Source organism: Bradyrhizobium sp. HKCCYLRH1030 (assembly GCF_051168395.1).
Classification (GTDB): domain Bacteria; phylum Pseudomonadota; class Alphaproteobacteria; order Rhizobiales; family Xanthobacteraceae; genus Bradyrhizobium.
Map to the genome: position 1 here is coordinate 167,558 of NZ_JBNPUY010000005.1, position 228,053 is coordinate 395,610.

Annotated in this window: 200 protein-coding genes, 1 other RNA gene and 1 pseudogene (1 of these 202 cut by a window edge); 118 read left to right on the plus strand and 84 right to left on the minus strand. The window is 66.3% G+C overall.

Going from position 1 to position 228,053, the window contains the following annotated elements; genetic code table 11:
• Positions 1–229 precede the first annotated feature (229 nt).
• The 3 genes from ACQR1E_RS16570 to ACQR1E_RS16580 form a co-directional block, all read right to left on the minus strand.
• A complete protein-coding gene (locus ACQR1E_RS16570) occupies positions 230–1,471 on the minus strand; it encodes an acetamidase/formamidase family protein (protein ID WP_434897299.1) in 1,242 nt (413 codons plus the stop codon).
• 58 nt (positions 1,472–1,529) lie between these two features.
• Entirely contained in the window at positions 1,530–3,170 is a 1,641-nt protein-coding gene (locus ACQR1E_RS16575) for an amino acid ABC transporter permease/ATP-binding protein (protein ID WP_434897300.1), read from the minus strand.
• Positions 3,171–3,487: 317 nt separating this feature from the next.
• A complete protein-coding gene (locus ACQR1E_RS16580; RefSeq protein WP_316191446.1) occupies positions 3,488–4,378 on the minus strand; it encodes an ABC transporter substrate-binding protein in 891 nt (296 codons plus the stop codon).
• A 454-nt stretch (positions 4,379–4,832) separates the two neighbouring features.
• Here ACQR1E_RS16580 and ACQR1E_RS16585 point away from each other — a divergent pair, with 454 nt between their 5' ends.
• The 6 genes from ACQR1E_RS16585 (at position 4,833) to ACQR1E_RS16610 (ending at position 11,535) form a co-directional block, all read left to right on the plus strand.
• On the plus strand, positions 4,833–5,657 hold the full coding sequence (locus ACQR1E_RS16585; RefSeq protein ID WP_316191445.1) for an ABC transporter permease: 825 nt from the start codon (positions 4,833–4,835) through the stop codon (positions 5,655–5,657).
• Positions 5,657–6,721 (plus strand): ABC transporter ATP-binding protein, encoded by a 1,065-nt coding sequence (locus tag ACQR1E_RS16590; protein ID WP_316191444.1) that lies wholly within the window; start codon positions 5,657–5,659, stop codon positions 6,719–6,721. The genes ACQR1E_RS16585 and ACQR1E_RS16590 overlap by 1 nt, the downstream gene beginning before the upstream one ends.
• Positions 6,722–6,750: 29 nt before the next feature.
• The gene (locus tag ACQR1E_RS16595) at positions 6,751–7,782 is read left to right on the plus strand and encodes an ABC transporter substrate-binding protein (protein WP_315825354.1); all 1,032 of its coding nucleotides are present in this window, start codon (positions 6,751–6,753) and stop codon (positions 7,780–7,782) included.
• Positions 7,783–7,863: 81 nt separating this feature from the next.
• On the plus strand, positions 7,864–8,694 hold the full coding sequence (locus tag ACQR1E_RS16600) for an ABC transporter permease (RefSeq protein ID WP_315825353.1): 831 nt from the start codon (positions 7,864–7,866) through the stop codon (positions 8,692–8,694).
• Positions 8,695–8,923: 229 nt separating this feature from the next.
• A complete protein-coding gene (locus ACQR1E_RS16605; RefSeq protein WP_410051831.1) occupies positions 8,924–10,528 on the plus strand; it encodes an amidohydrolase family protein in 1,605 nt (534 codons plus the stop codon).
• The gene (locus ACQR1E_RS16610) at positions 10,525–11,535 is read left to right on the plus strand and encodes a CobW family GTP-binding protein (RefSeq protein ID WP_316171633.1); all 1,011 of its coding nucleotides are present in this window, start codon (positions 10,525–10,527) and stop codon (positions 11,533–11,535) included. The genes ACQR1E_RS16605 and ACQR1E_RS16610 overlap by 4 nt, the downstream gene beginning before the upstream one ends.
• Before the next feature lie 191 nt (positions 11,536–11,726).
• On the opposite strand, the gene ACQR1E_RS16615 is transcribed toward ACQR1E_RS16610, so the two are convergent.
• Positions 11,727–12,548 carry an IclR family transcriptional regulator gene (locus ACQR1E_RS16615; RefSeq protein WP_434843193.1) on the minus strand — a complete coding sequence of 274 codons (822 nt, stop codon included), beginning with the start codon at positions 12,546–12,548 and terminating at the stop codon, positions 11,727–11,729.
• A 176-nt stretch (positions 12,549–12,724) separates the two neighbouring features.
• Here ACQR1E_RS16615 and ACQR1E_RS16620 point away from each other — a divergent pair, with 176 nt between their 5' ends.
• From ACQR1E_RS16620 to ACQR1E_RS16650, 7 genes are read left to right on the plus strand one after another with little or no spacing between them, the layout of a single operon-like run.
• On the plus strand, positions 12,725–13,780 hold the full coding sequence (locus tag ACQR1E_RS16620; protein ID WP_434897301.1) for an ABC transporter ATP-binding protein: 1,056 nt from the start codon (positions 12,725–12,727) through the stop codon (positions 13,778–13,780).
• Entirely contained in the window at positions 13,777–14,631 is an 855-nt protein-coding gene (locus ACQR1E_RS16625; RefSeq protein WP_316165860.1) for an ABC transporter permease, read from the plus strand. Before ACQR1E_RS16620 ends, ACQR1E_RS16625 begins: the two co-directional genes overlap by 4 nt.
• A 5-nt stretch (positions 14,632–14,636) precedes the next feature.
• Positions 14,637–15,431 (plus strand): ABC transporter permease, encoded by a 795-nt coding sequence (locus ACQR1E_RS16630; RefSeq protein ID WP_315754392.1) that lies wholly within the window; start codon positions 14,637–14,639, stop codon positions 15,429–15,431.
• 4 nt (positions 15,432–15,435) lie between these two features.
• Positions 15,436–15,729, plus strand: coding sequence for a (2Fe-2S)-binding protein (locus ACQR1E_RS16635; RefSeq protein WP_315713565.1), 294 nt, complete (start codon positions 15,436–15,438; stop codon positions 15,727–15,729).
• Positions 15,722–17,116, plus strand: coding sequence for an FAD-dependent oxidoreductase (locus ACQR1E_RS16640; protein WP_434897302.1), 1,395 nt, complete (start codon positions 15,722–15,724; stop codon positions 17,114–17,116). The genes ACQR1E_RS16635 and ACQR1E_RS16640 overlap by 8 nt, the downstream gene beginning before the upstream one ends.
• A complete protein-coding gene (locus ACQR1E_RS16645) occupies positions 17,100–18,272 on the plus strand; it encodes an NAD(P)/FAD-dependent oxidoreductase (RefSeq protein WP_434897303.1) in 1,173 nt (390 codons plus the stop codon). The genes ACQR1E_RS16640 and ACQR1E_RS16645 overlap by 17 nt, the downstream gene beginning before the upstream one ends.
• Positions 18,269–19,315, plus strand: coding sequence for an ABC transporter substrate-binding protein (locus tag ACQR1E_RS16650; protein WP_316165864.1), 1,047 nt, complete (start codon positions 18,269–18,271; stop codon positions 19,313–19,315). Before ACQR1E_RS16645 ends, ACQR1E_RS16650 begins: the two co-directional genes overlap by 4 nt.
• Positions 19,316–19,641: 326 nt before the next feature.
• Here the strand turns inward: ACQR1E_RS16650 and ACQR1E_RS16655 are convergent, their stop codons facing one another.
• On the minus strand, positions 19,642–20,364 hold the full coding sequence (locus tag ACQR1E_RS16655) for a pyridoxamine 5'-phosphate oxidase family protein (protein ID WP_315713561.1): 723 nt from the start codon (positions 20,362–20,364) through the stop codon (positions 19,642–19,644).
• 64 nt (positions 20,365–20,428) lie between these two features.
• On the opposite strand from ACQR1E_RS16655, the gene ACQR1E_RS16660 reads away from it, so the two are divergent.
• Positions 20,429–21,877, plus strand: a complete 1,449-nt coding sequence (locus ACQR1E_RS16660; protein WP_434897304.1) for a PLP-dependent aminotransferase family protein — start codon at positions 20,429–20,431, stop codon at positions 21,875–21,877.
• Positions 21,878–22,595: 718 nt separating this feature from the next.
• On the opposite strand, the gene ACQR1E_RS16665 is transcribed toward ACQR1E_RS16660, so the two are convergent.
• The 17 genes from ACQR1E_RS16665 to dinB form a co-directional block, all read right to left on the minus strand.
• On the minus strand, positions 22,596–23,174 hold the full coding sequence (locus ACQR1E_RS16665) for a hypothetical protein (RefSeq protein WP_434897305.1): 579 nt from the start codon (positions 23,172–23,174) through the stop codon (positions 22,596–22,598).
• A gap of 291 nt (positions 23,175–23,465) precedes the next feature.
• Entirely contained in the window at positions 23,466–24,260 is a 795-nt protein-coding gene (locus tag ACQR1E_RS16670; protein WP_315825341.1) for a class II aldolase/adducin family protein, read from the minus strand.
• Positions 24,261–24,434: 174 nt separating this feature from the next.
• Positions 24,435–25,976: a galactarate dehydratase gene (gene garD / locus ACQR1E_RS16675; RefSeq protein ID WP_434897306.1), complete on the minus strand. Its 1,542-nt coding sequence runs from the start codon at positions 25,974–25,976 to the stop codon at positions 24,435–24,437.
• Between the two features lie 147 nt (positions 25,977–26,123).
• Positions 26,124–27,572: an aldehyde dehydrogenase family protein gene (locus tag ACQR1E_RS16680; protein WP_315713556.1), complete on the minus strand. Its 1,449-nt coding sequence runs from the start codon at positions 27,570–27,572 to the stop codon at positions 26,124–26,126.
• Positions 27,573–27,625: 53 nt separating this feature from the next.
• Positions 27,626–28,981, minus strand: coding sequence for a glucarate dehydratase (gene gudD, locus ACQR1E_RS16685; protein ID WP_316184096.1), 1,356 nt, complete (start codon positions 28,979–28,981; stop codon positions 27,626–27,628).
• A gap of 156 nt (positions 28,982–29,137) precedes the next feature.
• The gene (gene kdgD / locus ACQR1E_RS16690) at positions 29,138–30,082 is read right to left on the minus strand and encodes a 5-dehydro-4-deoxyglucarate dehydratase (RefSeq protein ID WP_315752332.1); all 945 of its coding nucleotides are present in this window, start codon (positions 30,080–30,082) and stop codon (positions 29,138–29,140) included.
• A 134-nt stretch (positions 30,083–30,216) separates the two neighbouring features.
• Positions 30,217–31,119, minus strand: coding sequence for a LysR substrate-binding domain-containing protein (locus ACQR1E_RS16695; protein ID WP_315713553.1), 903 nt, complete (start codon positions 31,117–31,119; stop codon positions 30,217–30,219).
• A 497-nt stretch (positions 31,120–31,616) separates the two neighbouring features.
• Positions 31,617–32,255: a DsbA family protein gene (locus tag ACQR1E_RS16700; RefSeq protein ID WP_316174316.1), complete on the minus strand. Its 639-nt coding sequence runs from the start codon at positions 32,253–32,255 to the stop codon at positions 31,617–31,619.
• Positions 32,252–34,366: a protein-disulfide reductase DsbD family protein gene (locus ACQR1E_RS16705; protein ID WP_434897307.1), complete on the minus strand. Its 2,115-nt coding sequence runs from the start codon at positions 34,364–34,366 to the stop codon at positions 32,252–32,254. Before ACQR1E_RS16705 ends, ACQR1E_RS16700 begins: the two co-directional genes overlap by 4 nt.
• Positions 34,367–34,543: 177 nt before the next feature.
• The gene (locus tag ACQR1E_RS16710; RefSeq protein ID WP_315825336.1) at positions 34,544–34,885 is read right to left on the minus strand and encodes a hypothetical protein; all 342 of its coding nucleotides are present in this window, start codon (positions 34,883–34,885) and stop codon (positions 34,544–34,546) included.
• Between the two features lie 151 nt (positions 34,886–35,036).
• A complete protein-coding gene (locus tag ACQR1E_RS16715) occupies positions 35,037–35,924 on the minus strand; it encodes an MBL fold metallo-hydrolase (protein ID WP_434897308.1) in 888 nt (295 codons plus the stop codon).
• Positions 35,925–35,993: 69 nt separating this feature from the next.
• Complete coding sequence (locus tag ACQR1E_RS16720; protein WP_434897309.1) at positions 35,994–36,197, minus strand: YgaP family membrane protein; 204 nt, start codon at positions 36,195–36,197, stop codon at positions 35,994–35,996.
• 89 nt (positions 36,198–36,286) lie between these two features.
• On the minus strand, positions 36,287–36,955 hold the full coding sequence (locus ACQR1E_RS16725; RefSeq protein ID WP_434897391.1) for a Crp/Fnr family transcriptional regulator: 669 nt from the start codon (positions 36,953–36,955) through the stop codon (positions 36,287–36,289).
• 260 nt (positions 36,956–37,215) lie between these two features.
• Positions 37,216–38,130, minus strand: a complete 915-nt coding sequence (locus tag ACQR1E_RS16730; protein WP_316174313.1) for a DUF1259 domain-containing protein — start codon at positions 38,128–38,130, stop codon at positions 37,216–37,218.
• Positions 38,131–38,181: 51 nt separating this feature from the next.
• Entirely contained in the window at positions 38,182–39,573 is a 1,392-nt protein-coding gene (gene chrA / locus ACQR1E_RS16735) for a chromate efflux transporter (RefSeq protein ID WP_434840890.1), read from the minus strand.
• Positions 39,570–40,391 carry a sulfurtransferase/chromate resistance protein gene (locus ACQR1E_RS16740; RefSeq protein ID WP_315713545.1) on the minus strand — a complete coding sequence of 274 codons (822 nt, stop codon included), beginning with the start codon at positions 40,389–40,391 and terminating at the stop codon, positions 39,570–39,572. The genes chrA and ACQR1E_RS16740 overlap by 4 nt, the downstream gene beginning before the upstream one ends.
• A gap of 165 nt (positions 40,392–40,556) precedes the next feature.
• A complete protein-coding gene (gene dinB, locus ACQR1E_RS16745; RefSeq protein WP_434897310.1) occupies positions 40,557–41,663 on the minus strand; it encodes a DNA polymerase IV in 1,107 nt (368 codons plus the stop codon).
• Positions 41,664–41,899: 236 nt separating this feature from the next.
• On the opposite strand from dinB, the gene ACQR1E_RS16750 reads away from it, so the two are divergent.
• Entirely contained in the window at positions 41,900–42,805 is a 906-nt protein-coding gene (locus tag ACQR1E_RS16750; protein WP_434897392.1) for a ribonuclease Z, read from the plus strand.
• Positions 42,806–42,826: 21 nt separating this feature from the next.
• Here ACQR1E_RS16750 and ACQR1E_RS16755 read toward each other — a convergent pair whose 3' ends face one another.
• Together ACQR1E_RS16755 and ACQR1E_RS16760 are read right to left on the minus strand one after the other, a co-directional pair.
• Positions 42,827–44,872, minus strand: a complete 2,046-nt coding sequence (locus tag ACQR1E_RS16755) for an acetoacetate--CoA ligase (RefSeq protein WP_434897393.1) — start codon at positions 44,870–44,872, stop codon at positions 42,827–42,829.
• A 51-nt stretch (positions 44,873–44,923) separates the two neighbouring features.
• The gene (locus tag ACQR1E_RS16760; protein WP_315713541.1) at positions 44,924–45,616 is read right to left on the minus strand and encodes a TetR/AcrR family transcriptional regulator; all 693 of its coding nucleotides are present in this window, start codon (positions 45,614–45,616) and stop codon (positions 44,924–44,926) included.
• 282 nt (positions 45,617–45,898) lie between these two features.
• On the opposite strand from ACQR1E_RS16760, the gene ACQR1E_RS16765 reads away from it, so the two are divergent.
• From ACQR1E_RS16765 to ACQR1E_RS16795, 7 genes are all read left to right on the plus strand, one after another.
• Entirely contained in the window at positions 45,899–47,119 is a 1,221-nt protein-coding gene (locus ACQR1E_RS16765; RefSeq protein WP_434897311.1) for an ABC transporter substrate-binding protein, read from the plus strand.
• 119 nt (positions 47,120–47,238) lie between these two features.
• Positions 47,239–48,510, plus strand: coding sequence for a serine hydrolase domain-containing protein (locus ACQR1E_RS16770; protein ID WP_434897312.1), 1,272 nt, complete (start codon positions 47,239–47,241; stop codon positions 48,508–48,510).
• Between the two features lie 246 nt (positions 48,511–48,756).
• Positions 48,757–49,989: a branched-chain amino acid ABC transporter substrate-binding protein gene (locus ACQR1E_RS16775; RefSeq protein ID WP_434897313.1), complete on the plus strand. Its 1,233-nt coding sequence runs from the start codon at positions 48,757–48,759 to the stop codon at positions 49,987–49,989.
• Positions 49,990–50,106: 117 nt separating this feature from the next.
• Positions 50,107–51,054 (plus strand): branched-chain amino acid ABC transporter permease, encoded by a 948-nt coding sequence (locus tag ACQR1E_RS16780; protein ID WP_315752342.1) that lies wholly within the window; start codon positions 50,107–50,109, stop codon positions 51,052–51,054.
• Complete coding sequence (locus tag ACQR1E_RS16785) at positions 51,051–52,343, plus strand: branched-chain amino acid ABC transporter permease (RefSeq protein ID WP_434897314.1); 1,293 nt, start codon at positions 51,051–51,053, stop codon at positions 52,341–52,343. Before ACQR1E_RS16780 ends, ACQR1E_RS16785 begins: the two co-directional genes overlap by 4 nt.
• The gene (locus ACQR1E_RS16790) at positions 52,340–53,089 is read left to right on the plus strand and encodes an ABC transporter ATP-binding protein (protein WP_315752344.1); all 750 of its coding nucleotides are present in this window, start codon (positions 52,340–52,342) and stop codon (positions 53,087–53,089) included. The genes ACQR1E_RS16785 and ACQR1E_RS16790 overlap by 4 nt, the downstream gene beginning before the upstream one ends.
• Positions 53,089–53,784, plus strand: a complete 696-nt coding sequence (locus tag ACQR1E_RS16795; RefSeq protein ID WP_315713534.1) for an ABC transporter ATP-binding protein — start codon at positions 53,089–53,091, stop codon at positions 53,782–53,784. Before ACQR1E_RS16790 ends, ACQR1E_RS16795 begins: the two co-directional genes overlap by 1 nt.
• Positions 53,785–53,858: 74 nt before the next feature.
• On the opposite strand, the gene ACQR1E_RS16800 is transcribed toward ACQR1E_RS16795, so the two are convergent.
• The 5 genes from ACQR1E_RS16800 to ACQR1E_RS16820 form a co-directional block, all read right to left on the minus strand.
• A complete protein-coding gene (locus ACQR1E_RS16800) occupies positions 53,859–54,914 on the minus strand; it encodes a phosphatase PAP2 family protein (RefSeq protein ID WP_316192807.1) in 1,056 nt (351 codons plus the stop codon).
• A gap of 389 nt (positions 54,915–55,303) precedes the next feature.
• Positions 55,304–56,284 carry an ABC transporter permease gene (locus ACQR1E_RS16805; protein WP_316192808.1) on the minus strand — a complete coding sequence of 327 codons (981 nt, stop codon included), beginning with the start codon at positions 56,282–56,284 and terminating at the stop codon, positions 55,304–55,306.
• Positions 56,281–57,261, minus strand: coding sequence for an ABC transporter permease (locus ACQR1E_RS16810; protein WP_434897315.1), 981 nt, complete (start codon positions 57,259–57,261; stop codon positions 56,281–56,283). Before ACQR1E_RS16810 ends, ACQR1E_RS16805 begins: the two co-directional genes overlap by 4 nt.
• Positions 57,258–58,799, minus strand: coding sequence for a sugar ABC transporter ATP-binding protein (locus ACQR1E_RS16815; protein ID WP_434897316.1), 1,542 nt, complete (start codon positions 58,797–58,799; stop codon positions 57,258–57,260). The genes ACQR1E_RS16810 and ACQR1E_RS16815 overlap by 4 nt, the downstream gene beginning before the upstream one ends.
• A gap of 76 nt (positions 58,800–58,875) precedes the next feature.
• The gene (locus tag ACQR1E_RS16820) at positions 58,876–60,015 is read right to left on the minus strand and encodes a sugar ABC transporter substrate-binding protein (protein WP_434897317.1); all 1,140 of its coding nucleotides are present in this window, start codon (positions 60,013–60,015) and stop codon (positions 58,876–58,878) included.
• Between ACQR1E_RS16820 and ACQR1E_RS16825 the strand changes: the two genes are divergently transcribed.
• Positions 59,954–60,220, plus strand: a complete 267-nt coding sequence (locus ACQR1E_RS16825) for a hypothetical protein (protein ID WP_316192951.1) — start codon at positions 59,954–59,956, stop codon at positions 60,218–60,220. The two genes, ACQR1E_RS16820 and ACQR1E_RS16825, sit on opposite strands and share 62 nt — an antisense overlap.
• Before the next feature lie 18 nt (positions 60,221–60,238).
• Positions 60,239–61,264, plus strand: a complete 1,026-nt coding sequence (locus tag ACQR1E_RS16830) for a LacI family DNA-binding transcriptional regulator (RefSeq protein ID WP_434897318.1) — start codon at positions 60,239–60,241, stop codon at positions 61,262–61,264.
• A 13-nt stretch (positions 61,265–61,277) separates the two neighbouring features.
• On the opposite strand, the gene ACQR1E_RS16835 is transcribed toward ACQR1E_RS16830, so the two are convergent.
• The 6 genes from ACQR1E_RS16835 to ACQR1E_RS16860 all read right to left on the minus strand — a co-directional run bounded on the left by ACQR1E_RS16835 (position 61,278) and on the right by ACQR1E_RS16860 (position 66,827).
• Positions 61,278–62,036, minus strand: coding sequence for an SDR family NAD(P)-dependent oxidoreductase (locus ACQR1E_RS16835; RefSeq protein WP_434897319.1), 759 nt, complete (start codon positions 62,034–62,036; stop codon positions 61,278–61,280).
• A 308-nt stretch (positions 62,037–62,344) separates the two neighbouring features.
• Complete coding sequence (locus ACQR1E_RS16840; RefSeq protein ID WP_434897320.1) at positions 62,345–63,217, minus strand: ABC transporter ATP-binding protein; 873 nt, start codon at positions 63,215–63,217, stop codon at positions 62,345–62,347.
• Positions 63,214–64,101 (minus strand): ABC transporter permease, encoded by an 888-nt coding sequence (locus tag ACQR1E_RS16845; RefSeq protein ID WP_434897321.1) that lies wholly within the window; start codon positions 64,099–64,101, stop codon positions 63,214–63,216. Before ACQR1E_RS16845 ends, ACQR1E_RS16840 begins: the two co-directional genes overlap by 4 nt.
• The gene (locus ACQR1E_RS16850) at positions 64,098–65,513 is read right to left on the minus strand and encodes an ABC transporter substrate-binding protein (protein ID WP_434897322.1); all 1,416 of its coding nucleotides are present in this window, start codon (positions 65,511–65,513) and stop codon (positions 64,098–64,100) included. The genes ACQR1E_RS16845 and ACQR1E_RS16850 overlap by 4 nt, the downstream gene beginning before the upstream one ends.
• A 163-nt stretch (positions 65,514–65,676) precedes the next feature.
• Positions 65,677–66,462, minus strand: coding sequence for a Crp/Fnr family transcriptional regulator (locus ACQR1E_RS16855; RefSeq protein ID WP_434897323.1), 786 nt, complete (start codon positions 66,460–66,462; stop codon positions 65,677–65,679).
• A gap of 74 nt (positions 66,463–66,536) precedes the next feature.
• Positions 66,537–66,827 (minus strand): gamma-butyrobetaine hydroxylase-like domain-containing protein, encoded by a 291-nt coding sequence (locus tag ACQR1E_RS16860; protein ID WP_315713523.1) that lies wholly within the window; start codon positions 66,825–66,827, stop codon positions 66,537–66,539.
• 254 nt (positions 66,828–67,081) lie between these two features.
• Between ACQR1E_RS16860 and ACQR1E_RS16865 the strand changes: the two genes are divergently transcribed.
• The 7 genes from ACQR1E_RS16865 to ACQR1E_RS16895 all read left to right on the plus strand — a co-directional run bounded on the left by ACQR1E_RS16865 (position 67,082) and on the right by ACQR1E_RS16895 (position 74,268).
• Positions 67,082–67,855, plus strand: a complete 774-nt coding sequence (locus ACQR1E_RS16865) for a ferredoxin--NADP reductase (protein ID WP_434897324.1) — start codon at positions 67,082–67,084, stop codon at positions 67,853–67,855.
• A 112-nt stretch (positions 67,856–67,967) separates the two neighbouring features.
• Complete coding sequence (locus ACQR1E_RS16870; protein ID WP_316226181.1) at positions 67,968–69,710, plus strand: fumarate reductase/succinate dehydrogenase flavoprotein subunit; 1,743 nt, start codon at positions 67,968–67,970, stop codon at positions 69,708–69,710.
• A 21-nt stretch (positions 69,711–69,731) separates the two neighbouring features.
• Positions 69,732–69,965: a 4Fe-4S dicluster domain-containing protein gene (locus tag ACQR1E_RS16875; RefSeq protein WP_006609939.1), complete on the plus strand. Its 234-nt coding sequence runs from the start codon at positions 69,732–69,734 to the stop codon at positions 69,963–69,965.
• 2 nt (positions 69,966–69,967) lie between these two features.
• Complete coding sequence (locus ACQR1E_RS16880; protein WP_434897325.1) at positions 69,968–70,945, plus strand: HEAT repeat domain-containing protein; 978 nt, start codon at positions 69,968–69,970, stop codon at positions 70,943–70,945.
• Positions 70,946–71,302: 357 nt separating this feature from the next.
• A complete protein-coding gene (locus ACQR1E_RS16885) occupies positions 71,303–72,763 on the plus strand; it encodes an aldehyde dehydrogenase family protein (protein ID WP_316184072.1) in 1,461 nt (486 codons plus the stop codon).
• Between the two features lie 210 nt (positions 72,764–72,973).
• The gene (locus ACQR1E_RS16890; RefSeq protein ID WP_315713518.1) at positions 72,974–73,378 is read left to right on the plus strand and encodes a carboxymuconolactone decarboxylase family protein; all 405 of its coding nucleotides are present in this window, start codon (positions 72,974–72,976) and stop codon (positions 73,376–73,378) included.
• Positions 73,375–74,268 carry an NAD(P)-dependent oxidoreductase gene (locus tag ACQR1E_RS16895; protein WP_315752358.1) on the plus strand — a complete coding sequence of 298 codons (894 nt, stop codon included), beginning with the start codon at positions 73,375–73,377 and terminating at the stop codon, positions 74,266–74,268. The genes ACQR1E_RS16890 and ACQR1E_RS16895 overlap by 4 nt, the downstream gene beginning before the upstream one ends.
• Positions 74,269–74,424: 156 nt before the next feature.
• On the opposite strand, the gene ACQR1E_RS16900 is transcribed toward ACQR1E_RS16895, so the two are convergent.
• The 9 genes and pseudogenes from ACQR1E_RS16900 to ACQR1E_RS16940 all read right to left on the minus strand — a co-directional run bounded on the left by ACQR1E_RS16900 (position 74,425) and on the right by ACQR1E_RS16940 (position 82,882).
• Entirely contained in the window at positions 74,425–74,712 is a 288-nt protein-coding gene (locus tag ACQR1E_RS16900; RefSeq protein ID WP_315752359.1) for a YciI family protein, read from the minus strand.
• A 66-nt stretch (positions 74,713–74,778) separates the two neighbouring features.
• On the minus strand, positions 74,779–75,753 hold the full coding sequence (locus tag ACQR1E_RS16905) for a sugar ABC transporter substrate-binding protein (RefSeq protein WP_315752360.1): 975 nt from the start codon (positions 75,751–75,753) through the stop codon (positions 74,779–74,781).
• 38 nt (positions 75,754–75,791) lie between these two features.
• The gene (locus ACQR1E_RS16910) at positions 75,792–76,769 is read right to left on the minus strand and encodes an ABC transporter permease (RefSeq protein ID WP_316169848.1); all 978 of its coding nucleotides are present in this window, start codon (positions 76,767–76,769) and stop codon (positions 75,792–75,794) included.
• Positions 76,766–77,716, minus strand: coding sequence for an ABC transporter permease (locus ACQR1E_RS16915; RefSeq protein WP_315713513.1), 951 nt, complete (start codon positions 77,714–77,716; stop codon positions 76,766–76,768). The genes ACQR1E_RS16910 and ACQR1E_RS16915 overlap by 4 nt, the downstream gene beginning before the upstream one ends.
• The gene (locus ACQR1E_RS16920) at positions 77,709–79,232 is read right to left on the minus strand and encodes a sugar ABC transporter ATP-binding protein (RefSeq protein WP_434897326.1); all 1,524 of its coding nucleotides are present in this window, start codon (positions 79,230–79,232) and stop codon (positions 77,709–77,711) included. The genes ACQR1E_RS16915 and ACQR1E_RS16920 overlap by 8 nt, the downstream gene beginning before the upstream one ends.
• Positions 79,229–80,623 carry an FAD-linked oxidase C-terminal domain-containing protein gene (locus ACQR1E_RS16925; protein WP_434897394.1) on the minus strand — a complete coding sequence of 465 codons (1,395 nt, stop codon included), beginning with the start codon at positions 80,621–80,623 and terminating at the stop codon, positions 79,229–79,231. The genes ACQR1E_RS16920 and ACQR1E_RS16925 overlap by 4 nt, the downstream gene beginning before the upstream one ends.
• A 63-nt stretch (positions 80,624–80,686) precedes the next feature.
• Entirely contained in the window at positions 80,687–81,571 is an 885-nt protein-coding gene (locus ACQR1E_RS16930) for an intradiol ring-cleavage dioxygenase (protein WP_434897327.1), read from the minus strand.
• A 13-nt stretch (positions 81,572–81,584) separates the two neighbouring features.
• Positions 81,585–82,487: pseudogene (locus tag ACQR1E_RS16935) on the minus strand (NAD(P)-dependent oxidoreductase); the annotation flags it as partial.
• Positions 82,488–82,555: 68 nt separating this feature from the next.
• The gene (locus tag ACQR1E_RS16940; protein ID WP_315713510.1) at positions 82,556–82,882 is read right to left on the minus strand and encodes a Dabb family protein; all 327 of its coding nucleotides are present in this window, start codon (positions 82,880–82,882) and stop codon (positions 82,556–82,558) included.
• Between the two features lie 117 nt (positions 82,883–82,999).
• Between ACQR1E_RS16940 and ACQR1E_RS16945 the strand changes: the two genes are divergently transcribed.
• The 29 genes from ACQR1E_RS16945 (at position 83,000) to ACQR1E_RS17085 (ending at position 112,324) form a co-directional block, all read left to right on the plus strand.
• Positions 83,000–83,929: a LysR family transcriptional regulator gene (locus tag ACQR1E_RS16945; protein ID WP_315752365.1), complete on the plus strand. Its 930-nt coding sequence runs from the start codon at positions 83,000–83,002 to the stop codon at positions 83,927–83,929.
• 951 nt (positions 83,930–84,880) lie between these two features.
• Entirely contained in the window at positions 84,881–85,891 is a 1,011-nt protein-coding gene (gene pstS, locus ACQR1E_RS16950; RefSeq protein WP_315713508.1) for a phosphate ABC transporter substrate-binding protein PstS, read from the plus strand.
• A gap of 98 nt (positions 85,892–85,989) precedes the next feature.
• The gene (gene pstC, locus ACQR1E_RS16955) at positions 85,990–86,988 is read left to right on the plus strand and encodes a phosphate ABC transporter permease subunit PstC (RefSeq protein WP_315713507.1); all 999 of its coding nucleotides are present in this window, start codon (positions 85,990–85,992) and stop codon (positions 86,986–86,988) included.
• A 3-nt stretch (positions 86,989–86,991) separates the two neighbouring features.
• A complete protein-coding gene (pstA, locus tag ACQR1E_RS16960; protein WP_315713506.1) occupies positions 86,992–87,873 on the plus strand; it encodes a phosphate ABC transporter permease PstA in 882 nt (293 codons plus the stop codon).
• Entirely contained in the window at positions 87,870–88,691 is an 822-nt protein-coding gene (pstB, locus tag ACQR1E_RS16965) for a phosphate ABC transporter ATP-binding protein PstB (protein ID WP_315713505.1), read from the plus strand. Before pstA ends, pstB begins: the two co-directional genes overlap by 4 nt.
• 30 nt (positions 88,692–88,721) lie before the next feature.
• On the plus strand, positions 88,722–89,438 hold the full coding sequence (gene phoU, locus ACQR1E_RS16970) for a phosphate signaling complex protein PhoU (protein ID WP_315713504.1): 717 nt from the start codon (positions 88,722–88,724) through the stop codon (positions 89,436–89,438).
• Between the two features lie 16 nt (positions 89,439–89,454).
• Entirely contained in the window at positions 89,455–90,162 is a 708-nt protein-coding gene (gene phoB, locus ACQR1E_RS16975; protein WP_315713503.1) for a phosphate regulon transcriptional regulator PhoB, read from the plus strand.
• A gap of 147 nt (positions 90,163–90,309) precedes the next feature.
• Positions 90,310–91,626 carry a trypsin-like serine protease gene (locus ACQR1E_RS16980; RefSeq protein ID WP_434843163.1) on the plus strand — a complete coding sequence of 439 codons (1,317 nt, stop codon included), beginning with the start codon at positions 90,310–90,312 and terminating at the stop codon, positions 91,624–91,626.
• Between the two features lie 175 nt (positions 91,627–91,801).
• Positions 91,802–92,923 (plus strand): HoxN/HupN/NixA family nickel/cobalt transporter, encoded by a 1,122-nt coding sequence (locus ACQR1E_RS16985; RefSeq protein ID WP_315752367.1) that lies wholly within the window; start codon positions 91,802–91,804, stop codon positions 92,921–92,923.
• A 15-nt stretch (positions 92,924–92,938) separates the two neighbouring features.
• Positions 92,939–93,955, plus strand: coding sequence for a HupU protein (locus tag ACQR1E_RS16990; protein ID WP_315752484.1), 1,017 nt, complete (start codon positions 92,939–92,941; stop codon positions 93,953–93,955).
• Entirely contained in the window at positions 93,952–95,391 is a 1,440-nt protein-coding gene (locus ACQR1E_RS16995; protein WP_315752368.1) for a nickel-dependent hydrogenase large subunit, read from the plus strand. The genes ACQR1E_RS16990 and ACQR1E_RS16995 overlap by 4 nt, the downstream gene beginning before the upstream one ends.
• 233 nt (positions 95,392–95,624) lie before the next feature.
• Entirely contained in the window at positions 95,625–96,716 is a 1,092-nt protein-coding gene (locus tag ACQR1E_RS17000; RefSeq protein WP_315713499.1) for a hydrogenase small subunit, read from the plus strand.
• Between the two features lie 21 nt (positions 96,717–96,737).
• Positions 96,738–98,528 (plus strand): nickel-dependent hydrogenase large subunit, encoded by a 1,791-nt coding sequence (locus ACQR1E_RS17005; RefSeq protein WP_315713498.1) that lies wholly within the window; start codon positions 96,738–96,740, stop codon positions 98,526–98,528.
• Between the two features lie 13 nt (positions 98,529–98,541).
• Positions 98,542–99,285, plus strand: coding sequence for a Ni/Fe-hydrogenase, b-type cytochrome subunit (gene cybH / locus ACQR1E_RS17010; protein ID WP_315752369.1), 744 nt, complete (start codon positions 98,542–98,544; stop codon positions 99,283–99,285).
• A 14-nt stretch (positions 99,286–99,299) separates the two neighbouring features.
• On the plus strand, positions 99,300–99,887 hold the full coding sequence (locus ACQR1E_RS17015; protein ID WP_315752370.1) for a HyaD/HybD family hydrogenase maturation endopeptidase: 588 nt from the start codon (positions 99,300–99,302) through the stop codon (positions 99,885–99,887).
• A gap of 22 nt (positions 99,888–99,909) precedes the next feature.
• On the plus strand, positions 99,910–100,200 hold the full coding sequence (locus ACQR1E_RS17020) for a HypC/HybG/HupF family hydrogenase formation chaperone (RefSeq protein WP_315736711.1): 291 nt from the start codon (positions 99,910–99,912) through the stop codon (positions 100,198–100,200).
• Between the two features lie 237 nt (positions 100,201–100,437).
• Positions 100,438–100,884, plus strand: coding sequence for a hydrogenase accessory protein (locus ACQR1E_RS17025; RefSeq protein ID WP_315752485.1), 447 nt, complete (start codon positions 100,438–100,440; stop codon positions 100,882–100,884).
• Positions 100,881–101,744, plus strand: coding sequence for a hydrogenase expression/formation protein (locus ACQR1E_RS17030; protein WP_315752371.1), 864 nt, complete (start codon positions 100,881–100,883; stop codon positions 101,742–101,744). The genes ACQR1E_RS17025 and ACQR1E_RS17030 overlap by 4 nt, the downstream gene beginning before the upstream one ends.
• The gene (locus ACQR1E_RS17035) at positions 101,741–101,953 is read left to right on the plus strand and encodes a rubredoxin (protein WP_315752372.1); all 213 of its coding nucleotides are present in this window, start codon (positions 101,741–101,743) and stop codon (positions 101,951–101,953) included. Before ACQR1E_RS17030 ends, ACQR1E_RS17035 begins: the two co-directional genes overlap by 4 nt.
• Positions 101,950–102,450 carry a [NiFe]-hydrogenase assembly chaperone HybE gene (gene hybE, locus ACQR1E_RS17040; protein WP_315752373.1) on the plus strand — a complete coding sequence of 167 codons (501 nt, stop codon included), beginning with the start codon at positions 101,950–101,952 and terminating at the stop codon, positions 102,448–102,450. The genes ACQR1E_RS17035 and hybE overlap by 4 nt, the downstream gene beginning before the upstream one ends.
• A complete protein-coding gene (locus ACQR1E_RS17045) occupies positions 102,447–103,547 on the plus strand; it encodes a nickel-dependent hydrogenase large subunit (protein ID WP_315752374.1) in 1,101 nt (366 codons plus the stop codon). Before hybE ends, ACQR1E_RS17045 begins: the two co-directional genes overlap by 4 nt.
• Positions 103,540–103,881, plus strand: coding sequence for a hydrogenase maturation nickel metallochaperone HypA (hypA, locus tag ACQR1E_RS17050; RefSeq protein ID WP_315752375.1), 342 nt, complete (start codon positions 103,540–103,542; stop codon positions 103,879–103,881). Before ACQR1E_RS17045 ends, hypA begins: the two co-directional genes overlap by 8 nt.
• The gene (gene hypB, locus ACQR1E_RS17055; protein WP_315752376.1) at positions 103,881–104,855 is read left to right on the plus strand and encodes a hydrogenase nickel incorporation protein HypB; all 975 of its coding nucleotides are present in this window, start codon (positions 103,881–103,883) and stop codon (positions 104,853–104,855) included. The genes hypA and hypB overlap by 1 nt, the downstream gene beginning before the upstream one ends.
• On the plus strand, positions 104,852–107,119 hold the full coding sequence (gene hypF, locus ACQR1E_RS17060) for a carbamoyltransferase HypF (RefSeq protein WP_434897328.1): 2,268 nt from the start codon (positions 104,852–104,854) through the stop codon (positions 107,117–107,119). Before hypB ends, hypF begins: the two co-directional genes overlap by 4 nt.
• Positions 107,119–107,355: a HypC/HybG/HupF family hydrogenase formation chaperone gene (locus ACQR1E_RS17065; RefSeq protein WP_316169838.1), complete on the plus strand. Its 237-nt coding sequence runs from the start codon at positions 107,119–107,121 to the stop codon at positions 107,353–107,355. Before hypF ends, ACQR1E_RS17065 begins: the two co-directional genes overlap by 1 nt.
• The gene (gene hypD, locus ACQR1E_RS17070; protein WP_315752379.1) at positions 107,352–108,479 is read left to right on the plus strand and encodes a hydrogenase formation protein HypD; all 1,128 of its coding nucleotides are present in this window, start codon (positions 107,352–107,354) and stop codon (positions 108,477–108,479) included. The genes ACQR1E_RS17065 and hypD overlap by 4 nt, the downstream gene beginning before the upstream one ends.
• The gene (hypE, locus tag ACQR1E_RS17075; RefSeq protein WP_316169837.1) at positions 108,476–109,516 is read left to right on the plus strand and encodes a hydrogenase expression/formation protein HypE; all 1,041 of its coding nucleotides are present in this window, start codon (positions 108,476–108,478) and stop codon (positions 109,514–109,516) included. The genes hypD and hypE overlap by 4 nt, the downstream gene beginning before the upstream one ends.
• A gap of 8 nt (positions 109,517–109,524) precedes the next feature.
• Positions 109,525–110,982: a sigma-54-dependent transcriptional regulator gene (locus ACQR1E_RS17080; RefSeq protein ID WP_315713484.1), complete on the plus strand. Its 1,458-nt coding sequence runs from the start codon at positions 109,525–109,527 to the stop codon at positions 110,980–110,982.
• Positions 110,957–112,324: a sensor histidine kinase gene (locus tag ACQR1E_RS17085; protein ID WP_315752381.1), complete on the plus strand. Its 1,368-nt coding sequence runs from the start codon at positions 110,957–110,959 to the stop codon at positions 112,322–112,324. The genes ACQR1E_RS17080 and ACQR1E_RS17085 overlap by 26 nt, the downstream gene beginning before the upstream one ends.
• A gap of 121 nt (positions 112,325–112,445) precedes the next feature.
• Here ACQR1E_RS17085 and ACQR1E_RS17090 read toward each other — a convergent pair whose 3' ends face one another.
• Positions 112,446–113,132, minus strand: a complete 687-nt coding sequence (locus tag ACQR1E_RS17090; RefSeq protein WP_315825303.1) for a GntR family transcriptional regulator — start codon at positions 113,130–113,132, stop codon at positions 112,446–112,448.
• A gap of 100 nt (positions 113,133–113,232) precedes the next feature.
• The gene (locus tag ACQR1E_RS17095) at positions 113,233–113,946 is read right to left on the minus strand and encodes a GntR family transcriptional regulator (RefSeq protein WP_315752384.1); all 714 of its coding nucleotides are present in this window, start codon (positions 113,944–113,946) and stop codon (positions 113,233–113,235) included.
• A 140-nt stretch (positions 113,947–114,086) separates the two neighbouring features.
• Between ACQR1E_RS17095 and ACQR1E_RS17100 the strand changes: the two genes are divergently transcribed.
• From ACQR1E_RS17100 to ACQR1E_RS17130, 7 genes are all read left to right on the plus strand, one after another.
• Complete coding sequence (locus tag ACQR1E_RS17100) at positions 114,087–114,611, plus strand: copper chaperone PCu(A)C (RefSeq protein WP_315825301.1); 525 nt, start codon at positions 114,087–114,089, stop codon at positions 114,609–114,611.
• Between the two features lie 91 nt (positions 114,612–114,702).
• A complete protein-coding gene (locus ACQR1E_RS17105) occupies positions 114,703–116,481 on the plus strand; it encodes a PQQ-dependent dehydrogenase, methanol/ethanol family (RefSeq protein ID WP_434843159.1) in 1,779 nt (592 codons plus the stop codon).
• A gap of 67 nt (positions 116,482–116,548) precedes the next feature.
• On the plus strand, positions 116,549–117,079 hold the full coding sequence (locus ACQR1E_RS17110; protein ID WP_315752388.1) for a c-type cytochrome: 531 nt from the start codon (positions 116,549–116,551) through the stop codon (positions 117,077–117,079).
• A complete protein-coding gene (locus ACQR1E_RS17115) occupies positions 117,076–117,708 on the plus strand; it encodes a hypothetical protein (RefSeq protein WP_315752389.1) in 633 nt (210 codons plus the stop codon). Before ACQR1E_RS17110 ends, ACQR1E_RS17115 begins: the two co-directional genes overlap by 4 nt.
• A gap of 81 nt (positions 117,709–117,789) precedes the next feature.
• Positions 117,790–119,343, plus strand: coding sequence for an AMP-binding protein (locus tag ACQR1E_RS17120; protein ID WP_315752390.1), 1,554 nt, complete (start codon positions 117,790–117,792; stop codon positions 119,341–119,343).
• Between the two features lie 37 nt (positions 119,344–119,380).
• Entirely contained in the window at positions 119,381–120,319 is a 939-nt protein-coding gene (locus ACQR1E_RS17125; RefSeq protein ID WP_316192820.1) for an AEC family transporter, read from the plus strand.
• Between the two features lie 28 nt (positions 120,320–120,347).
• Positions 120,348–122,060, plus strand: a complete 1,713-nt coding sequence (locus ACQR1E_RS17130; protein ID WP_434897329.1) for a thiamine pyrophosphate-binding protein — start codon at positions 120,348–120,350, stop codon at positions 122,058–122,060.
• 4 nt (positions 122,061–122,064) lie between these two features.
• Here the strand turns inward: ACQR1E_RS17130 and ACQR1E_RS17135 are convergent, their stop codons facing one another.
• Positions 122,065–123,375: an MFS transporter gene (locus ACQR1E_RS17135; RefSeq protein ID WP_434897330.1), complete on the minus strand. Its 1,311-nt coding sequence runs from the start codon at positions 123,373–123,375 to the stop codon at positions 122,065–122,067.
• A gap of 154 nt (positions 123,376–123,529) precedes the next feature.
• Between ACQR1E_RS17135 and cyoA the strand changes: the two genes are divergently transcribed.
• The 7 genes from cyoA to ACQR1E_RS17170 are packed head-to-tail and all read left to right on the plus strand — an operon-like array spanning position 123,530 to position 130,462.
• On the plus strand, positions 123,530–124,705 hold the full coding sequence (gene cyoA, locus ACQR1E_RS17140) for a ubiquinol oxidase subunit II (RefSeq protein WP_434843156.1): 1,176 nt from the start codon (positions 123,530–123,532) through the stop codon (positions 124,703–124,705).
• Between the two features lie 10 nt (positions 124,706–124,715).
• Positions 124,716–126,725: a cytochrome o ubiquinol oxidase subunit I gene (cyoB, locus tag ACQR1E_RS17145; RefSeq protein ID WP_434843155.1), complete on the plus strand. Its 2,010-nt coding sequence runs from the start codon at positions 124,716–124,718 to the stop codon at positions 126,723–126,725.
• Positions 126,722–127,351 (plus strand): cytochrome o ubiquinol oxidase subunit III, encoded by a 630-nt coding sequence (cyoC, locus tag ACQR1E_RS17150; RefSeq protein ID WP_315825292.1) that lies wholly within the window; start codon positions 126,722–126,724, stop codon positions 127,349–127,351. Before cyoB ends, cyoC begins: the two co-directional genes overlap by 4 nt.
• Positions 127,348–127,707 (plus strand): cytochrome o ubiquinol oxidase subunit IV, encoded by a 360-nt coding sequence (gene cyoD / locus ACQR1E_RS17155; RefSeq protein WP_315752397.1) that lies wholly within the window; start codon positions 127,348–127,350, stop codon positions 127,705–127,707. The genes cyoC and cyoD overlap by 4 nt, the downstream gene beginning before the upstream one ends.
• Positions 127,707–128,540: an SURF1 family protein gene (locus ACQR1E_RS17160; protein ID WP_434843154.1), complete on the plus strand. Its 834-nt coding sequence runs from the start codon at positions 127,707–127,709 to the stop codon at positions 128,538–128,540. Before cyoD ends, ACQR1E_RS17160 begins: the two co-directional genes overlap by 1 nt.
• A 46-nt stretch (positions 128,541–128,586) precedes the next feature.
• Entirely contained in the window at positions 128,587–129,939 is a 1,353-nt protein-coding gene (locus ACQR1E_RS17165) for an ATP-binding protein (RefSeq protein ID WP_434843153.1), read from the plus strand.
• Positions 129,929–130,462 (plus strand): response regulator transcription factor, encoded by a 534-nt coding sequence (locus ACQR1E_RS17170; protein WP_315752400.1) that lies wholly within the window; start codon positions 129,929–129,931, stop codon positions 130,460–130,462. Before ACQR1E_RS17165 ends, ACQR1E_RS17170 begins: the two co-directional genes overlap by 11 nt.
• Positions 130,463–130,508: 46 nt before the next feature.
• Here the strand turns inward: ACQR1E_RS17170 and ACQR1E_RS17175 are convergent, their stop codons facing one another.
• Genes ACQR1E_RS17175 through ACQR1E_RS17185 form a run of 3 tightly spaced genes read right to left on the minus strand, consistent with a single transcriptional unit; the run spans position 130,509 to position 135,270 of the window.
• Positions 130,509–132,470, minus strand: a complete 1,962-nt coding sequence (locus ACQR1E_RS17175; protein WP_315713465.1) for a MacB family efflux pump subunit — start codon at positions 132,468–132,470, stop codon at positions 130,509–130,511.
• Positions 132,470–133,753, minus strand: coding sequence for an efflux RND transporter periplasmic adaptor subunit (locus ACQR1E_RS17180; RefSeq protein ID WP_434897331.1), 1,284 nt, complete (start codon positions 133,751–133,753; stop codon positions 132,470–132,472). The genes ACQR1E_RS17175 and ACQR1E_RS17180 overlap by 1 nt, the downstream gene beginning before the upstream one ends.
• A gap of 41 nt (positions 133,754–133,794) precedes the next feature.
• Positions 133,795–135,270 carry an efflux transporter outer membrane subunit gene (locus ACQR1E_RS17185; protein WP_434897332.1) on the minus strand — a complete coding sequence of 492 codons (1,476 nt, stop codon included), beginning with the start codon at positions 135,268–135,270 and terminating at the stop codon, positions 133,795–133,797.
• A 226-nt stretch (positions 135,271–135,496) separates the two neighbouring features.
• On the opposite strand from ACQR1E_RS17185, the gene ACQR1E_RS17190 reads away from it, so the two are divergent.
• Both ACQR1E_RS17190 and ACQR1E_RS17195 read left to right on the plus strand, forming a co-directional pair.
• A complete protein-coding gene (locus ACQR1E_RS17190; RefSeq protein ID WP_315713462.1) occupies positions 135,497–136,267 on the plus strand; it encodes a response regulator in 771 nt (256 codons plus the stop codon).
• Entirely contained in the window at positions 136,254–137,621 is a 1,368-nt protein-coding gene (locus tag ACQR1E_RS17195; protein WP_315769198.1) for an ATP-binding protein, read from the plus strand. The genes ACQR1E_RS17190 and ACQR1E_RS17195 overlap by 14 nt, the downstream gene beginning before the upstream one ends.
• A gap of 78 nt (positions 137,622–137,699) precedes the next feature.
• Here ACQR1E_RS17195 and ACQR1E_RS17200 read toward each other — a convergent pair whose 3' ends face one another.
• Positions 137,700–138,470 carry a DUF2147 domain-containing protein gene (locus ACQR1E_RS17200; RefSeq protein ID WP_434897333.1) on the minus strand — a complete coding sequence of 257 codons (771 nt, stop codon included), beginning with the start codon at positions 138,468–138,470 and terminating at the stop codon, positions 137,700–137,702.
• A gap of 463 nt (positions 138,471–138,933) precedes the next feature.
• Here ACQR1E_RS17200 and ACQR1E_RS17205 point away from each other — a divergent pair, with 463 nt between their 5' ends.
• A complete protein-coding gene (locus ACQR1E_RS17205; protein WP_434897334.1) occupies positions 138,934–140,118 on the plus strand; it encodes an extensin family protein in 1,185 nt (394 codons plus the stop codon).
• Positions 140,119–140,403: 285 nt separating this feature from the next.
• Positions 140,404–140,670, plus strand: a complete 267-nt coding sequence (locus tag ACQR1E_RS17210) for a hypothetical protein (protein ID WP_315713457.1) — start codon at positions 140,404–140,406, stop codon at positions 140,668–140,670.
• A gap of 101 nt (positions 140,671–140,771) precedes the next feature.
• Here the strand turns inward: ACQR1E_RS17210 and ACQR1E_RS17215 are convergent, their stop codons facing one another.
• On the minus strand, positions 140,772–141,386 hold the full coding sequence (locus ACQR1E_RS17215) for a class I SAM-dependent methyltransferase (protein WP_316174269.1): 615 nt from the start codon (positions 141,384–141,386) through the stop codon (positions 140,772–140,774).
• 333 nt (positions 141,387–141,719) lie between these two features.
• Complete coding sequence (locus ACQR1E_RS17220) at positions 141,720–144,077, minus strand: TonB-dependent receptor (RefSeq protein ID WP_434897335.1); 2,358 nt, start codon at positions 144,075–144,077, stop codon at positions 141,720–141,722.
• 174 nt (positions 144,078–144,251) lie between these two features.
• Between ACQR1E_RS17220 and nikR the strand changes: the two genes are divergently transcribed.
• Entirely contained in the window at positions 144,252–144,743 is a 492-nt protein-coding gene (nikR, locus tag ACQR1E_RS17225; RefSeq protein WP_316192831.1) for a nickel-responsive transcriptional regulator NikR, read from the plus strand.
• A gap of 1,023 nt (positions 144,744–145,766) precedes the next feature.
• Here nikR and ACQR1E_RS17230 read toward each other — a convergent pair.
• Positions 145,767–146,342, minus strand: coding sequence for a hypothetical protein (locus ACQR1E_RS17230; protein WP_316159281.1), 576 nt, complete (start codon positions 146,340–146,342; stop codon positions 145,767–145,769).
• Positions 146,343–147,092: 750 nt separating this feature from the next.
• Positions 147,093–147,731 carry a TetR/AcrR family transcriptional regulator gene (locus ACQR1E_RS17235; protein WP_316165939.1) on the minus strand — a complete coding sequence of 213 codons (639 nt, stop codon included), beginning with the start codon at positions 147,729–147,731 and terminating at the stop codon, positions 147,093–147,095.
• Positions 147,732–147,925: 194 nt separating this feature from the next.
• On the opposite strand from ACQR1E_RS17235, the gene ACQR1E_RS17240 reads away from it, so the two are divergent.
• The 3 genes from ACQR1E_RS17240 (at position 147,926) to ACQR1E_RS17250 (ending at position 153,164) form a co-directional block, all read left to right on the plus strand.
• The gene (locus tag ACQR1E_RS17240) at positions 147,926–149,257 is read left to right on the plus strand and encodes an HlyD family secretion protein (RefSeq protein ID WP_316203169.1); all 1,332 of its coding nucleotides are present in this window, start codon (positions 147,926–147,928) and stop codon (positions 149,255–149,257) included.
• Between the two features lie 225 nt (positions 149,258–149,482).
• Entirely contained in the window at positions 149,483–151,072 is a 1,590-nt protein-coding gene (locus tag ACQR1E_RS17245; RefSeq protein WP_434841427.1) for a DHA2 family efflux MFS transporter permease subunit, read from the plus strand.
• A 274-nt stretch (positions 151,073–151,346) separates the two neighbouring features.
• The gene (locus ACQR1E_RS17250) at positions 151,347–153,164 is read left to right on the plus strand and encodes an ABC transporter ATP-binding protein (RefSeq protein WP_434897336.1); all 1,818 of its coding nucleotides are present in this window, start codon (positions 151,347–151,349) and stop codon (positions 153,162–153,164) included.
• A gap of 47 nt (positions 153,165–153,211) precedes the next feature.
• On the opposite strand, the gene rnpB is transcribed toward ACQR1E_RS17250, so the two are convergent.
• Positions 153,212–153,653: RNase P RNA component class A (gene rnpB / locus ACQR1E_RS17255), an RNA gene on the minus strand.
• A gap of 139 nt (positions 153,654–153,792) precedes the next feature.
• On the opposite strand from rnpB, the gene ACQR1E_RS17260 reads away from it, so the two are divergent.
• Positions 153,793–154,146: a YciI family protein gene (locus tag ACQR1E_RS17260; protein ID WP_315713448.1), complete on the plus strand. Its 354-nt coding sequence runs from the start codon at positions 153,793–153,795 to the stop codon at positions 154,144–154,146.
• A gap of 34 nt (positions 154,147–154,180) precedes the next feature.
• The gene (locus ACQR1E_RS17265; RefSeq protein ID WP_434897337.1) at positions 154,181–155,425 is read left to right on the plus strand and encodes an RNA polymerase sigma factor; all 1,245 of its coding nucleotides are present in this window, start codon (positions 154,181–154,183) and stop codon (positions 155,423–155,425) included.
• A 4-nt stretch (positions 155,426–155,429) separates the two neighbouring features.
• On the opposite strand, the gene ACQR1E_RS17270 is transcribed toward ACQR1E_RS17265, so the two are convergent.
• The gene (locus ACQR1E_RS17270; RefSeq protein WP_315769174.1) at positions 155,430–156,281 is read right to left on the minus strand and encodes a peptidoglycan recognition protein family protein; all 852 of its coding nucleotides are present in this window, start codon (positions 156,279–156,281) and stop codon (positions 155,430–155,432) included.
• A 552-nt stretch (positions 156,282–156,833) separates the two neighbouring features.
• Between ACQR1E_RS17270 and rsmH the strand changes: the two genes are divergently transcribed.
• The 9 genes from rsmH to murG all read left to right on the plus strand — a co-directional run bounded on the left by rsmH (position 156,834) and on the right by murG (position 167,954).
• A complete protein-coding gene (rsmH, locus tag ACQR1E_RS17275; protein ID WP_316165941.1) occupies positions 156,834–157,829 on the plus strand; it encodes a 16S rRNA (cytosine(1402)-N(4))-methyltransferase RsmH in 996 nt (331 codons plus the stop codon).
• 3 nt (positions 157,830–157,832) lie between these two features.
• On the plus strand, positions 157,833–158,225 hold the full coding sequence (ftsL, locus tag ACQR1E_RS17280) for a cell division protein FtsL (protein WP_315713444.1): 393 nt from the start codon (positions 157,833–157,835) through the stop codon (positions 158,223–158,225).
• Entirely contained in the window at positions 158,222–159,970 is a 1,749-nt protein-coding gene (locus tag ACQR1E_RS17285; protein WP_315752422.1) for a peptidoglycan D,D-transpeptidase FtsI family protein, read from the plus strand. Before ftsL ends, ACQR1E_RS17285 begins: the two co-directional genes overlap by 4 nt.
• A 70-nt stretch (positions 159,971–160,040) precedes the next feature.
• On the plus strand, positions 160,041–161,501 hold the full coding sequence (locus ACQR1E_RS17290) for a UDP-N-acetylmuramoyl-L-alanyl-D-glutamate--2,6-diaminopimelate ligase (RefSeq protein WP_434897338.1): 1,461 nt from the start codon (positions 160,041–160,043) through the stop codon (positions 161,499–161,501).
• Positions 161,498–162,874, plus strand: a complete 1,377-nt coding sequence (locus tag ACQR1E_RS17295; protein ID WP_434897339.1) for a UDP-N-acetylmuramoyl-tripeptide--D-alanyl-D-alanine ligase — start codon at positions 161,498–161,500, stop codon at positions 162,872–162,874. Before ACQR1E_RS17290 ends, ACQR1E_RS17295 begins: the two co-directional genes overlap by 4 nt.
• A gap of 186 nt (positions 162,875–163,060) precedes the next feature.
• The gene (gene mraY, locus ACQR1E_RS17300) at positions 163,061–164,167 is read left to right on the plus strand and encodes a phospho-N-acetylmuramoyl-pentapeptide-transferase (protein ID WP_315713440.1); all 1,107 of its coding nucleotides are present in this window, start codon (positions 163,061–163,063) and stop codon (positions 164,165–164,167) included.
• A gap of 1 nt (position 164,168) precedes the next feature.
• Positions 164,169–165,569, plus strand: coding sequence for a UDP-N-acetylmuramoyl-L-alanine--D-glutamate ligase (murD, locus tag ACQR1E_RS17305; protein WP_434897340.1), 1,401 nt, complete (start codon positions 164,169–164,171; stop codon positions 165,567–165,569).
• Positions 165,570–165,653: 84 nt separating this feature from the next.
• Positions 165,654–166,805, plus strand: coding sequence for a putative lipid II flippase FtsW (gene ftsW, locus ACQR1E_RS17310; RefSeq protein ID WP_434897341.1), 1,152 nt, complete (start codon positions 165,654–165,656; stop codon positions 166,803–166,805).
• 45 nt (positions 166,806–166,850) lie between these two features.
• Complete coding sequence (gene murG, locus ACQR1E_RS17315; protein WP_434897342.1) at positions 166,851–167,954, plus strand: undecaprenyldiphospho-muramoylpentapeptide beta-N-acetylglucosaminyltransferase; 1,104 nt, start codon at positions 166,851–166,853, stop codon at positions 167,952–167,954.
• Here the strand turns inward: murG and ACQR1E_RS17320 are convergent.
• Positions 167,951–168,163 carry a hypothetical protein gene (locus ACQR1E_RS17320; RefSeq protein ID WP_315752429.1) on the minus strand — a complete coding sequence of 71 codons (213 nt, stop codon included), beginning with the start codon at positions 168,161–168,163 and terminating at the stop codon, positions 167,951–167,953. The two genes, murG and ACQR1E_RS17320, sit on opposite strands and share 4 nt — an antisense overlap.
• Positions 168,164–168,178: 15 nt before the next feature.
• Here ACQR1E_RS17320 and ACQR1E_RS17325 point away from each other — a divergent pair, with 15 nt between their 5' ends.
• Positions 168,179–168,838 (plus strand): helix-turn-helix domain-containing protein, encoded by a 660-nt coding sequence (locus ACQR1E_RS17325; RefSeq protein WP_316169814.1) that lies wholly within the window; start codon positions 168,179–168,181, stop codon positions 168,836–168,838.
• Between the two features lie 3 nt (positions 168,839–168,841).
• On the opposite strand, the gene ACQR1E_RS17330 is transcribed toward ACQR1E_RS17325, so the two are convergent.
• Positions 168,842–169,579 carry a carbonic anhydrase gene (locus tag ACQR1E_RS17330; protein WP_315752431.1) on the minus strand — a complete coding sequence of 246 codons (738 nt, stop codon included), beginning with the start codon at positions 169,577–169,579 and terminating at the stop codon, positions 168,842–168,844.
• A gap of 358 nt (positions 169,580–169,937) precedes the next feature.
• On the opposite strand from ACQR1E_RS17330, the gene murC reads away from it, so the two are divergent.
• The 10 genes from murC to ligA all read left to right on the plus strand — a co-directional run bounded on the left by murC (position 169,938) and on the right by ligA (position 184,763).
• Positions 169,938–171,341, plus strand: a complete 1,404-nt coding sequence (gene murC / locus ACQR1E_RS17335; protein WP_316169812.1) for a UDP-N-acetylmuramate--L-alanine ligase — start codon at positions 169,938–169,940, stop codon at positions 171,339–171,341.
• A 202-nt stretch (positions 171,342–171,543) separates the two neighbouring features.
• The gene (murB, locus tag ACQR1E_RS17340; protein WP_316174263.1) at positions 171,544–172,467 is read left to right on the plus strand and encodes a UDP-N-acetylmuramate dehydrogenase; all 924 of its coding nucleotides are present in this window, start codon (positions 171,544–171,546) and stop codon (positions 172,465–172,467) included.
• 69 nt (positions 172,468–172,536) lie between these two features.
• Complete coding sequence (locus ACQR1E_RS17345; protein ID WP_316169810.1) at positions 172,537–173,538, plus strand: D-alanine--D-alanine ligase family protein; 1,002 nt, start codon at positions 172,537–172,539, stop codon at positions 173,536–173,538.
• 288 nt (positions 173,539–173,826) lie between these two features.
• Positions 173,827–174,876: a cell division protein FtsQ/DivIB gene (locus tag ACQR1E_RS17350; protein WP_315713430.1), complete on the plus strand. Its 1,050-nt coding sequence runs from the start codon at positions 173,827–173,829 to the stop codon at positions 174,874–174,876.
• Entirely contained in the window at positions 174,873–176,192 is a 1,320-nt protein-coding gene (gene ftsA, locus ACQR1E_RS17355) for a cell division protein FtsA (RefSeq protein ID WP_315713429.1), read from the plus strand. Before ACQR1E_RS17350 ends, ftsA begins: the two co-directional genes overlap by 4 nt.
• 90 nt (positions 176,193–176,282) lie before the next feature.
• A complete protein-coding gene (ftsZ, locus tag ACQR1E_RS17360) occupies positions 176,283–178,121 on the plus strand; it encodes a cell division protein FtsZ (RefSeq protein WP_315713428.1) in 1,839 nt (612 codons plus the stop codon).
• Positions 178,122–178,467: 346 nt separating this feature from the next.
• Positions 178,468–179,427: a UDP-3-O-acyl-N-acetylglucosamine deacetylase gene (gene lpxC, locus ACQR1E_RS17365; RefSeq protein ID WP_315713427.1), complete on the plus strand. Its 960-nt coding sequence runs from the start codon at positions 178,468–178,470 to the stop codon at positions 179,425–179,427.
• A gap of 391 nt (positions 179,428–179,818) precedes the next feature.
• Positions 179,819–180,709, plus strand: a complete 891-nt coding sequence (locus ACQR1E_RS17370) for an outer membrane protein assembly factor BamD (RefSeq protein ID WP_315713426.1) — start codon at positions 179,819–179,821, stop codon at positions 180,707–180,709.
• Positions 180,710–180,834: 125 nt separating this feature from the next.
• Positions 180,835–182,508 (plus strand): DNA repair protein RecN, encoded by a 1,674-nt coding sequence (gene recN, locus ACQR1E_RS17375; protein WP_315769151.1) that lies wholly within the window; start codon positions 180,835–180,837, stop codon positions 182,506–182,508.
• 107 nt (positions 182,509–182,615) lie between these two features.
• Positions 182,616–184,763, plus strand: a complete 2,148-nt coding sequence (gene ligA / locus ACQR1E_RS17380) for an NAD-dependent DNA ligase LigA (RefSeq protein WP_316174261.1) — start codon at positions 182,616–182,618, stop codon at positions 184,761–184,763.
• A gap of 193 nt (positions 184,764–184,956) precedes the next feature.
• Here the strand turns inward: ligA and ACQR1E_RS17385 are convergent, their stop codons facing one another.
• From ACQR1E_RS17385 to ACQR1E_RS17395, 3 genes are all read right to left on the minus strand, one after another.
• Positions 184,957–186,234: a multidrug effflux MFS transporter gene (locus tag ACQR1E_RS17385; RefSeq protein WP_316174259.1), complete on the minus strand. Its 1,278-nt coding sequence runs from the start codon at positions 186,232–186,234 to the stop codon at positions 184,957–184,959.
• Between the two features lie 120 nt (positions 186,235–186,354).
• Positions 186,355–188,178, minus strand: a complete 1,824-nt coding sequence (locus ACQR1E_RS17390; protein ID WP_434897343.1) for an aminopeptidase P family protein — start codon at positions 188,176–188,178, stop codon at positions 186,355–186,357.
• Positions 188,179–188,693: 515 nt separating this feature from the next.
• On the minus strand, positions 188,694–189,587 hold the full coding sequence (locus ACQR1E_RS17395) for a 50S ribosomal protein L11 methyltransferase (protein WP_434897344.1): 894 nt from the start codon (positions 189,585–189,587) through the stop codon (positions 188,694–188,696).
• Between the two features lie 267 nt (positions 189,588–189,854).
• Here ACQR1E_RS17395 and ACQR1E_RS17400 point away from each other — a divergent pair, with 267 nt between their 5' ends.
• A complete protein-coding gene (locus ACQR1E_RS17400) occupies positions 189,855–190,019 on the plus strand; it encodes a Flp family type IVb pilin (protein WP_315713419.1) in 165 nt (54 codons plus the stop codon).
• 175 nt (positions 190,020–190,194) lie between these two features.
• Here ACQR1E_RS17400 and ACQR1E_RS17405 read toward each other — a convergent pair whose 3' ends face one another.
• Positions 190,195–191,796: a phytoene desaturase family protein gene (locus ACQR1E_RS17405; protein ID WP_316174254.1), complete on the minus strand. Its 1,602-nt coding sequence runs from the start codon at positions 191,794–191,796 to the stop codon at positions 190,195–190,197.
• 200 nt (positions 191,797–191,996) lie between these two features.
• On the opposite strand from ACQR1E_RS17405, the gene ACQR1E_RS17410 reads away from it, so the two are divergent.
• The 4 genes from ACQR1E_RS17410 (at position 191,997) to ACQR1E_RS17425 (ending at position 198,290) form a co-directional block, all read left to right on the plus strand.
• Positions 191,997–194,276, plus strand: a complete 2,280-nt coding sequence (locus ACQR1E_RS17410; protein WP_316169805.1) for a fused MFS/spermidine synthase — start codon at positions 191,997–191,999, stop codon at positions 194,274–194,276.
• A gap of 506 nt (positions 194,277–194,782) precedes the next feature.
• Positions 194,783–195,736 carry a sugar-binding protein gene (locus ACQR1E_RS17415; RefSeq protein WP_315713416.1) on the plus strand — a complete coding sequence of 318 codons (954 nt, stop codon included), beginning with the start codon at positions 194,783–194,785 and terminating at the stop codon, positions 195,734–195,736.
• Between the two features lie 13 nt (positions 195,737–195,749).
• Positions 195,750–197,252 carry a sugar ABC transporter ATP-binding protein gene (locus ACQR1E_RS17420; RefSeq protein ID WP_315713415.1) on the plus strand — a complete coding sequence of 501 codons (1,503 nt, stop codon included), beginning with the start codon at positions 195,750–195,752 and terminating at the stop codon, positions 197,250–197,252.
• A 12-nt stretch (positions 197,253–197,264) separates the two neighbouring features.
• Positions 197,265–198,290, plus strand: coding sequence for an ABC transporter permease (locus ACQR1E_RS17425; RefSeq protein ID WP_315752444.1), 1,026 nt, complete (start codon positions 197,265–197,267; stop codon positions 198,288–198,290).
• Between the two features lie 53 nt (positions 198,291–198,343).
• Here the strand turns inward: ACQR1E_RS17425 and ACQR1E_RS17430 are convergent, their stop codons facing one another.
• Positions 198,344–199,132, minus strand: coding sequence for a L,D-transpeptidase (locus ACQR1E_RS17430; RefSeq protein WP_315752445.1), 789 nt, complete (start codon positions 199,130–199,132; stop codon positions 198,344–198,346).
• A 317-nt stretch (positions 199,133–199,449) separates the two neighbouring features.
• On the opposite strand from ACQR1E_RS17430, the gene ACQR1E_RS17435 reads away from it, so the two are divergent.
• A complete protein-coding gene (locus ACQR1E_RS17435) occupies positions 199,450–199,800 on the plus strand; it encodes a hypothetical protein (RefSeq protein ID WP_315825267.1) in 351 nt (116 codons plus the stop codon).
• Positions 199,801–199,814: 14 nt separating this feature from the next.
• Here the strand turns inward: ACQR1E_RS17435 and ACQR1E_RS17440 are convergent, their stop codons facing one another.
• Entirely contained in the window at positions 199,815–200,576 is a 762-nt protein-coding gene (locus tag ACQR1E_RS17440) for an ABC transporter permease (RefSeq protein ID WP_315713411.1), read from the minus strand.
• The gene (locus ACQR1E_RS17445) at positions 200,573–201,493 is read right to left on the minus strand and encodes an ABC transporter ATP-binding protein (protein WP_315752447.1); all 921 of its coding nucleotides are present in this window, start codon (positions 201,491–201,493) and stop codon (positions 200,573–200,575) included. Before ACQR1E_RS17445 ends, ACQR1E_RS17440 begins: the two co-directional genes overlap by 4 nt.
• Before the next feature lie 284 nt (positions 201,494–201,777).
• Here ACQR1E_RS17445 and ACQR1E_RS17450 point away from each other — a divergent pair, with 284 nt between their 5' ends.
• Positions 201,778–202,509: a hypothetical protein gene (locus ACQR1E_RS17450; protein ID WP_409999196.1), complete on the plus strand. Its 732-nt coding sequence runs from the start codon at positions 201,778–201,780 to the stop codon at positions 202,507–202,509.
• Positions 202,510–202,629: 120 nt separating this feature from the next.
• Entirely contained in the window at positions 202,630–203,676 is a 1,047-nt protein-coding gene (locus ACQR1E_RS17455) for an alpha/beta fold hydrolase (protein ID WP_315825266.1), read from the plus strand.
• A 5-nt stretch (positions 203,677–203,681) separates the two neighbouring features.
• On the opposite strand, the gene ACQR1E_RS17460 is transcribed toward ACQR1E_RS17455, so the two are convergent.
• The 8 genes from ACQR1E_RS17460 to ACQR1E_RS17495 form a co-directional block, all read right to left on the minus strand.
• Positions 203,682–204,305 (minus strand): methyltransferase family protein, encoded by a 624-nt coding sequence (locus ACQR1E_RS17460; protein ID WP_315752449.1) that lies wholly within the window; start codon positions 204,303–204,305, stop codon positions 203,682–203,684.
• Between the two features lie 41 nt (positions 204,306–204,346).
• Complete coding sequence (locus ACQR1E_RS17465) at positions 204,347–205,372, minus strand: NAD-dependent epimerase/dehydratase family protein (RefSeq protein WP_315825265.1); 1,026 nt, start codon at positions 205,370–205,372, stop codon at positions 204,347–204,349.
• A complete protein-coding gene (locus ACQR1E_RS17470; RefSeq protein WP_315825264.1) occupies positions 205,372–205,923 on the minus strand; it encodes an Mpo1-like protein in 552 nt (183 codons plus the stop codon). The genes ACQR1E_RS17465 and ACQR1E_RS17470 overlap by 1 nt, the downstream gene beginning before the upstream one ends.
• A gap of 243 nt (positions 205,924–206,166) precedes the next feature.
• Positions 206,167–206,838: an OmpA family protein gene (locus tag ACQR1E_RS17475; protein WP_315713405.1), complete on the minus strand. Its 672-nt coding sequence runs from the start codon at positions 206,836–206,838 to the stop codon at positions 206,167–206,169.
• Positions 206,838–207,254 (minus strand): hypothetical protein, encoded by a 417-nt coding sequence (locus tag ACQR1E_RS17480; RefSeq protein ID WP_315713404.1) that lies wholly within the window; start codon positions 207,252–207,254, stop codon positions 206,838–206,840. The genes ACQR1E_RS17475 and ACQR1E_RS17480 overlap by 1 nt, the downstream gene beginning before the upstream one ends.
• A gap of 151 nt (positions 207,255–207,405) precedes the next feature.
• The gene (locus ACQR1E_RS17485; RefSeq protein WP_315825263.1) at positions 207,406–208,332 is read right to left on the minus strand and encodes a hypothetical protein; all 927 of its coding nucleotides are present in this window, start codon (positions 208,330–208,332) and stop codon (positions 207,406–207,408) included.
• 281 nt (positions 208,333–208,613) lie between these two features.
• The gene (locus tag ACQR1E_RS17490; RefSeq protein WP_315825262.1) at positions 208,614–209,744 is read right to left on the minus strand and encodes a hypothetical protein; all 1,131 of its coding nucleotides are present in this window, start codon (positions 209,742–209,744) and stop codon (positions 208,614–208,616) included.
• 73 nt (positions 209,745–209,817) lie between these two features.
• On the minus strand, positions 209,818–212,418 hold the full coding sequence (locus tag ACQR1E_RS17495; protein ID WP_315752452.1) for an ATP-dependent helicase: 2,601 nt from the start codon (positions 212,416–212,418) through the stop codon (positions 209,818–209,820).
• A gap of 291 nt (positions 212,419–212,709) precedes the next feature.
• Here ACQR1E_RS17495 and ACQR1E_RS17500 point away from each other — a divergent pair, with 291 nt between their 5' ends.
• A complete protein-coding gene (locus ACQR1E_RS17500) occupies positions 212,710–212,883 on the plus strand; it encodes a DUF1328 domain-containing protein (protein ID WP_009030497.1) in 174 nt (57 codons plus the stop codon).
• 83 nt (positions 212,884–212,966) lie between these two features.
• On the opposite strand, the gene ACQR1E_RS17505 is transcribed toward ACQR1E_RS17500, so the two are convergent.
• From ACQR1E_RS17505 to ACQR1E_RS17520, 4 genes are read right to left on the minus strand one after another with little or no spacing between them, the layout of a single operon-like run.
• Positions 212,967–213,611 (minus strand): hypothetical protein, encoded by a 645-nt coding sequence (locus ACQR1E_RS17505; protein WP_315713402.1) that lies wholly within the window; start codon positions 213,609–213,611, stop codon positions 212,967–212,969.
• The gene (locus tag ACQR1E_RS17510) at positions 213,608–214,372 is read right to left on the minus strand and encodes an OmpA family protein (RefSeq protein WP_434897345.1); all 765 of its coding nucleotides are present in this window, start codon (positions 214,370–214,372) and stop codon (positions 213,608–213,610) included. Before ACQR1E_RS17510 ends, ACQR1E_RS17505 begins: the two co-directional genes overlap by 4 nt.
• Before the next feature lies 1 nt (position 214,373).
• Positions 214,374–215,135 (minus strand): MBL fold metallo-hydrolase, encoded by a 762-nt coding sequence (locus ACQR1E_RS17515; protein ID WP_315713400.1) that lies wholly within the window; start codon positions 215,133–215,135, stop codon positions 214,374–214,376.
• Between the two features lie 60 nt (positions 215,136–215,195).
• Entirely contained in the window at positions 215,196–216,035 is an 840-nt protein-coding gene (locus tag ACQR1E_RS17520) for a roadblock/LC7 domain-containing protein (protein WP_315825259.1), read from the minus strand.
• A gap of 260 nt (positions 216,036–216,295) precedes the next feature.
• Here ACQR1E_RS17520 and ACQR1E_RS17525 point away from each other — a divergent pair, with 260 nt between their 5' ends.
• Positions 216,296–217,795, plus strand: a complete 1,500-nt coding sequence (locus ACQR1E_RS17525) for an amidase (protein WP_434897395.1) — start codon at positions 216,296–216,298, stop codon at positions 217,793–217,795.
• 299 nt (positions 217,796–218,094) lie between these two features.
• Positions 218,095–219,312, plus strand: a complete 1,218-nt coding sequence (locus ACQR1E_RS17530; RefSeq protein ID WP_316183992.1) for an alpha/beta hydrolase — start codon at positions 218,095–218,097, stop codon at positions 219,310–219,312.
• 133 nt (positions 219,313–219,445) lie between these two features.
• Here the strand turns inward: ACQR1E_RS17530 and ACQR1E_RS17535 are convergent, their stop codons facing one another.
• Complete coding sequence (locus tag ACQR1E_RS17535; RefSeq protein WP_316165975.1) at positions 219,446–220,285, minus strand: class I SAM-dependent methyltransferase; 840 nt, start codon at positions 220,283–220,285, stop codon at positions 219,446–219,448.
• 159 nt (positions 220,286–220,444) lie between these two features.
• Here ACQR1E_RS17535 and ACQR1E_RS17540 point away from each other — a divergent pair, with 159 nt between their 5' ends.
• Complete coding sequence (locus ACQR1E_RS17540; RefSeq protein ID WP_434897346.1) at positions 220,445–221,983, plus strand: helix-turn-helix domain-containing protein; 1,539 nt, start codon at positions 220,445–220,447, stop codon at positions 221,981–221,983.
• Positions 221,984–221,999: 16 nt separating this feature from the next.
• Here the strand turns inward: ACQR1E_RS17540 and ACQR1E_RS17545 are convergent, their stop codons facing one another.
• On the minus strand, positions 222,000–222,506 hold the full coding sequence (locus ACQR1E_RS17545) for a thioesterase family protein (RefSeq protein ID WP_315752458.1): 507 nt from the start codon (positions 222,504–222,506) through the stop codon (positions 222,000–222,002).
• Between the two features lie 72 nt (positions 222,507–222,578).
• Between ACQR1E_RS17545 and ACQR1E_RS17550 the strand changes: the two genes are divergently transcribed.
• A complete protein-coding gene (locus ACQR1E_RS17550) occupies positions 222,579–224,000 on the plus strand; it encodes an FAD-binding oxidoreductase (protein ID WP_316183990.1) in 1,422 nt (473 codons plus the stop codon).
• Positions 224,001–224,176: 176 nt separating this feature from the next.
• On the opposite strand, the gene ACQR1E_RS17555 is transcribed toward ACQR1E_RS17550, so the two are convergent.
• The 4 genes from ACQR1E_RS17555 to ACQR1E_RS17570 all read right to left on the minus strand — a co-directional run bounded on the left by ACQR1E_RS17555 (position 224,177) and on the right by ACQR1E_RS17570 (position 227,810).
• Positions 224,177–224,449, minus strand: a complete 273-nt coding sequence (locus tag ACQR1E_RS17555; RefSeq protein WP_315713392.1) for a GCG_CRPN prefix-to-repeats domain-containing protein — start codon at positions 224,447–224,449, stop codon at positions 224,177–224,179.
• 267 nt (positions 224,450–224,716) lie between these two features.
• On the minus strand, positions 224,717–224,947 hold the full coding sequence (locus tag ACQR1E_RS17560) for a hypothetical protein (RefSeq protein ID WP_315713391.1): 231 nt from the start codon (positions 224,945–224,947) through the stop codon (positions 224,717–224,719).
• A 199-nt stretch (positions 224,948–225,146) separates the two neighbouring features.
• The gene (locus ACQR1E_RS17565; RefSeq protein WP_434897347.1) at positions 225,147–226,850 is read right to left on the minus strand and encodes a SulP family inorganic anion transporter; all 1,704 of its coding nucleotides are present in this window, start codon (positions 226,848–226,850) and stop codon (positions 225,147–225,149) included.
• A 42-nt stretch (positions 226,851–226,892) separates the two neighbouring features.
• Positions 226,893–227,810, minus strand: a complete 918-nt coding sequence (locus tag ACQR1E_RS17570) for a LysR family transcriptional regulator (RefSeq protein WP_315713389.1) — start codon at positions 227,808–227,810, stop codon at positions 226,893–226,895.
• A 102-nt stretch (positions 227,811–227,912) separates the two neighbouring features.
• Between ACQR1E_RS17570 and ACQR1E_RS17575 the strand changes: the two genes are divergently transcribed.
• On the plus strand, positions 227,913–228,053 hold the 5' portion of the coding sequence (locus tag ACQR1E_RS17575) for a DoxX family protein (protein WP_316174241.1). It continues 294 nt past the right edge of the window; the window shows 141 of its 435 coding nt (coding positions 1–141); its start codon is at positions 227,913–227,915; its stop codon lies beyond the right edge, outside the window.

Here is a 228,053-nt window from a genome sequence, read left to right on the forward strand (position 1 = left end):
GTCGTTTGGGCATTGGCGTTTCGGTGCGCGTCAGTCGTCGGCTCCTGGTGTCGTTGTCGCTGGGGCTGTCGCCGCGCGCGCGGTCTGTTCCCCTCCCCCTTGCGGGGAGGGGTTAGGGGTGGGGGTCCACAGCGGCGGTGTCGCTTGGGGCGCCCCCACCCCGACCCTCCCCCGCAAGCGGGGGAGGGAGCGCACCTTGCGCTGGGCGAGAGGGTGCCCGACGTCGACCTCACTCACACCGGAACACGTTCTTGCGGATCGTGCCATGCACGCCCCAATTGGCGTCCACCACCTGGGTGACGCCGAAATCGGCGCCGACCGACAACAGCGAGATCGCCTCGTCCTCGCTGAGATGATGCACCGTCATCAGGAAGCGGCGGAGTTTGCGGAAGGCGTCGCGCATGGCGCGGTCGAGGCTGGAATGGTTGGCGATCTCGGTCTGCGCATTGGCGCCGAGTTCGGCGAGATAGTTCGGATAGGTGAAGCCGTAGACCGACCAGGCGTCGTTGGTCTCGAGCAGCGGATGTGTGAGGCCTTCGAGCTGGGTGCCGCCGAGATCGTTCTTCTTGTGCAGGATGAACTCGAAGTCGCCGGTGAGCGAGGTCTCGATCGCGGTGCCGCCGAGCTCGCTGTCACCTTGCGCGGCATGAGGATCGCCGACCGAGAAATAGGCGCCGGGCACGGCGACCGGATAGTACATCCGCGCGCCCTTGCCGATGCGCCAGTCGTCGATGTTGCCGCCGGTGTAGCTCGGCGGGATCGAGGACACGTAGTCGGCTTCCGATGGCGCGAGCCCCATCGTGCCAAAATGCAGCCGCGCCGGCACCTTGATGCCCGGCATGATGTTCTCGCGCTTCCTGATCGTCGCGTGGTCGACCGGCACGCCGGGATAGTCGATGGTCGGATGCACGATGCCGTCGGGGTCGGTCTGCGGCGTCCAGACGTAGTTGTAGACCGCCCTGGCGAACGGCTCCCCCGCGGTGTCCAGCTCGTAGATGGTGATGACCTCGCGCGGCTTCGGCTCCTCGATCAGGTCGTGATAGTGAAAGCCCCAATTGGCGGCGGCGTTGGAGCCGAAGCATCTGCCGGCATGGCAGCCGCACTGGCTCGGCCGCGGCCTGATGTCGAGGATGCGCACCTCCAGCACGTCGCCGGGCTCGGCGCTCTCGATCGCAACCGGGCCGGTGAGCAGATGCACGCCGATGCCCTCGCCGGAGCCGCGGATGAACGGGCCTTCGGTCGGGCCGGAGCCGCGCCGCGCGAGGGCCTTGTGCTCCCTCGTCCACTTGAACACGCTCTCGGCGCCGGGATCGTCCTTGATCATGCGCTCGTAGTCGTCGTTGGCGTGATGCGTCAGCGTCTCGATCGTGGCGCGGTCGCCGGAGCGCAAGGTGAGAGCCGGTGTCACCACCTTGGAAAAATATCCCCAATGGATGGTCTTCGGGGACACCGGCAGCAGATGGTGCTTCATGCAAGGGCCTCATGAAAGATCGGACGCGAGATCGTTGATGTTGACGTGAAGGATGAACTCATGCGACCGCACCCTTCGGCCGCTCGGCGTCCATCACCGAGAGGAAGCGCGCAGTCAGCGGGTGACGCGGATTGGAGAGCACCTCGTGCGCCGGACCCTGCTCGAGAATGACGCCGCCGTTGAGGAAGGCGACGCGGTCGGCGACCTCGTCGGCGAAGCGGATCTGATGCGTGGAAATGATCATGGTGAGCCCATCGTCGATGGCGAGCCGGCGGATCACCTCCAACACCTCGCCCACGAGCTCGGGATCGAGCGCTGAGGTCGGCTCGTCCAGCAGCAGCACGCTCGGGTTCGGCGCCAGCGCGCGGGCAATCGCCACGCGCTGCTGCTGGCCTCCGGACAGATGGCGCGGCAGCGCATCGGCGCGATGCGACAGGCCGACGCGGTCGAGCAGCTCCGCCGCGCGGCGCTCGGCCTCGAAGCGGCCCAGGCCGTGCACCCAGCGCAAGGGACCTGCGACATTTTCCTTCGCGGTGAGATGGCCGAACAGGTTGAACTGCTGGAACACCATGCCGACGCCGACGTTGGCGCGCTCATTGGCGATCGCGCGCGGCGACAGCTTGCGGCCGGCCTCGTCAAAGCCGAGCTTGCGGCCGCCGACGCGGATCTCACCGGAATCCCAGTTCTCCAGGTGATTGATGCAGCGGAGCAGCGTGCTCTTGCCGGAGCCTGAGGGGCCGAGCAGCGCGATCACCTCGCCGATGCGCACGGTGAGATCGAGCCCGTCGAGCACGGTGTGGCCGTCATAGGCCTTGCGCAGCCCGGTGACCTCGACGGCGACATTGTTGCGGGCGACCGTCGCCGCGCGCCTGGCGCGATCCTCGATCGACAGCGCTAGCCGCGGCGTTTCTTTCAGTTCGGCGGGCTCCGGCGGCGCGGCCTCGATGGCAGGGGCTGTTTTCTCGGCGAGTTCCAGCTTCGTCGCGTGGCCGATGCGGCGCCAGGGTAGCAATAGCGCAAGGTAGTCCGCCAGCTTGCGCTGCTTCGCCGTGCGGTCGAGATCGAGCAGCCATTCCAGCGCGAGCTGGATGACGCTGATCGCGCCGGTCAGCACGAGATAGATGAGACCCGAGGCGAAGAAGATCGAGAAGAAGTCGAAGGTGGACGACGCGAGCTGCGTCGAACGCAAGGTCAATTCCTGCACCGCGATGACGGAGGCGAGCGAGGAGTTCTTCAGCGCGCTCACGGCCTCGTTGCCGAAGGCGGGGATCATGGTGCGGATCGCCTGCGGCGCGATGATGCGGCGCATCAGCACTGATGGCGTCATGCCGAGCGCCTGGGCGGCCAGGAGCTGGCCGCGATCGACGCCGAGCACGCCGGAGCGCAGCATCTCGGCGATGAACGGCGCCTCGTTGCAGGCGAGTGCGAGGCCCGCCGCCAGCACCGCCGGCAGCTTGATGCCGATATGCGGCAGCGCGTCGTAGGCGAACACCATCTGCAGGATCAGGGGTGTGCCGCGGAAGATCACGGTGTAGCCGCGTGCGATCGCCGCCAGCAGCCAGAACCGGCTGAGCTGCATGGCCGCGAGGACGAGGCCGAGGATTAGTCCGCCGATCAGGCCGAGCGCGGTGACCTGCAGGGTCAGCTCGATGCCCTGTATCATGTACGGCATGCTGAGATAGTGCAGGAAGAGGGACATGAGGGGGCGGCCTGCTGGATGCGTAGGGTGGGCAAAGGCGCGACGCGCCGTGTCCACCGTGGTGTTCGGGAAGAAATACGGTGGGCACGCTTCGCTTTGCCCGCCCTACGAAGTTGCCTCGCGCACGAGTCGCCAAGTAACTGGTGCGCTCCCTCTCCCCTTGTGGGGGAGGGGTGGGGAGGGGGTACCCAGCAAAGATTCATCGTGTGGACCCCCACCCCGACCCCTCCCCGCCTAGCGAAGCTCCGCTTCGCGCGAGGGGAGGGGAGCGCAGCGCGCGCGCGGCCGCGGTTCCGCCTTGAGACGATTACGAGGCATTAGTCCGCCGTGAGAATATCCGGCTCCTTGAAGTTCGCCGGATCGAGCTGCCACTTCTTCAGCAGCTCCTGATGGATGCCTTCCTTCTGCACCTCGATCAGCGCGGCCATGACGGCGTCGCGGAACTTCGGCTTGTCCTTGGGAACGGCGATGCCGACCGAATAGGGGATGGTGACCGCGATCGCCTTTTCGAGCTTGTCCGGATAGGCCTTCACCGCCTGGTCGACCGTGTTGACGTCGTTGACATAGGTGTCGGCGCGCCCGGCCAGGATGGCTTGGATACAGTTGGCGTTGTTGTCGTAGAGCTGGATCGTCGGCTCAGGCTTTCCGGCTTCCTTGCATTTCGGCGCGAGATCCTGGATCAGCGGTACCTCGACGTAGCCGGTGTTCTCGGCCGCAGCCGCGCCGCACATCGACAGGTTGATGCCGTTGATGCCCTTCGGGTTGCCCTTGGCGACCAGCACGCCGTCGAACACCTTGGAGTAGGTGATGAAGTCGGCGGCCTTGGCGCGCTCCTTGGTGGCGTAGATGTCGGAGATGACGATGTCGGCCTGACCGCTCGCCAAGGTCGTCAGCAGCGCGGCGAAGGTCACCGGCTTGTAGGTCAGCTTGAAGCCGAGACAGTCGCCGATGGCCTCGCCGAGATCGATGTCGAAGCCGACATATTTGCTCGGGTCTTTCGGGTTGATCGACTCATAGCCCGGCGTGTGCGGATTGATCGCGTTGACCAGCGTCTTGCCCTTCCAGTCCGGATATTTCTCCTTCAGCGCCGCGCAGCCCGCGGGCGTCGCCGCCTGCGCGTCGATGGGGGCGAGAAGTCCCGCCGCGATGATGACGCCGAGCGCGGCAAGCCACGCCCGCCGCGCTCCAGTGAATAGCCTCGTCTGCATGTTGCCAGCTCCTTCGAACGATGATGTCGCGCTGGTCCGGCGGTGCATTGGTGCCGTCGCCCCGGTCCAAGCTCGAAGGCAAGCTTAGGTGCGGGCCTGCGCGGATGGCTTGTCCGTGGGCGCACAAAATATTGGATCGTGCCGGTGCAAGAATTGAGCACGCATTGCTCAAATCCGCGCCGTTGCGACGGACCGTCGCGCAGGCGTCAAGTCCGCCTGCTCGGTCCTCGAAGATTCCGAAAGTCGGAAATCGAGCGCGCCGGCGACGGTTTCACGTGCGCACGGGGCTAGCGCCAAGATGGCGCTGCCGCCGCATCACGCGTCAGGATCGCCGCGTCGCTGCGCCCATGCGAATGTGCATTGCGATAACTCGTGGCACAGGCTTGGCGGCAGCGGAGCTCCCGACTACGATGCCGCCGCACAAGTTGCTGATCTGTTTGTTGAGGTGTCTGCAATGCCGTTCCGTTTTACGGGACAAATGTCACTCGGCCATTTCGCAGTGCGGACACTGATCGTCACAGCCTATGCCGTCATCTTCGCGCCCGTCGTCATGATCGTCGTGACCAGCTTCTTCGCGCAGGAGATCGTGAGCTTTCCGCCGCCGGGCCTGTCGCTGAAATGGTACGCGAACGCGCTGAGCAAGCCGGAATTTCTGCGTGGCCTCGTGACCAGCTTCCAGGTCGCGCTGCTCGCGACCGCGATCGGCGTGCCCATTGGCACTGCGGCGGCGCTTGCCATCGTGCGCGGCGAGTTCCGTGGCCGCCAGGCGCTGTCGTCGTTCCTGCTGGCGCCGCTGGCCGTGCCCGGCGTCGTCGCCGGCTCCGGCCTCTACATGTTCTATGTGGTCGCCGAGGACCTGCTCGACCGCGACATCAAGGCAACCACGGAAGGGCTCGTCGCGGCGCATACGCTGCTGGCGATTCCGTGGACGGTGCGGCTCGTGGTCGCCAGCCTGCAGGGGCTCGACCGTGCCGCCGAGGAGGCCGCCGCCAATCTCGGCGCCAGCCCGTTCACGGTGTTCCGCCGTATCACCCTGCCGATGATGCGCTCCGGCATCGTCGCCGCGGCGATGTTCTCCTTCATCCAGAGCTTCGAGAATCTCGATCTGTCGATGCTGCTGGTCGGTCCCGGCCGGATCACCTTGCCGGTTGCGATGCTGAACTACCTCGAATTCCGCATCGATCCGACGCTCGCCGCGGTCGCCACTGTGCAGATCGCGCTGGTTGGCATTCTGATGGTGGTGACCGACCGCTTCGTCAAGCTGTCGCGGGTGGTGTGATGGCGCAGCTCACCCTGGAGAAGCTGACCAAGCGCTTCGGGACGTCGATCGGCGTGGAGGGGCTCGATCTCGCCGTCGGCGAGGGCGAGCTGGTCGCGCTGCTCGGACCCTCCGGCTGCGGTAAGACGACCACCTTGCGCATGGTCGCGGGCTTCCTGCCGGCCACGAGCGGCCGCGTGCTGTTCGACCGCGAGGACGTGACGCATCTGCCGGCCTACAAGCGTGCGACCGGCATGGTGTTCCAGTCCTACGCGCTGTTTCCGCACATGAGCGCAGCCGACAATGTCGGCTTTGGTCTGGAGATGCGCGGCATCGGTGCCGCCGAGCGCAAGACGAAGATCGAGGAGGCGCTCAGGCTGGTGCGGCTGTCGCATCTCGCCGACCGGCTGCCGCGGCAATTGTCGGGCGGGCAGCAGCAGCGCGTCGCGCTGGCACGGGCGCTGGTGATCAATCCGCGCATCTTCCTGCTCGACGAGCCCCTGTCCAACCTCGATGCCAAGCTGCGCGCCGAGGTGCGGCTCGAGATCCGCGCGCTGCAGCAGCGGCTCGGCCTGACCACCTTGATGGTGACGCATGACCGCGAGGAGGCGCTGACCATGGCCGATCGCCTCGTGGTCATGGAGGGCGGCCGCGTGCGCCAGATCGGCACACCGCAGGAGCTGTATGATTCGCCCAGGGATGCCTTCGTCGCCGACTTCGTCGGCCGTTGCAACATCCTGGCCGGCCGGCGTGCGGACGCCAATAACTTCCGTACCAGCGCCGGCCTGCTGTTGCCGGTCGATGTCGCCAGCGGCGAGCGCGACGATGCCGATGCTTTCGCGCTGCGGCCTGAACGCATTGCAGTGGTGGCCGGTGAGTCCGGCGAGGTGCGCGGCCGCGTGCTGGCGATCACCTATATGGGCGCGCAGAGCGAATATGTGGTGGCGATCGGCGACGAGACGCTGGTGGCCGTCAGGCCAACGCCCGACGCGAGCGAGCCGCTGGCAACACTCAAACCGAACGATCCCGTGTCCCTGCAGTGGGACCGCAAGGTCCCGCGTCTCGTGCCGCAGACATCTTCGTAACGCATCCATCCACAGCGAGAGGTTCTCCCATGATTTCGCGACGACATTTTCTCTCCGCCAGCGCCGGCGTCGCCGCGCTGGCCTCCGGCATGCCCACTGCCCGCGCCGAAGGCGGACAGGTCGTGGTCGGCACCTGGGGCGGCGACTACGGCCAGTTGCTCTCCGACATCATCGATAAGCCGATCATGACGCCGAAGGGGTTCGAGATCGTGCAGGACGTCGCCAACGCCGATCCGCGCAAGACCAAGCTGCTGGCCGAGCGACAGAGTCGCCGCGGCTCGATGGACGTGTCGTGCCTGTCCGACAACGATACCTACATCGTGTCGCAGTCGGACGTGTTCGAAAAGGTCGATGCAGCCCAGGTGAAGCGGCTCGACAAGGTGTTCCCGGAGCTCAAGAGCGACATCGCGATCCCGCACATCTATTCGGCGCAGGTCATCCTCTACAACACCAACCAGGTGAAGACGCCGCCGCAATCCTTCGCCGATCTGTGGGATCCGAAATGGCGCGGCCGCATCGGTCTCGCCGACATCCTCTATCCCAACAACACGCTGGCCGCGGCGCTCGCCGGCGGCGGCGGCGTCAGCAATCTCGATCCGGCCGAGAAGAAGCTGATGGAATGGCGCTCGCTCGACGTGAAGATCTATCCGTCGAACGAGGCGCTGGCGGCGGCGCTGAAGTCGGAGGAGGTCTGGATCACTACGATGTGGCTTGCCCGCGGCTTCATGTGGAAGAAGTCCGGCATTCCGCTCGCCCATGTCGTGCCGAAGGAAGGCACGCCGGCGATCGTGTTCCAGGCCGCGGTGCCGAAGAACGCCAAGAACAAGGCCGGCGGTTTCGCCTATCTCGACGCGATGCTGGACGCCAAGGCGCAAGGCGGCTTCGCCGACAAGATGGGCTATGTCCCGACGGTCACCGATGCGCCGCTGCCGGAGGATCTCGCCAAGCAGGTCAGCCTGACCGAGGCCGAGCGCGCGCGGCTGCTGAAGCCGGACTATGCCTATGCCGCCGGGCGCTCGCAGCGTACGCTCGACTTCTGGAACAAGGAGTTCAAGGCGTAAGTCTTGAATGATGCGCTCCTGCGGCGAGGCCGCAGGAGCCGTGGCTGAACAGCCGACACTTTCGCAATCGGAGCTCGCGCGATGGCGCTGCTGGTCGTTCCTGCCTGTCTGCTGGTCCTGGCGCTGCTGGTCGGGCCGATGATCCTGATGTTCCGGATCTCGCTCAACCAGTTCAGCCCGACCCAGTTGATGATGCAGGCGCTGTCGCCGGACAACTACGTCAAGGCCGCGACCGATCCGTACTACCAGCAGATCATCCTGGCCACGCTGGGCATCGCGCTGCTGTGTACCTTGCTCACGCTGATTCTCGCCTTTCCGGCGGCCTATTGGCTCGGCCGCATGGAGAGCCGCTGGAAGAGCCTGGTCGTCATCGCGACCCTGTTTCCGCTGCTGGTCGGCAATGTCGTGCGCTCGGCCGGCTGGATGGCGCTGTTCGCGCGCGACGGGCTCGTCAACACGGTTCTGATGAAGCTCGGCCTGATCTCCGCGCCGCTGGAGATCATGTACACGACCAAGGCGGTCATCATCGGCATCATCGCCGTCGTGCTGCCCTACATGATCCTGACGCTGTCCGCGGTCATCGAGAGCATCCCCCGCGACCTCGAATATGCCGCCGCCAATCTCGGCGCCTCAGGCGCGCGCGTGTTCTGGCGGGTGATCCTGCCGCTGTCGGGTCCCGGCGTCGCCGCCGGCTCGATCCTGGTGTTCGTTTTGTGCATGAACACCTATGCAACGGCGGTGCTTCTCGGCGGCCCGCGATTCAAGATGATGGCGCCTGCCGTGTACGACCAGTTCGTGCGCGGCAACAACTGGCCGATGGGCGCCGCCCTCGCCTTCATGCTGCTGGCGGTGACCATGGCCTTCACGGTGTTCGGCAGCGTGGCGTTCGCGCGGAAGTACAGGGCGGGGTGACGGTAGACGCCGTCATTGCGAGAAGCGCAGCGACGAAGCAATCCAGACTTGCTTCCTGGCCCTGGATTGCTTTGCTCCGCTCGCAATGACGGGAAGACGATGCGTAGGGTGGGCAAAGGCGCGCAGCGCTGTGCCCACCATCTTGGAAGAAAGCAGACGCATGGTGGGCACGCTGCGCTTTGCCCACCCTACGGTCTCAAATGGAGGACACGCCGTCGTGACGGAACAGATGCTCCCTGGCGATGAGCTCGCCTTCATCCGGAACAAGGGCGCGGCGCCGATCGTGCCGAAGGCGACGACGCGGGATCGCGGGATCGGGCCGTTCAAGCGGCTGGCGCTGCGCAGCGCCACTGTCATCGACGGCACCGGGGCGCCGCCGATCGGGCCGGTCGACATCATCGTCGAGAACGGCCGCATCGTCAGCATCAAGAAGATCGTCGGCTATGGCTATGCCGGCACCCCCGGCGAGCCGGCCGATCACGAGATCGACTGTCGCGGAAAATGGGTGACGCCGGGCTTCGTCGACTGCCACGCCCATGCCGGCGTTGCCTATCACTCCGCCAATGGCTGGGTGCCGCCGGTCGACTACGTCTACAAGCTCTGGCTGGCGCATGGCGTCACCACGGTGCGCGAGATGGGCTCGATGAACGGGCTGTCCTGGATGCTCGACCAGAAAGAGCGCGCCGAGAACAACACGATCGCCGCGCCGCGGCTGCTCGCCTATGCCTATTTCCCGGCCGTCAACGACATGGTCAAGACGATCTACACGCCGGAGCAGGGGCGCACCTGGCTGCGTCAGGTCAAGGAGCGCGGCGCCGACGGCATCAAGTTCTTCGGCGCGCCGCCCGCGATCATGGAAGCCGCGCTCGACGAGTGCAAACAGATCGGCCTGCGCACCGGCTGCCATCACGCCCAGATGGCGGTGTCGCGCATGAACGCGCTGACCACGGCGCGCTGGGGCCTGACCAGCGCTGAACATTACTACGGCCTGCCGGAGGCGCTGTTCGAGGATCGCGTGATCCAGAACTTCCCGCTCGACTACAACTACACCGATGAATATTTCCGCTTCTCGGTCTCGGGGCAGATGTTCAAGCAGGGCGCCGAGCCCGGCTCGGCCAAGTGGAACGAGGTGCTGGAGCAGTTCCTGGAGATCGGTTTCACCTTCGTGCCGACCTTTACGATCTACGACGCCAACCGCGACCTGATGCGGGCGCGCCAGGCCTATTGGCACAAGGAGTACACTTGGAAGTCGATGTGGGACTACTTCACGCCGCAGCGCGGCGGCCACGGCTCGTACTGGTATCGCTGGTCGACCCAGAACGAGATCGAGTGGAAGGAGAACTACCGGCTCTGGATGGCGTTCATCAACGAGTACAAGAACCGCGGCGGCCGTGTCTGCACCGGATCGGATTCCGGCTTCATCTACCAGATCTTCGGCTTCGGCTATGTCCGCGAGCTCGAGTTGCTGCAGGAGGCCGGCTTCCATCCGCTGGAGGTGATCCGCTCGGCGACATCGCAGGGCGCAGCACTCTGCGGCCTGCAGGACGAGATCGGCACCATCGACATCGGCATGCGCGCCGACATGCTGGTCCACGACCACAATCCGCTGACCGATTTCAAGCTGCTCTACGGCACCGGCGCGATGCGCTTCAACGATGCGACCAATGCAGTCGAGTGGCATCGCGGCCTGAAATTCACGATCAAGGACGGCATCATCTACGACACCGAGGAGCTGCTCGCCGACGTCCGTGAGCTGGTCAAGGCGAGCTGGGAGAGCGACGTGCCGGAGAAATACGCCGCCAAGGATAAAGACAAGGACGCCGCGGCGCCATGAGCGTCGGCATCATCGACTTCTTCGTCCTGACCGGCTTCCTCGGATCGGGCAAGACGACGCTGCTCCGCGATGTGCTGAGCGCGGAGACGGCGTCCGACACGGCCGTGATCGTCAACGAGGCCGGCGAGGTCGGGCTCGATGGCGTGCTGCTGCGCGAGAGCGGCGATGACGTGCCGCTGGCGATGCTGTCGAACGGCTGCGTCTGCTGCCAGGTCGGCAGCGATCTCGCCTTCACCATCGACCGCCTGATCATGGCGCCGCGGCCCGCCGGCCTGCCGCCGTTGCGCCGGATCATCCTGGAGACCTCGGGCCTGTCGATGCCAGGACCGGTGCTGCGCCAGCTCGCGACCTTGGCCGAGCACCGCATGCGCGTCGTCGTCGTCGCGACCTACGATCTCACGCGCGGCCTGGACGTCGCGACGTTCGAGGAGGCCGCGGCCCAATGGGCCGCGGCACATCGGATCATTGCAACCAAGGCGGATCTTGCGCCGGAGGGGCTGACCGATGCGCCGGTGGTGATCGCGCAGCTCAATCCAGTCGCGAAGGCCGTCGCCAACGCGGATCGCGCCGCTGTGGTGTCGGCGGCCTTTGCGCCGCTTACGGCGTCCCCGCCGCTGCGCGACGTCGCGCCTGATCTCGCCGCCGCGCATCCGCGCCTCGCGCTCTGCCTGGTCCGGCCGCGCCATGAGATCGGCTATGCCGATCTCGCCAGTTGGCTGGACAACGTCGCGGGTCGGCTCGGCGAGCGCCTTCTGCGCATCAAGGGGCTCGTCAAGGTGCAGGAAGCACCGCGCCCATTGCTGGTCGAAAGCGTCGGCACGGTGTTCTCGCCGCCACGCCAACTGACCGTCGACAAGCCCCCAGCGCCCTTCATCGTCGTGATCGCGCGCGACATTGCCCGCGATGAGCTCGAACAGGTCGAGCCGATGGGGTTGTTCACGTTCTCCTGGCGGGAGCCCGAGCGCGGAGCAGCGAGGGGCGGCATCCGCGCGGAGTGGGTGACCTAGGCGGTTGTCTCGGTTGGACAGCACGAGAGGACTTGGCGTCATTCCGGGGCAATCGTGCACACGTGACGGCGTGTGCGCGATTGAACTCGGAATCTCGAGATTGTTGGAAACGAACGCAAGGCAACGTCGGGATTCCGGGTTCAAGGCCTGCGGCCTTGCCCCGGAATGACGGTGGTCGTGATGGAGAAGGACTAATTCCCCCCGATCGTGCTCAAGCTCCGTGATGGATAGCGCAAAGCCACGTCGAACGGGTTGAGCTTGCCGGCCAGCACCTGCGCCTCGCCCTGCAGGATCTTGACCACATGCGGCAGCCGGTCCGCGTTCAGCCGCTCCGCCAGCGTGCCCACGCTGAGCGCCGCCACCGCGCGGCCCTGCGCGTCGAGCACGGGCACGCCGACGCCGGCCATGCCGGGAATGAGGCCGGTGCTGGTATTGACCCAGCCTTGCGCGCGCGCCTGCGCCAGCGCACTGCGCAGCGAGGCCTCGTCGAGGAAGCCGCGATCGAGCAGGCGCGGGATGTTGAAGCGGATCACGGCCTCCTGCTCGTCCTCGGGCAGGTTGGCGAGAATCGTGAGGCTGCCCTGGCCAAGCCCGAGCGGCACCTTGCCGCCGATGTCGCCGGTGAAGGAGCGGATCGGAAACGGTCCTTCGACGCGGTCGAGGCAGACCGCATCGAAGCCGTTGCGCACCAGCAGGAAGATCGTGTCGCTCAAGGTCGCCGACAGCCGCAGCAGCGCCGGCCGCGCCGCCTCGCGCAGGCCGCTGGCTTGGCCGGCGCGTGCGGCGAGCACGTAGAAGTCGAGCGCCAGGCGATAGCGCTTGCCGGCGGCCTGCTCGGCAAAGCCCTCCGCCACGAGGTCCTGCAGCATGCGGTGCGCGGTCGGCTGGCTGCAGCCCGCGGTCTCCGCGATGTCCTTCAGCCGCAGCCCGTCGGGGTCGCCCTCGGCGAGGATGCGGAGCAGCTTCAGGGCCCGGCGAAGGCTGGAGGACGAATCGGTGTCGGCTGTCGTCATCTGATCGGTGAATGTTGGCGTCGAATTCGTCACATGGATTTCATATAGCAGAATATCAGATAGATAAATTCAGGATATCGGAATTCATGATTGACCGTCTGCGTGGCCCGCCGGCATGAAAGAGCCCCAGGGCGGCAATCCCGGGCGATGACAGGAAGCCTCCCGCGCGAGGACGCATGGGTTTCCTGACGCTGGACGGTTTGACGAAGCTCTACGGCGATGTCGCTGCGGTCAGCGACGTCAATCTCAGCGTCGCCAAGGGCGAGTTCATCTCGCTGCTCGGCCCCTCCGGCTGCGGCAAGACCACGACGCTGCAGATGATCGCCGGCCTGGTCGAGCCGACGTCGGGGCGCATCACGCTCGACGGTCGCGACATCACCCACGAGAAGCCCGATCGCCGCGGCCTCGGCATCGTCTTCCAGAGCTACGCGCTGTTTCCGCACATGACGGTGGCGCAGAACGTCGCCTTCGGACTCGAAATGCGCAAGGTGATCAGGGCCGAGCGCGAGGCGCGCGTCAAACAGGCGCTGGCGCTGGTGCAACTCGCCGCGCTCGCCGACCGCTATCCACGCCAGCTCTCCGGCGGGCAGCGTCAGCGCGTCGCGGTGGCGCGCGCGCTCGTGATCGATCCGCCGGTGCTGCTGCTCGACGAGCCGCTGTCCAATCTCGACGCCAAGCTGCGCGAGGAGATGCAGTTCGAGCTGCGCGGCATCCAGCAGCGCGTCGGCACCACCACGATCATGGTGACGCACGACCAGAGCGAGGCGCTGTCGATGAGCGATCGCGTGGTGGTGATGGAGCAGGGCCGCATCATGCAGATCGACGCGCCCTATCGGCTCTACGAAAATCCTGCGACGCCGTTCATCTCCTCCTTCGTCGGCAAGATGAACCGGCTGTCCGGCGTGTGGCGCAACGGCGGCGTCGAGATCGGCGGGCGCTTGCTGCCGTGCGAGGGGGCTGACCTCACCGACGGCACGGCCGCCGTGCTCGCGATCCGGCCGGAGAAGATCGGCCTGACAACTCCCGGCGCCGGCGTGCTCGATGGCCGCATCAGAGCGCGCTTCTTCCTCGGCAGCACCTGGTTCTTCACCGTGGAGACGCCCGCCGGATTGATCGGCGTCGCCCTGCCCAATGCGGGCGAGGAGCCGGCGTGCGAGGGCGATCAGGTCGGTCTCGCCTGGAGCAGCGCCAGCGCACGCGCGTCGAAGCCCGACGGAGCGCAGTCGGCATGAGCGGCACGCGCGCGACGACACCATGGCTGCTGGCGGCGCCGGGCGCGCTGCTGTTCACCGCATTGGTGGTCGTGCCGCTCGGGCTCACCCTGGCGCTGTCGTTCCACGTCTATGACGCCGCGACCGGCGTCAAGGACGAGACCACGCTGGCGCACTACATCGGCATCCTCTCCGACAGCTACTTTCTCAATATCTTCTGGCGCACGCTGCGGCTCGCCGCGCTGACCACGCTGATCTGCGCCGTGATCGGCGCGCCCGAGGCCTACATCCTGGCGCGCATGCGCGAGCCCTGGCGCTCGGCGTTCCTGCTCGCGATCATCGGCCCGCTGCTGGTTTCGGTCGTGGTGCGCGCCTTTGGCTGGAGCATGCTGCTCGGCCCCACGGGCCTCGTCAACGAGGCCTTCCGTGCGCTCGGGCTCGGCACGGTCAGGATCCTCTACACCGAGACGGCCATCGTCATCGCGCTCGTCCATGTGATGCTGCCGTTCATGGTCATCCCGGTCTGGACATCGCTGCAGAAGCTCGATCCGATGGTCGAGGCCGCCGCCTGGACGCTCGGCGCCTCGCGCTTCACGGCGCTGCGCCGCGTAGTGCTGCCGCAGGTGACGATGGGGCTGCTGTCGGGCAGCCTGGTGGTATTCGGACTGTCGGCGTCGGCCTTCGCGATCCCCGCGCTGCTCGGCGGCCGGCGGCTGAAGATGGCGGCGACGCTGGTCTATGACGAATACATGCACGAGCTGAACTGGCCACTGGGGGCCGCGATCGCGATTCTCGTGCTGGTGATCAATCTCGTCATCATGCTGGCCTATCAGCGCGTCGTCGAGGCGCGCGCCAGGCGGATGTTGGGGTGAGCGGCATGCGCCACAACGGTCCGATCGCCCTGGTCTTTCATGCGCTCGTCACTGGCTTCGTGCTGGCGCCGCTCATCGTGATCTGCCTCGTCGCGTTCACGCCGGCCAACACGTTGACATTGCCGACCACGCAGGTCTCGCTGCGCTGGTTCACGGCCGTGTTCGCGCATCCGGATTTCGTCGCCTCCTTCCTCAACAGCCTGTGGGTTGCCGCAACAGCCGCGACGATTGCGGTCGTGCTCGCGGTCGCCGCCGGCCTCGCGCTCGACCGCTACGACTTCCGCGGCCGCGCGGCGCTGAATGCGCTGTTCCTGTCGCCCCTGATGATCCCGCATCTCGTGCTCGGCGTTGCGCTGCTGCGGCTGTTCGCGCTGCTCGGCGCCACCGGCAGCCTGCTGTGGCTGACCGCAGGTCACATTGTCGTCGTCACGCCTTATGTGCTCCGCTTGGTTCTGGCCGCCCTGTCCGGCCTCGACCGCAGCGCCGAGCAGGCGGCGGTGACCCTGGGCGCTTCCGGCTGGATCGTGTTCCGCCGCATCACCGTGCCGATGATTTTGCCCGGCATCACCGGCGGCTGGCTGCTTGCCTTCATCAACTCCTTCGACGAGCTCACGATGTCGATCTTCATCACCTCGCCCGCCACGATCACCCTGCCGGTGCGCATGTACATGTACGCGACCGAATCGATTGATCCGATGATGGCCGCCGTATCGGCGCTGATGATCGCGGTGACGGCGGCGGCGATGCTGCTGCTCGACCGCATCTTCGGCCTCGACAAGATCCTCGTGGGCCAAGGCTGATACCATGCCGTTGCTGCATCGCCTCGTCCGCAACGACAGCGCCGTCATCTCCTTCACGATCGATGGCGTGCCCTGCGACGGCCGCGCCGGCGACACCGTGCTGACGGCCATGCTCTGCCAGGTCGACCGGCTTCGCTACAGCGAGTTTTCCGCCGCGCCACGGGCCGGCTTCTGCCAGATGGGCGCGTGCCAGGACTGCTGGGTGCAGCTCGCGAGCGGTGAGCGGCTGCGCGCCTGCACGACGCCGCTTACCGAAGGCATGGACATCATCACACGACGAGGGCGCGGCCATGGCTGAGCGCGCATCGCCCCTGATCGTCGGCGCCGGCCCGGCCGGCATCCGCGCCGCGATGACATTGGTCGCGGCCGGCCTGCGGCCGATCGTGGTCGATGAAGGCCACGCCTGCGGCGGCCAGATCTATCGCCAGCCGCTGAGTCCCGATGGCCGCGATGCCACGGCGCGCTACGGCTCGGAGGCTTCGAAGGCCACGCGGCTGCATCACGACTTTGCGGCGCTCGGCTCCGCAATCGACTATCAGTCGAACACGCTGCTGTGGAATCTGCGCGACGGCGCGGCCGCCATTCTCCGCGACGGCATCAGCCATCGCATCAATTATGATGGACTCATCCTCGCGGCCGGCGCGACCGATCGCGTGCTGCCGATCCCCGGCTGGACCTTGCCCGGCGTATTCACCCTCGGCGGCGCGCAGATCGCGCTGAAGGCGCAGGGCTGCGCGATCGGCCGGCGCGTGGTGTTCGCCGGCTCCGGCCCGCTGCTCTATCTGGTCGCCTGGCAATACATGAAGGCCGGCGTCGACGTTGCCGCCGTGCTCGACGCGGCGCCCTTGTCTGCGAAGCTCAATCTGCTGCGCGCGTTGCCGCTCGCGCCGGGCATCGTGCTGCGTGGGGTGCGCATGGCGCTGGAGTTGACGCTGCGCGGCACGCGCGTGCGGTTCGGCGTCTCCCGGCTCCGGATCGAGGGCAAGGGCAGGGTGGCGCGCATCGTCTATCGGGCTGGCGGGCGCGAACACGCGATCGCCTGCGACGGCGTCGGCTACGGCCTCGGTCTGCGCTCGGAGACTCAGGTTGCTGATCTCGCCGGCTGCGCCTTTGGCTTCGATGCGCGCGACCGCGCGCATCGTCCGGTTCGCGACGCCAGTGGCCGCAGCAGCATCGCGGGCGTGTACCTCGCCGGCGACGGCGCCCGCATCGCCGGCGCCGATGCCGCGGAAGCCGCCGGCGAGCGGGCCGCGCTGGCATTTTTGGAGGATCGCGGCCTGCCGCATGATTCGGTGCGCGCCGCCACCCTCGAACATGCGCTGGCGCGGATCGATCGCCTGCGCGATGGGCTCGAAGCCGCCTTTCCCTATCCATCGCATTGGGCGGGCGACATCGCCGATGACACGCTGCTGTGCCGCTGCGAGGAGATCGATGCCGGCGAGGCGCGGCGCGCGATCAGCGATTTCTCGCTCACCGAGATCAATCGCCTGAAGGCGGTGACGCGCATCGGCATGGGCCGCTGCCAGGGCCGCATGTGCGGCGCGGTCGCCGCGGAGCTCTTGGCTGCGCAGACGCGCCGCGACATCGGCGCTGTCGGCCGGCTGCGCGCGCAGGCGCCGATCAAGCCGATCCCGCTGGCTGCCAGCCTGTCGCTCGACGAGAGGCAGCATGACCCGGCGCATTGACTGCGATGTCGCGATCGTCGGCGGCGGGCTGGTCGGCAGCTCCGCCGCGCTGGCGCTGCGCGGCATGGGCTTCTCCGTCACGCTGCTCGACAAGGGCTTCTGCGGCGCTCAGGCGAGCGGCGTGAACTATGGCGGCGTGCGCCGCCAGGGCCGCCCGCCCGAGCAACTGCCGCTGTCGCAGCGGGCGCATGCGATCTGGCCGCGGCTCGCGCAGCTCATCGGCATCGACGGCGAGTTCCTGCGCTCCGGCCATCTCAAGCTCGCGCGGACGCCTGCGGACATGGCGAGCCTGGAGCGCTACGCCGCCGAGGTCGCGCCGTTCGGGCTCGCTCTCGAGCTGATCGGCCACAATCAACTGCACGAGCGCTTCGGCATCGCGGGCGGCGTCGTGGGCGGCTCATTCTGTCCTGGCGACGGCCACGCCAATCCACGGCTGGTCGCCACCGCCTTCGCCGCAGCGGCGCGTCGCGCCGGCGCCGAGGTGCTGGAGAACACGGAGGTTACGGGCGCCACCAGGACGTTCGAGGGTTTTGCGCTGGAAGCCGGTGACGTCGCCATCAGGACGCGTACCGTGATCAACAGCGCCGGCGCCTGGGCCGACGGCTTGGCGCGCGCGTTCGACGAACCGGTGCCGCTGGAGCGCACCTATCCGTCGATGATCGTGACCGAGCCGCTCGATCCGTTCCTGACCGTCAACATCGGCATCGAGGGCGGCGGCATCTATGCGCGGCAGGTTACGCGCGGCAACGTCGTCGTCGGCGGCGAGCGCGCCGCGCCGCTCGCCGATCCCGATTATTCGCGCCCGCGCAGCGACGGCGTGCTTGCCATCATGCAGCGCGCCGGCGAGCTGTTCGGCCCGCTGCGCCGTGCCCAGGCGATTCGGTTCTGGAGCGGCACCGAGGCGACGATGCCCGACCGCAATCCGGTGATCGGGCCGAGCGCGACGACGCCGGGACTCGTCCACGCCTTCGGCTTCTCCGGCGCCGGCTTCCAGATCGCGCCGGGTGTCGGCGAGGTGCTGGCCGAGCTGGTGCGCGACGGCGAGACCTCGACGCCGATCGCGGCCTTCGCCATTACCCGTTTCTCACCCGCATCGCAGCCGGGCGATGCCTCTCAAGCAGCAATGACGACAGGATCGAAGGAGACCTCGCCATGATCGATGCTCGCGCCACGCTCGGCCCAGCCTTTGCACTCATGCTCGCTGCATCGGCCGCGCATGCGGAAACCAAGACGCTCTATGTCGGCATGAACGGCGGCAATTTCGAGCGCACCTATACGCAGGCGGTGTTTCCGGACTTCGAGAAGGCCAACGACGTCAAGATCGTCGTCGTGCCCGGCACCTCGTCGGAGATCCTCGCCAAGGCGATCGCGGCCAAAGACAAGCCGCAGATGCACGTGATGTTTCTCGACGACGGCGTGATGATCCGCGCCGCCGGCCTTGGTCTGTGCGAGAAGCTGAAGCCGAGCGAGGCGCTCGGCCAGCTCGAGCCGTTCGCGCGACTCAAGGACGACATCGCCGCCGGCATCGACATCGGCATGACCGGCCTTGCCTACAACAAAAAGCTGTTCGACGAGAAAGGCTGGGCGGCGCCGACCTCCTGGCTCGATCTCGCCGATCCCAAGTTCAAGGACAAGGTCGTGTTCCAGTCGGCCTCGGTCTCGACCTTCGGCCTGCACGCCTTCCTGATGATCAACCGTATCAACGGCGGCAGCGAGGCCAATGTCGAGCCGGGCTTCAAGGCGTTTCCCGACACGATCGGCAAGAACGTGCTCGAATACATTCCGAACTCGGCCAAGATCTCCGAGATGGTGCAGACCGGCGAGGCCGCGATCTTCCCGCTGACGCCGACCGCGGTGTCGACCTTGAAGGAGAAGGGCATCCCGGTCGAGTATGCGCAGCCGAAGGAAGGCTCGGTCGTGCTGATGGTCGCCGAATGCGTCATCGCCAACAACTCCGAATCCGAGCTGGCGCAGAAGCTCGCCGCCTATCTGCTGTCGCCAGAAGCGCAGGCCAAGGCGCTGGCCGCCGGCAACATCGTGCCGTCCAACACCACCGCGAAAGCCACGACGCCGGCGGCCGAGCAGAAGCTCGAGACCTTCCACGGCTACATGAAGAGCGCGATCACGCTCGACTGGGACGTCATCAACGCCAGGCGCCCGGAATGGAATACGCGCTGGAACAGGATGATCGAGCGGTAGGCCGGCTTCGTTCCCTCGTCATTGCGCGCGAGGCGATTCAGACCTTTCATGCGGCCCCGGATCGCTTCGCTGGCGCTCGCGATGACGGCCGGGGAGCCAGCGCGTTTGCGCTTCCATCGTCATACCCCGCCAAAGCGGGGTATCCAGTCCGCCGCTGCCTTCGATGCCATCACAGCCGTCTCGGCGTACGGGATCGCCCGGTCGAGCCGGGCGATGACGGAGAGTGTGTGGCGCTACGCCTGCTCTGATTGTCATTGCGAGGAGTGTAGCGACGAGGCGATCCAGGGCTGCGCAAGGCACTCTGGATCGCTTGGTAGCTACGCGCATTACCCCGCCGGATAGTTCGTCGCATACGCCTCCGTCAGCGCCTCATCGAGCCGCCGTCCGGCGCTGAAACCTGACAGCGTCGCGGGACGGGTGACGCCCGGCAGCAATCGGCCATCGGGCTCCGGCGGCCCGATCAGGGTGTGCACCGGAATGCGCTCGGCATAGATCGGCAGCGCGTAGTCCTCCTCATCGTCGATGACGCCCGCGGCGCGGATCTTCGCCGATGCCTTTTCGATCTCCATGGTCACGACCGACGTGGCCTTGAGCTCCTGCTCCGTGGTCGGGCGCAGGCTCGCCGTGCGGCCGGGAAACAGCCGATCGACCATCATCACCAGCGCGCGCTCCTTCTCCGCCTGATCCTCGATCAGCCGGGCATGGCCGAACGCCATCACCGAGCGATAGTCGGCCGAGTGATGGAAGGCGCTGCGCGCCAGCACCAGGCCGTCGAGATGGGTGACGGTGAGACAGGCCGGCTGTCCCTCGGACAGGTTGCGCAACATGCGGCTGGCGCTCGAGCCATGCCAATACAGCGTCGTTCCCTCGCGCCAATACAGCGTCGGCGTGCAATAGGGCTGGCCGTCGATGACATAGGAGACGTGGCACAGCGTTGCGGAGTCGAGCAGCGCATGGACGGTCGCATGATCGTAATGGGCGCGCTGATGCCGCCGCTTGACCCGGTTGGTGTCGTCGACGGGATAGCTCGGCATCTGTTGCTCGGACATCGTCAGTCTCCTGTTTCCGTCGACGTCATTCCATGGCAAAGTGGTTGCCGGGAGTTCCACTTCGATGCGAAAGCAGGCAACCACTTCGCGGCGCCGCGACGACGTGCTGGCGCTGCCGATCCACCTCGACCGCACCATCCGCAGCCAGTCGCAGCAGGTGCACGGCGCGCTGCGGACCGGCATCGTCGACGGCCTGCTCGTGCCCGGCCTTCGTCTGCCTTCGACGCGCGGGCTCGCCGAGCAGCTCGGCGTCCGCCGCAATGCGATCGTCACAGCCTATGAGGCGCTGCTGTCGGACGGCCTGGTCGAGGCGCGCCACGGCGCCGGCACCTATGTCGCCGCACAGCTGCCCGCACCGCAGGTCGCCGCACCAGTTGCTGAGCTGGACATCCGCATTCCGCCGCGCCGGCCGTTCGCGCTCGGCTGCACGCTGGTCGATCCCGTGCTCTTGCGGCGACTCGCCGCGGCCAGCCGGCGCCGCATCGCCCGCGCCGCGCCGGATGAGCTCGGCTATGGCGATCCGCGCGGCAGCCTGCATCTGCGCAGCCAGGTCGCGCACTACCTTGCCGCCAATCGCGGCGTACGCTGCGACCCAAGCTGCATTCTCATCGTGAGCGGCACCCAGCATGGCCTGCGGCTATGCATCGACGCGTTGCTTGCGCCGGGCGATCCCGTCTGGTTCGAGGATCCCGGCTATGTCGCCTCGCGCCATACGTTGAGCACGACCGGCGCGAAGCTGGTCCCGGTGCCCGTCGATGATGAAGGAATCATAGTGAGCTCGGGCGAGGCGGCGTACATGGCGGCCAAGGCCGCCTACGTGACGCCATCGCATCAGTTTCCGACCGGCGTTGCGATGAGCATGGCGCGGCGCATCGCGCTGCTCGACTGGGCGCGCAGGGCGGACGCCTACATCTTCGAGGACGACTACGACAGCGAGTACCGCTTCGCCGGCCCGCCGTTGACCGCGCTGGCCGGCATCGGCGGCGAGCGCGTGATCTATCTCGGCACCTTCGGCAAGACGCTGTTCGCGGGACTGCGGCTCGGCTACCTCGTGGTGCCGCCGAGGCTGGTCGCGCGGGTCGTCGCAGCGCGCGCGGCGCAGGACCGGTTTCCGCCGGCCTTCATGCAGGAGGCTCTGGCCGACCTGATGGCCGACGGCGTGCTCGCAGCCCACATGCGGCGGCTGCGCCCGCGCTATCGCCAGGCGCGCGACGTCGTCGCCGAGGCGCTCGCCAAGCACGGCAAAGGCAGCCTGCAACTGGCCGCGCCGTCGCAAGGACTGCATCTGCTGGCGACCTTGCCGCCGGCAGCGCCGAAGGGCACGGCGAAACTGATTCGCGACCGGGCCGGCATCGAATGCCGGCTGTTGTCGGATGCACGGATCGTGCAGCGCGGGCCCGACGGTTTCATCCTGGGCTATTCGGGCTTTGCAGCGAAGGATCTCGCCGATGCCGCCAGGCGGCTCGGGCGCGCCACCCAGGACATCCTGGGCGCGGCGGCGCGCCGCCGCTGAGCATCATCGATGCCGCGAGTGTGGCCGAGCCGGCACGTCGGGCAAATCAGCAGGGCTATGAGCTTCCGGGAATCTACACAGAGGCTCCGCTTGCGTGTCGCGCGCAACGCGCCGGTCTGGATTTTGTTCAGTTCGTTCAACGCGCTCTTGACGACCGATCGCGCGCCTGCATTTTTCTCTTTCGTTTTTTCGAAAATCGTGCTTTGGTAACGCATCCCGCCTCACCGCAGAGGGGCGTAGCGCGCGATCGTCACGACACGCGAGGTGGGGTGCGATGGCAGCGCTGTTGCCGCAGCATGCTTGTCCAGCGTGCGGACGAACGGCAATACGCGGACGTGAAGTCGCAGCGTCCTGATACCCCGATGCTGGTATCACGCGCAGTGCGCGCAAGCGCATTGTCGCAATGGTGGCCAACAAGCCCGGCGCACCAGGGAGACTGCGTATAAGCGTGAAGACCATCGCGCAGGGAATGCCGGGTTGAACCGGCTTTGCCTGTGGTACCTGCCGCCTGCATTTTTTTCGCAGGCGGGCCATGGGTGGGGCCTTCACCCGGCATTCCCTGCGCCCTTTGCACTTCCGAGGGCGAGACGGATCGTAAGCCTCGGGCATCATCTGCCGCGAGAACGCGCCCTCATGTTCATGGCTGTTCGAGATGCGGATTGGAGCAGATGCGCGTCAGGCGACGCGGATGCGCGCGGTCGCCGCAATCGCGACGCGCTCATTCATAGGGATTGTGCTCGGCGTTCGTCATCGTCTGGCGCACCCGGCGCAAGGTGATGGGCGTGCCGTCGGAGACGAACTGCAGCTCATAGGCGCGGCCGCTGTCGTCCTTGGCGGAGCAGGTCACGCTCGTGACCTTGAGCATCGCGAAGTTGCCGACCTGACGGCACATGCCGGCCGAGCTCTTCGTCACCGGCACCGGAATGCCATCGACCTTCGGGCGATGCTTGGAATTCAGCAGCATCCTGTCGATCGGCAGTTCGTAGACGTTCTGAATCGACCTGCGGCCATTGATGCCGGAGAACGCGATGATGTGGCTCTCGTCAGCGGGATCGTTGAGCGCGACGGTGAAATGGGCGCGCCCCTTCTCGCTGTGAAAGAACGCCACCGTCTTGCAGGAAAATTCGCGGCCGTCGACCTTCGCGGTCCGGCAGGTGCCGGACATCAGCGCGTAGAGATCGATGTCGGGCCGCTCCTCCGGCGAGCTCGTCACCGGCATCGGCTGCTGAGCCAGGCAGGGCGTACCCAGGAAGAGACCGAGCGCAACGGCAGCAAGACGAGGAAAATGCAGGGGCATCCGCGGGGTGAGCCTGTAGGAATCATGACGGCGCGAGAGGTTAAGCGATGTGTCAGCTTTGCGGCAAAAAGAGGTCGGACGCCGTTGCGGCAGGGTACATCGCGCCAGCGCAAGCCCGGCGCTGTACGGCACGGGTGGTCGGTCGATACCGCAAAAGGAATGGAAAGTTCCGTGCGCACGCCGCGCACTCGCTCGCGCTCCATGTCGAGACGGAAGGCGCGGTGCAGCGGGCTCGGCGCGTCACAGGAATCCGGGGCGGCGCTGCCCCGGAATGATCTCCAATCTCCGGGACTATTTCGCCGACTGCGCCTTCTGCTTCCACAGCGCCCAGGCGCGGTCCATGATCACCATGTTGACTGCGTCGGCCTTGGCGGCCTCCTCGGCGCTGAGATAGGTGACGTCGCTGCCGAGCCCGATCGCCTGCGCCTGCAGCTTCGCATTGACGTCGGTGTAATAGGCGCGGAACACGGCGGCCTTGACCGACGGTCCAACCGCGACGTCGCCGTGGCCGCGCATCAGCACCACCGATTTGTCGCCAAGCGTGGCCGCCAGCGATTTGCCGATCACATTGTTGCTGACCAGCATGTTGGTGGCGCCGAACTCCTTGCCGATGTCCCATACCGGCGCGCCGGTGCCGAGGAAGGCGGCGTTGTGATACAGCGGCTTCAAGGGTGTATGGCTGACGCTGAACGGCACGACGCCGGGCGAATGCGTGTGTACCACGGCGTTGACGTCCGGACGGGCCTTGTAGATCTCGGCATGGATGAAGCGTTCGAGGAAGACCGCACGGTTCCTCGCATCGACCGGCTCGCCGTTCTCGTCGAACTCCATGATGTCATTGGCTGTGACCTGCGCCGGCGCGATCGAGCGTGCCATCAGGAAGTGGTGCGGATTGGTGGGATGCCGCGCGCTGACATGGCCGAAGGCGTCGACGACGCCGAGATCGGCGAGGATGCGGCTGCCGGTCGCGATGTCCTCGAGCAACTCGCGGGGAACACCAGGGATGGCGTCTTGGGCGCGGGAAGGGCCGGCGGAGAGGAGGAAGGCTGCTACGGCAATCGCGGCGAAGCGGCTGAAGCTGGACATCTGGCTCTTCCTCCCGGCCTTCGTTGTCTAGGCTCGTTGCTTCAACATACGCGTCGTTGCGAGCGAAGCGAAGCAATCCAGGATGGTGGGCGGGACCCTGGATTGCTTCGCTTCGCTCGCAATGACGGGGAGAGGTTTGAGCGAGGCAATTGGCATGGCAGGGTGAGCCCTCCCTCAGGTCACCGGAGCCGGATTGAACAAGGTCAGATCGTTGTGGATGCCCCAGCGGTCCGACCATGGCTTGGTGCGGCCGGAGGCGACGTCGAGGATCAGCTTGAACAACTCCCAGCCGGTTTCCTCGATCGTCATCTCGCCGGTGGCGATGCGGCCGGCGTCGAAGTCGATCAGATCCTTCCAGCGGCGCGCCAGCTCGCTGCGGGTCGCGACCTTGATGACGGGCGCCGCCGCAAGGCCGTAGGGCGTACCGCGGCCCGTGGTGAACACCTGCAAGGTCATGCCAGATGCGAGCTGCAGGGTGCCACAGATGAAGTCGGAGGCTGGCGTCGCCGCGAACAGCATGCCCTTTTGCTTGGCCTTCTCGCCCGGCGCCAGCACGCCGTGGATCGGACCGGAGCCCGACTTCACGATCGAGCCCAGCGACTTCTCGACGATGTTGGCGAGGCCGCCCTTCTTGTTGCCGGGCGTCGTGTTGGCGCTGCGATCGGCGCCGCCGCGCGCGAGATAGGAATCGTACCAGTCCATCTCACGGATCAGCGCGCGGCCGACGTCCTCGTTGATGGCGCGCCGGGTCAGCAATTGGATCGCGTCGCGAACCTCGGTCACCTCCGAGAACATCACGGTCGCGCCCGCGCGCACCAGCAGGTCCGCCGCGAAGCCCACTGCGGGATTGGCGGTCACACCGGAGAACGCATCGCTGCCGCCGCATTGCAGGCCGATGACGAGATCGGACGCCGGGCAGGTCTCGCGGGTGCGCTTGTTGAGTTCGGCAAGGCGGCGATCGGCCTGGGTCATGATGGCGTCGACGATGGCGCCGAAGCCGTCGAAGGCCTCGTCCTGCATTCGGACGATCGAGTCTTCAGTGCCTTCCGGCAGCAGCCGCTCCGGCGCGAGCTTCTCGCAGCCGAGGCCGACGACGAGGATCTCGCCGCCGAAATTCGGGTTCAGTGCGAGGTTCTGCAGGGTTCGGATCGGCACCACGGCATCTGGCGCCGTGATCGCGACACCGCAGCCATAGGCGTGGGTAAGCGCGACGACGTCATCGACATTCGGGTACTTCGGCAGCAGCTCGCTCTTGATGCGCTTGATCGCGAATTCCAGTGTGCCCTTGACGCATTGGACCGAGGTCGAGATGCCCAGCACGTTGCGGGTGCCGACCGAGCCGTCGCGATTGCGATAGCCTTCGAAGGTGTAGCCTTCGAGCGGCGGCAGCGGCCCCGGCACCGCGGTGGAGATTTCGAGCTGATCGAGGGCAGGAGCCTCAGGCATGTCGATGCGAGCCTCGTCCACCCATTCGCCGGATGCGATCGGCGACTTCGCATAGCCGATGATCTCGCCGTAGCGGACGATCGGCGCGCCCTCGGCGATGTCGACCAGTGCGGTCTTGTGGCCCTGCGGGACGAAGCTCCTCAGCGTCAGGCCATCGGGAAATTTGGTGCCGGCAGGCAGGCCGAAATCGTTCACCACGATCGCGACGTTGTCGCGCGCGTTGAGCTTGATGATGCGGGGCTCCTGGTTGGCGACGACCTGCTGGTTCATGCTGGCTCCGTTCCGCTCCGGTGGGTGGGCAAAGGCGCGGAGCGCCGTGCCCGCCTACTTCCTTCTTTCATCCCCTCTCCCCGTAAGAACGGGGAGAGGGAGTGGACCGTCGATGCGGCCCGTCTGTTAGCTCACGGCGGACGAGGCTCACACCGGGAAGGTGTAGGCCGTCTTCACCGTCGTGTAGAATTCCCGCGCGTAGGAGCCCTGCTCGCGGGCGCCGTAGCTCGAGCCTTTGCGGCCGCCGAACGGGACGTGATAGTCGACGCCGGCGGTCGGCAAATTGACCATCACCATGCCGGCCTCGCTGTTGCGCTTGAAGTGCGAGGCGTATTTCAGGCTGGTGGTGCAGACGCCGGCCGCGAGGCCGAACTCGGTGTCGTTGGCGATCGCCAGCGCCTCGTCGTAGTTCTTGGCGCGGATGACGCAGGCGACCGGTCCGAAGATCTCCTCGCGGGCAATGCGCATCGCGTTGGTGGCCTCGGTGAACAGCGCTGGCTGCATGTAGAAGCCGGGCGTCTCGCGGTTGAGCAGCTCGCCGCCCCAGGTGAGCTTGGCGCCTTCGTCCTGGCCGATCTTGAGATAGCGCTGATCCTGCTCGAGCTGGTTGGCGTCGACCACCGGGCCGATATGGGTGCCCTGCTTGACGGCGTCATCGACCACAAGGCCCTTGAGCCGCTCGGTCATCGCCGCGACGAACTTGTCGTGGATGCCCTCGGTGACGATCAGGCGCGAGGACGCCGTGCAGCGTTGGCCGGTCGAGAAATAGGAGCCGTTGACACAGGCTTCGACCGCGACCTTGACGTCGGCATCGTCGAGCACGACCATCGGATTCTTGCCGCCCATCTCCAGCTGGAACTTCTTCATCGGGTTCGACAGCACGCAGGCCTGCGCGATCTTGCGCCCCGTGCCGACCGAGCCGGTGAAGGAGATCGCGTGAACATCCGGATGCTCGAGCAGGGTCTGGCCGACCACCGAGCCGGAGCCGACGACGAGGTTGAAGACGCCGGCGGGAAGGCCGGAGCGCGCGATGATCTCGGACAGCGCATGCGCCGAGCCGGGCACCAGCTCCGCCGGCTTGAACACGACCGTGTTGCCGTAGCAGAGCGCGGGCGCGATCTTCCAGGCGGGGATCGCGATCGGGAAATTCCAGGGCGTGATCATGCCGACGACGCCGACGGCCTCGCGGGTGATCTCGACGTCGAGGCCCGGACGGACCGAGGCCCCCTTCTCGCCGGTGAGGCGCAGCGCCTCGCCGGCAAAGAACGCAAAGATCTGGCCGGCACGGGCGACCTCGCCGATGCCCTCCGGCAGCGTCTTGCCCTCCTCGCGCGCCAGCAGGCGGCCGAGCTCTTCCTTGCGCGACAGGATCTCCGCCGAGATCTTGTTGAGCGCGTCATAGCGCTCCTGCGGCGTCGAGCGCGACCAGGCCGGGAAGGCGGCCTTGGCGGCGGCGATCGCCTTCTCGGTCTGCGCCTTGTCGGCCTTGGCGTATTCGCCGACGACGTCGTTGGTGTTGGACGGGTTGATGTTGCGGGTCACCCCGCTGCCGTCGACCCACTCGCCGGCGATGAAATTCTTGAGGATCGCGTTCATGTTGTTCTCCAGACTTTGCGCGATTGCTCGGACAATCTAACCGATCGCCCCCGTCATCGCACGAGACAGGGGCGCTTGTCGTCGAAGGTCCAGCCGGGGATCAGATACTGCATTGCGACGGCGTCGTCGCGTGCACCGAGCCCGTGGCTCTTGTACAGCGCATGGGCCTTTTCGATGGCGCCGCGGTCAACCTCGACACCGAGCCCAGGTTGCTCGGGCACGGCGATCCTGCCGCCCTTGATCTGCAGCGGCGCCTTGGTCAGCGCCTGGCCGTCCTGCCAGATCCAGTGGGTGTCGATGGCGGTGACCTTGCCCGGCGCAGCGGCGGCCACGTGGGTGAACATCGCCAGCGAAATGTCGAAATGGTTGTTGGAGTGCGAACCCCAGGTCAGGCCATTGTCGCGGCACGTCTGGGCGACGCGCACCGAGCCCTGCATGGTCCAGAAATGGGGGTCGGCCAAGGGAATGTCGACCGCGCCGAGCCGCAGCGCATGGCTGAGCTGCCGCCAGTCGGTGGCGATCATGTTGGTCGCGGTCGGCAGGCCCGTGGCGCGGCGGAACTCGGCCATGATCTCGCGGCCGGAGAAGCCGGCCTCGGCGCCGCACGGGTCCTCGGCATAGGCCAGGATGCCGTGCATGTCCTTGCACAGCCGGATCGCTTCATCGAGCGACCAGGCGCCGTTGGGGTCGAGCGTGACGCGCGCCTGCGGGAAGCGTTTTGCGATGGCGGTCACCGCCTCGATCTCGGCCTCGCCGCGGAGCACGCCGCCCTTCAGCTTGAAGTCGGCGAAGCCATAGGCGTCGTGCGTCGCCTCGGCGAGCCGCACCACAGCTTCGGGCGTCATCGCCTCCTGATGTCGCAGCGTATACCAGCCGTCCTTCTCGCGCTCGCCGGTGGCGTAGGGCAGGTCGGTCTTCTTGCGGTCGCCGATGAAGAACAGATAGCCGAGCGCCTCGACGGAGGCGCGCTGCTGGCCTTCGCCGAGCAGGGCCGCCACCGGCAGGCCGAGATGCTGGCCGAGCAGGTCGAGCAGCGCGGATTCGACTGCGGTCACCGCATGGATCATGACGCGCAGATCGAAGGTCTGCTTGCCGCGGCCGCCGGCGTCACGATCGGCGAAGGCGGTACGCATCGTGGCGAGGATGGTGTTACAGGCGCCGATGCTCCTGCCCACGATCAGGCTCTTCGCATCCTCCAGCGTCTGCCGGATCTTCTCTCCGCCGGGCACCTCGCCGACGCCAGTGTGGCCGGCATTGTCGGTGAGGATGACGAGGTTGCGGGTGAAGAACGGCCCATGCGCGCCGCTGAGATTGAGCAGCATGCTGTCACGGCCGGCCACCGGAATGACCTCCATGCCGGTGACGATCGGCGCGCCGGAGATTCCGGTGCTGGTGGCTGCGTGACTCATGTGCTCCTCCCGGTCTTCTTCCTATCTCCGTCATTCCGGGGCAGCCCGTCAGGGCTGAACCCGGAATCCAGAGATTGGCTTGCGTCTCTTCTTATCCATCAACTCGGAGATTCCGGGTTCAAGGCCTTGCGGCCTTGCCCCGGAATGACAGCAAGATCACTCCGCCGCCTGCTGTGCCGAGACGGCGCCCGGCAGCGCCTTCACCAGCGCCGTCAGCTCCGCCATCTCCTCCGCGGTCAGATCGGTCAGCGGCAGGCGGACAGGGCCGGAATCGCGGCCGATCACCTTCATGCCGGCCTTGATGATCGAGACCGCGTAGCCCTTCTTGCGGTTGCGTATCGCGATCAGCGGCAAAATGAAATCCTTCAATCCGGCATGGATGGTGGCGTGGTCGCGCTTGCGCACTGCGGCATAGAAGTTCGTCGCGAACTCCGGCACGAAGTTGAACACGGCCGAGGAGTAGGTCGTCACGCCCATGTCGAGATAGGGCAGGGCGAAGGTCTCGGCGGTCGGCAGGCCGCCGATATAGGTCAGGCGGTCGCCCATCCTGGTGTAGACACGGGTCATCAGCTCGATGTCGCCGATGCCGTCCTTGTAGCCGACCAGGTTCGGGCAGCGCTCGCACAGCCGTGCCAGGGTGTCCGGCTGCAGGATGGCGTTGTCGCGGTTGTAGACGATGACGCCGATCTTGACCGATTTGCAGACCGCCTCGACATGGGCGGCGAGGCCGTCCTGCTCGGCATGCATCAGATAGGGCGGCAGCAGCAGGAGGCCGTCGGCGCCGGCCTTCTCGGCGCCAATCGCGATCTCGCGCGCGATTGCGGTGCCGTAGCCGGTGCCGGCGAGCACGGGCACGCGGCCCTTGGTCTCGTCGACCGCGACCTTGACCACCTCGGGCACCTCGGCCGCGGTCAGCGAGAAGAACTCGCCGGTGCCGCCGGCGGCGAACAGGCCCGCGACGTCATAGCCGCACAGCCAGTCCATGTTGGCGCGATAGGTGGCCTCGTCGAACGAATAGTCGGCCTTGAACGGCGTCACGGGGAAGGAGAGCAGGCCGCTGCCGATCTTCGCAGCCATTTCCGTCGGGGTCATCTTGCTCATCGCGCGGGTCCTTCACGAATGTCCTTGGGAACGGGCGCGGCCGGCGCCGGCGCGCATTCCCCCGGGCGATGTCGTAGGACCAAGTTCGATGCCGGTCCAAGCCAATGACGGTATCGATTGATGCGGATCAGATATCAATCTTCCGCGTGCTGCACGGCGAGATTGCCGGCCAGCTCGACCAGTGCCGGCAGCAGCGGATTGTCGTGATCGCGCCGCCAGACCAGGAACAGCTCGGCCGGCGTCGGGTTGCGCAGCTTCAGCGGCCGCAGCCGGACATCGGCGATCTTCAGGCTGGAGGCAGCTTCGGGCACGATCGCAAGCCCGAGGCCGGCGCGCACCATCGCCAGGATCGAGTGGATCTGGCTCAGGTGCTGCACGTAGCGGGGCAACACCTCTGCACGCATGAACTGCGACACCAGGAGATCGTGGAAATAGCGGGCCTCGGTCTGCGAATACATGATGAAGTTCTGGCCGTCGAAATCACGGATCGACACGGCCTCGGCGGAGGCGAGACGATGGCGGCGCGGCAGCGCGGCGCAGAGCGGCTCGGCGACGACGCGGCGGGTGGCGAATTCGGGGCGCGCGATCGGCGGCCGCAGCAGGCCGGCGTCGATCTGGCCGGAGGCCAGCGCCTCGATCTGGTCGCCGGAGACCATTTCCTTCAGCGACAGATCGGCTTCTGGAAGCTCGCTGCGGCAGGCGGCGACCAGATCGGGCAGGAAGCTGTAAGCCGCGGCCGCGGTGAAGCCGATCTTGAGCGAGCCGCTCTTGCCGCTGGCAATGCGCTGCGCCACCTGGGCGGCGCTCTCGGCCATTTTCAGGATGCGCCGCGCCTCGGGCAAAAAGCTGCGCCCGGCCGGCGTCAGCTTGACCGAGCGGCTGGTGCGCTCCAGCAGCACCGCATCGATGATGTGCTCCAGCACCTGGATCTGCCGCGACAGCGGCGGCTGCGTCATGTTGAGCCGGATCGCGGCGCGGCCGAAATGCAGCTCCTCGGCCACGGTGACGAAGCAGCGCAGCTGGTTGAGGTCGAACATCGATGCGTCCTCGGCATGGATACGGCGGATTGTGCGGGCTTGGTAGCATCGATTGGGTGCCGTGGGAATGTTGGCGGGATCATCGGCCGCGGCTTGGCAGACGCGCCCAGCTCGGCGGTTCGCATCAGGCGGGGCCACTGCCTGCCGCGGCCGTCATGCGCGGAGCGAAGCGATGATGCAATCCCGAGTCGCCGGCCGCCGTGGTGCCCGCGCACATGTTGACATCTGCAATGCAATACGCCCGCGGCGTGCGCCGCGCATCGCCGGCCATGCCGCGGCCGACGACCCCGGCTGCCACCTCGCCAATGCCGAGATCGGCCTGACCGTGCCGGCCAACCGCATCACGACCTCACTCTATCCTATCGCGGAAGTGAATCAGGAAGCTCCGCTGTCCCAAACGTCCGGAACGAGATCTCCTTCTCCGTTGGGGCCAGCTACTGAGCCGCACGTTGCGGGCACGGCACTGCGGCTGTCCATGGCGAGCGTCAGCTGCCCGCTCACTTGGCGGACGCAGCAGCGCGGGCATCCGCAATGGCCTGCTTGAAAGCCTGTGCATTGGGGACGCCGGGAATGCGGAAATGGCCGATGATGAAGGCCGGCGTGCCGCGGAAGCCGAGGCCCGTGGCCTGCTCGTGGTTGCGCGCGAGCACGGCGTCGATGTCGGCGTGCTTGGCCGCGAGGTCGGCCTTGGCGCGGGCGAGGTCGATTCCGGCGCCGCTGAGCGCCGCATCGACCTTGGCCTCGGACAGCTTCTCATTGAGCGAGATCAGCGCCTCATGGGCCTCGGCGAACTTGTCCTGATATCTCGCCGCCAGGGTGAGGCGTGCCGCGTAGATCGAGGCGCCGCCGAAGATCGGCCAATCCTTGAAGACGAGACGGACGTGACCGTCGTCGCGAACCACCTTGGCGAGCTCCGGGCTGATCTTGCGGCAATACGGACACTGATAGTCGAAATACTCGACGATCGTGATGTCGCCCTCGGCGTTTCCGACAGCAGGGATTGCGGGATCGTGCAGGATGCGCGCTTCGCTCAGAATGTCGGTGTCGTCGTCCTCGGCGCGGGCCTGGATCGGCAGGATGGCCGCCGTCAACAGCAGCAGCATGGCGATCGATGCGGCAAAGGTCTTCGTGGTCATGACTTGTCGTTCTCCTGATGAGGGATGGTCGATGCGGTGTCGATGGCGTCCAGCACGGTCTGCGGCGTCAGCAGTTCGGGGAGCAGGATGCCGTTGGGAGCTCCGGGGCCGAACACGACGTTGAACGGCAGGCCGTAGCGGCCAAAGGATCGGAGATAGGTCGCGATCGCGTCGCTGGGTGAGGTCCAGTCCGCCTTGACGGCAACGACACCCGACGCGAGTCGGCTGCGCACGGCCGTGCTGTCGAGCACGAGCTTCTCGTTGACCTTGCAGGTGACGCACCAGCTGGCGCCGATGTCGACGAAGACCGTGTGACCAGCCCGCACCTGCGCCGTGATCTCGGCGGGCACCAGCGGCTGCCAGGCGATTCCGGCCGGCCGGCTTGCGCCGTCCGGCTGCTTGACGGAGGTGGCGGCGATCAGCGCCAGTCCGATCGTGCCGGCGAGGCCGGCTCCGGCGATCGTTCGCCGCAACGGGAAACGGAGCGACGCCATGATCAGAGCGGGGACGAGCAGCGCAGCGGCGAGGACGGCCGCAGTCGAGGGTCCACTGATGTCGGCGAGCACGATCAGCAGCCATAGCGCGGTCGCCGCCATCGCGAGCGCTGCAAGCACGCGCAGCTTCAGCATCCAGCGGCCGGGCCGCGGGAAGAGTGCGGCGAGGCCTGGCGCCGCGGCCAGAGACAGATATGGCGCAGCCATGCCGAGCCCGAGCGTGGTGAACACCAGCAGGATTTGCGGTGCGGCCTGCGACAGCGCAAAAGCGACGGCGGTCCCGACGAACGGCGCGGAGCACGGCGTGGCCAGCAGCGTCATGACGAAGCCGTTGATGGCATGACCTGCCATCGTCCTGTGGCTCGCGGCGTTGCCAAGGCGGCCGGCGATCCACCACGGCAGGCTGATCTCGAACAGGCCGAGCAGGTTGGCACCGAATGCCGCGAGCACGATGATCATCGCGATGAGGAAAGCGGGCTGCTGAAACTGCAAGCCCCAGCCGACCTCGGCGCCCGCGGCCTTGAGTGCGGAGAGGACGGTGGCAAGTGTCACGAACGAGGCGACGATGCCGGCCGCCGTCGCCAGGAATGCCCGGCGCGGCGAGGGCGCGTGTGCGGGATCGTGATCGACCAGCGACACGAGCTTCAGCGACAACACCGGAAACACGCAGGGCATGAAGTTGAGGATGAAGCCGCCGAGCAGGGCCACGCCGAGCATGGTCCAGATCGATGCCGCCGAAGGACGCGGTGCCGGTGTGGCTGCTTTGGCCGCAGAAGCGCGAGCAGCTTGATCGGCATCCACCGGAAGCATGGCCTCGATCGATCGGTCGCCATCGACCAGGGTGACCCGCAGGCGTTGTCCCGGACCGGCCTGATCGAGGCCTTGCACCGGCACGGTGATCCGTACGCCGCCGTCCGACATCGGGCTCACCCGGGGACGGCCGCCGGACACGGCATCGTTCCCATCAAGGAAGACGTCGGGCGCGTGCAGTGGCGGCGTCGCATGCGCCTCGAGCTGCAGATGCGGCTTTGGTTGCCGATCGATGCGCAACGCCGTGATGGAGAGCCCCGGCGAGCTCGCGCGGGGGACGCTCTGCCGCCATTCGTCGATCAGCGCCTGATCGTTCGGCAGGTGCGAGACGGCGGGGATGTCGGCCTCGAGATGGGCCTCCTGCTGGGTGCAGATGACCGAGCAGACGAACAGCACCATTTTCAGTGTGAGATGTGCGGGCGCCGCTCCATCCTCGAGCCGCACGCGCAACGGAAACAGCACGTGCTCAGCGTAGCCGAACGTGTCGATATCCTGCTCGCTGAAGCGGCTCGGCGCCGGCCATTCGACGGTGACATCGGCGACGTTGCGTGAGCCGCTCCAGTCGAATTCGGGTGGCGCGCCGGCATCGCCGGGTGAGCGCCAATAGGTGTGCCAGCCTGCATCCAGCCTGACATCCAGTCCGGCCCATGCCGCGGCCGGGCCGCCGTCTGCTCGCGTGACGTCGCCGACCAGCAGGCGCGTGTCGACGTTCGCCTGCGGGCGCAACTCGCCCGCGACAGCGGTCGTCGCCGCAAGATGGAGCAGGCCGAGCAGCCCTGCGAGCCGGCCAAGATGACGGATGGACATGATGATCTCCCGCGCGCTGATCGTGCATTGCGTGGCAGTTGCGCTGCGCGACCCGGCGCAAGGCGCGCCTGGCAATGGGCACCTTAAGCCGACCTGCACGACGCACGATCGATGGTGGATATTCGTCCGCTCAAGTCACGACGTTACGCGGCCCGTAAGCCGATGACGACGGAAGGATCAGGCGTGGCGGCAGGGGGGACGGTAGGGCGAGGACGCGTCGCATTGCGTTGTCAGCGCCTCGTCATAGGGGCGCCAGGACAGCGTCCGGGAGGCGGCAACCGGCTGTGCCGCCGCACTGTCGCTCGCCGGGACGGCGGTCAGACCAGCCGCGGCAAACGGACACGTGTTGATCATGCCCGGGATGACGGCCTTCCTGCAGGGCTTGGGCGCGCTCGTGGTCGTTCGGGACCATTGGCGCGCACCGGCGCCGGCGTCTGCCGTTGCAACCTCGAACGTTCCGAGCAGAGGCGCCAGACTCAAGACGAGCGCGATCAGCGCCGCTATCAGGCGGCGTGTCATCGCTGGCATCTCGAAATCAGCACGCCTCATCTTGGATCAACTTCTCCAGCTTGGACTGGTCGCGCAGACCGGCCGCTGTTGGCAACTGACATCTTTGTGACACCGCGAACTCGCGGCCAAGCCGGCATCGCGTGAGCAAAGCGAGTGGTTCTCAAAGTACGTTGATCGGTACCTTCAGGAATGTCTTTCCCGTCGCGTCCGCGGGAGGCAGATGTCCGGCGCGGATGTTGACCTGAAGTGATGGAATGATCAGGCGCGGCATACCGAGCGTCTTGTCGCGCGCCTCGCGGAGCGCGACGAACTCGTTCTCGGTCATCCCGTCTCGCGCGTGGATGTTGTGGAGCCGCTCCTCGCCAACGGTCGTTTCCCAGCGCACCGCGCGGTCGTCGGGGGCATAGTCATGACACATGAACAGCCGCGTCTCGCGCGGCAGCGTTTCAAGGATCTTCCGGATCGAGCGAAACAGCGTGCGCGCATTGCCGCCTGGAAAGTCGGCCCGCGCCGTTCCCCCGTCGGGCATGAACAGGGTGTCGCCGACGAAAGCGGCATCGCCCATCACATGTGTGGCACAGGCCGGCGTATGGCCGGGCGTGTGCATCACGAAGGCCGTCATCTGTCCAACCTGATAGGTGTCGCCATCCTTGAACAGCCGGTCGAACTGGCTGCCGTCGCGGCGAAACTCCGTGCCCTCGTTGAAGACCTTGCCGAAGGTCTCCTGCACGGTCAGGATATGCTCGCCGATGCCGATCTTGCCGCCGAGCTTGTCCTGGATGTAGGGCGCAGCGGAGAGATGATCCGCATGCGCATGCGTTTCGATCAGCCACTCTGGCCTGAGGCCGTTGATCTTCACGTAGTCGATCAGCATGTCGGCGGAACGGGTGCCGATGCGGCCGGCCGCATAGTCGATGTCGAGGACGGGATCGACGATCGCGCAGGACGGCGATGACGGGTCCTTCACCACGTAGCTGATCGTACTGGTGTCGGGATCGAAGAATCCGGCCACCTTCGGCTGCACGCCGAGATCGATTGAATAGGACATGGCTGCTGCTCCGCGATCTGGTTCCGGGGCGGCATCGCCGCCCACGGCGCGTTCGTCGTCCTGCGCGGTCTAAGACATCGGATTGGATTTCGTTCCGCAGGTATTGATGCCGAGCATCGCGTAGGGCGGGCACCAGCCGATCAGTGCGGTGCCGAGCGGGATCAGGCCCAGAAGGCCCCACAGGGTGTGCGGTCCTACGACCGTGAGACTGAGGATCGCCAGTCCGACGATGATCCTGAGCAGCCGGTCGATCTTGCCAATGTTCTGTGTCATGTCGCGCTCCCCTTTGGCTTGCGATAATGGAGACGATAGAGCGGGATATTGCGCGGGTATGTAACTAAGTCACCAAGAGACGCCGGTTCCTAGCCATGCTGGGCCAGCTGGACGAGCGCCGGTCTGTCGGTGATCTCGACGATTCCGCGAGCCATTCGCAACCAGCCGCGCCGCGCGAATTCATTGAGCTGCCGGCTGATGACCTCGCGCGCGCTGCCGAGCTCGTTGGCGAGCTCCTGATGGGTTGCGGCGATCTGTTGCTTCGCCCCAGCGAGATCCAGAAGCTTCTGCGCGAGCCGCACATCGATCCGCTCGAACGCGACTTCCTCGATGACGCGGAAGAGATTGGTGACACGGCGGCTGAACGCGGTGAAGACGAACTGGCGGAATTCGCGCGAGCTGGCGATCAGCCGGTCGAACAGCGCGCGCGGGATCGCCACGGCGCGGATCCGGGTCTCCGCGATGCCTTCGGCCTGGTATTCCTCGTAACCCATCAGGCAGGCCGTGGTCAGCGCGCAGCTCTCGCCTGCCTGGACGCGGTAGAGCACGATCTCGCGGCCGGACTCGGACGTCTGCTGCACGCGGATGGTTCCGTCCAGCAGCAGCAGGAAGGAGTCCGGCGCCTGGCCGGGGCCGAAGATCCGGCTGCCTTCCGGAAGCTCGACAATGAGGCTGGCCTCGCGCAACTGCGCGAAGATCTCCTCCGGCAATTGCCGCAACGGCGGGAAAGCGAGCGTCCAGTCCTGCTTCGACGACATCACGACATCCGGCTGCGCCACATCGGCATCGTCCAGACTTGCCATAGGATCGCGCGTGGGTCGAGGGACGGGATCTGCCCCCGTCCCCAATCTTCGGACGAGAGAGCTCGCATGGACTCCGGCAGCGCGTTGCCTTGCCACCGATCGGCGTCTCACGCATGCGCGGCCGTTGCAGGTGGGCCAGACCAAAAGGTTGCCGCACCTGCCGGCAGAGCAAGGCCCGCATACTCTCGGACCGCGCCTTTCCTCGCTCTTTGCTCTTAGCTCTTGGTGCTTGCCGTCTTGTCGAGCGCCGCCCGCAAACCCTTGGCGAGCTTGATCGCATCATCGTTCGCCCAGAAGTGCATGAAGAAGAGGCGGGGGTGTTCGTCCAGCATGTGACTATGCAGCGCCGTGACCTCGATGCCGTGGGCACGGAGCGTCCGGATCACGGGGTTCACCTCCTCCCCGCTCAGCACGAAGTCACCGGTGACGGCGGCCTTGCCTGCGCCGGTCGGCTGGAAGTTGATGCCCGTCGCGACGCCCATCGCCGCGACGGGAGACAAGGATAGTCCACCCTCGACGATGGGATCGCGTCGCGGCACGCTGAACTGATAGACTCCGCCATTGGCCTGTCCTTTGACCGCCAGGATCTGATCGAGCTGTGCCGTGTCGAGATCGATGGCCGGTGGCGGCGTGGTCGGCGACGCCGCAACCGTCAACGGTGTCTTGCTGTCGGCGAGGGCGTCGCGGATGGCGGACGCGAGTTTGACCGGATCTCCGTGACCGACGACATGCATGTAGGACGTTGCTGGGCTCGCGCGGAGCAGATGGTTGTGCACGGCGCTGATTTCGAGCCCGCCGGCGATCATCTTCGCCATCACCGGGTTGATCTCTGATTCCAGCAGGACGAGATCGCCCATGATCATGGTGGCGCCATGCGCCGGCTTGAACGCGACCCAGCCGCCGAGCGCGAGCGCCGGCCTGATGGTTACGCCGTCCAGGGTCACCGCGAGATCGGTGCGCGGGAAGCCGTACCGGCGGACGTCTCCCGCCACGGACGGCTTCCGGCCCAATGTCTCGTCGACCTTCTGCCAATCGATGTCCTGTGCGCGCGCCGTCGAGACGATCGGTCCGGCGCCGTGTGCGAGGAGGCAGGCGCCGAGGCCTAACAGACTCCAGATCGTGCTTCTCATCGTTCGCTCCTTTTGGTCTGGCACTGCCCCATGTTCCGTCGCAGCGTGCTCTCAGATGACGCCCGCAAAGCGCATCAGGATGCCCGCGATGCACGAGGCGGCGAGCACGACGAGCATTCCCACGTTGAAGCGGAAAATGGCCGTGGCGGCCGCAACCGACAGGACAACGGCCGGCAGGTCGATGCTCATCGGCCGGGGCGCGTCGAATGACAGTCCGAATCCCTGGATCGGAAAGGTCTCGCGGAAGAGGGTGTGCAGCGCGAACCAGATCGAGAGATTGAGAATCACGCCGACGACGGCGGCGGTGATGGCCGAGAGCGCGCCGCCGAGCGCCTTGTTTCCCCGCAACGCCTCGATGTAGGGCGCGCCGACGAAGATCCAGAGAAAGCAGGGCGCGAACGTCACCCACGTCGCCAGCAGTCCGCCCAGCGTGCCTGCTAGCATGGGAGACAGCCCGCTCGCCCCGCGGAACGCGGCCATGAAGCCCACGAACTGGACGACCATGATCAGGGGACCGGGAGTCGTCTCCGCCATGCCGAGGCCGTCGAGCATCTCGCGCGGAGCAACCCAGTGATAGTACTCCGCGGCTTGTTGCGCGACGTAGGCGAGCACGGCGTAGGCGCCGCCGAACGTCACCATCGCCATCTTGCTGAAGAAGATAGCGATCTGACCGAAGACGTCGTTCGGCCCGAGCAGGATCAGCAGTGCGAAGACGGGGGCGAGCCAGATCGCGAGCCAGACGGCCGCCACGCGCAGCGCGCGCGAAGCGTTCGGACGGACGTGATCCGGCACGGCTTCGCCGAGCATGCTGTCGATCGCACCGGCGTTCTTGCCGCCGTGTTCGAGGGCTGCGAATTCCGGCCGGCCGAGGCGGGCAGCGACGAAGCCGATGACTCCGGCAGCAATGATGATGATCGGAAACGGCGCGCGGAAGAAGAAGATCGCGACGAAGGCTGCGGCCGCCAGTCCGATCATGATCCGATTGCGTAGCGCGCGCTTGCCGACGCGGACGACGGCCTGGATCACGATCGCCAGCACGGCCGCCTTGAGGCCGAAGAACAAGGCTTCGACGACGCCGACATTGCCATAGGCCGCATAGATGTAGCTGAGGCCCATGATGGCGAAAATGCCGGGCAGAATGAAAAGTGTGCCCGCAACGATGCCGCCGGTGGTCCGGTGCAGCAGCCAGCCGATATAGGTCGCAAGCTGCTGCGCCTCGGGTCCCGGCAGCAGCATGCAGTAGTTCAGGGCGTGCAGGAAGCGGCTCTCCGAGATCCAGTTCTTCTCCTCGACGAGGATGCGATGCATGACCGCGATCTGGCCGGCGGGGCCGCCGAAACTCAGACAGGCCACCCGGATCCACACGAGAAGCGCGTCGTTGAAGGAGATGCCATGGGCGTGCTCGGCCGCAACCGGCTTCCGCGATGCTACGACGTCCGTCATGACTTCACCTTGCTGGACGGCCAGTTGTGCGCCTCCTTCGTGGCGTCGCGGCACCAGCGGTAGAAGGCATCATAGAGCAGCAGCCCCGCGCTCAACTGCTCCAGATCGTCGTCGTACATTCGCGACAGCCCGAGTGAAGCGGCAAGGAGGCCGGGAGCCTCGGGCGAGAGATCAAGTCGCGCCGTATCCGCGGCCCGCACCAGCGTGGCGAGTCGTTCCAAGGGTGGTGTCCGCAGACCGAGCTCCTCGACCATGACGTCGAAGGTGCAAAGCTCGCCGCGGTGGCTCCAGAAGACATTCTCGATGTCGAAGGGAGTGGCTTGGAAACGCTCGGCGACGGCTTCGACTTCGGCCGGCGTCACGAACAGGAAGACCGCTGCAGGGTCGACGAAGCGACGGATCAGCCATGGACAGGCGATGCGGTCGATCTTGGGACGTGATCGCGTGACCCAGACGGTGCGGCCGCGGTCGTCCCTCGCGGGAATCCTGTCTGCGGGCACGGTCGGGAGTTGGGACTCCGTCCAGCCGACGTGGCCGCCCTCGAGGACCTCGGCTGCGACGTTGCTGCACCGGAGCCAGGCCGCGGTACCTTCGCTCAGCTTCTTGCCTTTCTGGCAGATCACGACAACCGATTGGCCGGTGAAGCTCGGTGCCCATTGCTGGACGTCGAGATGGGAGCGCCTGACGGCGCCGGGGATGAGGCGTGGGTCGGCGGCGAAATCCTCGTCGACACGCACGTCGACGAGCCGTGGCGAGGTCGCCGTGCCGATCAGTCGAGACAATTTTTCGGGTGAGATCGAGGTGTATGATGATGACATGCTGCGCCCTTGGTGACCAGGACGCGATTCTTGGGCATGTCGCCTCGCGGGGAGATCGCACATCCCCGTGCGGCAGAATAAAGCGCTCGATTGTTCGGCTGTCAACCCATCCCTGTGCTGGAACGATCGGGGGACCGCCGCGGTCGCCATTGGGGTCGACCCGCCTCAGATCAGCAGGGGCAGCTGGGCTTCCACTGCGATGTCTTGCTGCTGCAAGGATGACAGCGAGACGCCGAGGAGCCGCACCGGCTTGGCCAGGGGCATCTCGCTCTGAAGGAGCGCGACGGACAAGCGTGCCAGATCCTCCCGGCTCGCGACCAGGTTGGCGATGGACCTGCTGCGTGTGATGATTTCGAAGTCCGCGAACTTGACCTTCAGCGTGACCGTCCGGCCCCTGTTGCCGCTGGTTTCGCAATGCTGCCAGACCTTGTCGATCAGCGGCTGCAGCTCCGCCAGCATCGGCTCGAAGTCGGTCAGGTCGCTCGAGAAGGTGTTTTCGGCGCCGACTGATTTGCGGATGCGATTGGCTCGGACCGGGCGATTGTCGATGCCGCGCGAGATCCAATAGTAGTGGTGGCCGGCCTTGCCGAAGTGCTGCTGGAGGAAGGGCAGGGTCTGGTTGCGGATGTCGAGCCCGGTATGAATTCCGAGCGCGTTGAATTTCGCTGCGGTCGCCGGGCCGATGCCGTGAAACCTGCCGACCGGCAGCCCCTCCACAAAGGCCGGACCCATCTCCGGCGAAATGACGTATTGCCCATTGGGCTTGCGATGGTCCGAGGCCAGCTTGGCGAGGAACTTGTTGTAGGAGACTCCCGCGGAGGCATTGAGCCCGGTCTCGGCCTTGATCTTGGCCCGGATCTGCAAGGCGATGTCGCGTGCCAGCGGGATGCCTTGCAGGTTTTCGGTGACGTCCAGATAGGCCTCGTCCAGCGACAGAGGTTCGATGATCGGCGTGTGCTCGGCGAAGATGGCGCGGATCTGCTGGCTGATGGCCTTGTAGACCTCGAAGCGCGGCTTGACGAAGATCAGGTGCGGGCACTGGCGCTTTGCCGTCACCGACGGCATGGCCGAGCGCACGCCGAACGCCCGAGCCTCGTAGCTTGCGGCTGCCACCACGCCGCGCTCGCGCGATCCCCCGACGGCCACGGGCTTGCCGCGCAGCTCGGGATTGTCCCGCTGCTCGACCGACGCGTAGAATGCATCCATGTCGATGTGGATGATCTTGCGAATGGCCGTCGGCGCGCCATCCTGTTCCGGGCCGGAGCTTGGCATGGCCAAGCTCTATCAGAGCGCGGCGATGAAGTCTGCACAGCCAAGTGCTGGCTGCCAACAACGTCCCTTACAATGACGTTGCGACGTCTGTCTCTCCCTCAGCCTTCAATCGGCGACGACGGAAACACGCTCATGAGAAAAGGGATCGCCGACCGTGATCGAGACGAAGCTGCGCAGTCGGGACCTGTCGTCAAAGCCGCTCACGACGTTGCGACCATGGGCCTGAAGCAGCTGTGATGTTCGATCTCACTTTCCTGGGGACCTCGGCGAGCGTTCCGTCGGCGGACCGCAATCATCCCGGCCTTCTCGTTCGAGCAGGCCGGCATCGCATTCTCGTCGATTGCGGCGAGGGGACCCAGCGTCAGCTGCTCCGCAGTGGGGCAGGCTTTCGCCGGCTCGATCGGATCCTGCTCACCCACGGCCATTTCGACCATGTCCTCGGCATTCCCGGGCTGTTTTCCACCCTGCGGCTGCGCCGGAGCGCTGACATCATGCGCGTCCACGGCGGCCCCGAGACGCTCGATGTGGTGGTCCGAATGCTCGCAGGGCTGTGGGGCGAGGGCCGCGCGCCGATCTCGCTTGAGCTCGTTCCGCTCAGGCGCGGGGAGGTTCTCGACGCCGGCGAGTTTATGATCAACTGCTTTCCCGTCCGGCACCGCGACACCGACAGCTTCGGCTTCGCATTTGTGAGTCGAGCGCGCCGCCATCTGAAGCCAGATCGTCTGGCAGCGCTCGCGGTGCCTGATGGGCCCGTGCGGAAGGCATTGGCGGAGGGCCGGCCGGTCACGCTGGAGGACGGCCGAACCATCGATCCCGAGGATGTTCTGGGGCCTCCGCAGGGGGCGAAGAAGCTCGTCATCGCCGGCGATGCGGAAACGACCGAGGGTCTGCACGAGCACGTCCGCGACGCGGACATGCTCGTGATCGAGGCGACCTTCCTCCGGCGCGATTCGGCCATGGCTCGCGACTACGGCCACCTGACGGCCGCGGAGGCCGCCGGGCTGGCGGCGTCCAGCAACGTCAGGCAGCTCGTCCTGAACCACATCTCCGGCCGCTATCCCGACGAGGAGATCCTCGCCGAGGCGCGGGAGATCTTTCCTGAAAGCCGTGTCGCGATCGATTTCGACCGGCTGGTGGTCTAGCGGCTCGCTCGGGTACGTCTGCTACGTCGCCCCTGAGCCGCTCTGCAAACGGCTCTGGGCGAACGTGATGTACCAGTCGAGGCAATCGGGATTGGCCATCGCATCGCGGTTGATGACCTTGTCGAGCGGCTGCCCGAGCAGGAGCTTCTTGATCGGGAGCTCCTGCTTCTTGCCGGACAGCGTGCGCGGAATCTCGGCAACCGCGAAGATGTCGTCAGGCACGAAGCGTCGCGACAGGCTGGCTTCCACCGCCATGTTGATCTTCCGCTTCATCGCCGCATCGAGCGCGACGCCGTCGCGCAGCACCACGAACAGCGGCATGTAGCTGTCTCGGCCGAGATATTCGAGATCGACGACCAGCGAATCCAGGATCTCCGGCAGCGCTTCGATGGCCGAGTACAATTCGCTCGTCCCCATGCGCAGCCCGTGGCGATTGATGGTCGCGTCGCTGCGGCCATAGATCACGCAGGAGCCGTCCGGATCGACCTTTAGCCAGTCGCCGTGCCGCCAGACCGGCCCGCCCTCGCGCGTCTCGAAGGCGTCGAAATAGCTCGCGAGATAGCGGACATTCCCCGCGTCGTTCCAGAACCGCAGCGGCATCGACGGCATCGGCGCGGTGCAGACGAGCTCTCCGACCTCGCCGATGACAGGCTTGCCCTGGTCGTTGAAGGCCTCGACCGCTGCTCCGAGCACGCGGCACTGCATCGTTCCGGGCACCTGCGGCAATTCGCGGTTGCCGCCGATGAAGGCGCCGGCGAAATCGGTGCCGCCCGAGATGTTGGCCCACCACATTTGCGCCTGCGCCCGGCTGCCATTGACCTGCGACAGCGCCGCGAACCGCAGATCGAACCAGGCCTGCGTGTCGGCGCTGAGCGGCGAGCCGGTGGACCCGAGGCAACGCAGACGGGACAGATCGCCCGCGTCGGTCAGGTTGATCTCCGCCTTGACGCAGCTCGCGAAGAACGCCGCGCCCGCACCGAAGAAGGTGGATTTCGAATTCGCCACGAATCGCCACAGCGTGGTCCAGTCCGGACGATCCTTCGGCCCGGCGGGGCTGCCGTCGAAGACGCAGCACGTGGTGCCGTTCAGGAGCGCGCCGACCTGGTTGTTCCACATGATCCAGCCGGTCGAGCTGTACCAGTGATAGCGCTCGCCGAACGAATTGGGCTGATAGGAGCAGCCGATGTCGTTGTGCAGCCCGAGCAGGGCCAGCGTGACGATGATGATGCCGCCGTGACCATGCACGATCGGCTTCGGCAGCCCGGTGGTGCCGCTCGAGTAGACGATCCAGAGCGGATGATCGAACGGAAGCCACTCCGGTTCGAAGGCATCGACGCCAGGGCTCGTTATTGCCAGAACGTCCGAGAGACGAACCCCGCCGCTCACCGGCGCGCCGGCATCGTCACTGTGCAGGATGACGTGGCCGAGTGTCGGCAACGACCGGCGCAGCTCCTCGATGACACCGCGGCGATCGTGCCGGCGGCCGGCATAGGTGACCGCATCGCAGGCGATCAGCACCTTGGGTTCGATCTGCTTGAACCGGTCGATCACGGCGGGCGCGGCCATGTCGGGCGCGCAGACGCTCCAGATCGCGCCAATGCTCGCCGAAGCGAGAAACGCGATGATGGCTTCGGGTATATTGGGCAGATAGGCGGCGACCCGGTCGCCGGGCGCTATACCTTGCTCGCGCAGATGCAGCGCCAGGGCGGCTGCCTTTCGCCGGAGCTCGGGCCAGGTCGTCTCCGTGAGCCTGCCGTCCTCGTGACTGCTGATGATCGCAGGCAGGCCCGCCGCATCGGCGGCTTCGACGTGACGAAAGACTTGCTGGGCGTAGTTGACCGAAGCGCCCGGAAACCAGACCGCTCCCGGCATCGTGCGCTTGCCCAGGACGGTCGAAAACGCGGTCGGCGACTGCAGGTCATAATAGTCCCAGATGCTGCGCCAGAAGCCGTCGAGGTCGCGGATGGACCATTGCCGCATCTCCTCGAAGTTCTCCAAGTGGAGGCCGCGATTGTCCCTCAGCCATTGCCGATAGAGAGCCATTTGCGGGACGTAGGGAGCTATCATCATTCGTTCCGGCTTGTTTGCATGGTACGGCCAGGAGACGCCAAGAGGCGCTCATTTCGACTTCTGCTTCCGCCGCTTGTAGAGCGCGTTGAAGCCCCCGGCCATGAAGGTCACGAACCGCTCGCGGACCGCGGCGAAATCGTCGGACTTGCACAGGCCGCCGGACAGGCGGTCGATCCGGCCGGTCCGTGACAGGATCAGCGAGTAGGCGCCGGAGGTGAACTGGAAGCTCCAGAACAGGTCCTCAGGCGTGGCGTCGGGCAACGCCTTCTGCAGCAGCCCGATGAGACGCAGCACCATGGGATCGAGATAGGTGTCCATCATCTCCACGCCATAGCCCGGCGCGTTGGCGACCTGCGCGAAGATGCGGCCGAAGTGTCGCCAGTTGTCCTCTTCGTTGACGTAGACGTCGAACGCGCCGTCATAATAGGCACGCAGCGCGCCTTCAACGGTCGGACGATCTCCGACCTTGGCCTCGTAGGCATCCAGCCCGGCCGTGCGCACCGTGACAGCGTATTCCATGCGGCGTTCGAACACGGCATCGAACAACGCCCTCTTGCCCTCGAAGTAGTAATGGATCAGCGCGGGATGGATGCCCATCCTGTCGGCCACATCCTTGATCGTCACGCCGAAATAGCCGAGCTGCGCGAACAGCTCCTCGCTGGTGTCGAGGATCAGCTTCACCGTCGTCGCGCGCTGTTCCGCGCGCGTGCGGCGTCCCTCGGATTTCGGCTGTGCTGGCATGCTCTCCGTGGTCCCTGATCGGCGCAGACAGGAACGGCGCCGTTGGTGTTTGACGATGAGGGGGTGGGCGCGCCCGGTCAAGCAGGACTTCGGGCTTCCAACATTTTCATTTAGCGCTAAATGAATGAACTTGACCGTCGGCCGGCCGGACGGTAGGTCTCGGAGACCTGATGAAAAGCGGTCGACGATCGGGCGGCGGGCAACGCGCTGCCGGTCTCGTCGTGCGCGGACATCATCAAAGACAATCGGCTGGCCATGGATCAGCCGCTCACGGGAGGACACATGACACGGATCGAGTCGACGGCGGCTGCCGTGCTGATGCTCGGCGTGGCGCTTTCAGCCCCGGCGTTCGCGCAGAAGAAATACGACGTCGGCGCCACCGACACCGAGATCAAGATCGGCCAGACGAACCCGCTCAGCGGGCCGGCTTCCGCTTTCGGAGCCATCGGCAAGGCGGAAGCGGCCTATATCCGCATGATCAACGAGCAGGGCGGCGTCAACGGGCGCAAGATCAACCTCATCCAGTATGACGACGCCTACAGCCCGCCGAAGACCGTCGAGCAGGTGCGCAAGCTGGTCGAAAGCGACGAGGTGCTGACCACGTTCCAGATCATCGGCACGCCGCCGAACGCTGCGGTCCAGAAATATCTGAACGGCAAGGGCGTTCCGCAGCTTCTGGCGGGAAGCGGAGCGTCCCGCTTCACCGATCCCAAGAACTTTCCGTGGACGATCTCCGCCAACCCGAACTACCAGTCGGAAGCGCACATCTACGCCAGATATATCCTGGAGAACCATCCGAACGCGAAGATCGGCATCCTGTATCAGAACGACGACCTCGGCAAAGACTACGTCAAGGGGCTGAAGGACGGGCTCGGCCCCAAGGCCGGCATGATCGTGAAAGAGATGTCCTACGAGCTGTCCGATCCGACGATCGATTCCCAGCTGGTGACGCTCAAGGCCTCAGGTGCCGATCTGTTCTACAACATGTCGACGCCGAAATTCGCGGCGCAATCGATCAGGAAGGCCGCCGAGCTTGGCTGGAAGCCCGTCCACATCCTGGAGGTCAACGCGACGGCGGTCGGTCAGGTGCTCGTGCCCGCAGGCCTCGAGAATGCCAGGGACATCATCTCGGTCGCCTACGGCAAGGATCCGCTCGATCCGCAATGGGCCGATGACGAGGGCATGAAGCGCTACAAGGCGTTCATGGCGAAATACGCGCCCCGCGAGGACGCCAACAGCGGCTTTGCGACCTATGGCTACTCGACGGCGGCCCTGCTCGTCCACATTCTCAGGCAATGCGGCGACGAGCTGACGCGCGCCAACATCATGAAGCAGGCGACCAGCATCAAGGGCTTCGTTCCCGATCTCGGGCTGCCGGGGATGTCGGTGACGACAACTCCCGATGACTACCGTATCAGCAAGCAATTCCAGATGATGAAATTCGACGGTCAGCGCTGGATCATATCGGGTCCGATTCTGACCGACGACGTCAAGGCGGACTAATCCTCTCATCGGCCATGGCCTGACCGAGCGCCGCTTGCGCGCCAGGATACCCCGCTGTCTCTCCGTCACCCGCGCCGGCCGGCGCCGAAAACTGAACTCTGTCCGTCGGAGCGCCGCTCATGACCAGTGAAGCCGTCCGCCGCCGTCGGGGCTTCGATCCTGCGGCGCTTGCGGCGATCGGCCCGGCACTCGCCGAATTCGTCGATCGCGGCGAGCTCGCAGGCATCGTGTCTCTCACCTCGCGCGGCGGCGAGGTCGTTCACGCCGAGACGATCGGCTGGCGCGATGTCGAAACCAGGAGCCCGATGCGCCCGGATACGTTGTTCCGGATCGCGTCGATGACCAAGCCGATCACCTCGGTGGCGGCGATGATGCTGGTCGAGGAAGGCAGGATCGCCTTGGCGGACCCGATCTCCCGCTGGATTCCGGAGCTCGCCGATCTGCGGGTGCTGCGCGACGCCGCCGGCCCGCTCGACGAGACCGTGCCCGCCCGGCGCGCGATCACCATCGAGGATCTGCTCACGCACCGCTCGGGCATCGCCTACGCGTTCTTCTCGGAAGGCCCGTTGAAGGTCGCCTATGAGCGCACGCTCGGTGATCCCGCGATGAACCGGTCGACGCCCGACGAATGGCTCGCGGCGCTCGGCACGCTGCCGCTGGCGTATCAGCCCGGCGACTGCTTCCACTACGGTCATTCGACCGACGTGCTCGGCTTCCTGATCGGCCGGGTCGCAGGCAGGCCGCTTCGGCAGGTGCTACAGGAGCGCATCTTCGCGCCGCTCGGCATGGTCGATAGCGATTTCTGGTTGCCGCACGCCAAGCGAGATCGTCTGGCGAGCCTGTACGGACATGACGAGACGGCGGGGCGGCTCGCGAAGGTCGAGCCGGTCATGTATGACGAGCCGCCGTTCTATACGCCGGGCGGCGGCGGGCTGATCTCGTCCGCGCCCGACTATCATCGGTTCGCGCGCATGCTGCTCGGAGGCGGCGAGCTGGACGGCGTCAGGCTGTTGCGGCCCGAAACCGTCAACCTGATGCGCACCAACCGGCTGATTGACGCGCAGCGCCAGATTCCCTTCGCCGGCATGCCGCTGTGGCAGACCTGCGGATTTGGGCTAGGGCTTGCGATCGTCGAGGATGCCGCCGGCAATCCCTATGCCTGTGGCGCACCGGGCACGATCACCTGGCCGGGCATCTTCGGCACCTGGTGGCAGGCCGATCCCGTCAATGACCTGATCATGATCTATCTGATTCAGCATCACGTGCCGGTCTCGGCGGGAACAGGGGCCACGATTGCCAGTGGGCGCGGTGCTGCCGGCCGCCGTGCTCTTCCTGTCTATCAGCGTGGAACCTACGCCGCGCTGTCCCAGCTTGCGGAACAAGCGACATGACCGGGGCAGCGCTTGTCACCCCCCGGGTGCCGGGCGGGTTCGTCCAAGATGTGGACGCCAACATTCCGCCGAATGAAACGTCCGATCGGCGGCGGGCGGCCTGTCCTCCACATTGCCGGAGCTGCAACTGGCGTTCACGTCATGCCGAGCTTGTCATCCGGCCGTTATTCTGCTCAGTGCTTCTTCAAATTGCGCGATCATGCGTATCGATCGACTGAAGTCGACAGCCAGCGAGGAAACAAGACTATGCGCAAGTTAACTTTAGCCATTGCCCTGATCGTCCCTATGCTCGGTCATGCCGCGCAGGCCGAAGACACCGTCAAGATCGGCTATATCGATCCGCTGTCCGGCGGCGGCGCCAGCATCGGCGAGGGTGGCCTGAAGACGTTCCAATACCTGGCCGACGAGCTCAACGCCAAGGGCGGCATTCTCGGCCACAAGGTCGAGATCGTGCCGTTCGACAATAAGACCAATCCGCAAGAGAGCCTGATCCAGGCCCAGAAGGCGATCGACGCCGGCGTCCGCTACATCACGCAAGGCAACGGATCATCCGTCGGGCTCGCGCTGGAGGATTTCGTCAACAAGCACAACACGCGCAACCCCGGCAAGGAAGTGCTGTACTTCAACTATGCCGCCGTCGATCCGAGCATGACCAACGAGAAATGCAGCTACTGGCATTTCCGCTGGGACGCCAGCTCGGACCTCAAGATGGAGGCGCTCACCAACTACATGAAGGACATCCCTTCCATCAAGAAGGTGTATCTGATCAATCAGGACTATTCGTTCGGCCAGTCGGTCCGAAGCGACGCGCGCAAGATGCTGGCGGCGAAGCGACCCGACGTCCAGATCGTCGGCGACGAGCTGCATCCGCTGCTGAAGATCACGGACTTTTCGCCCTACATTGCGAAGATCAAGGCGTCCGGCGCCGACAGCGTCATCACCGGCAATTGGGGCCAGGACATCGCGCTGCTGCTCAAGGCCGCCGCGGATGCCGGCCTGAAGGTCAACTGGTACACTTATTATGCGGGCGGCGCCGGCGGCCCGACCGCCATCAAGCAGACCGGCCTGGATCATCAGGTCTTCCAGCTGACCGAAGGCTTCGCCAATTCGGGCCATCAGGCTGCGATGGACTACGAGAGGGCGTTCCGCGCCAAGGTCAACATGTCGCTGTGGTATCCGCGGGCGGTCAACGAGATGCGCATGTTCAAGGCGGCGGCCGAGAAGGCCAACTCCATCGATCCGGTGAAGGTCGCGGCCGCGCTCGAGGACCTCAAGCTCGAGGTGCTGGATGGCGGCACCGGCTTCATGCGCAAGGATGATCACCAGTTCTTGCAGCCGATCTACGTCTCGTCCTTCGGCAAGCTCGCGGCGAACGAGACGTTCGACGAGGAGAACACCGGCTGGGGATGGCACCTGGTCTCCAGGGTCGATACGCCCCAGGCCATGGTGTCGACGACGTGCAAGATGGCGCGGCCGTAACGATCCGCGCCAGCTTCCCGCACGAGGTCAGCGTGCGGGAAGTGGCGCCGGCCGTGCGTCGGTCCGTCAGAGAATGAGCGGCAGGGCATTGAAGCCCGGGACATTCGCGAGTGCGCCGTGCTTGAACTTATCGTCATTTCGACCCTCAACGGCGTGCTGTTCGGCATGCTGCTGTTCCTGCTGTCGAGCGGGCTGACCGTCATCTTCAGCATGATGGGGGTGCTCAATTTTGCTCACGCCAGCTTCTACATGCTCGGCGCCTTCTTCGGCTTCCAGCTCACGAAGTGGGTCGGCTTCTGGCCGGCCCTGCTGCTGGCGCCGCTCCTCGTCGGGGCCATCGGCATGGCCGTCGAGCGCTACGGGCTCCGCAACACGCACAAGCATGGCCACGTCGCCGAGCTGCTGCTGACCTTCGGCCTTGCATTCGCGATCGAGGAAGTCGTCTCGATGATCTGGGGCAAGACGCCGCTCGACTATCGCGTCCCGGCGCTGCTGGACTTTCCCGCGTTCACGATCTTCTCGACCAACTATCCGGCCTACAAGCTGTTCATGCTGGCGGTGTCGGTGACGATCTTCGTGGCGCTGCTGATCGTGCTCAAGCGCACCAGGGTCGGCCTGATCGTTCAGGCGGCGCTGACCCATCCCCACATGGTGGGCCATCTCGGCCACAATGTCGGACGCGTGTTCATGGTGGTGTTCGGGGTCGGCAGCGCGCTGGCCGGTCTCGCCGGCGTCATCGCCGGTCCCGCTCTGGTGACGCAATCCGACATGGCCGCGGCGCTCGGGCCGATCCTGTTCGTGGTGATCGTGTTCGGCGGCCTGGGCTCGCTGCCGGGCGCCTTCATCGCTTCGCTGGTGATCGGCCTGGTGCAGACCTTCGCCGTCGCGCTGAACGGCTCGCTGGCAAGCGCCTTCGGCCCGCTCGATCCATCCGCCGGGCCATCGGTGCTCACCGACATCTGGAACGTGACGATCGCGCAGGTCGCGCCGATCGTTCCCTACCTGCTGCTGGTGCTCGTCCTGATCGTGCGCCCCGTGGGCCTGATGGGGACTCGCGAATCATGACCGCAGCAGTGACCTCCGCGTCTCATCTCGCGGCAAAGCCCGCCGGATCCCGTCTCCGCTTCTATGCCGTCTGGGTGATCGGCGTGGCGGCGCTGATCGTGCTGCCGCTGCTCTTCAATTCGGGCGGATCGCTGACCTCGTTCAGCCTCATCGGGATCGCGATCGTCTTCGCGCTCTCCTACAACATCCTCCTCGGTCAGACCGGATTGCTGTCGTTCGGTCACGCGGTTCATTACGGCCTGGGCGGCTTCGCGGCCTGTCACATGATGAATGCGGTGGTGGCGCATGGCTGGCCGATTCCGCTGCCCCTCATTCCGCTGTTCGGCGGGCTGGGCGGCCTCGCCTTCGCGATCATCCTCGGCTGGGTCATGACCAAGCGCGCCGGCACGGTGTTTGCGATGATCTCGCTCGGCATCGGCGAGCTCGTGGCGTCGTCGTCGCTGATCCTGCGCTCGGTGTTCGGCGGCGAAGCCGGCATCACCACCGACCGCACCGCTCTGCCGCGCATGTTCGGCTGGACCTTCGGGCCGCAGCTGCAGGTCTATTACCTGATCGCGTTCTGGCTGGTGCTGTCGGCAATCGCGATGTATGCGCTGACCCGGACGCCCCTGGGGCGGATCAGCAATGCGGTGCGCGACAATCCCGAACGGGTCCAGTTCATCGGCTATGACCCGCACGTCGTCCGCTATCTCGCCTATTGTTTTGCCGGATTCTTCGCCGGCGTCGCGGGCGGCCTCGCGGCGATCAGCTTCGAGATCGCGAATTCCGCCTATCTCGGTGCAATCCAGTCTGGCCTGGTGCTGTTCGCGACCTTCATCGGCGGGACGGCCTACTTCTTCGGTCCGATCCTCGGCGCGATCCTGGTGACCTATCTCCAGCTCGGGCTGACGAGCCTCACCAGCGTATGGCAGCTCTACTTTGGCATCATCTTCATCGGCATCGTCATGTTCTCACCCGGTGGCATTGCCGGTCTGCTGATGATGCACCGGCCGCTGGTCCGTGCCGGAACGCTCGGAATGGTGATCCCGTCCTATCTCGTTGCGGTCGTGCCGACCGCGGCGCTCGCCTACGGCGTCATCCTGACCATCGAGACGGTCGCGCGCTATTCGGGTGGTGACGCCATCAACCTGTTCGGCGTGGCCTTCAATCCGCAATCGCCGGCGACATGGGGCGTCGCCGCGATTCTGGTGGTCGCCGGCTTCTTTGTCGCGCGGTCGACGTGGCAGCGGATCGCCGGAGCCTGGGACAGGGCCGCCACCGTGGCGCGTGATCGGGGGTATCTGGCATGACCGCAGCGATCGAAGTTCGCGCCGTCGAAAAGCGCTTCGGCAATGTCGGCGTCATCCGCGACCTCAATCTCAGCGTCACCAAGGGCGAGCGCCACGCCATCATCGGCCCGAACGGCGCCGGCAAGTCCACGACGTTCAACCTGATCAGCGGACACATCAGGCCGACCTCCGGCGAGGTGAGGCTGAACGGCACGCTCATCTCCGGCCTGCGGCCGTTCGAGATCAATCGGCGCGGCCTGTCGCGCTCGTTCCAGGTCACCAACGTATTCGCCCGCATGACCGTCTGGGAGAACGTCCGATGCGCCGTGCTGTGGGCGACCGGACATCGCTACGCGTTCTGGAAGAATGTCGACAGCCTGCCGGAGGTGCGCGAGCGGACCGCCCAGATCCTCGATGACATCCATCTCACGCATCGGCGTGACATTCCCGCGGGTTTGTTGACCTATGCCGAGCAGCGCGAGCTGGAGATCGGCGTCACCATCGCGAGCGGCGCGACGGTGGTCATGCTCGACGAGCCGACCGCCGGGATGAGCCACGCGGAGACCGAGCGCGCCGTCTCGTTGATCCGGCGGCTCACCGAGGGGCGGACGCTGGTGATCGTCGAGCACGACATGAGCGTGGTATTCGGTCTCGCCGATCGCATCTCGGTGCTGGTCTATGGCCACATCATCGCGTCGGGCACGCCGGAGGAGATCCGTCGCGACCCGAAGGTGAGGGAAGCCTATCTCGGCGAGGAGGCCCACTGATGCTCGAGGTCAGGAACCTCCACGCCTACTACGGCAAGAGCCATATTCTGCAGGGCGTCGACCTCGACGTCGCCGCCGGCGAAGTGGTGAGCCTGCTCGGCCGCAACGGCGTCGGCCGCTCGACCACCGTGAAGGCGATCATGGGCGAGGTCAGTCCGCAGGGGACGATCCGCTTCAAGGGCCGGGACATTGCCGGCTTGCCGAGCTACAAGATCGCGCGCCTTGGGCTCGGCTATGTGCCTGAACACCGTGACATCTTCCCGAGCCTCACCGTTCGGCAAAACCTCGTGCTCGGCATCAAGGACACGCGGCGGCCGGGGAAGTGGCGCCTTCAGGACATGCTCGACATGTTTCCCAATCTCGCCGCGCGCGCCGATACGCCTGCGGGTGTGCTGTCGGGCGGCGAGAAGCAGATGCTGACCACCTGCCGCACGCTGATGGGCGACCCCGACCTGATCATGATCGACGAGCCCACCGAAGGTCTGGCGCCGCTGATCGTGCAGCAGGTCGGCGATCTGATTGCCCGGATCGCAGCGGCGGGCGTCGCGATCCTGCTCGTCGAGCAGAAGCTCTCGATCGCGATGCGCATTTCGAAACGCGTCTATGTCATGGGCCACGGCCGCGTCGTGTTCGAAGGGACACCGGATCAGCTCAAGGCCAACACCGCGGTCCGGCAGGAGTGGCTCGAAGTATGAGAGGAGCCGCCGGCACGTTTTCGCCGATGCAGCTCTGGCGGATGTGCCACAGACACCCGCCTTGTCCAAATCCTTCAGGTCTGAGGCAATGGATGTCGCAGCATGCGGCGCGGAAACGTGGCGTGGCGTTCGCGTAGCCTCAGGGCAACAAGGCGCGCGATGCAGATCGACGCCGTCGCGATCGCGATGCCGGCGATCATGTCGACGAGGAAATGTCCGCCGCCGATTGGGGTCGAGAGCAGCATCGCGCCGTGGATCAGGACATTGAACGGTCGCAACCAGCGCAATGACCACAATGCCCAGCCGTCGAGGACCGCGGCTGCCGCGTGAAAGCTCGGGAAGGTCACGATCCCCGCGAGATGGCTGGTATCCAACAGGCGCAGCGTCCCATCGCGAACCAGGGGCACCTCGCGCGCCGTGTCGAAATAGGCTTGGGGAATGAGGTTTGCGTAGGCCGACGGTGGTAGCTCCAGAGCGTGGTACACGCCGAGTGCAGGAACAAACAAGGTGATGATGCAGGTCAGCGCCAGCGTCAGGCTGATCGCGAGGTTGAACTCCGCGAACCGGCGATAGTGGCCCAGCAAGGGAAGGGCCACGACGATGATGCAGATCGTCCAGGAAATGGATCGATAGCCGAACGCGAGGCTCAGGACGGCCCAGGGGCGGTCATTGACGAACGACAAGTAGTCGCGAAAGTCGAAGCCAAGGGCGCGATCGAGGGCGAGCAGGTTGGCGTCCTGAAGCGGCAGGTTGGCGGCCGTCGCAATGTAGGACAGTGATGCCAGCACGGTGGATGCCAGTGTGGTCTGGGCCATTCCCGTCAGGAATGAGAACATCCAGGGTTTGGCACGCCGCGCCGACCGTGCGTTGGCGTAGCCGATGACACCATAGATGGCCGATGTCGATAGCACGATGATGTAGCCGACGGGTTCGATGCGAAAATCCGTGAAGATCAGGCACAGTCCGAACAGCACCCAAAGAGCTGTCATGACAGCCCAGTTGAACCGGAACACGGCCCAGGCCGTCGCGGCATCCTCGCTGTCATGCGCCCGTTGCAAGACGCTCTTTGTCCGGGGGAGCCAGCGGCGGCTGAGATCAGGCAATAGACCACCGGCTGCGGTGTCCGACATTGTCGTCCGCTCTCACATTTCAAATGGATTTCGATTTGTTTCCCGTCGGTGTCTTGTTACGGCCGGTCGGGCCAATAAATCAACCTCGGCGGGTAAAATACGCAGATACCGTGCAACGATGCTTAATCAAGCGTAGCCTGGAACCCTGTTTCGGTTGTGCCGGACAGGAAAGCACATTCGGCGATGAGGCCGCCTTTGCTCCCATAGAAAGCGGGTGAATCGGTGAGAAGAGACCGAGAGCGAATCCGAGGCAGCTTTGGTTTGAAGGGCTTCGCCAGTCGTTGCGGGCGAGCTACTTGTGGTGGTGCTGTGGGGTCAGCGGCCGATCGCTCGCGGGCTTGCGCGAGAGGTGGTCGCCGTCAGCAAAGTCCGTCGCGACGTCGCATGCATCACAGCTTCTGGCGGCCGTAGATCAGGAGCATCAGGATGATCACCGCGCCGTAGATCAGTTGGCGACCGGCCTCGCTGATCTGCATCACCGACAGAATGGATTGCAGCAGGGTGATCAGCACGACGCCGGCGACGGTGCCGAGATAGCTGCCGCGGCCGCCGAGGATGTGCGTGCCGCCGAGCACGACGGCCGCGATCGAGGGCAGCAGATAAGCGTCGCCCATCGACTGCGCCGCCTTGGAGGCGTAGCCCGCGAGCAGAACGCCGCCGCAGGCGGAGAGGGCGCCGGACAGCGCGAACGCCAGCATGGTGATGCGGCGTGTATCGATCCCTGAGAGATAGGCCGCGCGCTCGCGATTGCCGATGGCATAGATGGCGCGGCCAAACGTGGTCCGCGACAGCAGCCAGATCGCGGCGCCGCCGATGATCGCCCACACCAGCACCGCGTTGGGAAGGCCGGGCACGATATTGCCGGTGGCGAGATAGCGCATCGCCTTGGAGGCGGAATCCTGCGGCGCGAAGCCTCCGGTGTAGGCGACCATCAGCCCTTGCGCGACCGCGTTGGTCGCCAGGGTGATGATCATCGAGGGAATGCGCAGATAGGCGACGCCGATGCCGTTCAGGAGACCGATGGCGGCTCCGCAGAGAATGCCGCAGGGAATCGCGATGATGGCGCCGGTCGTGCCATGGGCGGCCGCCGCGCAGGCCATCATCGCGCCCGTCGTGACAACCCAGGGCACCGAGAGATCGATCTGGCCGAGCAGGATCACCAGCATCATGCCGGTGGCGATCACGCCCAGGAAGCTCGCGACCTTCAACTGCTGCAGCAGATAATCCGGCGACAGGAAGCTGCGCGAATAGAGGCTGCCCACCAGCAGCAGCAGCAGGATGCAGCCGAACGAGGCCGCCACCGCCGGATCGATCCGACGCAGCATGGCGATCCCGCGATGGGCCGGTCGTGGTGCCGTTGCGTCGCTCATCCGAACCACTCCAGCCGATTGCGCACCCGCACCAGACCGAACGCGCCGATCGAGACCGCGAGCATCAGCACGAGACCCTGGAACAGCGGCTGCCACAGCGGATCGAAATCGAACACGAACAGCAGATCGCCGATGGTGCGGAACGCGAGCGCGCCGAAGATCGCCCCGATCGCGCTGCCGCGTCCGCCCATCAGCGATACGCCGCCGAGCACCACGGCCGCGATCGAGAACAGCGTGTAGGCATTGCCACTCGCATAGGCGGCTTCGCCCGTGTAGGAGAAGAACGTCAGGAACAGGCCGCCGATCGCCGACAATAGGCCAGCCAAGGTGTAGGCGACAAACTTGGCCGCGCGGATCGGCGCGCCGGACATGTAGGCTGCGACTTCGGAGGAGCCGGTCGCGAACGCGGCGCGGCCGATGACCGAGCGGCTATAGGGCACCCAGATCAGCAGCGCCGCCGCAGCCAGTGCCACGAGCCTCGTGGGCAGCACGCCGAACAATCTTCCCGTCAAGGCATCCGCCAGCGTCTCGTTGACGGATCCGCCGGGATTGGGCCGCAGGAACAGCGCGATGCCGTAGTACATCGCCCCGGTGGCCATCGTCGTCACGATCGGCTGCAGGCGCCCGAAGATCACGATCGCGCCGTTTATCATGCCGCAGACGATGCCGGTGCCGAGCACGCCGGCCACGCCGAGCGCGGTCTCGGTGGCGGTGCCGACCACGATCCAGGATGCGAGGCAGTTGGTCAGGGTCAGGATCATGCCGACGGACAGATCGATGCCGGCGGTGATCACCACGATCGCCTGCGCCATCGCGACAAAGGCCAGCAGCGTCGCCTTGTTGGCCGCGGTCTGCACCATGTTGGCGCTGAAGCCGGCCGGATGATTGGTCGCATAGAGCAGGAACATCGCGACGAAGATCCCGATCGCGAGCAGGGTGCCGCGCTGTTCGGAGAGCCAGTACCGCCACTCGGTCATGCCAGACTCGCTTCCGCTCGCTCGCCTTCGTCGACATTGAGCGCACTGCTGACCAGCGCGCGCTCGGTAATCTCGGCGCCCGCGAGCTCGCGCCTGATCGCGCCATCGTACATCACCAGCACGCGGTCGCAGCAGCCGATCAGCTCGTCATAGTCGGTCGAATAGAGCAGGATCGCGGCGCCCTCGTCGGCAAGCCGGCGCAGCAGCCGGTAGATCTCCTGCTTGGTGCCGACATCGATGCCGCGCGTCGGATCATTGAGCAGGATGATGCGCGGCTTGTTCATCAGCCATTTCGCGATCACGACCTTCTGCTGGTTGCCGCCGGAGAGCGCGCTGACGGCGAGATCGGGGGAGGCGGTCTTGATCTCCATCAGGCGGATCATCTCCTCGATCAGCATCGATTGCCGCTGCCGGTCGATGATGCCGAATGTCGCGAACCGGTCGAAGGCGGCGGCCGAGAGATTGTCGCGCACCGACATCGGCAGCATCAGTCCTTCGGTCTTGCGGTCCTCCGGAATGAGCGCGAGGCCGATGCGCTCCGACTTGGCGGTGACGGGGCTGTCGATCGTCACCTTGTTGCCGTCGATCAGAATGTCGCGGCGACAGTCGCGCAGCACGCCGAACAGCGCCAGCAGCAGCTCGCGCTGGCCCTGGCCGTCGAGCCCGCCGAGACCGATGATCTCGCCGGCCTGCAGCGAGAACGAGATGTCCTTCAGCCGGTCGCCCCAACTGATGCTCCTGCATTGCAGCGCGGGCGGCCGCCCATCGGTCTTGCGCGGCGGCTTTTCCGGGAAGGCATGCTTGTACTCGCGGCCGATCATCAGCTCGATCACTTCGGCATCCGTCTTGGTGCCGGCCGGGAAGGTCGAGATGCGGCGGCCGTTGCGGAACACGCTGCAATCGTCGGCGAGCTCCGCGATCTCGTGCATGCGATGGGAGATATAGAGCAGCGCCAGCCCCTCGCTGCGCAGGCGCTTCAGCACCTTGAACACCTTGGTCACGTCGGAAGCGGTCAGCGCCGAGGTTGCCTCGTCGAGGATCAGGATCTTCGGCTGCCGCGACAGCGCTTTCGCGATCTCGACCATCTGGCGGCGCGACAGCGGCAGGTCCTTCACCAGCGCGCGCGGATGAATGTCGCTGGCGCCGGCGCGGTGCAGCGCCTCCTCGGCAAGTCGGCGCTGGGCGCGCCGGTCGATCATGCCGAACCGCGTCGGCGGATGCGAGATCATGATGTTGTCGGCGACCGACAGGTCGGGGATCAGTGACAGCTCCTGGAAGATGCAGACGACGCCGGCATCGTTCGCCGCGGAGGGACCGCTGAAGGCGACCGCGCGTCCTTCAAGCGTCATCCGGCCTTCGTCCGGCGCGACCACGCCGACCATCAGCTTGATCAGCGTCGACTTGCCGGCGCCGTTCTCGCCGAGGATGGCGTGGATGCGGCCGGGATGGACCTCGAGGTCCGCGCCGTCGAGAGCGATCACGCCGCCGTAGCGCTTGGACAGTCCTTCGGCGCGAAACAGCGGCTCGGCCGCGATCATGCTTGCTCCTTCAGTCGTTTGGGCAATAGGGACGGGCTGGCCGCGAGAGAACTCGCGGACCAGCGATCACACCGGCCTATTGATTTTCCTTCGACTGACCCATGATCTCCTGCGCCGTGAAGTTGATGCCGCAGGTCGGGAAGGAGTTGCCGACGAAGAAGTTGTCGGACTGGGCCGGGAAGTAGTCCTGATCCTTCTTGAAGTTCGGATCTTCCACGACGGCGAGCGGCAGCTTGACCGATTGCGGCACCACCTTGCCTTCCAACGCGGCGAGCGCGACCTTGATCGCGACCGCGACCTGCGCAGGTCCGGTACCGGCGGAAGAGCATTTCAGGCCTTCGGACGCCTTGGCGGCGCAGAACTTGCGGAAGCCGTTTTCGGTCTCGCCGCCGAACGGCACCATCTTGTGCTTGGCGTCGAGCATGGCCTGCACGATGCCGGTGTCGCCGCCCTGGCCGGAGATCGCATCGAACGGGCCATTGGTCGCGATCGCATCCGCCGTGGCCTTCTGGGCGACGCCGTCGTCCCATTTGCCGACGACCTCGGTGACCTGCCACTTCTTGCCGGAGGCATCGAGAATGGAGTGGAAGCCGTTGTGCCGGTCGGTGTCGACCGAGGTGCCGGCGACGCCGCGCACCTCGAGCACCTTGCCGCCGCCGGGCACGTTCTTGACCAGCCACTTCGCCCAGAGTTCGCCGAGACCCTTCTGGTCGACATTGACGTTGATCGCATCTTCCGTCGCGAGGATGTTGTCGAAGGCGACGAGGATCACGCCGGCCTGCTTGGCGCGCTTGATCACCGGCCCGAACGCGGTCGGGTTCTGCGCGTTGACGACGATGGCGTCATAGCCGGAGTCGATGAAGTTGTTGATTGCCGATATCTGGGCCGGCACGTCCTCGCCGGTCGAGACGACCTTGAATTCCTTCAGCTTGGCCTTGACCTCCGGCTGCGCCGCATAGGCCTTCGCGGTCTGGATCATCTGGATGCGCCAGGTATTGGCGATGTAGCCGTTCGCCAGTGCGATGCGGTACGGGCCCTTCTTGGCCGGAAACTTGAAGAACTTGGTGTCCGCGGTCCACGGCACCATGCATTCAGGCTCGGTCGCTGGTCCCTTGACCATCTCCGGCTCCGCCAGCGCCTTGCCGGCAAACGCCGTGACCAACACCAGCGATGCACAAGTGGCAAGGCATCGCGCCCTCATCGACATGGACGACATTCGTGACCTCCCCTGTTGTTGTGGCGCCAAATCAATGACGCATGTGCGAGACGCCTCTTTGTTTCCGGAGGTTGTGCGAGCATTGCTCGTCATCTCGACCCGCCAAGCGTTACTGATCAATGACAGCGCTGTCAATTACCGTCGCGCGGCTTTTGCCAAGCGGCCGGTCGCATGTCATGAATATGGTTCGGACAAATCCGCGTGAATCAATGTTGCAAGGATCATGTCTCAGAAGCGTCGCACCACGCTGGAGGACGTCGCGCGCATCGCTCATGTCAGCGCTGTCACTGTGTCGCGGGCGCTGCGGCGGCCCGATATGGTGTCGCCGGAGTTGCGCAAGCGGATCGATGCCGCGGTCGACAGGCTGGCCTATGTGCCGAACTTCGCGGCGAGCCGGCTCGCCTCGACCCGCACGCATTCGGTCGGCATCGTCGTGTCGTCGCTCTCCAACGGCATCTTCGCGGACTACCTGCAGGCGATCTACGACACCCTGCTGCCGCTCGGCTTTCGCCCCGTCGTCGTCAGCAGCCGCTACTCGGCGGAGGAGGAAGAGGGCGCGATCAGGACGCTGCTGGGCCAGAACATCGAGGCGCTGATCCTCGTCGGAGTGAACCAGACGCGGGCGGCGCGGCGCGTTCTCGAACGTTCGCGGATTCCGGTGGTGCAGACGTTCGAGCTGACCGACGATCCGATCGATCTGAATGTCGGACTTTCGCAGCGCCAGGGCGGCTACGCCGCGACCCGCTTCCTGATCGAGCTGGGACATCGGCGGATCGCCTATCTCTCGGGACAGCGCGACGACCGGGCCCGCGCCCGGCTCGAGGGGTATCGTGCGGCGCTGGCCGAAGCGGGGCTGGACGGCACGTCGCTGGTGGCCTGGCTGCCGGCGCAGGCGACGATCTCGCTGGGGCGGAAGCTGACCGAGGAGATGCTCGCGAGCGAAGCTCCCGATGCGATCTTCTGCTGCGATGACAACATCGCGCTTGGTGCGCTATTCGCCTGCCAGCAGGCGGGGCTGGAGGTCCCGCGCCGGATCTCGCTGATCGGCTTCAACGACCTGGAATTCGCGGCGGCCTCCAATCCGCCGCTGTCGACCGTGCTGACGCCGCGCGCCGACATGGGGCGCGTGGCGTCCGAACTGGTGCTTCAGGTGATCGCCACCGGCAAGCGGCCGAGAACGCGGCGGATCGACCTCGGCTTCGAGATCGTCGCACGCGGCAGCACCGGACCGCACCTCGTGGCTTCGTGATGATGGTCGAGCCTCAGGCCCAGCCGCCGTCGACGATGTAGTTCTGGTTGGTGCAGGCGCCGCTGTCGTCGGCGGCGAAGAACAGCACCACGCGGGCGATGTCGTCCGGCACGAGCTTGCGCTTGAGGCATTGGCGGCGCATGAGCTCGGCCTCGCCCTCGGGCGTCAGCCAGAGTCTCTGCTGCCGCTCGGTCATGATCCAGCCCGGAAGAATGGAATTGACCCGCACGTTGCTGGGTCCGAGATCGCGGGCGAGGGCGCGGGTCAGTCCCTGGATCGCCGACTTCGCCGTGGTGTAGCAGGGCATGTTGCCCTGGCCGAGCACCCAGCTCACCGAGCCGAGATTGACGATCGCGCCGCCTCCGGCCTGGATCATGTCCGGCGCGACCGCCTGGGCCGCGAAGAACTGATGTTTGAGGTTCACGGCGATGCGCTCGTCCCAATAGTCCGGCGTGACGTCCTCGATCGCGTGGCGGTCGTCACGCGCGGCGTTGTTCACCAGAATGGTGATCGGCCCCAGCGCCGCGCGGGCGCCGGCGACCGCGGCCCTCAGCGCACCGATGTCACGAAGATCGGCATGCTCGAAGTGCACCCTGGCCTCCGCAGGCAGGCTGGCCAGCAGTTGCTGCGAGGCCTCCAGATCGATGTCGATGAAGCCGACACGGGCGCCTTGGCCGACGAAGTTGCGCACGATGGCTTCCCCGATGCCGGAGCCGCCGCCGGTCACGAGGACGGTGCGATCCTTGAGGCTTGGATAGATGGTGCCTTGCATTGGCTTCCTCTCAGTTGCGCCTGGAGAGCAGCCGCGCCCGACGACGACACTGGCCGGATCTCGAACGTCGTCCGTGCCGTGCGATGCACGGCGCGGTGCGCGTTCGCCTGGACGCCTTCATGTGCGCCTGCGAGCAACTCTCGCGCCCGATGTCGACGGATCCGGGCGCTCCCCCTGCGATGCCCTTGTTTGGCTTTCCGGCATTCTGCGTCAGGACCGGCAGGGACGCCAGCACTGATGCGCTCGCCGGGATGCGACCATCGGGCGCTTTCGGGCGTAGCTGGAGCGGACGTCGCGGATCGAGCGCCTCAGAGGATTTCAGCGATCGACTGACCCTGCAGCTCGATACTCAGTCCCTGCATGCCGAGATCGGTGATCTCGCCGCCCATCGCCTTCAGGCTTTCCTCGCGGATCAGCGACATCAGCCCGCGCCGCAGCGCCAGGAACTCCGACGACATCATCATCGCTTGCTGGCGTGGGCGCTCGAGCGGGATCTGGATTTCGGCCTTGATCGAGCCCGGGCGCGCGGTCATGCAGTAGACGCGGTCGGACAGGAAGATCGCCTCGTCGATGTCGTGGGTGACGAACAGCACCGAGATCTTCAGCCGCTGCCACATGTTGGTGAGGATCTGCTGCATGATGATGCGGGTCTGCGCGTCGAGCGCGCCGAACGGCTCGTCGAGCAGCAGCACCTTGGGACCGGTGGCGAGCGCGCGCACGATGCCGACGCGCTGCTTCATGCCGCCGGAGAGGCGCTCGGGATAATGGTTCTCGAACGCCTCGAGGCCGGCGAGCCCGAGCAGAGTGCGCGCCGCGCGTGCGCGCTCGAATCTCGGCATGCCGCGCATCTTCAGCCCGAACTCGACGTTCTCGCGCACCGTCTTCCAGGGAAACAGCGAATATTGCTGGAACACCATGCCGCGCTCGGCGCTCGGACCCGTCACGGCATGGCCGTCGACCGTGACGACGCCGCTGGTGGGCTTGAGGAAACCCGCGACGGCGTTGAGCAGTGTCGACTTGCCGCAACCCGACGGTCCGACGATCGAGACGAACTCACCGGGCTCGATGTGGATCTGGGTGTCGGTGACGGCCTCGACGGCGCCGTCGATGGTCTCGTAGCTCAGGGCGAAGTTGCGGACCTCGATATGGCCCTGTCTCGTATCCGCTGCGGCTTGGCTCATCGCGACCTCCAGGGCATCACCAACTGTCCGGCTGCGCGGATCACGAGGCTCGAGCCGAGCCCGAGCACGCCGATCGCGATCATCCCGAGCGCGATGTCGGCATACTGGACCAGCGAATACGCTTCCCAGGTGAAGTAGCCGATGCCGAACTGCCCCGAGATCATCTCGGCCGCGATCAGCGACACCCATGCGACGCCCATGCCGACGGTGAGGCCGGTGAAGATGTGCGGCAGCGACGCCGGGAAATAGACCTCGCGGAAGATCGCGGTCTCCCGCGCGCCGAGGCACTTGGCGGCCCGCACCAGCACGGGGTCGACCAGCGTCATGCCGTGCAGCGTGTTGACCAGGATCGGAAAGAACGAGCCGAGAAAGGTGATGAAGACGATGCTCTGCTCGTTGGTCGGCCACAGCATGATCGCCATCGGGACCCAGGCGATCGCCGGGATCGGACGCAGCACCTCGGCGACCGGAAACACGATCTCGTGCACCAGCTTGAACCGGCCCATGATCAGGCCGAGCGGCACGCCGACCAGTGCGGCCAGCGAGAACCCGATGAAGATCCGGCGGCAACTGAGCAGGATGTGCATCAGGAATTTCGGATCGTGGATCGCCTTGGTGAAGCTCGCATAGACGGCCAGCGGCGCCGGCACGTTGGTGAACTTCACGAAGAAGACGACGCGGTAGGTCGTCAGCAGGTGCCAGGCGATCAGGAACAGGATCAGCGACGCGGTGCCGATCAGCACCGACTGCAGCCTGTTCTGGTTCAGCCGGAACCAGCGTGCCGCGCGGGCGGAGACGTCCGGACGGCTCGGCGGGATCGCGGTGCCAGGCGCGGCGGTCGCCGCGGCCTGGTCGGGGGATGTCATCAAAGCGGGGCTGCTCAAGTCTTGCCTCCCGCCATCGCCAGCTTCACGGCGTCATCAAGTCCCATCACCTTGCCGCCGATCTTGGCGGCATAGGCCTCGGCATCCTTCTTCAGCAGGAACGGCGCGATCTCGCCATTGGCCGCGGCGAAGAACGCCTGGTCGGCGAACAGCTTGATGCCGCGCGCGGTGTCGAAGACGTAGGCGACGTTGATCTTCTTGCCCTTGGCCTTGTAGTCGGCATAGGCGCCGAGCGTGCAGGTCGCGCTGCTGAAGGCTATGATGCCCTCGCCGTCGACCCAGACCTCGCCGGCCTTGCGCGGCTCGGTGATCGGCCTGTTGCAGAACTTGTCCTCGCCGGAGATTTCGTAGTTCGCGGTGCTTGCGAGATCCTTGTCGTAGTCCAGCTTCAGCTCGGCATAGGCCTTGCGGATGTAGCTGTCGTCGACCCATGTCTTCGGATCGAACTCTTTCATGCGGCCGAGGCTCTGCAACACCTTGACGTCGGTTGCGGCGGCATCCACCAGCGCCGGCTTGATCGTCGGATCCGTGGTCATGTTGCCGCCGGGGCCGAGGAAGATGTAGACGACCTCCTTGTTGATCCCGGTCCATTCCTGGATCTTTTCGGCCGCCGCTTTCGGATCCTGGCGCAGCCACTGGTTGGCGGCGATCACCGCCTTGACATAGGCGATGACGACCTCGGGATATTTCTCCGCAAAGTCGGTGCGGACGACGACGCCATGGAATGTCGGCAGGTTGGTCTGGACGCCGTCGAAGATCTTGCGCGCAAAGCCACGGAACGGCAGCAGTTCCGCGAACGGCACGAAATCGGCGTGCGCGTCGATCTTCTTTTCCTGCAGGTTGGTCGAGCCGACCTCCGGCGTCTGGCTCACCAGCTGGAAGAAATCCGCCGGATAGCCGCCGTCCTGAAGCGCCTTCAGAACCATGCCGTGTGCGGCCGAGCCGAACGGCACGCTGACCAGCTTGCCCTTGAGGTCGGAGAGTTCGTAGTAGGGCGAGTCCTTGTGAACGACGATGCCGTTTCCGGAGCCGGCGAGGCTGTAGGCGGCGACGGCGATCAGCCGGCTCTTGCTCTCGGGATTGTTCTCGAAGGTGAAGCCGTTCACGATCAGCGGGTAGTCGCCCATCATGCCGAACTGCAGCTTGTTCGCCATCATCCCGTTGGTGACGGGCGGACCGGAGGTGAAGTTCTGCCACTCGATCTCGAACTTGATGTTGGCGTATTTGCCGTCCTTGGGCAGATACTTCTCCAGCAGGTGAAGCTGCCGCACGATGGTGCCGGCCGTCACCGTGTTGGTCGTGGTGTCCTGGGTGCCTATGCCGATCGTGACTGTCTCTGCTGCGACGGGCTGCGCCGCGATCAGGGACAGACAGGTGACGGATAGCAAGAGCGCGTGACGGCAGCGGACCATTCTCATCCCCGTTCGGTTGGATGGCTGATGGCGCCATGATGAAGGCCGCGTCCACGAGCGCAAATCCGGAGTTCGGCAGCGGGTGGATTAGTTGCCGTCAAAATCCGGTTGCGTACTCCTTGGGCAATTTCGCTCATGACAGCCGCTTGCATGAGCAGGCCGGCTAATCCGCGGCCTGGCCGCGCATCTCGTCCAGGACGTCGGGCCGGCAGACCACGATCTGCGAACGCCTGGAGCGGACGATATTCTTTTCCTGCATCCGCTTGAGGCTGATCGTCACCCACTGCCGCGTCGCCCCGACCATGTGGGCGATGTCGGCATGGGTGAAGGCCGCGGCAATGACCTTGCCGTCGGGATCGTCCACGCCATAGAGATCGACGAGATGCAGCAGCAGATGAGCGAGCCGCTCGGTGATCGAACGCGTCCCCAGCATCTGGGCCAGGGCGGAGTAGCATTTTCCCTTGAAGCTCAACCCCTCGATCAGTCCGATCGCGAGATTGGGGATCTCCGCCACCAGCGTTCGCAGCTCCTTGCCGGGAAGCTGGATCACGCTGGCGTTGCTGGCGGCGATGCCGGACCATTGATGCACGCCGGTGTCGAACACCTCGGGACCGCCGACGAAATTGCCGACATGCCAATAGGCCAGCGTGATCTCGCGCCCCTGCGGCGACGTATAGAACACGCGGATGCGGCCGCTCTCGACCAGGAAGATGCCGTCGTGCCTGGCGCCCTGGCTGAACAGCGTCTGGCCGCGGTTCAGCACCTTGCGGCGGCCCTGCTTGAGCACCTGCTCACGCTCGCGCAGGCTGAGCCTTTCGATCAGCGACGGCGGGCCGCCGATGGATTGCTGGCTTTCGGTGAGCAGGAGCGACGAACTGGTCACCGCGCGCGCTGACGTCATGGGAGAGGGCACGGCGTCCGCAGCTGATTTGGCTGCCTGCAGCAACATGTCTTGCCTCCGCATTGATCATACTGATCAGAAGCGGAGCAATGTTCGTGCCATCCGTCACCGCGCGACGCACCTCAGGCGGCAACGAGTTCCCAAAGGTATGATTTCGGATAGATGCCGCGATTGTGGCCGTCGGAAAACGCGATGTTCAAGCCGTAACCGAGATCTCCGACCCCGACGATGCCGATCCCGGGAAACTGCGCCGGGAAGCGGCCGTCGAGGCGGGCCCGCCTGCAATGCGCGCACATGCAGGACAGCCGCAGCCGTTCGGCGGACAGCTCCGCGGGAGCGCCGCCGGCATTCCGCAGCCGTAACGACGCCAGGTCGGGACTGACCTCGCTGTTGAGGGTATCGGCTGGAATCATGGCGCCTCCTGGTTGTGCCGAAGCCGGCGTCGTCACGCTAGGGGAGACGGACCGGGGCCCCCAGCAACTAATTGCCTCGTTCGACGGAATGTGGAGCGCGAGGTGCTTCGTTGCCGCGCGCTCGCCTTCCCGCGGAACAATCTTTGCAACTAATCCACCGCCGCGGCGCGTTCGAAATTGCCGAACCGCGCCGTTTCCGCGACATCGTCGTCAGCAACCGCCACACGGCGCGCCCCGCGCCTCAGGAGACGACGATGAGCGCTTTTCAGACCGAGACGGTGTTGTCGGTCCGGCACTGGACCGATTCGCTGTTCAGCTTCACCGCCACGCGGGATCCCGGCTTCCGCTTCCAGAACGGGCAGTTCGCGATGATCGGGCTCGAGGTCGACGGCCGGCCGCTGATGCGCGCCTACAGCATGGCGAGCGCCAATCACGAGGAGGAGCTGGAATTCTTCAGCATCAAGGTGGCGGACGGGCCGCTGACCTCCCGGCTGCAGAAGATCAAAGAGGGCGATCGCATCCTGGTGGGGCGCAAGGCGACGGGAACGCTGATCGCGGGCAACCTGATTCAGGGCAGGCGTCTGCTGCTGCTGTCGACCGGCACCGGGCTGGCGCCGTTCGCCAGCCTGGTCAAGGATCCCGACATCTACGAGACCTACGAGACCATCGTGCTGGCCCATGGCTGCCGCCAGGTCTCGGAGCTCGCCTATGGCGAGCAGCTCGTCGATGGCCTGCGCGGCCACGAATTCTTTGGACCGCTGGTCCGGAACCGGCTGCTTCATTATCCCACGGTGACCCGCGAGCCGTTCCGCAACCGCGGCCGCATCACCGACCTGATCGCATCGGGGCAGATGTTCGCCGACATCGGCGGGCCCGACCTCGATGTCGAGACCGACCGCATCATGCTCTGCGGCAGCCCGGCGATGTTGGCCGAGCTCCAGGCCATGCTGGAGGGGCGCGGCTTCGTCGAAGGCAACCACAGCACGCCCGGCCATTTCGTGGTCGAGAAGGCGTTCGTCGAGCGCTGACTGGCCGGCGCGAAGAAATGCGCTCAGGCGACAACTAATTGCTATCGCCGGGTGCCCCCGCTGAACAAGTCTGATCCGGACCGGTGTGACCCCGGCCAAGCAGGAGCTTAGAATGGCAATGGATGAGATCGTCGACGGCCTCTCGGAGGTGTCCTGCGACGTGCTGGTGATCGGCGGCGGCACCGCCGGCCCGATGGCCGCCCTGAAGGCCAAGATGAAGAATCCCAAGGCCAACGTCGTTCTGCTGGAGAAGGCGAACGTCAAGCGCTCCGGCGCGATCTCGATGGGCATGGACGGCCTGAACAACGCCGTCATCCCCGGCTATGCAACGCCGGAGCAATACACCAAGGAGATCACGATCGCCAATGACGGCATCGTCGATCAGAAGGCGGTCTACAAATACGCCCAGAGCTGCTACGGGATCATCGAGGAGCTGGACAGCTTCGGCATCCGCTTCCTCAAGAACGAGAACGGCGACTATGCCGTCAAGAAGGTGCACCACATCGGCACCTACGTGCTGCCGATGCCGAACGGCGAGACCGTCAAGAAGGCGCTGTACCGGCAACTGCGCCGCGCACGCATCCTGATCTCCAACCGCTACATGGCGACGCGGCTCTTGAAGTCGAGCGATGGCCGCGTCGCCGGCGCCGTCAGCGTCAACACCCGCACCGCCGAAATGCTGGTGATCAAGGCCAAGGCCGTCATCCTGTGCATGGGCGCGGCGGGACGGCTCGGCCTGCCGACCTCGGGCTACATGTTCGGCACCTATGAGAATGCCGCCAATTCCGGCGACGGCTATGCGATGGCCTATCACGCGGGCGCGGCGCTCGCCAATCTCGAATGCTTCCAGATCAATCCGCTGATCAAGGACTACAACGGTCCGGCCTGCGCCTATGTCGCCGGTCCCTTCGGCGCCTATACCGCCAACAACGAGGATCGCCGCTTCATCGAATGCGACTATTGGTCGGGCCAGATGATGCTGGAATTCTACAACGAGCTGCTGTCCGGCAAGGGGCCGGTGTTCCTGCAGCTCAAGCACCTGCACGACAAGACCATCGAGGAGATCGAGCACACCCTGCACAAGGTCGAGCGGCCCACGCGGGGGCTGTTCCAGGAGGGCCGCGGCGTCGACTACCGCAAGGAGTCGATCGAGATGCACATCTCCGAGATCGGCTTCTGCTCCGGCCACAGCGCGTCGGGCGTGTTCGTCGACGACAATGCCCGCACGACCGTCCCCGGGCTCTATGCGGCCGGCGACATGGCCAGCGTTCCGCACAACTACATGCTGGGCGCATTCACCAACGGTTCGTTCGCCGGGCTCGACGCGATGGAGTTCGCCGACAATCATGATTTCGGCGACATCGATGCCGCCGAGATCGCGCTGGAGCGCGAGCGCGTGCTGGCGCCGACCAAGCGCGAGGATGGCATTCCGCCGAACCAGATCGAGTACAAGACGCGGCGCCTGGTCAACGACTATCTGCAGCCGCCGAAGGTGACGCGGAAGTACGAGCTCGGGATGCGCCGGCTCGCCGAGGTCCGCGAGGACATGCAGGAGCGCATGATCGCACGCAACGCGCATGAACTGCTGCGCGCACTGGAGGTACAGTCGATCATGGATTGCGCGGACATGGCCGCCCATGCCTCGCTGTTCCGCGAGGAGAGCCGTTGGGGGCTCTATCACTGGCGCACCGATTTTCCGGAGAAGGACAACGAGAACTGGTTCTGTCACACGCTGCTGAGCAAGCTGGACGGCCGCATGACCAGCGAGAAGCGGGCGGTGCAGCCCTATGTCGTGCCGATCGCGGACGATGAGAAGGACCTCTACGACAAGCAGCGCATCCGCGCCAGCGCCTGACGATCAGAAGGAGAACGAGACATGCCTCTTGCGACCTATCAGACGTCGGTCCCGGTCGTCGTTGACGACGCCAAATGCATCGCCGACAAGGGCTGCACGGTCTGCGTCGACGTCTGCCCGCTCGATGTGCTCCGGATCAGCGACATGACCGGCAAGGCCTTCATGGCCTATGATGAATGCTGGTACTGCATGCCCTGCGAGGCGGATTGCCCGACCGGTGCCGTCACCGTCAACATTCCCTATCTGTTGAGGTGATCATGTCGAGCCCGTTCGAATCCTACGACGATCTCGACGACGCCGACGAGCGGCTCGGCGCCGCCGATCCGGCGGAGCGGCGGGTCGCGATCATCGCGTTGGGACATTCCGGCGATCCCGCCGCGGTCGCGCATCTGGCGAAGATGGTCGCCGATCCCGACGCCGGCGTGCGCCAGCAGGTCGCCATGGCGCTCGGCGAGTTCGACGGGCCGGAGGCGGCGGAGGCGCTGGTCCAATTGCTCGTCGATCCCGAGCGGATCGTCGCATCGGCAGCCGCCGACAGTCTCGCGGAGTTCAAGGATCCCGCTTCGGCCGACGCCATCCTGCCGCTGGTGAAGCATGCCCATGCCTTCGTCCGGATGGGCGCGCTGCGCGCGCTGAAGGAGCTGCGGCGCAAGGACACGCTCAAGCCGGCGCTGGAGGCGCTGCAGGATCCGGATGCGGCGGTCCGCGTGCAGGCGATCGGCGTCATCGGCTTCCTCAAGCTCGAGGAGTCGATTCCGGCGCTGACGGCGCTGATCGGTGATCCCGATGCGCATGTCCGGCGCGCGGCGGTCAGCGCGCTCGCCTTCTCGCACATGAGGATCGCCGCGGAGACCATCACCCGCGCGCTCAAGGACTCCGACTGGATGGTGCGGGAGATGGCGGCCGAGACGCTCGGGCTCAACGTCAATGGTGCAGTCGCCGCCGATCCGTTGATCGCCTGCCTGGCGGATGAGTTCTGGCAGGTGCGCCTGAAGGCGATCCGCAGCCTCGGACGCATGAAGGTGCCGCATGCGGTGCGGCCGATCGGCCATTGCATCACCCACGAGCAGGCCAATCTGCGCAAGGAGGCGGCGGCTGCGCTGGGCGAGATCGCTGCGCCCGACGGCGAGCCGTACCTCGCGCTGGTCGCCGACGATCTCGATCCCGACGTGCGCAAGAATGCGAGATGGGCGCTGCACCAGATCGCGGCGAGCAAGGCGAGAACCGGCGCGTAATCGCGCGCCGGCGAGCGTTCCCGACCGCATGGCGGACCGGGCGGTCAGCCAGATGACGAGCCTTGCGACGATCATGTCGCGGCCGATCGCGCGCGAGCCCCGCAGGGCCGCGCGCCGCACGTTCTCGTGCGCCGCACGTCCCGTTCTGGACGGCTCCCGGATTGTCTGACAGAAACGTCGGACGCATCCATCGGGCATCATGACCGCTGCAGCGCAAACGGAGAGAGGGGCCGGTCAGTCCGGCCCTGGTGACACGCCTCCATTGCCGACCGGCTGTCGCGCGGCCGCGAGGGGATGCGCCGTGCCGAGGTCTGATATGACCCGCGGACGAGCTGCAAAGGAAGTCGGAGAGCTGCCATGAACGCCAATGTCAAACTGCCTGCCGCCAAGGGCGTCTTCATCGACAACAAGTGGCAGCCCGCGCAGTCGGGCCGCAGCATTGCGATGCTGGCGCCGGCGACCGGACAGGTGATCGCCTCGATTGCCGCCGGTGACGCGGCCGACATCGATCTTGCCGTGGCGGCGGCGCGCCGCGCGCTGGAAGGCCCGTGGGGGCGGCTCGCCGCGGTGGATCGCGGGCGCCTGTTGTCGAAGCTCGGCCGCCTGGTCGAGGACAATGCCGAGGAGCTCGCGAAGCTCGAAGCGGCCGATACCGGCAAGCCGATGAAGCAGGCCAAGGCGGACGTCGTCGCCGTCGCGCGCTATTTCGAATATTACGGCGGCGCCGCCGACAAGGTGCATGGCGACACCATCCCGTTTCTCGACGGCTTCTTCGTCACCACGGTGTACGAGCCGCTCGGCGTCACCGGCCACATCATTCCCTGGAACTATCCGGGCCAGATGTTCGGTCGCACCGTCGCGCCGGCGCTGGCGATGGGCAACGCGACCGTGATCAAGCCGGCCGAGGAGGCCTGTCTGGTGCCGCTGCGTCTTGCCGAGCTCGCGGCGGAAGCCGGCTTCCCGGCCGGTGCGATCAATGTCGTGCCGGGTCTTGGCGAGGAGGCAGGTGCGGCGCTGTCGGCGCATGACGGCATCGATTTCATCTCCTTCACCGGCAGCCCGGAGGTCGGCACGCTGGTGCAGACGGCGGCCGCGAGGAACCACATCGGCTGCACGCTCGAACTCGGCGGCAAGTCGCCGCAGATCGTGTTCGCCGACGCCGATCTCGATGCCGCGCTGACCTCGGTGGCCGCGGCGATCGTGCAGAACGCCGGCCAGACCTGCTCGGCCGGCTCGCGCGTTCTGGTGGAGCGTTCGATCTGGGACCGCTTCCTGGCCGACCTCACGCTCCGCTTCGAGAAGATCACGGCCGGCACGCCGGAGATGGATCTCGATCTTGGCCCGGTCATCAGCGCGGTTCAGAAGACGCGGATCGAAAACATGCTGGCGCGCGCCGAAAGCGGCGGCGCCAGACGCGTGGCGACCGGCAGGATCGCCGAGGGCGTGCCGAGCGAGGGCTTCTATGTGGCGCCGGCGCTGTATCAGCACGTCGCGCGCGACTCCGAGCTGGCGCGCGAGGAGGTGTTCGGTCCGGTGCTGGCGGCGATGCCGTTCGACGACGAGGCCGACGCCGTCAGGCTGGCCAACGCCACCGATTTCGGCCTGGTCGCCGGCGTCTGGTCGGGCGACGGCTCGCGGGCGATGCGCGTCGCGCGCAAGGTCAAGGTCGGCCAGATGTTCGTCAATGGCTACGGCGCCGGCGGCGGCATCGAGCTGCCGTTCGGCGGCATGAAGAAATCGGGACACGGCCGCGAGAAGGGTTTCGAGGCGCTGTACGAGCTTGCTGCGATGAAGACCCTGATCGTCAAGCACGGCTAGCGGATTCGCATCTCCGATCAATTCCGCCGTGCGGACGTCACTGACAACGCCGCCCGGCGTTGTCGTTGTCAGTCCGCGCGGCGAGGCGCCAGAGCATGATCCGGAAAAGTGGAAGCCGGTTTTCCCTCGCGACAAACGCCGAAGGCGTTTGCGCGGAGATCATGCTCAAACAACGAGATGACATCAGGGTTTGCAGAAGGAGACGAGCGGATGAGCGACGAAAAAGAACTGTTCGAGAAGGGCCTGAAGGTGCGCCGCGAGGTGCTCGGCGCGGCCTATGTCGATGGCAGCCTCGCCAAGGCCGACGACTTCATGATGGCCTTCCAGCACATCACCACCGAAATGTGCTGGGGCTATGCCTGGACCCGGCCAGGACTGGATCGCCGCACCCGCAGCATCATCAATCTCGCGATGCTGACCGCGCTCAGCAAGCCGAGCGAGCTGAAGCTGCACGTCAAGGGCGCGCTCACCAACGGCGTCACGGTCGACGAGATCAAGGAGATCCTGCTGCACGCGACCGTCTATTGCGGCATTCCCGCGGGCCTCGAGGCGTTCAAGGCCGCGCATGAGGTGCTGGTCGCGGAAGGTGCCATCGCCAAGAAGGACGGCGCATGAGCGCGCCGCAAAAGGTCCTGTTCGTCGGCATCGGCAACATGGGCTGGCCGATGGCCGCGCGCCTGCTCGGCGCCGGCTTTGCGGTCGCCGTCAACGACGCCGTGCCCGGGCGGGCTGCTGAGTTCGTCGCCAAGGTTGGCGGTGTCGAGGCCGGCGACCTCGCGGCCGCGGCGGGGCAGGCGGATGTCATCATCACGATGCTGCCGACCAGCAAACATGTCGCGGACGCCGTCGGCGCACTGCGCGCCGGCCTGACGCGCGATCACATCGTCATCGACATGAGCTCCGGCGCGCCGGCGGCGACGCAGGCGATCGCCGCCGATCTCGCCCCGCTCGGCGTCACCATGCTCGATGCGCCGGTCAGTGGCGGCGTGCCGCGCGCCGTGACCGGCGAGCTCGCGATCATGGCCGGCGGCGAGCCGGGCGCGCTCGACCGCGTCGAGCCGCTGTTGCGCGCCATGGGCACCACGATCCACCGCATCGGCGGCCTCGGCTCGGGCCAGGCGATGAAGGCGCTCAACAACCTCGTCTCGGCCGGTGGCTTCCTGATCGGCGTCGAGGCGCTGCTGATCGGCCAGCAGTTCGGCATCGACCCCGGCCTGATGACCGACGTGCTCAACGCCTCGACCGGCATGAACAACTCGACGCAGAAGAAGTTCAAGCAGTTCGTGCTGTCGCGCCAATTCAACAGCGGCTTCGGGCTCGACCTGATGGTGAAGGACCTGTCGATCGCGCTCGAGGTCGCGCGTGCAGCCGGCGTCGCCGCGCCGTTCTCCAACCTCTGCCGCGAGCTCAGCGCCAGCGCGCAGGGGATGCTCGGACCCGGGCAGGATCACACGGCGCTGGCGAAGCTGAGCGAGGCGCTGGCCGGCGTCGAGCTGAAGGGGTGACTGGTACTACTGCGTCGCAACCACCGTCATTCCGGGGCAAGGCCGCGGGCCTTGAACCCGGGATCTCGCGATTGTTTTGCGTCCACACCTGACAATTTCCAGATTCCGGGTGACGGCGGAAACTGCAACTGCTGAGATCCGCGTGACGCAGTCGGATTAACCCTGGCGCCGCAGGAACCCGGTGATCGTCACCTTCTCCCAGATCCCGGCCGCGGCAAACGGGTCGGCGCGGTTGAACGCTTCGACCTCGGCGCGGCCGGGAGCCTCGACCAGGAACAGGCTTCCGATCATCGTCGAACCATCGTCGGAGACGAGCGGGCCGGACATCACGATGGTGACGGGCAGGCGGGCGCTGTCGCCGAGATAGGCCTTGTGCGCGTCGTAGTTGGCAAGCCGGACCGGCAGCGCGTCCCGCTTGTCGAGCGCGTGAATCGCAAACAGCATGAATTCTCTCCGCAAAGTGAAGCAGGACGGCTGCGTGCCGTCCTGCTTCCCGACTGATGGCTGATCCTATTTCGCGCTGAGCTTGCCTGCATCCTCGAAGCTCGGGCAGGTGCGCTGCTCCAGCGTCACGTCGAACGGCTGATAGTTGTCCTTGGTGATGACGGTCGGCTTCAGCACGATCTCGTTGATGACGGGCTGGCCGCGCAATGCGCGGACGGCCATCATGGTGCCGAGGCAGCCTTGGGCGAAGCCGTTGTAGTCGCCGCTGGCGAGCAGCTTGCCGGACTTGATGGCGTCGATCGCCTCCTTGGTGCCGTTGATGCCGATCACCTGCGCCTTGCGGCCGGCGCCGTCCAGCGCCTCGATCGCGCCGACCGCCATGGCGTCGTTGGCGGCGAGCACGCCGTCGATCTGCGCATTGGACTGCATCAGGTTCTCCATCACCTGCAGGGCCTGCAGGCGCTGATAGTTGCCGGGCTGCGACGCCAGCAGCTTGGCGCCGGGGTTCTCCTTGAGCGCGTCGTTGAAGCCGCGGACGCGGTCGACATTGGTCAGCGAGCCCTTGACGCCTTCGATGATGACGATGTTGCCCTTGCCGCCGAGCGTCTTGAGCAGGAAACGTCCGGTCTCAAGGCCCAGGCTGTAGTCGTCGGCGCCGACGAAGGCGACGAACTTGCCGCCGGCGGAGCGGTCGGTGATGTTGACGACGGGGATCTTGGCGTCGTTGATCTTCTCGACCCCGGGCACCATCGCCTTGTAGTCGACCGGCGTGAACACGATCGCGCTCGGCTTCTTCACCACGACGTCCTCGATCTGGCTGAGCTGCTCGGGGATCGAGTCCGGCTTGGTCGGGATGTAGTGCAGGATCTTGGCGTTGAGGACCTTCGCCATGTTGTCGGCGCCGACGCGCACCGTCTGGAAGAACGGATTGGTCTGGTTCTTGGTGAAGACGGCGATGGTCTCGCCGTCGGCGCGGGCCTGCGTCGCGCCTGCGGCGATCAGAAGTGACAGAGCGAGACAGCGCGTGATCCGTTGTTGCATATCGTTTCCTTCCCTCGTTTTTTGGTTGTCTTCCAGGTTCATTGCGCCCGGCGCCGGGTCTTCATGTCGAGCCAGACGGCGACGATCACGATGATTCCGGTGACGAGCGGCTGCCAGTTGGCGCTGATCGCGAGCAGGTTCATGCCGTTCAGCACCAGCGTCAGGATCAGGGCGCCGATGAAGGTGCCGAACACCGTGCCGACGCCGCCGAACAGCGAGGTGCCGCCGATCAGCACCGCGGCAATGGCCGGCAAGGTCAGGCTCTCGCCGATGTCGGCTTCGGCGGAGTTGAGCCGCGACAGGAAGATGATGGAGGCGAGCCCGGCCATGGTGCCGGAGACGGTGTAGACGAGCAGCAGCCGGCGCGCGACCGGAATGCCGGACAACCGGGCCGCGACCGGATTGGCGCCGATGGCGTAGATCTCCTGGCCCCAGATCGTGCGTTGCGCGAAGAACGATCCGATCGCGAGAAACACCAGCAGCAGATAGACCGGGATCGGCAGCCCGAGCAGATAGCCGCTGCCGATCTGGCGGAAGCCCGCGGGAAAGCCGTGGATCGTCTCGCCCGCCATGTACCAGTAGGTGACGCCGTTCAGCACCCAGAGCATGCCGTAGGTGGCGATGAAGGAGGGGATGCGCAGCGCCGTGACCATGAAGCCATTGAGGAAGCCGACGCTGCCGCCGGCGAGCAGCCCGGTCAGGATCCCGAGTGCGGGCGAGCCGGTCTGATGGATCACGGTGCCGGCGAGACACGCCGACAAGGCAACGTTGGCGCCGACCGACAGATCGAGGCCGGCGGTCAGCACCACCAGGGTCAGGCCGGAGGCGATGAAGAAGGTCAGGCTCGCCTGCCTGAGCACGTTGAGGATGTTGCCGAGGCTGAGGAAGGAGTCGCTCAGCACGGTCAGCGCCGCGCAGATCAGCAGCGCGGCGAGCATCCGATAGAACACCTGCGCGGCGTTCTGCGACAGGAGCGAGCGCGGCGGCGGCAGCGTGTCCTTGGCGATGTCGGTCATGACCGGCTCCGCAGGCCGTCGAGGAACATCGCGATGATGACCAGCGCGCCGACGCTGGCAACCTGCACCGAGGACGGCAGCGACACCAAATTGAGCCCGTTGCGCAGCACGCCGACGGCGACGACGCCGAGCACGGTGCCGAGCAGCCAGCCATTGCCGCGCTCGAACGAGGTGCCGCCGACCGCGACCGCCGCGATGGCGTCGAACTCCATTCCGAGCCCTGCGGTCGGATGTCCCGAATTCATCCGCGCGGTCATCAGCAGACCGGCGATGCCCGCCATCGTGCCGCCGATCGCGTAGACCGCGATCAGGAGTCGTGTCGGCGACAGGCCGGCATAGCGCAGCGCTTCGCGATTGCCGCCGAGCGCGAAGATGTAGGTGCCGAACCTGGTGTGATAGAGCAGGCCGTGAAACGCAGCGTAGGTCAAAAGCCCCATCACGATCGGCACGGGGATGCCGAGCAGCGTCGCCGAATAGATGTCGCGCACGCCGTGGGGAATGCCGACCACGCTCTGGCCGTCGCTCACGATCAGCGACAGGCCCTGCGCCATGCCGAGCGTGGCGAGCGTCGCCACGAACGGCGGAATCCCGACGATCGCGACCAGCCAGCCATTGACGGTGCCGAACGCCGTGCCGACCAGCACCGCGGCGCCGAGGCCCAGCAGCACGGACTTGGTCGCGAGCGAGACGATGGCGACGCAGAGCGAGGTCAGCGTCAGCACCGCGCCCATCGACAGGTCGAGCCCTTCGGTCATGATGATCAGGGTCATCGGCAGCGCGAGCATGGTCAGGATCGTCGACTGCACCAGCACGTTGGACAGGTTCGCGGCCGACAGGAAGCCCGGCGCGATCGCGCCGAACAGCGCGATCAACAGCACCAGCACGATCGCCACGCCCGGGATGCGCTGCAGCGTTCGGAGCGGCGCGACGATGGTGGCGTCACTCATCATGCATCCCCAGTCGCACGATATTCTCCTCGGTCAGCTCGCTGCGCGCCAGGTGCCCGGCGATGCGGCCTTCGCGCATGACATAGGCGCGGTCGCAGACGTGGCAGATCTCGATCTGCTCGGACGAGATCATCAGCGCGGCCGCGCCATCGGCGACCAGCCGGTCGATCAGCGCGAAGATCTCGGACTTGGCGCCGACGTCGATGCCGCGCGTCGGCTCGTCGAAGATGAACAGCCTGGCGCCTGCCGCCAGCCACTTGCCGATCACGACCTTCTGCTGGTTGCCGCCGGAGAGCAGGCCGACCGTCTGCCGCGCATTCGGTGTTGCGATGCGCAATTGCCGGATCAGCCCGTCCGCCGTGCGCTGTGCGCCGCGGGGATCGTAGAGCCCGCTGGGAAACAGCTTCTTCAGCGCCGAGACCACGAGGTTGTCGCCGACCGAGCGCAGCAGCGCCAGGCCCTCGCTCTTGCGGCTCTCGGGGATCAGCGCGATGCCGCGGCGGGCCGCGATGTCGGGCTCGCCCGCGATCGGCTTGCCGTCGAAGATGATCTCGCCTTCGCTGACGGGATCGGCGCCGAAGATCGCGCGCGCCACCTCGGTGCGGCCGGAGCCGACGAGACCGCACAGGCCGACGATCTCGCCCCGCCGCACCTCGATGTTGATGTCGGCAATGCCGGTCGGCGCGCTCAGTCCCCTGACCTCGAGCACGAGCTCGCCGGGCGTTGCCGCGAAATGGCGTGGATAGCTCATGTCGATAGTGCGCCCGACCATCATGCGCACGAGCTGGTCGGGGGTGACGTCGGCGGGCCTGATATCGTCGATGCGGCGGCCGTCGCGCAGCACGGTGATGCGGTCGCCGAGCGCGAATACCTCGGCCATGCGGTGCGAGATGTAGACGATGGCGACGCCGTCCGCCTTCAGCCGCCTGATCAGTGCGAACAGCAGCTCCGCCTCGCGGTCGGACAGCGCCGCGGTCGGTTCGTCCATCACAAGGATCCGCGCGTTCTGGCTGATCGCCTTGGCGATCTCGACCATCTGCTGCTGCGCGACGCCGAGCGTGTCGACGATGACAGAGGGATCGATGTCGAAACCGATGCTGTCGAGCACGCGCTTGGCGTCGGCCAGGATCTTGCGGCGATCGATGGTGCCGGGGAGCCGGCCTCTGGGTTCGCGGCCGAGATAGATGTTCTGCGCGATGTCGAGGAACGGCACCAGCGAGAATTCCTGGAAGATGACGGCGATGCCGAGCTTCTGCGCGTCGGCCGTCGATGATATCTCGACCTTCTCGCCCTTGTAGGTGATCTCGCCCGCATCGGCGCTGTAGGCGCCGCACAGCACCTTCATCAAGCTCGACTTGCCGGCGCCGTTCTCGCCGAGCAGCATGTGGACCTCGCCCGGGTAGATGGCGAACGAGACGTCGTCCAGCGCCTTGACGCCGGGAAACGACTTGCTGATGCCGCAGAGCTCCAGCAGCGGCGCGGGCGATGGAGCTGCAATGGCGGCTGCGGCGGTCATGCGTACGCTCCGCCGGCAAAGATCTTGCCCGGATTCATCAGGCCGCCGGGATCGAGCGCGGCCTTGATGGCGCGCATTACCGCGACGGCCTCGCCGAGCTCGTCCCGGAGATAGTCGACCTTGCCGAGGCCGATGCCGTGCTCGCCGGTGCAGGTGCCGTCCATCGCGATCGCGCGCGCCACCATGCGCGCCTGCAGCGCCTTGGCGCCGGCGAGCTCGTTCTCATCGTTGGGATCGACCAGGATCAGCATGTGGAAGTTGCCGTCGCCGACATGGCCGACGATCGGCGCAAGGAAACCGTTGACGTCGGCGTCCCGGCGCGTCTCGGTCAGGCATTCGGCCAGCCGCGAGATCGGCACGCAGACATCGGTGATGACGGCGCGCGCGCCGGGCCGCAGGCCCAGTCCGGCATACAGCGTGTTGTCGCGCGCGTGCCACAGCCGGCTGCGGTCCTCGGCCGCCTTCGCCCAGGCGAAGCCGCGGCCGCCATGCTCGGTCGCGATCGCTTCGGCGGTCTGCGCCTGCTCGGCGACGGCGGCCTCGGAGCCGTGGAATTCCAGGAACAGGGTCGGCGTCTCCCGGTAGCCGAGCTTGGAATAGGCGTTGATGCCGCGCATCATGACGTCGTCGACGAGCTCGATGCGGGCGGCGGGGACGGCCGACTGGATCAGCGCGATCGCGGTGTCGACCGCGTCATGCAGGGTGGGGAAGCTGCAGGTCGCGGCCGAGATCGCCTGCGGCACGGGATGCAGCTTCAGCGTGATCTCGGTGATCACGCCGAGCGTCCCCTCCGCGCCGACGAACAGCCGGGTCAGGTCGTAGCCGGCGGCGGATTTGCGCGCACGCTTCGCGGTGCGGATCACCCTGCCGTCGGCCAGAACCACCTCCAATGCGAGGACGTTGTCCTTCATGGTGCCGTAGCGCACCGCCATGGTGCCGGAGGCGCGGGTCGAACTCATGCCGCCGATCGAGGCGTCGGCGCCGGGATCGATCGGAAAGAACAGGCCGGTCGTGCGCAGCTCCGCATTGAGCTGCTTGCGCGTGATGCCGGGCTGCACCACGACGTCCATGTCGGCGTCGTGCACGGCCAGCACCTTGTTCATGCGGGCGAAGTCGAAACAGACCCCACCCGCGACAGCCGCAGCGTTGCCTTCGAGCGACGTGCCGGCGCCGAACGGCACGATCGGCATGCCGGCCTCGGCGCACAGCCTGACGATGTCGGCGACCTCCTGCGTCGTCTCGGGAAACACGACGATGTCGGGCGGCATCGCCGGATAGTACGACTCGCTCCGGCCGTGCTGATCCAGCACGCCGCGCGCAAGACTCGCGCGTGGCCCGATCAGGCTCGAAAGCCGCTCGGCCAATGCACCGGTGCCGACCCGCAACTCCATCATTCCTCCCGTCCGCTTCCTCGACGATACCGGACTCTTGACGGTCCTTGTCGTCCGCTCAGCTCAAACCCGATTGGCGCGCGCCGCAAGCCGTTTCAGGCCGAAATCATAGTTGAGATGGAAATATCCCTGCGCCACCATGCGGCCATCTGGCGCACGACCCGGCGGGCAGCGCGCGAAGTCGCGGATCAGGCTGTCCTTGACGCCGAACACGACGTCGGAATCGAGATACTGATCACCGGCGACGAACACATGCGTCACCAGCCGTTCGAAGCCCGGCGCCGAGATCATGAAATGCACATGTGCCGGCCGCCACGGATGCCGTCCCTGCGCTGCCAGCATGTCGCCGACCGGCCCGTCATTGGGGATCGGATAGGCGGCGGGCTTGATCGACCAGAAATGGAAGCGGCCGTCGCCGTCGGTGTGGAAGCGCGCGCGCATGGCGAGATCGCCGATCTGCTCGAGCCGTTGCACGTCGTAATAGCCGTCGTCGTCGGAGTGCCAGACGTCGACCACGGCGCCTGCGAGCGGCGCGCCGTCCGCGCTCGACACCGAGCCGGTCACCAGCAGCGGATCACCCTTCATCGGGCCCGAGATGTCGTCGCCGTTGGCGCGTTCCGGTGCCGCCTGGACGAAGAAGGGGCCGAGCACCGTGGTCTCGGTGGCGCCTTCCGGCACCGGATGATTGATGGCGTCGACCAGCATCGAAACGCCGAGCGTGTCCGACAACAGGATGAACTCCTGGCGCTTGTCGTCGCACATCTGGCCGGTGCGGGTCAGAAAGTCGATCCCGTATTCCCATTCCTGCTGGGTCGGACGGACCTCGCGCACGAAGGCATGGAGATGGCGCACCAGCGCCGCGCTGACCTGTTTGATTCGCGCATCACGCGCGCCCGCCAGGCGTTCGAGCACGGCATCTGTGATCGTGGTCTCGTTGAAGTTGCGCAAGAGGCGGCTCCTTTCAGAGGGGCTCGCCGAGCCCGGACAGCCGTTCGACATGCCGGACGGTGGCGAGGAAGTCGGTTGCGGCATCGCCCTGTGCGATCAGCGCGGCATAGGTCTCGCGCACCTGCGCCGCGAGCTGCAGCGGCACGCCGACGGCGTGGCCGGCGCCGAGAATGAGATCGAGATCCTTGGCCATCTGCGCGCAGGAGAACGTGGCGGCAAAGTCGCGTGCCAGCAGCGGCGCGGTCTTGTACTTCACCATCGGCGAGGCGACCGCGCTGTCGTGCAGCACCTGCAGGATGTCCGGCCAGGCGATGCCGCCCTTGCGTGCCAATGCGAGGCTCTCGGCCATCATCGCCGCGGTCGTCGCGATCATCAGGTTGACGGCGAGCTTGGCGTAGCGTGCCTCTTCCGCCGCACCCAGATAGGTCTGCGCGCGTGTGAAGCTTGCCAGCAGCGGCGTGATCCGCGCGAAGGCCGCTTTCGGTCCGGATACGAAGCAGGTCAGCTCGCCGGTGTGGGCGATGCTGGCATTGCCGGAGATCGGCGTGCGCAGATAAGCGACGTCGCGGGCGGCCGTGGCGGCATCGACCTCGCTCGACGCATCGACGCCCACGGTGCTGGTCTCGATCAGGATCGCGTCGGTCGCCATGGCTGCGATCAGTCCGTTGCTGCCGAGCATCGCCGCGCGCAGTGCGGCGTCGTCGGGCAGCGACGAGATGACCACGGCATGGTCGCGCACCGCCTCCGTCGCGGACGACGCGGCGGCCATGCCGAGCGCACGTGCCTCATCGAGCCGGGCGGCGTTGGGATCGAACGCGGTGACGTCATAGCCGGCCTTGACGAGCCGCGCCGCGATCGGCAGGCCGATCTTGCCGATGCCGATGAAGGCGAGGCGCTTATCAGGAAATGACATCGATGCCGTCCGTTGCTTGCTTCACGTGCCGGGCCCGCGGCCGGGCAGGCCGTCGAAGGTGAACGCCTCCGTCACGCGCGGGGCGCTGCAGCGATGGGATAATCGACCTGGAAGCGGCCGATCCTGAGGTCGCCGAGCTCCTCGCGCACGCGCAGGTGCTCGGGATGCGAGGCATAGGCCCGCAGCGCGGCGCTGCTGGCAAATTCGGAGAACAGGACGACGTCGCAGGCATAGTCGACGTCGCTGACATCGAGACCGACCTCGATGTGGGTCAGGCCGTCGATGCGGCCCTTGAGGCCCTCGAACAGGGTTTTGACCTTGAGCCGGGCCGCCGCGCGCTCGGCGGCCGTCTCGGCTCGCAGCCGCCACATCACGATGTGCCTGATCGGCCCCGTCATTCCAGCGTCCTCACCTGAGCTTTGTTCTTGGGCTTTGTTCTTGTCGGACGATTTTGCCTTGCAGGAAATGGAAATAAAGGACAAAAATTGTAACTCTGTTTTCCGCTTAGCGTAACAATGGACCGTCTGCTCCAACTCGAGGTGTTTTCCCGGACGGCCGAGCTGGGCAGCCTGTCCAAGGCCGCCGAGTCCTTACGGATGTCCAACGCCGCGGCGAGCCGGCATCTCAGCGCGCTGGAGGAACGGCTCGCGGTGCGCCTGATCGAGCGCAACACGCGCCGTCTCTGGCTGACCGAAGCCGGGCAGGAGCTGCTGCAGCGCTGCGGCCCGCTGCTCAACGAGCTGGCCGAGGCCGAGGATGCCGTCAGCGATCGCGCGCTGTCGCCGCAGGGCATGCTGCGCGTCACCAGCTCGCTGTCGTTCGCGACGATCTATCTCGCGCCGATGCTGCCGGCGTTCCGCGCGATGTATCCGAAGCTGAACCTGCAGATCATCGCCGCCAACCGCTATCCGGATTTCATTGAGGCGGGCATCGACGTGGCGATCCGCACCCGCGAGCATGAGCCGGACTCGGGCATCGTCGTCCGTCGCATCGGGCAGATGCGGCGCGTGCTGGCGGCGGCGCCGTCCTATCTCGCGAGCCGTGGCTGTCCCGTCGTTCCCGGTGATCTCGTGCGCCACGACATGCTGATCTACAATCTTGCCAATGATCCGTATTCCCTGTCCCTGCGCAACGGCGCGACAGCCCAGAGCATTCGGATCGCGCCGACGCTCGACAGCAATGACGGCCAGGTGATCAAGGGGGCGGCGCTTGCCGGGCTCGGCATCCTGATCCAGCCGCTCTACATCGTGCAGAGCGACATTCTGGCCGGCAGGCTGGTGCCGGTCCTGCTCGACTGGGAGCTGCCGCTCTTGACGATGAACATCGCCTACCAGAACCGCGTCAGGCTTCCGGCCAAGATCAGGGTGTTCGCCGATTTCCTCGTCGACCACATCCGCGCCCATTCCGACCCGGGGATCTGGATCGAGCCGCCCAAGCCGGATTGAGCCGATGCCCGCGTGCGCGGGGGGAGGGCGGATCATGTTCTGAGAAAAATAATTACCTTGCTATTTTTCGGAAATCGTGGTCTCTTGCGTGCAACCCGCCTCGAGCAGAGGGACGTACGCGTCGTCACGAACGTGGAGGCGGGCTGCGATGGACGTGACGGCTGTGCCAGACGAGCGCAGGCGGCACGGACGGCGAAGTCGTGTGGTCCTGGCCTCTCGATGCTGAGGTCAAGTCCGTGGTCGTTGCTTGACGGCACGCGCGGGCGATGGGGGCAAGAAAGCCGATCCCCAGGGAGAGCACGAAGGACACCGTTAACACCGTCGCGCGGGGAAGGCCGGGTCTGTCCGGCTGTACCTGTGGTACCTGCCGCCTGCATTCTTTTGAGCAGGCGGGCCACGGGCCTCAGCCGAGGTCCGGCCTTCCTCGCGCCCTCTCGTTGTTCAGAGGGACACGACGAATGCATCACTCGGGTCTCACCAGCCGCGAGACGGCGAGATCGTGTCTCGTTGGCCAACGGCGCCAACCCAATCCTCATGGCGTCGTCCCGGACAAGCGCGCACCGCGTGCGTCGATCCGGGACCGATAACTCCAGGGAGGCGTGCGAGGCACGATGGTCGACCGATCCCGCCCGGCCACATCCGCCGGTGGCTATGGGTCCCTGCGCAAGGCCGGGACGACACCGAAAGGTGCGGCGGGCGACACGGGCAAAGGAGGCCCATCTTGATTGAGCGATGCTTGCGAAAGGCCAGGGGCGATGCCTCCCCGAACGACCGCCCTCGATCCGTAAAAACTCGGATAAAAATCTAAATACCTAGAATTATCAACGGCTTGTGACTGTCATCCGACTGTCATCGAACCTTTATAAAAGCCACACTGAGGCCCCGTAAAGCGGCCGGGGAAGCGCAATCGGGCGCAGATGGCGCTTCGCTTCCCAAGCATGGAGACCAGCTATGAATTTCATCAAAGCTATCGTCGCTGCCGGCTTGGTCGCCGCATCGACGTCGGCGTTCGCTGCCGACATCACCGGTGCGGGCGCGACGTTCCCGTTCCCGATCTATTCCAAGTGGGCCGACGCCTACAAGAAGGAGACCGGCAACGGTCTGAACTATCAGTCGATCGGCTCCGGCGGCGGCATCAAGCAGATCCAGGCCAAGACCGTCACCTTCGGCGCCACCGATGCGCCGCTCAAGGCCGAGCAGCTCGAGAAGGACGGCCTGGTGCAGTGGCCGATGGTGATGGGCGGCATCGTGCCGGTCGTCAACCTCGAGGGCGTGAAGCCGGGCGAGATGGTGCTGGACGGCGAGACGCTCGCCAACATCTATCTTGGCAAGATCACCAAGTGGGATGACGCCGCGATCAAGAAGCTGAACCCCAACGTCAAGCTGCCGTCCGACGCGATTGCCGTGGTGCGCCGCTCCGACGGTTCGGGCACGACCTTCAACTTCACCTACTACCTCTCCGAGGTCAGCGCCGACTGGAAGAGCAAGATCGGCTTCAACACCGCCGTCGAGTGGCCGGTCGGTGTCGGTGCCAAGGGCAATGAGGGTGTGTCCGGCAACATCGGCCAGACCAAGAACTCGATCGGCTATGTCGAGTACGCCTATGCCAAGCAGAACAAGCTCACCTACACCGGCATGATCAACAAGGCCGGCAAGACCGTGCAGCCGACCGTCGAGGCCTTCCAGGCCGCGGCCGCGAATGCCGACTGGGCCAAGGCCCCGGGCTACTACGTGATCCTCGCCAACCAGCCCGGCGATAAGTCCTGGCCGATGACGGCGGCGACCTTCATCCTGATGCACAAGGAGCCGGCCGACAAGGCGGCGTCCGGCGAAGCCATCAAGTTCTTCAAGTGGTCGTTCGAGAAGGGCGCCAAGATGGCTGAGGAGCTCGACTACATCCCGATGCCCGACAGCGTCGTGAAGCTGATCGAGAAGACCTGGTCGGCCGACATCAAGAGCTGAGCTGGACGTATCGAAAATCCCCCTCTCCCGGCCCTCCGGGGGAGGGGCGCTACCGGGGTTGAGGCGTGTCCAAGGAACAGGGGGCAGAATTGGCAGAGATGGCGGTTCAGACCGAAGTCAGCGATATCGCGGCTGCTGCCGGCCCCTATGACCGGGCACGCGCGCTCAGCGCCTTCAAGCTCGGCGACGTGACCTTCTATTGGATCACGCGGCTGTCCGCGATCTCCGTCCTGTTGATCCTGGGCGGCATCATCCTGTCGCTCATCGTCGGCGCATGGCCGGCCATGAGAGAATATGGCTTCGAATTCCTGTGGACGCGGCGCTGGGCGCCGTCGGCCGATCCGCCGGTGCTCGGGGCGCTCGGCCCGATCTACGGCACCTTGGTCACGTCCTTCATCGCGATGCTGATCGCCATTCCGGTCGGTCTGGGCATTGCGATCTTCCTCACCGAGCTGTGCCCGCAATGGCTGCGCCGTCCGATCGGACTTGCCATCGAGCTGCTCGCCGGCATTCCTTCGATCATCTACGGCATGTGGGGCTTCTTCGTGCTGGGGCCGTTCCTGGCCTATACGTTCCAGCCGTTCATGATCAATCTCTGCGCCGGCATCCCGGTGCTGCAGGACATCTTCGCGGGTCCGCCGTCCTATCTCAGCCTGTTCAACGCCTCGCTGATCCTGGCGATCATGGTGCTGCCGTTCATCACCTCGATCTCGGTCGACGTGTTCAAGACCGTCCCGCCGGTGTTGAAGGAAGCCGCCTACGGCGTCGGCTGCACCACCTGGGAGGTCGTGCGCAGCGTCGTCATTCCCTACACCCGTGTCGGCGTGATCGGCGGCGTCATGCTGGCGCTGGGGCGTGCGCTCGGCGAAACGATGGCGGTGACCTTCATCATCGGCAACTCGTTCCGTATCTCATCCTCGATCTTCGCACCGGGCACCACGATCTCGGCCGCCATCGCCTCCGAATTCCAGGAGAGCGACGGGCTGCACCAGTCGAGCCTGATCCTGCTCGGCCTGCTGCTGTTCGTGCTCACGTTCTTCGTGCTGGCGAGCGCGCGGCTGATGCTCATGCGGCTCGAAGCCAAGGCGGGAAAATAAGCCATGTCCAGCGCTGACACGCTTACACTCGATGCGCCGGTCAATCCGATCTATGCGCGCCGGCGCCGCAGAGACATCGTGATCCGCGGCCTCTGCGTTGCCGCCGCGATGTTCGGCGTCACCTGGCTGGCGCTGATCCTGTTCACGCTGTTCTATAACGGACTCGCCGGCCTCAGCCTGCAGGTTTTTGCCGCCGACACGCCACCGCCCGGCTCCAGCGAAGGCGGCCTGCGCAACGCCATCGTCGGCTCCTTGATCATGACGATCATCGGCGTCGGCATCGGCGCGCCGCTCGGCCTGTTCGCCGGCACCTATCTCGCCGAATACGGCCGCAACGACCGCCTGACCTCGGTGATCCGCTTCATCAACGACATCCTGCTGTCGGCGCCCTCGATCATCATCGGCCTGTTCATCTATGGTGCGGTCGTGGTGCCGATGGGCGGCTTCTCGGCACTCGCGGGTTCCCTTGCATTGGCGGTCATCGTGATCCCGGTGGTGCTGCGCACCACCGAGGACATGCTGCTGCTCGTGCCCAACCCGCTGCGCGAGGCGGCGTCTGCGCTCGGCCTGCCGCGCTCGCTGGTGATCCGCCGCATCGCCTATCGGGCGGCGCGCTCGGGCCTCATCACCGGCGTGCTGCTGGCGACCGCCCGCGTCGCCGGCGAGACCGCGCCTCTGCTGTTCACCGCGCTGTCGAACCAGTTCTGGAGCCTCAACCTTTCCAAGACGATGGCGAACCTGCCCGTCACCATCAACAATTTCGTCCAGAGCCCTTATGCCTACTGGAAACAACTGGCCTGGAGCGGAGCCCTTCTCATCACTCTGGCCGTGCTCGCCCTGAACATCGGTGCACGCATTCTCGGCGCCGAGAGGAACACCAAATGACCGAACTGTCCGTCTCCGTCAGTCAGCCCAATCACGCTCTTCACGGCAAGGCGCTTCCGGATGCGCCGGCCAAGGTGACCGCGCGCAACCTCAACTTCTACTACGGCGACCATCATGCGCTGAAGAACATCAACCTGTCGCTGGGCACCAACCGCGTCACCGCGTTCATCGGCCCGTCCGGCTGCGGCAAGTCCACGCTGCTGCGCATCTTCAACCGGATGTACGATCTCTATCCGGGGCAGCGGGCGACCGGGCAGCTGATGCTCGACAACACCAACATCCTCGATCCCAAGCTCGATCTGAACCTGCTGCGTGCCCGGGTCGGCATGGTGTTCCAGAAGCCGACGCCGTTCCCGATGACGATCTACGAGAACATCGCCTTCGGCATCCGCCTCTATGAGAAGATCTCCAAGTCGGAGATGGACGACCGGGTCGAGAAGGCGCTGCGCGGCGGCGCGTTGTGGAACGAGGTCAAGGACAAGCTCAACGCCTCGGGCCTGTCGCTGTCCGGCGGCCAGCAGCAGCGGCTGTGCATCGCGCGTACCGTGGCGGTCCGGCCGGAGGTGATCCTGTTCGACGAGCCGTGCTCGGCGCTCGATCCGATCTCGACCGCCAAGGTCGAGGAGCTGATCCAGGAACTCGCCGAAAACTATACGATCGCCATCGTGACGCATAACATGCAGCAGGCGGCGCGCGTCTCCGACAAGACCGCCTTCATGTATCTCGGCGAGCTGATCGAGTTCGACGACACCAGCAAGATCTTCACCTCGCCGAGCGATCGGCGGACCCAGGATTACATCACCGGCCGGTTCGGCTGACGCCGACGACATTGTCTTCAGGAGATCATCATGGCCAGTGAACATACCGCCAAGGCGTTCGACAGCGATCTGCAGGACCTCACCCGTCTGGTATCGGAGATGGGCGGCCTCGCCGAGCGGCTGATCGTCGATTCCGTCGATGCGCTGGTGCGACGCGACATCGCGCTCGGCCAGAAGGTGGTCGCCACCGACGCCGAGGTCGACAAGCTGCAACGCATCATCGAGGAGCGCGCCGTTCTTACCATCGCCCGGCGACAGCCGATGGCGGTCGACCTGCGTGAGATCGTCGGCGCGATGCGCGTGGCGACCGATCTGGAGCGTATCGGCGATCTCGCCAAGAACATCGGCAAGCGCGTCGCGGCGCTGGAGAGCGACTTCCATCCGCTGAAGCTGATCCGCGGGCTCGAGCACATGACCGATCTCGTGCAGTCGCAGGTCAAGACGGTGCTGGACGCCTATGCCGCGCACGATTTGCCGGCGGCGATGACGGTGTGGAAGGGCGATGAGGAAGTCGATGCCATCTGCACCTCGCTGTTCCGCGAGCTCCTGACCTACATGATGGAGGATCCGCGCAACATCTCGTTCTGCATCCACCTGATGTTCTGCGCCAAGAATATCGAGCGCATCGGCGATCACGCGACCAACATCGCCGAGACGGTGTTCTATATGATCGAAGGCCAGCAGATCATGGACAAGCGCCCGAAGGGCGACATGACGAGCTTCGCATCGACGATCCCCGGCAACTGAGAGAGACGGTTCAGACATGGGCGCCCGAATTCTGGTGGTGGAGGACGAGGAGGCGCTGACGACGCTGCTGCGCTACAACCTCGAGGCCGAAGGCTACGAGGTCGAGACCGTGGCGCGCGGCGACGAAGCCGACACGCGCCTGAAGGAGCGTGTTCCCGATCTCGTCGTGCTCGACTGGATGCTGCCGGGCCTGTCCGGCATCGAGCTGTGCCGCCGCCTGCGGGCGCGGACCGAGACCCGGCAGTTGCCGATCATCATGCTCACCGCACGCGGCGAGGAGAGCGAGCGCGTGCGCGGCCTCGCGACCGGCGCCGACGACTACATCGTCAAGCCGTTCTCGGTGCCGGAGCTTCTGGCGCGGGTGAAAGGCCTGCTGCGGCGGGCGAGTCCGGAGCGGCTGGCGACCGTGCTGTCCTATGGCGACATCGAGCTCGACCGCGAGAAGCGCCGCGTGGCGCGCTCTGGTAGGCCGATCGATCTCGGCCCGACCGAATACCGCCTGCTCGAGTTCTTCCTGGAGCATCCCGGCCGCGTGTTCAGCCGCGAGCAGCTGCTCGACAGTGTCTGGGGCCGCGACATCTACATCGACGAGCGCACCGTCGACGTCCATATCGGCCGCCTGCGCAAGCTGCTCAATCCCGGCCGCGAGCAGGACCCGATCCGCACCGTGCGCGGCGCCGGTTATGCGCTCGATGATCGCTTCGCCAAGAGCGAGCAGGTGTAAGGGGCGATCGGGCGTGAGGACGCAGCAGGTGTGAGACGCGAGGCGGCCCGATTGAGGAGATCGCGGTCCGCTTTCCGCCACGCCGCCGCCGTCTTGATCGTGTCTGCTTCGTGGCCCGTCACGATGTTTCGGTCCCAGCGGACGCCCTTGATCAAGACCATCATCATATCTCTTGCCGTGCTGCTCGGCGGCGCGGCGGGCGCCACGGCCGCCGAGCTCGAAGACGCGGTCGCGGCGGCAGGCAACGGGCAGCATGCGGCGGCGATGCGACGGCTGCTGCCGCTGGCCGCCAAGGGCGATGCGCGGGCGCAGTTCGACGTCGGCTTCATGCACGCCTTCGGCTGGGGCCAACCGCGCAACCCCGCCGAGGCGCTGGCGTGGTACCGCAAGGCCGCCGATCAGGGGCTCGCTGTCGCGCAACACTATCTCGGCATCGCCTACGTCAATGGCGAAGGTGTTGCGAGCAATTACGGCGAAGCCGGCCGCTGGTTCAGCCGCGCCGCGGCGCAGGGCTTCGCCCAGTCGCAATACATGCTCGGCCTGATGCTGCTCGACGGCCGCGGTGTGAAACAGGACGTCGTGCAGGGCTATGCCTGGCTGGTGATGGCGGGCCGTAGCGGCGTGCGATCGGCCGGCCGCGACGTGCAGCGGGTCAAGTTGACCGAGCCGCAGCGCGTCCAGGCCCAGAGTGCCATTGCGGCCTGGCGGCCGAAGCCGGAATCGGCGGAGGCCGGCATCGCCGCTCCGCGTCCGGAGCAACTGCTCGGGCTCGACCGCCACATCGGCGAGGTCGTCGATCCCACCTCGTGGCCGGCGTCGTCGATCGGCGTCGTCACCGTCGCGCAATACTCGACCGGCGGCTGGTGCACCGGCACGCTGGTCGCGCCGCGCGTCGTGCTCACCGCGGCACATTGCGTGTTCAACGGCGTGGCGCAGGTCAGCCCCGGCAACGTCCGCTTCCTGGCCGGCATGAACAGGGGCACGCCGGCGGCATCGTCTGTCGCCGACAAGCTGATCGTGGCGCCTGATTTCGTCCCGACCCGGCACGACAGGTGGTCGCTCGACCGCTCGCCCGCCGATTGGGCGTTGATCGTGCTGAAGGACGCGCTGCCGTCGAAGCCGGTTGAGGTCAGGGCGCTGACGCGCGAGGAATTGCAGGCTGCGACCACGGCCGGAACCATCTCCGAGATCGGCTATGGCCAGGAGCGGCGCTATTCGCCGACCGGCCAGCGCAATTGCAGCGCCGGCATGACCAAGGACGGGATGCTGCTGACGGTGCATTGCCTCGCCAATTTCGGCTATTCGGGCTCCCCCATCATGGCCGAAGTCGGCGGACAGCCGGCCGTGGTCGGCATCTTCTCGGCGTTCCATGAGGAGACCCGGCTGATGTTCGCCGCCCCCGCGAGCCAGTTCGAGGCGGTCGTGCGGCGCGAGATCGCGGCACAGAGTGCCTCGATGCGGTGAGCGAAGGAGGGACGAGAGAAGAGGATGTCCCGCCGCTGGTCATGATCTGTGCGTGACTGGATAGCGGGTTGCCAAGCGAGAGGGCAATCCGGGAAGGGCCGCCCACGTTTTCCTGCAGCTTTTGCCTGCAGCGGGGGCTTTACCGAACTGGCCTGGCTCTTGCTATAGTCCGAGTATGACGATTGTTCAAATTGATCATCCTCGTGCCCCTCGGCTGCTGTGGTGGCGATCGCAGCCCGGCCGCAACGTTGCGCTCGTCGGCGGGCTGGTCGCCGCCAACGCGCTCGCCTGGGCCTGGGCGTTCGCGCTCTACGCCGACCGGCCCGCCATCGTCGGCACCGCGATGCTGGCCTGGCTGCTCGGACTGCGCCATGCGGTCGATGCGGATCACATCGCGGCGATCGACAACGTCGTACGGAAGCTGGTGCAGGACGGTAGCGCCCCGCGCGCCGCCGGCCTGTATTTTGCGCTCGGCCATTCCAGCGTCGTCGTCATCGCCACCATCGTCGTGAGCCTCATCGCCGGCGCCGACCTCCTGGATGAAGAGAGCGCGATCAGGGCGATCGGCGGCGTCATCGGCACGTCGGTGTCGGCCGGCTTCCTGCTGCTGATCGCGTTGGCGAACCTCATTCTGTTCGTGAACCTCTGGCGCCGCGCCGCACAGCCGCAGTCCGAGATGGAAACCGCCGGAAGCTCCGGACGGGGCATCCTCATCCGCCTGCTGCGCCCGGTGCTCCGCCTGGTGGGACGCGCCTGGCACATGTATCCGCTCGGTTTCCTGTTCGGTCTCGGCTTCGACACTGCGAGCGAGATCGGGCTTCTCAGCCTGTCGGCAACCGAGGCAGCGCGCGGCGCGAGCCTCGCCCATGTCCTGGTGTTTCCGGCGCTGTTCGCGGCTGCGATGGCCACCGTCGACACCGCCGACAGCATGCTGATGGCGGGCGCCTATCGCTGGGCGCTGACCGATCCCGCACGCAAGCTGCGCTATAACCTCGTGATCACCGGCGCATCCGTTGCCATCGCGCTGGTGATCGGCGGCTTCGAGGCGATCACGCTGTTGGCGCCGCGGCTTGGCCTGACCGGGGGATGGACGGGGGTCGCCACCGCGCTGGGCGACGATGTCGCCAATCTCGGGATCGTCGCGATTGGCCTGTTCGGACTGATCTGGGCGGTCGCCATGCTGCTCGGTCGCAGCCAGCGCGGTTCCGAGGCTATCCCCGGGGAAGCGCTTGCCAGTGTTCATGCGGGGGCGCTAAACCCGCCGGTGATACGAAGCGGAACGCTTAAGACGGGCTAGGAGCGGGGCCTTATGATGGTCGGCTCTGAGGGAACGATCAGGATGCTATGGCTGCAGGGTGCGAGCTGCGGCGGCTGCACCATGTCGATCCTGGAAAGCGGCGCGTCCGGCTGGTTCGACGAATTGCGCCAATCCGGCATCGATCTGGTGTGGCATCCCTCCGTCAGCGAGCAGACAGGGGACGAGGTCGTGGAGCTGTTGGAGGCGATCCGCGACGGCCGCGAGCGGCTCGATCTGCTGGTGCTCGAAGGCTCGGTGGCGCGCGGACCTGGTCTGACCGGCCGCTTCAACATGCTCGCCGGCACCAACCGCTCGATCTATCACTGGCTGCTCGATCTGGCGCCGCTGGCCGACTACGTCGTTGCCGTCGGCAGTTGCGCCGCCTATGGCGGCATTCCTGCTGCCGGCATCAACCCGACCGATGCGGTCGGATTGCAGTTCGAGGGCAGCGACATCGGCGGCGCGCTCGGCGCGGGCTTCCGCTCGAAACGCGGGCTGCCGGTGATCAACGTCGCAGGCTGTGCGCCGCATCCGGGTTGGATGATGGAAAGCCTGCTGGCGCTCACCTCGGGCGATCTGTCGGCAGACGGCCTCGACGCAGTCGGCCGTCCGACCTTCATCGCCAATCACCTGGCGCATCACGGCTGCTCGCGCAACGAGTTCTACGAGTTCAAGGCGAGCGCGGAGACGATGTCGGAGCGCGGCTGCCTGATGGAGCATCTCGGCTGCCGCGCGACGCAAGCGGTCGGCGACTGCAATCAGCGCTCGTGGAACGGCGGCGGCTCTTGCACCAAGGGCGGCTACGCCTGCATCGCCTGCACCTCGCCGGGCTTCGAGAGCGCGCAGAACTATCTGCAGACGGCCAAGCTCGCCGGCATTCCCGTGGGGCTTCCGACCGACATGCCGAAAGCCTGGTTCGTCGCGCTCGCAGCGCTGTCGAAATCGGCCACGCCGCGTCGCGTCCGAGTCAATGCGACGGCGGATCATGTCGTGGTGCCGCCGGGCCGTGCCGGCGACAAGCGCCGTCCATGACGCGGATCACGGTCGGACCGTTCAATCGTGTCGAAGGCGATCTCGAGGTCAGGCTCGATATCGAGAGCGGTCGCGTCACCAGGGCGGAGGTGACGGCGCCGCTCTATCGCGGCTTCGAGCAGATCCTGGAGGGGCGGCCGCCGCTGGACGCCCTGGTGATCGCGCCGCGAATCTGCGGCATCTGCTCGGTGTCGCAATCGATCGCGGCCGCCGCGGCGTTGCGCCAGGCCATGGGCATTGCGGCAGCACCAAACGGCATCCTCGCGAGCAACATCGCGCACGCGGCCGAGAACGCAGCGGACCATCTGACGCATTTCTACATCTTCTTCATGCCGGACTTCGCCCGCGACGCCTACGCCTCGCATGCCTGGCATTCGGCTACGGCCGAGCGCTTCGCGGCGACGAAGGGCAGCGCGGCCCGCGATGCGTTGCCTGCACGCGCGCGACTGCTCGAGATCATGGGCCTGATCGCCGGCAAATGGCCGCACAGTCTCGCCTTCCAGCCAGGCGGGACGACGCGCGCGATCGAGCTCGGCGAGCGCGTGCGGCTCAACGCGATCGCGGCGTCGTTTCGCGGTTTCCTTGAACGCGTCGTGTTTGCCGACAAGCTGGAGAATGTGCTCGCCTTGTCGACATCGGACGAGCTCGACCGTTGGCGGGAGGGCCGCGCCGGCGACTTCGCGCATTTCCTTCGGCTGGCCGATGCGCTCGCGCTGGCCGACCTCGGAAGCGGACCCGGTCTCTTGATGAGCTTCGGCGCGTATCACGACTTCAATGGGGCTCGTTTTCGCGCTGGTGTCCGCACGAGCAGCGGCGAGGTCCACGCTTTGCCGTCGGACGGCATCACCGAGGACGTCTCGCACGCCTGGATGCACGATACGTCGCTCGATCCGGCCGAGAGCCGCACCGTGCCCGATGCCGACAAAGCCGACGCCTATAGCTGGTGCAAGGCGCCGCGTCTTGCGGGAGAACCGGTCGAGGTCGGCGCTCTCGCAAGGCAGGCCATCGACGGTCAGCCGTTGATCACCGCGCTGCTCGCGAGCGGTCGCAGCAATGTCCGCAATCGTGTCATCGCCCGGCTGATCGAAACTGCGCGGCTCGCGCTGTCGATCGAGCACTGGATCAAGGGGCTGCGTCTCAACGAGCCGTTCTGCGACAACAGCGCCGGCGCGGCCGACGGCAATTTCGTCGGGCTCGTGGAAGCTGCGCGCGGCAGCCTCGGCCACTGGCTCGCGGTGCGCTCCGGCCGGATCGAGCGTTATCAGATCATCGCGCCGACGAGCTGGAATTTCTCTCCGCGCGACGCGGATGGGGTCGCGGGCCCGCTCGAACAGGCGCTGGTCGGCACCGAGGTCGGCACTGCCGGCGCGCGTGCGGTCGGCATTCAGCACGTCGTGCGGTCGTTCGATCCCTGCATGGTCTGCACGGCCCATTGAGCGCGCTGCACACAGGCAGGCAGCAAGCGGAAACAAGCTTGTCGGTGCAAAGCGCGTGATTTCCGATTATCGCGCGCGATCCGCCTTCCAAGGATCCACGATCGCGGCCTCGCTGCTGCAAGCATCTGGAATCATTATGATTCAAATCCAGCAATGATGCTGGCCCGCATCTTGCTGTCCTTCTCGCCAGAACGCGATCAGATGATCGCCAACGCGATGTCAGGGGAGGACTCATGGGCGCGGCAACGGAAACTTTTTACAGCGTCATCAGGCGTCAGGGCATCACGCGGCGCAGCTTTCACAAGTTCTGCAGCCTCACCGCAACGAGCCTCGGCCTCGGGCCGCTCGCGGCCAGCCGCATCGCCAATGCGCTGGAGACCAAGCCGCGCACGCCCGTCATCTGGATGCACGGGCTCGAATGCACGTGTTGCTCGGAGAGCTTCATCCGCTCGGCGCATCCGCTGGTGAAGGATGCCGTGCTGTCGATGATCTCGCTCGACTATGACGACACCATCATGGCGGCGGCCGGCCACCAGGCGGAGGCCATCCTCGAAGAGACGCGTGCGAAGTACAAGGGACAGTACATTCTTGCGGTCGAGGGCAATCCGCCGCTGAACGAGGGCGGCATGTTCTGCATCGATGGCGGCAAGCCGTTCGTCGAGAAGCTCAAGATGATGGCCGAGGACGCCATGGCGATCATCGCCTGGGGCGCCTGCGCGTCCTGGGGCTGCGTGCAGGCGGCGAAGCCGAATCCGACGCAGGCGACGCCGATCGACAAGGTCATCACCAACAAGCCGATCATCAAGGTGCCGGGCTGCCCGCCGATCGCCGAGGTCATGACCGGCGTCGTCACCTTCATCACCACGTTCGGCAAGCTGCCCGAGCTCGACCGCCAGGGCCGGCCGAAGATGTTCTACTCACAGCGTATCCACGACAAGTGCTATCGCCGACCGCATTTCGACGCCGGCCAGTTCGTCGAGGAGTGGGACGACGAGGCCGCGCGCAAGGGCTACTGCCTCTACAAGATGGGCTGCAAGGGCCCGACCACCTACAACGCCTGCTCGACGGTGCGCTGGAACGGCGGCGTGTCGTTCCCGATCCAGTCCGGTCACGGCTGCATCGGCTGCTCGGAGGACGGCTTCTGGGACAAGGGCTCGTTCTACGACCGCCTCACCAACATCAAGCAGTTCGGCATCGAGCACAACGCCGACCAGGTCGGCATGGTGGCCGCGGGCACGGTGGGCGCAGCGGTTGCGGCGCACGCGGCGGTGACGGCCGTGAAGCGGCTCGCCGGCAAGCGCGACGACGCCAAGCAAGATCATTAATCGAATTCAGGGCAGGCAACGATGGGCATCCAGACTCCCAACGGCTTCAATCTCGACAATTCCGGCAAGCGTGTCGTCGTCGATCCGCTGACGCGCATCGAGGGCCATCTGCGCGTCGAGGTGAATGTCGATTCCAATAACGTGATCCGCAACGCGGTCTCGACCGGCACCATGTGGCGCGGCATCGAGACCATCCTGCGGAACCGCGATCCGCGCGACGCCTGGGCCTTCACCGAGCGGATCTGCGGCGTCTGCACCGGCACGCACGCGCTGACCTCGGTCCGCGCGGTCGAGAACGCGCTGGGGATCATGATCCCCGATAATGCCAACTCGATCCGCAACATCATGCAGCTCTGCCTGCAGGTGCACGATCACCTCGTGCACTTCTATCATCTGCATGCGCTCGACTGGGTCGACGTGGTCTCGGCGCTCAAGGCCGATCCAAAGGCGACCTCGGCGCTGGCGCAGTCGGTCTCGGACTGGCCGCTGTCCTCGCCGGGCTATTTCAAGGACCTGCAGATCCGGCTGACCAAGTTCGTCGAGTCCGGTCAGCTCGGTCCGTTCAAGAACGCCTATTGGGGTCATGCGGCCTACAAGCTGCCGCCGGAGGCGAACCTGATGGCGGTGGCGCACTATCTGGAAGCGCTCGACTTCCAGAAGGAGATCGTCAAGATCCACACCATCTACGGCGGTAAGAACCCGCATCCGAACTGGCTGGTCGGCGGCGTGCCGTGTGCGATCAATGTCGACGGCACCGGCGCGGTCGGTGCGATCAACATGGAGCGGCTGAACCTCGTCTCCTCGATCATCGATCGCTCGATCGAGTTCGTGCAGAAGGTCTATCTGCCCGACGTGGCGGCGATCGGCTCCTTCTACAAGGACTGGCTCTATGGCGGCGGTCTCTCCGGCAAGAACGTGATGTCCTACGGCGACATTCCGGAGAATGCGAACGATTATTCAGGGAAGAATCTCAAGCTGCCGCGTGGCGTGATCCTCAACGGGAATCTGAACGAGATCCTGCCGATCGATCACGGCGACCCCGAGCAGATCCAGGAGTTCGTCACCCACTCCTGGTACAAATATCCCGACGAGAGCAAGGGGCTGCATCCCTGGGACGGCGTCACTGAGCCGAACTACCAGCTCGGCCCCAACGCCAAGGGCACCAAGACGGACATCAAGGAGCTCGACGAGGGCGGAAAATATTCCTGGATCAAGGCGCCGCGCTGGCGCGGCAACGCGGTCGAGGTCGGACCGCTGGCGCGCTACATCATTGGTTATGCGCAAGGGCGACCGGAGTTCAAGGAGCCGACCGACAGGCTTCTGAAGACGCTGAACCTGCCGGTCACAGCGCTGTTCTCCACGCTTGGCCGCACCGCGGCACGGGCGCTCGAATGCGAATGGGCGGCGAACCAGATGCGCTACTTCCAGGACAAGTTGGTGGCACGCATCAAGGCCGGCGATTCCTCGACCGCGAACATCGAGAAGTGGAAGCCGGAGAGCTGGCCGAAGGAGGCCAAGGGCTACGGCTTCACCGAGGCGCCGCGCGGCGCGCTGGCGCACTGGATCAAGATCAAGGACACCAAGATCGACAACTACCAGTGTGTCGTGCCGACGACCTGGAACGGCTCGCCGCGCGATCCCAAGGGCAATATCGGCGCCTTCGAGGCCTCCCTGATGGATACGCCGATGGCGGATCCGGAGAAGCCGCTGGAGATCCTGCGCACGATCCATTCGTTCGATCCGTGCCTCGCGTGCTCGACCCACGTGATGAGCCCGGACGGCCAGCAAATGGCGACGGTCACGGTCAGGTAGTGGGAGACGCACCATGATGGATGCCATTGCACGTCCCGCCGAGGCAGAGCCCAACCTTGCGGCGATCGCGGCCGACGCCGCCGGTGAACACGCGGTCGGCCGGCCCACGGTCTATGTGTACGAAGCACCAGTGCGCATCTGCCATTGGGTGAATGCGTTCGCGATCGTCGTGCTGATGATCACCGGCTATCTGATCGGGACTCCGCTCCCCAGCGTCGAAGGCGAGGCGTCGGCGAATTTCGTGATGGGCTACATCCGCTTTGCCCATTTCGCGGCCGGACAGGTGCTGGCGGTGTTCTTCCTTGCCCGCATCTTCTGGGCCTTCGTCGGCAACCACCATTCCCGGCAGATCTTCTACATTCCGGTGCACCGCAAGCAGTTCTGGAAGGAGGTGCTGCACGAGATCCGCTGGTACGCTTTCCTCGAGCGTGAGCCGAAGATGTATGTCGGCCATAATCCCCTGGCGCAGACAGCCATGTTTACCGGCTTCACGCTGTTCGTGACCTTCATGATCATCACCGGCTTTGCGCTCTATTCGGAAGGCACCGGCATCGACAGTTGGCAGCACAAATTGTTCGGTTGGGTGTTCGCGATCTGGCCGAACAGCCAGGACGTCCACACCTGGCATCATCTCGGGATGTGGGCGCTGGTCACCTTCGTGATGGTACACGTCTATGCCGCCATTCGCGAAGACATCATGTCACGTCAGAGCATCATCTCCTCGATGATCTCGGGCGAGCGACAGTTCCGCGAGTAGCAGGGGGAGCCGGCATGGTCGATGAGCGCGGGCGCGATCGCATTCTGGTGCTCGGGATCGGCAACATTCTCTGGGCGGACGAAGGCTTTGGCGTGCGGGTGGTGGAGGAATTCCACCGCCGCTTCACCGTGCCCGACAACGTCACGATCCTCGATGGCGGCACGCAGGGGCTTTACCTCGTCAACTATGTCGAGGAAGCCGACGGCCTGATCGTGTTCGACGCCATCGACTATGGCCTGGTGCCGGGCGAGCTCAAGCTCGTCCGCGACGACGAGGTGCCGCGCTTCACCGGCGCCAAGAAGATGAGCCTGCACCAGACGGGCTTTCAGGAAGTACTGAGCGCGGCCGACTTGCTCGGCCGCTATCCGCAGCGGCTTGCGCTGATCGGCTGCCAGCCGCTCGACCTTGAGGATTGGGGTGGCCCGCTGACTGCGCCGGTTCGTGCGCAGATCGCGCCGGCGATCGAGCTGGCCTGCACCCTCCTGGCGGAATGGGGCTCGCCGGCCGTGTCGCGGCGTGAACCGCTCGCCGGCGACGAACGCCTGCTTGCCAACGACATCGACCATCATAGCTACGAGCTGCGGGCGCGCCCGGCCGATTGACCGCGCCGCGAGGGAATCCGCCATGTGTCTTGGCCTGCCGATGACAATCCTCGAGACCGATGGCGTCTCGGCGCTGTGCAGCTTCGACGGCGAGGAGCGCCGCGTCTCGGTGTTGCTGCTGTCGAACCCGCCAGTGGGGGCCAAGGTGCTCGTCTATATCGACAACGCCGTTCGCTTGCTCGATGACGAAGAGGCGCGGCTGATCGGCGAAGCGCTGCGCGGCCTGCAGGCGGCCGTGAACGGCGAGAATTGCGATGACTTCTTCGCGGATCTGATCGGGCGCGAGCCGGAGCTTCCGGAGCATTTGCGGTAGCGGCGTCATGCCCTCGGGCATCGCCAAATTGCTGATAACAAGATTTCCACAGACGAAGTAAGTTTGCAGGCCTTGCCTGGAAAGCACCTTTCCGATTTCTCGCGCAATCCTTTAGTTGCAATAAAAACTTAATATATTTCAATGCCTTGAGCATTCTTGGCCCCGCGTGGGCGTCTGGCACGTCGATTGCTGATCATGGGGAATATGGCAACGATAACTGGTCAGGGAGAAACACCGATGGAAATGCAGCAGCGTGACCCCGCGCGCGCGCGAGGCGGGTTGCCGGAGGTCGATACCGGCACCGTCGATGCCTTTCTCTCCGAGGCTGATTGCGCCGGGCTTGTCACCGTGCTGCTGTCGGCCGGGGATCCCGCGCGGTTTCCAGAGGCACTGGACGTGGCCATCGTGCTGCCGGAGCTGATCACGGCGTTTCAGGGCCGGCTGCGCGGCGCGGTCGTCGCGCGCGAAGCGGAGGCCGAGATCGGGGCGCGATTCGGCGTGCGTGTGCAGCCGAGCCTGATCCTGTGCCGCGGGGGAGAGACGCTCGGCCTGATCGCCAAGATCCAGGACTGGTCTGTTTATGTCGATCGCATCTCGCGGCTGATCGACCGGCCGCAGGGCGCGACGGCGGCGGTCGTCGCCAGCATCGTCCCAGTCCATCAGCCTGCGGGAGTCGAGCGATGAAGCCGGGATTCTGGATCGCGCCTGAAGGAGCCGAGGAGCCGGTCAACATCTTTCCGATCGGCGAAGAGGCGCTCGATACCTCCCACAAGGGGCTGACCGCCTCCGGAGCGCTGGCCAAGCTGGCCTCGCTCGACTCGGAGGCGCTGGCGCGGAGCTGTCCGCGCGCGGTCGAACTGCTGTCGACGATTGCATCCGCCACCGCGGCGCAGACGGCCGGCGCACTGACGCAATTATTCCGTCTCGAAGGCCTCAACGATCTCGAGCGGCGGCTGATCGACGACGTGCTGGGCGAGGGCGAGGTCGCGGGCGTCGTGGCTCTTCCCGACGGGACGCTCGCCCAGATCCAGGAATCGGTGCTCGCCGGCATCTGGCGGGTGCGGCTGGAAGCGGATGAGCGCCACGACTACATCGAAGTCGGCGCCGTGCCGGAGATCGTGTCGCGCGCGGCCGCCGACCTGACCGCAAATGACATCGCGATCGGACCGGTGCCCGAGGGCACGATGAACGCGCTGCCGGTGCTCGCCGAGATCCGCGAGCGCGCGCTGTCCTGGCGACCGGGCCAGCGCTCGCAGACCATCAACTTCACGCTGCTGCCGATGAGCCCGGCCGACATGAGCTTCCTGCAGCAGACGCTCGGCAACGGCCCGATCCAGTTGATGTCGCGCGGCTACGGCACCTGCCGCGTGCTCGCGACCGGCATCCGCCATGTCTGGTCGGTGCAATTCTTCAACGCCATGGATACGATCATTCTCGACACCCTCGAAGTCGGCGGCGTGCCGGTGGTCGCGCTCGCCGCGGCCGAGGATTTCGAGGATTCGGCCGAGCGCCTGACCCAGATCATCGAGGCCTATTTCACATGAACGGCGGCTTCGAGAATTACGGTGTCCGCAGCGATCTCGCTGATGACGCGCTGTTGGAGTGCGGCATCTGCTGGACGCGCTACGATCCGGCCGACGGTGACGGCGTCGCGCAGATTGCGCCGGGCACGCCGTTCGCGGCGCTGCCGGACGACTGGCATTGCCCGAACTGCGACGCGCCGAAGACCAAGTTCATGGTGGTCGAGCAATGAGCGCGGACGCGCAGGGCACGTCTGACGTCACGCCGGTCGCGTGGGGCGAGCGTCTCGCCGGCGTCTATCGTGGGATCGGCGCGCGTGCGATGCGCGAGCTGCCGATCTATCACGACGCGCTCGACGTCGAGGCGATCGGATTTTCGGTGGTTGAGGGCCGCATCCTCGGCATCGTCGTCACGCCCTGGTTCATGAACGTGGTCACTCCGGCCGCCCAGGACTCCGCGGGATCCGTCGTCAAGATCGTGCTTCCGGCCGGCTCGTTCGAGTTCACGATCGGCGATATCGCCGGGATCGGGCGGATCGCGAGCTGCTCGCTGTTCTCGCCGATGTTCGAGTTCGCGGACATGGCCGCGGCGCGTGCGGCGGCGGAGGCCGCGCTCGCCGCGCTGATGGCGGCACCTGAGGACGAGGCGTTGTCCGAACGCGCCGCGAAGGCGTCGACGATCGATCGCCGCGCGTTCCTGCGCGGCACCCTCTCCGAGGGCCGCGCATGACCCTCGGCTTTCGCAACCGCATCGACGTGACGCTGTCGGTCGCCGATCGGCGGATCACAGGCGTCGACATTCGGCCGCGCACGCGGCCGCCGCTGGGACGGCTGTTCGCCGGCAAGCCGGCCGAAATGCTGCTTGCGGCCCTGCCGCGGCTGTTCTCGCTGTGCGCCGGTGCGCATCAGGTCGCGCTGCTCTCGGCGCTGGAAGCGGCGCGCGGCGAGCAGGCGAAGCCGTCGACGCGTCATCGTCGGATCGAGGCCGTGCTGACGGAACGCTTCGCCGAACTCATGCGCGGTCTGCTGATCGCTTCAATGGCGGACAATCGTAGTGCTGCGCAGCCGGTGCCACGGCTCTTGCAGGCGATCGCGGCGCTACAGACGCATTCCGGCGTCTCGCAGCAATCTCGCGCTGCAACCTTGTCTCAGATCAAGACGGGCATGGTGGCTCTGGGCATAGGCTTGCCAGCGGAGCCGGTTCTGCCGGGAACTCCGCTTGCATCGATGATGGACGCGGCCCGGAAGGCCGCCGATGATGGAGGATGGAGGCACATGCCGGCCGAGCATGACATCCTGTCGGCCGCCGATGATGGCGCCATCGTCACGCAATTGATCGACGTGGGATCTGCCTTTGCTGAGGCTCCCGAGCTCGACGGCCGCGTTCCGGAGACCGGAGTCTGGGCCCGCTATGCGGAGCGCCATCAATTGGCATCGGCTGGTTCCGTCGAACGTCTCTCAGCCAAGATAGCTGAGATTGCTGAGCTGTTCCGCTGGATCGAGACCGGCGAGGCGGAGGACCAGGCGGCCGACCCGCATGCCGTCGCAAGCTACGCGCTCGGGGCGCGGCGCGGCGCCGCCGCAGTCGAATGCGCGCGCGGCCGGCTGCATCACGCGATCGAGCTGGATGCGCACGGCGCGGTCTCGCGTTTCGAGTATCTGGCGCCGACGGAATGGAATTTTCACCCGCGCGGTCCTGTCGTGAGGAGCCTCACGGGGGTTGCGCTGCGCGGCACCGTCGATCGCCAGGCCATCCATACGATGGTCGGATCGTTCGATCCTTGCGTCGGCTATCACCTGGCGTTCCGGGGGATGGCCGATGCATGAGATGGCGCTGTGCGAAGGCATCGTCGAGATCGTCGAGCAGGAGGCACGTAAGGGCGCCTTCTCCACGGTGAAGACCGTGTGGTTGGAGATCGGTGCGCTCAGCCATGTCGCGCCGGAGGCGCTGCGATTCTGTTTCGAGGCGGTGACCGCGAAAACCCTGTTGCACGGGGCAGCGCTCGAGATCATCGAACAGCCGGGCACGGCATGGTGCCTGGGCTGCTCGCGCGGCGTCGAGATCAGTCAACGCTATCAGTCTTGTCCGGCCTGCGGCAGTCATCAGCTGCAGGTCACGGGCGGTGAGGACATGCGGGTCAAGGAGCTGGAGGTCGAGTAATGTGCACGGTGTGTGGCTGCAGCGACGGCAAGTCCTCCGTCGAATCCGGTGATGATCATCACGATCACGAGCATCATCATGCTCATGGACATGATCACAGCCATGATGAGTCCGGACATCATCATCACCATCACGGCCATTATCATGATCACGAGCACGAGCATGGTCCCCATCACGATGATGACCCGCATGATCACGGTCGCGCGCATGATCATCAACATGATCATGCTGCCGACCACGTCGACTGTTCGGCCAATCCGGCCGGGCAGGAGGTTGCCGGTCTCTCCAGCGGGCGCATCATCCAGATCGAACGCGACATTCTCGGCAAGAACAACCGGCTCGCGGCAGAAAACCGCGCGCGCTTCGCCGCGCATGACGTGCTGGCATTCAACTTCGTCTCCAGCCCGGGCGCCGGCAAGACCTCGCTGCTGGTCCGCGCCGTCTCCGATCTCAAGCAGAGTCGGCCCGTCGCGGTGATCGAGGGCGACCAGCAGACCTCCAACGATGCCGAGCGCATCCGCGCCACCGGCGTGCCGGCGATCCAGATCAACACCGGCAAGGGCTGTCATCTCGACGCGGCCATGGTCGGCGAGGCCTATGGCCGGCTGCCGGCTCTGCGCGGCGGGCTGCTGTTCATCGAGAATGTCGGCAACCTCGTATGTCCGGCCGCCTTCGATCTCGGCGAGGCCTGCAAGATCGTCGTGTTCTCGACCACCGAGGGCGAGGACAAGCCGCTCAAATATCCCGACATGTTTGCAGCGTCATCGCTGATGCTCATCAACAAGATCGATCTGGCGCCGGTGCTCGATTTCGATCTTGCGCAGACGATCGAATATGCCCGCCGAGTCAATCCGAAGATCGAGGTACTGACGATCTCCGCGAAGACAGGCGAGGGCCTTTCGGCGTTCTACGCCTGGATCAGGAAGCAGTCTGAGCGGATGCGGGCGGGCGCAGCGAACGCGGTGCGGGGATGAGCACGCCCGGCCGGACATCGGCGGCGAACCATACGTGCCTCCGGCTCCGCGTCCGCGGGGCCGTGCAGGGCGTCGGCTTTCGTCCCTATGTCTATGGTCTGGCAACCCGCCATCGGCTCGGCGGCTTTGTCGCCAACGATGCTGATGGCGTGCTGATCGAGGTCGAGGGCGACGAGGTCGCCGAATTCGTCGAGTCCCTGCCGCGGCAGACGCCGCCGCTGGCGCGCATCGACGACATCGCCGTCGAGCCGATCGCGGCCGGTATCGGCACGGGCTTCCGGATCGCCGGGAGCGTGGGCGGGCGCGTCACGACGCGGATCGTGCCGGACGCCGCCACCTGTGCCGCATGCCTGGCCGAGCTGTTCGATCCCGGCAGCCGCTTCCATCTCTATCCTTTTGTCAACTGCACCCATTGCGGCCCCCGCTTCACCATCGCCGAGCGCCTGCCTTACGATCGCGTGTCCACGGCGATGAAGCACTTTCCGATGTGTGAGGCGTGTCGGTCCGACTACGAAGATCCTGCAGGGCGCCGCTTTCATGCCGAGGCGATCTCGTGTCCGCGCTGCGGTCCGCGGCTCAGCCATGGCATCGATGATATTGCCGCCGCGCTCGCGAATGGCAGGATCGTCGCCATCAAGGGTCTCGGCGGCTATCAGCTGCTCTGTGACGCCCAGGATGAGCAGGCGGTCCGGCGGCTGCGCGCGCGTAAGCAGCGCGACGGCAAGCCGTTTGCCGTGATGTTGGCCACGGCCGACGCCGCAACTGAGATTGCCGAGATCGATGCGCCTGAGCGCGCGCTGCTGGAGCGGGGGGCGCGGCCGATCGTGCTGTTGCGCTCACGCCAGCGTGTTGCGTCCTCGGTCGCACCAGGGCTCGCAAAGATCGGGGTGATGCTGCCGGTCGCTCCGCTGCATCATCTGATCTTCCATGTGCTGGAGGCGGGCCGCCGCGTGGCTGCCGACGGACCATGGGCGCTGGTCTGCACCAGCGCCAATCCGAGCGGGGAGCCGCTGCTGACCGACAACGCCGAGGCGCTCGCGGATCTTGCCGACATTGCGGATCTGATCGTCACCCACGACCGGGACATCGTCATCCGCGCCGACGATTCCGTGCTTGCCGTCGTGGCCGGCGTTCCCCGCTTCGTCAGGCGTGCGCGCGGCTATGTTCCGGAGCCGATCCGGCTCGCGCGCACCATGCCGCCGGTGCTCGCGGTCGGCGCTCACCTGAAGGCGACGGTCACGGTGACGCGCGGCGACGAGGCGTTCGTGTCGCAGCATCTCGGTGATCTCGACACGGCGGCGGCGATCCGCTTCTTCGAGGAGACGATTGCGCATCTCACCGCCATCCTCGACGTCCAGCCGGTCGCGATCGCGCATGACCTGCATCCGGACATGGCGTCGACGCGGTTCGCGCAGGCACACGGTCTGCCGACGCTGCCGGTGCAGCATCACCAGGCGCATGCGGCCTCGGTCATGGCCGAGCATGGCGTGACCAGCCCCGCCCTCGCGCTGGTGCTGGATGGCTACGGCTATGGCAGCGATGGCGGCGCCTGGGGCGGTGAACTGCTGTCGTGCGACGGCACCGGCTTCCGGCGCCTCGGCCATCTCGCTCCGTTGAAGATGCCGGGCGGCGACCGGGCCGCACGCGAGCCGTGGCGGATGGCGGCGTCCGTGCTGCACGACATCGGTCGCGGTGACGAGATCGGGCGGCGTTTCGCGGCCCAGACACAGTCGCGCAACATCTCCATGCTGCTGGATCGTGCCGATGCTCCGGTCACCACCAGCGCCGGCCGGCTGTTCGATGCCGTGGCCGGACTGCTAGGTGTCAGTACGGTGCAGAGCTACGAAGGCGAGGCGGCCATGAAGCTGGAGGCGCTGGTGCGCGAACCGGCGGCGCTGGAGCGCGGCTGGACCATTGCCGATGGCGTGCTGTCGCTGCGGCCGCTGCTCGCGCATCTGATCGCGCGTGATCTCGACGCCGTCGAAGCGGCGGGGCTGTTTCACGGCACGTTGGCCGCGGCCTGCGTCGACTGGATCGTGAGAGCCTCGCGTGCCACCGGCATCGGTACGATCGTGCTGAGCGGCGGCTGTTTTCTCAATGCGCATCTGGCCGAACAGATCGTGCGCGGCTGCCGGTCCGCAGGGCTCGATCCGTTCCTGCCGCGCCGTCTGCCGCCCAATGACGGCGGCCTCAGCCTCGGGCAGGCCTGGGTGGCCGGTCTGCATCTCACACAAAACAACATGATGTCTGGAGGGACCGTCTGATGTGCCTGGCCATTCCCGCCGAGGTGATCAAGCTCTTGGCCGATGACATGGCGATCGTCTCGATCGACGGTGTCAGCAAGGAGGTCTCGGTCGCGCTGATCGAGGAGATCGCCGTCGGAGACCACGTCATTCTTCATGTCGGCCACGCGCTGGCCAAGATCGATCCGGAGGAGGCGCGCGAGACGCTCGACCTGCTCCGGCAGATGGGCGAGGCTGTGGCGGAGGTCAGACCATGAAATATGCCGACGAGTTTCGCGACAAGGAGCTGGCGACAGGTCTTGCGCGCGCCATCCGCGCCAAGGCCGATCCGGCGCGCGCCTATCGCTTCATGGAGTTCTGCGGCGGCCATACCCATGCGATCGCGCGCTATGGCCTCGAGGACATGCTGCCCGACAATGTGCGCATGATCCATGGCCCCGGCTGTCCGGTCTGCGTGCTGCCGGCCGGGCGCATCGATATGGCGACCGCGCTGGCCGAACGGCCCGAGGTCATCCTCTGCGTCTATGGCGACCTGATGCGCGTGCCGGGCTCGCGCGGGTCCTCGCTGCTCAAGGCGAAAGCGCGCGGCGCCGACATCCGCATGGTGTATTCGACACTGGATGCGATCGCGCTGGCCGAGCAGAATCCTGGTCGCGAGGTGGTGTTCTTCGCCATCGGCTTCGAGACCACGACGCCCCCGACCGCCGTGATGATCCGGGCCGCCGAGAAGAAGCAGCTGTCGAACTTCACCGTGTTCTGCAACCACGTGCTGACGCCGCCGGCGATGCGCGCGATCCTCGACAGCGACGACACGGTCGAGATCGACGGCTTCGTCGGGCCGGCGCATGTCTCGACCGTGATCGGCACCGAGCCCTACGCGCCGTTCGCGCGCGATGACGGCAAGCCCGTCGTGATCGCAGGCTTCGAGCCGCTCGACATGATGCAGGCGATCCTGATGCTGATCGAGCAGGTCAATGACGGCCGCCACGAGGTGGAGAACCAGTACCGTCGCGCCGTCACCGCCAGCGGCAACCAGCGCGCCATCCGCGAGGTCGCCGAGATCTTCGAACTGCGCGACCAGTTCGAATGGCGCGGCCTCGGCAGCATTCCGGCGAGCGCATTGAAACTGCGGCCCGCCTTCGCGCATCTCGACGCCGAGCTGCGCTTCGCCATGTCCGAGCTGGTTGTGGCCGACAATCCGGCCTGCGAATGTCCGGCCATTCTGCGCGGCCTGAAGAAGCCGGTGGACTGCCGGCTGTTCGGCACCGCCTGCACGCCGGAGACGCCGATCGGCTCCTGCATGGTGTCGTCGGAAGGCGCCTGCGCGGCGCATTGGACCTATGGCCGCTTCCGCGACCATCAGCGGAGGCTTGCATCATGAGCATGCATCAGCGCCGGCTCGACATGAAGAACGGCTGCGTCGATCTCTCGCATGGCGCCGGCGGTCGCGCGATGGCGCAACTGATTGCCGGCCTGTTCCACGAGGCGTTCGGCAATGAATGGCTGGCGCGTGGCAACGACCAGTCGGCGTTCGACGTCGCCGCCGGCCGCATGGTGATGACGACCGACGGCTATGTGGTCTCGCCGCTGTTCTTCCCCGGCGGCAATATCGGCTCGCTGGCGGTGCACGGCACGGTCAACGACATCGCCATGGCCGGCGCCAGGCCGCTGTATCTGTCGGCGAGCTTCATCATCGAGGAGGGGTTTGCGTTTTCCGACCTGAAACGGATCGCCGATGCGATGGGCGAGGCGGCGCGCGAGGCGGGCATTGCGATCATCACCGGCGACACCAAGGTGGTCGAGCGCGGCAAGGCGGATGGCGTGTTCATTTCCACCGCCGGCGTCGGCGTGCTGCCGGACGGCCTCGATCTCTCGGCCGACAAGGCCAGGCCCGGCGACCGCGTGCTGTTGTCCGGCAGCCTCGGTGATCACGGCGTGGCGATCATGTCGCGGCGGCAGAACCTCACCTTCGACACCGAGATCATCTCCGACTCGGCCTCGCTGCACGGGCTCGTCGCCGACATGGTTGCAGCCGGCGGCGCCGGCATCCGGCTGATGCGCGATCCCACGCGCGGCGGGGTTGCGGCCACGATGAACGAGATCGCGCAGCAGTCCAATCTCGGCTTCCGTCTGCAGGAGGAAGCGATTCCGGTGAAGCCTGCGGTCGCTGCCGCCTGCGAGCTGCTCGGGCTCGATCCGCTCCACGTCGCCAATGAGGGCAAGCTCGTCGCGATCGTCGCGCCGGAGCTGGCCGGCGCCGTGCTCGCCGCCATGAGGGCGCATCCGCTCGGCCGCGATGCGGCTGACATCGGCGAAGCGGTGGCCGATGATCACCGCTTCGTCCAGATGGCGACGAGCTTCGGCGGCGGCCGCATCGTCGACTGGCTGTCCGGCGAGCAGTTGCCGCGGATCTGCTGAGACGCGCGATGGGGATCCAGGGAACGATACTGGTCGTGGATGACGAGGTCCGGTCGCAGGAGGCGCTGCGCCGCGTCCTCAACCAGGACTTCGAGGTCTTGTGTGCCGGCAACACGAACGACGCGGAGAAGCTGCTCGAAGGCGAGATCGTGCACGCCGTGATCTGCGACCAGCGCATGCCGCAGGAATCCGGCGTCAGCTTCCTGAAGCGCGTGCGCGAGATGTGGCCCGACCCTGTCAGGATGATCATCTCCGGCTATTCGGACTCCGAGGACATCATCGCCGGCCTCAACGAGGCCGGCATCTATCAGTACATCACAAAGCCCTGGCAGCCGGATCGCCTGATCGAGATCGTCCGCGAGGCCGTGCAGTTGTACCGGCTGCAGAAGGAGACGGAGACCGCCGGCGTCGACGTGAAGGCCACGCCGGCCCACATCAAGAAGGTGGTGTCGGTCAAGCGCGGCGCCGCCAAGCAGCTCTATGATTTCGACCGCATCGTGCATTCGGCGGCGAGCCCGATGCGCAACGTGATCGAGCTCGGCCGGCGCGCCGCCGACTACGACATCTCGGTCTTGATCACCGGCGAATCCGGCACCGGCAAGGAGCTCCTAGCGCGTGCGATTCACTATGGCTCTGCGCGCGCCACCAAGGCCTTCGTGGTCGAGAATTGCGGCGCGCTGCCCGATGAGCTGCTCGAGAGCGAGCTGTTCGGCTGCAAGAAGGGCGCGTTCACCGGTGCCTATCAGGACCGCATCGGCCTGTTCGAGGTCGCCGACGGCGGCACCATCTTTCTCGACGAGATCGGCGAGACATCCCCTGCCTTTCAGGTCAAGTTGCTGCGCGTGCTGCAGGAGAGCGAGATCCGGCCGCTCGGCGCGCAGCGCGTGCGCCAGGTCGACGTGCGCGTGGTCGCGGCCACCAACCGGGATCTCGAGGCCGAAGTCGAAGCCGGCCGCTTCCGCCGCGATCTGTACTACCGGCTCGCCGCGTTTCCGGTGCACATGCCGTCCTTGCGCGAGCGTCCGATGGACATTCCGCTGATCGCCGAGGGCGTGCTGTCGGCGGTGAAGACATCGTTCAACCGGCCGCATCTGCGGTTCGCACCGGCGGCGCTGGAGGAATTCTCCCGCTATCACTGGCCCGGCAATGTTCGCGAGTTGCAGAACGAGATCCAGCGCATGGCCGTGCTGGCCGATGCCGACGAACTGCGCTGTCCGCCGTTCGCCGGCCGGCGCAACGGCCGCCGCGCCGCGCCCGCGATCGCCAATGGCAAGCTCAACGGTTCCGGGAGCCTGAAGGACAGGGTCGAGGATCTTGAAAAGACCATCATCGTTCACTGTCTGGAGAAATATGATGGTAACATCAGTCGCGTCGCCAGCGAGCTCGGCCTGTCAAGGGTGGGGCTCCGGAACAAATTGTCGAGATACGATCTGAAGAAACATGGCAAAGGCCACTCACTCTCCTGAGTCCGGGGCTGACACGCTGCTCAAGCTGATCGCGAGCAGCAGCACGCTCGAACTCGACAGCGAGCGCGAAGGCGTGTGGATCGAAGTGATCCGCAAGATGGACGAGGTCTATTCCGACCTGCTGCGCTATGAGGTCGATCTCGAGCACAAGAACGCCGAGCTCGAGGAAGCCCAGGCCTTCGTCACCAACGTGATCGAGTCCGTCTCCGACATCCTGGTCGTCTGCGACGCCAGGGGCACGGTACAGCAGGCCAACTCCGCATTCCTGCAGACATCGGGACGGGCCTTGGCCGACATCGCCGGTCGCGATATCGCCGAGATGATCGATCCCGATCATCGGCCCAAGCTCGCCTCGCTGCTGAAGCCGCGCAGCAGCGCCGATGTGGTCGACGGTGAATTGCGCTTTGCCGCGGCAGCCGGCGTCAGCTCCGATCTGTTCGCGATCAACAGCTCGCCGCGGCATGACCATCGCGGCCGCTTCATCGGCGTCGTGCTGACGGGCCGTCCGATCGGCGAGCTGCGCCGCGCCTATGAGGCCCTGCACAAGGCGCATCAGGAGTTGCAGCGGGCGCAGCGGCAATTGGTCGAGCAGGAGAAGATGGCGAGCCTCGGCCGGCTCGTCGCCGGCGTGGCCCACGAGCTGAACAATCCGATCAGCTTCGTCTATGGCAACATCCACACCCTGATGCGCTACCGCACCTCGCTGGTCGGCTATCTCGATGCCATCCATGAGCAGCCGGTCAGCGAGGACATCGCCGCGCTTCGCTCGGATCTGAGGATCGACGCCATCCTCGAGGATTTCGGGCCGCTGATCGACGGCACGCTGGAAGGCGCGGTGCGCATCAGCGAGATCGTCAAGAACCTGCGCCGCCTGTCGTTCTCGAAGCTCGGCGAGGTCGAGCGCGTCAACATCGAGCGACTGATCAATACGGCCGTGCTGTGGGCAGGGCGCACCAAGCAGCATCGTGTCGACATCCAGATCGAGGTCGAGCCGGATCTGTGGATCTTGGGCAACGAAGGCCAGCTGCATCAGGTGATCGTCAACCTCGTGGAGAACGCGATCGACGCGATGCGATCGACCGACCTGCCGCGCCTTCTGGTCGCGGTGGCGCGCCAGGGCAGCGAGATCGCCTTTCGCATCACCGATAACGGCCCGGGCATCGACAAGGATCATCTGACCCACATCTTCGAGCCGTTCTTCACGACCAAGCGCGTCGGGGAGGGGACGGGGCTCGGGCTGTGGATCAGCTACGGCATCGTCCGCGAGCACGGCGGCGAGCTGTTGGCCAGCAACGAGCCGCAGGGCGGCGCCACGTTCTCTTTCAGCTTGCCGGCGGCTTGACCATAGCGGCGGCGCTGCTGCCGACGCTGAAGTGGGATGCTGGGTATCCCTTCGAAACGATGCTGGGGTTCCTGACGGCGGTGCCGTCGGATGTTGCGGGCAGAAGCCAAGCCCGAGGTGATCAGGACGCCGTTGCGACCGGCACGCGCTCGCGCTGATTGGTCAACCGCGCCAGCAGCACGGTTGCGGTTCGCGTGATGTGCTGCCTGGCAAGATCCTCGGCTGTCTGCGCATCGCCCGCGATCACCGCCCGCAGGATGTCCTCATGCTGATCCCAGATCCGCCGCGGCGTCTCGTCGCGCATCAGCACCTCGCCCATCAGCCGGCGCAGATGCAGCCAATGCGGCAGGGTGGTGTCCTGGATGACGGAGTTGCCGGAGATCTCGTAGAGGAATTCATGAAACCTGACGTCGGCCTCGATCAGCTTCTCGACCGAATGCTCGCGCTCGGCGCGCCGGCCCTGCTCGATCAAATTCGGGCCTTCCTCGGCCGCTCGCTTGGCGCCGCGGGTCGCCGCGAGCCGGCAGGCGAGGCCCTCGGCGACCGCGCGTATTTCATAGAGGTTGCGGATGAAGTCGGTGTCGATCGGCGCGACTTCCAGGCCGCGGCCCGGCGCCTCGCGCACAAAGCCCTGATTGCGCAGCAGCAGCAGGGCCTGCTGCACCGGCTGGCGCGAGACGCCGAGGTCGCGGGCCAGATCGTCCTGGATGAGGCGGGCAGATTCCGGCAACTCCCCGCCGACGATGTCGGAGAGAATGCGCTCGTAGACGCGTTCGGTCAGGCTCGGCTGGGTCTTCAGCGGCGGCACACGGCCTCCACGGGATCAGGTGTGATGTCCGGTCGCGAATGCGAGGCTGCCGTGCCGGAGCCCAGCGCTCGCATTGCGGCCGCTGTCGGTTTGAACGGAGTCATAGCGGGAATTTCCGCGCAGTGAGCGTCCGCCGCTGCTTGGACTTGCTGTCCTGCTGGATTTCGAGGTGATGGATGAACACGCTGGCCGCGCGCGAAATGTGCTCCCGGCTCAGCCGTTCGGCCTCGGCGCTGCGGCCCTCGATGACGGCTGCAAGAATGTCCTCATGCTCGTCCCAGACCATCCGTGACATGCTCTGCTCCTTCTGCAGCACGTCGGACATCACCCGCTTCAGGCACGGCCAATGCGGTGCCATCGTCTCGCCGATCAGCGCGTTGCCGGAGAGGTCGCCGAGGAAGCGATGGAAGGCGATGTCGGTCTCGATCTTGCGGTTGACGAGCTCGCTCTTCACCGCCTCGTAGCCGGCCGCGATGTAGGCCGGACCTTCGCGCGCAGCGCGATCGCTCGCCCGCTCGGCGGCCAGTCGCGCCGCGAGGCCTTCGAGCACTGCCCGCATCTCATAGAGGTCCCGGACGAAGCCGGGGTCGAGCGGCGCCACGATCAACCCGCGGCCCGGCGCGCTCTGCACCAGCCCGCAGCCGCGCAGCAGGATCAGCGCCTGCTGAACCGGCTGGCGCGACACTCCGTAAGCCTGGGCCAGATCGTCCTGGATCAGCCGCGAGCCCGGCGCGAGAACGCCGCTGACGATCTCGTCAGTGATGGCTTCGACGACCTGGTCGACCAGAGAGGGAGCGGCGGGCACGATTCGCATGGGTCATCACATTTTGCCGGACATTAGCATGTCAAGACAGAAAATCCATTTGCGACGTATTCGAATTCAGAGTACGAATTCAAAAAAGGGCGCCGCCCTAGGGCAAGTTAAAGAGGCGGCCATATAGGGGAGGGACTCCGTTGTCGGAAGATCCGACCAGTCTGGAGCGCGATCAGGTTTGGTCCGCGCGCTCGGAGGGCAGCGTGCGCGCCGGCGTGATGCCGGCGGTCTCGCGCGCATTGCTGGCGGCCTCTGTGGCGTCGGTTGCAGCGATGGCGCCTGCGCTCGGGGTGGCCGGAGAAGGCCTGACCCTGTCGGATGCGTGGGTGCCGGCGGCGCCCGAGGTGGGACGCGACATCCCGTTGCTGATCACGATCAAGAATGACACGAGCGCGCCGGAAGCGTTGATGCGCGTGCGTTGTCCGATCGCAAATTTTTCGGAGCGGCACACCGTCGACCGCGGCGAAGGCGCGCCGGCGATGCGCTCCATTCCCAACATTCCAATTGCCGCGGGCAGCACGCTGGTGCTGCTGCCGACCGCCTATCACGTGATGCTGCTGCAGACGCGGGAGCCGCTCGAGCCAGGCCAGCGCTTCACCTGCACGATCGTGTTCCAGAAAGCAGGATCCATCGAAACGGAGGTCGAGGTTCGCAAGTCCCCTTGAAGCGTGTTTGTCGCCTGCTGCCCTCCGCCGTCGCGCTTGGCGGAGCGGTATTCGCTCCAACTCATAATCAATATAATGGGAGAAGGAAACGATGAGGACTAACGTCAGGTCGACCCTGCGGGCGGTGCTGCTGGCCAGCGCAGCCTTCGCCTGTTTCCAGCTTGCATCGCCGGCGCAGGCCGCCGACGAGATGACCCCCGAACGGCTTCTCAACGCCGACAAGGAAGCCGGCAACTGGCTGCACCATCATAAGAACTACTCGGGCACACGGTTCTCGGCGCTGAAAGAGATCAACAAGGATAACGTCAAGAACCTGAAGGTCGCCTGGACGATGCATCTCGGCGGCGTCGAGGGCGGCGGCATCTGGAGCCACGGCGGTCTCGAAGGCACGCCGATCGTCGAGAACGGCATGATCTACGTGACCGACGGCTGGGGCTCGGTCTACAAGATCGACGCGCGCGGCGGCAAAGGCCAACTGGTCTGGAAGATGGATCCGAAGACGGATCACGACTGGGCCGGCGCCATCGCCTGCTGCGGCGTCGACAATCGCGGCGTCGCGCTGTGGGGCAATCTGGTCATTTCGCACACGCTCGACGGCCGTCTGATCGCGACCAACAAGGAGACCGGACAGGTCGCCTGGCAGCGTCAGGTCGCCGATCCCGACAAGGGCGAAGTGATCACCGGCGCGCCGCTGATCGTGAAGAACATGGCGATCTCGGGCGTGGCCGGCGCCGAATACGGCATCCGCGGCTGGATCGCGGCAACCGATCTCGGCACGCAGAAGGAGGTCTGGCGCACCCACACCATTCCGGGGAAGGGCGAGCCGGGAAGCGAGACCTGGAAGGACAGCAACGACGCGGCTGCGGCCGGCGGCGGCTCGACTTGGGTCACCGGCACCTACGACCCGGCGACCGACACCATCATCTGGGGCGTCGGCAATCCCGGTCCGGACTGGGACAACGCCTATCGTCCGGGCGACAACCTCTACACGGACAGTTCGCTGGCGCTCGATGCCAACACCGGCAAGATCAAGTGGCACTATCAGCACACGCCGAACGATCCCTTCGACTATGACAGCGTCGCCGAGAACGTCCTGGTCGATGTGCCCGCGCCGAACGGCTCCACCCTGAAGCTCGCGCTCGAGGCCGACCGCAACGGCTTTGCCTATGCGATCGACCGCACCAGCGGCAAGTTCATCTGGGGCCTGCCCTTCGTCAAGAAGGTGACCTGGACCAAGGGGCTCGATGCCGAGACCGGCAAGCCGATCGAGTACGACCCGAAGAACCCGGTGCAGCGCTACAATGCGTCGGTGTCGCCGCATCGTGAGAACAAGGTCGCGGACATCTGCCCAGGCAACATGGGCGGCAAGAACTGGCCGCCGACCTCGTACAATCCGGACCTGAAGCTCTGGTACATCCCCGTCATCGAGAGCTGCAACCGGATCACCGTGGAAGAAGCGACCAAGGACAAGCTGAAGCCGCGCGAGTTCTGGACCGGCGGCGGACCGAGCCAGCCGTTCAAGATCACGGGCAGCGTGACCGCGATCGACGTCACCACCGGCAAGATCGCCGGCAAGATGGAGACGCCGTTCCCGAATCTCGGTGGCATGCTGTCGACGCCCGATCTCGTCTTCACCGGCCAGCCCTCGGGCGAGGTGATGGCGCTCGATGCCAAGACCCTGCAGAAGCTGTGGGAGTTCAACACCGGTGGCGGCGTCAATGCGCCTCCCGTGACGTTCTCGGTCGACGGCAAGCAGTATGTCGCGATCCTGGTCGGTCTCGGCGGCGCCTGGGACAAGTGGTTCATCGAATCCACGCCCGAGCTGAAGAAAATCCAGCCCGGCTCGATGCTCTACGTCTTCTCGCTGTGAAGTCGGCTGCGGAGCGGAGGCATGGCCTCCGCTCCGCCCCCCATCCCCTGTTCGACAAGAAAATCAGATGAAACTCAGTGCGATCACGTTCGCCGTAACGTCGGCTCTCGTCCTCGGCTCCGCTTCGCTCGCGTTGGCGCAGTCCGCGGCGTCGGCGGATCCGACCGAGGCCGGCAAGGCCGTGTTCAAGCGCGCGAACTGCGTCGGCTGCCACAAATGGCACGGCAATGGCGGTGGTGGCTATGGCGGTGACGCGCTGTCGCTGCGCAGGACGCAACTCACTCGTGACCAGATCATCGAGACCGTGACCTGCGGCCGGCCCGGGACGGGCATGCCGTACTTCGCGCGCGGCTCCTACGACACGGCGAAGTGCTACGGCATGAGCCGCCAGGATGTCGGCGAGCGCATGCCGCCCGAAGGCGGCGTATTCCTGCGGCCGAACGACATCGAGGCGGTCGCGGACTACGTGCTCGCCCACATCAAGGGGCGCGGCGAGCCGACCTACGACGAGTGCACCGCCTTCTTCGGCAACACGTCGCGGGTCTGCGATATCTACAAGGCAAATGCCACCAAGCCTGCAAGCGAGCCATCGAAATGAAGCGGTCAACCTGCGCTGCGATCTTCGCCACGTTCGTGCTGTCGTTCGTGATGCACGCGGCCTCCGCGCAGGCCGTGCCGAACTACGATTTGCGTGACATCACCGTCGGCATGGCGGTCGGCGACCTGCCCAATGAGGGCTATGTCAATCTGACTTGCGCCAAGGACCCGAATCGCAAGCTCAATGCGTGGTCGGCGTGGCGCGACTGTCCCGCGGACGAGCAGGCGCGGCATGCGGTGCGCTTCGATTTCGATCCGGAGACCAGCCAGGACGGCACAAAGGTGGCCGGTCATCCCGTGCTGCTGACGGTCCTGGTCGACGACAAGGGCACCGTCACCGGCCTGACGATCGAGACCGATCCGAAGGCGCGGCTCTATATTCGCAAGAAGGCGTTCCTGCTCGGCAACCAGGTGAAGTCGCGCTATGGCGCCGAGGGCTGGGAGTGCAAGGAGCAGCAGCCGACCGCAGGCGAGCAGCCCGTCGGGGGCGTGTTCCTGCGCGAGGTCTGCAAGAAGACGGTGCCCGGCCGGACGCTGACGGTCGAGCGCGAGCTGTTCCGCAAGCCGGATCAGGACGCCAAGAGCTTCGTCGATCAGACGCTGGTGCGGATCACCAAGGATATCAACTAATCCGCCGCCGACCTTCATCGCGCTCCGCTGGAGGCGCGCGCCAGTCGGCGTCGTGAACCCGGTTGCCGGGAGGAAACGACGATGAGGGATCTCTTGAATTTCGGGCAGATGCTGTCGGCCCATGCGCGCATGTCGCCGGAGCGCACAGGTGCCCGAGATCTCGAACGTGCGATGAGCTTTGCGCTGTGGAACGAGCGCGCGTGCCGGCTCGCAAACGCGCTGCTCGGGCTCGGCCTTGCCAAGGGCGATCGGGTTGCGATCCTTGCCTACAATTGTGTCGAATGGTGCGAGATCTATGCGGCCACGGCCAAGGCCGGCCTGGTGGCGCTGCCGATCAATTTCCGCCTCACCGCGCCCGAGATGCAGTTCATCGTGCAGAATGCCGAAGCGGCCGCTGTCATCGTGCAGGACGAACTCGTGGGCCTGGTCGAGGAGACGCGCAAGGATCTCGGCATCGCCGACGACCGCTTCATCCACTTTGGCACCAGGCCGCGTCCGGCAGGCTATCGCGGCTACGAGGACGTCATCGCCGCGGCTGCGGACCGCGAGCCGGACCAGCAGGTCGCGCTGTCCGATCCCTGGACGTTGATGTACACCTCCGGCACCACCGGCAAGCCCAAGGGCGTGCTGCGCAGCCATCGCAGCGCCGTCCTCTTGTCGATGGTCACCGAGATCGAACTGAAGCTGAGCCGCAACGACGGCGCGCTGCTGGTGATGCCGATGTGCCATGCCAACTCGCTGAACTTCTTCGGCGCGTTCGGCTATATCGGCGGCGTCAACTCGATCTATTCGCGCAAGAGTTTCGATCCCGAACACGCCGTGACGACGCTTGCCGACGGCGGCTCGACCTTCACCTCGCTGGTGCCGACGCACTACATCATGATGCTCGACCTGCCACGCGGGGTGCGCGCGCAGCATGATTTCAGCGCCGTCACCAAGCTGATGATCTCCTCGGCGCCGGCGCGCCCGGAGACCAAGCGCGAGGTGATGGAGATGTTTCCGAAGTCCGGGCTCTATGAGCTGTATGGCGCGACCGAGACTGGCTGGGTCACCATGCTGCATCCGCATGAGCAGTTTACCAAGCCCGGCTCGGTCGGGCGCGAGTGTGTCGGCGCCGCACCGATCCGCATCCTCGACGAGGCCGGCCACGAGGTGCCGGACGGCGAGGCGGGCGAGCTCTATTCGTCGAACGCGCACACCTTCGACTGCTATTGGCGCCTGCCGGAGAAGACCGCGGAGGCGTTCCGCGGTGACTACTGCTCGGTCGGCGACATGGCGCGCCGCGATGCCGACGGCTACATCCATCTCGCCGACCGCAAGAGCAACATGATCATCTCGGGCGGCGAGAACATCTATCCCTCCGAGGTCGAAGCGCAGGTCGGCGCGCATCCGGGTGTCAAGGACATCGCGGTGATCGGCCTGCCCGACGACAAATGGGGCGAGCGCGTTCATGCCGTGATCGTGGCGCGCGACGGCATGGCGGTGAAGGAGAGCGACCTGGTCGAATGGGCGAAAGAACGACTCGCCGGCTTCAAGCGGCCGCGCTCCTACGCCTTCATCACCGACGCCGAGATGCCGCGCAACGCGACGGGCAAGATCCTGCATCGCGAGCTGAAGAAGAGATTCTCGCAGTGAGTCGCTGCAATGGCTTACGGTCTGATATGTAGTTGCGATGCAGGCCGTCCTCAATTCCGCCCTTCCGATCTTCGCGCTGATCCTGACCGGATTCCTGTGTGGCTGGTTCGGCGTGTTCGATCGCACCGCGACCGACAATCTCAACCGTTTTGCCGTCTATCTGGCGCTGCCGGCGCTGATCTTCACCGCGATGTCCAAGATCGGCGTCGAGCAGGTCAGCCAGTTCGGCTTCATCGGCGCGTTCTGCGGCGGCATCGCCGCGACGTTCGCGACGGGCTTCGTGATCAGCCGTCTGCGCGGCCGTCGCGTTGCCAACGCCGGCATCGAGGGGCTGGACGCCGGCTACAGCAATGTCGGCTTCATGGGCATTCCGATGTGCCTCCTGGTGTTCGGTCCGGACAGCGCGCCGGCCTCGATCATCGCCACCCTGTTCACGGCCTGCGTGCTGTTCCTGTTCGCGATCGTGGTCGTCGAGATGGATCTGCAGAAGGGCGCCACGCTGGGCGCGACGGTCGCCAAGGTGGCGCGTTCGCTGCTGACCAGCCCGCTGTTCATCGCGCCCGTCGCCGGACTCGCGGTCGGCCTCAGCGGATTCTCACTGCCGGCGCCATTCCTCAGCTTCACGACCTTGCTCGGCGGCGCAGCCTCGCCGGCCGCGCTGGTCTGCATCGGGCTGTTCCTGGCACAGGAGCGCGTCGCGACGCGCGATGCGACCTCGATCGTCATCCTCGTCTCGCTGAAGCTCGTGATGCAGCCGGCGGTGACCGCGCTGCTCGCCTTTCACGTGTTCTCGATGCCGCCGCTGTGGTCGCATTCGGCCGTGATCCTGAGCGCGCTGCCGATCGGCTCGGGACCATTCACGATCGCCAAGCTCTACGGCCTGGAGGCCGGCGTCACCTCGGGCTCGATTCTCGTCTCGCACATCTTTGCCGTTCTCACCGTCTCGCTGCTCGTGGCCTGGCTCGCGCCGGGCTGATCACGTCACCATCCGCAGGAGTCGTCAGATGAAGATCTCTCCCGACAGTGCCGCCGATCTGATCGCCCGCCTGCTCAAGCGCCGCGGCGTCAGCCGCGTGTTCGCGCTGTGCGGCGGCCACATCATGCCGATCTGGATGCGGCTGGACGCGGAAGGCATCGGCATCATCGACGTGCGCGACGAGCGCGCCGCCGTGCACATGGCGCAGGCGCATACGGAGCTCACCGGCGAGCTCGGCGTCGCGCTGGTCACCGCCGGGCCGGGCATGACCAACGCGGTCACCGGCATCGCCAATGCCCATGTCTCGCGCGCGCCGGTGCTGGTGATCTCGGGCGGCAATCCGCGGCCGCAGGAGAACCGCGGCGGCCTGCAGGACATGGACCACACTCAGCTGGTGCGCTCGATCACGCGCTATGCGCGCACCGTGCGCGAGCCGTCGCTGGTGCTGCAGGAGCTCGACGAGGCGATCTCCCGCGCCTTCGGCGACGGCGGCGAGCCCGGGCCCGTTTTCATCGATTTCCCGGTGGATACTTTGCGCGGCATCGTGCCCAAGGCGCTGCAACTGGAGGAGCATCTCGCGCCGAAGCCGCGCTCGGCAGCGCGGCCTGATCCGGCCGAGGTCGAGAAGGCGGTCGAGCTGTTGTGGTCGGCGCGCCGCGTGCTCGTCATCTCCGGCCGCGGCGCGCGCGGCGCCGGCCCTGAGCTGATCGCGCTGCTCGACCGGCTCGGCGCCGTCTATCTCGACACCGGCGAGAGCAGGGGGCTCGTGCCCGACGATCACCCCTCGGTGGTCGGCGCCATGCGCGGCGCCGTGATGGGCGATGCCGATGTCGTGCTGACGGTCGGCCGCCGGCTCGACTTCCAGCTCGCCTACGGCTCCCCGGCTGTGTTCAAGGACGCCAAATTCGTCCGCATCAGCGACACCGCCAGCGAGCTGCGCGACAACCGTCGCGGTGCGGCCGAGATCCTGGCGACACCAGCGGAGACCTTGCACGCGATGGTGTCGCTGGCGGGCAATCGCGAGTCGGCCGTCGATCGGCAATGGGCTGCAAGACTGCGGGCGGCGCATCAGGAGCGCGCGACCAAGCTGAAGCAGAGCATGGCGACGGCGCTGGCCGGCTCCGACGGCCGGTTGCACCCCAATCGCGTGCTCTCGGCCATCCAGGACGCGATCGGCAATGACGCTGTGGTCATCACCGACGGCGGCGATTTCCTGTCCTTTGCCCGCGTCGGCCTGAGCGCGCCCTTGATGCTCGATCCCGGCCCGTTCGGCTGCATCGGCATCGGCGTGCCCTATGGCATCGCCGCGAGCCTCGCTTTTCCGGACAAGCCCGTGGTGGTCGCGACCGGCGACGGCGCGTTCGGCTTCAACGCGATCGAGGTCGACACCGCGGTGCGCCACAAGGCGCCGGTGCTGATCGTCGTCGCCAACAACGGCGCCTGGCAGATCGAGGTCCACGACCAGACCGTCACCCATGGCAAGGTGGTCGGCACCAGGCTACAATTTGCCGATCACGCGGCGATGGCGCGCGCCTTCGGCATGCATGCCGAGCGCGTCGAGACCGCGGAGCAGCTCGGCCCCGCGATCCAGCGCGCGCTGGCCAACCGCCCGGCGCTGCTCGACATGGTCGTCACGCCGGAAGCGGTGTCGTCGGATGCCAAGACGGGCCTCGCCTGGGTGCCGGACCTGCAGCCGCTTGCTGCGTGGGACGAGGCGGAACGGAAGTGGCGCGGCTCGTGAGGCCTCACACCTGCTGCAGTTGGCGCGGCGCGCTGAGCCACAGCGCGAGCAGGGTGCAGACGGCGCCGGACAAGAGATAGCCGCCGGCCGACAGCAGGCCGAGATTGGCCGCCAGCACCAATGCCGCCAGCGGCGCGAAGCCGGCGCCGAACAGCCAGGCGAGGTCGGCGGTGAGCGCCGAGGCCGTGTAGCGATAGGTGCGCGCGAAGTTGGCGGCGATCGCGCCCGAGGACTGGCCGAACGACAGGCCGAGCAGGATGAAGCCGAGCACCATGTAGATGGTCTCGCCGACCGGGCCGGCGTCGAGCAGTTGCGGAGCGAAGCCGGAGAACACCGCGATCGCGATCGCCGAGCTGATCAGGAGCGACTTGCGCCCGATGCGGTCGGCCAGCATGCCGGACACCACGATCGCGACGACGCCGAACACGGCGCCGACGGCCTCGATGATCAGGAAGCGCGCCGGGGTCTCCTTGGTGAAGAGGAACACCCAGGACAGCGGAAACACCGTCACCATGTGGAACAGCGCGAAGCTCGCCAGCGGCGCGAAGGCGCCGATCACGATGTTGCGACCCTCGTGTCGAATCGTGGTGGCGACGCGTGCCGGCTGCAATTCGCGCGACTGGAACAGCTCGTCATATTCCGGCGTCACGACCATGCGCAACCGCGCGAACAGCGCCACGACGTTGATGGCAAACGCCACGAAGAACGGGTAACGCCAGCCCCAGTCGAAGAAGTCGGCCGCGGAGAGATAGCCGACGAAGAACGCGAACAGCACGCTGGCGACGATCAGCCCGAGCGGCGCGCCGAGCTGCGGGATCATCGCATACCAGCCGCGCCGGTGCTCCGGCGCATTCATGGCGAGCAGCGACGCCAGCCCGTCCCAGGCGCCGCCCCAGGCGAGGCCCTGGCCGATCCGCGCCAGCGCCAGCAGCCAGATCGCCGCGGCGCCGACGGTGTGGTAGCTCGGCAGGAACGCGATCGCGACGGTCGAGGTGCCGAGCAGGAACAATGCGGTGATCAGCTTGGCGCTCTTGCCGTAGCGGCGGTCGATCGCCATGAAGATCACGCTGCCGAACGGGCGTGCGATGAAGGCGAGCGCGAACAGCGCGAACGAATACAGGGTCTGCGTCAGCTCGTCGGCGAACGGAAACACGAGGCGCGGAAACACGATCACCGAGGCGATGGCATAGACGAAGAAGTCGAAGAATTCCGACGTGCGCCCGATGATCACGCCGATCGCGATCTCGCCCGGATGCGCCTCATGCGTGCGGGAGAGATGGGTTTCGCCATCGGCGGTCGCCGCTGCCTGTGTCATCGCGCTGCCTGCAGTCCTCTCATACTCTATTGTTGCCCCGTAATTGTCGTCCTCGGCGCCGCTCCGGTATTGGACAAATTGTCCAATGTCGGCCGTGTCGTCCGGTCGCTACGTGAGGCCTCGTTCAGAGATCCGCCGTGCGACGAGGTTGAGCGTGCGTTACTGGAAATTCTTGGCACTGCTGCCGCTGGGGCTCGCGCTCGGAGGCTGCAATCTGGTCGTGCTCTCGCCCTCCGGTGACGTGGCCGCCCAGCAGCGCGATCTCGTGATCATCGCAACTGTGCTGATGCTGCTGATCGTGGTGCCGGTGATGGCCGCAACCGCCATCGTGGCCTGGCGCTACCGCCAGTCGAACCAGGCGGCGGCCTACACGCCGGATTGGGATCACTCCACCCAGCTCGAGCTTCTGATCTGGGCGGCGCCGCTGCTCATCATCATCTGCCTGGGCGCGGTGACGTGGATGGGCACGCATCTGCTCGATCCCTATCGCACGCTCGGACGCATCTCCGCCGAGCGCGCGGTGACGCCGCAGGACAAGCCGCTCGAGGTCGACGTCGTCGCGCTCGATTGGAAGTGGCTGTTCATCTATCCCGAATATGGCATCGCCAGCCTCAACGAGCTTGCGGCGCCGGTGAACCGGCCGCTCGATTTCAGGATCACCTCGTCGTCGGTGATGAACTCGTTCTACATCCCCGCGCTCGCCGGCCAGATCTATGCGATGCCGGGCATGCAGAGCCGGCTGCACGCCATCATCAACAAGCCCGGCGTCTATCGCGGCTTCTCGGCGAACTACAGCGGCGCCGGCTTCTCCGGCATGCGCTTTGCCTTTCATGGCCTGTCTGATGTCGAATTCGCCGGTTGGATCGAGAAGGCCAAGGCCAGCGGTGCCGAGCTTGGCAAGCCGGACTATCTCAAGCTGGAGCGTCCCAGCGCGAACGAGCCGGTCCGCTACTACGCATCGGTGGATAGCGACCTGTTTCGCGCCATTCTCAACATGTGCGTCGAGCCCGGCAAGATGTGCATGAGCGAGATGATGGCGATCGACGCGAGAGGCGGCATGGGCATGGCCGGCGTCCGCAACACGCTGCCGCTCGCCTATGACAAGTTCGCCGGGCGCGGCGCCGTGTTCGGCGCCGGGCCGAGCTTCGTCGCCGGCGGCGTCTGCGTGCCGGGCGATCAGGTCACGCGGATGGCCGAGGACTCCTCGCCGACCGTGCTGGCGCCGCTGGACTGGACGCCATTGCAGGGGCGCGGACTGGCGCGGCCCGGACTGCTGCGGCCATCCAAGGCATCCTTCATCACGGGGCCAACCTCAAAGTCGGATTCGTGAGGGTCACATCATGTTCGACACTGCCAATCTCACCAGGTTCATCTTCGGCCGGCTGACGCTGGAGTCGCTGCCGTTGCACGAGCCAATCATCGTCGGCACCTTCGCGATGGTCGCGCTCGGCGGCCTCACGCTGTTCGGCGCCATCACCTATTTCCGGCTGTGGGGCTATCTCTGGAAGGAGTGGTTCACGACCGTCGACCACAAGCGCATCGGAATCATGTACATGGTGCTCGGCATCGTCATGCTGCTGCGCGGCTTCGCCGATGCGCTGATGATGCGGCTGCAGCAGGCGATCGCGTTCAACGGCTCCGAAGGTTATCTCAACTCGCACCACTATGATCAGGTGTTCACGGCGCACGGCGTGATCATGATCTTCTTCGTGGCGATGCCGCTGGTCACCGGCCTGATGAACTACGTCGTGCCGCTGCAGATCGGCGCCCGCGACGTGTCGTTCCCGTTCCTCAACAATTTCAGCTTCTGGATGACCACGTCGGGCGCCGTGCTGGTGATGTGCTCGCTGTTCGTCGGCGAGTTCGCGCGCACCGGCTGGCTGGCCTATCCGCCGCTGTCGAATCTCTCCTACAGTCCGGATGTCGGCGTCGACTATTACATCTGGGCGCTGCAGGTCGCCGGCGTCGGCACGCTGTTGTCCGGCGTCAACCTGATCTGCACGATCGTGAAAATGCGTGCGCCCGGCATGACCATGATGAAGATGCCAGTCTTCACCTGGACCTCGCTGTGCACCAACGTGCTGATCGTCGCCTCCTTCCCGGTGCTGACGGCGGTGCTGGCGCTGCTGTCGCTCGATCGTTACGTCGGAACCAACTTCTTCACCAATGATTTCGGCGGCGATCCGATGATGTATGTCAACCTCATCTGGATCTGGGGCCATCCGGAGGTCTACATCCTCATCCTGCCGGCCTTCGGCATCTTCTCCGAGGTGACCTCGACCTTCTCGGGCAAGCGGCTGTTCGGCTACACCTCGATGGTCTACGCCACCGTCGTCATCACCATCCTGTCCTACCTGGTCTGGCTGCACCACTTCTTCACGATGGGCTCCGGCGCCAGCGTGAACTCGTTCTTCGGCATCACCACGATGATCATCTCGATCCCGACCGGCGCGAAGATGTTCAACTGGCTGTTCACGATGTATCGCGGCCGCATCCGCTTCGAGCTGCCGATGATGTGGACGGTCGCCTTCATGCTGACCTTCGTGATCGGCGGCATGACCGGCGTGCTGCTTGCGGTGCCGCCGGCCGACTTCGTCTTGCACAACAGCCTGTTCCTGGTCGCGCATTTCCACAACGTCATCATCGGCGGCGTGCTGTTCGGCCTGTTCGCCGGCATCGCCTACTGGTTCCCCAAAGCGTTCGGCTTCAGGCTCGATCCGTTCTGGGGCAAGATGTCGTTCTGGTTCTGGACGGTGGGCTTCTACTTCGCCTTCATGCCGCTCTACGTGCTCGGCCTGATGGGCGTGACCCGTCGGCTGCGCACCTTCGACGATCCGAGCCTGCAGATATGGTTCATCATCGCCGGCATCGGCGCGTTCCTGATCCTGCTGGGCATCGCGAGCTTCCTGATCCAGATCGCGGTCAGCATCCTCCGCCGCGAGCAGCTCGCCGACCTCTCCGGCGATCCCTGGAATGCGCGCACCCTGGAATGGGCGACGTCGTCGCCGCCGCCGGCCTACAACTTCGCCTTCACGCCCGTCGTCCACGACAACGACGCCTGGTGGGACATGAAGCGCCGCGGCTACGCGCGTCCGCTCGCCGGCTTCAAGGCGATCCACATGCCGAGCAACACCGGTACCGGCGTGATCCTGGCGGGCCTCAGCACCACCATGGCATTCGGACTGATCTGGTACATGTGGTGGATGGCGGCAGGCAGCTTCGTCGCGCTGCTCGCGGTCGCGATCGGCCACACCTTCAACTATCACCGCAGCTTCCACATCCCGGCCGATGAGGTCATAAGCGTCGAGCGCGCGCGCACCAAGCTGCTCGTGGCAGGAGCCAAGTCATGACCGTTGCGATGGGCACGATGAAGGCCGGGGAGCCGGTCTTCTATGTCGTCGACGAGCACGAGCATCCCGAAGGCAGCAGCACGATGCTCGGCTTCTGGATCTATCTGATGAGCGACTGTCTCATCTTTGCGATCCTGTTTGCCGTCTATGGCGTGCTCGGCGCCAGGTACGCGGCCGGGCCGGCGCCGAAGGACCTGTTCGACCTGTCGCTGGTCGCGGTCAACACCTCGTTCCTGCTGCTGTCGTCGCTCACCTATGGCTTCGCGATGCTGTCGATGCAGCGGAACCGCGTTGGCGCGATGCAGGCATGGCTCGTGGTGACCGGGCTGTTCGGCCTCGCCTTCCTCGGCATCGAGCTGACCGAGTTCGCGCACATGATCCACGAGGGCGCGACGCCGCAGCGCAGCGCCTTCCTGTCGTCGTTCTTCACGCTGGTAGGAACCCACGGCCTGCATGTGACGTTCGGTCTGGTCTGGCTGGTCACCCTGATGGTGCAGGTCGGGACCCACGGCCTGATCGAGGCCAACCGCCGCCGGCTGGTCTGCCTCAGCATGTTCTGGCACTTCCTCGACGTGATCTGGATTGGTGTCTTCACCTTCGTCTATCTGATGGGGATGCTTCGATGAGCTCTGATGCACACGCGCACGGTTCGGCGGACGACCATGCCGGCACGCGCTCGGGCCAACTGATCGGCTTCGGCGCCTCCGTCGTCCTGACGGCGATTCCGTTTCTGCTGGTCATGAACGGCTCGCTCGACAAGCAGGCCACGGCGCTGATCATCATGGCATTCGCGGCCGTGCAGGTCGTCGTCCACATGATCTTCTTCCTGCACATGAACACCAAGGCCGAGGGCGGCTGGACCATGATGGCGCTGATCTTCACCATCATCATGGTGGTGATCGCGCTCAGCGGCTCGCTCTGGGTCATGCATCACCTGACCACCAACATGATGCCGGTACACGAGATGGGCCAGACGCCGTGATGTCAGCTCCTGCCGACGGGGCAGGGGAACGCGACGAGGCCAGCCGCGGGCGATCCGGCGCGCTGCGGCTCGCGATCGTTGCGGCGTGGGTTGCCTGCGTCGCGATGCTGCTGTCGCTGGGCGTCTGGCAGATCGAGCGGCGGGCCTGGAAGCTCGACCTGATCGATCGCGTCGAGCGCCGCGTTCATGCCGCGCCCGTGCCGGCGCCGAGCCGGGCGGATTGGCCGGCCATCGATCGCAGCAACGACGAGTACAAGCTGATAACGTTGAGCGGCCGCTTCCTCAACGACCGCGAGACGCTGGTCCAGGCGCTGACGGTCGAGGGCTCCGGCTATTGGGTGGTGACGCCGCTGCAGACCGCCAGCGGCGCCGTGCTCGTCAATCGTGGCTTTGTGCCCGCGGATCGCCGCGCGCCCGCAAGCCGCAGCGCCGGGAACCCGAATGGCACGGTCAGCGTGACCGGACTGCTGCGGATCTCCGAGCCTGGCGGCGGCTTCCTTCGCCACAACGATCCCGCGGGGAATCGCTGGTATTCACGTGACGTCGCGGCGATCGCGGCGGCGCGCGGTCTGTCCGACGTCGCACCATTCTTCGTCGATGCCGATGCGACCCCGAATCCTGGCGGACTTCCAATCGGCGGACTCACCGTGATCTCGTTTCCGAACAACCATCTGGTTTACGCGCTGACCTGGTTTACATTGGCCCTCATGCTGGCCGGCGCCGGGCTGCAGCGGCTCCGCCGCGCGCAGCATGAGCCCGGCGCGCCGGCAGCGCAGGATGTGGAATGGGATCAGCAGCGGCAGGACATGGGTGGATGCGGGACGGCGTCTTGAGCGATCGACGCTTGCCGTTCTGCCGGCGGAGATCGGACGGGCCCTCATGAGCAGCGAGGCCCCCAATTTGCCGTTCGGAGTCGTGGCCGCGATCGCCACACCCGAGATCAACGCGCCGCTGCCGACCAAGGACGCGACCAACCGCAAGAACATGGTGCTGCTGATCCAGCTGCGCTGGATCGCCGTGGTCGGCCAGATCGTCACCATCGGCTTCGTGACCACCTGGTTCGGCATTGCGCTGCCGGTGCTGCCGATGGCGGCGATCATCTGCGCGCTGGTGGTGCTCAACATCGCCAGCCATATCTGGCTGCGCAGGCGCGACGACGTCGGCAATCGCCATTTGCTGATCGCGCTGATGCTCGACGTGGTGGCGTTGACATCGGAGCTCTATCTCACCGGCGGCGCGTCGAACCCGTTCACGTGCCTCTATCTGCTGCAGGTGACGCTGGGGGCCGTACTGCTCGACGCGCGCTCGTCCTGGTCGCTGGTCGCGCTGACGGTGCTCAGCTTCATCTGGCTCACCATCGAGTACCGCCCGCTGCAACTGCCGCAGCATCACGTCAGCGATGCCTTCACCCTGCACATCACCGGCATGTTCGTCGGCTTCATGCTCGACGCCGTGCTGCTCGTCGTCTTCGTCACCCGCATCAACCGGAACCTGCGCGAGCGCGACGCCAAACTCGCCGATCTGCGCCAGCACGCCGTCGAGCAGGATCACATCATCCGCATGGGCCTGCTCGCCTCTGGCGCCGCGCATGAGCTCGGCACGCCGCTGGCGTCGATCTCGGTCATCCTGAACGATTGGCGCCGCATGACCGCGATCTCTGCCGATCCGACGCTCGCGGAGGATTTCACCGAAATGGAAGCGGCGGTGCAGCGCTGCAAGTCGATCGTCACTGACATCCTGGTCTCGGCCGGTCAGGCGCGCGGCGAAGGCTCGGCGCCGACCACGTTGAAGGCGTTCCTGACGACGCTGGTCGCCGAATGGAGCGCGGCGCGCTCGGCGCGCAATCTGATGTTCCGCAACGAGTTCGGCTCGGATCCGGCGATCGTCTCCGACGTCGCCCTGAAGCAGGCGATCGTCAACGTGCTCGACAACGCATTCGAAGTCTCGCGCGAGTGGGTGGAGTTCGTGGTCGAACGAGATGGTGATCAGCTGCTGCTCAGCGTCAGCGATCGCGGGCCGGGTTTTGATCCGGCGATGCTGGGGCAACTCGGACGTCCCTATCAGTCGAGCAAGGGCCGCCCGGGCCGCGGCCTGGGTCTTTTCCTGGTGGTCAACGTGATCCGCAAGCTGGGCGGCAGCGTTTCCGCCTGGAACCACCGGGGACGTGGAGCGACCGTACGGCTGTCACTGCCGTTGTCGACGCTTGTCATTGGAGAGCGCGATGGCGAATGACCTGTCCCTCCTGATCGTCGAGGACGATGACGGTTTTGCACGCACCCTGAAGCGCTCGTTCGAACGGCGCGGCTACGAGGCCGTCGTCGCCGGCTCGCTCGAGGACGTCGACGAGATCCTCAAGAAGAAGACGTTCGGCTATGCAGTCGTCGATCTCAAGCTCGGCGGCGCTTCCGGCCTCGTCTGCGTCGAGAAGCTGCATGCGCACGATCCGGAGATGCTGATCGTGGTGCTGACCGGCTTTGCCAGCATCGCCACTGCTGTCGAGGCGATCAAGCTCGGCGCCTGCCACTATCTGGCCAAGCCGTCGAACACCGACGACATCGAGGAGGCGTTCCGCAAGGCGCAGGGCAATGCGCAAGTGGCCCTGGCGGAGCGCTCCACCTCGATCAAGACGCTGGAATGGGAGCGCATCCACCAGACCCTGATCGAGACCGACTTCAACATCTCCGAAGCTGCGAGGAGGCTCGGCATGCATCGCCGGACGCTCGCGCGCAAGCTGGAGAAGCGCCCGGTGAAGTAGATCGATCCGGTTGTTGTCCGGAGGAGTGGAGCTCATTCTTTCCGACCTACTCCCTTGCCAGAGCCGTTGCCGGATCGAGCCGTGAGGCGCTGCGGGCGGGCATGTAGCCGAAGCCGATGCCGATCGCCATCGACGTGACGGCGGCGCCGACCATGGCGAGCGGCGAATAGATCAGCTGGAAGCCGACGTCGAGCGCGTTGAAGACCGTGCCGAAGCCGACCGCGAGCGCAAGGCCCAGCGCACCGCCCAGCAGGCAGACCAGCACCGCCTCGATCAGGAACTGCATCAGGATGTCGCTGCGGCGGGCGCCGACCGCCATGCGCACCCCGATCTCGCCGACGCGCTCCGACACCGACACCAGCATGATGTTCATGACGCCGATGCCGCCGACCAAGAGCGAGATCACGGCGATGGCCGCCACCAGCAGGGTCAGCACCTGCGTCGTGCTTTCGACGGTCTTGCGGATGTCATCGGTGTTGAGGACGAAGAAATCCTTGGCATTGTGCCGCGCCGTCAGCAGCGCCGTTGCGGCACGCTCGGCCGCCGCCATCGGCGTCGCCTCGTCGACGCGGACGCTGATGCTACGCAGCACCTGGTTGCCGAGGAAGCGCGCCTGCACGGTCGTGTAGGGCAGGTACACGATCGGCGTGGAGCTGGAGCCGAAGCCGGCCTGCTGCTGCTTGGTGATGCCGACGACGCGGCAGGGCACCTTGCCGATCAGGACCACGCTGCCGAGCGGACTGACGTCGGGATCGGGAAACAGCGCCTTGCGCGCATTGTCGTCGATCACGGCGTCCTGGGCGTAGGAGCGCACGGTATCGGCATCGAGATAGCTGCCTTCGGCAAGCTCGGTGTTCTTGACCCGGAAATACTGCTCGCCGACGCCGGAGATCTGGGCGCTGACCTCGATCGCGCCGAACCGCAGCGTGCTGGTGGTCGAGACCGTCGGCGAGATCGCATCGACATAAGGCTGCTGCGCCATGACCTTGGCATCGGCGAGCACCAGCGTCCTGATCTTGCTGGAGCGCGTATCGCCGAAATCCTTGCCGGGAAAGAATTCCAGCGTGTTGGTGCCGAGCCGGTTGATGTCCTTCAGCACCTTGGCCTGCGAGCCCTTGCCGAGCGCCAGCACCAGCACGACCGAGGCGACGCCGATGATGATGCCGAGCATGGTGAGGAATGCGCGCATCCGGTGCGCATTCATGGCGAGCAGCGCCATCCGCGCGGCCTCGCGGAAACGGTCGAGCTGGCTGCGCCACCACGACGCCGCCTGCGCTGCGTGGTCTTCGGTCGCTGCGGCTGGCGCGGGTTCCGAAGTCCGCGGATTGAGCCGGTCGGAAATGACGCGGCCGTCCTCGATCTCGATGATGCGCCGGGCGCGCTGCGCGACGCTCGGATCGTGCGTGACGATGATGACGGTGCGCCCGGAGGCGCTGATCTCGTCGAGGATGCGCAGCACCTCCTCGCCGCTGGCGCGGTCGAGCGCGCCGGTCGGCTCGTCGGCCAGGATCACGTCGGGATCGTTGACCAGCGCGCGGGCGATCGAGACCCGCTGCTGCTGGCCGCCCGAGAGCTGACCCGGCTTGTGGTCGGTACGGCTGCCCATGCCGAGCCGCTGCAGCAGCGCCTCGGCCTTGCGGTGGCGTGCCGCCGGGCCGAGCCCGGCATAGACCGCAGGCACCTCGGCATTGTCGGCGGCGCTGAGCTCGCCCAGCAGATGGTAGCGCTGGAAGATGAAGCCGAAATGCTCGCGCCGCAACGCCGCCAGTTCGTCCGGATCGAGCGAGCCCATCTCGCGGCCGGCGATCCGGTAGCTGCCGGATGTCGGGCGGTCGAGGCAGCCCAGAATGTTCATCAGCGTCGACTTGCCGGAGCCCGACTGGCCGATGATCGCCACCATCTCCCCGCGCGCGATCTGGAGGTCGACGCCACGCAAAGCATGGACCGTGCCTTCGCCGGACGCGTAGCGCCTCCCGACATTCTGCAGGTCGATCAGGACCTCCGTCATTACGCGCCTCCGGGCGGGGGCATCACGGTTCGCTTCGTGCCCTCCTCGGGCGCCGAGATCACGACCCGCTCGCCCTCGCGCAGGCCGGACTGCACCTCGGCCCGGATCTTGTTGTTGAGGCCGACGCGAATGGTGCGCTTCTCCAGCGTTCCTGCGCCGGCCAGCACGCGCACCGTGTAGCTGCCATCGGGATTGGCGTTGCCAAGCGCGGACGACGGAATGGTCGGGACCTTGCGGGCCTCGCCGAGCAGGATGTGAACCTCGGCCGTCATGTAGGTCATCAGCCGCCCGTCCGGATTGGCGATGTCGAACACGCCGTTGTAGTAGATCGCGGAGGACGTGGTGGACGAGGACGAGCTGCTGCTCGACGTGGTCGTCGTGCTCGACGAGAAGCTCGAATCGCTCTTGATCGATTCGGGCGCCGGCTCGATCGACCCGAGCGTGCCCTCGTAGCGATGATCGGGCTCGCCCAGCACGGTGAAATAGACGTTCTGTCCGGGCCTGACCTTGACGACATCGGCCTCGGAAATCTCCACCCGCACGGTCATCGTCTCGACCTGGCCGAGCACGACGATGGTCGGTGCCGACTGCACCGCATTCACGGTCTGGCCCTGCTGGGTGACGATCGACAGCACGGTGCCGTCGATCGGAGCCGTGATCTTCGTGTAGCCGAGATTGACGCGCGCGGTCTCGATCGCCACCTCGGCCTCGACGATCTGCGCGTCGAGCTGCGCGATCTGGGCCTGGGTCTGCTTCGCGGTCGCCTCGGCGCTGTCGTAGTCGGCGCGCGACGACGCCTTCTGCGCCAGCGTAACCTGCTGCCGCGCCAGGTTGGCCTCCGCCAGCGCCAGGGTGGCGACCTTCTCGTCACGCTGCGCCCGCACGCTCCGCAGGCTCGCCTCGTTGGTGCGCAGCGTGTTCTGTTGCGTCAGCGAGTCGATCTCGGCGATCAGGTCGCCGGCCTTCACTTTCTGGCCGAGCTTGACGTTGAGCGCGACGAGGCGCCCCGAGGCCTGGGCACCGACCGCGACGAGCTTGACCGGCTTCAGCGTGCCGGTGGCGAGCACGGTCTGCTCGATGTCGCCGGTCGTGACGGGTGCGGTGACGAGATTGGCGTTGGGATTGCTGGTCAGCCTCATGATCAGCACGATCGCGGCGGCCAGAACGACGAGCGCTCCGGCGATCAGCAGCGGCCAGCGCCGTGGCCGCTTCGGCTTCGGCGCCGGCGCGAGGCCGCCATCGACCGCGACCGGTCGGGGCATGTGGGATAAGGGTGCGTTCATCGGATCACTTCGGAGGCACTTTTTGAAGTTCAGATCGTAGATTATTTGGGCGCGACGGCCTGTGCGAGATGCGGGCCGGTGCCGCTGTCGACGACCTCGGGCAGCGAGCTGTCGATCGCTGCGGTCCAACCGCCGCCCAGCGCCTTGGCCAGCGCCACGTAGTTCTTCGCGAGCGTAGCGCGGCTGGCGAGCAGGTTGTCCTCCGCGGTGAACTGCGAGCGCTCGGCATCGAGCACGTCGAGGAAGGTGCTGGAGCCGGTCTGGTAGAGCGAGCGCGACAGCCGCGCGGCTTCGCCATAGCGCCGGGCCGACTCGCTCAGGCTGCGGATGCGGATGCGCTCCTGGCCGAGGCCGACGATGGCGTTTTCGACGTCTTCGAGCGCGCTCAGCACCGCGCTGCGCCAGGCGACGTGGTATTCGTCACGCTGCGCTTCCGCGACCTCGACGGCGGCCTGCAGCTTGCCGCCGTTGAAGATCGGCACCGAGACGCTCGGGCCGATCGACCAGCCGATCGTCGAGCTCTTGCCGAGATCGCCGAGCTTCAGCGCCGTGGTCGAGACCGTGCCGGTCAGGCTGACATCCGGGTACAGCGCGGCGGTGGCTTGGCCGATCTTCGCGGTGAACTGCGCGAGCTGCCGTTCGGCCTTGCGCACGTCGGGCCGCATGACCAGCACGTCGGCCGGGATGCCCTTCGGCAGCGGCAGGCGCGGCGATGGGATCGGCGCCGCGCGCGACAGGCGGAGATTCAGGGCCGTCGGGTCGCGGCCGAGCAGGACGCCGAGCCGATGCACGGCCTGCTGATAGCTGCTCTCATAGGTCGGGATGGTTGCTTCGGTGCTGGCGGCCAGCGCGCTCGCCTTGGCGGTGTCGACGGCCGAGGCAGAGCCGGCATTCTGCTTGCGCTCGGTCAGCGCCGCGGTCTCGCGCTGCGAGGCGGCAGTGCGCCGCGCCAGCGCCGCTCGCGCCTGGTAGGCGCGGGCATCGATGTAGTTGGAGGCGACGTCGCCGACCAGCGTCAGCAAGGTCGCGCGCAGATCGTCCTCGGCGGCATCGACGCCGTAGGTCGCCGCCTCGACCGCACGGCGGTTGGCGCCGAACAGATCCAGCTCCCAGCTCGAATCGAAGCCGGCCTGGTACTGGCTGTAGGTGGTAGGAGCGATCGCGATGCCGCTCGTCGAGCTGCCGGCGCTGCGGGTCTCCGTTGCCGTGCCGGTGCCGCTGACGGACGGAAACAGCGCGCCGACCGCCTGGCGCTGCGTCGCCCGCGCCTCGCGGATGCGCGCCTTGGCGGCGGCGACGTCGAGATTGCCGGCAACCGCCTCGCTGATCAGTTGATCGAGCAGGTCATCATTGAGGTTGCGCCACCAATGCGCGAGCTTCAGCGTCTGCGCCGGCCGATTGCGGTCGCTGCTCCAGCGCTTCGGCACGCCGAACTCAGGCGTCACGTAATCGGGGCCGACGGCGCAGCCGGCGAGCAGCGGCGTGGCGAGGCAGAGTGCGAGCAGGACGGGCTTCACGGCGGCTGATACTATCGCGGTTCGAAAGGAGGCCGCGCCGGCTGGTCGGCCACGCCGCAGGACTTCCCCGTGTTTGTTTGATGCGCGGAGCCTAGGCAGGTTAACGATTGCGCAGGATTAAGTCGCGTGAAGAAATGTTTCCGCCTTAACAATACAGCTTACTTTCGCCACGATCGGACCTCGCTTCGGGCTGTTCTTTTGGACTCAAATCGACCATGTTCCGCGCATGATGTCGTCACACGATACCGCCGTGTCCGCAGACGCGAACATACCGGCAGCCGCGCGCATTCTCTGCGTCGAAGATGACCGGGAGATTGCGGCGCTGCTCACCGAGCTGTTGCAGGAGCACGGCTTCGCGCCGCGCTTCGTGTCCTCCGCGGCCGCGATGAACGACCTCCTGCAGCGCGAGCAGGTCGACCTCATCATGCTCGACGTGATGCTGCCGGACGACGACGGCATGAGCATCTGCCGCCGCCTGCGCCAGATCTCGACCGTGCCGATCATCATGGTGACGGCGAAGGGCGAGGACATCGACCGCATCCTCGGCCTCGAGCTCGGCGCCGACGACTATGTCGTCAAGCCGTTCAATCCGCGCGAGCTGGTGGCGCGCATCCGCGCGCTGCTGCGCCGGTCGCAATTGCATCCCGCCGTGATCGCGGCGCGGCAGGCGCCGATGACGTTCGACGGCTGGCGCATCGAGCCGGCGACGCGCACGCTGTTCGATCCCGACCGCGTCAAGATCACCTTGACCAGCGCGGAGTTCGATATCCTGCTGGCGTTCTGCCGCAATGCCGGCCGCGTGCTGTCGCGCGAGCAACTGATCGAGCTGGCGCACGGCGGGCAGGCCGGGCCGGTCGAGCGCAGCATCGACGTCCATATCAGCCGTATCCGGCAGAAGATCGAGCCGGGCGCGCGCAGTTGGTCCCTGATCAAGACCGTGCGCCTCGGCGGCTACGTGTTCACGCCAAGAGTCGAGACCATCGATGACGCCAGATAGCAAGCCGTGCCCGCGCCTCGGCCTCACCACGCAGATCGTGACCTTGGCGTCGCTGTCGGTGCTGTTCGGCATGGTGCTGATGATCGCGGCCGCGCTGCTGTTTCTCGATCCGCCCGACGAGCAGGAATCGCCGGCCTACGGCATCGCGCGCGTCGCCGAGGCGGTGCACTTCGTCCGCGCCGCGAACGACCCCGTGGCCGTCGAGAGCAGCCTGTCGAGCCTGCGCAGCTCCGGCATCCAGGTCGAGCTGGTGCCGCTGACCTCGCTGACGCTGCTCGCCAAGCCGGTCAGGGACGTGCCATGGACCTCGCGGCTGGCCCGCCGTCAGCTCAGCGTGCTGCGTGACGTCACCTTGCTCCACGGCGTCGGCTATGGTGCGGCGCCGCCGACCCAGATCATCGTCCAGGTCGACGGCGAGCGTGCGCTGGTGTTCGACGACGTGCCGCGCCTCGAATTCTGGTCGATGGTGCTGAAGCCGACGGCGGTGTTCCTGTTTCTCATCCTGATCCTGGGCGTGCTGCTTTCGATCTACGCGGCGCGGGCGATCATCCGGCCGCTGTCGGAGATGGCGCGCGCGGCGGCCGCATTCGGCCGCTCGCCGGGCGCGCAGGAGCCGCTGAGCCGGCGCGGGCCCAGGGAGATCGCCCAGGTCGCCGAGGCGCTGAACGAGATGCAGGCGCGCATCCGCGCGCTGCTCGACGACCGCACGCGGATGCTGGCGGCGATCAGCCACGACCTGCGCACGCCGCTGACGCGGCTCAGGCTGCGCTCGGAGCGGATCGGGCAGGGCGAGATGCGCAGCGCGATGCTGCGCGACATCGACCAGGTCAGCCGCATGCTCGACGAGACGCTCGATTACCTGCGCGACGACACCAAGGCGGAGCAGCCGGCGCGGATCGAGCTGGCGAGCCTGCTCGAGACGATCTGCTGCGACTTCGCCGATGTCGGCCACGCCGTCAGCTTCGATGGACCGTCGCGGCTGGTCTGCGAGGGCCGGGCGCGGGCGCTGTCGCGCGCCGTCACCAACGTGGTCGAGAACGCGGTCAAGCACGGCAGCGAGGTCGTGGTCAGCCTGTCGACCCTGGCCGACGGCATGATCGCGATCGAGGTCGCCGATGACGGCCCGGGCATTCCGCAGGCGCTGCAGGCGCGCGCGCTGGAGCCGTTCGTCAAGCTCGACCAGGCGCGCTCCGCCGGCGGCTTCGGCCTCGGCCTGTCGATCGCGCAGGAGATCATGAAGAAGCATGACGGCGGCATCGCGCTGATGCCCAACGCCCCGCGCGGCCTGCGGGTACGGCTGTCGCTGCCGCTGCGCCTCGCGATGCCCGCGGCGATCCCCGCCAAGGTGGCGTAGCAGACGCCACGAGGAGGAAACCCCGCCGGTGCTGATCCCGGCGGGGCCTTTGCGTTCGCCGATGTCGAGGGACGGCAATCAGCTCACGCGCTTCCAGGTCTGTCCGCCGCAGAACAGGCCGCCGAAGGCGCAGCCCTGGACCCGCAGCGTGTTCGGATTCTTGAGCACCACGGTGGAGTCGTAGTTGCCGCCGCCGTCCGGATCGTGGATGCGGCCGACCCATTTGCTGTCCTTCGGCTTCATGTTGATCAGGATCTTCTCCCGCGTCTTCTCGGCAAAGCCGCAGATGTTGGCGCCGCACGGCTCGATCACGACATTGCCCTTGCCGCCCTCGGTGGCCCACAGCCCGAGCGGCGAGTTCGGATCGGCTGCCGGCGCCGGCTGAACTGCGGCAGGCGCCGCGGCAACCGTGACCGGCGCGGGTGCCGGGGCTGGCTGTGGAGCAGGCGCGGTCGCCGCGACCGGCGCCGGCGGCACCGGCATCTGCACGGTCGTGGATGGCGCAGCGGCAGTGGGCGATGCAGGGGCTGGCGCGACCGCGGCTGGCGCGGTGGCGGCGGGCGCCGGCGCGTTGACGACCGGCGGAGCCGCCACGGGCGCCGCGACAGCGGGGGCCGGAGCGCCGGCCGCAGGCGCGCTGCCCGCCGGCGCATCGTCATCGTCGAGCTTGGATGATTTCAGCCCGCTGAGGTCGATGCCGGACACCTGCAGGCAGGACAGCGACTGGCAGTTGCGCGGCACGGTGACGCGGATCTTGTGTCCGTCGAAATTGAACGCGATCGAGCTGCCGGCCTGCGCGGCGCTGCTCGCGATCAGAACGGCTGCTGCGGCCAGATACACGGTCTTCATGAATGAGCTCCCTCGGACGGCGTCGTGAACCTGGAGGGAACTCTTAGACGCGGGTGACGGCGCGATCTGTGACAAGGGTCACAGCCGAAAAGGCAATGCGGCTGGGGCCGCACGCGGCCCACCGCGGCCCGTCAATCGATCGAGGTCGGATCGCAGCGATCAGATCATCCCGACGATGATCGCGCCGACGAATGCAAACACGACATACGTGACCACCATGCTCAGCCGATCGGCAAGGCTCATGGGACCGCTCCCGTTTCGCATCTCGCGCACCTGGCGTGCGCTCGCGCTTGACGCCTGCTCCGCAAAGCGCGCGCCACACATATCCGATCGGCATCGGCAAAAAAGACAGCGCGGTTGTCGCTTCCCCGTAAATGGACTGCCTTTCACGTCACGATGGTTTGCGCGCCGTAAATGGACGGCATTGACAGGTCCTTAAGCAAATTGCCGCAAACCTCTGCATATGACGCGCGGAGTTCGTTTGTATCTCGTCGGCTCCATCGTCCTTGTCTCGCTTGCGGGTTGCGGCCGTGGATTCTTCCAGGAGCGCGAGCCGTGGCGGGCCGAGGCCGAGATCGCCTGCCTGAAATCGGGCGCGGTGAAGGAGAGCGCGGATATCGTCCGCATCAATCCGATCTCCGGCCCCGGCATGTGCGGCGCCGACTATCCGCTGAAGGTGGCGGCGCTCGGCGAAGCGACCACGAGCTATGGCTTCGCCGATGAAAGCCTGCGTCCGCCGGCCGCGATCGGCGGCCAGCCGCGCTGGCCGATCAACCAGCCGCCGCAACGCTACGCCCCGCCCGCGACCTATCAGCCACAGGCGGCGCCGCAGCCCGCCTATCCGTCGTCGAGCGCGGCCTATCCGGGTTCGGCATCGCCGTCTTATGGCGCCCCTCCCGGCGCGCCACTGCAGCTCGAGCCGCCGGTTGGCGAGGACGACGTCAATCAGCCGGCCGACGCGGCCTATTCGCCCTCTGGCGGTCAGCCGGCCGCTCGCACCGCCTATCCGCAGCAGGAACCGCCGCCGCGGCTCGGACCGTCGCGCGATCCGGTCGGCACCGTCGGCCCGGTCGCGGTGAAGCCGACCGCGACGCTCGCCTGTCCGATCGTCTCGGCACTCGACCGCTGGATCGCGGAGTCGGTGCAGCCGGCAGCCCAGCGCTGGTTCGGCACCAAGGTCGTCGAGATCAAGCAGATCTCGGCCTATTCCTGCCGCGGCATGAACGGCAATCCGAGCGCGCACATTTCCGAGCATGCCTTCGGCAACGCGCTCGATATCGCCGCCTTCACGCTCGCCGACGGCCGCCGCATCAGCGTCAAGGACGGCTGGATCGGCCTGCCCGAGGAGCAGGGCTTTCTGCGCGACATCCAGGGCGGGGCGTGCCAGCAGTTCACCACCGTGCTGGCGCCCGGCTCCAACGTCTATCACTACGACCACATCCATGTGGACCTGATGCGCCGCGCCAGCCGCCGCATGATCTGCCAGCCAGCCGCGCAATCCGGCGAGGCGGTGGCGGCACGTGCGCAGCAGCGGCGCTATGGCTACGGCCAGCGCGAGCCCGACGTGACCAGCTCGATCCCGTCGCGCAAGCAGCCGCGCAGCATCGGCCAGCTGATCAACGAGGAAGACGAATTCCGGGACTATTGAGAGGGCGAATAGGGAACAGCGAGTAGCGAATCGGGATCGGGACGATCACCTGCTCGCCATTCGCCATTCGCCATTCCTGTGCGCGGCTGTGGATTTCTTTCGCCGTCAGCCGCGCCTGACCGCGCTCTGTCCCGCCCCGAAACGGAAACCCCGACGTCACGCGCTGCGGATTAGGAGTCCGTTGACCAGTTTTGCCGTCCGCCTTTGGCCGACACTAGACCTGCCACAGTCGCCAGGAACAAGGCGCGCGGGGTTCTGGTTGCTGCCGGATTGGGAGAGGCGGAGATGGCATCGTATCGCATCAAGGCGATTGGGGCGGGCTTCGAGGTCGGCACCGCCGAGCAGGCCGTGCTGGTCTGCCGCTCGCTGAAGACGGCACGCCGCGCCGTCGCCGATGCGCAGCGTCTGGAGCGGATGCCGCCGAAGCCGATTCCCTGGCGCACGCCGCCGGAGAGCGAGACGTCGGCTGGTGGAGCGGAGGATGCCGCGCGCAGCGAGGATGCCGACACCGAGGTTCTCGTCGTGTCGGATGGCCCGCCTCTGTGCTGCTGACTAGATCATGATGCGATTCCACGGAATCGCATCATGATCTCATCTACTTGTTTGAGCATGATCTTTTCGGAAAACCGGTTTCCACTTTTCCGGATCATGCTCTAACCGGCGCGGAAGCGGCAGAACTGGAACTGCTGCGTCGAGTCCCATGGCGTGCGATGCACCTCGGTGCAACTGTCCTCCAGCGTGAAAGCAGGACCCAGCGCAGCGGCCAGTCCGTGGGCGTCGTAGCGGACGACCGGCAGTCCGCTGCACTTCTCCGGACCATCGGACGCGAACGTGCCGATGATGACGGCCCCGCCGGGCACCACGGCCGCGCGCAGGCGGTCGACGTAGGCGGCGCGGTCCTCAGGCGCGGTGAGGAAATGGAAGGCGGCCCGGTCGTGCCAGACCTCGTAGCGCGCGTCCGGCGTCCAGGTGGTGACGTCGGAGGCGATCCACGTCACCCCGGCCGCCGCCGCGCCAAGCCTGCGGCGCGCCGTCGCCAGTGCCGCGTCGGAGATGTCGAGCACGGCGAGCGCGCCGTAGCCGGCCGCGAGCAGCGCATCGACCAGCCGCGATGCGCCGCCACCGATGTCGATGATCCGCGATGTCGGTGTCGCACCGGCCTCGCGGATCATCCGCAGCGACGTCGCCGGGTCGTCCTGGTACCAGCTCACCTCGGTCTCGGCCTTGGTGGTGTAGACGGTCTGCCAATGGGTGGTGCGGTCGGACATGGTTTCGGTCCCGAGGAGAGGCACACATTATAGCACGTGACGGCTCGAACTCTTGCCCAGCCGGCGGTGAGTCCCCTCCCCCTTGCGGGGAGGGGTCGGGGGTGGGGGTCCCCACGCGCTGAACGTTCCATGGGGCACACTTCACGCGTGAACGATTTCACGCGTTCGACTGCGGTCGTTCGACGCGCGCGATGATTCTCCAGTGTTCTTGATAGATCGACTCTCCATCACGAACAGCGGGACTCGTGGTCCCCCACCCCCAACCCCTCCCCGCAAGGGGGAGGGGAGTTCACCGTCCGCGAGGAGAGGGCGTGAGACCTAGCAAGCTCCGCCTCAGAACGTCCCCGCCACCGTCACCCGGAACGTCAGCGGCTCGATCGGGTGCAGCACGCGGTCCATCACGCCAGTCTGGCAGACCTGGGCCGGCACCGGCGTCGCGGGCGGCGACACATAGCAGTCCTTGTAGAGCTGGTCGGTCGGCAGCAGCGAGCCGTAGCCGTAGGAGATCTGGCTGGCCTTGCTGTTGAGCAGGTTCAGCACGTCGAGCTGGATGCGCCAGCCATTGGCGTCGCGGAAGCCGATGCGGCCGTTGAACACGCTGGTCGGGGTGGAGCGGAAGTAGTTGTCCTCCGTCAGCGGCGTGGAGCCGAGATAGCGCCAGCGCAGGCCGCCGAACCAGCCGGTCTTCTCGCCGAGGGTGATGCCGGCCGAGGCGATCATCGCCGGCGCGTTGGGGATGTAGTTGCCGGGCGCATTGCCAAGCTGGGCCTGGGGGTAGCCTGCGAGCGAGGCGTAGACCGCCGCTTGGTCGGTGTTGTCGCCGACGAAGCGCGCATGCGTCATCGCCAGATCGGCGTCGATGTCGATCCACGACGCCGGGCGATAGTGGTTGGTCAGCTCGAAGCCGTAGCGCCGGCTCGGCCGGCTGGCCTCGGTGTTGCCGGCATCGCCGGAGAACAGGATCTCGGAATCCTGGTTGAGCATGAACACGCTCAGCGACGAGTCGAGTCCGGGGACGATGCGCGTGCGCACGCCGACCTCGGCGCCCTTGGTGCGCACCAGAAGGGGCGAGGAGTCGATCCTGGTGCCCGGCGCAGCCGGATCGTCCGTAGTGGTCGCGCCGCGGGCATCGTTGCTGTGCATGCCGTAGCCGGCGCCGACGAAGAACTCGGTCTTGTTGAACGGCCCGATCACCATCCGGAATTTCGGGCTGCCGAGGCCGGCCGCGGCATCGCCGGTGTTGTTGCCGTTGGTCAGCGAATACACGTGGGTCTGATAATAGTCGCCGCGATAGCCGACCGTGGTGCGCAGCCAGTCGGTCCAGCGCACGGTGTTCTCGACATAGAGCCCGACGCTGCCTTCGCCGACCTTGTCGGCGCGAACGACGCCGGTGCTCAAGGGATCGATGTCGGAGAGCAGCACCCGCTGACGCGTATTGGTCAGCGCCAGCGCGATGTCGTCGTAGCGCGTCTGGACGCCGAACGTCGTCTCCATGGGGCGGCCGGCGAAGCTGCCGTTCAAGGTGCGTGACGCATTGGCGCCGAGCATCAGCCGGTCGTCGTGCTGGTGAAACTGGTCGCCATAGGTCGGGTTGTTCAGCGCGTAGGTGAAGTTGTTGTAGAGATCGAGCTGGCTCTTCACCACGTAGGCGTTGGCCTTCCACGAGCCGGCCTCGTCGGTGCCGGCGATGCGGCCGGACAGCGCGAAGCGGTTGGTCTTGCCGCCGTCGGTCGGATCGTATGCGTCGTAGCGGCCGAGATCGCCCGAGGTGATGGCGCGTTCCGGCACCTGGTCGGTCGAGGTCCAGCGGTTCGCATAGGCCATGCCGGTGATCGAGAAGCCGTCGGTCGCCGTGCCCTGCGAATAGCGCATCAGGCCGTTCAGCTTCTTGGCGTCGTCGGGCGTGGTCCAGGGTCCGTCATAGCGGCCGGCCTCGCCGGCGATCAGCAGATGGCCGTCGCCGACATGCACCGAATCCATGCCGAAGAAACGGCGATAGCCGAAGCTGCCCGCCGTCACCTGCGCGATCGCCTTGGGCACGCTGTCGATCAGGCCGATATGGACGCTGCCGGCGGAGGCGAAGTCGCCCTCGTCGGCGAAGTAGGGCCCCTTGCGCACGTCGACACGGCCGATCGTCTCCGGCATCAGCCAGTTGAGATCGGCATAGCCCTGGCCGTGGGCATGGGTGCGCATGTTGACCGGCACGTCATCGACATGGAGTGCGAGGTCGGTGCCGTGGTCGAGATTGTAGCCGCGCAGAAAATACTGGTTGGCTTTGCCTTCGCCGGAGTGCTGCGTGACGATCAGGCCGGGCACCGCTTCCAGCACCTCGCCGGGGCGGGTCGCCGGGCGGGCGTTGATCTCCTCGCCGGATATCACGACCTCGCTCGCCATGCCCTGCGGCCGCGCGGGGCCGGAGCCGACATTGGGCGCGCCGGACGGTGCAGCCGCCGCCGCGGTGGCCGGCGTTACATTCGTCGCCGCACGGGCGGCGCCCGGCTTCGGCCGCTGCGCCTCGCGCCGGACCTGCGGTTTCGGCTTGGCCGCGCGTCGGGGGGCATCGACGTCGACCGTCGGCAGTTCGGCCGGGGCCCGTTCCGGATGGGCGTTTGCCTGCTGCGCCAATGCCGCCATCAGCACGCCAACACTTGCCCCACGCCACTGCATCGTCACGCCCCTCGATCTCGTCATCGGGCGTGCGTCATCATCTGCCGTGAGCCGTCGTTGGCCCGCGACACGCGCACTTGGTTCGCCCTGATGTCGAGTGTTAAAGAACGCTAAGGTGACACCGGTATGATGTCAACGTGAAAACATCATACTCATCGGGTGGATAGGCGCTTGTCGCGCAGCTCAGGGAGACGGGACATGCAGCGCCTGACGATCACGATCGACGACGATCTTCTGGCCGAGGTCGACGCCTTCATGGCCCGGCGTGGCTACGACAACCGCTCGGAGGCGTTTCGCGATCTGCTGCGCAGCGGCCTCGAAACGGCCGATGCCGGCGCCGCCGACAGCCGCCACTGCATCGCGACTCTCAGCTACGTCTACGACCATGCCGCGCGCGAATTGCCGAAGCGCCTGACGCAGGAGGCGCACGACCATTCCGGCCTCGCCCAGGCGACCCTGCACGTCCACATCGACCAGGAGAGCTGCCTCGAGGTCACCGTGCTCAAGGGCGAGCGTCGCGAGGTCAAGGCGTTCGCCGACCACGTCATCGCCGAACGCGGCGTCCGCCACGGCCACGTCGCGATGATGCCGGTCGATCCGGCGCATGACCACGGGCACGCGCATAGTCATAGCCACGCCCATAGTCATAGCCATTCGCATTCCCACACGACCAAGAGCGGTAAGAAGTAGAGCAGAAAGAGATTTGGCACACTGCCGGCCAAATCCTCCAATGTCATGCCCGCCCCCCGGGTCTCGCCTTTGGCGAGCCCGAGGGCAGGCTCCGGCGGGCATCCAGTACGCCATGACGTCGCGTGTCATCACAGCCGCCGCGGAATACTGGATCGCTCGGTCGGGCCGGGCGACGACAGTTGAGGTTTTGGCGCGGAGCCTGCCCACTCTCTGTCAATGCGAGGCGCTCTTGCGCCGAAGCAATCCAGACTCTTCCCGCGCCTCTGACTGCTTCGCTTGTGTTGGCGACAGGGTAGGGTGGGCAAAGGCGCGCCCCCGATGCCGCTGATCATACGTGATGCATCGCGCGCGGTGCCCACCATCCCGCTTTCTCGTGCGCGGGGCGATGGTGGGCACGCGACCGACCTGCAGGCGGCTACTTTGCCCACCCTACAACTGATGTTTCCGATACCCATCAGATGGCCCGCACGGCTGCGCGTGACATCGTCGGGGCGGCGTCGAGCAACTGCTCCGAGCGCTCCCAGAGCCGGCGGGCCAGCGCCCGGTCATGCGCCTGCGGATGCCGTCGGCGAAACACCTAGCGCCTGGTCCGACCGGGACAATGGCAGATAGCGTCAATCCTAGATTCACCATTGGCCACGTGCGGATGCGGCGCGGACGATTTTGCCGGGGCCCAGAGATCATAAAGGCGCTACGGTTGTGACCATGAGCAGCGGCATCCCGACAGGCAAGACTTACCTTGGATTCTGTCTACTATGGACCGGTGTGATCTGCGTCGGTGGGCCGCTCTGCTTTGCGACTCTAGCGGCTGGTCACGTGATTTCTGGCGTCACTGCAATTCTGCTCGCTGGTTATGCGTTTTTCCGACACAGCAGATCGATTGGCCGACGCGCCAAGCGAGCAATTCGTCGACCCTCGTCGGTGCTGAGGCGCATTTTGGACCAGCAGCGAGACGTTGTTGGCGACGACAGTTCTCGTTAAGCAGCGGCTTAGTCAACAGTCTCGTCCCGAAGCGGACATTGTTCATCGCGGCCTTATCGAACGAAACGCAATCCATCTCGCCGCCGACGATCTTTCGAGCCAAACCTTCATACGCTCGCTTACCCAATGGAGCGTATGCTCACGAGCGATGTCCGTGCCCGGATGTCGATCTGCGCGGAAGGAATGTGTGCCCTGGACCTGCAATTCGGGCGTAGGCCGGACGGCGAGAGCCCACAACCGAGGCATCTGCGCCAGAAGAGTGGGGTCGTGGGGGCATCCCAAAATGTAGTCCTCTGGTTCGCCTGTCTCGGGATACGACATCGGCTCATTGGTGTCCGTGCTCCAAGTCTGCCAATCGAGGCGGACGACTTTCCCATACTGAGTCTGCTCGAAGTCAAAGCCAGTCAACTGGCTGCGTTCAAGGTCACGTCGAAATTCGTCGGTGACGATGATGAAGCCGAATGGCTGGGTCATCGGCGGCACATATGGGCCAGTGCGCAAGATGCGGATGATCGGCGGCCCGACGCACTCGGTCGCTTCAACGAGGCCGTTCAAAAGAATATCGCCGTAGTCACCCCAGGGAGATCCGACGGATTCCATAGCGAAGAACTTTGACATGGTAGGCCCAGGATGCGCGGCTGCCGAGCTTCGATTGCCCCAATCCGCAACCGCTTGCAAGGTCGGCTCGCGACCCTTCTCGGACGCTAGGCTCCTTCCGCGGATACGGCGCCGAGGTATCGTCGCCCGCTGCTGCTGCGGTCGCGCGCGGTTAAAGCCGGCTGCGCGCAGAATTCGATTTCGTTTGCCCGATCAAACTGATTTGCCCTGTCCAGTCCCTCGCGCAAAAATTTTGATCTTCCATTTTTCCGAATTTCATGGTTGTCTACCGCCATCCCGCCTCGATCGAAGAGGGACGTTTCGCGGTCGTCACGAGCGTTGGAGGCGGGGAGCGGTGGCCTGTCGGCGCGCAGCGCGCTGAAATCGCGAGCGGACGAACGCGACCGGCAGGACGATGAAGTCGTATGGTCCTGGCGCCCCGATGCTGGCGCCAAGTTGGCGACGATGCCCAGCGCATCGCGCTGATGACGGTGGCTACAAGCCCGGACACCGGGGAGACTACGTATAAGTCGTAAGCCCATCGCGCAGGGAGGGCCGGGTGATCTCGGCTGAACCTGTGGTACCTGCCGCCTGCATTTTTTTGAGCAGGCGGGCCACGGGCGCGGCCAGCGCCCGGCCTTCCCTGCACCCTCCGATCGATTCGAGGGTGGTCCGGACGCCAAGCTCGGACGTCATCCGTCGCGAGAAGGAAAGCGCATGCCCGATGCTGGTGAGAACAGAGCCGCAGATGCCGCCATCCGCGGCCCGTCCTCAGTTCTTGACGCCATAGTGGGCGAGGAACATGCCTACGGCGCTGGCGATGACCTTGTGAACGCGGTCGGGAGAGGGGGCCGGCTCGGCCTGGAAGATGAAGGGCAGGAACAGCGTGGCCTGGCACATCTGCTGGAATTGCGAGGCCGCCAGATGGCAGTCGTCGATGGCGAGCTCGCCGGCGTCGACACGGGCCTGCAGATAGGCCGCCAGCCGGCTGATCGTGCCGTTGAGCACGCACTCGTAGTAGCGGCGGCCGACGTCCGGCATCCGCTCGGCGATCGCCATTACGGTACGGATCGCCGATCCGCCGCCCGGCCGGCAGACCACCGCGATCCAGGCCTTGCCGAACTCGCTGAGCACGGTCGCGGCATCGCGATCCGGGTCGAAGCTGAAATTCGAGGCGCCCCGATGCACGCTCTCCTCTTCGACGATTGCCTCGAACAGGCGGAATTTGTCGGCGAAGTAGACGTACAGCGTGCCCTTGGAGACGCCGGCGACGCGCGCGATCTCGCCCATGCTGGCGCCGTCGAAGCCCATGTCCATGAACACCTTGCGGGCGCCCTCGAGGATTTGCCGACGCTTCGAGGAATCGTCGTCCGTCGTCGCCTGGGTGGTGTTGTGGTACGGCTCAATCATTGGTTTAGGCTGTTCCCGAAGATTTGGCCGGTGCCAACGTCACAAAAGCATCTGCGCGGATATGTTGCGGTAGCGAAGATATAGATTGACCGAACGGTTCGGTCAATGGTAGATGTGGATTGACCGAACGGTTCGGTCGGGATTTTCGATTTTCGGGGCCTGAGCGGCCCCGCTGTCATGGGTGGGAGTCTCTGATGGCCGCTGCGAGAGATCAGGCTGTGCGGGCGCGCCGTCCGGACGCTGAGGAAACGCTGGAACAGACGAGGTCTGAGCCGGTCCGGCCGCAGGCCAGCGACGCGGCACAGCGCAAGCCGGTTGATGCCAAGCCGGCTGACCCGAAGGCCGACGTCAGCACCGAGGCGCCGCTTGAACGGCCGGCGCCGGCCGGCGCTCCCACGGGCGCGAAGCCGCAAGCCGCGCCCGCCGCCGCTCCGAAATCCGGCAAACGCAAGCGCGTGCTGGCGGGCATCGGCGTACTGCTCGCGCTAGCCGCCGCCGGCTATGCCACGCACTATTATCTGGTCGGCCGCTTCATGGTCTCGACCGACGATTCCTACGTCCGCGCCAACAACACCATGCTGGGCGCGCGCGTCTCCGGGCACATCCAGGAGATCGTGCCGCGGGACAATTCGGTGGTTCGCAAGGGCGACGTGATCTTCCGCATCGACGACGGCGACTACAAGATCGCGGTCGACGCCGCCCGCACCAAGATCGCCACGCAGGAGGCGACGATCGCGCGCATCGGTCGCCAGGTCGCCGCACAGCAGAGTGCCGCCGAGCAGGCGCAGGCCAATCTCACCTCATCCGAAGCCGCGATGAAGCGCGCCGGGCTCGACTATGAGCGCCAGCAGGCGCTGAGCAGCAAGGGTTTTGCCTCGCATGCGACCTTCGAGCAGTCGGAAGCCGCGCGCGACCAGGGCATGGCGGCGGTCCGCGCCGCCCGTGCCGCGTACGACGCCGCGCGCGACAATGTCGAGGTGACGAAGGCGCAGCAGGTCGAGGCCCAGGCGCAGCTCGCCGAGCTGAAGACATCGCTTGCCAAGGCCGAGCGCGATCTCGAATTCGCCACCGTGCGCGCGCCGGTCGACGGCACCTTCTCCAACCGTCTCGTCAACACCGGCGACTTCGTCGCGGTCGGCCAGCGGCTCGGCAACGTCGTGCCGCTCGACGACGTCTTCATCGACGCGAACTTCAAGGAAACCCAGCTCAGGCGCATCCGTCCGGGCCAGCCGGTCACGATCAAGGTCGACGCCTATGGCGCGCGCGGCTTCAAGGGCGTGGTCGACAGCATCTCGCCGGCCTCGGGCTCGGTGTTCACCCTGCTGCCGCCGGACAACGCCACCGGCAACTTCACCAAGATCGTGCAGCGCCTGCCCGTGCGCATCCGCGTGCCGAAGGAGGTTGCGCGGCAGAACCTGCTGCGCGCCGGCATGTCGGTCTACGTCACCGTCGACACCACCGACGGCGCCAAGGATGCCGACAGCGACGGAGATCTCGACGCGCCGGCGACGGTGCAGGGGAAGTAGCGAGGTGATCTAACTGACGCGATTGCATTCGCTGTTGCGTCATCGGAAGTCAGCTCCCTCCCCCCTTGCGGGGGAGGGTTGGGGTGGGGGGTCTCCGGGCGAGACCGCCGTTGGGGACCCCCGCCCCCGACCCCTCCCCGCCTAGCGAAGCTCCGCTTCGCGCGGGGGGAGGGGAGCGCACCTGTGACGCGGCGCGGTCATCGACTCCAGCGGACTCATTAGAACATGGCCACCGCAACGACAGCCGACCCCACTATGAGCGCACCGGCCGCGCCGTCGGACCGCATCGCGCCGCGGCGGCTGATCGCGTTCCTGATCATGGTGTTCGGCATGTTCATGGCGATCCTGGACATCCAGATCGTCTCGGCGTCGCTGAGCGAGATCCAGGCCGGACTGTCGGCGAGCTCCAGCGAAGTGTCGTGGGTGCAGACGGCCTATCTGATCGCCGAGGTGATCGCGATTCCCTTGTCCGGCTTCCTGTCGCGCGCGCTCGGCACGCGGCTGTTGTTCGCGATTTCGGCGGCCGGCTTCACCATTTCGAGCTTCCTGTGCGGCTTCGCCTCGTCGATCGAGCAGATGATCGTGTGGCGCGCGCTGCAGGGCTTCCTCGGCGCCGGCATGATTCCGACCGTGTTCGCCTCGGCCTACACGGTGTTCCCGCGCACCAAATTCCACATCGTCGGTCCCATCATCGGCCTGGTCGCGACGCTGGCGCCGACGGTGGGTCCCACGGTCGGCGGCTACATCACCGACGCGATGTCGTGGCACTGGCTGTTCTTCGTCAACATCGTGCCAGGCATCATCATCACGACAGGCGTGCTGGCGCTGGTGGATTTCGACGAGCCGCATTTCGAGCTGCTCGACCGCTTCGACTGGTGGGGCTTGCTGTTCATGGCCGGCTTCCTCGGCTCGCTGGAATATGTGCTGGAGGAGGGGCCGCAATATGAGTGGCTGCAGGACACGTCGGTCGCGATCTTCGCCGCGGTCTGCGCGGTGTCGGCGGTCGCCTTCTTCTGGCGGGTGCTGACGGCCGACGAGCCGATCGTCGACCTCTTCGCATTCGGCAACCGTAACTTCGCGGTCGGCTGCCTCCTGCAGTTCTGCATCGGCATCGGCCTCTACGGCCTGACCTACATCTATCCGCGCTATCTCGCTGAAGTTCGCGGCTACAGCGCCCTGATGATCGGCGAGACGATGTTCGTCTCCGGCGTCACCATGTTCCTGATGGCGCCGGTGGTCGGCCGCCTGATGCTGAAGATCGACATGCGCCTGATGATCGCGTTCGGCCTCGTGATCTTCGCGATCGGCTCCTACCAGATGACCGGCATCACCCGCGATTACGACTTCTGGGAGCTTTTCCTGCCGCAGGTGCTGCGCGGCGTCGGCATGATGTTCGCGATGGTGCCGACCAACAACATCGCGCTCGGCACGCTGGCGCCGGATCGGGTCAAGAATGCATCCGGCCTGTTCAACCTGATGCGCAATCTCGGCGGCGCCGTCGGCCTTGCCGTGATCAACCAGGTGCTGAACGATCGCACCGACCTGCACATTTCCCGCCTCCACGAGCGCGTCAACTGGGGCAATGCCACCGCGGTCGAGACCCTCAACATGCTGCAGCAGAAGCTGCAGGGCATGGGCGACTCGGCGCTGATGGCGATGAAGCAGCTGTCGCAGATCGTGCATCGCCAGGCCGTCGTGATGGGCTATGGCGATGCGTTCTTCATGCTGACCTGCTTCTACATCGCGCTCAGCTTCATGGTGATGCTGCTCAACAAGCCGAGCTCGCCGATGGCGGGCGGCGGCGACGCACATTGACGTGAGCGGCTCCTGCGCGCGCCGCGGGTTGCCAAATCATACCGTCGATGGTATGGAACAAGAATTGTCGCTCGAACCGGGGAGATTTGCATGACCACATCGCATCTGCAGATCGCATGCACCCGCTCGATGCCTGTTCTGGTGTTCGGCCGCTCGCTTTGAGCACCATCGCTTAACTTCCCAACGCCTGAGTTACTCATCCGCAGACCGCGCGCCGCGTCGCGTCTGCACTATTTGGAGCCGGCTGGCGCTGCGAGCGCGGCCGGATGATGCCATGACCGTCGACGTCTCCGGCCTGAAGGCCGACAAGCGTCCCGCCGCGATCCGCGTCGTGATCCCGTTCGTGACCCGCCACTGGCTGAAGCAGCCACGCATGACGCTCGGCATTGCGTGCGCGCTGCTGGGCGCCACCGCCGCCGATCTGTTCATGCCGCTGTTCTCCGGCCGGCTGGTCGATGCGCTCACCCTGGGCCCAGGCAATGCCGATGCACGGCACAGTGCGCTGGTGGCGTTCGCCGCCATCGTAGCCCTCGGCTTCGCCTCGATCGTGCTGCGATTGTCGGGCCTGCAGCTGATCGTGCCGTTCACCCTGCGCATCATGTCCGACGTGGCGCGCGACGCCTTCGTGCGCGTGCAGCGCTTCTCGACCGACTGGCACGCCAACAGCTTCGCCGGCTCCACGGTGCGCAAGATCACCCGGGGCATGTGGGCGCTCGACCTCTATAACGACACCATCCTGCTGGCGCTGCTGCCGTCGCTCTCGGTGCTGCTGGGCTCGATGGTGCTGCTCGGCCTGCACTGGGGCGCGCTGGGCGGCGTGATCGCCGTCGGCGCGGTGCTGTACGTCGCGATGACCGTCGCGTTCTCGACCCGCTACATCGCCCCGGCCGCACGGATCTCCAACGCCTGGGACACCAAGGTCGGCGGCACGCTGGCGGACGCGCTGAGCTGCAATGCGGTGGTCAAGTCGTTCGGGGCGGAAGCCCGCGAGGACGGCCGGCTGATGCGCGTCGTCAGCCGTTGGAGCCGTCGCGTCAACCGAACCTGGCTGCGCTACAACACGACGGCGGCCGTGCAGCTCGGCGTGCTGCTGTGCCTGCGCTCCTCGGTGATCGGCGGCGCCGTGCTGCTGTGGATGGCGGGCAAGGCCTCGCCAGGCGACGTCACCTATGTGCTGACGAGCTACTACGTCATCCATGCGTATCTGCGTGACGTCGGCATGCACATCAACAACCTGCAGCGCGCGGTCAACGACATGGACGAGCTGGTCGCGATCCACAGCGAGCCGATCGGCATCGTCGATGCCAAGGACGCCAGGCCGATCGCGGTGACCGGTGGGCACATCGTGTTCGATGCGGTGACGTTCCATTATGGCGGCCATCGCACCCCGCTGTACGACCGGCTGTCGGTGGACATCCGGCCGGGCGAGCGGATCGGCCTCGTCGGGCGCTCCGGCTCCGGCAAGACGACCTTCGTCAAGCTGGTGCAGCGGCTCTACGACGTTGGCGGCGGCCGCATCCTCATCGACGGGCAGGACATCGCGCATGCCACGCAGGACTCGCTGCGCAGCCAGATCGCGATCGTGCAGCAGGAGCCGATCCTGTTCCACCGCTCGCTGGCCGAGAACATCGCCTATGGCCGTCCTGGCGCCAGCCAGGCCGAGATCGAGCAGGCGGCGCGGCTCGCCAACGCGCATGAGTTCATCACGCGCCTGCCGAAGGGCTACGGCACGCTGGTCGGCGAGCGCGGCGTCAAGCTGTCGGGCGGCGAGCGGCAGCGGGTCGCGCTGGCGCGGGCGTTCCTGGCGGACGCGCGGGTGCTGATCCTGGACGAGGCGACCTCGAGCCTCGATTCGGAATCCGAGGCGCTGATCCAGGAGGCGATGGAGCGGCTGATGAAGGGCAGGACGGCGATCGTGATCGCGCATCGGCTGGCGACCGTGCGAAGCCTCGACCGCATCCTGGTGTTCGACCGCGGCCGCATCGTCGAGCAGGGCAGCCACGCCACGCTGGTTGGCAGACCCGGCGGACTCTATCGCAGCCTGTTCGAGCGCCAGGCCACCGAGTTCGGTCAGCTCTCGGCCGCCGGTTGACAAAAATGGTGAGGGGCCCGGCGCTGGTGCGCCGAGCCCCTCATGAACATATCAGCCGGCCTGTAAGCCGGGTTCTGTAGGGCACCGTGATGCTTGCGCATGACGATACGTGACGGCCATTCCTCTGGGATCGCGCTTGCGCGCGACCTCGGGCAACCTACCCGGACGGCGAGCCTGACATCGCTCCCGCGGACGTCATCGCCTTGGCATCATCTGCCTTGGCGATTGTCTCCGCGTGGCCGTCCCTATTCGGTTTTGCTCCCGGTGGGGTTTACCATGCCGGTTCCGTTGCCGGCCCCGCGGTGCGCTCTTACCGCACCTTTTCACCCTTACTCGCCTCCCTCGCGGGAGGAAGCGGTTCGTTCTCTGTGGCACTATCCCTGGGGTCGCCCCCGCCGGACGTTATCCGGCACCGCATGTCGATGGAGCCCGGACTTTCCTCCCCGGCGGCCTTTCGGCGCCTGCCGGAGCGGCCGTCCGGCCGACTGACGCAGCTTGAATGGGGCTTCCCGGCCATCAGGTCAAGCCATCGCTGCGCCGGCAAAAATATTATCCTGGGCGTGTCGTTTCGTGAGCGCGCCGTTCGACTGGATGTCGGCGATCCGGCCGAAACAAGGGAGCAAGTTCGATGCAATATCTGTTGATGATCTACCAGAACGAAGTCGACTACGCGAAGATGGAGAAGGAGGCCGAGGGCAAGATGCTGGCGGAGTACCAGACCTTCACCCAGTCGATCATCTCGAGCGGCAATTACAAGGGCGGCGACCGGCTGCAGCCGACGACGACGTCGACGACCGTGCGGGTGCGCGACGGCAAGATCCTCACCACCGACGGTCCGTTCGCCGAGACCCGCGAGCAGCTCGGCGGCTACTACATGATCGAGGCCAAGAATCTCGACGAGGCGATCGGGATTGCCGCGCGGATTCCCGGCGCCCGTTTTGGCTCGATCGAGGTGCGGCCGGTCTGGCAATATAATCATTGAGACCGGTGCGGTTCGCGGCCGAGAAGGGTCACCGATGACGCTTGATGCGATCGACAAGGTGTTCCGCGATGAGGCCGGCCGCGCACTCGCGACCTTGATCCGGCTCGTCGGTGACTTCGATCTGGCCGAGGACGTGCTGCAGGATGCGTTCGCTGCGGCGCTGCTCAAATGGCGGGGGTCCGACGCCCCCGCCAACCCGCGGGCGTGGCTGGTCAATGTCGCCCGCAACAAGGCGATCGACCGGATCCGGCGGCGGAGCAATTTTCGCGACAAGGAGGCGGAGATCGTTCACGCCATCGAGCGTGATGCCGCCAACGACGACGCCGACGCGCCGGCCGATCTCGACGACGACATGCTGCGGCTGATCTTCACCTGCTGCCATCCGTCGTTCGCGCCGGAGGTCCAGGTGGCGCTGACGCTGCGCACGGTCTGCGGCCTCACCACCGCCGAGGTCGCCCGCGCACTTGTCACCGGCGAGGAGGCGATGGCGCAGCGCCTGGTGCGCGCCAAGCAGAAGATCCGCCTCGCCGGGATTCCCTACGAGGTGCCGGGACGCGATGCGCTCGAGGAGCGGCTGCGCGGCGTCCTGACCGTGATCTATCTGGTGTTCACCGAGGGCTATCTCGCGACCTCAGGCACCGAGCTGATTCGCGAGGATCTCGCGCGCGAGGCGATCCGGCTGTGTCGCCTGCTGCTTGGCTTGATGCCGGAGGCGCGCGACATCAAGGGCCTGCTCGCGTTGATGCTGCTGCACGATGCGCGGCGCGCCGGCCGTACCAATGCGGCGGGCGACATCGTCCTGCTGGAGGAGCAGGACCGCTCGCTGTGGAATCGTGAGCAGATCGCCGAAGGGCTTGGGCTGGTCGAACAGGCCCTGGGCATGAAGGGGCTCCCGCAGCCCTATACGGTCCAGGCAGCGATTGCCGCGCTTCATGCTCAGGCCTCCAGCTACGCTGAAACGGATTGGCGGCAGATCGTGGGGCTCTACGAGGTTCTGCTGCGGATCGCGCCATCGCCTGTGATCGAGCTCAATCATGCGGCCGCTGTCTCGATGGTCGACGGCCCGGCGCGGGCGCTGGCACTGGTCGATGCGCTGGCCGCGCGCGGCGGATTGAAGCAGTACGATCTGCTGCCGGCGGTGCGGGCAGACCTTCTGCGGCGGCTCGGTCGGCGCGACGAGGCGCGCGCTGCTTACCGCGAGGCGAGCGCAGCCACGCAGCTCGCGCCGCTCAAGCGTCTCTATGCACGGCGGCTCGGCGAGCTCGACGTGGAGGCCTGACGTGTCAGACGCGCGGCGCCTGATCCTCGGCCGGCAGGCTCGTCAGCAGCGCATGCAACGTCCACAAGGTCGAGCGGTCGGCGATGCCGTCGATCTTTTCGGGGCGGAAGTGCCGCTGGAACGCGGTGACGACATCCATGGTGATGCCGTCGAATTTACCCGTGATCGGCACGCCATAGCCGTATTTGGCGAGCGCCTTCTGCAAGCCCTTGACGTCGTCGCCGATGCTGCCGAGCTTTAGCGTCTCGCCCTTGGTGATCGCCGCCGGCTGCACCCAGTGGCCCACGCCCGAATTCGCCAGCGAATGCCACGGGAATTTCTCACCCGGATCCTTCTTGCGCGCGGGTGCCACGTCGGAATGCCCGAGCACGCGATGCGCCGGGACATTGCGGCGGAGCATGATGCCCCGGCACAGCGCGATGACCGCCGCGATCTGCCGCGGTGGGAAATCCGGATAGCCCCAATCGTGGCCGCGATTGACGATCTCTATGCCGATCGAGCAGGAATTGATGTCCTCCTCGCCGTCCCATGACGAGAGACCCGCGTGCCAAGCGCGCAAGGCCTCCGGCACGCACTGGACGATGCGTCCGTCCTCGAGCACGACGTAATGCGCGGAGACCTCGCTGCCGGCGGTGCACAGCTTGGTGATTGCCCCTTCGACATCCGGCATGCCGGTGTAATGAAGAATGATCATGTCCGGCTGGCGCCCACCCTTGCGCTCGCCGAAATTGGCCGACGGGATCACGTCGGAGACAACCGACGAGTCCGGCGTGAAGACCGGCAGGTTGGAAACGCCTTTGGGGATCTGCAGCGCACGAGGACGCTTCGATTCCGGCTTGTCGGAGGGACTTGGCATGAACGACTCGAAGCGGACGGCGGCGGCGGCTCAAACCGGATATGGGCAGGCACTACTCTTTTACATGACCCAGCCGCAATCGAAATCGCATGCGAGCCCTCGCTATTGAGCGGACCGTTGTATCGCGATCGCCGGTCCGCCGAACGGCACGGCGGCGAGCAGGACGAAAGGTCTACCGGGCAGCTCCGCCTCGCGGTCCAAGTGCCCAACATCCGCCACAGACCATCAACGGTTTGTTAACGCTAAACGCCGTTACTGAGTGGTGAAGAGCCAAGCCGGCTTTCGGGACGGCAAGCCGCCACGATGCAAGGTCCTGCACGGCAGATCACGATCGAAAGCGGTTCCGGGGCGCTCCGGCGCCGCGCGATCGCTGTCGGATCGAGGATCTCGACATGGCCGGATCGTGCTGCTGATGTCGTGACGGCGCGACGGATGACGGAGCGTCCCGGGAGATGGCTTGGCGAATTGACGGGGCGCGAGGATCGAGGGCGCGATGGGCTCGCTGCCAACCAAAGTCAGTCTGAAGCAACGGCGCGCGTGCGGAGCGGCCGGGTGAGCACGGCTGACCAGCGACACATCCCGGTGCTCGGCCCCGAAGCGGTCGAGATGCTGGCGCCACGTGGCGGCGGAACCTACGTCGATGCGACCTTTGGCGCCGGTGGCTATACGCGCCTGATCCTGGCAACGGCGGGAACACACGTCATCGGGATCGATCGCGACAGCACCGCAATCGCCGGCGGCGCAGGTCTCCTCACTGAGGCGGGCGGTCGCCTGACACTGGTCGAGAACCGTTTCTCGGCATTGGCCGACATCTGTGCATCGCGAGGCCTTGCGCATGTCGATGGCATCGTGATGGATGTCGGCGTCTCCTCGATGCAGCTCGACTCCGCCGCGCGCGGCTTCTCGTTCAGGTTCGACGGCCCGCTCGACATGCGGATGGGCGGCACGGGACCGACGGCCGCCGATGTCGTCGCCAACGCTGCCGAGCGCGCTTTGGCCGACGTCATCTACATCTTTGGCGAAGAGCGGCACTCCCGCGCCGTGGCGCGGGCCATCGTCGCCGCGCGCAAGGAACAGCCGATCACGACGACGCGGCAACTCGCCGACATCGTCGCGCGCGTGGTGAGATCCAAGCCTGGCGACATCCATCCGGCGACGCGCACGTTCCAGGCGCTGCGGATTCTCGTCAACGAGGAGCTGGACGAGCTCGAACAGGCGCTGTCGGCAGCGGAGCGCGTGCTGGCGCCGGGCGGCCGGCTGGCGGTCGTCTCGTTCCATTCGCTCGAGGACCGCATCGTCAAGACGTTCCTCGCCGAGCGCAGCAGGACCGGCGGCGGCTCGCGCCATCTGCCCGAGATCGCGCAGGAGGCACCGAGCTTCCAGTTGCTCAACCGCAAGCCGGTCGTGGCAGCGGAGGCTGAGACCGAAGCCAATCCGCGGGCGCGGTCCGCCAAGCTGCGCGGTGCCGAGCGCACGGCCGCGCCGGCGCACGCTTCGGCATCCTCGTCGCCCTGGCCGCGGCTGGCCGATGTCCTGCGAGGAGGGTGACCGATGCGCCTCCTGCATCTCGTCGTGATCTGCTCGCTGATCTTCGCGGCGGCCTATGTCTATCGCATCAAGATGGACTCCACGGCGCGGGTCGAGCGCGTGCTGCAATTGCGCGCCGAGATCCGCGAGCAGCGCGAGGCCATCGCGGTGTTGCGCGCGGAATGGGCCAAGCTCGACGCGCCGCTGCGGCTGCAAGGGCTGGTCGAGCGGCATCTGCCGCTGAAGCCGCTCAACGCCACACAATACGACAGCCTGAAGAATCTGCCGGAGCGGCCGCCGCGATTTGCGCGACCGGACAATCCGGATCCGATCGGATCGATGATCGATGCGATCGACGCGATCAACGAAGAGCCCCCCGTGACCGGGTCGGTGCGTCGCCCGGAGGATCAGCAATGACCGATCAGCTTCGGCCCGACGTCAAGCCGCAGGAACCCTGGCGGCAACGTCTGGTGCGCACGCTGCTGTATGGGCGCGATGTCGATCGGACTGCCAAGGCGCGCGCGCGAGTCGGCCTCGCGATCATTGCCTTTGCTGCCGTCTACGCGGTCATCGGCGGCCGCCTCGTGATGTTCGCGATCGGCTCGGATGGTCCGAGCGCGCGGCGCGCCGCGCAGCAGGACGCCATCGCCACCGCGCGCCCCGATATCGTCGACCGCAATGGCGCCGTTCTCGCCACCGACGTGAAGACGCCGAGCCTGTTCGCCGAGCCGCGTCGCCTCATCGACAAGGACGAGGCAATCGAGCTTCTGACGGCGACCTTGCCGGATCTCGATACGGGCGAGGTCCGCGACCGACTGCTGTCGCGCAAGGGTTTCGTCTGGTTGAAGCGCGAGATGACGCCGAAGCAGCAGCAGGACATTCATCGCCTCGGCCTGCCGGGCATCGGCTTCCTGCGCGAGAACAAGCGCGTCTATCCGACCGGAAACGAGGTGGCCCATCTGATCGGCCTGGTGAACATCGACAACCAGGGCATCGCCGGGATGGAGAAGTGGCTCGACAATCAGGGCCTTGCCGACCTGCATCGCGCGGGCTTCGCCACCGATCGCCTGCAGCGCCCAATCGAGCTCTCGGTCGATCTGCGCGTCGAGCACGCGCTGCGCGACGAACTGCTCAAGGCCAAGGACAAGTTCAAGGCCAAGGCAGCTTCCGGTCTCGTCGTCAATGTCAGGACAGGCGAGATCATCGCCATGGTGTCGCTGCCGGATTTTGATCCCAACAACCCGAAGGAAGCGCACGATCCCGACCGGATCAACCGCCTGACCACGGGCGTGTACGAGATGGGCTCGACCTTCAAGGCGTTCACCCTGGCAATGGCGCTCGACACCGGCAAATATGATCTCAATTCGCTGTGGGATGCACGCGGGCCGCTGCACTACGGCAAGTTCGCGATTCATGACGACGAGCCGAAGGGCCGCTTCCTCAACATGAAGGAAGTGTTCTACTTCTCGTCCAACGTCGGCGCCGCCAGGATCGCGTTGACGCAGGGCGTGGAAGCGCACAAGGCGTTCCTGCGCAAGATGGGCCAGTTCGACCGGTTGCGCACCGAGCTGCCTGAGAGCGCCTCGCCGATCCTGCCCAAGCGCTGGGGCGAATTGAACACGGTCACGATCGCGTTCGGTCACGGCATGGCGGTGGCGCCGCTGCAGGGCGTGATGGGCGTCAGTGCGCTGGTCAATGGCGGCTATCTGATCCCGCCGACTTTCATGAAGCGCACCGAGGCAGAGGCGATGCAGGTCGCCAAGCGCGTGATCAAGCCGGAGACCTCGGAGAAGATGCGGTATCTGATGCGTCTGAACGCCGAGGTCGGCACCGCGCGCAAGGCCGACGTGAAGGGCTACTACATCGGCGGCAAGACCGGCACCGCCGAGAAGGTGATCAACGGCCGCTACGCCAAGAAGAAGGTGCTGACCCTCTTCACTGCCGTGATCCCGGCGGACAAGCCAAAATACCAGCTCCTGATCATGCTGGACGAGCCGCAGCCGTTGAAGGAAACCTATGGCTTCATCACCTCGGGCTGGAACGCGGTGCCGACCGCTGGCAACGTGATCTCCCGGATCGGGCCGCTGCTGGGAATTGAGCCCCGTTTCGACCTCCCGCCGTCCGACCGCCAAATTCTTGCGGCATCGCGGCTGACACAGTAAGCCGTCGTCGAATCGCAGGCTTTGGAGCTGCCGCCATCCCGGGCGGGGCCAGGACTGGCACGGAACCAGGATGAAACTTCACGACCTCCTGGGCGATCAGGCGACGCTCGACGCTCCCATCGCCGCAGTCGAGATATCCGGCCTCGCCGTCGACAGCCGAGCCGTGCGGCCCGGCGACCTGTTTTTTGCACTCTCCGGCACCAAGACCGATGGCTCCCGCTTTATTGCGGCGGCAATCGCGGCCGGTGCGGTCGCCGTGGCCGGCGCGGCGGGCCCCGGAACAGGGCTGGCCGTTCCATTCATCGCGCTGCCGAACCCGCGGCGGGCACTCGCGCTCGCCTCGTCCCGGTTCTATCCGCGGCAGCCGGCGACGATTGCCGCCGTCACCGGCACCAGCGGCAAGACGTCGGTCGCGGCCTTCACGCGCCAGATCTGGCAGCGCCTGGGCCACAGCTCGGCCAGCATCGGCACCGTCGGGCTGGTGTCGGACAAGCGCACCGTCTATGGCTCGCTGACGACGCCGGATCCGATCGCGCTGCATCGGCAGATCGACGAGATCACGCAGGATGGCGTCACCCATCTGGCGTTCGAGGCTTCGTCGCATGGGCTCGATCAATTCAGGCTCGACGGCGTCAGGGTCTCGGCCGGCGGATTCACCAACCTGTCGCGCGACCACATGGACTACCATCCGGACCTCGCGCACTACCTCAACGCCAAGCTGAGACTGTTCCGCGATCTCGTGCCGCCGGGCGGCCCTGCGGTGATCTCGGCCGATCATGAGTGCTCGCCGGAGGTCATCGCCGCGGCGCAGACACGCGGTCTTCGCCTGATGACGGTGGGAACGCATGGCGACGGTGCAGGCGAGGGCATTCGCCTCGTGGCCGTTGCAATCGACGGCTTCGCGCAGCAGCTCCAGATCCAGCATTGCGGCCGCATGCACGCGGTCCGCCTGCCGCTGGTCGGCGCGTTTCAGATCGAGAACGCGCTGGTCGCGGCGGGCCTCGCGATCGGCACCGGCAGCGATCCGCAAGCGGTGTTCGAATCGCTCGAGCAGCTCGAGGGCGCCAAGGGCCGGCTCGAGCTGGTCGGCGAGCACAATGGCGCACCCATTTTCATCGACTACGCGCACAAGCCGGATGCGCTCGCCAAGGCGCTGCATGCGCTGCGGCCCTATGCTCCGCGAAAGCTCGTCGTCGTGTTCGGCGCCGGCGGCGACCGTGACACCGGCAAGCGCCCCTTGATGGGCGCGATCGCCGCCGAAGAGGCCGACAGTGTCATCATCACCGATGACAATCCGCGCAGCGAGGATCCGGCTGCGATCCGCGCCGCGATCCTGGCCGCCGCGCCCGGTGCGCGCGAGATCGGCGACCGAACGGAGGCAATCCGCGTCGCGATCGGCGAGCTGCAGCCCGGCGATGCGCTCGTGATCGCCGGCAAGGGCCATGAGACCGGACAGATCATCGGCAGCACTATTCTGCATTTCAGCGATCATGAAGCGGTCGCGGACGCGTTGGCAGCGAGGACATCATGACGAAGGCGCTGTGGACCGTGGCAGAGGCGGCGCGCGCGCTCGGCCTCGCCGGCGACTACCCGGAGACCCCGATCGACTTCGTCACGCAGGACAGTCGCGCGGTGAAGCCCGGCAGCCTGTTCGTGGCACTGAGTGGCACACCGAGTGGCGGCTTCGTATCGAGCTTCGCCTCCAGCCGCGACGGCTGGGAGTTCGCGGCGAATGCCGAAGCGGCCGGCGCGGTGGCGATGATCGTTCCCCACAGGATCGATGGGATCACGGTGCCGCAGCTCGTGGTGCCGGACACGCTGATCGACGGGCTGTGGGCGCTGGCGCGCGCCGCGCGGGCGCGCTTCCATGGCCCGGTGATCGGGTTGACCGGCAGCGCCGGCAAGACCTCGACCAAGGAGTTCATCGCCGCCTATCCCGGTGCGTCTGCGAGTCCGTCGAGCTTCAACAATTTCTGGGGCGTACCGCTGACGCTGTGCAACGCCGATCCCTCCGCTTCGGTGTGGGTCGTCGAGATGGGCATGAATCAAAAAGGCGAGATCGCGCGGCTGACGGAGCTGTCGCAGCCGACGGTGGCGCTGGTCGTGAATGTGCAGCCGGTGCATCTGGAGAAGCTCGGCAGCCTGGAAGCGATCAGGAAAGAAAAGGTCTCGATCGCGCTTGGGCTGCCGGATGACGGCGTCCTCGTGTTGCCGGCCGATCTCGCAGCACCGGAATGGACCGGCAAGGTGATCCGCTTCGGTGGCGGCGCTGACGTTCGCGAGCTCTCGCACGACTCGCGCGGCGAGACCTGGGATGTGAGCGCCGACATCGCCGGTCGCCGCGTCGCCTTCACGCTGACGCCGGGTGCGCCGCATCGCCTGCACAATGCGCTGGCGGCACTCGCCTCCATTGCAGCGGCCGGGCTCGATCCAGCGCTGCTCGCGCCGACGCTCGGCGATGTCGGCATCATGACCGGCCGTGGCGTCGAGCAGAGCGTCGGCGACATTGTTCTGATCGACGACAGCTTCAATGGCAACCCGGCCAGCATGGCGGCGGCGCTCGACAGTCTGCAGGCGCGACCGGTGCGGGGACGGCGGATCGCCATCATCGGCGACATGCTCGAGCTCGGCGACGAGGCGCCGGCCTATCATCAGGGGATGGTCGCTCATCTCGCGGGGGTCGACGGCGTCTATTGCGTCGGTCCGCTGATGCGTCACCTGTTCGACAGCCTGCCTCACGCGAAGCGGCTCGGCTGGCATGAGGATCCGGTGACTCTGGATCCCGGTCGGGTCGCGGCGCTGCTTGCGCCGGGCGACGTCGTCGTCATCAAGGGCAGCAAGAAGATCTTCTGGGTCAACAAGTTCGTGTCGAAGCTCGCCGCGGCGCTGCAGCGGCCCACTTGAAAATCGGGCGATATCGCGGCGCGGCAGAAGGATATTTTCCACTGGTGGTCGAAGCGGTCATGCCGGATGGGTCATTCCGCCGGGCTATGATTCGCACCCGGCCCCGATCATGGTTAAAAGAGGCTGGACCGGATTCGCGGGCGAATTCGTGTTCGCGGTCTCGGTGAGGCGGCATAGGCGGGTTGGATGTTCTACTGGTTGATCGAGCTGACGAATACGTTTCCGAGCCTGTCCGTCTTTCGCGGATTGCTGAACGTGTTCCGCTACATCACGTTCCGTACGGGCGGCGCCGTCGTCACCGGGGCGCTGTTCGTGTTCCTGTTCGGGCCCTGGATCATCGATCATCTTCGCCTGCGCCAGGGCAAGGGCCAGCCGATCCGCACCGACGGCCCGCAATCGCACATCATCAGCAAGAAGGGCACGCCCACGATGGGCGGCTTGATGATCTTGTCGGGCCTCGTCGTCTCCACCGTGCTGTGGGCCAATCCGCTCAACCCCTATGTTTGGATCGTGCTCGCGGTGACACTCGGCTTCGGCTTCGTCGGCTTCTATGACGATTATCTGAAGGTGACCAAGCAGTCGCATTCCGGCTTTGCCGGCAGACTGCGTCTGCTGATCGAGGCTGCGATCGCTCTGGTCGCCTGTTACGCGCTGGTGCGGCTCGGGCGCGATCCGTCCTCGACCGGGCTTGCCATTCCGTTCTTCAAGGATCTGGTGATCAAGTTCGGCTGGCTCTATGTCATCTTCGGAGCGTTCGTCATCGTCGGCGCCGGCAATGCCGTGAACCTGACCGACGGGCTCGACGGCCTGGCAATCGTGCCGGTGATGATCGCCTCCGCCAGCTTCGGCCTGATCGCCTATCTCGCCGGCAATGCGGTGTTTTCGGACTACCTGCAGATCCATTATGTCGCGGGCACTGGTGAGCTTGCCGTGCTGTGCGGCGCGGTGCTCGGCGCGGGCCTCGGCTTTCTCTGGTTCAACGCCCCGCCGGCGTCGATCTTCATGGGCGACACCGGCTCGCTGGCGCTCGGCGGCATGCTCGGCTCGATCGCGGTCGCGGTGAAGCACGAGATCGTGCTGGCCGTCATCGGCGGGCTGTTCGTGCTGGAGGCGGTGTCGGTGATCGTGCAGGTCGCCTCGTTCAAGCTGACCGGCAAGCGCATCTTCAAGATGGCGCCGATCCATCACCATTTCGAGCAGCTCGGCTGGACCGAGCCGCAGATCGTGATCCGGTTCTGGATCATCTCGGTGATGCTGGCGCTGGTCGGTCTCTCGACGCTGAAGCTGCGCTGACATGATCCCCGTCACCGCATTTGCCGGAAAGACCGTCGCCGTGTTCGGGCTCGGCGGCTCGGGGCTGGCCTCGTGTCATGCCCTGCGGGCCGGCGGCGCCGAAGTGATCGCGGCCGACGACGGCGCCAATCGGATGACGGAAGCGGCGAAGGCGGGTTTCATCACCGCCGATTTGCGCACCGTCTCTTGGGCGAACTTCGCCGCGCTGGTGCTGGCGCCGGGCGTGCCGCTGACCCATCCCGTGCCGCATTGGACCGTATTGAAGGCGCGCGAGGCCGGGGTCGAGGTGATCGGCGACATCGAGCTGTTCTGCCGCGAGCGCAGGCGGCACGCGCCGGATGCGCCGTTCGTCGCGATCACCGGCACCAACGGCAAATCGACCACGACGGCGTTGATCGCGCATCTGATGCGCGTCGCCGGCTACGACACCCAGATGGGCGGTAATATCGGCACCGCGATCCTGTCCCTCGAGCCGCCGCGCATGGGCCGCGTCCACGTCATCGAGATGTCGTCCTACCAGATCGACCTGACACCATCGCTCGATCCGAGCGTCGGCATCCTGCTCAATGTCAGCGAGGATCACATCGACCGGCATGGCACGATCGAGAACTACGCGGCCGTAAAGGAGCGCTTGGTGGCGAGTGTCCAGTCCGAGGGCTCCGCGATCGTCGGCGTCGACGACGGTTTTTCGCGCGCGATCGCCGACCGGCTCGACCGGGCCGGCAAGCGCGTCGTGCGCATCTCGGTGAAGAACCCGCTGGCGGACGGGCTGTATGTCGAGCACGAGACGATTGTGTGCAGTGCAGGCGGGGCCCGCAGCGAGGTCGCCCGGCTTGGCGGCATCGGCTCGCTGCGCGGCCAGCACAATGCTCAGAATGCGGCCTGCGCCGCCGCCGCGGCGCTCGCGATCGGTGTGAAGGAGGACGTGCTGCAGCAGGGGCTGCGCAGCTTCCCGGGCCTGGCGCATCGCATGGAGCAGGTCGGCCGTCGCGGCAACGTGCTGTTCGTGAACGACTCCAAGGGCACCAACGCAGACGCGACCGCGCACGCATTGTCGTCCTTCGCCGACATCTTCTGGATCGCCGGCGGCAAACCGAAGGCCGGCGGCATCACCAGCCTCGCGGGTTTCTTCCCGCGCATCCGCAAGGCCTATCTGATCGGCGAGGCGGCCGCGGAGTTCGCTGGCACGCTGGGCGACAAGGTGCCGCACGACATGTCCGGCACGCTGGAGGTCGCGGTCTCCCAGGCGGCCGCCGATGCGGAGGCCTCGGGATTGAAGGATGTCGTGGTGCTGCTGTCGCCGGCCTGCGCCTCCTTCGATCAGTTCCGCAACTTCGAAATCCGCGGCACGCATTTCCGCGACCTGGTGCAGGCGCTACCGGGCGTGGAGCGGGTGGCCTGAGGCAGCATTGCCAGCGATTTTCTTAACCCTTCGATAACCATCCTGGGTGCCAATGGGCTGACACTCGGCTCAGGTGGACGCCCGATGCTCTCCCGTGAAGAACGCAATCCGCTGTCCGACTGGTGGTGGACGGTCGACAAGCCGCTGCTCGGCTCCATCCTCGCGCTGATGCTGTGCGGGGTGATCCTGTCGCTCGCGGCCAGCCCGCCGGTAGCGACTCGGATCGGGCTCGATCCGTTCCACTTCTTCAACCGCCACGTACTGTTCCTGCTGCCGTCGTTCATCGTGCTGATCGGCGTTTCCTTCCTGTCGCCGCGCCAGATCCGGCGCAGCGCGCTGGTGGTGTTCACGATCGCCATCGTGCTGATCGTGCTTACGCTCGCGATCGGCCCGGAGGTGAAGGGCTCGCGGCGCTGGATCACGCTGATCGGCGTCAACATCCAGGCGTCCGAGGCTGCGAAGCCGGCCTTCGTCGTCGTTTCCGCCTGGCTGTTCTCGGAATCCGCGCGGCGGCCCGACATGCCGGCGACCACGATGGCGTTGGTGCTGCTGCTGATGCTGGTGTCGCTCCTGGTGATGGAGCCGGATTTCGGTCAGACCATGCTGATCCTGATGGTCTGGGGCTCGCTGTTCTTCATCGCCGGCATGCGCATGATCTGGGTTGCGGGCCTCGCGGGCGCCGCCGCCGCCGGCCTGTTCGGCGCCTATCTCTTGGTCCCGCACGTCGCCGGCCGCATCAAGCGCTTCATGAACCCGGCCTCCGGCGACACCTTCCAGGTCGACACCGCGATGGAGGCGTTCTCCAACGGCGGCTGGTTCGGGCTGGGGCCGGGCGAGGGCATCGCCAAGCGCAGCCTGCCGGACAGCCACACCGATTTCGTGTTCGCGGTCGCTGCCGAGGAGTTCGGCATCATCCTGTGCCTGGCGCTGGTCGCGCTGTTTGCGTTCATCGTGATCCGCACGCTGTCGCGCGCCTATGCGACCGAGGATAGCTTTGCGCGCTTCGCGGCCTCGGGCCTCGCGATCCTGTTCGGTATCCAGGCGGCCATCAACATCTCGGTCAATCTGCAGTTGATCCCGGCCAAGGGCATGACCTTGCCCTTCATCTCCTACGGTGGCTCCTCGATCGTGTCGCTGGCCTATGGCGTCGGCATGATGCTGGCGCTGACCCGACAGCGGCCGCGGATGGAGCTCGAGGCCGGCGACGCAGCCGGCGCGCTGCGCAATTACGCTTAGGCTGCTGGCTCGCAATGACGAGACATTGCCTGTAAACAAGCGCGCATGACCTCAACAGCGCCTCTCATTCTGCTCGCGGCCGGCGGCACCGGCGGCCATCTGTTTCCGGCTGAAGCGCTCGGCGTCGAGCTGATCAGGCGCGGCTATCGCGTCCGTCTCGTCACCGACGCGCGCGCGCTGCGCTACAGCGGCCTGTTCACCAAGGACATGATCGACGTGGTGCCGAGCGAGACGGTGCGCAGCCGCTCGCCGGTCGCGCTCGCGCGCACCGCGCTGCTGCTCGGCACCGGCACCATCGCGGCCTTCAACCTGATGCGGCGACTCAAGCCCGCGGCCGTGATCGGCTTCGGCGGCTATCCGACCGTGCCGCCGCTGCTGGCGGCGCGCCTCGCCGGCGTGCCCAGCCTGATCCACGACGCCAATGCCGTGCTCGGCCGCGCCAATCGTTTCCTGTCCGCGCATGTGAAGGCGATTGCGACCTCGTTGCCGGGCGTGCTCGACCGCGATCCCGCGCTGGCCGGCAAGACGACCACGGTCGGCACCCCGATGCGACCTGCAATCCTCGAAGCCGCGGGCGTGCCCTATGTCCCGCCGGAGACCGCCGGGCCGCTGCGGTTGCTCGTCGTCGGCGGCAGCCAGGGCGCGCGCATCATGAGCGACATCGTGCCCGGCGCGATCGAGCGGCTGGAGCCGGCTCTCTGGAGCCGGCTGGTGCTGACCCAGCAGGTGCGCCAGGAGGACATGGCGCGGGTGCGCGCGGTCTATGACCGGCTCAAGATCAATGCCGATCTGCAACCCTTCTTCACCGACCTGCCGGCGCGGCTCGCCGCCAATCACCTCGTGATCTCGCGTTCCGGCGCCGGCACCGTGGCCGAGCTCGCCGCGATCGGCCGGCCCTCGATCCTGGTGCCGCTACCGGGCGCCATCGACCAGGACCAGTTCGCGAATGCCGGCGTGCTGGCGGACGCGAGCGCCGCGATCCGGATCGTGCAGAGCGAATTCACCTCCGACAGGCTGGCCTCCGAGATCTCGGCGCTCGCCGCCGAGCCGACGCGTCTCGCCGCGATGGCCCAGGCTGCGCGCACAGCCGGGCGGCTCGATGCCGCGGAACGGCTGGCCGATCTCGTGATCAGGACGGCGGCGCTCTAGTCGCGCAAGCGCACGGTGATCCCATGATGAACCGGAGCTCCGACGATGGCGCTGTCCTGCTTGACGATCATCCGATGCACTTGCGGCGCCATCCGTCCTTTGTGCCTGTGCTCGTCGGATTTTGCGACCAGCTGATTGCGCCGCTGCGCGGTCAACGCCTGATGATCAAGCTGTTCGGTCAGCGCGCTCCGACGGAAATCGCTGCGCACATCGTGATGATGCACATGTCGGCGCGCAAGCCGGTCGAGCGGCCGACCCTGACACGCCTGCAGAGGCGGCTGCCGGGTCCGCGGCAGACGGCGGCGTTCGTCGCGGTGTTGCGCGGTCTGTCGCTGGTGACCGTCGAGCGCGATCCCGAGGATGCTCGTATCCGCTACCTGGTGCCCGGCCCCGTCATCCTCGAGGGGCTGCGAGGCTGGCTTGCCATGCATCTGGATTGCCACGCCCGATTGACGCATGCCGGCGGACTGAGCCTTCGTCTGCAGGATGACGCCGCGTTCTATGCGGAGACGATCCGGCAATGTGCGAGCTGGCTGTGCCGCGACAATCGGCCCCTGACGGGATTTCCCGATCTCGCCTGGACCGACGAGCATGACAGCGGCATCCATCTGGCGCTGATGCTCGTCGCCCGGTCCGCCGTTGGGCGCGAGGCCGTCGCGATTTCGACGGCGGAGCTTGCGACCTCGCTCGGCGTCTCGCGCTCCCATATCCGCAATCTGCTGACGACCATGGAGGGGCGCGGTCTGCTGCGCTTCGCCGACGGGCGCCGGCATCTGATGCTGACGCCGGGTTTCGTGGCCTCCGTGGAGGCCTGGTTCTGCCATCAGGTGTGTTGGCTCGCGGCCGCAGCCGCGCGTGCGGATCGCGTGCTGCGGCCAGCTTGAGCGTCAGATCATGGTGACCCGGCCGGTGCCGATGTCATAGATGCCGCCCACGATCTTCACCTTGCCCTCGGCGACCATGCGGCCGAGAATCGGCTTGGCGGTCGACAGGCGCCGGACGTTGCTGCGCACGTTCTCTGCGGTGGCTTCGGCCAGCAGATCCTGCGGCTTCTTCGCGATCGCAGCCTCGACGCCGGGTTTGAGCGCATTGATCAGTGCGGGCAGGTGGCCTGGCAGCTTGGTGCCGTCCTTGAGTACCTTGATCGTCGCATCGATGGCCCCGCAGCCGCTGTGACCGAGCACCAGGACGAGAGGCGTGCCGAGAAACTTGACGCCATATTCGAGGCTGGCGAGACCGTCGTCGTTGACGAAATTGCCGGCGACCCGGACCACGAACAGCTCACCGGGCGCTTGATCGAACACCAGCTCGGGGGCGACCCGGGAATCGGCGCAGCTCACGATCGCGGCGATCGGGTATTGGGCCGCGGCGCGCGCCGCCCGGCCGGCCGAGAAATCCTTGTTGTCGAGGTTGCCGGCGACGTAGCGCGCGTTGCCATCGACGATGCGCTTCATCGCGTCGTCCGGAGAGATGGCGTTGGGGGGCATCGCGCTGTCGCTCGCCTGCTTGGCTTCCTTGGCAAACGCCGGAAGTGCGCCGACCGCCGCGGCAGCCAGCACTGCGCCGCCGCCAAGCAGCCGGCGCCGGGACAATACGGGAGGGTGCGTTTCACACAGCGAGCACATCGGCGAGGGTTCTCCATCAAAGATTGAAATATGCGTGCCCGGCACGCCGGCCGCCCGCTACTCATGCCACGCGAACTGACGCGGTGAGCGCGCAAAAATTGCAGGTATCCTGTTGGGAGGGGGCAGCGTGTGATCGCGCTTAACAATTTGTGAAGGTGGGGATCGAGCGGGAACTCATGGCCGATCGCGCCGGCTGGGTTGCCAAAATCGGCCAAAATCGGGCGAACGCCTGCGAATTTGGCAATTCTTACGGCCTGGCCGGACTTGTCCAGGTCGGTCATGTCTTGCAAGAAGGGCTGATGATTCGCGGCCGCTCCCTCCCGCCGGGCGCCCGGAACCCTTGAGACGAGATGCCCCCATGAGACTGCCGCGCGAGATCGGACCCATCCACTTCGTCGGGATCGGCGGCATCGGCATGAGCGGTATAGCCGAGGTGCTGTGCAATCTCGGCTATACCGTGCAGGGCTCGGACGCCTCGGACAATGCGAACGTCGCACGCCTGCGCGAGAAGGGCATCACCGTCAGCGTCGGGCACAAGGCCGAGAACATCGCGGGTGCCGACGTCGTCGTCGTCTCGACCGCCATCAAGCGCGACAATCCCGAGCTGATGGCGGCGCGCGCCCAGCGCATTCCCGTCGTCCGGCGTGCCGAGATGCTGGCCGAGCTGATGCGGCTGAAGAGCTGCGTCGCCATCGCCGGCACCCATGGCAAGACCACGACCACCTCGATGGTCGCGGCGCTGCTCGATGCCGGCGGTCTCGATCCGACCGTCATCAATGGCGGCATCATCAATGCCTATGGCACCAACGCGCGGCTTGGCGCCGGCGAATGGATGGTGGTCGAGGCCGACGAGAGCGACGGCACCTTCCTGAAGCTGCCGGCGGATGTCGCGATCGTCACCAATGTCGATCCCGAGCATCTCGATCACTTCAAGACCTTCGAGGCCGTGCAGGACGCCTTCCGCGCCTTCGTCGAGAACGTGCCGTTCTACGGCTTCGCCGTGATGTGCATCGATCATCCGGTGGTGCAAACGCTGGTCGGAAAGATCGAGGACCGCCGCATCATCACCTACGGTGTCAACCCGCAAGCCGATGTCCGCCTTGTCGACCTCGCGCCGATGGGCGGCGGCTCGTCGTTCAAGGTCGTGTTCCGCGACCGCAAGAGCGGTGAGACGCACGAGATTGCCGACATCGCGCTGCCGATGCCAGGCCGGCACAATGCCTCGAACGCAACGGCGGCGATCGCGGTCGCGCGCGAGCTCGGCCTGTCCGACGAGGCCATCCGCAAGGCGATTGCCGGCTTCGGCGGCGTCAAGCGCCGCTTCACCCGCACCGGCGAGTGGAATGGCGTCACCGTGATCGATGACTACGGTCACCATCCGGTCGAGATCGCGGCGGTACTGAAGGCGGCGCGCGAATCCACCAATGGCAAGGTCTTCGCCGTGGTGCAGCCGCATCGCTACACCCGGCTGCAATCGCTGTTCGAGGAGTTCTGCACCTGCTTCAACGACGCCGATGCGGTCGTCGTTGCCGACGTCTATCCGGCCGGCGAGGCGCCGATCGAGGGCATCGATCGCGATCACTTCGTTCTGGGCCTGCGCGCCCACGGCCATCGCGACGTAGTGCCGCTGCCGAAGGCCGCCGATCTCGCCGGCATCGTCAAGGGTCTCGCCAAGCCCGGTGACCTGGTCGTGTGCCTCGGTGCCGGCAACATCACGCAATGGGCCTACGCGCTGCCCGGTGAGTTGAAGGCGCTGGGATGAGGGCTGTGTCGTTGGGCGAGCTGGCAGCTACGCGGCATACTCTGCTCTCTCCCCCCTTGTGGGGGAGAGGTGGAGAGGGGGGGACCACGAGCGCCGGCGCCTGGGGCTCACCCCCCTCCCTGACCCTCCCCCACAAGGGGGGAGGGAACGGAGAGTGCGTGCCGACCCTGACGATGTCGGCGCACGATGTGAGAGCAGCCGCGTGAGTTTCCCCGACATTACGCCCGAGCTCAAAGCCGCAATGCCGGAGCTGCGCGGGCGGCTCCTCGCCAACGAGAGTCTCGCGCCTCTCACCTGGTTTCGCGTCGGCGGACCGGCGCAGGTGCTGTTCACGCCGGCGGATGCTGACGACCTCGCCTACTTCCTCAAGAACCTGTCCAGTGATCTGCCGCTCTACGTCATCGGCGTCGGCTCCAACCTGATCGTGCGCGACGGCGGCGTGCCGGGCGTCGTGATCCGGCTGGCGCCGCGCGCGTTCGGCGAGGTCAAGGCGGAGGGCGACATCGTGACCGCCGGCACTGCCGCGCTCGACAAGCGCGTCGCCGAGATCGCGGCGTCGGCCAATCTCGCGGGCCTGGAATTCCTGTTCGGTATTCCCGGCACGATCGGCGGCGCGCTGCGGATGAATGCCGGCGCCAATGGCGGCGAGACAAAGGACATCCTGGTCGAGGTGATCGCGATTGACCGCCATGGCAAGACGCACCGCTTCGACAATGCCGAGATGAAGTTCACCTATCGCGCGAGCGGCGTCGATCCGTCGCTGATCTTCACGGCAGCGCGCTTCCGCGGCATGCCGTCGGCGCCGGAGGCGATCCGGGCGCGCATGGCCGAGGTGCAGGCGCATCGTGAGACGGCGCAGCCGATCCGCGAGAAGACCGGCGGCTCGACCTTCAAGAATCCGCCGGGACATTCCGCCTGGAAGCTGGTCGATGCCGCAGGCTGCCGCGGTCTCAAGGTCGGCGGCGCCCAGGTTTCAGAAATGCACTGCAACTTCCTGATCAACACCGGCAACGCCACCGCTGACGACATCGAGACTCTCGGCGAGACCGTGCGCGAGCGGGTCAAGGCGAGTTCGGGCATCGAGTTGCAGTGGGAGATCAAGCGGATCGGAGTCAAGGCGAGCTGATCGCCCCCCTGCTCAAGTGACGTCAGCGCAATCGCGACTGCGGTTGTGAGATCAACCGAGAAGACATTGATGCGCACCACGATTTTGTTCGGCGGCTCCAACAAGGAGCGCCTCGTCTCGGTCGCCAGCGCCAAAGCGCTGCATGCCGCGCTGCCCGAGGCTGACCTCTGGTTCTGGGAGGCCGACGACACGGTGCATCAGGCGAGCGGCCCGGCGCTCATGGCTCATGCCAAGCCGTTCGAGGAGCCGTTCACCGCCGATGGTGAGAGTATCGGCACGCTCGCCGAGGCGCTCGATCGCGCCAGGGCCGAGGATCGGGTTCTGGTGCTCGGTCTCCACGGCGGCCGGGCGGAGAATGGCGAGCTTCAACTGATGTGCGAGCTTCGCGGCGTGCCGTTCACCGGCTCGAGCTCGGCCGCCTCGCACCTCGCCTTCGACAAGGTTGCCGCCAAGCGCTTCGCCGTGCTCGGCGGGGTCACAGCGGCCGAGGGCGTCGCGTTCGATGACGCCGAAGCGGCGCTGGCGCGCTACGGCCGGCTGATCGCCAAGCCGGTGAAGGACGGATCGAGTTTTGGGCTGATCTTCGTCAACGCCAGCCAGGACCTCGTTGCCGTCAAAGCGGCGGCCGCGACCGAGGAGTATCTGATCGAGCCGTTCGTCACCGGGACGGAAGCGACCTGCGGCGTGCTCGAACAGGTAGACGGCTCGCTGATCGCGCTGCCGCCGATCGAGATCCTCCCCGCCGACGGCGCCTTCAACTATTTCGCGAAGTACCTCGCCGCGGCGACGAAGGAGATCTGTCCCGGCCGCTTCAGTCCGGAGGTGACGGCCGCGCTGCAGACGGAGGCGATCAAGGCGCATCGCGCGCTGTCCTGCGGCGGCTATTCGCGGACCGACTTCATCGTCTCGGCCAATGGTCCCGTTTATCTCGAGACCAATACGCTGCCCGGGCTGACCGCGGCCTCGCTGTATCCCAAGGCGCTCGCGGCGCAGGGGATCGCTTTTGTCGATTTCCTCAATCAGCAGATCGCCTTGGCGGAGGGGCGCAGCCGTCGATCCGGCGTTCGGTAGGCGCCCCGCAGGAACCCGGCCCGGCGTCTCCCGGTGGTTCCTGTAACCCGTAAAATGCTTAAGAATTCCGGGCAAGGTCCTCATAAATCGGAGAAAAAATTCGTCTCTCCGGACCGATTTTACTTTTTGTTTACCAGGACGTCCGAAGGTTAACGCTGGCGCCTCAGTGGTGCTCGGCTGCCGGGTCGTGACGTCACGCATCGCGACGTCACCAGCCTCCGGCCGGCCGGGAGCGCAGGCGTGGGTCCGCGAGTATCTGCGGGCGCAACAGTTTGATGAGCTCGTGCAATGGATGGTGCAGGACGCCTCGCTCGATCGCAGAGGCCTCAAGCGAACCTGAAAGCCGCTGCCCTTGGCGCGGCAATCCTGCTGCGCGAGTATGTCTCGGCCCGCCTTCCGCGTATCCGCTTCGCGCACGGCGGCACGAAGCAAGGCAGGCGGTCGAGCCGAAGAGATCTGGCGTCGATGCAGGCCGCGCGCGCGCCGATGGTCGAGCGCGAGGCGCCGCCGCGCGTGGTCGAGCTCGTCGAGCGCTATCTGCCGCGCCGGCTCGGCACCGTGGCGACCGTGGTGCTCTTGTTCGGCAGCGTCTGGCTCGGCATCGTCAAGGGCGGCCACGCCCAGGACGTCAGCGCGGCCCTGTCCGACACCCGCAATGCCCTGGCCAATGCGGCCGGCTTCCGCATCACGGCCGTGGCGATCAATGGCCGCAAGCAGCTCACCCAGGACGAGATCCTCGCCGTCGGCGGCGTCACCGGCCGCTCCTCGTTGCTGTTCCTCGATGCCGCCGCGGTGCGCGACAGGCTCAAGGCCAACCCCTGGATCGCCGACGCCACGGTGCAGAAGTTCTTTCCGAACCAGCTCCAGATCGACGTCGTCGAGCGCAAGGCGTTCGCGCTCTGGCAGCAGGAGGGCCGCCTCTCGGTCATCGCCGATGACGGCGCCGTGCTCGAGCAATATGTCTCGCGCCGTTTCCTGACCCTGCCGCTCGTGGTCGGCAAGGGAGCCGAAAGCCGGGCGCGTGATTTCCTGGCGCTGCTCGCCCGCTACCCGCAGGTGCGCGCGGTCACCAAGGCCGCCGTGTTCGTCGGCGAGCGTCGCTGGAACCTGCGGACCAAGGACGGCCTCGATATTCGCCTGCCCGAGCACGATGTCGGTAATGCGCTCGCGACCCTGACCCAGCTCGACCAGGACGACAAGCTGTTCTCGCGCGACATCGTCGCCATCGACTTGCGGCTGTCGGACCGGCTGACGGTGCAACTGTCCGAGGACGCAGCGAAGGCGCACGACGAGCTGTTCAAGGACAAGAAGTCCAAGAAGAAGGCCGGTGACGCATGACCGGCTTCGATCGCCAGACTCCGAAGACGCGCCCGATGGGCCAGAAGCGCACCGCGCTTGTGGCCTCTCTCGATGTCGGCACCAGCAAGATCGCCTGCATGATCGCGCGGCTGAAGCCGGCGCCGCCCAGCGACGCGCTGCGCGGCCGCACCCACACGGTCGAGCTGATCGGCTACAGCCAGATCCAGTCGCGCGGCGTCAAGGCCGGCGCCGTCGTCGATCCCGTCGAATGCGAGCAGGCCGTGCGGCAGGCGGTCGCGCTTGCCGAGCGCATGGCCAAGGTGCGGGTCGAGTCCGTGCTGCTGCCGGTCGCCGGCGGCCGCGTCATGGGCCATCTGATCGAGGCCACCTCGGACATTCGCGGCGGCGCCGTGACCCAGGCCGATGTCAGCCGCGTGACCTCAACCGGCATGCACCACGCCACCGGCGACGGGCGCGCGGTGCTGCATGCCTTGCCCGTCGGCTACACGCTCGATGGCGTGAAGGGCATCCGCGACCCCCGTGGCATGCTGGCGCGGCAGTTCGGCGTCGACATGAACGTGGTCACGACCGACGCCACCGTGGCCAAGAACCTGATGCTCGTGGTGGAGCGTTGCCATCTCAACGTCGAGGCCATGGCGGCAAGCCCGTATGTTGCCGGGTTGTCGGTGCTGACCGACGACGAGGCCGATCTCGGCGCGGCGGTGGTCGAAATGGGGGCCGGCACCACGACGATCGCGATCTATTCCGGCGGCCGCTTCGTCCATGCCTCCGGTTTTGCGCTCGGCGGGCATCACGTGACCATGGATCTTGCGCGCGGACTATCAGCGTGCATTGCAGATGCCGAGCGAATCAAGACGTTATATGGCACGGTGCTGACTGGCGGGTCCGACGCGCGTGAGTTGATGTCTGTTCCGACGGCCGGTGACAACGAGCGGGATGTTCCGCAGATCGTGTCCCGCGCCACCATCGCGAACATCGTCAGGCACCGCGCAGAGGAGATTTTTGAAATGGTCCGCGACCGGCTGAAGGATTCGCCCTTTGCGGCAGAACCCAAGGCGCGCGTCGTCCTTAGCGGAGGCGCCTCCCAGCTGACGGGGCTGGTCGAGCTTGCGACCCGGATCCTCGACCGCCCGGTGCGCGTCGGCCGTCCGCTCGGTTTCGGCCGTCTCCCCAACGAGGCCAAGAACGCCGCCTTCGCGGTGCCCACCGGGCTTCTGGTCTATCCGCAATACGCGCACCTGGAACACGTCGAACCGCGGCATACGCGGCAGGTCGGGACAGGAACCGACGGCTACTTCGGAAAGGTCGGACGATGGCTACGCGAGGGCTTCTGATGACCGGTTTCCACCCCATGCGATTTTCAACAACACCAACCGCGGCCGGCGGCCGGGGCGAACCCACCCGCGCGTGATCGAGAGGCAATCATGGCACTCACTATTACCCCTCCTGATATCCACGAGCTGAAGCCCCGGATCACCGTGTTCGGTGTCGGTGGCGCGGGCGGCAACGCCGTCAACAACATGATCACGGCCGGCCTGCAGGGGGTGGACTTCGTGGTCGCCAATACCGACGCGCAGGCGCTGACCATGTCCAAGGCTCAGCGCATCATCCAGATGGGCACGCAGGTGACCCAAGGCCTCGGCGCCGGCTCGCAGCCGGACGTCGGCGCCGCCGCCGCGCAGGAGGTGATCGACGAGATCCGCGATCATCTCTCGGGCGCCAACATGGTGTTCGTGACCGCCGGCATGGGTGGCGGAACGGGCACCGGTGCAGCTCCGGTCATTGCCAAGACCGCGCGCGAGATGAACATTCTCACCGTGGGCGTCGTCACCAAGCCGTTCCACTTCGAGGGCGCGCGCCGCATGCGCACCGCGGAGTCGGGCATCTCCGAGCTGCACAAGGTCGTCGACACGCTGCTGATCATCCCGAACCAGAACCTGTTCCGGGTCGCCAACGAGAAGACCACCTTCGCCGACGCCTTCGCGATGGCCGACCAGGTGCTCTATTCCGGCGTCGCCTGCATCACCGACCTGATGGTCAAGGAAGGCCTGATCAACCTCGACTTCGCCGACGTCCGCGCTGTCATGCGTGAGATGGGCAAGGCGATGATGGGCACCGGCGAAGCCTCCGGCGACAAGCGCGCGCTCACTGCCGCCGAAGCCGCCATCGCCAACCCGCTGATCGACGATTCGTCGATGAAGGGCGCGCGCGGCCTCCTGATCTCGATCACCGGCGGCAAGGATCTCACGCTGTTCGAGGTCGACGAAGCTGCGACCCGTATCCGCGAGGAGGTCGACCAGGACGCCAACATCATCGTCGGCGCCACCTTCGACGAATCGCTCGACGGGCTGATTCGGGTCTCGGTGGTCGCGACCGGCATCGAGCAGGCGCAGTTCAACCGGAACGTCACGACCTCACAGCCGGCGGCGGCTGTCGCTCCGATTGCCGCCGCCCCGACCGCTGCCGCGGGTCTCCCTGAAAGCCGCCTCGCCGATCTGACTGCGCGCCTGCGCGCCGACAATCAGCGCCTGGCTGAACGCGCCGCCAAGCTCGAGCAGCAGGCGTCGCAGGCTCCGGCCGTCGCCGCCGCGGCGCCCGCGCCGATGGCGCCTGCGCCGCGTCCGGCGCCGAATCTCGAGCGCGACACGCTGGCCGCCGTTGCCGCCGCAATGGCAAGCGAGCCCGCGCCCTCGGCTGCCCCGGCGCCGGCAGCCTCTTATGGCGACGTGACGGTCCGCCCGATTGCGCAGAAGCCGTCCCTGTTCCCGGAGCCCGAGGCGCAGCGCGCGGCTCCGATCGAGCCGGCGGCCCCGCCCGAGACCTTCATTCCCCAGGCCGCTGAGCGGGTTCCGGTCCGCGCGCCGCGCATGCCCAAGTTCGAGGACCTGCCGATGCCGGCCCAGGCCGAGATCCGTCAGGCGAGGGGCGACGAGGGCGACGAGCATCCGCAGAAGACCCGAATGTCGCTGCTGCAGCGTCTCGCCAATGTCGGTCTCGGCCGCCGGGACGAGGACGCCGAGCCGCCGCTGCCGGTGCGGACCGCGGGTCCTGCCATGCCGCAGATGCCGCCCCTGCCGGAACGTAAGCCGCAGCGGAACGTTGCTCAGCAGGTTGCGAGCCACGAATCGCCTGTCTCGGAATATGCCCGCCGTCCCGCGCCGCAGGGTCTGGACGTCCATGGCCGTCCTGCGCCTGTGTCCCCGGCGCCACAGGGAGACGACCATTTGGATATCCCGGCCTTCCTCCGCCGGCAGGCAACCTGAGAATTGTTACAGCCCTGATGGTGCTGAACAGGCCCGGCTCGCGAGAGCCGGGCCTTTTCCATGGGCCGCCGGGGCTCCGTGATTGCCGTTCAACTAACTGATTTTAAATGATTAATTATTCTTTCGGTGTTTAGATCGGGAACCGGGAGGGTTAAGGCCTCGTTCCAGTTTGGTTAAGGGTTGGCGCGAATACGGCAGAGATGGGGTAACAATCCGTAAAGAAGCGTGAGTTGGCGCTCTTTGGGGCTCTCGTTAAGTTCTGCCGTGACTTGGGGATGCCTGAAAGTGAGTCGGTTCGCGAGGGGCGGGCTGACGAGGGATCAGGCGGGGTCTTGGGCGATCGTCGATGAAATTCAGCCGGCAAACAACGCTTCGTTCGCAAGCCACCGTCACCGGTGTAGGCGTCCACTCTGGCGCGCCTGTCAGCCTGACGATCGGGCCTGCGCCGATCGATGCGGGGATCGTGTTCCTCCGCACCGGCCTCGATGGCGCCGACCGCGAGGTCCAGGCGTCCTTCGGCTCGGTGATCGCCACCGAGTTGGCGACGGTGCTCGGTGACCGCAACGGTCCGCTGGTGTCCACCGCCGAGCATGTTCTCGCCGCGCTGCGCGGCATGGGTGTCGACAATGCGCTGATCGAGGTCGATGGTCCCGAGGTTCCGATCATGGATGGCAGTGCGGCACCGTTCGTCGCTGCCATCGACCAGGCCGGGATCGTCAATCAGTCGGCTCCGCGGCGCTACATTCAGGTGCTCAAGCCGGTCCAGGTGACCATCGGCGCCTCCACGGGCGAGCTGCGTCCAAACAGCTCCGGCTTCTGGGTCGAAGCCGAAATCGATTTCACCAACCCCGTGATCGGCCGCCAAGCCTATCATTTCGAGCTCAGCCCCGAGCGCTTCCGCCGCGAGATCGCCCGCGCCCGCACCTTCGGCTGCATGAGCGACGTGTCGCGACTGTGGAGCGCCGGCTTCGCGCTCGGTTCGTCCTTCGACAACACGCTTGTGTTCGACGAGGACCGCCTGCTCAATCCCGAAGGTCTGCGCTACGCCGACGAATGCGCCCGCCACAAGGTGCTGGATGCGATCGGCGATCTGGCGCTGGCCGGCCTGCCGATGCTCGGAACCTATCGTTCGGTCCGTGGCGGTCACAAGCTCAACCATGCGGTGCTGACTGCTCTGATGGCGGATCGCACGGCTTGGCGGATCGTCGAAGGCGAGACCGTGCGGCGTCCCCGCGTGGCCGCGGAGGTCGTTGGCGGCATGGTCGGTGGCATGGTTGCGCCGGCCTACGGCCCGGACGTGTCCTGAGCGTCGTCCTGCCGCTCGGCTGATCCGTCGACGGGGTTGCGCGACGCGCGACATTGCCGGGAGCTTTGCTTTCGACTTCGTTCGGTTTTTTCCGGCTGCTTTTTTGTCAATGTTTGTTACTGGCCACGTCTTCTCCGTGGCTGGATCATCGGCATTTCGATGTTTTCCAACGGCTTCTTCAGCGGTAACCATGATGCGTGGCGGCAGCCTCGGTGTTGCCTTAATCCGGGCGGATTGGCTTCCTATGCGGTTGGTTGATGAAGTGTTTTCGGCTAGAGAGGCCGGGGCCGCGTGATGCGTGCCACTGGCGGGGCTCTTCCTTCGCGGTCATGAAGCGACCTTCATGGTGCACGGCGTAGATCAGATCACAGGCATCGGGTTCCAAAGAAGCATGTCGATACAGCGTCTCACGCGCGACCTCCGTCATCCCGCAGCAAGCATCGGCCGGCTCCGGCTCGCCGCGTCGCTGATCCTGCTGGCGCTGCCGTTGAGCGGCTGCGGCACCGGCGGACTCTGGGACAAGTTCCTCGCCAAGGACGACACCTTCGTCGATGAGCCCGCGGACAAGCTCTACAATGAGGGCTTGTACCTGATGAACGAGAAGAAGGACGTCAAAGGCGCGACCAAGAAGTTCGAGGAGGTCGACCGCCAGCATCCTTATTCCGACTGGGCCCGCAAATCGCTGCTGATGTCGGCCTACGCCTCCTATCAGGCCGGCGACTACGATGGCTGCATCGGCGCCGCCACCCGCTACGTGACCCTGCACCCGGGCAGCCCGGACGCGGCCTATGCGCAATACCTGATTGCTGCCTCGCATTACGACCAGATCCCGGACATCAGCCGCGACCAGGGCCGGACCGAGAAGGCCATCGCCTCCCTCGAAGAGGTGGTGCGTAAATATCCGACCTCCGAATACGCCACCAATGCCAAGGCCAAGATGGAGGGCGCCCGCGACCAGCTCGCCGGCAAGGAAATGGATGTCGGCCGCTATTACATGCAGAAGCGCGACTACACGGCCGCCATCAACCGCTTCAAGGCGGTGGTGACGCAGTATCAGACCACGCGACACGTCGAGGAAGCGCTGTATCGCCTGACCGAGGCCTACATGACGATCGGCATCGTCGGCGAGGCCCAGACCGCGGCGGCCGTGCTCGGGCACAATTTCCCCGACAGCAAGTGGTACAAGGACGCCTACAATCTCGTGAAGTCGGGCGGCGTCGAGCCCGAGGAGAACAAGGGCTCCTACATCTCGCGCGCCTTCAAGAAGCTCGGCCTGGGCTGAGCAATCGGCCGGATCGCTCGTTTGATCTGGCTTTGTTCTATATTCTTGTTTTGTTCTCTATTTGCTGCTAGCATCGAGTCGTTCGCTCAGGGGCGTTCCGCCCCGTTACGAAGGACTTCGGTTCCATGCTGGCGCGACTGTCGATCCGTGACATCGTCCTGATCGAACGACTCGATCTCGAATTCTCCCATGGACTTGCGGTGCTGACCGGCGAGACCGGTGCCGGCAAGTCGATCCTGCTGGACGCCTTCGCTCTCGCGCTCGGCGGTCGCGGCGACGCCAGCCTGGTGCGCCACGGGGCCGACCAGGGGCAGGTCACGGCCGTGTTCGAGATCGGCAAGGATCATCCCGCGGCCAGGATCCTCGCCGCCAACGGCCTGGATGCCAATGGCGAGATGATCCTGCGCCGCGTCCAGTTCGGCGACGGCCGCACCCGCGCCTTCATCAACGACCAGTCGGTCAGCGTGCAGACGCTGAAAGCGATCGGCGCCACCCTGGTCGAGATCCATGGCCAGCATGATGAACGTGCGCTGGTCGATGCCGCCACCCACCGCCGGCTGCTGGATGCCTTTGCGGGCCTGGAGAAGGACGTCGCCGCGGTCGAGGCCCTCTGGGCGGCCCGCCGGACCGCGGTCACGGCGCTCGACGAGCACCGGGCGGGCATGGAGCGCGCGGCCCGCGAGGCCGACTATCTGCGGCATGCCTCGGACGAGCTGAAGAAGCTGGCGCCGAAGGAGGGCGAGGAGACGCAGCTCGCCGCCCGCCGCACGGCCATGATGCAGGGCGAGAAGATCGCAGGCGATCTGCGCGACGCGCAGGATGCGGTCAGCGGCAACCAGTCGCCGATCGCCGCGCTGGCCGCGGCCGTTCGCCGGCTGGAGCGACGCGCGGTCAGCTCGCCCGCGCTGGTCGATCCGGCGGTGAAGGCGATCGATTCGGCGATCAACGCCCTGGAGGAGGCCGATCAGCATCTGACGGTGGCGCTCGCGGCCACCGATTTCGATCCGCTGGAGCTGGAGCGCATCGAGGAGCGGCTGTTCGCGCTGCGCGCGGCTGCGCGCAAATATTCGACGCCGGTGGATGGGCTGGCGGCCTTGGCTGCCAAATATGCCGCGGATGTCGTCCTGATCGATGCCGGCGCCGAGCAGTTGAAGAAGCTGGAGGCGGCGGCGGCAACAGCCGATGCGCGCTATGCCGCGGCGGCGGCCAAGCTGTCGGCGGCGCGGACCAAGTCGGCAGAGAAGCTGAACCGGGCCGTCCATGCCGAACTCGCCCCGCTCAAGCTGGAGCGCGCCAAGTTCATGACCCAGGTCGACAGCGACGCCGAGGCGCCGGGGCCGGAGGGCATCGACCGTGTCGAGTTCTGGGTCCAGACCAATCCGGGCACGCGGCCGGGCCCGATGATGAAGGTCGCCTCGGGCGGCGAGCTGTCGCGGTTCCTGCTGGCGCTCAAGGTCGTGCTGTCCGACCGCGGCTCGGCGCCGACCTTGGTGTTCGACGAGATCGACACGGGTGTTGGCGGCGCGGTCGCGGATGCCATCGGCGCCCGGCTGGCGCGGCTCGCGCACCGGGTTCAGGTGATGGCCGTGACCCATGCGCCGCAGGTCGCGGCCAGGGCGGACCAGCATCTCCTGATTTCCAAGGATGCGCTGGATCGCGGCAAGCGTGTCGTCACCCGGGTCAACACGCTCGCCACCCTGCACCGCCGCGAGGAGATCGCCCGCATGCTGGCCGGCGCCGAGGTCACCGCCGAAGCCCGCGCCGCCGCCGACCGGCTGCTGGAGGCTGCGGCGGCGTAGCTGGAAACGGAGCGGGCCGAACGCTTTGGCTCCGGCGTGCGCATTGTGTACACCGTCGTTTCGGAACGGCCTCCGGGCCGTCCCGCAACGACGAGCAGATCATACGCATGCCCAAGACAGCAAAACCGAAGCAGCCCATCGACGTTGCCGATCTCACCAAGGCCCAGGCCAAGGTGGAATGGAAACGGCTGGCGCTGGAGCTCGAGACCCACGACAGGCTCTATTATCAGGATGACGCGCCGAAGATCTCGGACGCCGCCTATGACGAGCTGCGTCGCCGCTTCAATGCGATCGAGAAGCGTTTCCCTGAGCTCGTCAGCAGCGAGTCTCCGTCGCAGAAGGTCGGCGCGGCGCCCTCCGGCCGGTTCAAGAAGGTGCGGCACGTGGTGCCGATGCTGTCGCTCGACAACGCCTTCGCCGAGGAGGACGTGCGCGACTTCGTCGGCCGCATTGCGCGCTTCCTCAAGCTTGCCGACGATCGCATCGATTTCTCGGCCGAGCCGAAGATCGACGGGCTGTCGATGTCGCTGCGCTACGAGGGCGGCGAGCTGGTCACCGCCGCGACGCGTGGTGACGGCGCCGAGGGTGAGGACGTCACCGCCAACATCCGCACCCTGAAGGACGTGCCGCACAAGCTGCACGGCCGCAACCTGCCCGACATCTGCGAAGTGCGCGGCGAGGTCTACATGACCAAGCAGGCCTTCCTCGCGCTCAACGAGCGCCAGAAGGAAGCGGGCGACACCATCTTCGCCAACCCGCGCAACTCCGCCGCAGGCTCGCTGCGGCAGAAGGATCCGGCCATCACCGCCTCGCGTCCCCTCGGCTTCTTCGCCTATGCCTGGGGTGAAATGAGCGCGATGCCGGCGGAGACGCAGAGCGGCATGATCAAATGGTTCGAGCGCTGCGGCTTCACGACCAATCCGCTCACCAGGCTCTGCCACTCGGTGGAGGAACTGATCGCGTTCCATCGTCACATCGAGGAGCAGCGTGCCGAGCTCGACTACGACATCGACGGGGTCGTCTACAAGGTCGACCGCATCGACTGGCAGGAGCGGCTCGGCTTCGTGTCGCGCACGCCGCGTTGGGGCATCGCGCACAAGTTTCCGGCCGAGCGCGCCATGACCGTGCTCAAGGACATCGAGATCCAGGTCGGCCGCACCGGCTCGTTCACGCCGGTCGGCAAGCTTGAGCCGGTCGGTGTCGGCGGCGTCATCGTGCAGAACGTGACGCTGCACAATGAGGACTACATCAAGGGGATCGGCAACAAGGGCGAGGTTCTGCGCGAGGGCCGCGACATCCGGATCGGCGACACCGTCGTGATCCAGCGCGCCGGCGACGTCATCCCACAGGTGGTCGACGTCCTCATCGACAAGCGGCCGAAGCACGCCAAGGAATTCCATTTCCCCAAGACGTGCCCGTGCCCCCTGCATACCGACGTCGTGCGGGAGGAGATTGCGACCGGCGAGGAGGGCTCGCGCGCCCGCTGCACCGGCGAGTTCGCCTGCCCGTTCCAGAAGATCGAGCACCTCAAGCTGTTCGCCTCGCGCCGCGCTTTCGACATCGACGGCCTGGGCGAGAAGCAGATCCAATTCTTCTTCGACCAGGGCTGGGTCAAGGAGCCCGCCGACATCTTCACGCTGGCCGCGCGCAACGCCAAGCTGAAGCTCGAGGAGATCGAGGGCTATGGCGAGACCTCGGTGCGCAATCTCTTCAATGCCATCGACGCGCGGCGCGAGATCGCGCTGGAGCGCTTCATCTTTGCGCTCGGCATGCGCCATGTCGGCGAGACCACGGCGCTGGCGTTGGCGCGGGGCTACGGCTCCTGGGATGCGTTCCACGAAGCCTGTCTCAAGGTCGCCAACGGCGACGAGGAGGCGATCGCGGAGATGGATGCGCTCGACCAGATCGGCGACACCGTGATCAAGAGCGTCGCCGCCTATTTCGGCGAGGACCACAATCGCGGCATCGTCGAGCGGCTGACGAAAGAGGTGAAGATCCTCGACGCGGAGAAGCCGAAGCGCAATTCGCCGATCGCGACCAAGACCGTGGTGTTCACCGGCACGCTGGAAAAGATGACGCGCGATGAGGCCAAGGCGACCGCCGAGCGGCTCGGCGCGAAGGTCTCGGGCTCGGTGTCGAAGAAGACGGACTACGTCGTCGCCGGTCCCGGCGCGGGATCAAAGCTGAAGGACGCGCAGAAGCACGGCGTGCAGGTGCTCACCGAGGACGAGTGGCTGCAGCTGATCGGGGAGTAGCAGCTCCGCAGTGTTGGTTGCGACAGATGCTGGATGCGACCTCAACAATTGTCATCATCCGCGAAAGCGGATGATCCAGTATTCCAGAGGCATTTGTCATGAAGCCAGGACGCTTCGGCCTGCTGGATTACCCGCCTGCGCGGGTATGACGCCGAGAGTGACGCGCGGTCGTGCAGTCCCTCACGCACCTCCCTCACATTACCCCGGCTTCGTCCTCTTCCGCCGTCTCGATCAGCTCCTTCGTCACCTTCATCTGCGTGCGCGGGACCAGGAAGATCATGCTGCAGGCGCAGGCGAGGGACAGGGTGAGCATCGCTGATGTCAGCGGCAGCGTGCTGCTGAAATGGCCGCCGAGCCAGGCGCCGAGTTGCGACGTCAGCGCGCCCACGCCCATCTGCAGGAAGCCCATCGCGCCGGAGGCGGTGCCCGCCGCGCCCGGCCGGACGCTGATGGCGCCGGCGGCGGAGTTCGCCATCACGGCGGCATTGGCGAACATCAGCAGCATCTGCGTGCCGAACAGCACCGAAGGCACCTGGTTGAAGCCGAACAGGCTCCACGTGAAGTTCAGCGCGGCGCTGGTGAGCTGCAGCCCCAGTCCGAACCAGATCAGCCGATCGAGCGAATGGCGCGGCGCGTAGCGCACGCAGAACAGGTTGCCGACGAAATAGGCGAAGCCGGTGGTCGCAAACCACGCGCCATACTCCGCCGAGGAGCGGCCCATCTGCACCTCGACGATATACGGCCCGCCGCCGGCGAAGGCGAAGATGATCTGCGAGGCCAGCACCTGGCACAGCATGTAGCCGAGGAAGGCGCGGCTCTTCACCAGCATGGCGACGTCGCGGCGGAAGCTCGCGTCTTCGACGCGGGCAGGGCGGGTCTCCGGCAGCGCCATGGTCACGGCGATCGCGATCACGATCGACAGCGTGGCGACGATGTAGAAGATGGCGTGCCAGCCGAACGCGATCTCGATCAGGCCGCCGGTCAGCGGCGACAGCATCTGCGCGATCATCATGACCGCGACGACGAGGCTGATCATCGCGCCGATGCGCTCGCGCGGATAGAGATCGCGGATGATGGCGCGGCTGATCACCATGCCGCTGGCGCTGCCGAGCGCCTGGAAGAAGCGCGCCGCGATGAGCTGGGGCAGGGTGTCGGCGAAGATGCAGCTCACGCTCGCGACGATCGACAGCGCGAGCCCTGCGAGCATCACGGGGCGGCGGCCGAAGCGGTCCGACAGCGGCCCGAGCAGCAGCTGCGAGATCGCGATGCCGGCCATGTAGAACGACACCGTCATCTGCACCACGGAGGCGTCGCGCCCGAACGTGGTCGCGAGCATCGGCAGGGCTGGCACCAGCAGGTATAGCGAGATCGGCGCCAGGCCGGTCATCACGACCAGCAGGACCAGCAGCGTGCGCGAGGGAGCGGCGCGCGGTGGCGCCGCCCCAGGCGGTCTGCTGATCATTCCATGCATGATGCCGCTCAAATCGGGTGAACGCCCCGACTGTAGCGGCCTTCCGCTTCGCGGAAATGCCTGTTTCGGCATGCGCCCATGCGGGCAGCGGGACAGTTCGTAGCTGGACAGTCCGGATGACTACAGTGGCGCAGTCGCCTGATCGAGCCAGCGCTGGTCGCTGTCGTCGAGCGCTGCACGGACGGTTTCCCTGACCCGGGCATGATAGGCGTCGAGCCATGCCCGTTCCTCGGCGGTCAGCATGACGACATCGATCAGGCGGCGGTCGATCGGCGCCAGGGTCAGCGCCTCGAAGCCGTTCATCGGCTTCTCCGCGCCCGCGACGTCCTTCGCCACAACGAGCTCGAGGTTCTCGATGCGGATGCCGAAGGCGTCGGTCTTGTAGTAGCCGGGCTCGTTGGACAAGATCATGCCGCGCTTCAGTGGCGTCGTGCCGAGCTTCGAGATGCGCGCGGGCCCCTCGTGTACGGACAGATAGCTGCCGACGCCGTGGCCGGTGCCGTGCTCGAAATCGATGCCCGCCTGCCACAGGAACTGCCGCGCCAGGGTGTCGAGCTGCGCACCGGTGGTGCCGTCGGGGAAGATCGCGCGTGCGATTGCGAGGTGGCCGCGCAGCACGCGGGTGAAGCGGTCGCGCATCTCCTCGGTCGGCGCGCCCACGGCGATCGTGCGGGTGACGTCAGTGGTGCCGTCCTGATATTGCGCGCCGGAATCGATCAGCAGCAGATTACCCGGCATGATGCGGCGGTTGCTCTTGCGGGTGACGCGATAATGCACGATGGCGCCGTTGGGACCGGTGCCCGAGATGGTCGGGAACGAGACGTCCCTGAGTGCGCCGGTGTCGCGGCGAAAGCTCTCCAGCGCCTCGACCGCATCGATCTCGGTCAACGTGCCCTTCGGCGCCTCGCGATCGATGAAGGCGAGAAAGCGCGCCAGCGCCACCGCATCGCGCTGATGGGCGCGCCGCGTACCCTCGATCTCCACCGCGTTCTTGGCGGCCTTGAGCAGGCTGACCGGATCGGCGCCGCGCACCGCCTTGCCGCCGGCGCCCTGGATCAGCCGCGTCAGGGCATCGGCGGCCGTGGCGCTGTCGAGCGCGACGGCTGCGCCGGATTGTGCGAGCTCGCTCAGGCGCAGCGTCAGCGTGTCCGGCTCCGCCACATCAGCGCTCTGCTCGAGATGATCGCGCGTCAGGTTCGAGAGCTTGCGGGAATCGATGAAGATCGTCGGACGTCCGGTCTTCGGCACCAGCGCATAGGACAGCGGCAGCGGCGTGTGCGAGACGTCGGCGCCGCGGATGTTGAAGGTCCAGGCGACGTTGTGGGAATCGGACAGCACCAGCGCCTCGACCCCGAGGCGCTCGATCTCCTGGCGGATCCGGCCGAGCTTGTCCGCCTCGCTCTCGCCGGACAATTCCGCGCCGTGGATGGAGACGGCGCCGAGCGGCGGCAGCGGCCGTTCGGTCCAGATGCTGTCGACCGGGTTGCGCTCGACCGGCACCAGCTCCGCGCCCGCCTTGGCGCAAGCGGCGGCCAGACGTTCGGCCGCGGCCGTCGTATGCAGCCACGGATCGAAGCCGACGCGGTCACCGCTCTGCAGGTGTCGGGTCAGCCAACTCTCGGGCGGCGGCTCGATCAGCGATTCCACCATCCAGGCCTTGCCGTCGACCTGCTTGCCGGCCTGCAGCGTATAGCGGCCGTCGACGAAGAGCGCGGCTGCCTGCGGCAGCACGATCGCGAGGCCGGCCGAGCCGGTGAAGCCGGTCAGCCACGCCAGCCTTTCCTCCGATGGCGGCACATATTCGTTCTGCTGCTGGTCGGCGCGCGGCACGATGAATCCGGTGAGCTTGCGCCTGGCGAGCTCTTCGCGGAGCGCGGCCAGCCGCGCGGTCAGCGCCACGCCGGTTTCGGGTTCTTCGAACGTCTGGAACAGAGCTTCGAACATCGGTCTCATACTTTAGAAGTGGATCCTGCCGCAGAAGTGGATCTTGCCGCGTCGGCGACGAATACTCCTTCAGCAGACAGTGCAGTGCACGAAGAATCTCCTTGCATTCGCCTGTGCAAAAAGATTTGCTGTCGCATGCCAGTCATCCCAAAGAGGTGCGGCGAGGAAACGTATGGACGTGACGACCGCGATCGTAAAGATCATCCACGGTCGGTCGCATGATCCGGGGAGTGCCTCAACTCAACGGCGAGGGGATGCACGATGCCTGCTTTTACCTTCGAAAAACTATCGGCGCCCGCGCCAAGCGGACCGGCGTCCGCACCGGCCGAGAAACCGCGCAGCGCGCTGGCCGATCTCGTCAATCGTCTCGTCGCGCCGCGCGGTCGACGTGCCTCGCGTAATCAGTCCGACTCCACCTCCCAGCAGAGCCAGCCGAAGACGTAGCCGCGAGCTTGCCGCACCGGCGTGAAGGTTAGCGTGCAGGTTCGATCCACGCCGCGAGCTGATCCGCCTTACTACTGCTTCTGCAGCAACAGGCTGCTCCACCCCTCGATTCTCAAATGCCGGATCGGAACCAGGCCGCGAGCGCGATAGGCGGCGCGGACGGCGCGTGCCTGCGGGGTCAACAGGCCCGACAGGATCACGAAGGCTCCAGGCGCGAGGTGGCGCAGCATCGGCGCGGCCAGCTGGCGCAGCGGGTTGGCCAGGATATTCGCCAGCACCAGGTCGAACGGGCCGCACCAGGCAAAGTCCGGGGCGGCGAAGCCGGTGGCGCGGATGACCCGGACCAGGGGGCCTGCGCCGTTGAGCCGGGCGTTCTCCCGCGCCACCATGACCGAGGGCGCATCGATGTCGCTCGCCAGCACGGACCGGTGCGTCGCCTTGGCGGCGGCGATGGCGAGCACGCCGGTTCCGGTGCCGAGGTCGAGCACCCGTCGCGGCGCGCGCGTCTTGAGCACGTGATCGAGCAGCAGCAGGCAGCCGCGGGTGGTGCCGTGATGGCCGGTGCCGAAGGCGAGCGCCGCCTCGATCTCGATCCCGAGCTTGTTGCCGGGCACCCGCTGCCGATCATGGCTGCCATGGACCATGAAGCGGCCGGCCGGCACCGGAACGAGGTCGTCCAGGCTGGCCTTGACCCAGTCCTTGGCCTCGACGACCTCGAACGCCAGGGTCTGGGCCACGTCGGAGCCTGCCGCCCCGCCGACCAACTCGCGCACCAGCGCCTGGTCGGGCGGGTCGGCAAAATGAACCGTGACGTCCCAGCGCCCGTCCGGACGCTCGAACGCCGCCACCGCCGCGTCGCCCTCGAAGAACACCTCGGTCAGGACGTCGACCGCCGGGCGGGCGGTCGCTTCATCGGCAACCGTGAAGCTGGCCTTGTGGGTGGCGGGCGTGGTCGTTGAGGTCATCAAGGTGGATCCTGGCGAGATTTGACGGCGTGGTTAAGGGAATTGCCTGCCAACGCAAGCGATAGGGCCGCAATGCGGCCGGATCTGTGCATCCGGCGGTTGTATAATGCCTTTCCTGATCCGAATAAAAGTTGAGGTTCAATTGCAGCGAAGAATCTCTGCAACTTGAACTGGGGGCATTATCCCGACTTTAGGGTCCTGGCCCCTAATTTTCCCGTCATGGGAACCGGATGATCCTCGGTTCCTGGGTTGGGAAACGAGGTTCAGATGAAGTCCATTCTGTCGAAGTTCTTGCGTGATGAATCCGGCGCCACCGCCATCGAATACGGCCTGATTGCAGCGGGCATCTCGCTGGCGATCATTGCCGCCGTCAACGGCCTGGGCAGCTCGCTCAGCAGCAAGTTCGAATCGATCAACACGTCGCTGAAGTAATCCGACCGCCGCGGCGTCCTCGAAGAACCGGGCCTCAGCGCCCGGTTTTTCTGCTCTTGAGAGGGCGTATCGAACGCCGGGTCCACAGCATATCCACACGGCCGTGCACTGCTTCTTTGGCGGTTGATCCACCGCTTGTCCACAGGGGTGTGCCGCGCCTTTCCACCCCTTATCCTCAGCCGAACAACGCGCGATGGTCCGCCAGGATCGCCTGGGCCGCATTGTGGCCGGGGGCGCCGGTGACGCCGCCACCGGGGTGGCTGCCCGAGCCGCAATGGTAGAGCCCCTTCAGCGGCGAGCGATAGTCGGCGTGACCGAGCATGGGGCGGGCCGAGAACAACTGGTTCAAGGTCAGCGCGCCGTGGAAGATGTCGCCACCGATCAGCCCGAACTGGCGTTCGAGGTCGAGCGGTGACAGCACCTGCCGGCCGAGCACGCTGGCCGCAAAGCCCGGCGCATAGCGGTCGACGGTCGCGATCATCAGGTCGGCGACCTCGTCGCGATGATTGTCCCAGGAGCGGCCGTCCGGCAGCTCGGGCGCGACATGCTGGCAGAACAGGCTGGCGACGTGCCGGCCCGCGGGCGCCAGCGTCGGGTCGAGCGTGGAGGGGATCAGCAGTTCGACCACGGGATCGCGGCTCCAGCCATGCGCCCGCGCGTCGAGATAGGCCTGGTCCATGTAGCCGAGGCTCGAGCCAAGGATGATTCCCGCGGACAGATGGTCGCCTTCGCCCGGCAGCGCGCTGAACGAGGGCAGCCGGTCGAGCGCCACGTTCATGCGGAACGTGCCCGAACCGCAGCGCCAGTTCCGGATGCGGCTCAGGAACGGCTCGGGCACGGCACCGGCCGGCACCAGGCGCGTATACAGCAGCTTCGGGTTCACGTTGGCGACGACATGGCGGGCGCGGATGGTGCGGCCATCCTCGAGCACGATGCCGACCGCGCGGTCGCGCTCGACGATCACCTCGCGCACGCCGGCCTCGACCTCGACCAGCGTTCCCAGCTCTTTCAGGCACCCGGCCATCGCCTGCGTGATCGCGCCCATCCCGCCGATCGCATGGCCCCAGACGCCCTTCTTGCCGTTCACCTCGCCGAAGGCGTGATGCAGCATCACATAGGCCGAGCCGGCAGCGTAGGGGCTGGCATAGTTGCCGACGATGGCATCGAAGCCGAACAGCGCCTTCACCAGGTCGGTCTCGAAGATCTCGTCGAGCATCTCGCCGGCCGAGCGCGTGAAAAGGTCGAGCAGGTCGCGCTGCTGCTCCAGCGACAGTGCGCGCAGGGTGTTGGCGGTGCCGAGCGCGTTGAACGCCTCGCGGATCGCCGACAGCCCGAACTGGGCGACCAGATTCGGTGGCGCCCGCAGCACGAGGCTGCGAAGCACATCCGCGATCGCCTCGAGCCGGGCCGAGAACGGGCCGATCGCGTCGGCGTCGCGCTGGCTCAGCCGCGCAACCGAAGCCAGCGTGCGACCCTCGCCCGTCAGCAGATAGCGACCGTCCGGCGAGGGCAGGAAGTTCTGCGCCCGGCGCTCGACGATCTCGAGCCCGTGCTCGAGCAGCTTCAGGTCGGAGATGACGCGCGGATTGAGCAGGCTCACCGTGTAGGACGCGACGGAGTTGCGGAAGCCCGGATGAAACTCCTCGGTCACCGCAGCGCCGCCGACCACCTTGCGACGCTCGACCACATGCACCCGCAGGCCCGCCATGGCGAGATAGGCCGCACAGGTCAGGCCGTTGTGGCCCGCGCCGATGATGATGACGTCGGTTTCATTCATGTCAGCTTCAAGAAGCCCTGTTTAATGGCCCGCACCGGGAACCTCGGCTGGTGCTGTCGCGCCGGAAGGCTGCGACGTCAAGGAAAACTCCATTTTGCCTCAGCTGCTCGCCATACCGCCCTGCGATCCGCTATGTCTCGTCTGCTCATCGCGGTCCGGCCTCGGCATCTGATGCCGGCCGCGCTGCTGCCGGAGTTGTCATGACCTCAATCGCCTCGCCCGCCGCCGTCGCTCAGCCCTCCGCCGCACGCAACCGGCTGGTGCTCGTCGTCTATACCGCCGCCATTTTCGTCAGCGCGCTGCTGTTGTTCTCGGTGCAGCCGCTGTTCACCAAGATGGTGCTGCCGCGGCTCGGCGGCTCGCCGGCGGTGTGGTCGGTGGCGATGGTGTTCTTCCAGACCCTGCTGCTGGCGGGCTACGCCTATGCGCATTTTCTCACCCAGCTGCGCAGCCGGGTGCTGCCGATCGCGATTCATCTGCTGCTGCTCGGTTTCGCAATCCTGGGCTTGCCGCTGTCGATCGCGAGTAGCTGGGGCGATCCGCCGACCTCGGGCTACGGGCTGTGGCTGCTCGGCCTGTTCACCGTGTCGATCGGCCTGCCGTTTTTCGCGCTCGCCGCCAACAATCCGCTGCTGCAGGCGTGGTTCGTGCGCACGGGTCATCCGGCCGCGCCCGACCCGTATTTCCTCTATGCGTCGTCGAACATCGGCAGCTTTCTGGCGCTGCTGTCCTATCCTCTGCTGATCGAGCCGATCTTCAGCCTGCGCATGCAGAACCTGATCTGGACCGGTGGCTATGGCCTCCTGATCGCGCTGATCGCCGGCTGCGGCGTCCTGCTGTTGCGGTCGCCCGTGATCGTGACGAGCCTGCTGCACACCGGCGACAGCCATGCGCCGGCGCCACGCTGGCTGCTGCGCCTGCGCTGGATCTTCCTGGCCGCAGTGCCCTCCGGCCTGCTGATCGCGGTGACCGCGCACATCTCCACCGACGTCGCGGCCGCCCCCTTGCTATGGGTGCTGCCGCTGTCGCTCTATTTGCTGACCTGGGTGCTGGTGTTCCAGTCGCGGCCGCTGCTGCCGCACAAATGGATGCTGGCGCTGCAGCCGCTGGCGATCGCCGGCGTCGTCGTGCTGCTCGCCTTCGGCGGCGAGCAGAATCTCGCGCTCACGCTCGGCGGTCACCAGCTCTGCTTCTTCATCATCGCCATGGCCTGCCATGGTGAGCTCGCGCGCACGCGCCCGCCGGCCAAATATCTCACCGGCTTCTATGTCGCGCTGTCGTTCGGTGGCATGGTCGGCGGCCTGTTCGCCGGCTTGATCGCCCCCTTCACCTTCTCATGGGTTGCCGAATATCCGATCCTGCTGGCGCTGGCGGCGCTGTGCCGGCCCGCGGCCAACGAGCGCTTGCCCGGGATCACGCGCTGGTACTGGCTCCCGCTCGCGGTCATCGCCGTCGCGCTGCTGGTGCCCGCCGGCATGACCGGCAAGGTCACGACCTATCTCGAGGACCACCGCGTCTATGTCGCGGGCGCCGTAGGCGTGCTCGCAGCGCTGCTCGCTCTGCTGCTGAACGGTGGCCGCTGGAAGGTGTTCGCGACGGCCGCGCTCGCGCTCGTCCTGATCCGCGCCTATCCGGCCGATGACGGCCGCGTCGAGACGGTGCGCAGCTTCTTCGGCGTGCACAAGATCGTGGTGACATCGGACGGGCACTACCACGTGCTGATGCACGGCACGACCATTCACGGCGCGCAGAAATATCTCAACGCCGATGGCTCCAAGGTGACGGGGCGGCCCGAGCCGATCACCTACTATCACAAGGACGGCGGCATCGGCCGCGCCATCACCGCGATCCGGGAGCGCAAGGGCGCGCCGCTCAAGGTCGCCGTCATCGGCGTCGGCGCCGGCACGCTCACATGCGCAGCCGAGCCTGGCGAGAGCTGGAAATTCTTCGAGATCGATCAGACCATGGTCGACACCGCCAGCGACACGAAATATTTCAGCTACATCAGGAACTGCGCGCCGGACATCAAGCCCGTCATCGGCGATGCCCGGCTGACCTTTGCCAAGGAGCCGGACGGCGCCTACGATCTGATCATCGTCGACGCCTATTCCTCGGATGCGATTCCGATCCATCTGGCGACGGAGGAGGCGATGGCGATCTACAAGGCGAAGCTGGCGCCGCAGGGCGCCGTCGTGATGCACGTCTCCAATCGGCATCTGGAGCTGGAGAGCGTCGTTGTCGGCATCGCCGACGCCAACGACCTGAAGAGCTGGGTCTACAACGAGGACTCCGGCCGCGACGACGAGTACATCTTCTCCACCGACGTCGTCATCAGCGCGCGCGAGGACGCCGACGTCGGCAAGCTGGCCTCCTCGGACAAGTGGACCGAAACTGAGCCGACCGACGGCGAACGGGTCTGGACCGACGATTATTCGAACATTCTCGGCGCGGTGTATCGGCGGCTTCGCGACGGCGAGTAACAGGGCGCTGCCGCCGTTCGACGTTGCCGGGCCCGGATCGCCGTGATGATGGCGTCTGCGCCCAAAGAGGTGCGCGCCTCGTCAGCGGCGGGCCTCGGTTGCATTGCCGCATCGATTTCTCGAGCGTCTGATCGCCGACTTTGCTGTACCGCATCGCAAAATGCAGTGGTTTCGCGCTTTCTGCGCGGGCCTCTGTTGCGTGCCCGTCATGACCATGCTACCTTGAGGTGCGCCCCTCATTTGAGGTCGGTACTTTACGCGTCTTCGAATGGGTGGGTTGGGGCACGCACGCGCAGTCGAGCTGGATCGCAAACTGAGCGGTGAGGGACCGGTCTGGTCGTCTTGCCCTGAGCGAACGATCGCGCGGACGCTGTCCAGATCGAGGTGCTGTTCGTCCGGGCGGAGCCAGCGGTTCGGACGAGAGACGACTGTTCGCGACTAGATATCGTTCGACTACAAAATGCCGGCCGCATCAAAGCAGGCCGGCTTCACATGGGAGGGGTTCAATGAAGCGTCTTTGGATTGCCGGTGCGTCTGCCTTGTTGTCGATGGCGCTCGGTCTCGGCTCCGCGGGAGCCGCGGACAAGAAGGTCCTCGCCTTCGTCGTCAACGGTGCCTCCGACTTCTGGAAGATCGCCGAGGCCGGCGTGAAGAAGGCGCAGGGCGAGCTGCCCAATTACAACCTGCAGCTCAAATATCCCGAGCAGGCGGCAGCCGCCGTGCAGCAGCGGATGCTGGATGACCTCGTCGCGGCCGGGGCCGCCGGAATCATGGTGAGCGCCGTCGATCCGAAGAACCAGACTGAGCACCTGAACAAGATTGCCGCACAAACGGTGCTCTTCACCACCGACAGCGACGCCCCGCAATCCAAACGCATCGCCTATATCGGCTCCTCCAATACCGAGCTCGGCAAGGATGCCGGCAAGCTGATGCTGAAGGCGCTCCCGAACGGCGGCAAATGTGTCGGCTTCGTCGGCCTGCTCGGGGCTGACAACGCTCGCGAGCGCATCGAAGGCGTGAAGGAGACCATCAAGGGATCGAAGGTCGAACTGGTCGACGTGCGCGGCGACGAGATCGACCAGACCCGGGCCAAGCGCAATGTCGAGGACATCCTGGCAGCGATGCCGGACGTGAGCTGCCTGGTCGGCTTCTATTCCTACAACACCCCGCGCATCTATGAGGTGCTGAAGGAGGCCGGCAAGCTCGGCAAGATCAAGATCATCGGCTTCGACGAGGATCCGATCACGCTCGGCGGCGTCAAGGACGGCGCGATCGAGGGCACCGTCGTGCAGCAGCCGTTCGAGTGGGGCTATCAGGGCATGAAGCTGATGGCGAAGGTCGTTGAGGGCGACAAGTCGGGCGTGCCGGCGAACGGCATCATCATCGTGCCCGGCAAGGTGATCGAGAAGTCGAACGTCGACGACTTCATGGCGCAGATGAAGCAGATGCTGAAGAAGTAGCGCGACGGCCGGCGTGCGCGAGCCCTTCCTCGAGCTGATCGACATCGGCAAGACCTATCCTGGCGTGGTCGCGCTCGACCACGCCAGCCTGTCGGTCGCGCCCGGCGAGGTGATCGCCCTGGTCGGCGAGAACGGCGCCGGCAAGTCGACCTTGATGCGCGTGCTCGGCGGCGTCGTCGAGCCGAGCAGCGGCACGATCCGGATCGATGGCGCGGCGCGGACCAGCTACACGGTGGCGGACGCGATCGCGTCCGGCATCGCCTTCGTCCACCAGGAGCTGAACCTGTTCGACAATCTCGATGTCGCAGGCAACGTCTTCATCGGCCGCGAGCCGGTCTATGGCGGTCCGCTGCGGCTGATCGACCGGGCGACGCTGCGAGCCAGGGTGCGCCCGCTGATCGCGCGCCTCGGGGCCGATTTCGAGCCGGAGACGCCGCTTGCCGAGCTGTCTTTGGCGCAGCGCCAGCTGGTCGAGATCATGAAGGCTTTGTCGCTCGATGCGCGCTGCGTGATCATGGACGAGCCGACCTCCAGCCTGACGCTGTCGGAAACCGAGCGGCTGATGCAGGTCATCGCCGGCCTGAAGGCGGGCGGGGTCAGCGTCATCTTCATCACGCATCGCTTGAACGAAGTCATGCAATGCGCCGATCGCGCGATCGTGCTGCGCGACGGCCGTATGGTTGGCGCGCTCACGCGGGACGAGCTCAGTCCTGCCGCGATGATCCGGCTGATGATCGGCCGGGACCTGCGGTCGCTCTACGTGCCGCCGGCCGCGCCGCCCGGCGATGCCGTGCTCGACGTGGTGGAGGCCGTGACCGCGACCTATCCCAACCAGGCCGTCAGCCTGCAGCTCCGGCGCGGCGAGATCCTCGGGCTTGCAGGTCTCGTCGGCTCCGGCCGCACCGAGCTCGCGCGCGGCATCTTCGGTGTCGAGCCGCTGCTGGCCGGGGGCATCAGCCTGGAGGGCGAGCCGATCCGCATCTCGACGCCGCGCGCGGCGATCGATCGCGGCATCTATCTCATCCCGGAAGACCGCAAGGCCTGCGGCCTGCTGCTCGACCTGTCGATCGCCGAGAACATCTCGCTGCCGGATCTCGCCTCCTATCTCAGCTTTGGACTTGTCGACATCAGGCGTGAGACCGAGAATGCCGACCGGCAGCGCGAACGGCTCAAGATCCGGGCGTCCGACGTCAAGGTCTCGGTCGGCACCTTGTCCGGCGGCAACCAGCAGAAGGTCGTGCTCGCCAAATGGCTGTCGATGCGGCCAAAGGTCTTGATCTTCGACGAGCCGACCCGGGGCATCGATGTCGGCGCCAAGCAGGAGATCTACGACATGCTGCGGCGGCTGGCGGATTCCGGCGTCGCGATCCTGATGATCTCGAGCGACATGGAGGAGGTGATCGGGGTGAGCGACCGGATCGCCGTGATGCATGAAGGCATGATTTCGGGCTTCCTGGCCCGCAACGAGTTCAGCGAGCACAACGTGCTTCAGCTCGCCGTCGGCCATACCGTCTGAGCGAGGGCGCCCGTGCAGAAAAAAGATCTCAGCCTGCTGATCCTGATCCTGGTGGTCGGCGCCGTCGTCGCCTTCATCAACCCGCGCTTCCTGCTGGTCGGCAACCTCTCCAATACCGCCAACCAGGTCGGCATGTTCGGAATCTTCTCGATCGCCGAGGCCTTCGTCATCATCGTTGGCGGCATCGAGCTCGCCGTGGGCTCGGTGATCGCGTTGCTCGGCGTGCTGTTCATCGACCTCATCGTCAACCGGGACGTCGACTGGGTCGCCGCCTTGTTCCTCATCCTCGCCGGCGGCGTCGCCATCGGCATGGTCCACGGCACGCTGGTGACCAAGATGCGCATCCAGCCCTTCGTGGTGACCCTGTGCGGACTTTTGATCTATCGCGGCGCGGCCCGTTATTACACCGAGGATGCCACGGCCGGCTTCGGCTACGGCGCGAGCTTCCCGGCGCTGGAATGGCTGGCCGCCGGCCGCACCGATGTCCTCGGCTTTCCACTGCCGCATAGCGTCGTGGCGCTCGCCATCGTGGCCGGCATCGCCTGGCTGGTGCTGCACCGCTCGGTGTACGGCCGCTATTTCTACGCGGTCGGCAAGAACGAGGAGGCGGCGCGCTACTCCGGCATCCGGTCCGATCGGGTGACGATCGCGGCCTATGTGATCTGCGGCGCCCTGACGGCGCTCGCCGCGGTCCTGCTGGCGATGTACACCCGCTCGATCTCGCCGGCGGTACACGGCTCGTTCTACGAGCTCTATGCGATCGCCGCAGCGGTGCTCGGGGGCTGTTCGCTGCGCGGCGGCGAGGGCTCGGTCATCGGCGTCGTGCTCGGCACAATCCTGCTGCAGATGCTGCAGAACCTGGTCAATCTGCTGGGCATCCCGAGCTCGCTCAATTTCGCCGTGATGGGCACGGTGATCCTGATCGGCGTGCTGGCCGATCAGTATTTCGTGCAGCGGCGCGCGCGCATGCCGACGGCCCGCGGGCAGGCCAGCGCCGATCGTGCGTCCGCCTCGCTCGAGCGGGTCAACGCCGAGTGAGGAGGCGCCGATGCGCTGCGTAACAGCGCCCGGCCGCGAGGATCAATGCGCGATCAGTCCTGATAGGTGTAGTAGCCGCGCGGCTGATAATAAGAGCGCGGCTGGTAATAGCGCGGCTGCGCGTAGCTCGGATTGCCGTTTTGGTAATCGTACTGCTGCTGCTGCGGATAGGCCTGGGCGTCATAGACGCGCCGGGCCGTGCCGCGCGGCGCCGGATAACGCACGCCGTTGTCGCTGCCGTCGGCGGGATAGATGTAGCCGTCATCGGGCCGCTGCTGCGGAACGACCTGGCGTCCGGGCAGCATCTGTGGCTGCGGCGTCAGCACGACCGGCTCGCCGCTGTCGTCATACTGCTGCGGCACGTCGCGGCGGGCAACAGCGGTGCCGCGGCGTGGATTGCGCGCCAGCGCCACCTCGGCCGAGCCGGTCAGGGTCACCGTGGTGTTGAGCACGCCGTCCTTTTGCACCAGGTCGTAGAGCGTCGTGGCGTTGGCCTTGGACAGCCGGACGCAGCCGTGGGACGCCGGGGTCCCGAGGCGGCTTTCCGAATCCGTGCCGTGAATCGCGTGACCGACCTTCGTGAAGAAGATCGAATGCGGCATCGGTGCGTCGTCGAATTCCTTGGAAAAATGATCGGCCTCCATGCGGAAGGCGCGGAACGAGCCATTCGGCGTTTCCCGTGAGGGAATGCCGGTCGAGACTGGCCATCGATAGCGCTCGACGCCATCGACGGCGACCGTCATGATCTGGCTGTTCTTGTCGACCGTGATGTCGATCTTGGCCAGAGCCGGCGTGGCCGACAGAAAGGCGAAGCCGGCAACTGCAAAAAGGATGGTACGCATCTAACCTCTGGCCTCCAGGGCCCTCGACTGTGGAGAGACCTCAAAACGGGACTTTAACGCCCAGGTCATCGCCTCGGCCTGCACTATGTCGGAATTGCCGGCTTTGTTCCAGCCGAGGGCAGCCTCAACCTTAATGTCGGGCAGGACCAGGACAAAGGCTCCCCGCGTTCATCGACGCTGACATTTTCGCGACCGCGGATGGTCTTTCATTCCGGCGTTTTGGGACCTCTCTAATCGGTGCAATTCGTCACGACCGCGCAACTTTTTGGCCGCATCCGCGTTTCAAGGATTCCCCCATGCGGTTCCCAGGACTCAAAATGTTGACGATGAAGGCCAAGACGGCGGTGCTCGATGATCGCGCGCCGCAGAAGCTGACCTACCTGCTGGCTGCGCTCGCGCTGGTCGTCCTGGCGCTGGCCTGGCTGGCGCTGCCGCAATTCGCCCATGCCCAGGGCATCATCCGTGGCGCCCATGAAGGGGCCCACGAAGGCAACCGCATCGGCGGTCCGGTGGGCGGCGTCGTCGGCGGCGCGGTCGGTGCCGGCGTCGGCGGAGCCGTGGGCGCCGTCGAAGGCGTGCTCGGCATTCCGCACCGCTCCTATTACCACCGGCACTATCACTGCCGGGGATACCGCGACGGCTACGGCCGCTTCCACTGCTACCGCTGAGTTGAGGCGCCGGCTCAATGCTTGAGCCGGTAGCCCGTCTTGAAGATCCACCAGATGATCGTCATGCAGATCGCCAGGAACAGCAGCGTCACGCCGACGCTGATTTCCACCCTGACGTCGGCGATCTCGTAGAAGCTCCAGCGAAAGCCCGAGATCAGGTAGACCACCGGGTTGAGCAGCGCGATCGAATGCCAGGTCGGCGGCAGCATGTTGACCGAGTAGAAGCTGCCGCCGAGGAACGTGAGCGGCGTCACTACCAGCATCGGGACCATCTGCAGCTTCTCGAAGCCGTCGGCCCAGATGCCGATGATGAAGCCGAACAGGCTGAAGGTCACGGCCGTCAGCACCAGGAACGACAGCATCCACACCGGATGCTGGATGTGCAGCGGCACGAACAGCCCGGCGGTCGCGAGGATGATCAGCCCGAGAATGATGGATTTCGTCGCGGCCGCGCCGACATAGCCGAGCACGATCTCGAAATGCGAGATCGGCGCCGAGAGGATCTCGTAGATCGTGCCGATGAATTTCGGGAAGTAGATCCCGAACGAGGCGTTGGAGATGCTCTGGGTCAACACCGACAGCATCACGAGGCCGGGCACGATGAAGGTGCCGTAGCTGACGCCCTCGACGTGGCTGATGCGCGAGCCGATCGCGGCGCCGAACACGACGAAGTAGAGCGACGTCGACACGACGGGCGACACGATGCTCTGCAGCAGCGTGCGCCAGGTGCGCGCCATTTCGAACTTGTAGATTGCGGCGACCGCGCGAAAATTCATTGCCGCACCAGGCTCACGAAGATGTCTTCAAGGGATGATTGCTTGGTCTCGAGATCGACGAAGCGGATGCCGGCGGTCCTGAGATCGCCGAGCAGGCTGGTGATGCCGGTGCGCTCGCCCTTGGTATCGTAGTCATAGGCGAGCCGCCAGCCGTCGTCCGACAGCGCCAGATGATAGGGCGCGAGCGTCTCGGGGATGGTCTCGATCCGGTGTTGCAGATGCAGGCTCAGCCGCTTCCGGCCGAGCTTCGCCATCAGCTTGGCCTTGTCCTCGACCAGCACGATCTCGCCCTTGTTGATGACGCCGACGCGATCGGCCATCTCCTCGGCTTCCTCGATGTAGTGCGTGGTGAGAATGATGGTGACGCCGGCGGCCTTCAGCTCGCGCACGACGTCCCACATCCCCTTACGCAGCTCGACGTCGACGCCCGCGGTCGGCTCGTCCAGGAACAGCACCTGCGGCTCGTGCGAGAGCGCCTTCGCGATCATCACGCGGCGCTTCATGCCGCCGGAGAGCGTGATGATCTTGGCGTCCTTCTTGTCCCAGAGCGACAGGTCCTTGAGGATCTTCTCGATCAGGGCGGGGTTCTTCGGCTTGCCGAACAGCCCCCGGCTGAAGCTGACCGTGGCCCATACGGTCTCGAACGAATCGGTGTGCAGCTCCTGCGGCACCAGCCCGATCAGCGCCCGTGCGGCACGGTAGTCGCGGTTGATGTCGTGGCCGCCGACCGCGACCTTGCCCGCGGACGCATTGACGATGCCGCAGATGATGCTGATCAGAGTCGTCTTGCCCGCGCCGTTGGGCCCGAGCAGCGCGAAGATCTCGCCCCGCTCGATCGCGAGATCGACATTGTTGAGCGAGGTGAAGCCCGAGGAATAGGTCTTCGACAGGCCGGTAACGGAAATGACGGGAGCCATCACGGGGATTCGATGCGAGGGATTCGATAAAGAGCGGGGGAGCTGCGCGGAGGAGGGGGCGCAGGCGAAGCGCTCAGATAGGGACGGCGATGCGTTCGCGCAATCGTGCGCGCCGCCCTCGATCATGTCGCTTGTTGGGCTTTTCCGTGGCCGATATGGCTGAGTGTTGCCGCTCAGCCACGTCTGAGGAGGAACGCCGCCTTGCGATGTCCGACGATGTTGCGTCCGCGAGCATCTTGGGTACGGTCGCGCCGTCTCGACATTTCCGCCGCGGAGAAGGACCGATGACGGCACGCGCCAGCACCGTTCGACCCACCTTCAAGCGCAGCCTCTCGGCGCGCTGCTTTGGCATGGTGGCGCTGGCCGTTGCGCTGGCTCTGCCGCTCGGCACCGGATCGGTCCGGGCGGCACCGAGCCCGGCGGCCGCAAGCGCCGCCAGCACCACGCATGTCTATCTGCTGCGCGGCGTGCTCAACATCTTCTCGCTCGGGCTCGACGACATCGCCGCCAAGCTGGATTCGCAGGGCATTCCGAACACGGTCGCCAATTTCGTGTCGTGGTCGTCGCTCGCCGACGAAGCGGCTGCCGCCTATCGCGCCGGCCGGATCAAGACCATCATCCTGGTGGGCCATTCCTCCGGCGCGACCGCGCTGCCGGACATGATCAACAAGCTCGGCCAGCTCGGGGTGCCGGTGAAGCTCGCGATCGGGCTCGATTCGGTGTTCAAGACCAAGCTCGTCGGCGGCAACGCCGAGCGCTACATCAATTTCTACATCGCCAGCGGTGCCGGCGAGCCGGTCCGCCGCGACGACGGCTTCCGCGGCAAGCTCGAGAATGTCGACGTCCAGTCGGTTCCCGGTGTCGGCCACGTCACGATCGAGAAGAACCAGATCATGCAGCAGAAGGTGATCGGTGCCATCGATGGCGTGGTGTTCGGCGGCCGCGGCCGCCCGGCGGCGCCGCCGACGCGCATGGCCGCGCCGCAGCGCGCGGCCAACGTGACCGGCTACCGGTAGTCGGCGGCCGCGCCACTGGGCGCGCGCCCCAAAATGCTCCCATTCGGCGGCGACAAACGGTATGGCAGGGAGGGATATGACCCTGCTTGATCTCAGCCGAGAGCTTTCCCGGGAGCGCGAATGACCAGCGTGGCGCGAATCGCGAGGCGGTGGCTCGGTCCAGCCAAGGTGGCTGCCGGCAGGAGACTGCTCGCGATCCTCGTCACCGCACCTTTCCTCGCCGGACTTGCCGCCCCAAGCATCTCGCGGGCCGCCCAGCCCGGCGCTGCGTCCGCCCCCGCGCCGACCAGATCCGCCAAGGCATCCCCGGCAGCAACCCCCGCGGCGATCCGCGCCGTACCGACTGCGCCGCCCGAGATCAGCCAGCCGCTGCCGCCGCCGCGGGTGTACCTGTTCCGCGGCGCGCTCGGGCCGCTGTTCTCGACCGGGATGGATCGTCTGGCCGAAAAGATCGAGCAGGCCGGCTACCGGGCCAGTGTCTATGAATTCACGCTGTGCGACCTGATCGCGCTCCAGGTGGCCAAGAACTACCGCCAGGAGCCGGGCCCGATCGTGCTGATCGGCCATTCGATGGGCGGGCTGTGCAGCGTCCGCATCGCGATCACGCTGCAGGAGCAGAACATCCCGGTTGCCCTCGTCGTCACCGTCGATCCGGCGCATGCGACCAAGAGCGTGCCGCCCAACGTGCAGCGCTTCATCAACCTGTTCCTGTCCGACAACATTCTCGGCGGCGGCGACGTCAAGCCGGAGCCCGGCTTTCGCGGTCACTACGCCAGCTTCGACATGAAGGATCATGATGAGGTCACGCACATCAACATCGACAAGATGGAGGACGTGCACGCCCAATTGGTCACCATGATCAGCCAATTGTCGCAGACCTCGGCCACCGCCGACGCGGAGCCGGTGCCGCTGCGCTATTTGGTGCCGCCGAAAGCCTCCGTGGAGCTGTGGGACAGCGGCACTGCTCTGGCGGTACGGCCGGGCGAGACCCTGGACCAGATCGCCACCAATTATCACGTTCCGCTCTGGGCGCTCCAGCAATCCAACCGCGGCCTCGCCACCCAGCCGTTGGTCCCCGGCCAGCGCATCATCCTGCCGCGCCACCTGCTGCCGCAGGCGGCAAACCAGTCGCCGCAGCCGCCTTCGGAAGCCCAGGCCAGACGCTGAGCGCTCTAGCCCGGCGGCAGGAACGGAATGATCATCGGCACGCGCTGCCGGTAGGTGACGTAATCCGGCCCGAGCTCCTGCGCGAGGAAGACCTCTTCCATCTTTGCCTTCCAGGCCATCCCGAGCGAGATCAGGACGGCGCCCAGCACGGCGGTCACCGTGCCCACCGCGATGCCGGTGGCGATCATGCCGAGGATCAGCCCGGTATAGATGGGGTGACGGACCATGCCGTAGGGGCCGGTGTCGATGACCTTGTGGCCTTCCTTGTGGGTGATCGCGTTGGACCAGAAGCGGCCGAGATGGATGCGCGCCCACCAAGTGAAGGCGATGCCGGCCAGGGTGACGACGGTCAGCAGGTAGACGCCGGTCTCACCGGGAGTCCAGAACGGTTTCTCGCCGAGCAGGCGCGAGGTCCACGGCGTGAACAGGATGCCGCCGAGCACGATCAGCGCGTGATAGCGGCTGGTCTTGATCACCGTCACATGCTTGCGGGTCTGCCCCGACCAGAACGAGGCGCCGACCCAGCTCGCGAGCCAGATCAGCCAGATGATGGCCAGCAGCGAGGTGGGCCAGGTGGTGGTCCATCCGCTGAACGCAAACGACGAGATGGGGCTGGCATCGCCGGACATGTGTTGGAACCGTTATGAGACCTGGGACCGGCTGCTCTTAGCTATTCGGCCGCGGTGCGAAAAGGGTGTTGTTTACCGTCGAGCCGCTTTCCCGGCTCGGAACCGAGCAGAAAGCCGATCGTCTCGCGCAAGGTCGGCTCGATCGGGCGCGGGACGTAGCCGAGCTCGCGTTTGGCCCTGTCGATCGACAGATCCGAGGCCGCGCGGGCGATCCGCACCCCCTCGGCGGTGCCGGACGGGCAGCGCTTGGTGAGGTGATCGGAGACGAGCTCGAGCATGCCCGCCGACAGCTCGGCCAGCCGGCCGGGCACGGCGACCGCGACATGTTTGCGGCCGCTGATCGCCGCCATGAGATCGAGGATCCGGCTGAGACGCAGGCTCTCGCCGCCGAACACGTAGCGGCCGCCGACCTTGCCGCGCTCCATCGCCAGGATCAGGCCGTCCGCGACGTCGCGGACGTCGACCAGGTTGACGACGAAGTCGAGATAGAGCTGGAGCCGGCTGTCCAGGAAGTGCCGCAGCATCTGCGAGGGCGGTGTCAGGTTGCTGTCGTGCGGCCCGATCGGCATTGTCGGCGTGCCCACCACGACGGGGAAGCCGTCCGCCGCGGCGGCCATGGCGCGGGCCTCCGCCAGCGCCTTGGAGCGCGTATAGGCGCCCGGCATCGCCTCGGCCGGCGGTGCGGTCGGTGCCGATGCGGCGCCGGTCGAGCCGGGATAGTTGAACAGGATGGATTCGGTCGAACAGTGCAGGAACCGGCGCACCCGGCCGGCGCGCGCCGCCGCCAGCACCGTCTCCGTGCCCACGCAATTGACGCGGTAGAAGTCCTCGCGGTCCGGCATCCACATGCCGGGCAGTCCAGCCAGATGATAGACCTGATCGACGCCGGCGACCGCCTGCTTCACCAGGCCCGCATCGAGCACCGAGCCTTCGATGTACTCGACGTCAGCGATCATGTGGCTGGGGCAGCGAATATCGAGCACACGCACCTCCGCGCCCCGCGTCGCGAGCGCAGAGACGAGGTGATGGCCGATGAAACCGCTGCCGCCGGTGACGAGGACTTTCATTAGGGGCGCGAGTGCTGATCGCCTTGAAGCCGGTCCGATGCGAGCCGATCCGGCGACCAGTCCGGCGCGATGAGGTCGGACACCGAAGGCCGCAGACCCAACGCCATGTACAATTTCGCCATCACGAACATCGGACCGAGAAAGAGATGCGCCGGATGATCCAGCAGAGATGGATTGTTGCGCTCGAACACCTTGTGGCCCACGGCCTGCGAGACAAAGCCGAAGATGATGAGCGCGGCAAACAGCGCCCAGAAGGCGACGCCATGGACGTGATCGGCGATCATCATGGCCGCAGCAAGGAACAGAACGGCGAAGGCCAGGATGCCGGCCCCGAGTGCGGCATCGAGCAGCAGCCAGTAGAGTAGGACGGGCAGCGCCAGCACGGCGCCGAGGCCGATCCGGATGCCGAACGCGTCGAAATGCCACAAGCTCAGGGGCAGCACGGCGCCCAGGAACAACAGGATGATCCCGAACACATGCATCAGGCCGTTGCGCGGATCGCGATGGTATTCGACGTAGTCGACCATCTGGCGTCGGAACATGGCGTTCATGGCTGGCTCGCTCGTCAATGAGATCGACCGTCGCTCAATCGACGGCCGCAAAGAGGGGGCTATACCATCAAGCGGCTGCATCGACAAACCCGGCAATCACGGCCCAGCAGCATTGCCGCGCGACCCGACTTGAAAACAGGTTCCATTGGCGCCTGTCGGGAATAGCGTATCGGCAACCTGCTGAGACAACAGTCGCACCTGCAGCGCGCTGGGTTCATGGCCTCAGCGCAGGTCTCAATTGCATCAACTGCGATGCTTGCGCGGGGCCTGCTTGTGGGGCGCTGCCGGGGCAGGGGCCGAAGGCGGCGGCGCGGCCTCTTCTACGGTCTTTGCGATCGGGATGATCTGGATCTGCTGATTGACGGCGGCGGTCGGCTTGGACGGGTCGAGCAACTGCTCCTCGCCAAGTCCGATCGATTGCAGCCGCTTGACCGAGATCTTGAAGGTGTTCGCCAGGATGTCGCGGATCGCGTCGGCGCGGCGCTGGCTCAGGATGACGTTGGCCTCGCGCTTGCCGTTGGCCTCGACATGGCCGACGATCAGGAAGGTGTAGGGCAGCAGATCGGAATACACCATCGCATCGGCGATCCGCCCGACGGTCTGGTACGATTCCGGGCGCACGATCGGCGTGTCCACGTCGAACTGGATGTCGACGTTGAAGGCCGGCAGATTCATCAGCTCCGGCGCGATCGGCGGACGCTTCTGCGGCGGTGGCTCGTTGCGCCCGCGCGACCTGGAACGCTCCTGCGTCTGCTGCTTCAGCGCCGGCAGATCCAGCGTGGGTGCGGTTTCGAAGCGGCCGAGCTGGCGCACGATGTCCTCGCGACCCGGCTCCTGCGACCAAGCGGGCGCGCTCGCGGCCATCAGCGAAGCCACGATCGGCCCTGACAGCAATGATCTCGCGGTCCGCCGCATCAGCGATACCCCGCTTCGCCCATCGCCTGCTGACACCGCGCGCTCACGCCGTTGGCCGTCATCAGGCACGGGATCGATTTGCTCGTCTCCTTCGTGGAGCCGCCACACAGCTTGACGATCTCGCGCTGGCAGGCGTTGGCGACCGTGACCCGTGCCGCGATGCGCTTCTGGATCGCCTCGAACGCCTTGAAATAGGTCGCCTTGCACTGCGCGGAGACCACGTCCTGGTTGCGCGAGAGGCATTCCTTGAGGCGGTTGGAGTCGAGATTGACGCCGCGGCAATTGGCGGTGATGTCGGCGCCGCAGCTCGACGCGATCAGCCCCGCGGAATCGCCAAAGCTCATCGTCTGCGCCGCCGCCAGCGAGGGCACACACAGCGCGACCGCAACACTCAACAGAATGTATCCCCGGACCATGCAGTCATCTCATACGACGCGAGCTGCCACGGTCAAGGCCTAACAGCGGCGAAGCTGTGGGACGTTGATGAAGCGGCCAAATCTGCCAGTCTCGGAGACGTTCAGCAGGCGCGTTCGGCTGCAAATGACCGGCCTCTGGAGCGATCGTCGGTCAAAAAGTGGATTTCAGGACGCGATCCATCTCGGCGAAGAGCCGTCCCTGCTCGGCAACGAGCTTGTCGACGATGTCCGTCGAAACCACCAGGCGGTTTTCGGGGGACGTGGCGTTGGCGCCAAAGACATAGACCGTGTATCGCCCGAGCGTTTCGATCGCGAAGCCGGCATGCGGATCATATGGCAGCTCGATCGCTCCGTGCTCCATCGGGTTCGACGTCAGCAGACAGGCCTGGCCCACGAGCTCGATAGCGTCCAAGGATGCGGCGATGGTCGTGGCCCTGGGAGCTGCCGACGGGTAGTTCTGACCGATCCAATCGAACGCCTGAGCCACCGTGCGACCGCTGCGTGCGACATCATCGATCACCAGCGGCTTGAACAGGACGGGAGGGCCGATGAAGCTGGACGCCAATCTCACGCCGGTGCTGTCACCCTCGAGGGGGATGACGGGAATGTCCAGCCGCAGATACTCCTTGACGAACCGCCCCACGGAGGCGCCGCCGCGATTCAGCGTGAAGATCGCATCGGGGACCAGATCGTTCGCGAAAGCGGCAATCCTGCCCAGACCGGAAAGTGTCTGGTCAGTATCGATGCGCCGGATCGCCAGCACGGGGCTTGCGCTCTCGATCGATCGAACGAGATCTTCGATCTTCTCGAACAGAGAGTGTTCGGCGTTCGACGGCCCCTTGTCTGCCAGCGCTTCGATCAACCGGACGAGATTGGCCGACGTTCGTGCCGAAAACAGCCGGTTGGTTCCGAATGGATTGGCCGGTTCGATCGTGAGGAATCCCGCCTCTCGTCCCAGCGTGGCGATCTGGTCGATATCGGCGAGCCGCTGCGAGGCCCAAAGATGATCGACGTGAACCATCAGCGCGTCGATATAGCCTTCCAGCCGCCTGGCCAGCAGTTTCTCGCGGGCGAGCATGTTCAGGAATGCCGGAGCTGCAACATGTGAGCCGACGTCATGTCTCGTCCTGGTCGGCTGGCGAACGTCGGCGGACGCGGTCGCTGCGGCTGCCGCTGGACGCCGGCTTTCCCGCCACGCCGTCACCTGAGAATGCATCGCCTCGAACTCCGCGATGCGCTGGTCGATGGCCTGTTCGCCCTCGCGTTCAACGAGGCTGTTGTAGTTCTTCCGCGCCCCCGCGCGCCGTTCGGGAGGCGTGCCGGTCAGTTCGAGGAGCTGCTCGATCTTGGCACCTGCGGTCATGACCCACCATCTGCCCAGGACGCGAAAGAGACGCCCTCATGAGCGAGAAACTGCTTCACTTTCTCCATCAGCTCATCGATCAGAGACGAGCACTGAGTAGGTAGTCCCTTACTTTCCACAATGCTAGCTGCTAGTCCTTTCTTTTCCTTCAAGCTGGCATCGAGACGTGCCTGCTGATCGGCATTCAGGTAGGGCCAGAGCGCTTCGAGTTCCGCCATGCAGCTCTCCTGCGCCAGTCCGGCCGCAGAACGTGAGGCTAGCACGGCCTCGGCGCGGTCTCCTAGCTCCGCCAAACCCAGAATTCGGGTCAAGGAGAGCGCGCGCTTGAGCGCTTTGACGAGCTTGCCCGCCTGTCGGTGAGCCAACATGTCGCGGAGCAGAAACTTGAGATAGCGCAGAAGCTCCTCGGGGACGACCAGCGGCCAGGGCGGGTTGCCGTCGGCTGTGAGCACGGCCTCCTGGAAGACGAAGCTGCGGCTGGCCGCACCCTTGCTCCGATCGGACGGATCGGAAGGCAGCACGACGTTCGATACCGGCATCACGCCAAATGGCGTGACGCCGTCGACGAAGTCGAGCTTGATCCGCTCGCTTTCGGTCGCCAGCGAACGCAGCCGACCCAACGCGGTGATGAGGTCTTCCCACGGAGCCTGATACTCTCGATCGAATTTGACCCGAACCAGAATGGTCGGACCATCACGACGCATGAGACGTTCGACACGATTGGCGATCTCGCTGCCATCGTCGAAGATGTATTGGGCAAGGTCGACATCCCCCAGCGCGGCCACCCGTCCAGCGAACGTCGTGGAGCCGGACAAGACGACGTTCCCGCGTCCCTCCAACATGCTTCGTTCCGCCACGCTGACGAGCCCGTCGAGGGTGATCGCGCTGGGGAATGCAAACGCAAGCGGCCAAGGTACGTAGACCGTCCAGGACCCGCTCCGGGTCGTGAGGTATCCGGCATGCTCGGCAGCAACACTCAGCCGTTCGTCCGGATCACAATGGGCGCTCTGGAAGGCATACTCCTGAACCAGTCGCTTGAAGCTGCCGATGATCAGCTCCGGAGCCGTCCCTCGCTCGGCATCGACGGCCAACGCAATAATGTCATTCGGCGTGAAAGGTGCAGCCATGGAGCTATGCCATGAAATTTTACAATCATAGCTTTAGGCCCGAACTTCAGCAAGCACCGCCGCTCGCGCGGGGTCACGCCCGCTGCACGAAGCTGTCGACGACGTGCTTTTCGCCGGCCTTGTCGAAGGCGATGGTCAGCTTGTTGCCGTCGATCTTGACGACGCGGCCATAGCCGAACTTCTGATGGAAGACGCGGTCGTCGAGGGCGAATTCCGATGTCGTGCCGGTGGATTTCGCCACCAGCTCGCCCTCGATGGTCATCGGTCCGCGCTTGCCACGGCCGAAATGACCGCCGAAGCCGCTGCCGAACGGATCACGGCCCGAGAACGGCGACGGCTCTTCCTTGAAGCCGCCCTCCGACGAACCGCGCGCTGCGCCCGGCCGACGTGCCTGCGCGCGCTGCCAACCCGGCGTGGAATAGCTCGATCCGAACGACTCGACATTGTCGAAGCGCGACGGGCCGTAGCCCCCGGCGCCGCCCCAGCCCGAGCCGCCCTTCGACTCGGTGATCTCGACGCTCGCCGCGGGCAGCTCGTCGAGAAAGCGCGACGGGATCGTGGTGGTCCAGGTGCCGTGGATGCGGCGGTTGGTGGCGAAATAGATTTTTGCCCGACGCCGCGCGCGGGTCAGGCCGACATGGGCGAGGCGGCGCTCCTCTTCCAGCCCGGCGCGGCCCTGCTCGTCGAGCGTGCGCTGGCTCGGGAATAGCCCTTCCTCCCAGCCCGGCAGGAACACGTTGTCGAACTCCAGCCCCTTGGCCGAATGCAAGGTCATCAGCGACACCGCTTCCTCGTCGGCCGCGCCCTCGCGGTCCATCACCAGCGAGATGTGCTCGAGGAAGCCGTGCAGGTTCTCGAACTCCTCCATCGAGCGGACGAGCTCCTTGAGGTTGTCCAGTCGCCCGGCCGCATCGGCCGAGCGGTCCTTCTGCCACATCTCGGTGTAGCCGCTCTCGTCGAGCACGATCTCGGCGAGCTCGGTATGCGGCGTCACCTCGCGCTGGGCGCGCCAGCGCTCGAACTGCAGGATCAGCCCGCGCAGCGAGCCGCGCGCCTTCGGCTTCAGCTCGTCGGTCTCGACCACCGCGCGCGCCGCCTCGAACAGCGGGATGCGGCGCTTGCGGGCGTGGTCGTGCAGCATCTGCACCGTGGCATCACCGAGCCCGCGCTTCGGCACGTTGACGATGCGCTCGAAGGCGAGGTCGTCGGCCGGCGAGTTGATGACGCGCAAATAGGCCAGCGCGTCGCGGATCTCGGCGCGCTCGTAGAAGCGCGGGCCGCCGATCACGCGATAGGGCAGGCCGAGCGTGACGAAGCGGTCTTCGAACTCGCGCATCTGGTAGGACGCGCGCACCAGGATCGCGATGTCGTTGAGATGCTCGCCCTTGCGCTGCAGCTCCTCGATCTCCTCGCCGATGCCGCGCGCTTCCTCTTCGGAATCCCAGGCGCCGGTGACGGTGACCTTCTCGCCCTCGACGTCCTCGGTATGCAAGGTCTTGCCGAGCCGGCCTTCATTGTGGGTGATGAGGTGCGAGGCGGCGGCGAGGATGTGCCCGGTGGAGCGGTAGTTGCGCTCGAGGCGAATGACCTTGGCGCCGGGGAAGTCGTGCTCGAAGCGCAGGATGTTGTCGACCTCGGCGCCACGCCAGCCATAGATCGACTGATCGTCGTCGCCGACGCAGCAGATGTTCTTGAGTGGCGGCGTGGCGCCCTGCGCGGCGTCGTCATTCCGGGGCGCACCGCCGGGTGCGAACCCGGAATCTCGCAGTTGGTTATCCTCAGCGCGGGATTCCGGGTTCGGCTCTTCGAGCCGCCCCGGAATGACGGAGGATGGGGCGACGGCACGCGACGAACTCGGCGCCTGCGACAGCAGCCGCAGCCACAGATATTGCGCGACGTTGGTGTCCTGATACTCGTCGACCAGGATGAACTTGAAGCGGCTCTGATATTGCCGCAGCACGTCAGGGTTCTCGCGGAACAGCCGGATGCTCTCCAGCAGCAGGTCGCCGAAATCGGCGGCGTTGAGGATCTTCAGCCGTTCCTGGTAGCTCGCATAGAGCTTGCCGCCCTTGCCGTTGGCGAACACGGCGGCCTCGCCCGAAGGCACCTGGGACGGCGCCAGGCCGCGGTTCTTCCAGCCGTCGATCAGGCCGGCCAGCATGCGCGCCGGCCAGCGCTTGTCGTCGATGTTCTCGGCTTGCAGCAACTGCTTGAGCAGGCGGATCTGGTCATCGACGTCGAGCACGGTGAAATTGGACTTGAGCTGCACCAGCTCGGCATGGCTGCGCAGGATGCGGCCGGAGATCGAGTGGAAGGTGCCGAGCCAGGGCATGCCCTCGACCGCCTGTCCGAGCATCTCGGCAAGCCGCGTCTTCATCTCGCGTGCGGCCTTGTTGGTGAAGGTCACCGACAGGATCTCGCTCGGCCGGGCGCGGCCTTGGCTCAGGATATGCGCGATGCGCGTGGTCAGCACACGGGTCTTGCCGGTGCCTGCGCCGGCGAGCACGAGCACCGGGCCATCGAGCGTTTCGACCGCCTCGCGCTGCTCCGGATTGAGGCCGGCCAGATAGCGCGCGCCACCGGTCGCGGCGGCGCGGGCGCGCGCGGCGATGCCGCCGGCAACGGGCTGGTGGTCAGGCGCAGGAAAGGGGCTCACGCGGTTGGGCTCGGTCATCAGCGAATCAGTCTCGTCCCTCGGATGGCATCATATGACGGCATCACGAGGTCTGCAGGAAGGAGCCCTCATAGCAGGGATTGACGGCTATATGGGGCCGGGTCCGGCGTTTTACAGCCCTAAATCGGACCAGACGGACGCCGCTCCAGCCTCGCTGGGCATTTGTTCCGGCAAATCGCGAAATTTTAGCGGCCCGCCTGGCCGGAACCTTTGTTCCGAGCCATGATTATTTCGGCAACGGCGCAAGCTCCGCGTCGCTTTGAACCGCAATCGAGAGACAGAGGTCGTGTCATGTTAGGCTGGGTTGTCACCTTCCTGGTTATCGCATTGATCGCCGGCATTCTCGGCTTCGGCGGCGTCGCCGGTGCCTCCATCGAGATCGCCAAGATCATCTTCTTCATCGCCATCGTGCTGTTTCTGGTTTCGGCCGTCGTGGGCCTCGCCCGCGGCCGCAGCCGCGTGTAGTCGGCCTCATCCCTGACAATGAGGTCGGCGAAGGGCGCAGTGCCTCGCAAGAGGTGCGGCGCCCTTTGCGTTTTGAGGAGGTGTCAGGCCGGGGCCGTCAGCGCGACCTGCACCTTGGCGAGGGCGGGATCGAGCGCCACGGAGGCGAGGCGCGTATCGTTGGAGAGCGCGGTCAGAGTGAGCGTCTGGTCCTGCACGCGGAAGATCCGGCACAGCGTCGTCGCCTCCGAGGCGTCGCGCAGCATCACCGACAACGGCGCGATGTGGGTCTCGTCGGCGATCTTCTCCGCCACGAGCGCAAGCCGCGTCGCCGCCGCCGCAAGCTGCTCGGTGCGGTGTGCGGTCGTATTGGCCGCGAGCGGCAAGCCTTCCTCGTTGGTGAGCAGCACGGTCTGGAAGCGGCCGACTTCGGCGATGCGGTCGAGCAGCGGCACCAGCTCGCGGCGCCGGCCCGGCCGGCTCGCGAGCTGCGCCAGATCCAGCGAGATGCGCTCACGCTCGACCAGCGGCGCCAGCACATCTTCGATCGCGCTGCGCAGGCTGGTCTCCCGCTCGATGGCGTCGTGGCTGCTCTGCTCCTGCAACTGGTCGAGGCTGGCCGCCTGCATCTGCACCTGCCGGCGCAACAGCTCGCGGGACAGCGCGCCCTGGCGGGCGCCGAACAGATAGCCCGAGGTCAAGAGCAGAATGGCGGCGCCGAGGCCGCTCACGATGGCATAGATCGTCATGGTCGCTTCGTCGCTGTGAGTTGACTGCAATCATCGACGCCCGCAATGCGCAGCACGGCCTTGCGGTCGCCCGCGACCGCCTGGGCATCGCCGCGCGCCTCGCCGGCGCCGGCCGCGCGCACCGACATCCGCTGCGCGGGGAGGCCCTCGCGCTTCAACTGGGCCGCGATCTCCTTGGCGCGCGAATAGCTGAGCAGCACGTTCAGATCCTCGGTGCCGCTGGCATCGGTATGCCCCTCGATGATGATGGTCGCCTCACCATGGCGCGCGAGCGCGCGTTGCAGGATCGCCAGCGACCGCTTCATGTCGGCAGGGTTCGGTCGTGCGCTGCCGCGCTCGAAGCCGACCGCCAGCGGCGCGAAGCACTCGGCGGAGGGCTTCGCGGGGCTCTGGGGCTCCGGGGGCGCTGCCGGGGCGACCGGCGGTGTCGGTGGCGCGACCACGACGGGAGCGATCACGGGCGGCATCGGCGGCGCCGCGACCGGTGCCGGGTCGACGATCCGCGCCTCCCGTCGCTTGGGTGCCGCGTCGGCAACGGGGGCGTCGCGCTGCGGCACGGCCGTCACCGGCATTGCGGCCGTCGCGACCGGCGGCGTGGCGGTGCCTTGCTGCCAGAGCGCTGCCGACATGACGGCGATCAGGGTGCCGGCGACGGCAAAGGCCGCGGCGAGCCAGACCGGCGCCTCCTCGCCGGCCACGGTGCACGCATCGATGCGCATGGCGGGCGAAGGCAGAGCGGAGTTCGGGGAGGGCGCCAGCATGTCAGCCCACGGGCACCTTGAATTTCGGCGTGATCAGGTCGATGCCGCATTCGAGCCCCGCGCACCACGCGATGAACTGGCGCGACATCGTAGCATCCGGAAACAGCGCGCCGTGCTGCGGGGCGATGATCTCGATGTCGAGCGTGCTGACCATCTGCGCCCACGCCTTCATGACGCGGTTGGAGACCATGTAGCGCCGGTGAAAGCCCTCCATGAAGCGCGTATGCGCCTTGAAGTCGCGCACGACGGTGTAGTCGACGCCGATCGAGGCGCCGAGGTCGCCGCTGTAGAGGATCTTCGAGATCGGATCGTAGAGCTGGAAATTGCCCTCACTGTGCAGGAAGTGCGCCGGCAGCGCGTACAGCCTGCTGCCCGCGAGATCGAACACCATGCCCTCGTCGGGGATCGGCTTCAGCCGGTGGGCAACGATGTGGTCGAAGCCGAAATGCGGCACGAAGCGGGTCCACAGCTCGGAGATGTAGGCGTCGGCGTCGGTCGTCATCAGCCAGCCGTTGATCGCCGCGACGATGTCGGGATCCTGGTGCGACAGGAACAGATATTTCAGCCGCCCGCCCGAGAGCTCGCTGAAGGTCTCGCTGAGCACCCTGGAATAGACCTTGTGGCCGCCCGGATCGAGCAGCATGCCGACGCGGTCGTGGATGATCAGATGCTGGTTCGCCTGCACCGCGTGGTCGCCGGCGCCGAAATCCTCCAGCAGAATGTTCTTGTGAACGCCGTCGTCGTAGAGGACGGTATTGGCCATGAAACTACTCCCGCCGGCGCCGCGCCATCGCAGCGCGCCGGCTCATTGGACGACGGTGCGCTACAGTACCTTCTGCAGCGATCTGACGGCTTCGCGCATGTCGAAGAAGGTCAGCCCGAGCTTGCTGTTCTCGTTGGTGAGCGCGAGCAGCAGCGCGCCGCGGCCGGCGCTGACCAGCACGGCATAGCCGGACTCGCCGCGGATGATGACCTCCTGCAGATGGCTGCGGCCGAGCTCCATGGCGGCGCGGCCGCCGAGCGACAGCAAGGTCGCGGTCATGCCGGCAACCCGCGTCTCCTCCATGTCGGCCGCGAGCACACTCGCGATCATCAGCCCGTCCTCCGAGATCAGCGCGCAGGCCTCGACCCCGAACGAGTCGCTCTGCAGCTTGCGCAGCACCCGGTTGATTTCATCGAGTCGTGACATCGGCTTCTCCTCGACGGCGCGCGGGGCAAACTTGGAATGAAACTGGGTTTGAGCCATGGCGGGGTCCTGGTCATCATCTTGAGCTGTTGAAACGGAAGCGGTCGGAATGTCGATTTGTGCAGTAACGAAGGAGGGATACAGCGGGTCATCCGGGACCAGCGTCGTCGTCTGTTCCGGACTGCCGTCCGGCGCCGTCAGCGCGCGCGTCTCGATCGTATCGACCGCATCGTCGAGCGCGCGCTGCTCGGCCTTGATGCGTGATCGCGAGACCGGCGGATCCATCGCCTGCAACTGGGTCACCAGCGCTTGGCGGGCCGACTGGTAGACTTCGGCGCGGCGTTCGGGGGTGGAATCCGGCAGGCTCTCCATCGCGCGCGACAGCAGGATGAAGTAGTCGGCGGTGGTCACGGGCAGGGCTGCCGCATCCTCATGCGGACCGTGCGCTCGGCTCAGCAGGCTTGCGAGGCGTCCCATCGCTCTCTCGTCACTCTACGCAACTAACGATGCATAAGGTTAGGTCGGTGCAAGGGACAGGACGAATGATCTGAATCAAATTAACTAAAATCAGGACCAGACTGCGTAATCCCGCCCTCAAGTCGACCGCAGCAGATCATCGTGTGGCCACGATTGCCGCCAATGCGCCGTATTGCCGCCGCGTTCGGCGCAACTGCGCCTCGGTCGCAGCCAGAATCAGCTACGATCACGGCGACGAATGGCGGCGCGGGGAGGGCAATGTGAACGTCCGGGACTATGTGCAGCGCGATGCGACGGCGCTTGCCGCCGCGGTGAAGGGCGGCGAGACCCATGCGGCGGAGCTGCTGCAGCTCGCGCTGGCGCAGAACGAGCGGGCCCAGCCGAGGACCAACGCCGTCTGCAGGCTGATGGAGCGCGAGGCCCGCGCGCAGCTCGCCAAGCCCGCCAACGGCCCGCTCACCGGCGTACCGTTCCTGATCAAGGACTGCGCCCAGGACTATGCGGGCCTGCCGACGGCCTATGGCAGCAAGGCGCTGTCCGGATTCGTCGCCGGCGAGCATGCCTCGGTCGTGAGGCGGTATCTCGAGGCCGGTCTCGTGATCTTCGGCAAGACCAACCTGCCGGAGCTCGCGCTGAAGGGCGTCAGCGACTCCCGCGCCTTCGGCCGCGTCAGCAACCCCTGGAATCCCGCACATACGCCCGGCGGCTCCAGCGGCGGCGCTGCGGCGGCGGTCGCTTCGGGCGTCGTGCCGATGGCCGCCGGCAATGACGGCGGCGGCTCGATCCGCATTCCCGCCGCCTGCTGCGGCCTGTTCGGCCTGAAGCCATCGCGCGGGCTGATCTCGTCAGGGCCCGGCTTCGGCGAGTACTGGTTCGGCGCATCCAGCGAGGGCGTGTTGTCGCGCAGCGTCCGCGACACCGCGCTCGCGCTCGACGTCATCGCGGGCGGCGAGCCCGGTGATCCCTTTCTCACCGCCGAGCCCGGCGTGGTCTACGCCAACGCGGTGGCCCGCGATCCCGGCCGCCTGCGCATCGGCTACACGGTGGCGTCGCCGATCGGGACCGAGGTGCATGCCGAGGCGAAGCTTGCGGTCGACAACGCCGTGAAGCTGCTGCAGGGCCTTGGTCACGAGGTCGAGGAGGCCTCGCCCGACATCGATGGCGCCGCGCTTGCGACAGCGTTCCTGCACATCTATTTCGGCCAGGTCGCGGCGCTGGTCGCCGACGCGCGCGGCAAGGGCGCCAGGCGCGAGGAGTTCGAGCTGCTGACGCGGGTGCTGTCGACGCTCGGCGGCGCGATCTCGGCCGGCGCGCTGACGACGCAGCTCTTGAAATGGAACGAGTTCGCGCGGGCGCTGGCGCGCTTCCATGCCCGCTACGACCTGCTGCTGACGCCGACGCTCGCGCACCCTCCGATCCGGCACGGCGAGGGCGATCCGAGCACCGCCGAGCAGACCCTGCTCGACATGCTCGACCGCATCGGCCTGCTCGGGCTGATGACGCGCTGGGGCCTGCTCGACGGCATGATCGACAAGATCGCCCGCGACAGCCTGCAATATGTCCCGTTCACGCAGCTCGCCAATCTCGCGGGCACGCCGGCGATGAGCGTGCCGCTGCACTGGACCGCCGACAGCCTGCCGCTCGGCGTGCAGTTCGTGGGCCGGCTCGGCGACGAGACGAGGCTGCTGCAGCTCGCCCGCCAGCTCGAGCAGGCGCAGCCCTGGTTCGCGCGCCTGCCGGACTGGGTGATGCAGAGCTGACCACACCCGGCGGGCCGGTTCGAGCGGCGGGGTCGTGCTTCGCACGACGCCGTGCACGTCCATCGCGATTGCGTGCGCGCTGTTTGTGGTGTTCTATCTTAGGTGGAGCGCGGTCGCCTAAGCCGCGCCGGCTCGGCGACGTTCTTCGGACGGCCACGTTCTTCGGACGGCCACGTTCTTCGCGCCCGGCACATCGCACGTCGCTGCCGTCGTGCGGAAACTACTCCGCGTCGCTTCCGACGGTCCGCTCGTCCGGTGCCGTGCCATGCACATTGGCGATACTTTCAGAGGGCTGGATCATGAACGTCACAGTCTATTTCGCGACCAACAGGCAACCGATCACGGCTGAAGGCACGAATCAGATTACCGGGTTCAGCTCCGAGCTCGGTCCCGTCAACGGCTTGAACATCAGGTATGGCCGGGCCGAGATCGCGGTCGATCTGCAGGCATCGAGCTATGCCCTGGTGCCTGGATCGCTTCATGTCGAGGATGAGCAACTGATCTTTCCGCAAGGCTCCCGTGCGGTCCTCGGCAGCAATACGATCTTCGGCGCCCTGCGTGCCGACATGCTGGCGAAGGCGCGGCCGACGCTGGCGTTCATTCACGGCTTCAGCAACAGCTTCGTCGACTCGATCGAACGCGCCGGGTGGATCTCGGCGTTCTACGGGATCGACGCCAACATGTTCGTGTTCAGTTGGCCGTCGGTCGCCTCGCTGGTCGGCGTGCCGCTGCCCTTTGTGGACTACCAGCACGATCGCAAGACGGCGGCGGCATCCGGCCCGGCCGTGGCACGCACGCTGCGGCGGCTCTATGATTTCGTCGACGGGCTGCCCGAGAGCGAACGCTGCAACCAGAGCATTCATCTCATCTGTCACAGCATGGGCGTCTATGTCCTGCGCAACGCGTTGCAGGCCTTGATGCAGATGCCCGACCCGGTCGCCGGCGCGGCCATGGCCGGCGGCGTTCCGGCGATGGTGCGGATGGGCGGGACGCAGCCGTCCCTGACCGGATTGCGCAGGACCTTCGACAAGGTCGTGCTCGCGGCGGCCGACGAGGACGCGGACGCGTTCGACGACCCGGCGAAGCTGAAATATCTGCCGCGCACCGCGAGCAGCGTCACGGTCTATCACTCGACCAAGGATTGGGTGCTCAATACGCTGAGCGCGGGCACGAAATTCAACGGTCCGCGGCTCGGCAGCGACGGTCCCGACAACATGGGCAGCGTCAGCGACAAGGTCACCGCGATCGATTGTTCGGATGTGACGACGTTCGAGCAGGACCCGCAGCAGCACCAGTATTACCGGATCTTCCCGGTGGTCCGCGACGACATCGTCCAGGTGCTGCAGGGCGTGCCGCAGAACCAGGTCAGCAACCGCGATCCGGTGGGGTCGGGACGCTACCGCATTCGGCCGCAGGCCCGCTTGGCGGTCAGGGCCACCAGTCCCAAGCCGCGCGCCGCGAAGGCGCGCGTCGCCAAGTCCGGTGCTGCGAAGAAGAGGGCGGCCGGCGGGAGCTGAGCGCGGGACGCAGGCGCGCCCGCATGGGCCGGCTCGGCGACGAGACGAGGCTGCTGCGGCTCGCCCGCCAGCTCGAGCAGGCGCAGCCCTGGTTCGCGCGCCTGCCGGACTGGGTGATGCAGAGCTGACGATCTCAGCGTTTGATGATGACCACTTCGAGATACTCCGACGGCACCACCATCGTGCCGTCCTCGGCGCGATTGAGCGTCCCGATCAGGGCCAGCATGTCGCGCTTGAGATCGGCCTGGCGGTCGCCATCAAGCGCAGCGAAGGCCTTGAGCACCGGGCCATAGTAGGTCTTGAACACGTCGACGAAATGCTCAGGCGAGCGGTAGCGCATCGCGAAATGACGCCGATGGCAGCGAATGTCGGTGGCATCGGCGAACATCTCTCGGATGCGTGCCTCGGTGCCCCACAGCGCCGGCGATCTGGCGCCGGCGGGCGGTGGCAGATATTTGCCGAGCGTCTTGAACAACTGGCCGATGAAGCCGTCGGGGGTCCAATTGGCCAGGCCGATCTTGCCGCCGCTGCGGCACACCCGGGTGAGCTCGGCGGCGGCGCGCTCCTGCTGGGGCGTGAACATCACGCCGAATGTCGAGACCACCACGTCGAATGTGCCATCGCCGAACGGAAGCGCCTCGGCATCGGCCTCCTGGAACTGCACGGACAGGCCGTCGGCGGCGGCACGCTGGCGCCCGCGGTCGAGCAGGGCAGGCACGTAGTCGGTCGAGACGACGTTGCACCAGCGCCGCGCCGCAGCCAATGTGACGTTGCCGTTGCCGGCGGCCACGTCGAGCACCTTCTGGCCGGCGCGGATGTCAAGCGCCTCGCAGAGTTCCTCGCCGACGATCTGCAGCGTGTTGCCGACGATGGCGTAGTCGCCGGACGACCACGCGCTGTGCTGGCGTGCCTTGAGCGCGGTGAAATCCGGCTCTGCGGTCGCGCCGGCCTGAATTGCAGCTGATGCGGTCATGATGGTCTCCTCCGGAGAATGCAGCGCTGTTGCGCGCGCTGGTGTGTGGAGACGTACGCGGCAGGCTTCGGGCGGCGCTATCCAGATCGCGACACGGCCATCCGGATCGTGAACTTTTCGAGCGCCGCCGATGACCCATAGGCAATTGGACGTCGTCGCATGATGGACGGAGATCAGGTTCCCCTGGCGGCGCGGCAGCCTTTGCCACGCAGCGTGCGCCGCGCGCTCGAAGCGATGCATGACGACCTCGGGCGGCGCTGGACGCTGGCCGATCTGGCGAAGATTGCCGGCGTTTCCGGACGGACCTTGCAGCGCCAGTTCGTCAGGTCGATCGGCCGGTCGCCGCAAATGGTCCGGCAGGAGATCGGCTACGCGCGCGCCCGTGTCGAGTTTCTGCAGGGGCGCGCCGGCGGGAAGGTGATGGACGTCGCGCTGCGCTGCGGCTTCCCGCATTACGGCCGCTTCGCCGCCGGCTATCGTCGCTGCCACGGCGAGACGCCGTCGGAAACCCTGAAGCGGCAGGCGGTCTTGATGGCGCAGCTCGCCGCGTCGCGCACCACCATTGCGCCGGTGCGCGATCGGCCGACCATTGCCTTCGCCATGATCGCCACCGATCCGAGCGTGCGCGAGCTGGCGGACGACCTCGCGGCCGAGCTCACGCTGGCGCTGACCCGCGCGGGATTTGCCGTGACGACCCAGCCGCGCGCGGCGCGCTACCGCATGAACGCGTCGCTCCAGGGTCGGGATGGCGCGTCACGGCTGCTGCTGCAGCTGATCGACCAGGACAGCGGCGGGCTGATATGGGCGCATCGCGGCGAGGTCATGCTGCGGTGGGAGGCCGACGGTCACGAACGGTTGGCCGCCCGCGTGGCGGCATCGCTGCTGCAAAGCCTGCGCCGCGCCGAGATCGATCGGGCGCTGCGCAAACCGGATGAGGATCTGACCGCGCAGGATCTCGCGCTGCGCGCCATGCCCGGCGTGCTGTCGCTCGACGCCGACGGCAACCGCAGTGCGCTCGAGCTGCTGCATCAGGCCATCGCCCGCGATCCCCGTCATGCCCTGGCCACGGCGCTCGCGGCCTGGGCCTACGGCCAGCGCGCGGTCTATCATTTCGGCACCGCGCCCGGGCAGGACCGGCAGCTTGGTCGCGCGCTGGCGCAGCGCGTGCCGACCGAGCTCGCGGATGCGACCGTGCTGTGCGTGCTCGGCAACGCGCTCACCTTGCTGGATGAGCTCGCCGAGGCCGAGCAGGTGGTGGGCCGGGCGCTCGCGCTGGATGGCGGTGCCGCCTGGGCCTGGAGCCGCAGCGGCTGGCTCGATGTCTATCGCGGCGATGCCGCGTCGGCGATCGAGCGCTTTCGGATTGCGCTGGATCTCGCGCCGCAGGACCCGCTCGCCTTCAACGCCATCATTGGAATCGGCTGCGCGTATTTCGCCGCCGGGACCTACGCGGAGGCGGCGCGCTGGCAGCAGCGCGGCCTGCGCGAGCACCCGTCGTCGCTCTGGGTGCACCGGACCATGTGCCCGTCCCACGTGCTGGCGGGCGAGCGATCCGCGGCCCTGCGCAGTCTGCAGGCGCTGCGTGCCGGCTATCCGGACCTGACCCTGGCCGAGGTCCAGCGCGGCATGCCGCCGCTACCGGACGCCTATTCGGCCCGGGTATTCGAGGGATTGTCCGACGCCGGCCTGCCGGCGTAGCGGCGGCCGGTCACCGTCACCTCTTCGGCATGCCGATGGCGCGGCCGAGCCCGTCGGGCTGCGGCAGCGCGGCATGCGCCTGCAGCACGCGGGCGATGTTGGCCTGGATGTCCGGCGGAAACGGCGCGACCTTGCGCTTGGTCATGTCGATATGCACCGACATGCCCTCCGAACTCGCCGAGATCCAGCCCTCGTCGGCGTGGCGGAGCTCCTCGAACGTGTGCAGCCGCTTCTCGTCGGCACCGATCAGCCAGACCGCGACCTGCACCGGATCACCCAGATGGATCTCGCGCAAATAGCGCACGTGGCACTCCGTGATGAAGGTCGAGCCCTGCCGTTCCTTCATGTAGGCCGGTCCGATGCCGAGCTCGGCCCATAGCTGGTCGATCGCGCGGTCGAACATGACGTTGTAATAGGCCATGTTGAGATGGCCGTTGTAGTCGATCCATTGCGGCTCGATCTGCATGATGGACGACAGGAACGGCCCCGCGCCGGCTTGTATGGGCACTGCATTATCGCTCATCGGCTCTTCCGTTTGCTCCCTTGACCCCTGTTGCGTCCTTTGCCACGGTCCGCCCAACTTTCGGAGGAAGCAGTGGCGACGACGATCCCCCATCACGATTTGAAGCGGCCCGCGCCGGAGGCGCTCAAGAGCGCGCTCGACGCACTCGCGGCTCGCTTCGGCAACCGGCTCATCACCTCGCAGGCCGTGCGCGAGCAACATGGCCATACCACGACCTGGCTGCCGACGCAGCCGCCGGATGGCGTGGTGCTGGCGCAGGAGACCGCCGACATCCAGGACGTCGTCCGCATCTGTGCACCAAAGGGCGTGCCGATCATTCCGTTCGGCACCGGCACCTCGCTGGAGGGCCAGGTCAATGCGCCGGCCGGCGGCATCTGCATCGACATGCGCGACATGAACAAGGTGCTGGAGGTGCATGCCGAGGACCTCGACTGCGTGATCCAGCCCGGCATCACCCGCAAGACCTTGAACGAATATCTGCGCGACCAGGGCCTGTTCTTTCCGATCGATCCCGGCGCCGACGCGTCCCTCGGCGGCATGGCGTCGACGCGGGCCTCCGGCACCAATGCGGTGCGCTACGGCACCATCCGCGAGAACGTGCTGGCGCTGAAGGTCGTGCGCGGCGACGGCGAGATCATCAAGACCGGCACCCGCGCCAAGAAGTCCGCGGCCGGCTACGATTTGACGCACCTGTTCATCGGCGCCGAGGGCACGCTCGGCATCATCTGCGAGATGACGATCCGGCTGCGCGGCATTCCCGAGACCATCGCCGCGGCGTCGTGCTCGTTCGAGACCGTGCGCGGCGCCTGCCAGGCGACGATCCTCGCGATCCAGACCGGCATTCCGGTGGCGCGCATCGAGCTGCTCAATGCGGCGCAGGTCAAGGCCTGCAACGCCTATTCCAAGCTGACGCTGCCGGAGACGCCGCTGCTGCTCTTGGAGTTTCACGGCAGCGAGGCCGAGGTCGCCGAGCAGTCGAAGAACTTTGCCGAGATCGCCAGGGAGTGCGGCGGCGGCGACTTCGCCTGGACCACCAAGCCGGAGGACCGCACCAAGCTGTGGCAGGCGCGTCACGATGCCTATTGGTCCGTGAAGGCGATCCGGCCCGGTGTCGGCGTGGTCGCGACCGATGTCTGCGTGCCGATCTCCAGGCTCGCGGACTGCGTCACCGAGACCGAGGAGGACCTCGCGCGTCTCAGGCTGACCTCGCCGATCGTCGGCCATGTCGGCGACGGCAATTTCCACTGCTCCTTGATGTGCGACGTCGACGACGCCGACGAGATGGCCCGCGGCGACGAGTTCATGCATCGCCTCGTCGAGCGCGCGCAGGCCATGGGCGGCACCTGCACCGGCGAGCACGGCATCGGCCAGGGCAAGCAGAAATATCTCGAGTCCGAGCTCGGCCCGGAAGCGCTCGATGCGATGCGCGCGGTGAAGCAGGCGCTCGATCCGCAGAACATCTTCAATCCAGGCAAGATCATCCCGGCGCGCTGATCGGCAATCCAAGCCGAGCTGGGTTTCGGATTCGGGTTCGGCGTGCAGGCCCGCTGATCACATAGGGCCGCTGCTCACATCTCCCAGCTCGCGGGAGATGTCGGAATGCATCACGATTCGCGAAATAGAAAACGCCGCCGCGTTCGACACGCGGCGGCGCTTTGTTTCCGTGCAGATCAACGGCAGACGCGGCGCGGTCCCCACGGCGTCGGCCGCACCCAGCAGGTGCGCGGGCCGTAGACGCCGTAGCCGTAGGGGCGATAGACGCGCGGGGCGGGCCGGCAGCGGCCCCAGCGGTCGGGGAACCAACCGGGACCACAGCCGCCGGCGACGCGCTCGACATTGCTGTCTGGAGCAGCCGGCTGGGCCGGCAGCGTGAAGGCCTGCGCGGCCGACGCGCCCAACATGACGGTCGCGGCGAGCAGGGCGGAGGTGAACAGATTGCGCATTGCAGTGCGGTCCTCTCGTTGGTTTCGAAGCAGTGCAGTCCTTAGACGTCGTCGGGCAAATTTTGGTTTCGCAATATTTTCGAGGTCTCGAAACCTCTTCCCAGTACCATAGAGCTCTCGACGACGCCGGTCGCCCGATGCAGCTCTGCCGATCATGTGGCGCATCGCTGCAGTGTCGACGCCATCGTGCGGTCTTCTAGCAGACATTCGCTGCAAGGAACATGAACGATCAGCGACGCGTCCCACTGGCTTTCGTCGCAGGCGGCATCATTTTCCGCCTTGCTGCGCCTTTGCGTCCTTCAACGCCGTCCTGCAACCGTCGGAGAGCTTGTCGAACTTCTCGATCATGCATTGCTTGATGCGGCCGCCGCCCGGCATGATTCCAGTACAGAGCGTACGCACATCGTCGCCGCAGGCCTGGCGCATGGCGCTCCTGTCCTGAGCCTGGGCGGTCGTGCTGGAGATGACTATCAACAGCAGCGGAAGCAGCTTGTGCATGATCGATGATTCCTCTCTCGCCGCGGCCGACGCGCCGGGCCTCGTGAGGCGGTTGTCTCGCCGATGAATTTAGCGGGCATATGTCGACCGTCGCCGCAACGTGTAACGGTTTGTATCACGAGGTCACTGCGCAGAGCGCAAGCGTCCGCCTGCCGCCGGGGTCGTCGTCGACCACGGCGGCGCTCGTGCCGCCATTCCCTCAAGCGTGCACATCCGAGGCACTGCTGCGCAGCTTCCGCAGCGCGTGATCGACGCTGTGGAACACGCGCTCCCGGGGCAGCACATCATACAGGCCGAACCGTTCGAAGGCCGCCTGGGCCCGCAGCGACTCCAGCCGCGCCACCGCGAACACGATACCGGCCTCGTTGCAGATATGGATCACGTCGCGCAGGGTCTGCGCGGCGGTGAAATCGATCTCGACGATGGCGCTGGCCTCGAACACCACCAGCCGCGGCTTGCGGCTGCGCAGCAGGCGCTGCATGTCGGCGCGGAACGTCGCTGCATTGAGGAAGCTGAGCGGGGCCTGGAAGCCGACCACGGCGATGTCGGACAGTTCCTCGCCCTTGATCTGCGGATGTGCCGGCCACCAGATCGTCGTGTCCGGCACGCGCTGGAAGGCGATGAGGTGGGCGCGCGTCGTGCTCCAGATGCCGTGCAGCAGCGACAGCGCGATGCCGAGCGCGACGCCCTGCTCGATCGGCAGTGCGACGATGGCCACCGCGGTGGCCAGGATGAGCAGGAACTCGCCCTTCGACGCACGATAGACGCTTGTGATCTGCGCGACGCGGATGATGCGCAGCGCGACGAACAGCAGCACGCCGCCGAGCGCTGCCTCCGGGACGTTCGCAAGCAGCCGGGCTCCGAACAGCACGAGCAGCAGCACGATCCCAGCGGCGAGCAGGCCCGCGACCTGCGACCGGCCGCCGGTCTCGACCACGATGCCGGTGCGCGGTGGACTCGCATTGACCGGAAACGCGCCGAACAATCCGGCCAGCAGGCTGCCGGCACCGGCGCCGAGGAAGTCGCGGTCGACGTCGGCCGCGCGGTCGGGATCGGAAGGGAACGAGCGCGTCGTCGCCGACGTCTGCACCATCACCACGACCGCGATCAGGAAGGCGAGCGGAACCAGCTTCGCCCATTGTTCCGGCCCGATCAGCGGCACGGACGGCATCGGCACCGTGCCGGCGATCTCGCCGATGACGGGCACGCCGCGTCCCCGCAGCCCGGCCGAGAGCACGAACAAGGTCGAGGCCGTAAGCGCAATCAGCGCGCCGGGAATGCGGGCGCTGATCCGCTCGCAGACCGTGATGGTCGCGAGCACGCCGAAGCCGATGAGCATCGTGTACCCGTTGGCCTTGCCGAGTTCGCCCGCGAGGGTGACGATCCGCGCCAGCGTTGGCCCGCTCGGTGACGGCAGGCCGAGCACGCCCGGCAATTGCGAGACGATGATGTGAACGGCGATGCCGGCCAGGAAGCCCACGGTGACCGGCACCGACAGCAGGTTGGCGATGCCGCCGAGCCTGAAGCCGCCGGCCAGCACCAGCATGACCCCGACCAGCAGCGCCAGCGCCGCAGCGAGGCTGCCGTATTCAAGCGTGCCGCTGGCCGCGAGCAGCGCCAGGCCGCCGGCGAAGATCGGCGTGATCGTGGAATCGGCGCCGCAGGACAGGAAGCGGTTGGCGCCGAACAGCGCGAACCCCAGCGATCCCGCCATGAAGGCGAAGAAGCCGGTCTCGGGCGTGAAGCCGCCGAGCTTGGCGGTCGCCATCTGCTCGGGGATCGCGATCGCCGCCAGCGTCAATCCGGCGGCGAGATCGGCGGGCAGGGCGCTGATCCGCCAGCCTCGCAGCGAGCGGAGCATCGGCCAATGATGGTTGCCGTCGTGGCGTGGTTGCTCGATCATGTCGATGTCTCCAAGCGCATCACGGTCGATGTGTTCGTCCGCTCACGCAAGATCGCGATCCCAGGGCGGCTCCGGCGCGAACGCCGCGGCGAGGTGGTCTATGAAGGCGCGCACCTTGGCCGATGGCGTGCGGTCCGGCAGATAGACGGCGTGCACCGCCAGCAGGTCCGACGGCGGCGCGTCGAGCGTCAGCGGCACCAGCCGGCCCGCGCGGATGTCGTCGCCGACGATGAAGGTCGGCTGGTAGATCACGCCCTGTCCGGCCAACGCCGCCGCGAGCAGCGCATCGCCATTGTTGGCGCGCAGATTGCCGCTCACGGTGACATCGACCGCGGCTTTGCCGCCCATGCGCCAGCGCGACGGGCCGGCCGCCGCCAGCGTATAGCCGAGGCAGTTGTGACCGGCGAGATCGGCCGTGGTGCGCGGTGTCCCATGCACGGCGAGATAGGACGGCGCGGCGCACACCATCATCCGGCACGGCGCCAGCCGCCGCGCCACCAGGCTGGAGTCCTTGAGCGTGCCGATGCGGATCGCGAGATCCCAGCCTTCCTCGATCAGGTCGACCAGCCGGTCGTTGAGGCCGAGCTCGACGCTGACGCCGGGATAGAGCGCGGCGAAGCCGGCGAGCAGCGGCGCGATCTGGCGCGTGCCGAAGGCGAGCGGGACATTGAGGCGCAACAGCCCGCGCGGCTCGACGCGGTCGGCCGCGATCGCGCTCTCGGCCGCCTCGAAGTCGCCGAGCACGCGCTCGGCAAGGTCGAGATAGCGGCGTCCGGCCTCGGTGATGGTCAGCCGGCGCGTGGTGCGGTGAAACAGCTTGGTGCCGAGTCGCGTCTCCAGCGCCGCGAGGTGTTTTGTCACCATGGTCGGCGACATGCCGAGCAGGCGGGCCGCGCCCGACAGGCTTCCGCAGCCGGCCACCTTCGAGAGCACCTCCAGTCCGGTCAGCCGGTCCAACACTGGATCATCTCACTCTTGGAGTGTGAACTGATTTTCCATTGTAGCGGATTATCGTCTGAGGGGAAATGATCCATATGGCGGGAAGTCCCCACGGAGGTCCCGATGATCGATTCCCGTACTGCGCCTTATGCCGCGCTCCTGCTCCGCCTCACTCTTGGCGGGCTGTTCCTGGCCCATGCCAGCCTCAAGCTGTTCGTCTTCAGCCCGGCCGGCACCGCAAAGTTCTTCGGCAGCATCGGCCTG

Coding starts and splice junctions, on each gene's coding strand:
- ACQR1E_RS16570 (WP_434897299.1), bottom strand. CDS start 1,471: ATGAAGCACCATCTGCTGCCGGTGTCCCCGAAGACCATCCATTGGGGA.
- ACQR1E_RS16575 (WP_434897300.1), bottom strand. CDS start 3,170: ATGTCCCTCTTCCTGCACTATCTCAGCATGCCGTACATGATACAGGGC.
- ACQR1E_RS16580 (WP_316191446.1), bottom strand. CDS start 4,378: ATGCAGACGAGGCTATTCACTGGAGCGCGGCGGGCGTGGCTTGCCGCG.
- ACQR1E_RS16585 (WP_316191445.1), top strand. CDS start 4,833: ATGCCGTTCCGTTTTACGGGACAAATGTCACTCGGCCATTTCGCAGTG.
- ACQR1E_RS16590 (WP_316191444.1), top strand. CDS start 5,657: ATGGCGCAGCTCACCCTGGAGAAGCTGACCAAGCGCTTCGGGACGTCG.
- ACQR1E_RS16595 (WP_315825354.1), top strand. CDS start 6,751: ATGATTTCGCGACGACATTTTCTCTCCGCCAGCGCCGGCGTCGCCGCG.
- ACQR1E_RS16600 (WP_315825353.1), top strand. CDS start 7,864: ATGGCGCTGCTGGTCGTTCCTGCCTGTCTGCTGGTCCTGGCGCTGCTG.
- ACQR1E_RS16605 (WP_410051831.1), top strand. CDS start 8,924: ATGCTCCCTGGCGATGAGCTCGCCTTCATCCGGAACAAGGGCGCGGCG.
- ACQR1E_RS16610 (WP_316171633.1), top strand. CDS start 10,525: ATGAGCGTCGGCATCATCGACTTCTTCGTCCTGACCGGCTTCCTCGGA.
- ACQR1E_RS16615 (WP_434843193.1), bottom strand. CDS start 12,548: ATGACGACAGCCGACACCGATTCGTCCTCCAGCCTTCGCCGGGCCCTG.
- ACQR1E_RS16620 (WP_434897301.1), top strand. CDS start 12,725: ATGGGTTTCCTGACGCTGGACGGTTTGACGAAGCTCTACGGCGATGTC.
- ACQR1E_RS16625 (WP_316165860.1), top strand. CDS start 13,777: ATGAGCGGCACGCGCGCGACGACACCATGGCTGCTGGCGGCGCCGGGC.
- ACQR1E_RS16630 (WP_315754392.1), top strand. CDS start 14,637: ATGCGCCACAACGGTCCGATCGCCCTGGTCTTTCATGCGCTCGTCACT.
- ACQR1E_RS16635 (WP_315713565.1), top strand. CDS start 15,436: ATGCCGTTGCTGCATCGCCTCGTCCGCAACGACAGCGCCGTCATCTCC.
- ACQR1E_RS16640 (WP_434897302.1), top strand. CDS start 15,722: ATGGCTGAGCGCGCATCGCCCCTGATCGTCGGCGCCGGCCCGGCCGGC.
- ACQR1E_RS16645 (WP_434897303.1), top strand. CDS start 17,100: ATGACCCGGCGCATTGACTGCGATGTCGCGATCGTCGGCGGCGGGCTG.
- ACQR1E_RS16650 (WP_316165864.1), top strand. CDS start 18,269: ATGATCGATGCTCGCGCCACGCTCGGCCCAGCCTTTGCACTCATGCTC.
- ACQR1E_RS16655 (WP_315713561.1), bottom strand. CDS start 20,364: ATGTCCGAGCAACAGATGCCGAGCTATCCCGTCGACGACACCAACCGG.
- ACQR1E_RS16660 (WP_434897304.1), top strand. CDS start 20,429: ATGCGAAAGCAGGCAACCACTTCGCGGCGCCGCGACGACGTGCTGGCG.
- ACQR1E_RS16665 (WP_434897305.1), bottom strand. CDS start 23,174: ATGCCCCTGCATTTTCCTCGTCTTGCTGCCGTTGCGCTCGGTCTCTTC.
- ACQR1E_RS16670 (WP_315825341.1), bottom strand. CDS start 24,260: ATGTCCAGCTTCAGCCGCTTCGCCGCGATTGCCGTAGCAGCCTTCCTC.
- garD (WP_434897306.1), bottom strand. CDS start 25,976: ATGAACCAGCAGGTCGTCGCCAACCAGGAGCCCCGCATCATCAAGCTC.
- ACQR1E_RS16680 (WP_315713556.1), bottom strand. CDS start 27,572: ATGAACGCGATCCTCAAGAATTTCATCGCCGGCGAGTGGGTCGACGGC.
- gudD (WP_316184096.1), bottom strand. CDS start 28,981: ATGAGTCACGCAGCCACCAGCACCGGAATCTCCGGCGCGCCGATCGTC.
- kdgD (WP_315752332.1), bottom strand. CDS start 30,082: ATGAGCAAGATGACCCCGACGGAAATGGCTGCGAAGATCGGCAGCGGC.
- ACQR1E_RS16695 (WP_315713553.1), bottom strand. CDS start 31,119: ATGTTCGACCTCAACCAGCTGCGCTGCTTCGTCACCGTGGCCGAGGAG.
- ACQR1E_RS16700 (WP_316174316.1), bottom strand. CDS start 32,255: ATGACCACGAAGACCTTTGCCGCATCGATCGCCATGCTGCTGCTGTTG.
- ACQR1E_RS16705 (WP_434897307.1), bottom strand. CDS start 34,366: ATGTCCATCCGTCATCTTGGCCGGCTCGCAGGGCTGCTCGGCCTGCTC.
- ACQR1E_RS16710 (WP_315825336.1), bottom strand. CDS start 34,885: ATGACACGCCGCCTGATAGCGGCGCTGATCGCGCTCGTCTTGAGTCTG.
- ACQR1E_RS16715 (WP_434897308.1), bottom strand. CDS start 35,924: ATGTCCTATTCAATCGATCTCGGCGTGCAGCCGAAGGTGGCCGGATTC.
- ACQR1E_RS16720 (WP_434897309.1), bottom strand. CDS start 36,197: ATGACACAGAACATTGGCAAGATCGACCGGCTGCTCAGGATCATCGTC.
- ACQR1E_RS16725 (WP_434897391.1), bottom strand. CDS start 36,955: ATGTCGTCGAAGCAGGACTGGACGCTCGCTTTCCCGCCGTTGCGGCAA.
- ACQR1E_RS16730 (WP_316174313.1), bottom strand. CDS start 38,130: ATGAGAAGCACGATCTGGAGTCTGTTAGGCCTCGGCGCCTGCCTCCTC.
- chrA (WP_434840890.1), bottom strand. CDS start 39,573: ATGACGGACGTCGTAGCATCGCGGAAGCCGGTTGCGGCCGAGCACGCC.
- ACQR1E_RS16740 (WP_315713545.1), bottom strand. CDS start 40,391: ATGTCATCATCATACACCTCGATCTCACCCGAAAAATTGTCTCGACTG.
- dinB (WP_434897310.1), bottom strand. CDS start 41,663: ATGCCAAGCTCCGGCCCGGAACAGGATGGCGCGCCGACGGCCATTCGC.
- ACQR1E_RS16750 (WP_434897392.1), top strand. CDS start 41,900: ATGTTCGATCTCACTTTCCTGGGGACCTCGGCGAGCGTTCCGTCGGCG.
- ACQR1E_RS16755 (WP_434897393.1), bottom strand. CDS start 44,872: ATGATAGCTCCCTACGTCCCGCAAATGGCTCTCTATCGGCAATGGCTG.
- ACQR1E_RS16760 (WP_315713541.1), bottom strand. CDS start 45,616: ATGCCAGCACAGCCGAAATCCGAGGGACGCCGCACGCGCGCGGAACAG.
- ACQR1E_RS16765 (WP_434897311.1), top strand. CDS start 45,899: ATGACACGGATCGAGTCGACGGCGGCTGCCGTGCTGATGCTCGGCGTG.
- ACQR1E_RS16770 (WP_434897312.1), top strand. CDS start 47,239: ATGACCAGTGAAGCCGTCCGCCGCCGTCGGGGCTTCGATCCTGCGGCG.
- ACQR1E_RS16775 (WP_434897313.1), top strand. CDS start 48,757: ATGCGCAAGTTAACTTTAGCCATTGCCCTGATCGTCCCTATGCTCGGT.
- ACQR1E_RS16785 (WP_434897314.1), top strand. CDS start 51,051: ATGACCGCAGCAGTGACCTCCGCGTCTCATCTCGCGGCAAAGCCCGCC.
- ACQR1E_RS16790 (WP_315752344.1), top strand. CDS start 52,340: ATGACCGCAGCGATCGAAGTTCGCGCCGTCGAAAAGCGCTTCGGCAAT.
- ACQR1E_RS16795 (WP_315713534.1), top strand. CDS start 53,089: ATGCTCGAGGTCAGGAACCTCCACGCCTACTACGGCAAGAGCCATATT.
- ACQR1E_RS16800 (WP_316192807.1), bottom strand. CDS start 54,914: ATGTCGGACACCGCAGCCGGTGGTCTATTGCCTGATCTCAGCCGCCGC.
- ACQR1E_RS16805 (WP_316192808.1), bottom strand. CDS start 56,284: ATGAGCGACGCAACGGCACCACGACCGGCCCATCGCGGGATCGCCATG.
- ACQR1E_RS16810 (WP_434897315.1), bottom strand. CDS start 57,261: ATGACCGAGTGGCGGTACTGGCTCTCCGAACAGCGCGGCACCCTGCTC.
- ACQR1E_RS16815 (WP_434897316.1), bottom strand. CDS start 58,799: ATGATCGCGGCCGAGCCGCTGTTTCGCGCCGAAGGACTGTCCAAGCGC.
- ACQR1E_RS16820 (WP_434897317.1), bottom strand. CDS start 60,015: ATGTCGTCCATGTCGATGAGGGCGCGATGCCTTGCCACTTGTGCATCG.
- ACQR1E_RS16830 (WP_434897318.1), top strand. CDS start 60,239: ATGTCTCAGAAGCGTCGCACCACGCTGGAGGACGTCGCGCGCATCGCT.
- ACQR1E_RS16835 (WP_434897319.1), bottom strand. CDS start 62,036: ATGCAAGGCACCATCTATCCAAGCCTCAAGGATCGCACCGTCCTCGTG.
- ACQR1E_RS16840 (WP_434897320.1), bottom strand. CDS start 63,217: ATGAGCCAAGCCGCAGCGGATACGAGACAGGGCCATATCGAGGTCCGC.
- ACQR1E_RS16850 (WP_434897322.1), bottom strand. CDS start 65,513: ATGGTCCGCTGCCGTCACGCGCTCTTGCTATCCGTCACCTGTCTGTCC.
- ACQR1E_RS16855 (WP_434897323.1), bottom strand. CDS start 66,462: ATGTTGCTGCAGGCAGCCAAATCAGCTGCGGACGCCGTGCCCTCTCCC.
- ACQR1E_RS16860 (WP_315713523.1), bottom strand. CDS start 66,827: ATGATTCCAGCCGATACCCTCAACAGCGAGGTCAGTCCCGACCTGGCG.
- ACQR1E_RS16865 (WP_434897324.1), top strand. CDS start 67,082: ATGAGCGCTTTTCAGACCGAGACGGTGTTGTCGGTCCGGCACTGGACC.
- ACQR1E_RS16870 (WP_316226181.1), top strand. CDS start 67,968: ATGGCAATGGATGAGATCGTCGACGGCCTCTCGGAGGTGTCCTGCGAC.
- ACQR1E_RS16875 (WP_006609939.1), top strand. CDS start 69,732: ATGCCTCTTGCGACCTATCAGACGTCGGTCCCGGTCGTCGTTGACGAC.
- ACQR1E_RS16880 (WP_434897325.1), top strand. CDS start 69,968: ATGTCGAGCCCGTTCGAATCCTACGACGATCTCGACGACGCCGACGAG.
- ACQR1E_RS16885 (WP_316184072.1), top strand. CDS start 71,303: ATGAACGCCAATGTCAAACTGCCTGCCGCCAAGGGCGTCTTCATCGAC.
- ACQR1E_RS16890 (WP_315713518.1), top strand. CDS start 72,974: ATGAGCGACGAAAAAGAACTGTTCGAGAAGGGCCTGAAGGTGCGCCGC.
- ACQR1E_RS16895 (WP_315752358.1), top strand. CDS start 73,375: ATGAGCGCGCCGCAAAAGGTCCTGTTCGTCGGCATCGGCAACATGGGC.
- ACQR1E_RS16900 (WP_315752359.1), bottom strand. CDS start 74,712: ATGCTGTTTGCGATTCACGCGCTCGACAAGCGGGACGCGCTGCCGGTC.
- ACQR1E_RS16905 (WP_315752360.1), bottom strand. CDS start 75,753: ATGCAACAACGGATCACGCGCTGTCTCGCTCTGTCACTTCTGATCGCC.
- ACQR1E_RS16910 (WP_316169848.1), bottom strand. CDS start 76,769: ATGACCGACATCGCCAAGGACACGCTGCCGCCGCCGCGCTCGCTCCTG.
- ACQR1E_RS16915 (WP_315713513.1), bottom strand. CDS start 77,716: ATGAGTGACGCCACCATCGTCGCGCCGCTCCGAACGCTGCAGCGCATC.
- ACQR1E_RS16920 (WP_434897326.1), bottom strand. CDS start 79,232: ATGACCGCCGCAGCCGCCATTGCAGCTCCATCGCCCGCGCCGCTGCTG.
- ACQR1E_RS16925 (WP_434897394.1), bottom strand. CDS start 80,623: ATGGAGTTGCGGGTCGGCACCGGTGCATTGGCCGAGCGGCTTTCGAGC.
- ACQR1E_RS16940 (WP_315713510.1), bottom strand. CDS start 82,882: ATGACGGGGCCGATCAGGCACATCGTGATGTGGCGGCTGCGAGCCGAG.
- ACQR1E_RS16945 (WP_315752365.1), top strand. CDS start 83,000: ATGGACCGTCTGCTCCAACTCGAGGTGTTTTCCCGGACGGCCGAGCTG.
- pstS (WP_315713508.1), top strand. CDS start 84,881: ATGAATTTCATCAAAGCTATCGTCGCTGCCGGCTTGGTCGCCGCATCG.
- pstC (WP_315713507.1), top strand. CDS start 85,990: ATGGCGGTTCAGACCGAAGTCAGCGATATCGCGGCTGCTGCCGGCCCC.
- pstA (WP_315713506.1), top strand. CDS start 86,992: ATGTCCAGCGCTGACACGCTTACACTCGATGCGCCGGTCAATCCGATC.
- pstB (WP_315713505.1), top strand. CDS start 87,870: ATGACCGAACTGTCCGTCTCCGTCAGTCAGCCCAATCACGCTCTTCAC.
- phoU (WP_315713504.1), top strand. CDS start 88,722: ATGGCCAGTGAACATACCGCCAAGGCGTTCGACAGCGATCTGCAGGAC.
- phoB (WP_315713503.1), top strand. CDS start 89,455: ATGGGCGCCCGAATTCTGGTGGTGGAGGACGAGGAGGCGCTGACGACG.
- ACQR1E_RS16985 (WP_315752367.1), top strand. CDS start 91,802: ATGACGATTGTTCAAATTGATCATCCTCGTGCCCCTCGGCTGCTGTGG.
- ACQR1E_RS16990 (WP_315752484.1), top strand. CDS start 92,939: ATGGTCGGCTCTGAGGGAACGATCAGGATGCTATGGCTGCAGGGTGCG.
- ACQR1E_RS16995 (WP_315752368.1), top strand. CDS start 93,952: ATGACGCGGATCACGGTCGGACCGTTCAATCGTGTCGAAGGCGATCTC.
- ACQR1E_RS17000 (WP_315713499.1), top strand. CDS start 95,625: ATGGGCGCGGCAACGGAAACTTTTTACAGCGTCATCAGGCGTCAGGGC.
- ACQR1E_RS17005 (WP_315713498.1), top strand. CDS start 96,738: ATGGGCATCCAGACTCCCAACGGCTTCAATCTCGACAATTCCGGCAAG.
- cybH (WP_315752369.1), top strand. CDS start 98,542: ATGATGGATGCCATTGCACGTCCCGCCGAGGCAGAGCCCAACCTTGCG.
- ACQR1E_RS17015 (WP_315752370.1), top strand. CDS start 99,300: ATGGTCGATGAGCGCGGGCGCGATCGCATTCTGGTGCTCGGGATCGGC.
- ACQR1E_RS17020 (WP_315736711.1), top strand. CDS start 99,910: ATGTGTCTTGGCCTGCCGATGACAATCCTCGAGACCGATGGCGTCTCG.
- ACQR1E_RS17025 (WP_315752485.1), top strand. CDS start 100,438: ATGGAAATGCAGCAGCGTGACCCCGCGCGCGCGCGAGGCGGGTTGCCG.
- ACQR1E_RS17030 (WP_315752371.1), top strand. CDS start 100,881: ATGAAGCCGGGATTCTGGATCGCGCCTGAAGGAGCCGAGGAGCCGGTC.
- ACQR1E_RS17035 (WP_315752372.1), top strand. CDS start 101,741: ATGAACGGCGGCTTCGAGAATTACGGTGTCCGCAGCGATCTCGCTGAT.
- hybE (WP_315752373.1), top strand. CDS start 101,950: ATGAGCGCGGACGCGCAGGGCACGTCTGACGTCACGCCGGTCGCGTGG.
- ACQR1E_RS17045 (WP_315752374.1), top strand. CDS start 102,447: ATGACCCTCGGCTTTCGCAACCGCATCGACGTGACGCTGTCGGTCGCC.
- hypA (WP_315752375.1), top strand. CDS start 103,540: ATGCATGAGATGGCGCTGTGCGAAGGCATCGTCGAGATCGTCGAGCAG.
- hypB (WP_315752376.1), top strand. CDS start 103,881: ATGTGCACGGTGTGTGGCTGCAGCGACGGCAAGTCCTCCGTCGAATCC.
- hypF (WP_434897328.1), top strand. CDS start 104,852: ATGAGCACGCCCGGCCGGACATCGGCGGCGAACCATACGTGCCTCCGG.
- ACQR1E_RS17065 (WP_316169838.1), top strand. CDS start 107,119: ATGTGCCTGGCCATTCCCGCCGAGGTGATCAAGCTCTTGGCCGATGAC.
- hypD (WP_315752379.1), top strand. CDS start 107,352: ATGAAATATGCCGACGAGTTTCGCGACAAGGAGCTGGCGACAGGTCTT.
- hypE (WP_316169837.1), top strand. CDS start 108,476: ATGAGCATGCATCAGCGCCGGCTCGACATGAAGAACGGCTGCGTCGAT.
- ACQR1E_RS17080 (WP_315713484.1), top strand. CDS start 109,525: ATGGGGATCCAGGGAACGATACTGGTCGTGGATGACGAGGTCCGGTCG.
- ACQR1E_RS17085 (WP_315752381.1), top strand. CDS start 110,957: ATGGCAAAGGCCACTCACTCTCCTGAGTCCGGGGCTGACACGCTGCTC.
- ACQR1E_RS17095 (WP_315752384.1), bottom strand. CDS start 113,946: ATGCGAATCGTGCCCGCCGCTCCCTCTCTGGTCGACCAGGTCGTCGAA.
- ACQR1E_RS17105 (WP_434843159.1), top strand. CDS start 114,703: ATGAGGACTAACGTCAGGTCGACCCTGCGGGCGGTGCTGCTGGCCAGC.
- ACQR1E_RS17110 (WP_315752388.1), top strand. CDS start 116,549: ATGAAACTCAGTGCGATCACGTTCGCCGTAACGTCGGCTCTCGTCCTC.
- ACQR1E_RS17115 (WP_315752389.1), top strand. CDS start 117,076: ATGAAGCGGTCAACCTGCGCTGCGATCTTCGCCACGTTCGTGCTGTCG.
- ACQR1E_RS17120 (WP_315752390.1), top strand. CDS start 117,790: ATGAGGGATCTCTTGAATTTCGGGCAGATGCTGTCGGCCCATGCGCGC.
- ACQR1E_RS17125 (WP_316192820.1), top strand. CDS start 119,381: ATGCAGGCCGTCCTCAATTCCGCCCTTCCGATCTTCGCGCTGATCCTG.
- ACQR1E_RS17130 (WP_434897329.1), top strand. CDS start 120,348: ATGAAGATCTCTCCCGACAGTGCCGCCGATCTGATCGCCCGCCTGCTC.
- ACQR1E_RS17135 (WP_434897330.1), bottom strand. CDS start 123,375: ATGACACAGGCAGCGGCGACCGCCGATGGCGAAACCCATCTCTCCCGC.
- cyoB (WP_434843155.1), top strand. CDS start 124,716: ATGTTCGACACTGCCAATCTCACCAGGTTCATCTTCGGCCGGCTGACG.
- cyoC (WP_315825292.1), top strand. CDS start 126,722: ATGACCGTTGCGATGGGCACGATGAAGGCCGGGGAGCCGGTCTTCTAT.
- cyoD (WP_315752397.1), top strand. CDS start 127,348: ATGAGCTCTGATGCACACGCGCACGGTTCGGCGGACGACCATGCCGGC.
- ACQR1E_RS17160 (WP_434843154.1), top strand. CDS start 127,707: ATGTCAGCTCCTGCCGACGGGGCAGGGGAACGCGACGAGGCCAGCCGC.
- ACQR1E_RS17165 (WP_434843153.1), top strand. CDS start 128,587: ATGAGCAGCGAGGCCCCCAATTTGCCGTTCGGAGTCGTGGCCGCGATC.
- ACQR1E_RS17170 (WP_315752400.1), top strand. CDS start 129,929: ATGGCGAATGACCTGTCCCTCCTGATCGTCGAGGACGATGACGGTTTT.
- ACQR1E_RS17175 (WP_315713465.1), bottom strand. CDS start 132,470: ATGACGGAGGTCCTGATCGACCTGCAGAATGTCGGGAGGCGCTACGCG.
- ACQR1E_RS17180 (WP_434897331.1), bottom strand. CDS start 133,753: ATGAACGCACCCTTATCCCACATGCCCCGACCGGTCGCGGTCGATGGC.
- ACQR1E_RS17190 (WP_315713462.1), top strand. CDS start 135,497: ATGATGTCGTCACACGATACCGCCGTGTCCGCAGACGCGAACATACCG.
- ACQR1E_RS17195 (WP_315769198.1), top strand. CDS start 136,254: ATGACGCCAGATAGCAAGCCGTGCCCGCGCCTCGGCCTCACCACGCAG.
- ACQR1E_RS17200 (WP_434897333.1), bottom strand. CDS start 138,470: ATGAAGACCGTGTATCTGGCCGCAGCAGCCGTTCTGATCGCGAGCAGC.
- ACQR1E_RS17205 (WP_434897334.1), top strand. CDS start 138,934: ATGACGCGCGGAGTTCGTTTGTATCTCGTCGGCTCCATCGTCCTTGTC.
- ACQR1E_RS17210 (WP_315713457.1), top strand. CDS start 140,404: ATGGCATCGTATCGCATCAAGGCGATTGGGGCGGGCTTCGAGGTCGGC.
- ACQR1E_RS17215 (WP_316174269.1), bottom strand. CDS start 141,386: ATGTCCGACCGCACCACCCATTGGCAGACCGTCTACACCACCAAGGCC.
- ACQR1E_RS17220 (WP_434897335.1), bottom strand. CDS start 144,077: ATGACGAGATCGAGGGGCGTGACGATGCAGTGGCGTGGGGCAAGTGTT.
- nikR (WP_316192831.1), top strand. CDS start 144,252: ATGCAGCGCCTGACGATCACGATCGACGACGATCTTCTGGCCGAGGTC.
- ACQR1E_RS17230 (WP_316159281.1), bottom strand. CDS start 146,342: ATGTCAAAGTTCTTCGCTATGGAATCCGTCGGATCTCCCTGGGGTGAC.
- ACQR1E_RS17235 (WP_316165939.1), bottom strand. CDS start 147,731: ATGATTGAGCCGTACCACAACACCACCCAGGCGACGACGGACGACGAT.
- ACQR1E_RS17240 (WP_316203169.1), top strand. CDS start 147,926: ATGGCCGCTGCGAGAGATCAGGCTGTGCGGGCGCGCCGTCCGGACGCT.
- ACQR1E_RS17245 (WP_434841427.1), top strand. CDS start 149,483: ATGGCCACCGCAACGACAGCCGACCCCACTATGAGCGCACCGGCCGCG.
- ACQR1E_RS17250 (WP_434897336.1), top strand. CDS start 151,347: ATGACCGTCGACGTCTCCGGCCTGAAGGCCGACAAGCGTCCCGCCGCG.
- ACQR1E_RS17260 (WP_315713448.1), top strand. CDS start 153,793: ATGCAATATCTGTTGATGATCTACCAGAACGAAGTCGACTACGCGAAG.
- ACQR1E_RS17265 (WP_434897337.1), top strand. CDS start 154,181: ATGACGCTTGATGCGATCGACAAGGTGTTCCGCGATGAGGCCGGCCGC.
- ACQR1E_RS17270 (WP_315769174.1), bottom strand. CDS start 156,281: ATGCCAAGTCCCTCCGACAAGCCGGAATCGAAGCGTCCTCGTGCGCTG.
- ftsL (WP_315713444.1), top strand. CDS start 157,833: ATGCGCCTCCTGCATCTCGTCGTGATCTGCTCGCTGATCTTCGCGGCG.
- ACQR1E_RS17285 (WP_315752422.1), top strand. CDS start 158,222: ATGACCGATCAGCTTCGGCCCGACGTCAAGCCGCAGGAACCCTGGCGG.
- ACQR1E_RS17290 (WP_434897338.1), top strand. CDS start 160,041: ATGAAACTTCACGACCTCCTGGGCGATCAGGCGACGCTCGACGCTCCC.
- ACQR1E_RS17295 (WP_434897339.1), top strand. CDS start 161,498: ATGACGAAGGCGCTGTGGACCGTGGCAGAGGCGGCGCGCGCGCTCGGC.
- mraY (WP_315713440.1), top strand. CDS start 163,061: ATGTTCTACTGGTTGATCGAGCTGACGAATACGTTTCCGAGCCTGTCC.
- murD (WP_434897340.1), top strand. CDS start 164,169: ATGATCCCCGTCACCGCATTTGCCGGAAAGACCGTCGCCGTGTTCGGG.
- ftsW (WP_434897341.1), top strand. CDS start 165,654: ATGCTCTCCCGTGAAGAACGCAATCCGCTGTCCGACTGGTGGTGGACG.
- murG (WP_434897342.1), top strand. CDS start 166,851: ATGACCTCAACAGCGCCTCTCATTCTGCTCGCGGCCGGCGGCACCGGC.
- ACQR1E_RS17325 (WP_316169814.1), top strand. CDS start 168,179: ATGTCGGCGCGCAAGCCGGTCGAGCGGCCGACCCTGACACGCCTGCAG.
- ACQR1E_RS17330 (WP_315752431.1), bottom strand. CDS start 169,579: ATGTGCTCGCTGTGTGAAACGCACCCTCCCGTATTGTCCCGGCGCCGG.
- murC (WP_316169812.1), top strand. CDS start 169,938: ATGAGACTGCCGCGCGAGATCGGACCCATCCACTTCGTCGGGATCGGC.
- ACQR1E_RS17345 (WP_316169810.1), top strand. CDS start 172,537: ATGCGCACCACGATTTTGTTCGGCGGCTCCAACAAGGAGCGCCTCGTC.
- ACQR1E_RS17350 (WP_315713430.1), top strand. CDS start 173,827: ATGGATGGTGCAGGACGCCTCGCTCGATCGCAGAGGCCTCAAGCGAAC.
- ftsA (WP_315713429.1), top strand. CDS start 174,873: ATGACCGGCTTCGATCGCCAGACTCCGAAGACGCGCCCGATGGGCCAG.
- ftsZ (WP_315713428.1), top strand. CDS start 176,283: ATGGCACTCACTATTACCCCTCCTGATATCCACGAGCTGAAGCCCCGG.
- lpxC (WP_315713427.1), top strand. CDS start 178,468: ATGAAATTCAGCCGGCAAACAACGCTTCGTTCGCAAGCCACCGTCACC.
- ACQR1E_RS17370 (WP_315713426.1), top strand. CDS start 179,819: ATGTCGATACAGCGTCTCACGCGCGACCTCCGTCATCCCGCAGCAAGC.
- recN (WP_315769151.1), top strand. CDS start 180,835: ATGCTGGCGCGACTGTCGATCCGTGACATCGTCCTGATCGAACGACTC.
- ligA (WP_316174261.1), top strand. CDS start 182,616: ATGCCCAAGACAGCAAAACCGAAGCAGCCCATCGACGTTGCCGATCTC.
- ACQR1E_RS17385 (WP_316174259.1), bottom strand. CDS start 186,234: ATGCATGGAATGATCAGCAGACCGCCTGGGGCGGCGCCACCGCGCGCC.
- ACQR1E_RS17390 (WP_434897343.1), bottom strand. CDS start 188,178: ATGTTCGAAGCTCTGTTCCAGACGTTCGAAGAACCCGAAACCGGCGTG.
- ACQR1E_RS17395 (WP_434897344.1), bottom strand. CDS start 189,587: ATGACCTCAACGACCACGCCCGCCACCCACAAGGCCAGCTTCACGGTT.
- ACQR1E_RS17400 (WP_315713419.1), top strand. CDS start 189,855: ATGAAGTCCATTCTGTCGAAGTTCTTGCGTGATGAATCCGGCGCCACC.
- ACQR1E_RS17405 (WP_316174254.1), bottom strand. CDS start 191,796: ATGAATGAAACCGACGTCATCATCATCGGCGCGGGCCACAACGGCCTG.
- ACQR1E_RS17410 (WP_316169805.1), top strand. CDS start 191,997: ATGACCTCAATCGCCTCGCCCGCCGCCGTCGCTCAGCCCTCCGCCGCA.
- ACQR1E_RS17415 (WP_315713416.1), top strand. CDS start 194,783: ATGAAGCGTCTTTGGATTGCCGGTGCGTCTGCCTTGTTGTCGATGGCG.
- ACQR1E_RS17430 (WP_315752445.1), bottom strand. CDS start 199,132: ATGCGTACCATCCTTTTTGCAGTTGCCGGCTTCGCCTTTCTGTCGGCC.
- ACQR1E_RS17435 (WP_315825267.1), top strand. CDS start 199,450: ATGTTGACGATGAAGGCCAAGACGGCGGTGCTCGATGATCGCGCGCCG.
- ACQR1E_RS17440 (WP_315713411.1), bottom strand. CDS start 200,576: ATGAATTTTCGCGCGGTCGCCGCAATCTACAAGTTCGAAATGGCGCGC.
- ACQR1E_RS17445 (WP_315752447.1), bottom strand. CDS start 201,493: ATGGCTCCCGTCATTTCCGTTACCGGCCTGTCGAAGACCTATTCCTCG.
- ACQR1E_RS17450 (WP_409999196.1), top strand. CDS start 201,778: ATGACGGCACGCGCCAGCACCGTTCGACCCACCTTCAAGCGCAGCCTC.
- ACQR1E_RS17455 (WP_315825266.1), top strand. CDS start 202,630: ATGACCAGCGTGGCGCGAATCGCGAGGCGGTGGCTCGGTCCAGCCAAG.
- ACQR1E_RS17460 (WP_315752449.1), bottom strand. CDS start 204,305: ATGTCCGGCGATGCCAGCCCCATCTCGTCGTTTGCGTTCAGCGGATGG.
- ACQR1E_RS17465 (WP_315825265.1), bottom strand. CDS start 205,372: ATGAAAGTCCTCGTCACCGGCGGCAGCGGTTTCATCGGCCATCACCTC.
- ACQR1E_RS17470 (WP_315825264.1), bottom strand. CDS start 205,923: ATGAACGCCATGTTCCGACGCCAGATGGTCGACTACGTCGAATACCAT.
- ACQR1E_RS17475 (WP_315713405.1), bottom strand. CDS start 206,838: ATGCGGCGGACCGCGAGATCATTGCTGTCAGGGCCGATCGTGGCTTCG.
- ACQR1E_RS17480 (WP_315713404.1), bottom strand. CDS start 207,254: ATGGTCCGGGGATACATTCTGTTGAGTGTTGCGGTCGCGCTGTGTGTG.
- ACQR1E_RS17485 (WP_315825263.1), bottom strand. CDS start 208,332: ATGCTCGCCCGCGAGAAACTGCTGGCCAGGCGGCTGGAAGGCTATATC.
- ACQR1E_RS17490 (WP_315825262.1), bottom strand. CDS start 209,744: ATGGCTGCACCTTTCACGCCGAATGACATTATTGCGTTGGCCGTCGAT.
- ACQR1E_RS17495 (WP_315752452.1), bottom strand. CDS start 212,418: ATGACCGAGCCCAACCGCGTGAGCCCCTTTCCTGCGCCTGACCACCAG.
- ACQR1E_RS17500 (WP_009030497.1), top strand. CDS start 212,710: ATGTTAGGCTGGGTTGTCACCTTCCTGGTTATCGCATTGATCGCCGGC.
- ACQR1E_RS17505 (WP_315713402.1), bottom strand. CDS start 213,611: ATGACGATCTATGCCATCGTGAGCGGCCTCGGCGCCGCCATTCTGCTC.
- ACQR1E_RS17510 (WP_434897345.1), bottom strand. CDS start 214,372: ATGCTGGCGCCCTCCCCGAACTCCGCTCTGCCTTCGCCCGCCATGCGC.
- ACQR1E_RS17515 (WP_315713400.1), bottom strand. CDS start 215,135: ATGGCCAATACCGTCCTCTACGACGACGGCGTTCACAAGAACATTCTG.
- ACQR1E_RS17520 (WP_315825259.1), bottom strand. CDS start 216,035: ATGGGACGCCTCGCAAGCCTGCTGAGCCGAGCGCACGGTCCGCATGAG.
- ACQR1E_RS17530 (WP_316183992.1), top strand. CDS start 218,095: ATGAACGTCACAGTCTATTTCGCGACCAACAGGCAACCGATCACGGCT.
- ACQR1E_RS17535 (WP_316165975.1), bottom strand. CDS start 220,285: ATGACCGCATCAGCTGCAATTCAGGCCGGCGCGACCGCAGAGCCGGAT.
- ACQR1E_RS17540 (WP_434897346.1), top strand. CDS start 220,445: ATGATGGACGGAGATCAGGTTCCCCTGGCGGCGCGGCAGCCTTTGCCA.
- ACQR1E_RS17545 (WP_315752458.1), bottom strand. CDS start 222,506: ATGAGCGATAATGCAGTGCCCATACAAGCCGGCGCGGGGCCGTTCCTG.
- ACQR1E_RS17555 (WP_315713392.1), bottom strand. CDS start 224,449: ATGCGCAATCTGTTCACCTCCGCCCTGCTCGCCGCGACCGTCATGTTG.
- ACQR1E_RS17560 (WP_315713391.1), bottom strand. CDS start 224,947: ATGCACAAGCTGCTTCCGCTGCTGTTGATAGTCATCTCCAGCACGACC.
- ACQR1E_RS17565 (WP_434897347.1), bottom strand. CDS start 226,850: ATGATCGAGCAACCACGCCACGACGGCAACCATCATTGGCCGATGCTC.